Here is a 225,858-nt window from a genome sequence, read left to right on the forward strand (position 1 = left end):
CGACCTTATTTAGCAAACCATCATTATCGGCAGATTGGCGGTATAGTCAATGTTGTAGAGTTGTTCCGCTGTACCTCTTACGTACAAATATAACCCAAAATAGCCTCTTCCCAATCATGACTAGGCGTAATATATTTACGCAAATATATCTGCGCTATGTCTCGGTTCGTCGCAAAGCTTTCGCGAGAGACTATTTTGTGATGGGAGGATGTGTGCCCACGTTCTTTTAGCAAAGCAGGCCATCGTCTTATGAGAGTTTGTTCCGCTTGGTGGACGTCAACTATTTTGCTCATAATAACGCTTGGAGCTAACGTCGGTGCCATGCAGGCTCGGGCGGGTGAGAGCTTGGCGTTTGAGCACGCTGACGGCTACGGCAAGTTCAGCCAGGGGGGACGGGGAGGCCGCATCATCTATGTCACGAGCCTCGATGACGATGGGGCGGGAACGCTGCGCGAGTGCGCAGAAGCGCAAGGGCCCCGCAACTGCCTATTTAAGGTCGCAGGGATCCTGGAGCTAACGCGGCCGATCATAATTGGAGAGGAAAACAGTTTCGTCTCAATACTCGGTCAGACGGCTCCAGGCGGAGGAGTCCTCCTGACAATCAGCGACACCACCGAGAAGAACAAGCACACCCCCCTCATTATCAAGGGGAGTCATGATGTGATACTTCGCCATATCAGGATTCGACCGCGTTTTCCAAACACCGTGGAGAATGTGGATGCCCTGACGATTGAAGACAGCTCCAATGTGTATGTCGATCATGTTTCCGGTTCGTGGGCCACGGACGAAAACATCAATACCCATGCTGACTCCACAAAGGTAACAATCGCTCATTCAATCTTCGGCGAAGGCTTAAACAAGCACAGCAAGTGCGCGTTGCTCGGATCTGATCCTCGCCAGCCTCAGGAGATAACGTTCTGGGGCAACGCCTGCGTGTCAAATCGGGACCGCAATCCCGACGATAACCACTATGGGGGGTCCTGCATCGACATCATAAACAATGTTTTCTTCAACGCACGCTCAGAATGGGGTGAAGTTTTTTCGCAGTATCCCGGCGGTACGCCAATCTCCTACGTTGGCAACTATTTCAAAGCCGGGCCCAGTACCGAAGATATCACCTACGCGATTAATTGGAACGATACCAACAGTGCCGCTGATCCGCGCATCTACCAGCGTGACAATCTAGCCTGGAGTTCTAGCTCGAAGAAAGTCACCCTGATCGCGCCGGATACTGAGCGATTTCTCGTTACGACGCCGCCATGTCCGCTGTCAGTGGGGAACATTCTAGCCGCCGCCGAAGCGTACCGAGACGTGCGCCAGCGTGCAGGCGCCTTTCCACGGGACGCGATCGACGCAAGGCTCATGGAGGAGATCGCGGAAATCGGCCAACCCGGGCAGGGGCAAATGGTCAAGGCGCCCGGTGAATTGCCGCCCATAGCGTCGGGTAGGGCATATGCCGACGTAGACGATGACGGTATCGCAGACGGAGCCGAACTGGTCGTGGGCGCAAAGCCTGGAGCCAGCGATGCTTGGGAGGATGGTGATGGCGATGGATGGTCGAATTTTGATCAGTTCATGGAAAAGCTCGCGCAGGATCGAATTGTCGGCGCGTACCCTTGAGAAGCAGTGCCTTACTTTGACGGGCGTCCGCGTTGCGGGATCTTCGGAATTGCCTCGTCGTTGGACAGGTGCCGATGAACGATAACCATCTCATTCTTCCAACCGGACGGACATTAAAGGTGCTCATCGTCCTGCCAGCGCTTGGAGCAGGAGGCACGGAACATGTTGTCAATATCCTCGCTAACCATTGGGCGCAGATCGGCTACGACGTTACGCTGGTGACGCTTGAGAATCATGATGCCGCGCCTTATTACGCCTTCTCACCTCGGGTGCGCATTACACGGATTGGGGTGCCGCCCAGACGGGCGTCTTTTGTGGTTGCAGCGTGGCTTGCCCTTTTACGCGTCCGCCGCATACGAGCCGAAATCCGAAGATGCAAGCCGGATTTTCTCCTCAGCTTTCTGACCCGAACCAATCTTCTCGCGTTGATAGCAACGATTGGAACGGGAGTTCCCACCATTGTGTCGGAACGAAACAATCCGGACGCTCAACCTTTCGGAGCGCTCTGGAGACTTCTTCAGCGGAACCTGTATCCTCGAGCCTTTGGACTTGTAACCATGACACAAGGCGCGATGGATCACTTTTCCATCAGGCAGCGTCGTCGGTCATGGGTCATTCCAAATGCTGTCGACTTGCCTGCGGGCTGGTGCAACCGTCGTGGCAACAATGTCTTAACGGCGGTGGGGCGGCTCACTCGTCAGAAGGGATTTGACCTGCTGTTGCAGGCCTTTGCGCGTATTGAAGCGCGTTTTCCCTCATGGCGATTGGTTATCTGGGGTGAGGGGGAAGCACGGCAGGAACTCGAGGCGCAGCGAGCTGCACTCGGGCTCGTCGGTCGCGTCGACTTACCAGGGATTACAAAAAGGCCGGGCGACTGGATCGAGACAGCTGACATTTTTGTACTGTCGTCGCGCTACGAGGGTTGGGGTATCGTCTTGCTTGAGGCGATGGCCGCCGGACTACCGGTCGTTTCATTCGCATGCAAATGGGGTCCCGAAGTGATGATAACGAATGAGGATGACGGGCTGCTTGTTCCGCCTGAGGATGTCGGCGCTCTTGCGCAGGCTTTAGAGCGGGCGATGTCCGACAGCGACCTTCGGTCGCGATTGGCCGCCAATGCAAGCAAATCAGCCGCCAAGTTTTCTAGGCAAAGTGTCCTGAGCGCATGGGACCAGATGGCATGGGATGTAATCCAATTCGAAAGGCGCGAGTGAAAACAGATGACTTCATCTCTGGTCAAGGCGGCGCGGCGAATCCGAAAACGCGGGATGCTGATGCGCTATGCGCTGGAGGCAGATAGCTTCCTTGCGTCTTATCCCAAATCCGGCAGGACATGGTTTCGCTACTTGCTATCGCGTTACTTTGCTGACGTTGCAGGCGTTGGCCAAGCTATCGACTTGCATAGCATGTTTTCAGTCGTGCCGAACTTTGATCTCGATCCAGAAAGAGGCATACCAGGTTTCAACGAGCGCGGGATCGGATTTGCAATTCCAAAAATCTGGGTGAGCCATCTCCACTACAGGCGGACGCTTTTCTTCAACCGTCCCGTCATCTTGATGGTCCGCGATCCACGCGATGTCGTCGTCTCTGCCTATTTCCACGCTACCCGCCATAAGCACCGGTTCGCGGGGGGCTTGATCGAATTCATTGCGGATGGCGAGCAGGGCTTGCCGGCCATGTGCCGCTATCTCAACGGTTGGGCAAGAGGACTGACACACAGGCGGCACCACATTATCAGTTATGAGGCGCTCACGCGTCAAACAGAAGTCGAGACGGCAGCTGCTCTCCGCTTTTTGGGCTGTGCAGTGGAGCCGGAGGCTTTAAAGCGTGCCGTCGAGGCCGGAAGATTTGAAGCGATGCAAGAACGGGAGATTGCCCAAGGAATCCCGGCTCATGAATATGATCGGTCAGACCGCGAAAGCTTGAGAATGCGGCGGGGTCAAGCTGGCGCCTTTGGTGAGTATCTGGACCCGGAAATGCTTGGCATCGTTGACGAGATCTGCGGAGGGCAGTTGTCTGCTTCGGCCAAACGGCTGCTTGCTCCCACGGGATTCGTGACAGCGACTAATTAATGCGGTGGGATGTTTGGAATTAACCCGAATGAGCTATTAAATGACCTGGTCAAGGATATTGGAGCGTTATAAAACAACATTGATTAGTCAATATTTGGTAGGTGAACGTCGTTTAGAAAGTATATGTCAGTATGGTATTTAGATTACGGATTTAATAGAGTATTATTTCCTCTAATTTTATTTACAGTTCGCCTCGTTTGTGCAAGGATACTAGATGGAACTGCGGCCAATGTACCGATCATTGCTCCAATGTTAGTTGGATCCCAGGATGTATTCGCGTCATACGGGTACTCTTCGTGAGACTCTCGACGAATTGAAAGAGTCGTTTTTAGTGTGCGGCATGTGCGAATTGTAAGGGGGGCGTCATGCGACGCGATGATCAAGCGTGGACTGAACCGCAGTCTGACGCGGTGGGGCCAAGAGCGCGCCGCGCTCACGCACTCCACGTCGTCTCAAAGCGGATCTTCGGCGCCGTTTGGCGACGGTTGCGTGCGGCTATTTTGAATGCGAGCAAGTCGCCGGGCTTGTTCCTCGCTGATTTGTTCGCGGCAGCCCTCGCACTCGCTTTTGCATTCATGCTTCGATATGGCTTCGATGCGTTGGCGCTTCGTGCGGAGGTAATGCGAACGCTGGCCATTGCCTGCTGGCAGTACGTGGCAATGTGCGCAGTGCTGTTTCCGCTTTGCGGCCTCTACAGCAGAAACTGGCGGTATGGCTCGGTCGCCGACCTCGGCACTGTCGTGCGCGCCGTTGCCATTAGCTCTGGTCTTTTCGTCATCATGCTCTTCTTCGGCACAAGGCTGCAGGATATTCCGCGCAGCGCGGTCGTGGTGGAGCCATTATTGCTCGCATCCTTCTTGCTCGCATCGCGCCTTAGCTTCAGATGGGACGAGTTACGCCAATGGGGAAGGGCTGTGGCCCAGGCCCCCTCGGTAAACGGTCGACGCATCCCCACGTTGCTGATTGGAGCACAAGGGGCGGCGGATCTCTATCTGCGTGCTGCAGGCCGCGACAAAAAATGCCAGCATCTGCCTATCGGCTGTCTGGATGTCGACTCCGTGCATCAAGGAATGACGCTGCGTGGCGTTCCAATCCTTGGAACAGTCGACCAATTCACATCTGCTGTGGAACAGCTCAAACGTGAAGGGCAGTGCCCCCGCCATATCATTTTCACCGAGGCACCTTCTGCTTTCGGCGAGAAGCGCTCGGAGGAGCTTATACGTCAGGCTGAGGCAATGGGCATTTCTGTTTCTCGCCTTTCTCAGATGACGGAACTGAAAAATGCACGGGGGGAGAACCGTTTTGAACTGCGATCCATTGAGCTTACCGATTTGCTGGAGCGGCCACAGGCTGCCCTCGATCACGAAGCGATTAACCAATTGATCAAAGGTCGGCGTGTCTTGGTAACAGGCGCCGGCGGGTCTATCGGAAGTGAATTGACGCTGCAGATAGCCGCCTGCCAACCAGCGGAGATGGTGCTGATCGAGAACTGTGAGCTCAACCTTTACCAGATCGATATGGAACTGAGTGAGCGCTTTCCGGATGTTCCGCGCTTCCCGCATCTATGCAACGTGCGCCGTGCGAAGCGTGTCGATGACATCTTTGAAGGCCATCGACCAGAACTGGTGTTTCACGCCGCGGCGCTGAAGCACGTGCCGATGGTCGAGATGAACGCATGCGAAGGTGTCCTGACAAATGTTGTTGGCACAATGAATGTTGCACGGGCAGCGGCGCGAACTGGCGCTTTGGCAATGGTGCAAGTGTCAACCGACAAGGTGGTCAATCCGACGAGTGTGATGGGAGCGACAAAACGCCTTGCAGAACTCTATTGTCAGGCGCTGGATATTCGCGGCTTTGCCGAACATCGTGGACCGCGTTTCATGACAGTGCGATTTGGCAACGTGCTCGGGTCGAGCGGCTCGTTGATTCCGTTATTTAAGAAGCAGCTCGCACGCGGTGGTCCGCTGACGGTAACGGATCCGAATATGACACGTTTCTTTATGACAATTCGGGAAGCGGTCGAACTGACATTGCAGGCTTCGGCCTATGGTCTGGAAGGCGAAATCGGCCAGGGAGAGATTTTCGTTCTGGATATGGGAGAACCGATTAAGATCATGGATATTGCCAGGCGTATGATCGCTTTGGCCGGCTTTACGCCTGAAGTGGATATTCCGATCACGACGATTGGAATACGACCAGGAGAAAAGCTGTTCGAAGAGCTCTTCGACAGCACCGAAGAGCGGGTTACATCGCCTGTTCCCGGCGTCCTCGGGGCGATTCCGTCCCCGGTAGCACTCGAGGTGCTGGAGGAAGCGTTCGAAGCGCTGCGGGTTCACGGAGAGATGGGGGAGGAGGAGCATGTTCTACAAATTATCGGCGAAATTGTCGAAGGGTTTGAAAGATCACCAAAAGCTGCCCCCGTGCGAGATATCGCCAGGACGGCGCCTCAGCTGCGGAAGCACGCTAAGCGGTCCCGCGTGAAAGTAGCATCAAACATCACACCACTACCTCGCTGAGAGGTTCGTGATGACCACTCGGGTTTTAAATTGCATCACCGGCCTGAACGTTGGCGGTGCCGAATATATGCTGGCCCGGTTTGTAAATGAGTTGCGTGACACAGACTACCGGCCGGAGGTGATGTCTCTTATGAGCCCTGGGCCGGTTGCGGCTTTGCTGAGAGCCAACAACGTGACCATCCATTCACTGGGCATGCACAAGTCCGTGACGTCCGTTCGCGCGCTCGCTCGCCTTCGGCCGGTGATATCTGCCGCGCGGAGCGATCTGCTGCACGGATGGATGTACCATGGCAATCTGGCGGCATCCGCAGCTGCGCTGATGGGCGCTGCCCAGCCGGTTATCTGGAGCGTCCACCATTCGCTTGATGAGATAAACAGGGAAAAGCCGCTGACGCGTTTCATCATCCGCCTGCAAGCGCTGCTTTCAAAAATGACCTCTGCCATCTCATATTGTTCCAGCACCGCAGCCGCGCAGCATGAGGCTCTCGGATTTGATGCAACAAAACGGGTGATTATTCCAAACGGAATCGACTGTGAAGTGTTTCGCCCTCTTCCCAATGCTGGCGATCGTATTCGCGCGGAACTGAACATCCCTCCTGGGCGGCTGATAATCGGCAACGTTGCGAGAGCCCACCCGATGAAAAATCATGAGGGTTTCGTAAGAATATTGGCGCACCTGCGGGCTTTGGGGTTCGACGTGCACGGTTTAATCATTGGCGAAGGTCACGGTGATGGCGCCGCACGCAGGCTCGCACGCGACATGGGGCTCGAGGACCGGCTAACGACACCCGGTCCTCGAAGCGACATTGCCAGTTTGTTGCCGGGGTTCGACGTCTTCGTCTTGTCGTCAGCTTGGGGGGAAGCTTTTCCGCTTTCGGTTGCTGAAGCGATGGCTTGTGGCGTACCCGTTGTCGCAACAGACCTCGGCGATTGTGCCTGGCTCGTTGGTGACCACGATCTCATCAGTAGACCCGGTGATCCGGAAGCTCAAGCTCAGGTCGTATCCAACCTCTTCAGCCAGTCCACCGAAGCAAGATCGAGGCTTGGCCTGGCGGGACGAAAGCGGGTCGAGCAAAGGTTCTCGCTTAGACAATATCGAGACGCTCATGTCAGTCTCTATGAGGCTGCTTTGGAGGAGCGCAGACGAAGTGGATCAAACAATGCATGGCGTCGAATCGGGGCTTAGGAGCGGGCCAGGCCCAGTCTACGCTGAGGCGGGAACAGCCGGCACCGCTGCGCGCAAGATCGCGGTCATTTCAAGCTACTCGCCTTCATTGACCAATTTCCGTTATGAACTTCTGAAGCGGATGGTTGAAGCTGGACACACTGTGACTGCTTTTGGGCCGGAGGACGATGCCGCCGTCAAGAGCGATCTGGCAAAAATCGGAGTTGCCTTCATCGTTATTCCGATGGCGCGGGCCGGGCTCAACCCCCTTGAGGACCTAGCAACCGTCAGCGCTTTGCTCAAGCATTTTCGCAAGCTGCGGCCGGACGTTGTTGTGCCGTACACCATGAAACCCATCATCTATGCAGGCATCGCGGCGTGGCTCGCCAAAGTTCCCAGTCGATGCTTTCTCATCACCGGCTTAGGGCATGTGTTTTCGGATAGTTGCGGCGCCACTTTGAAGGGCAAATGCATGCGCATGGTAAGCGTCCTTCTGTATCGCATCGCTTTGCGTGGCGCTAAAGTCATCTTCACGTATAACGAGGCGGACGATAAGGATGTGAAGCATTATCGGATGACCATCGATGATAGCAAAATTTGCCGTGTTCCGGGCTCCGGCATTGACCTCGTTCATTTCGGCTATCAGCCCCCGCCGTCCGGCAGGTGCGTCTTCTTGCTGATCGCGAGACTCCTGACCGACAAAGGCATCCACGACTACGTAGATGCTGCTCGGCTAGTCAAGAAAACAGCTCCCGACGTCGAGTTCTGGCTACTTGGCCAATTCGATCCCAACCCGGCTGCGATTTCAAGAAAGCAAATTGAGGACTGGAGCAGCGAGGGCGTTATCAAATATTTGGGGGAGACGAGAGACGTTCGTCCCTATCTGGCCGATTGCAGCGTATTTGTGCTGCCCTCTTATTACCGAGAGGGTATTCCGCGCAGCATCTTAGAGGCGCTATCGACAGGAAGGGCTGTTATTACCACCGATCTCCCTGGTTGCCGTGAGACCGTTATCCAAAATGTGAACGGGCTTCTCGTTCCTCCCAGAAACGCCAAAGCGCTGGCGAGTGCGATGCTAAGCTTTGTCCGGGATCCAGAAGCTGCTGCGGAAATGGGTCTCCAATCGCGCCGCGTTGCCCAGCAAAAATTTGATGTTCACGAGGTCAATAAGACACTGCTTTTGCGCATGGGACTCGCTTAACTCCTCGTCCTTGAAGACGGATAGCGGCAGGCATTTGCCAATGCTACGGTTAATATGATCGGCGTCGTCCAAAAGCGGCCATAGACGCTTGGGAAGGCGTTGACCAAAAAGAGGAAAAGACAGACTGTGCAGATTGCAGATGCCGAAAAATGTCGTCCGCCCGGCCATTGCCAGGCCGACAGTGCTGGACCGAAACCCGCGCCAATCATAACGATGAAGCCCACCATGCTGAGAAATCCGCCCTCCGTCCACAACAGAAGATAGAGGTTGTGCACAGGTTGCGTTAGTGCGTTGGTCAGCGCGTATTGATCCGCGCCAAGTCCGAGGAAGAACGTATCCTTTGTCCGACCGATTGCTTCATTGATCAATTGTGCGCGATGCTCGAACGAGCCGGCCTGATCGATGTCGCCGCTTTCCAGCGCGCCGAGGACGCGCCTTTGAAACGCGGCCGGTAGATAATCCCGGCCCCATTGGTCGATGACTGTGACCAAAACGACGCTCAAGGCGGCGATCGGCGCTAGAAGCTTGAGGCTCAAGGTCAGGGCGCAGAACAGGCCAACACCGAAGACGAAAGATGCCAGGCCTGTGTTAGATCCCGTCAGCATCACGCCGTAACCCATGAAGGGTAAGGCTAGCAGGCCGAGCTTGCTTGACCCGCGGCCGAAACAGAAGGTGAGCATCATTGGAACGGAAAGTGCGATCAGTGCCGCACACTCGTTTTCACGCTCTACAAAGCCTGTCAAGCGGCCGCTGCCACTGACGAACGTCGTGTTCGTCTCGCCTACCACGTTGATGACGTACGCGCCATGCACGCACATCAGCAATATCGACGCCACGTAAACCTTGGACATTAGCAGTAGCTTTTGGCCGTCGCGGCTGCCGATGACGGCTAGAAGAACGAAGTACGCGAAGAAATACTGAACAATGTATACGGTACCCCGCAAGGGATCGCCGTTGATCATGCTGCTCACAAGCAGTCCGGTCAGCAGCATGCATAATCCAAGCAGCCAAATCACAGTCGAGGTCGCGCCGATCGGATCGAACCGCAGACGACCACGCAGCACAAGGATGAAAAGACAAAGGCATGCGAATGCGTCGCTGAGAGTGAAGTAGAAAAAAGGGAACCGGAGAAAATTCATAGGCGACAAGAAAACGGCAGCTAGTGCAGACAAATCCTCAATCCGATCAATTGCTTGCACCAAACCTCCTTTCCCGAGGCGCGAATGGGCCGCCAAAGGAAGTGCCAAATCCCCGCGTTGGGCCTGTAATACTTTCTTGGTAGACATAATTATACGCCCCGATACTGGTCTTGGCTCCCGTCGCCCCGTTGTTCAGCAATAAAACAACTTCGACAATAGCGTATACTGACGTTATGATCACGAGATTTTCTTGCCAAGAAAGCGCACATCTTCTAATCTGTCGGTCAGTGAGACAGAGGACACATCTGCAACCCGGGCAATAGATTACATGCATGTCGAGTTTTAAACGAGCATCGGAGGCGGAATGCTTACGACCGAGCGTGCGGCGGATAGTTTTGCGTACAGAAGCGGCGACGGAATCGCGCCATTCTTCAACGAGCGCTCTACTAGCACCAGAGGGACTGACGAGGCCTGGTCGCTCGTCCGGCGGTACAAGAAGTTCTTAGCGATTGTCGTAACGGTTGGCGCGCTCCTCTCTTTGCTCCTAAGTTTCACGTTGACTGCGGAATACGCAGCGACGTCGGCCATTGTTTTTGACCGGAATGACACGCGTCCATACGAAGCTGTGGTGGAAGCGCAAAAACAAGAGCGTGATAAGTCGTCAATGGACACCGAGCTCGACATTATCCGTTCCCGGGTCTTTGTTGGCACCGTCGTCGACGCGCTGAATCTGGTCGCAGATCCCTTTTACAATTCCTATCTCACGGTGGACGAGGAGCCAGATGCTTTCTCTTCAGGCGTTCGAAGGATCTTTGGTTGGTTTTTCGATGGCGAGGATGGTGACGGACGCCGGGCTCCGACAACCCGTATTATTTCCCAAACTGCCCAACGCGATCGCGCCATTACAACGCTTCTCGGCACCTTCACGGTCGATCGAAAGGGCGACAGCCTGGCGTTGTCGATCACCGTTCGTCAACCAAGTCCGATCCAGGCGGCCGCCGTCGCTGATGCGATTGCCCGGCGTTACGTCGAATGGACAAGCAATCTGAAGTCAGTTGCGACGTCGGAAACGATTAAATATCTGCGTCAGCAGTCGAATGAACTGGCAGCCTCAATTACGAAACGCGAACGTGAGATTGCAGCCTTTACTGCGACCAGCGATCTTACGTTTGATCCAAAGGATGATTTGCTTCGAGCCCGTACCGAACAACTGAATGAGCAATTCACACTCGCACGCGTCGATGAGGCGGGAGAATGGGCGAAGGTGAACGAAGCAAAGGCCCGGTTCGCCTCAGGCGGCGAGGAAGACATCGGCAAGGTTGTCACGTCCGATCTTCTTACCAGCCTTCGAACCGAGGGAGCCCGTCTTCAGAGACTGAGAGGACAACTGACGTCTAAATTCGGCAACAACCATCCCCTTGTGATCGACGCCGATGCTGAGATTGCCTCCAACCGGAAGATGATCCTCGACGAGGCGAGCCGAATCCTCCAAGAGCTCGAAAACAACGCCAGAGTGGCAAGCATTCGGGTGAAGAATTTTGAGCAGGCCGTGTCGGTATTGCAAGACAGGGTGCAGTCGCGCAATCTAGCGGAAATCCGCAGACGCGAACTTGAGCGCGACCTCCTGAGCGAGCAGAAGCGTTATGATGCCGTAGAACTGCGGCTGAGCGCTCTGGATCCTGACCGGGAACAGTTCAAGGCGACTGCGATGGTGTCTTCGTTCGCTGAGGTGCCCGTTCACCCGTCCTTTCCTCAGCCGCTATTTATACTTGGAGCAGGACTTGTCGGTTCTGGCCTTCTCGCCCTGATGGGGATGATCATTCTGGACAATTTGGATAACCGTATTCATTCTTCCAGGACCGTCTCCGCGATCCTAGGTCGCCCGAATATCGTTACCGTCCCCGGCTGTCCTTTGAAGCATGACGCCGCGAAGGAGACATACCTGAGATTCCTGACTGACGAGAACTCTGGACTGGCGATCGCGGCGCGTGCGCTTTGCTTGGCGTGGAAAACCATCGACAGCTCGCCGGGAGGCAAGGTTGTCATGTTCACATCGACATCGAGGCGTGATGGTAAGACCATGTTGTCTGTCGCTATGGCCGCCTCTGCTCAACGTGAAGGGCTAAGCACTATTTTGGTTGACCTCTCGGCCGGTCAGGATGCAGCGAGTACCAGCGGTGGGGCATCAAGCCGGGGCCTAGCCAATGGCCTCCTCACAACTGGCTCTGACCTGAAGCAGATGGTGACACGCTCGCCCTCATATCCCTTCTTGGACGTTCTCACCGGGCGGCCGTCGTTGCAGCATTACAGAGAGCTATTCACGGCCTTGAGGCAACACTACGATCTCGTGATCGTCGATACACCAGCGACCGACACGGCACAGGACGCGATCTGGCTGTCGGCGCATGTGGACTCGATATTCGTGATCAGCATGCTCCATCAAACGAGGAAGCCCGCGCTGATTGATTTGGTAGAGCGATTAAACCTAAACCAGGCGTTTATTGTCGGCGGAATTATAAACAGTGCCGCTAATCACCGGGCTAAGAGGGTTGCTTGGACAACCGCACGGAACACGCTGGCATCTGCCGTGGGTCGAGCTTGAAGACATCAACTAGTCTTTGATACCCGTGTTAACCGCGATGTGTTCTTGATAAGCGAACAGCATCGCAAGCATCCACAAGGATGCCATTGTGATGTGCGCGATGTTAGCGCCCATCGGCCCGATGACGGGTATAAGCGCGAACGCAGTGAGATGAAATGCCAAGGTAGAAAATAAGACGCTGCGAAGCACGGCGTTTTCGCGTCCCATCGCAAGTAGTGCGGAACGCAGTACCGAGCCATTCAGCACCATAACAGCGGCGATGGCCTGGACGACGACTAAAGGCGCGGCCGCTATAAACTGCGCGCCCGCGGTCCAAAGCAGAAGCGGCTTAATCGCCAAGCCTACGGCGGCGACGAGACAAATGCCCGCTGCAAGTAGAAGGTATTGCGTCTGCCGTACGATGCGGCGAAATGCCGGAACTGATTGGGCTGCCCAAAGCCTGGAAAGCTCCGGGTACACAACGGTTTGGACTTGTACGCCAGTCTGTTGCGCCATTCTGCCTATGCGCTTTGCTATGTGGTAAAGTCCGGCTGCGGCTGGATCCGCCAGATAGCCGACGAGCAGCGTGTCAAACTCGTTTGCGCTCGAGCGGATCGTGAGAGAGATGTTTGCCGAAAGCGCGAAGCGCCACAAGCCCGGCACACTTTGTGTTATGCCCGTTAGAGGTGCCTTCAAAATATTTCGAAAGCCGCGCCGGCGCGTTTCTAAGAATGCAAGCATTATCATGCTCATGGAGCTGATGATCTGCATGCCCATCCAGATGAGCGTGAACTCTCTCAGTCCCCATCCGGCCAGCAATCCGATCGAGCATAAAAGCACCCTTGCGAGGCTACCGAGGACTTGGCTGTAAGCTAGCGCTGTAAAGCTTCCAAAAAGCCGCAAGACGGCAGTGGGCATTCCGGAAATCTGCAATGGCAAGGCGCTGCAATAAATCAAGGCAAAGGTTTGAACTTCGGGTCGGATTCCAACAAGCGGCGAGGCAAAAAGGATCAAGCTAATCGCGATAATCCAAGAAGCGAACGCAGCCCCCATGTCCAGCGCTAAACCGAACTTCAACAGCCGCCGGAGATCGTCAGTTCGGTGCTGCTCCATCGCCTCCGCACCGAACTTGATCAACGGCTGCCAGGATTGGAAGCTGACCAATCGCTCGATCGCGCGACTGAACGCAAAGCAGAGAGCAAGTATACCGTAGTCCGTCGGTCCAAGCGCTCGCGCAGTCAAAGCAAAAGCGATGAGTCCGACCATCGATGCTGCAAAGCTGCCACTTAAAAGATGAAGTATCTGCTCTAAATGCTGGGCAAAATCACGCTCTCTCAAAATCCTTGACCTGAGGCGGCTAGCTTTTTCCGCAATGAGCGACAACGCAGACATCGGCATCCCTTTGATAAACATCCGCCCCTCGTTCAGGTCCAAGCCGATAAAGGGAGTCGTCACGCCCTAGTACTTCTATGTAGAAATCTAGTATCACGCATTGTTACAAGTCTGGAGAGGTAGTCAAATCTAACGGCTTAAGGCGACCCATTCTTAATCAATACTCGACAAAACGCAAATTCGGTTTATTCTGGGCTTTGACGTGGGGGATCAAAGCGGGTACGCGACTGCGCGCGCGCCATTGTCTCTTGGCCGAGGGTGATCCATGTTTCATGTGAGCTTTACTTGGCGAGGGTTTTCTCGCTGGCTGGCCCTTTTGGGCTATATTTTCTTGACAGTGGCGGTGTCGGCCGCCTGCGTGAATGCCGGCGCAGACGACTATCGCCTTTCCGCCGGCGATGCCGTGACCTTTGATTTTCTAGATGACGCAGAGCTTCCTGTCACGCTGACCGTTACCTCGGCCGGCGATGTCCAGTTTCCGCTGATCGGAGATGTTCGCATAGCCGGACTGACAGTCTCTCAGGCGCTAGCCAGTCTCCGCGCGCAGTATGTCGAAAAAGACATCCTGAAGGACCCGAGGATCGCGCTGAACATCACCACGTTCAGACCGATCTTTGTACTGGGGGAAGTCAACAGTCCTGGATCGTTCCCGTATTACCCCGGCCTGACGGTTGAACAGGCAATCGGACTTGCAGGTGGAACCCAGACTGATGTCACCAATCCGTCCGACCGGATTGTGGCGCGGGCTCGGTTGCGTGGTGAGATCGACGGTGCGGACGCCGAAATCGTTCACGAGGCGGTCTACGCCGCAAGATTAGTCGCCCAGCTTGACGGGCGCGAAAAGCTAGACTTGGACGATGTCCCTGAGATTGCGAAGAAATTTGTCCAAGATGTCTCAATAAAATCGGTGATCGAAATAGAGCAAAAGATTCTAGAAACGGATTTAGCGACCAGCAAGTCTCAGATCGAAATTCTGTCTCAGGGCATCAAGGAGGCAGAAAGTGGACTTGAGATTCTTCAGCAGCTGGAGGTGGAGCAGAAGGAGTTGGTCGCAACAACGGAAGCAGTTTTTGGTCGTGCAGACCAGTTGCGAGAGAAGCAGCTGAACACCTCAGCCGAATGGCTGCGAGCAAAGACGGCCGCGTCTGGAGAAAAGACAAGGCTATTGCAGATCTATGCCGACATGTCGCGTTCACGGCGCGAGCTTGGGGGACTGCGATTAGACTTGGCGAAGCTTCAGGCGGACCGTCAGAACGACATTTTGCTGAAGCAGCAAGAGCGGGATGTTGCCATCAAGAAGTTGATTGCGGAACGTCAAGCAGCCGAAGAACAGTTCTTCCTGATGGCTGCGGCGACTGCAACAGAGAACGCGGCTAAGAACAAAATCACCTTCTCCTATCAGATAAGGCGTCAGGTGGAGGGGAGCCGACAAGCAATAGCTGCGGATCCGCAAACCGAAGTTCTGCCCGGCGATGCGGTCGTTGTCGCGATCACTGGAATATAGCGCCTGGGGGATGAAATGGTGGCACTAGGTGAGTTGCAAGACATGCGAGATCGCAGAAAGCCCCTAAGCCAACGCTCGGCCAGCAAGAGGATCTTTGACTTCCTGCTCGCGTCGCTTGTTCTGATCACCTGCTCGCCCCTCTTTTTGATCGTTGGCGCGTTGACTTATCTCGCGCTGGGCTGGCCGGTTATGTTCCGCCAGCAGAGAGCAGGCCGTTCAATGCGGCCGTTCTCGATCTTGAAATTTCGCACGATGTCTAATGAGCGCGACGGGAAAGGCGACTTGCTTCCAGATCATTTGAGACAGACGCGACTGACAGCCATCATCAGACGTCTTCGCTTTGACGAGCTGCCGCAGCTTTTTTTGGTTCTGGCAGGGGTGATGTCTTTTGTTGGGCCGCGGCCTTTGCCTATGCAAACGCTGAGTGATCTTGGCGCCATCGGCCAGCTTCGTTGCAAGGTCCCACCAGGTTTGACGGGGTGGGCCCAAGTCAACGGTAATACACGCCTGAGCGACACGCAGAAGCTCGCTCTGGATATCTGGTATGTCGAGCACCACAACTTTGCGCTTGACGTACTGATTGTGGTGATGACGCTCAAGACACTGGTGCTGGGCGAGGTGGTGAATGAACGCAATGTTCAGAAGGCTGAAGCCCAGCCAAAGATACTGTCCCGTTTACGACTCCGATTGCATCCGAAAGGCTAAGTCATGCGTATCGTTCTCGTCGGCGCAGTGGAGTCAACGGTTGCTGCCGTTGAAGCTCTGTTGGAATCACAGGTTACCCCTGCCGCAGTCGTGACTTTACCCCGAGAGGCCTTGAGCCGTCATTCTGACGCGATCGATATCTCCAAAGCTGTAAGCGCTACCCTCCCAATTATTTACGCAGAGGATGTGAACTCCGCCCCAATTGTAGCGGAGGTTCGGCAATTGAACCCTGACATCATTTTTGTCGTCGGTTGGTCGCAGGTCTGCAAAGCACCCTTTCGTGAAGCGGCTCGCTTGGGCTGCATTGGTTTCCATCCTTCCTTGTTGCCGAAACTGAGGGGCAGAGCCGTAATTCCGTGGACAATCCTGACCCATCAACAGGAATCCGGCGCTAGCTTTTTTTGGATCGACGATGGCGTCGACACTGGCGACATATTGCGTCAGCAGCGATTTCGATTGAGAAATGACGAAACCGCGAGAAGTCTTTACGACAGGCAACGGACCGCCATTCGCGAGCTTATCCCTCAGATAGTCAATGATTTTCACCAAGGCGTTGCGACCCGCACGCCGCAGAACCACGACGACGCCACCTATTGCGCGCGCCGCCGGCCTCGGGATGGGAAGATCGATTGGCATGCGGATGCAGACGGGGTTCTGACTTTCATCAGGGCGGTTGGCGATCCCTATCCCGGCGCGTTCACAACGATGAATGGCGAGCACCTGTCTATCTGGGCGGCTCGTCCTTACGCGGATAGCCATCGCTACATCGGTCTTCCAGGGCAGATCCAGACACTGACCACCGGCGGTTTCGTCGTTCGGTGCGGCAATGGCGAATGTGTCGAGGTGACAAAATGGACCTCACAGGCCGAACGCAAAATTGCGCGGCACGCAGTTCTCGGGGAGGCGGGATGAACAGCGCTGCTTTCGGGTCAACACTCGTGGTCGCACCTCATCCCGATGATGAGGTGCTCGGTGCTGGCGGCACGATTTCGAAGCTTTCGGCAGCCGGGAACGACGTGTTTGTCGCGATCGTCACCGAAGGAAAGCCGCCAGCCTTCTCTGCAGCCATGGTCGCCAACGTGCAGGCAGAATGCAAACGCTCACTCGAAATTCTCGGGGTTAAGGAGAGCATCTGGCTGGGTTTTCCGGCCGCAGCGCTTTCCGAAATAGCGCATTCCGCACTCAATGCCGCATTGGGTGAGTTGATCGCGCGGTTGCGCCCGCAAACGCTCATCATCCCGTTCCTCGGTGACATGCACTTGGACCACCAGCTCATCTTTGCCTCCTGCCTTGTTGGCGCACGCCCTCATCAACCGCAGTATCCGACACTTATCCTTGCCTACGAGACGTTGTCGGAAACAAACTGGAACGCTCCCTATCTCACACCCTCTTTTGTGCCGAATGTCTTTGTCGATATCGAAGATCATCTGGAACGAAAGCTTGAGGCAATGCGGTGCTACGCGTCCCAGATTCGCGATGCGCCACATGAGCGGTCGATCGATAGCCTGCAGGCGCTCGCAACCCTGCGGGGGGCTACCGTGCTGAGACGTGCTGCGGAAGCCTTTGTTCTCGTTCGATGCGTCTGTTGAGATGAATTCTGATCAGTGCCGATGACCGGCAAGCGAGGGGAAGCATGCCAAAGTGGCCAGTTTACAGCGAAGAGCAAATCGAGGAGGTGGCCGAGGTCTTGCGATCAGGTCGCGTCAACGCTTGGACAGGACCCTACGTCGAGGCTTTCGAACACGCCTATGCGGAATTCCTCGGAAATCGGCGGGCCATTGCGCTCGCGAATGGAACCGTCGCGCTCGATCTTGCGCTGTTCGCGCTCGCCTTGGCACCGGGCGATGAGGTCATCGTAACACCCCGCAGCTTTGTCGCATCCGGCGCGTGCGTTCCATTCAGTGGCGGCGTGCCGATTTTTGCCGACGTCGACCCTGAGAGCCAGAACCTCACGGCTGCTTCGATCGAAGCGAAGATAACCCCGCGCACCAAGGGGCTGATTGTGGTCCACCTTGCCGGTTGGCCGTGCGACATGCCCGAAATCATGCGCCTGGCCCGGCGGCATGGACTGTGGGTGATCGAGGATTGTGCTCAAGCTCATGGGGCTGAAATCGATGGAAAGCCCGTTGGCAGCTTTGGTGATATCGCGGCCTTTTCGTTCTGCCAGGACAAGATCATAACGACGGGAGGAGAAGGTGGACTGATCTCGATGAATGACGACGCACTTTGGTCGCGGGCCTGGAGCAGAAAGGATCACGGGAAATCCTATGATGCGGTCACAAGAACCAAGGACCAAACGGGGTTTCGCTGGCTGCACGAGTCAATTGGTACGAACCTTCGAATGACCTCGATCCAAGCCGTGCTGGGGCTGCACCAACTGAAGCGGCTTTCCTCGTGGCGCGACGTTCGGAGCAAAAATGCGGCAATCTTGGCAGATGCGCTCTCAGGAATCGATGCGCTGCGTGTGCCGGTACCGGAACCTAGGCTGCGGCATGCCTACTACCGCTTCTATGCCTTTGTCAGGCCCGACAAACTCAGCGCCGGCCACAACCGGGATCGTATGATTGCCGAGATCAACGCCGAGGGGGTTCCCTGCTTTTCCGGCAGTTGCTCCGAAATATATCTCGAGAGATGTTTTTCTGATCTCGGTCTTTCGCCAAAGGAACGCCTGCCGACTGCCCAGATGTTGGGCGAGACGAGTTTGGCCTTCCTTGTCGATCCGACGATCGACGCAAGAACGATGTGCGCGAACGCAGAGATCGTCGCAACTGCCGTCAAGCGTGCAGCAGCAGAGGCACCAAAGCTCACCGCGGCGGATGCTTAAGATGCCAAAACCAGTATTTTGCCGGTATAGTGAACTCACGCCCTCGGCGGTCAACGTCGAATATCAGGTCCATACAAACTGGACAGACGGGCAAGCAAGCTCTGCAGCAATCCTGGAGGAGGCCGCTCGCATCGGCCTTGGCGCAATTGCCTTTACCGAACATGTTCGGCGATCAACTGACTGGTTTGACAGCTTCGCAGCAGAGATAAGGGAAATCGCACGTGCCTATCCTGCCATGAAGGTCTTTGTAGGATCGGAGGCCAAAGCATTGGACGAAGCTGGAACGCTTGATATATCGCCCTCGGCGCAGCAGGCCTCAGATATCGTCTTGGGCGTCGTGCACCGTTTTCCCGACGGGAATGGCGACTACCTTGACTTCAATAAAATCTCTGCGGCCGAGACAGCGGCCATAGAGTTCCGGCTTTCGATGGGCTTGATCAAACATGCGCCGATCGACGTGCTTGGTCATCCAGGGGGCATGTATCAGCGCCGCCACGGGACTTTCCCCGCCGAGTACTTCGCCCAAATGATGGAAGCATCGCTTGAGCGAGGAATAGCAATCGAAATAAACTCTTCATATCTGGTCGACACTGCGACGTTCGTCGAGCTTTGCCGGGAGATCGATCCGATCGTGTCGATCGGCTCCGACGCCCATCGCATCGATCAGCTCGGGCAGTGCCGGGATATTCTGAGAACTATGGGGGTTGAGCGGTGAAGGTACTCGTTACTGGCGCTGGGGCACTCCTTGGACAAGGCATTATCCGCAGCCTTCAGCGATCAAATTTGAATGCCACCATCGTCGTTGCCGATCCCAGTCCTCTCGCCGTCGGCCTGTATTGGGGAGATGTGCCATATCTCATTCCGATGGCCAACGATCCCGCATACCTTGAACGGATTTGCATTGTCATTGAGCGCGAGCGGCCGGACGTCGTTATTCCAGGCACCGATGTCGAGCTTCACGCTTTTGCGGCGCACCGGGAATTTCTTGAAGCGACCTACGGCACGCGCGTCATCATCAGCTCGCCGCGGGTCGTCGAGATTGCGGATGATAAGTGGCTGACGGCTCAGTTTCTCGAAAGCGAAGGCTTGGGTTTTGTTCCATCATGCCTTCCGGGCAACGAACATGACCTCATCGCAACGGTCGGATTTCCGCTAATCGTCAAGCCACGCGTCGGCGCCCGCTCGATCGGGGTACGCGTCATTCACTCGGATGGCGAACTGCAGGCCGCAATTGATGAACAGCCTCTTAGTGTCATTCAGAAATACGTCGGAACGGATGAGACGGAGTACACGGCCGGAACCTTGACGTTTGAGGGCAAGTGCGCCGCCTCAATTGTCATGCGCCGCGACCTGCGGGACGGTAACACATACCGCGCGTTCGCTGAGCCGTACGGTGAACTCAACGAGGCTGTAGAACGCGCGGCTACAATATTGAACGCGTTCGGCCCCGCGAACTTTCAGTTCCGTCTTGACCACGGAGCCGTCAGGATCTTTGAAATTAATGGCCGCTTCTCCGGAACCACTGGCATACGCATGCACGCCGGTTTCAACGAAGTCGAGATGTGCATTCGGCACATCCTTTTTGACGAGCCCATCATCCAGCCAACGGTTCTGCCCGTGACCGTGCTTCGTCACTGGTCCGAGACAGTTTTGCTGAACAGCGATTTACTCGCACCGCGACGATGACGAAGATTGCCATCACCGGGACCACCGGCTTCATTGGAAACAAGTTAGCACGAACGGCGCTTTCGAGGGGAATTAGCGTGGTCGCGCTCATTCGGGACGTGACACGATGCTCCGTCCCGCGTTCCAAATCACTCGAGGTTCTACCCTGGCACCTGGGCGAACCGCTACCGAAGCTTCGCGATGTCCAAGCGATATTTCATCTTGCTGCCGTCATCCCCAACAATCTAAGCGACCCTGAAGCCGCGCCGCTTTGCTTCCAAAACAACACCATTTCCGCCCTTCAACTTGCAATGGATGCAGCCCAGCAAGGGATTGGCCAAATCATCCATTTTAGCTCGGGGCAGGTTTATGTCAGCTCCCAGGTGCCGGCACATGAGGATTCGCCCGCCTATCCGGTGGAAAGGGCAACCTATTATCTGGCGAGCAAGCTCGCTGGTGAACTCTGCTTGGCGGCGGCGGCGCGCGCAGGAACGGTTGTTGCGACCATCCTGCGTCTTGGATCCGTCTATGGACCCGGAATGCATCCGCGCGGAATGCTTCCCACCTTCATCGCCAATCTTGTGCGCAATACTCCTGTCATTATCGATCAGGGCGGTGGCTACACTGCCGATTTCATTCATGTCGACGACGTCGTGGAACTCGCGCTCAAGATGATCGAGGCGCCGTTCGACGGGTTGCTCAACGTCGGTTCAGGTGCCGGGCGTTCCTCGCTCGAAGCGGCTATCATCCTTGCTGAGGCGCTGGGCGTCGATCCGGCCCTGATCACAGTACGCGGTGTTGCAAAGAACGCAGGTTTTGCTCCGCTCAGTATATTGAGAGCGCGGAAACTCTTTGATTTCAATCCAATGCAGCTCGAAGCAGGCATAGCCAAATGGAAGGCGAGCGGTCAGCTGGCAAATTCGTTCAGATGATCGGAAAGGCGGTGGGCGAGAGCCACGATCGTGAGGGTCGGGGTGTCGTTCCCCGCGGTTGGAAAAACGGAACTTCCTGCCACGAAAAGGTTTGAGACCCCATGCACGCGGCAATTGCGGTCGACAACGCCGCGCGCGGGATGGTCATGCATTCGGGTTGTTCCCATATGATGCCAAGTCCACATTGGATTTTGCAAAACGTCCCATTCTTCCTGGGTAACAAGAAGTTCTCCGAGACCGCTGACGCGCATCTCGTTCTGCAAAATGGCAATTGTACGTTTCAGGCTGTCGAGGGTAGACCCAGATAGATGCCAGGACAGCGACACAAGGGGCAGGCCGTAGCGGTCTTTCTTGTCTGACAGCGCGAGCCGGCTTTCGAAGCAAGGTTCAGGTTCGACGAAATGATGCAGTCGAAAGCCGCGAACAAGTGAAGGCGGCCTGAGCAGATGCATTCCGCTGGTCCACGTCATATGCTTCGGTGATATTGAGGGAAAGCCCCCCCGACCTGATAGAATGAGCCTATCACGCGCGTTCAGGAGCGATAGCCGATAATCGTCATAGGCGCGCTGGCTCTGACCGAGAAAGCATGGCTCTACCCATGCGCGATAGTTCAGCAGCGCTTCCTTCGCATGAATTTCGAACGGCAGCGTCAGGCCATTAACCACATAGCCGCCGGCGTCGCGCCACCCCAATGTCCGCGCCATGCGGTGGCGTCTCGTAACCCGGACACGGTCGAGTCGTGCGAAAACTCTTCGAACATATTTATTCGACGGGAACAGGGTCCCGATTGTAAAGCGAGGGTGATCCATGAAATATCGACCAACCAAGCCGGGTTCTCTTTGTGCGGCAAGATTGGAAATCATCAAGAGTCGGGCATTTTCAATCCCGCCCGCTGCGATAACGAAGGCGCGTGCGCTCACTCGAAACGTCCTTCCGTGACGATCTATGCAGAGGGCCGCTGCTATCGTGGATTGCCCCGGCGCAAACTCCAAACTAAGAACCGTTGCATCAAAAAATAAATCAACGCTCGTTGAGCTTTTGACGGGCTCACGAAAATGACGTCCAAGCCGGCGATTATTACATAATCCAACGGAATCAGTCGCAATGATCGGCGATTGCGCAGGAAACAATCGCTGACGCTCGCCAAGAAGGCTAACGTCCCCGAGACCGAGCGTTTGGCAGGCGCGCTCATAATACGGACCCAAGTGCTCGAGATCGAATGGCCAGCCGCTATTGCCGACCCATGTCCTTTCGACAAAATCCTGTCGATCCAGCGGCTTGCAGAAACCTCCCCATCCCAGTTGCTGCGTGCTCCCGCCAAGACCCTTCAAGCGGGTTGTCGCCAACGAAGCATATGGGAGTCCGCCGTCATGGCCGTCACCCGAAAAATTCGGCTGTCCCTGTCCATCGACGCCGCCGCTTTCAAGCACGCAAACCGACAAGGATCTCTTAAGGAAATTGGATGCTATTGTCAGGCCACTTGCGCCGGCCCCGACAATGCATAGATCGAACGAAAGCTCCGCTGGAGCGCTACTGGCAGATTCGATGCCCATTCATCCCCCCGACTATCAACGGTTCCCATCAAATTTTAGAAGGCCGCATTTGATGGGACGACATGCCATCGCCGAAGAATTCCGGCTGCGCATCTTTCCTGCTGCCGAAGTCGTTGATGGTAACAAGCGGACAATCACACCTCGGCTGCGTTCACGCGGCAGCCAGCGCTGCAGATCGTTGTGGACTGCTCAGACGGTCTTCAAATCTCCCAGCACCGTTGGGATCAGTTCCGAGATGGTCGGATGGATCGGCACCGACCATTGCAGGGCAGGGTAGGTCGTGCCGGCATTCATTGCATCGATGATGCCGTGGATCGCCTCGTCACCCTCGATGCCGAGGATCGCGGCGCCGAGGATCTGCTTGGTTTCAGCATCCGCGATAATCTTCATGAAACCTTGCGTCTCGCCACGTTCATTGGCGCGGCCGACGCGGCTCATCGGGCGTGTCGAAATCATGATCTTTTTGCCGGAAAAGCGTGCTTCCTTCTCCGTGATGCCTGCACGGCCGAGCGGCGGATCGATATAGAGCGCATAGGCTGGAATGCGGCTGCTCACCCTGCGGTCGCCGCCATCCAGCAGGTTAGCCGCAGCGATCTCGAAATCATTGTAGGAAGTATGCGTGAAAGCCCCACGGCCGTTGCAGTCGCCAAGCGCGAAGATGCCCTCGACATTGGTCATCAGCCTGTCGTCGACTGTGATGTACCCGCGCTTGTCCGTCGCAACGCCGGCGGCATCGAGGCCGAGATCGTCGGTGTTCGGCCTGCGGCCGGTTGCAATCAGCACATGGCTGGCCCCGATTGCCGGCCTGCCGGCGCCAGTGCTGACGTCAACGCCATCGCCTCTCTTCGCAAAGGCGATACCATCCGCATTCGTGTGAACTGCGATACCTTCCGCGCGCAGAATGTCCTCGATTGCGTCGGAGATATCCTCGTCCTCACGGGAGGCAAGTTTCGGTCCGCGTTCGACGATGGTGACTTTGGCGCCGAAGCGGCGGTACATCTGCGCGAATTCGAGGCCGATATAGCTGCCGCCGATGACGGCGAGATGGCGTGGCAGCGTGTCGAGGTAGATTATCGACGTGCTGGTGAGGTAGTCGATATCCTTAAGACCGGGAAAATCCGGAATGACCGGGCGGGCGCCGACATTCAGAAAGACTTGCGGCGCGGTCAGCGTCTCGCCATTGACCGAAACCGTCTTCGGGCCGGTGAATTGCGCCTGGCCGTAGACGACGTCCGCCGTCTCCATACCGTCGAACCAACCGATCAGGCCGTTGCGGGCATCCATGATGACGGTCTCGGCGCGCTTGCGTACGATCTTCATGTCGACGTCGATCCCACCGGTGATCTTTACGCCGTAGTCGGCGCCGCGGCGGGCGACATGTGCAGCACGAGCGCTGGCAACCAGCGTCTTCGTCGGCATGCAGCCGGCATTGACGCAGGTGCCGCCGAGATATTTGCGCTCGATCAGCGCCACCTTCATGCGCTTCCCGGCCATGCGGGCGGCGAGGAAGGGTCCAGACTGACCGGCCCCGATGAAGATCGCGTCATAATTTTTCATGGCACAGCCCCCACAATCAGCAGCGCGCCGCCGATGGCGACGGCATCCTCGATAAGTGCTGCCGGCAAATCCTTGCCGAAAGCGGCCGCGAGCTTTGCGCGGATGGCGGCGCCGCCGAGCGTGCCAACGACTGCGCCGACGATGCCGGCGACAAGACCGGCTATCAGGGAACCGCCCGGTGCGCCGATCATGGCACCGGCCAGTGCACCCATGATGATGCGCGCACCGAATTGCATCGGCACCTTGCGGCTAGGCGTCGTCGGCAGTTGGTCGGTTATCAATTCGACGGCGGCAAGCAGGGTCAAACCCCACGGCGTCCACCGGTAGCCCATGAAGGCCAGAGGTGTCTGAGAGACGTCGAACCAACCGAGTGCGGCGCCCCAGGCGACAGCAGCTGGCGCAGTCATGGCTCTGAGGCCGGCAACAATTCCAATCAAGAAAGCAAGAAACAGAAGCATATGACAGACCCTTCCCCCAATCGGGCCGTTGCAACGACGGCAGCGTGGCACAATCTCCGAGTGGTTGCAATTCACGCTCCATGGCCGATCTGCAAAATGCGAAGGGAGCATCGAATGGACAAGGATCTTGCATTTCCGATCGCGATCGGCATTGCGCTTGGCGTGGGGCTCGGTGCCGTCTACGGCAACGTTGCGCTCGGCATCGTGGTTGGTGTGCTTGCTTCGGTCGCCTACACGCTCTGGCGCCGGAGGACGGGACGCTAGTTCGCGAAGGCCTGGATTCCCGTGATGGCGCGGCCGAGGATGAGCGCGTGGATGTCGTGCGTGCCCTCGTAGGTATTGACGACTTCGAGATTGACGAGGTGGCGGGCGACACCGAACTCGTCGGAGATGCCATTGCCGCCGAGCATGTCGCGGGCAGCGCGCGCAATGTCGAGCGCCTTGCCGCAGGAATTGCGCTTGAGGATCGAGGTGAGTTCCACCGGCGGGTGGCCTTCCTCCTTCATGCGGCCGAGCCTGAGGCACCCCTGCAGGCCGAGCGAAATCTCGGTTGCCATGTCGGCAAGCTTTTTCTGGATCAGTTGGTTGGCGGCCAGCGGCCGGTTGAACTGCTTGCGGTCGAGCGTGTATTGCCGCGCCGTCGCATAGCAGGCCTCTGCCGCACCGAGCGCGCCCCAGGCAATGCCGAAACGGGCGGAATTCAGGCAGGTGAACGGACCCTTCAGGCCCGTCACGTTCGGCAGCAGGTTTTCCTCCGGCACGAAGACCTCGTCGAGCAAGACCTCGCCGGTGATCGATGCGCGCAGCCCCACCTTGCCGTGGATGGCCGGTGCCGAAAGACCCTTCCAGCCCTTTTCCAGAATGAAGCCGCGGATCACGCCGTCCTCCGTCTTGGCCCAGACGATGAAGACGTCGGCGATCGGCGAATTGGAGATCCAAGTTTTGGTGCCCATGAGGCTGTAGCCGCCATCGACCTTTTTGGCGCGCGTCGCCATCGAGCCCGGATCGGAGCCGTGGTTCGGTTCGGTCAGCCCGAAGCAGCCAATCCGCTCGCCGGCTGCAAGCTTGGGCAGATATTTCTGTTTCTGCGCATCCGAGCCGAAGGCCTCGATCGGCACCATGACGAGCGACGACTGCACGCTCATCATCGAACGGTAGCCGCTGTCGACGCGCTCTACTTCGCGGGCGATCAGGCCGTAGGCGACATAACCCAAACCCGCTCCGCCGTATTCCGGAGCAATCGTCGGGCCGAGCAGGCCGAGTTCGCCCATTTCGCGGAAGATCGCCGGATCGGTCTTTTCATGGCGGAAGGCTTCGAGCACCCGGGGAGTGAGCTTCTCCTGCGCATAAGCGTGCGCTGTGTCCTGCACCATGCGCTCTTCGTCGGTCAGCTGCTCCACAAGCCGGAAGGGATCGGCCCAGTCGAAGGTTTCGCGGGTATGCTGCATGACGGTGTCTCCTCACCATTTTTCAGGCATGCCTGATCAAGCTGGCCATAACCCCGGGTAGGTTCGGCGTCAATCGGGAGGAATATAGCGGATGGGCTCTTTTCAAACAGGTTTCGATGTTCCAACTTGCCGTCCAAAGGAATCGAATGAGGAGGCGAAAATGACATCGAGCGCTCTTTTCGTGCATGCCGAAGGCGCTGACTGGATCAGCCCTGAGCCGGGCGTCACGCGCCGCATCATGGTCTACCTACCGGAAATGATGATGGTGGAAGTCGCCTTCGAAAAGGACGCGATCGGTGCTGCCCATTCCCATCCGCATATCCAGGCAAGCTACGTCGCCGAAGGCACCTTTGCGGTTACCATCGACGGCAAGACCGAAGTCCTGAAACAGGGCGGCAGCTTCATCGTGCCGCCGAACCTCGTTCACGGCGTCACGGCGCTGGAGAAGGGGCGGCTGATCGACACCTTCACGCCGCACCGCGCCGAATTCCTGAAATAGTCATCCGGCCTTTCGGCCGGAATGCATTGCGGCCGCAAATGGCGGAATGAACCGCGCGTCCTCGCCTTTCACGGCCTCGCGCAGAAAGTCGATGACGGCGCGCACGCGTGGCGCTTGTCTCATATCCTGGTGACAAGTGACCCAGTAGTTCCGGCAGAGGTCCACCTCGTCCGGCAGGACGCGCACCAGCTCCGGATAAAGGCTTGCGAAGAAATAGGGAAGCACGCAAAGCCCCAGGCCGTTTCGCGTCGCCGTCAGCTGCGCAAAGATGCTGGAACTCTGGAACTGCGGCTTGATGCGCGGATGGACGTCGCCGAGATAATCAAGTCCCGGCGCAAAGATCATCTCTTCGATATAGCTGATGAAGGGATGGTTGAGCAGGTCGTCGCGACAGGTAACCGGCGGGTTTTTGGCAAGATAATCCCGCGAACCGTAAACCTGCAGATGGTAGTCGGTCAGCTTCTCGGAAAAATACGGTCCGCCCTTGGGTTCGTCCAATACGACGGTAATGTCGGCCTCCTTGCGCGACAGCGACATGATCTGCTGGATCGTCACCAATTCGAGCGACAGATGCGGGTGGTGTGCTGCGAATTTCGGCAGCACGCTCGCAAAGAAGAAATTCGCAAAGCCTTCCGGCGCGCTGAGTCGCACGACGCCTCGCTGCGTCATCGAGCCTGCGGCAAGATCGGCACGTAGGCGCTCGGTCTCCTGCTCCATCTTTTCGGCGGTGTCCACGAAACGCGTGCCCATCGCCGTCAGCACGTAGCCGCGCGGGTTGCGCTCGAAGAGCTTGACCTTGAGAGCGAATTCCAGCCTGTCGATGCGCCGTGAGACGGTGGCGTGGCTGCTGCGCAGTTGCCTTGCAGCCGTCGAGAGCTGGCCGGTGCGCGCCACCGCTAGAAAAAACTGCAGGTCGTCCCAAGTAAATTGTGGAGGATTGCTCATGCGGCGTCACGCATCCATCTACGTCTTTGGTCCAATCGTCGATGGCTGCACAAGATCGGAAAGCGCCCTAGGTTTCGTTCTCACGCAGTTCTGTTCAAAAACGAACAGATACTGTTTGCAATTAATTGTAAACCGCCCGTTGCCTCAACGCGGAATTTCCGTGATCGTAGGCGTAGCGTCGGCTGGTTGAGGAGAACCGCTGGCCAATTTTGAACAGACTCGCGATCTGGCCATCTCTGGGAGGAGAGACATATGCGAAAGAATCTCATTGCGTCCGTGGCATTCCTGCTTGCCAGCAGCACCGCGGTACTCGCCGACGGTGCTTCCGACGGAAAGGTGAAGATCGGCATCCTGAACGATCAATCCGGCGTTTATGCCGATTTCGGCGGCAAGTGGTCCGTCGAAGCCGCCAACATGGCGGCTGAAGATTTTGGCGGCAAGGTGCTTGACGCTCCGATCGAGATCGTCGACGCCGACCATCAGAACAAGCCGGACATCGCATCGAACATCGCCCGCCAATGGTACGATACCGAACAGGTGGACGCGATCATGGAACTGACGACCTCGTCGGTCGCGCTTGCTGTCCAGGCAATCGGCAAAGAGAAGAAGAAGATCGATATCGTCACGGGTGCCGCGACGACGGATCTGACGGGCAAGGCCTGTTCGCCCTACGGCTTCCACTGGGCCTATGACACGCATGCACTTGCCGTCGGCACCGGGGGCGCGCTTGTCAAGCAGGGCGGCGACAGCTGGTTCTTCCTGACGGCCGACTACGCATTCGGCTATTCGCTGGAGAAACAGGGGAGCGATTTCGTGAAGGCCAATGGCGGTACCGTCGTCGGTGCCGTGCGCCATCCGCTCGCCAGCCAGGATTTCTCGTCCTTCCTGCTGCAGGCTCAATCCTCCGGCGCCAAGGTCGTCGGCCTTGCCAATGCAGGCCTCGATACGGCGAATGCCATCAAGCAGGCGGCTGAATTCGGCATCACGCAGGGTGGCCAGCGATTGGCCGCGCTTCTCTTCACGCTCGCTGAGGTTCACGGCCTCGGCCTCGAGGCGGCGCAGGGCCTGACGCTGACGGAAGGCTATTATTGGAACCTGGACGAGGAGAGCCGCGCCTTCGGGAAGAAATACTTCGAGCGCACCGGCAGGATGCCGAACATGACCCATGCCGGCACCTACTCGGCCGTGCTTCAGTACCTGAAAGCCATCCAGAAGGCCGGCACGGACGAAACGGACGCTGTTGCCAAGCAATTGCACGAGATGCCGGTGGACGACGTCTTTGGCCGCGGCGGCACCGTCGGGCCGAACGGCCGCATGATCCACGACATGTACCTTTTGCAGGTGAAGAAGCCGGACGAAAGCAAGGAACCTTGGGACTACTTCAACGTTCTCGCCACCATCCCCGGCAAGGACGCCTATATCGATCCCGCCAAGAGCGGCTGCGATCTGGTGAAATAAGCTGATGGCGGTCTCCGCAACACAAACGAATGCGACGCCGCGGGTGGTCCTGTCCGCCCGCGGCCTTCGCAAGGATTTCGGCGGCTTCACGGCCGTCAAGAATGTCGATCTCGATGTGCATGACGCAAGCGTCCATGCACTCATCGGGCCGAACGGCGCGGGCAAGACGACGGTCTTCAACCTGCTGACCAAGTTCCTGCAGCCGACGCACGGCACGATCACGCTCATGGGCACGGACATCACCCGGACGCCGCCCGACAAGGTGGCGCGCATGGGGCTGGTGCGCTCGTTCCAGATTTCGGCGGTCTTCCCGCATCTGTCGGTGCTCGACAATGTGCGTGTCGCCCTGCAACGGCCGAACAATCTCTCCACGCAATTCTGGCGGCCGGTGTCGGCGCTCGATCGCCTGAACAATCGTGCCGAGCAGCTGCTCGCAAGCGTCGGGCTTTCCAAGGAGCGGGACCAAATCGCTGCCGATCTCTCCTACGGCCGCAAGCGCGTGCTGGAGATCGCCACGACGCTCGCGCTCGACCCGAAGGTACTGCTGCTCGACGAGCCGATGGCAGGCATGGGGCGGGAGGACGTCAGCGTCGTTTCGGCCATCATCCGCGAGGTTGCCCGCGACCGCGCGGTGTTGATGGTGGAGCACAATCTCTCCGTCGTCGCCAATATCTGTCAGCAGGTGACCGTGCTCCAGCGTGGCGAAATCCTCGCCGAGGGCGATTATGCGACCGTCAGCCAGGACCCGCGCGTCCGCGAGGCCTATATGGGCACGGAGGAAGGTTGATGGCTACCCTTCTGGACGTTCAGGGCCTTAATGCCTGGTATGGCGAAAGCCACGTCCTGCACGGCGTCGACATGCGCGTCGGCGAGGGTGAGACGATCACCATCCTCGGCCGCAACGGCGTCGGCAAGACGACCACACTGCGCACGATCACCGGCATTGTCCGGGCCCGCAAAGGCAAGATCAGCTTTGGTGGAGCGGACATGATGCAGGTGCCGCTGCACAAGACGGCGCACAAGGGCATCGGCTTCGTGCCCGAGGAGCGCGGCATTTTTTCGACACTAACGGTCTCGGAAAACCTGCTTCTGCCGCCGGTTGTTGCCGAGGGCGGCATGAGCCTCGACGAGATCTACGAGCTTTTCCCGAATCTCTACGAGCGCCGCGCGAGCTCTGGAACCAAGCTTTCCGGCGGCGAACAGCAGATGCTGGCGATCGCCCGCGTTCTGCGCACCGGCGTCAAGATGCTGCTGCTCGACGAGCCGACGGAAGGTCTGGCGCCGGTCATCGTCCAGCGTATCGGCGAGGTGTTGAAGAAGCTGAAGGAGCGCGGCATGACCATTCTCCTTGTCGAGCAGAACTTCCGGTTTGCAAGCCGTATTGCCGACCGTTTCTATCTGATGGATCATGGGCAGATGGTCGCCGATTTCCCGGTTGGCGAACTGCCGCAGCGGATGGATACGCTGCACAGGGTCTTGGGAGTGTGATGCCATGACGATGATCTTCGGCATTCCCGTTCAGGCGCTTCTCGGCCAATTGCTGATCGGCCTCATCAACGGCTCCTTCTACGCGCTTTTGAGTCTCGGCCTTGCGATCATTTTCGGGCTGTTGCGCGTCATCAACTTTGCGCATGGCGCGCAGTACATGCTGGGTGCCTTCGTCGCTTATCTGATGCTTGCCTATGGTGGTATCGGCTACTGGCCGGCGCTTATTCTCGCCCCGGTTGCTGTTGGCCTGTTCGGCGCCGTCGTGGAACGGCTCTTCCTGCGGCGGCTCTATGACCTCGATCCGCTCTACGGCCTGCTCTTCACCTTCGGCATGGCGCTGGCGATCGAAGGGACCTTCCGCTATCTCTACGGCTCTTCCGGCCAGCCCTACGCTACGCCGGCAGCACTTGCAGGGGGAACCAACCTCGGTTTCATGTTCCTGCCGATCTATCGCGGCTGGGTGATCGTCATGTCACTGGTGGTCTGCATCGGCACCTGGCTTCTCATCGAGAAGACCAAGCTCGGAGCCTATCTCCGCGCGGCGACGGAAAATACCGTGCTGGTGCAGGTTTTCGGCGTCAACGTGCCGCTGCTCCTGACTCTGACCTACGCGCTCGGCGCCGGTCTTGCAGCTTTTGCCGGCGTGCTGGCGGCGCCAATTTACCAGGTCTCGCCGCTGATGGGATCGAACATCATCATTGTCGTCTTCGCCGTGGTGGTCGTCGGCGGCATGGGCTCGATTATGGGGGCGATCGTCACCGGCTATATGCTGGGCATTGCGGAGGGTCTCACCAAGGTTTTCTATCCGGAAGCGTCGAACATCGTGATCTTCGTGATCATGGCGATCGTACTTCTCGTCAGGCCCGCGGGCCTCTTCGGCCGGGATGCGTAAGATGACGGACATCACCGAAACCATTCGTGCAGAAAAGAGCCGCACCGCACTGTCGGTACAGGCAGGCTTCTTGATCATCGGCCTTTTGCTTCTGCTGCTCGCGCCGTACTTCTTCTATCCGATCTTCCTGATGAAGCTCCTGTGCTTTGCGCTCTTTGCCTGCGCCTTCAACCTGCTCCTCGGCTACACCGGGCTGCTATCCTTCGGGCATGCCACCTTCTTCGGCGGGGCGGCCTATTTCACCGCCTATACGGTGAAATCCTGGGGCTTCCCGCCGGAGCTCGGCATCCTTACGGGCGTCGTGGGTGCGGCGCTCCTCGGTCTCGTCATGGGATATCTCGCTATTCGCCGTCAGGGCATCTATTTCGCGATGATCACGCTGGCGCTTTCGCAGATGTTCTTCTTCTTTTGCCTGCAGGCGGAATTCACTGAGGGCGAGGACGGCATCCAGTCCGTGCCGCGGGGGCATCTCTTCGGCTTCATCGACCTGAACAATTCGACCAACATGTATTATTTCGTGCTGGCAATCTTCATCATCGGCATGCTTCTGATCTGGCGTTTCATCCATTCGCCCTTCGGCATGATCCTGAAATCGATCCGCGAGAACGAGAACCGGGCGATATCGCTCGGCTATTCGGTGGCGCATTACAAGCTCGGCGCCTTCGTGATGTCGGCGGCCCTTGCCGGGCTGGCTGGGGCGTTGAAATCGCTGGTCTTCCAGTTCGCGACGCTGACGGACGTCGCCTGGCAGATGTCGGGCGAGGTGATCTTAATGACGCTTCTTGGCGGCATAGGCACGTTGATTGGCCCGATCTTCGGGGCAGGGCTCGTTGTGACACTGCAGAATTATCTCGCGACCTCGGAATTCCCGGTCACGATCATCACCGGCGTCGTCTTCATGATCTGCGTGCTGATCTTCCGTCGCGGCATCGTCGGCGAGTTCTACGCTTCGTGGGTCGGCCGGAAACTGGGCTTCGTATATCGCCGTTGAACGGCCGGTGACATCAGATGGATCGTTACGACTATATCATCATCGGCGCAGGCAGCGCGGGCTGCGTGCTGGCCAACCGCCTGTCCGAAGACCGCAATCGCCGCGTGCTGCTGCTGGAAGCCGGTGGCAGCGACAACTACTACTGGATCCATATTCCGGTCGGCTATCTCTATTGCATCAACAATCCGCGCACCGACTGGTGCTTTACGACAGCACCGGAGGAAGGGTTGAACGGCCGGGCCTTGGGTTATCCCCGCGGCAAGGTGCTCGGCGGCTGCTCTTCGATCAACGGCATGATCTACATGCGTGGCCAGGCGCGCGACTATGACCTTTGGCGGCAGATGGGGTGTGCCGGCTGGAACTGGGATGACGTCCTGCCGTTCTTCCGCAAATCGGAGGATCATTACCGCGGTGCAGACGCAATCCATGGTGCCGGCGGCGAATGGCGCGTGGAGAAGGCGCGGGTACGCTGGGCCGTGCTCGATGCCTTCCAGCAGGCGGCAAGGGAAGCTGGTATTCCGATGACGGAGGATTTCAACCGCGGCAGCAACGAGGGCTCCGGCTATTTCGACGTCAACCAGCGCTCCGGCATTCGATGGAACACGGCAAAGGCCTTCCTGCGGCCGGCGATGAAGCGCGCCAATCTAACGGTTTTGACCAAGGCGCAAGTGCGGCGGCTGCTTGTGGAGGAGGGAGCCATTTCCGGCGTCGAGTTCCAGCATGACGGCATCGCGAAGCGCGCTTACGCCACCAGGGAGACAGTGCTTTCGGCTGGCTCCATCGGCTCGCCGCATATCCTGGAGCTTTCCGGCATCGGCCGCGGCGAGGTCCTGAAGAATGCCGGCGTCGACGTCGTTACCGAGGTCAAGGGCGTCGGCGAGAACCTGCAGGACCATCTGCAGCTTCGCCTCGCCTATAAGGTCACCGGTGTGCCGACGCTGAATGAGAAGGCAACGAAGCTGATCGGCAAGGCAGCAATCGGGCTCGAATATCTCATCCGCCGCTCAGGGCCGATGGCCATGGCGCCGAGCCAGCTTGGCATCTTCACGCGCTCAGGGCCTGACAAGGAGACGCCCGACCTGCAATATCACGTGCAGCCGGTCTCGCTCGACAAGTTCGGCGATCCGGTGCACGCCTTTCCAGCGATCACTGCAAGCGTTTGCAACCTGAGGCCGGAGAGCCGCGGCTCCGTCCATCTTGCGAGCCCGGATTTCGCCGCGCAGCCGACGATTGCGCCGAAATACCTCTCGACGGAGCGTGATCGCGACATCGCTGTTCGATCGATAAGGCTGACGCGGCGGATCGTTTTGCAGCCATCCTTCGCGCGCTTCAAGCCGGAGGAATTCAAACCCGGCCCCTCCTATCAGACGGAGGCCGACCTGGAGCGGGCGGCGGGCGACATCGGCACGACGATATTCCATCCGGTCGGCACCTGCCGGATGGGCGCAGACAAGGACAGCGTTGTTGATCCGCGGCTCAAGCTGCGCGCGCTCGGCAAGCTCAGGATCGCAGATGCCTCCATCATGCCGTCCATCACGTCAGGCAATACGAATTCGCCGACGATCATGATCGCCGAAAAGGCTGCCGCAATGATCCTCGAGGACAACAGATAGGAGGCCAGCATGGCACGGATCGCATTTATCGGGCTCGGCAATATGGGCGGACCGATGGCGGCAAATCTCGTCAAGGCCGGGCATGAGGTGACGGGTTTTGATCTTGCTGCGCCAGTTCTCAAGGCGGCGGAGGAAACCGGCGTGAAGCCTGCGGGCCACATCAGCCAGGCGGTGGCCAATGCCGAGATCGTCGTCACGATGCTGCCGCAGGGCAAACATGTGCTGACGGCCTGGCCAGACATTCTCGCTTCCATTCCTGCAGGAACACTGGTGATCGACTGCTCGACGATCGATGTCGAAAGTGCTCGCAAGGCCCATGCGATGGCCAAAACCGCAGGCTGCCTCTCGCTCGACGCTCCCGTCTCCGGCGGAACCGGCGGGGCAGCGGCCGGTACGCTGACCTTCATGGCGGGCGGTTCAAAAGAGAGTTTCGCCAAGGCAAAACCGATCCTCGAAGCCATGGGCAAGAAGATCGTCCACTGCGGCGAAGCGGGTGCTGGGCAGGCGGCCAAGATCTGCAACAATATGATCCTCGGTATCTCAATGATCGGTGTTTGCGAAGCTTTCGTGCTGGCGGAAAAACTCGGCCTTTCGCATCAGGCGCTCTTTGATGTTGCCTCGACCTCGTCCGGCCAGTGCTGGTCGATCAACACCTATTGCCCGGTGCCGGGTCCGGTACCGACCTCGCCGGCAAACAACGGTTACAAGCCAGGATTTGCCGCTGCTCTGATGCTGAAGGATCTGCGGCTGTCGCAGGAGGCCGCACTTTCAAGCGGCGCATCGACCCCGCTCGGCGCCGAAGCCGCGCAGCTTTATGCGCTCTTCGAAAAGCAGGGCAATGGCGGAAGGGACTTCTCCGCCATCATCGAGATGTTTCGCAGCAAAGTCTGATTATTTCGCGACGAGCGAGAGGTGAAGCCTACTGGCCTCGCCAAGGAGGATATCGATCTCGCCCGGCGAAGCGAGTTCGATCGCGCCGCAAAGGGTGCCTGTGGTGATCAACGCGCCGGCCTTCAGCGAGCTTTCCGGCCGAAACCTGTCATTGGCGTAGCCGACAAGCCAGGTGAGCACGTCGCCTTTCGGATGCTGCGCCGGGGCGTCGTAGATCGGTTGTCCGTTGAAGGTAACTTTCACCTGTGTTCCGGTTGCCGTATCGATCAGCGTCTTCGGCATGGCCGGGCCGAGCACATAGCCGCAGTTGCCGAGGCGATCGGCGAGGAAGAGGAAAAAGGAGAGCCTGCCGCTTTCCTCGATGGCGGAAGCCAGGAGTTCGGCGCCGAGATGGACAGTCGCAACCGCATCGGCGACTTCGGCGCGACTGTAGCTGCTTTCGCGGATCGCAAGATCCTTGCCGAGACGAACGGCAATCTCCGCTTCAAACTTCATGCCCTTCGCCCAGGGGATTTGGGCACCGGAATCGGTTTCCACATAGGGATGGAGCGGCGCCGTCACGGCCTGGCCATCCGGCGAAGCGGCCACTTTCCAGGCATTGCTGGTGATGCCTTCTTCGGCGGCGAGGAAATTCTGCGCATCCATGGCGTGGCGGAGATCGGCGGGAAGCGCGAAACTGGCAGTCGGCGCCAGTTTGCCGGCATTGTGGAGACTGCGAAGCCGCGCGGCAAGGGCACGCGGATCGAAGACCGCGTTTGAATCCATCATGATGTTTCCTCCACCTGATTTTGAACGATCCAACATTAGCTGCCGGCCTTGGGCGAGGTAAAGGGCGCGGATGAAAAGACTGCTATTCCATCGCTGCGTGCCAGGTGTGGCGATAGTTTTTCAGGCCGGCAATCGCAGCTGGCGTGAAACGCCTTTCCGGACCGGGTGTGGGTCTGATGCCGGTGAGCAGTGCGGCGCCTTGACTGGTGCCGGTCGATCCCGGCAGGGCAATCACGTCACGCCCCGTCAGTGCTGCGAGAACCTTGAGATACGTCTCGTTCAGCGCGAACGGCCCTTCGACGATGACAGGCCCCTTGGCGCCGATCAAGCCGAAGCAGGCCTCGGTCATCAAGGCGAGGTAGAGGCACATGGCGGCGTAGCGTTCCGCAGGGCTTGCCCTATCGGCATTCAGCCAGCGTCCTTGGCGGCCGGGGAAGGGGCCGGAGCCGGTGGCGACATTCGGCAGCAACATCAGGTTTCCCGCAACGACGGGGCCGAGAGCTGCCGCAACGTCCTCTGGCGGAACACTGCCGATTTCTGTGGAAAGAATCTCGAACTCACGGCCCCCCATGAAGCGGGAGGACGGCACAGCGCGGCCATAGGCATCGACATTGGCAAGCGCATCGCGCTTCGGGTCGAGATGGGTAAGGTCGCCGCCGACGCCGAAATTGACAACCCACGTGCCCGTCGAGACAACCGCAAAGGGCGCCTGGCGCGCAACGAGATGCGGAAGCAGCGAGGCATTGGAGTCGTGGATGCCACAATAGACCGGGATATCGGCAGCGATTTCGATGCCGCGAGCGATCTCCGGCAAGACGGGACCGAGCGCCTCAAAGGCCGAATGGATGGGCGCCATGAGATCGCGGACGCCGAGCGTATCGACCAGCGAGGAATATTCACCTGCCTTCGGATTCCAGAGATCCGTGTGGCAGCCAAGCGAGGTCAGCTCATTCGCCGTAACGCCCGTCAGCCGTGCCGCCCAATATTGAGGATAGGTGACGATGGTTGCCACCTTCGCGAATTCCCGCGGAAAGGCCGTTTTCTGATAGTGAAGCTGGGCGCCGACATTCAGCCCCATCGACTGGCGCGGCGAATAGGTCTCCTCGAAGGGTGGGCGCAGCGCGCTATAAGCCTCTCGGATCTCTTGCAGATATTCGTGCTCGTAATCGAGAACCGGCATGGCGAGCTTGCCATCGGCGCCGATGAGCGCTGCCGACGCGCCGTGTGTCGTGATCGAAATCGCATCGAAGCCCGGCGCCGTCGCGAAAGACTTCAATGCATCGAGCGCGAAGGCCCATAAGCCGTCGATATCATAATGCGGATAGATGCCGGACCTGACGACCGTATTCGCCGTCTTTGCGGCTGCGATTTCCGTGCCGGTTTGGCTGTCGAGCACGACGACTTTCGCATTCGTCTTGCCGATATCGAGAACGGCGATGCGGCTGTAATCGGGCATGTTGTTCATGGCATGTGGAAGACGGTGACCAGATCGCTCTGAACCGGTGAATTGTCCGGGTTGGTTTCCATGATGTCGGCCATATGCGCCCACCACTTCTTCATGATGGGATGCTCTGGCAGGCTTGCCATCGTGTGATCTTTCGGCCGCGTCAGCACGCCGAACAGCGTGTTCGTCTCGCGGTCGAGATGGATCGAATAATCGCTGGCGCCGGAATGATGCAGCAGCTCGATAAGTTCCGGCCAGATCTCGTTGTGCCGTTTCTTGTACTCGGCTTCCATGCCCGGGTTGAGCTTCATCTTGAAGGCGTGTTTTTCGAGGGTCATTTGGAGCTCATGGCTTTGATACGGCGGGCGACGATCGGAATGGCAATCGTGATGATGAGCAGCAGGCCGATGAAGATCGACATGACGATGCCCGGAACATTGAGCAGGCCGAGGCCGAACGTAACGAGACCCATGACGAAGGCGGCGATGACGACACCGCCGATCGTGCCGGAGCCGCCGAGGATCGAGACGCCGCCGAGCACGACCATGGTGACGACTTCGAGCTCCCAGCCCTGCGCAATCGAGGGACGGGTGGATCCGAGGCGCGAGGTGAGGCACACGGCAGCGACGCCGCTCATGACGCCTGTCAGCATGAACAGGATGAATTTCACGCGCTCGACCGGTATGCCGGAAAAGCGGGCGGCGAAATCGTTGTTGCCGATCGTATAGACCTGACGGCCGAAGTTCGTGGCGTGCAGCAGGATTGCAAAAAGGATCGCCAGCACGATGAACAAAACGAACTCGAAGGAGAACACCCAGACGACATAGCCTTGGCCGAAATAGGCGAAATCGGCGGGGTATTTGCCATAGGCCTGGTCGCCGAGCACGATATAGGAAACGCCGCGGAAGAGGCTCATCGTGCCGATGGTGACGACGATTGACGGCAGTTTCAGCGCAGAGACGAGGACGCCGTTGAAAAGCCCACAGACGAGACCGGTGCCGATACCGATCAGGACGAGGCCCGGTGTGCCGATGCCAGCCTGAGCGGCCCAACCCATGGCGGTCGAGGCAAGCGCGATGATGGCGGCTACCGAAAGGTCGATCTCGCCGGCAATGACGAGCAACGCCATGGCGAAGGCGATCATCGCCTTTTCGGTGAAGTTGAAGGTCGCGTCCGAGAGGTTCCAGGCATTCAGGAAGTAGGGCGATGCCATGGAATTGAAGATGAAGATGGCGATGGCAACGCCGAAGAGCAGCACTTCCCAGCTGGCCATGATGCGGCGGAGCGGCGTGCCGAGACGATCGGGAATGACGCGTTTTTCGATTGGGGCGGAAACGGTGCTCATGCGGTCACCTCGGCTGGAGTTTCTGCGGCTGCCTTGTCGCGTAGGATGATGCGCCCGCGGCTGCGTTCGCGCCGGGCATTGAAGACGAACGGCGAGGATGATGACGGTGCCGGAGATCGCCATCTGCGTGAAGGGCGAGATGCCGATAACGGGAAGCGCGTTCTTGATGACGCCGAGGAAGAGAGCTCCGAGAACGGTACCAATGACCGAGCCGACGCCACCGGCAATCGAAATGCCGCCGATGACGCAGGCCGCCACACTGTCGAGTTCGAAGCCGCTGGCGATATCGACATAGGCGACGGCGTAGCGCGAGACCCAAAGATAGCTCGCAAGGCCGGCGAGCGCACCGGACAGCACGAAGGCGAGGAACTTCGTCCAGCCTGTATCGATGCCTGCATAGACGGCCGCCGTCGGATTGCCGCCGGTCGCATAGGCCGAGCGGCCGAACTGGGTGTATTTCAGCAGCATATACATCAGCAGCACGATGACGATGCCTACCCAGCCGAGAACGGGCAGGCCGAGGATCAGCGTGCGCGGCACGGAAAGGAACGTCGGCGTCATCTGGTGGGCGTTCACCCAGGCGCCGCCGGAGAGCACGAAGGCCATGCCGCGATAGATCGTCAGTGTTCCGAGCGTGACGACGATCGGCGGAATTTCAAGCGCCCAGACAAGAAAGCCATTGATCGCACCGAGGCAGGCGCCGATCGCAATCGCTGCAAGGATCAGGACGACCAGCGGCAAATCGGGATAGGCGGCATTCATCATCGCGATCGCCATGCCGGTGAAGGCAAGGTTGGCGGCGACCGAAAGGTCGATGGATTTCGTCAGGATCACAGTCATCTGCGCCAGCGCCAGAATGATGAGGATCGACGTATCGTTGAAGATGCCCGCGAGGTTCGAAGGCGTCGCAAAATCTGCCGCGCGCGTCGAAAAGACCGCAATCATCACGACGATGATGAGGAAAAGCAGTGTTTCGCGTTTTCTGATCAGTCTTGCCATGTTTTGCCTCATGCATTTCCGGTCGCTGCGCGCACCAGTGTCTCCGGTGAAAGCTCTGCTCGCGCAAAGAGGCCGGCCGACAACCCTTCCTTCATCACCAGCACCCGGTCCGACATGCCGATGATTTCCGGCAGTTCGGAGGAGATCATGATGATCGAAAGGCCTTCCGCGGCGAGTTCGCTGATGAAGCCGTGGACGGCAGCCTTGGAACCGATATCGATGCCCTTGGTCGGCTCGTCGAGGATGATGACCTTGGGCTTCGTCGCCAGCCACTTGCCGATGACGACTTTCTGCTGGTTGCCGCCTGACAGTGTGCCGACAGGGACGGAGAGGGCGGCGGCGCGAAGGTCCAGGCGCTCGGCATATTTGCGGGCGAGCGCAAATTCGTTGGCGGCTTTGAGGAAGCCCTTGCGCGAGGTGCGCGTCAGCGACGGCAATGTCATGTTCTGGTAGATCGGCATCGGCAGCGCCAGACCGTGGCGGCCGCGCTCTTCCGGCACATAGACGATGCCGGCGCGTATGGCATCATGAGGAGAGGCGATCGACAGCTCCTTGCCGTCGAGTATGAGTTTGCCGGAGAGCGGCTTGGTGATGCCGAAGAGCGATTGGCAAAGTTCCGAGCGTCCGGCGCCGATCAGGCCATAGACGCCGAGAATTTCGCCCTTGCGGAGAGTGAAGGAAATATCGCGGAATTCCGTGCGGTGACAGTAATTCTGGACGTCGAGGACCGGGCCGCCGATCTGCACCGGAAACTTGGGAAACACGTTCTCGACATCGCGGCCGACCATGAGCTTCACGATCGCGTCCTGCGGCGTTTCCTTAAGCCTGCCGTTTCCGACGGCGCGGCCGTCGCGGAAGACAACGAAGTTGTCGGCGATCTCGTAGAGTTCGTCGAACTTGTGGCTGATGAAAAGGATCGCCTTGCCCTTTTCCTTCAGGCCCTGGACGATGCGGAAGAGATCGTCGATTTCCTTACGGGAAAGGGCGGCCGTCGGCTCGTCCATGATGACGATTCGGGCCTCGATCGAAAGCGCGCGGGCGATCGCCACCAGATGGCGCTGCGCGATCGAGAGGTCCTTCAGCCGGATCGTCGGATCGATATTGCTTTCGAGTGAGGTCAGCAGCTCCTTCGAGCGGCTGTTCATTTGCTTCCAGTCGATCGTGCGGAATTTTGTGCGCGGCGCATGGCCGAGGAAGATGTTTTCGGCAACCGTCAACTCGTCGAAGAGGACAGTTTCCTGATGGATGGCCGTGACGCCCGCATCGATTGCGGCCTGCGCGCTTGCAAAGGTGACTGGGTGGCCGTCGACGATGATTTCGCCTTCGTTCGGCCTGTAGATGCCGGTCAGGATCTTGACGAGCGTGGATTTGCCCGCGCCGTTTTCGCCGATCAGCGCCGTCACCCTGCCGGGATAGAGCGCGATGCTGACATTGTCGAGCGCCTTTACGCCGGGAAAGATCTGCGAGATGCCCCGCATTTCGAGGATGGCCTGCGCATCTGCGGCCTTGCGGTCCGTGACGGGTTGTTGAAGGGCAGTGTTCATCAGCGCGTTACCGGTGTCGAATGAGAAATCCCGGCGGCCCTAAAGCCGCCGGGGCTTATGTATGACGGTTCGAGATCAGAAGACCTTGGAGAACTGGTCGATGTTCGAGGCGTTGTAGACGAACGGGTCTGCCATTGCGGCCTCGCCGTTGTCGCCAACCTTGATCTTGCCCATGCGGCCGGCTTCGATCTCGCTGCCCGGCTTGCCGTCGGTTTCACCCTTGACAAGGCGATAGGCAATCTGCGCGGCCGAATAGCCGAGGTCGATCGGGTTCCAGATGGCGAATTCCTTCGTCGCGCCCGACTTGATCGCACCGGCCATTTCGGACGGCAGACCGAGACCCGTGACATAGACCTTGCCGACGAGACCCTTGTCTTCGACGACCTTGGATGCCGCCAGAACGCCGACCGTCGTCGGAGCGACGATGACCTTGACGTTCGGGTTGGACTTCAAGAGGCCTTCGGCTTCGCGGTAGGACTTGTCCGAAAGATCGTCGCCGTAAACGGTGGTGACGAGGTTCAGGCCCGGGAAGTCCTTGAGCTGCTTCTTCATCTGGTCGATCCAGATGTTCTGGTTCGTCGAGGTGGTCGTTGCCGACAGGATCGCGAAATCGCCCTTGCCGCCGTCGAGGTGATCCTTGGCAAGCGTCAGGCACATCTTGCCTATCAGCTCGTTGGACGATGGGTTGAGCTGCAGGATGCGGCCTTCAGCGGCGACACCGGAATCCCAGGAAATGACCTTGATGCCGCGCTGCGTAGCCTTCTTCAAAGCCGGAACGACAGCGTCCGGGTCGTTCGCCGAAATCGCGATGGCATCGACGCCCTGTGCGATCAGCGAATTGATGACTTCGATCTGGCCTTCGGCCGTCGTCGAGGTCGGGCCGGTATAGATCACTTCGACACCGCCGAGCTCCTTGGCGGCTTCCTGGGCACCCTTGTTGGCCGCATCGAAGAAGCCGTTACCGAGCGACTTGACGACAAGACCGATCTTCATGTCGGCAGCACTTGCCGTGCCTGCCATCATGGCGACGGCGAGTGCGACGCCCACCGCGAGTTTCTTTGCGAGTTTCATGCTTTCATCCTCCCACGTTGATTAAGACTAACTACACCTGGCCGGCGCTTCTCAGGCGACCGACGAGGAATCCTCCTTCACCGATTGCAGGCCGGCGCTCGCGACGACGAGTCGGATGCCTGCATCCTCGATCATCTTGGCGGAATCGTCTTGGATGCCGTCGTCGGTGATGATCGTCGAAACACGGTCGAGCGGGCACAGAATGAGGCTCGACCGGCGGCGGAACTTGCTGGAATCGACCATGACGACGAGTTCGTCGGCCTGATGCATCAGCTTCTGTTCGCTTTGAATGATCTGCGCGTCGGCTTCCATGATGCCGAGCGGGCCGACGCCCTGAGCTCCGATGAAAAAACGGCGCGCATAGAAATTGCGGATGGCGTCATTGTCGAAGGGCGACAGGATGAGGCTCTGCTCGCGGTAGATTACGCCGCCCGGCACCGTCACCGTATTCTTGGAATGTTTTACCAAATGCTCGGCGATCGCGAAAGAATTCGTCATGACCTGCATGCGGTGCGCCGACATGAAGTGCACCATCTGGAAGGTCGTCGTGCCGCCATTGATGATGATTGCGTCGCCCGGGTCGCAAAGATCGACCGCGGCCCGCGCAATTGCGCGCTTTTTATCGATATTGACAGATTCTGAAACTCTGAAGGGGCGGCCCGCGAGATTTCCGAGCTGCGGCGGATGGACGGCCTCGGCGCCGCCGCGCACACGCCGGATCTTGCCCTGCACATGGAGAGCCGCAATGTCACGACGGATCGTAGCCTCGGAAGCCTCGGTCAATTCGGAAATATCCTGAATCGTGACGACCGATTTTTCCTGGACCGCGCTCAAGATGATGCGATGGCGTTCACGTTCGTGCATTTGGCTCCTCCCAGTCGCATTTATTTCGTATCCGGTAAAAGCTGTCAATCAAAAACGATCAAGAATCTTCATATTGCGCTGCACAATAATTGTTTTTGATCGTTTTCGATTGACAATGTGCGTTTTGTTGAGCGATACCGTCACCGAATAGGACGTGGATTTCGTCCGCGCATAAGGCACACAAGGGAGGATGACATGGCGGCCACCGTCCGGCTTCTTGAGAACCGTTGGGATAATTCTTACGCAGCAGGGCTCGATGAACCCGGCAAGCTGCTCTACCGCTCGAACCTGCTTGGCGCCGACAAGCGCATTACCAACTATGGTGGCGGCAATACCTCGGCCAAGGTGATGGAAACGGATCCGCTCACTGGCGATAAGGTCAAGGTTCTCTGGGTGAAGGGCTCCGGCGGCGACGTCGGCACCATCAAGCTCGATGGCTTTGCGACGCTCTATCAGGACAAGCTCGATTCGCTGAAAGGCATCTATAAGGGCGTCGAGGACGAAGACCGCATGGTCGGCTTCCTGCCGCATTGCACGTTCAACCTGAATTCCCGTGCCGCCTCGATCGATACGCCGCTGCATGGTTTCGTGCCCTTCACACATGTCGACCACATGCATCCAGACGCGATCATCGCAATCGCCGCATCCAAGAATTCCAAGGAACTGACGCAGCAGATATTCGGAAGCGACATCGGCTGGCTGCCCTGGCGCCGCCCGGGCTTCCAGCTCGGCCTCGATCTCGAAGCCTTCGTCAAGGCGAACCCGCATGCCAAGGGTGTCGTGCTCGAAAGCCACGGTCTCTTTACCTGGGCGAACGAGGCCAAGGCCTGCTATGAGCTGACGCTCGACATCATCAACAAAGCCATCGCCTGGTTCGCAGAAAAGACCGAGGGCAAGACGATCTTCCGCGGTGCTGCAACGCAGAGCCTGCCGCTTTCTGAACGCCGCGCGATTGCGGCCCGCTTGATGCCGGAAATCCGAGGCCGGATCGGAAAGCAAGAGCGCAAGCTCGGCCATTTCGACGATCAGGATGCCGTACTCGAATTCGTAAATTCGAAGAGCCTGCGTCCGCTGGGTGCACTCGGCACCAGCTGCCCGGATCACTTCCTGCGCACCAAGATTCGCCCGCTGATCATCGATTTTGACCCGGCAAGGCCGGATGTCGATGCGATCGTTGCCGGCCTCGACAAGGCGCTGGAGGACTATCGCGCCGACTACGCCCGTTATTACAACGACTGCAAGCACGATAATTCGCCCGCCATGCGCGATGCGAACCCGGTCATATTCCTTGTTCCCGGTGTCGGCATGTTCTCCTTTGCCCGCGACAAGGCAACCGCCCGCATCGCCAGCGAATTCTACGTCAATGCCATCAACGTGATGCGCGGCGCTTCCACAGTGTCGGAATATCAGGGCCTGCCGGAACAGGAAGCCTTCGATATCGAATACTGGCTGCTGGAAGAAGCCAAGCTGCAGCGCATGCCGAAGCCGAAGAGCCTTGCCGGCAAGGTGGCCTTTGTCACCGGCGGTGCCGGCGGCATCGGCCGGGCAACGGCGGCGCGTCTGGTAGGCGAGGGCGCCTGCGTGGTGCTTGCCGATATCGACCAGTCGGCACTGCAGGCGACCGAAGCCGACTTCGTGAAGAAGTACGGTGCGGATGCGGTTCGCACCGTAAAGCTCGACGTCACCAGGGAGGATGCTGTGGTCTCATCCTTTGGGGAATCCTGCGTCGAGTTCGGTGGCATCGACATCCTCGTTTCGAATGCCGGCATTGCGTCGTCGGCGCCGATCGAAAGCACCGAGCTTTCGATGTGGAACAAGAACATCGACATCCTGGCGACCGGCTATTTCCTCGTTTCGCGCGAAGCCTTCCGCCTGTTCCGCAGGCAGAGCCTCGGCGGCAATGTGGTCTTCGTCGCATCGAAGAACGGCCTCGCATCATCGCCGAACGCTGCTGCCTATTGCACGGCCAAGGCCGCCGAAATTCATCTCGCCCGCTGCCTGGCGCTCGAAGGCGCAGAAGCCGGCATTCGCGTCAATACGGTGAACCCCGATGCGGTGCTGCGCGGCTCGAAGATCTGGAACGGCGAGTGGCGCGAACAGCGCGCGGCTTCCTCGAAGATCGAAGTGGACGACCTTGAGGAACACTACCGCAAGCGTTCGATGCTGAAGCTCAACGTCTTCCCGGAAGATATTGCCGAGGCGATCTACTTTCTCGCGTCGGACCTTTCGGCAAAATCCACCGGCAACATCATCAACGTCGATGCCGGCAACGCACAGAGCTTCCCGCGCTAAGGGCTATTTCCGGAGGATCACCCATATTGCGTGGATGATCCCCGGGATGTAGCCGCAGAGCGTGAGCAATATATTGAGCCAGAAATGCAGGCCGAGCCCGACCTGCAGGAATACGCCGAGCGGCGGCAGGATGATCGCGAGAAGTATTCGGATGACGTCCACGAGCGCCTCTTTGGTGGGTGAGGAATGAAGCAATAGAACGCAGAACAGGGCCCCATGGTTCGCGTTTCAGGGAGGATTTGATGGCTGAGTTCAGGATTGCGCAGGATCTGATCGTCGAGGAAAACGACAAGAGGACAGCGGCGCTCAAGGCCGATTACGACGCGCTCGGTGCAAACCTTGCCCGCCGCGGCATAGACATCGACGCCATTACGAAAAAGGTCGCAGCGTTCTTCGTCGCTGTTCCCTCCTGGGGCGTGGGAACGGGTGGCACACGCTTTGCCCGCTTTCCCGGCACGGGCGAGCCGCGCGGCATCTTTGACAAGCTGGACGATTGCGCCGTCATTCATCAACTGACGCAGGCAACGCCGACCGTTTCCCTCCATATTCCCTGGGACAAGGCTGATGCCGGCGAGTTGAAGGCCAAAGGTGATGCGCTCGGCCTTAGCTTCGATGCAATGAATTCCAACACGTTCTCGGATGCGCCGGGCCAGAAATATTCCTATAAATATGGCTCGCTCAGCCATACGGACGCGGCGACGCGCCAGCAAGCCATCGAGCACAACCTCGAATGCATCGAGATCGGAAAGGCGATCGGCTCCAAGGCCCTGACGGTCTGGATCGGCGACGGGTCGAACTTCCCCGGCCAGAGCAGCTTCACCAAAGCTTTCGAACGCTACCTTGCCTCCATGGCGGATATCTACAAGGCGTTGCCGGAGGACTGGAAGCTGTTCTCCGAACACAAGATGTACGAGCCGGCCTTCTATTCGACGATCGTGCAGGACTGGGGCACCAACTATCTGATCGCTCAGACGCTCGGCCCCAAAGCGCAGTGCCTCGTGGACCTAGGTCACCATGCACCGAATACCAATATCGAGATGATCGTTGCCCGCCTGATCCAGTTCGGAAAGCTCGGCGGCTTCCACTTCAACGATTCGAAATATGGCGACGACGACCTCGACGCCGGTTCGATCGAGCCTTACCGTCTGTTCCTCGTCTTCAACGAACTGGTCGATGCCGAGCAACGGGGAGTAAATGGCTTCCATCCGGCGCACATGATCGATCAGTCGCACAATGTGACGGACCCGATCGAGAGCCTGATCAATAGCGCCAACGAAATCCGCCGCGCCTACGCGCAGGCCCTGATCGTCGACCGCGAGGCGCTTTCGGGCTATCAGGACGAGAATGACGCGCTGATGGCGACGGAAACGCTGAAGCGTGCTTACCGTGCCGATGTCGAGCCGATCCTTGCCGAAGCCCGCCGCCGCGCGGGCGGCGCCATTGACCCGATCGCGGCTTATCGCGCCAGCGGCTACAGGAAAAAGGTTTCCGCCGAACGCCCAGCCTCTGCGGCCGGCGGCGGCGGTATCATCTAGGCCTCCCGAGGCATCCGGGCCGCCGCTTCAACAGCGGCGGCCCGGTGGAAAACTCAAGGCTTCCATTCGCCGGCGATCTGACGTGTGGCGATGTTGAGCCGGTTCCAGACATTGATGTTGGCGATGGCGATGACGAGGGCCGCGAGGCTCTTGCCGTCGTAATGGCGTGCAGCCTCGTCCCAGATTTCGTCCGGTACCGGATCGGCACGGTCGCTGACGCGTGTGACGGCTTCCGTCAGTGCCAGGGCCGCGCGTTCAGCCTCGCTGAAATACGGCGTCTCACGCCAGGCAGATACGGTAAATAGGCGCTCGTCGGTCTCGCCGAGCTTGCGGGCAATGCGCGGATGACCGTCGACGCAGACGCCGCAGCCGTTGATCTGGCTGGCGCGCAGATTGACGAGTTCGAGCAGCTTTGGCGAAAGACCGGTCTTTTGAGGAATATTCCCGAAAGCGAGCAGCGCCTGCATGGCTTCGGGGATGACGACGGCCGGGTTTCCCATTCTCGATTGCATGATATGTCCCTTTCTGTGTTTCAGAAAATGACGCCGCCGGCCGCTTGTCTGTCACATGGACCGGAATTCGTTCGTCATGGTGTTGACGGAACGCGATGGAGGAATGTGACCGATGAACAAAAAAAAATTTTTAGCGGACGAATTCGAGGCGAACCGTGCGCACCTGAAGACTGTCGCCTACCGCATGCTCGGCTCGCGCGCGGAGGCGGAGGATGCGGTGCAGGAGGCGTGGCTCAGGCTCGGCCGCTCGGAGGTAAGCGAGATCGGTAATCTCGGCGGCTGGCTGACGACGGTTGTCGCGCGCATCTGCCTCGATATGCTGCGCTCCAGGAAGTCCCGGCGCGAAGAGTCGCTCGATCCGCCGGTCCATGAGAAGATCGCCGATACGGCGACGTTTGCCGACCCTGAGCGGGAGATCGTGCTGGCCGATTCCGTCGGCGCGGCGCTCCTGGTCGTGCTGGAACAGCTGGCCCCGGCAGAGCGCGTCGCCTTCGTCCTGCACGACATGTTCGATCTGCCTTTTGATGAGATAGCGCCGATCATCGGCCGCACGTCGGACGCAACCCGCCAGCTCGCAAGCCGCGCCCGCCGCCGCGTGCAGGGAAAGACCGATGTGTCCGAGACGGGCATCGAGCATAAGAAGGAGGTCGTCCGGGCTTTCCTTGCCGCTTCGCGCAACGGAAATTTCCAGGCATTGCTTGCCGTTCTTCATCCCGACGTTGTCTTCGCGCCTGATGCGGCGGCCGCTCGTTTCGGAGACGCCGGCGAATTGCGCGGCGCGCAGGCGGTTGCCACGACATTCAAAGGCAGGGCGCGCGGCGCGCTGCCGGCCTTCGTGGACGGCGGCTTCGGTTTCATCGTCCGCATAGAGGATCAGCTGCGCATCATCGTCAAAATCGGCTTCGATGGCGAGAAGATCGCCAGGATCGAGGCGATCGCAGATCCCGGCCATCTCGAGCAGATCCAATACCGGCTGTTCGACCAATAGGCCTGGCCAGCCAATGGTGAGAAGGCGCGCGCAGAGTCCTGCGCGCGCCTTCTCATTTCTGCACATAGCTCCACTTTCCCGGTTGACAGGATTACCTCGGTCGATACTCTATTATAAAGACTGATATAACATAATTGTGGAACAGCAAACTGGGAGCATGAAATGAAGACTCTAGTCGCATTCCTTCTTGGCACGGCACTCGTCGTCTTGCCGACCACGATGATGGCCCAGGAAAAAGGTGGCGTCATCAACGTCGCGACGATCGGCGAGCCGCCGACACTCGATCCGATGTCCTCGACTGCCGACCTCGTCGGCATCGTCACGCAGCATATCTTCGAAACGCTCTATACCTTCGACAAGAAATGGAACGTCACGCCGCTTCTGGCTGAGAGCCTGCCGGAGATCAGTGCGGACGGAAAGACCTATACGATCAAGCTGCGCACCGGCATCAAGTTCCACGACAACAGTGACATGACCTCGGAGGATGTCGTTGCATCGCTCACTCGCTGGACAAAGCTCGCCTCGCGCGGCAAGCAGGCTGTAGGCTTCATCGAAGCGGTCGCGGCAGTCGATCCTGAGACCATCAAGATCTCGCTGAAGCAGCCTTATGCGCCGCTGACCTCGCTGCTTGCCTTCAACAATTCAGCTGCAATCATCATTCCCTCCGAAAAGCAGGACGAGCCGATGAAGGACTTCATCGGAACCGGTCCGTACATGCTGAAAGAGCGCAAAGCCGACCAGTATATCCAGCTCGTTCGCTTCGACGGCTACAAGTCGCGCGACGGCGAGAGCGATGGCTATGGCGGCGCGCGCCATCAGTATCTCGATGAAATCCGCTTCGTTCCGGTGCCGGATCCGAACACCCGCGTTGAGGCTGCGGTCTCCGGCCAGTATGACTATGTCGATTCCATTCCGGTCGAATCCTTCGACAAGCTGAAGGCATCGACGGCCTCGCAGCCAATCATCCTGAAGCCCTTCGGCTATCCGGTCTTCGTCTTCAACACGAAGGAAGGCATTGCGAAGAATATCGAGGTCCGCAAAGCGATCCGCCAGGCGCTCAGCATGGAAGACATGATGGCCGCCGCCTTCGGCAGCGCGGATTTCTACACGCTGGATGGCGCTATATACCCGGAAGCCTATTCCTGGCACACGGATGCTGGCGTCGAAGGCAATTACAATGTTGCAAAGCCGGAAGAGGCTGCCGAAGCCTTGAAGAAGACTGGCTACAACGGCGAGCCGCTGCGCATCCTCACCAGCCGCCAATACGAGTTCCATTATAAGATGGCGCAAGTTGCGGCGGAATATCTGAAGCTCGCGGGTTTTACCGTCGATATGCAGGTCGTCGATTGGGCGACGCTGACGCAGCGCCGTGCCGATCCGAAGCTCTGGGATATCTACATCACCCACAGTCCCTTTCTGCCGGAGCCGGCGCTGATCGGTTCGCTATCGACCAGCTCGCCGGGCTGGTGGGATACGCCCGCCCGCAAGGCCGCTGTGGATGCCTTCACCTCCGAAGTCGATCCTGCCAAGCGCGTCGAGCTTTGGGCCAATGTCCAGAAAGCGATTTATGACGACGCGCCCTTCATGAAGATCGGCGACTTCAACGCCGTCTCGGCGGAATCGACCAAACTTGAAGGCGTCGACCCGGCCCCGTGGCCGTACTTCTGGAATGCTTCGATCAAGAAGTAAGGCCTGATCGCGGGATGCCGGCATTCGTTGCCGGTATCCTCTTCCATTGTGCCCCGCCGGGCATCGGGACAGACTTAATGATACGCTACATCCTCCAGCGCCTCTTCGGCATGATCGTCGTGATGTTCCTCGTAGTCACGATTGTCTTTGTCATCGTGCGCGTGACGCCAGGCGATCCGGCAGCCGTCATGCTAGGCCCTGATGCAACGCCTCAGGACGTCGTCGAGCTTCGCAGCCGGCTCGGGCTCGATCAGCCACTCCTGGTACAATATGTCTATTACATCGGACAGCTCCTGAGAGGCGACCTCGGGCAATCGATCTTCCTGAACATGCCAGTGACGGCAGCCCTTCTCGACCGCGCCGAGCCGACCTTCTTCCTGACGCTGTTTTCGCTTGCCATCGCCTGCATCATCGCGCTGCCGATCGGCATCTACGCCGCCTATCGCCGGGGCTCCTTCGTCGATCAGGCGGCTACGACGGCTGCGATGTTTGCGGCAAGCATTCCAAGCTTCTGGCTCGGCCTGATCTTGATGCAGTTCTTCGCCGTGCGCTTCAATTTCTTCCCGGTTTCGGGCTATGGCGGGCCGGGTGCGGGCTTCTTTGTGCGCATGTATCATCTGACACTGCCGGCCTTTGCGCTCGGTATCGTTTCCTCGGCGCTGATCTTGCGCTTCACACGCGCCTCCATGCTCGACGTGCTCGGCGACGACTATATCCGCACGGCGCGCGCCAAGGGCCTGATCGAGCGCCGCGTCATCCTCAAGCACGCGCTCAAAAACGCGCTGATACCGATCCTGACGGTTATCGGGCTGACGGCGGCGGTGCTGATTTCAGGCGCGGTTGTCACCGAAACGGTCTTCGGCCTTCCAGGTGTCGGCAATCTGGTCGTCTCGGCAGTCCTTCGCCGCGACTATCCGGTTATTCAAGGCGCGCTGCTCATCATTGCAGCGCTCTATGTGCTGATCAATTTTGCGATCGACATGCTCTATCTTCTGATCGATCCGAGGGTGCGTTACTAATGGTCGATATTGCCGCAAGACCCGCGAAGAGCGAAGGCAGCAAGTTCATCCGCCGGTTCCTGAAGCGCAAGACCGTCGCATTCGGCGTGCTGGTTCTTACGATCTTCGTACTGTTGGCGATCTTTGCGCCATGGCTCACCCCTTACTCGCCCTCCAAGCTTTCGATCGTCAACCGGCTGAAGCCGCCGAGCGAGATATTCTTCTTTGGAACGGACGAATTCGGCCGCGACGTTTTTTCGCGAACGATCTTTGCGGGGCGCCTGTCACTGCTCGTCGGTGCTGCCGTCGTCGTACTCTCGGCATTGATCGGCGTGACCCTCGGTCTGCTCGCCGGCTTTTTCAAGCAATTCGACACGCCGATCGCCCGGCTGATCGACGCGATGATGGCCTTTCCGGACATTCTGTTGGCGATCGCGCTGGTCGCGGCCCTTGGACCGTCTTTGACAACAGTCATCGTCGCGTTGTCGATCGTTTATTCGCCGCGCCTGGCGCGTATCGTCCGCGCGTCGACGCTGGTCATTCGTGAACTGCCTTACGTTGAGGCGGCGCAGGCGCTTGGAATTTCGACCTTTCACATCATGACCCGGCATGTGTTGCGCAATCTGCTCTCGCCGATCCTGGTGCAGGGGACCTTCCTCTTTGCCAGCGCCATGCTGGCCGAGGCCGGGCTTTCCTTCCTCGGTCTCGGCGTCAGCCCGGAAATTCCGACCTGGGGAACGATGATCGCCGCCGGCCGCCAATATATCGGCCAGGCCGACTGGATGACGCTGTTTCCGGGCGTCGCCATCATCCTTTCCGTGCTCTCGCTGCAGATGGTCGGCGACGGGCTGCGCGACATGCTCGATCCAAAACTTCGAAAGGACCTTTGAATGACTGGGGATAAAGCGAGCAAACCGCTCCTCCTCGCCAATGTGAAGCCGATGGCCTTCGGTGCTGTGAGCCCAGGTGCCACCATCGACATCCTGGTCGGTGGCGATGGCAAGATCGCACAGGTCGGTCCACAGCTCTCCGTCTCCCAGGACGCGGTCCGCGTCGATGGTCAGGGCGCCTGGATTTCGCCGGGCTGGGTAGATCTGCATGTTCATATCTGGCATGGCGGTACGGATATCTCGATCCGTCCGTCCGAATGCGGCGCGGAGCGCGGCGTAACGACGCTGGTCGATGCGGGCTCTGCCGGTGAAGCCAATTTCCACGGCTTCCGGGAATATATCATCGAACCGTCTCGCGAACGCATCAAGGCCTTCCTGAACCTCGGTTCGATCGGTCTCGTTGCCTGCAACCGCGTCGCCGAACTGCGCGACATCCGTGACATCGACCTTGACCGCATCCTTGAATGCTATGCCGAAAACAGCGACCATATCGTCGGCATCAAGGTGCGCGCCAGCCACGTCATCACCGGTTCATGGGGTGTGACGCCGGTCAAGCTGGGCAAGAAGATCTCCAAGATCCTCAAGGTTCCGATGATGGTGCATGTCGGCGAGCCGCCGGCGCTTTACGATGAGGTGCTGGAGATACTCGGTCCTGGCGACGTCATCACTCACTGCTTCAACGGCAAGGCCGGTTCGAGCATCACGGAAGACGAGGACCTTTTCAATCTCGCGGAGCGTTGCGCGGGCGAGGGCATCCGCCTCGACATCGGCCATGGCGGCGCCTCCTTCTCCTTTAAAGTCGCGGAAGCAGCAATCAAGCGCGGCCTCTTGCCCTTCTCGATCTCGACGGACCTGCATGGCCATTCGATGAACTTTCCGGTCTGGGATCTGGCGACGACCATGTCGAAGCTGTTGTCCGTCGGCATGCCCTTCGACAAGGTGGTGGAAGCCGTCACGCATGCGCCCGCCTCCGTCATCAAGCTTTCGATGGAAGATCGGCTTGCCGTCGGCCAGCGCGCCGATTTCACGATCTTCGATCTTGTCGATTCCGATATCGAAGCGACCGATTCCAACGGCGACGTTTCCGTCCTTAAGACGCTGTTCGAGCCCCGCTATGCGGTGATCGGCGGCGAGGCGATTGCCGCAAGCCGTTACATTCCGCGGGCCCGCAGGCTCGTGCGCCACAGCCACGGTTATTCCTACCGCTAAGAGCCAGAACAGAAATTCGCATGACAGGAGTTTGCGTGAACACCTCTCCAGCTACCGCCAAGCCGGCAAGCTCGCCTTATGAAAGGCTCGCCGCGCTCGGTATCGAACTCCCACCCGCGCCGCCGCCGATCGCCCATTTCGTGACGCATGTACAGGAAGGCAATATTCTCTACCTCTCCGGCCAGGGGCCGCGCGAGGCCGACGGCTTCCTGTATTCGGGAAAGGTCGGCGCCGAAATCAGCATCGATGATGCCTACAAACATGCACGGCTGACCGGCATCAATCTCCTTGCCGTCATGCATGACGCGCTTGGCGATCTCTCACGGGTGAAACGTGTCGTGAAACTGCTTGGCATGGTCAACGCCGTGCCCCAGTTTGGAGACCATCCGAGCGTCATCAACGGATGCTCGGATCTCTTCGTCGACGTCTTTGGAGAAGAGACCGGCAGTCATGCCCGTTCGGCGGTCGGATTCGGCTCGCTGCCCGGTAACATCACGGTCGAAATCGAGGCGATCGTCGCCTTGCGCGATTGAGGAAGGAAAGCCTAGTGGTTGCGCCAGCCCATGATCTTTTCGATGCGTTCGGCCGATGCGCGCACATGCGCGGTATAGCGGTTTTCGTCGGAAAAAGCCTTCTGTTCGGGAAGGACAATGGAAATGGTCGCGACGCACTGACCATTGCCGTCACAGATCGGCGAGGCGATGCAGGCAACTGCATAGTCGGACTCACCAGCCTGGATCGACAGACGGGACTGGAACGCCGCACCGGCGGCGGCGGAAAGCACGCCAGGGTCCATCTGGGCGCGGCCGGTCGGCGAAGATTTGGCGCAGCGCTTGAAAAGTTCGACGCGCTCCTCTTCCGGCAGATGGCCGACAAGCAGGCGGCCGGATGCGGTCCAGTTCAGCGGAACGCGGGTACCGACGCGCGAGGCGACTTGGAAATGACTCGGACCGTCGGCCATGGCGAGAACGAGCATATAGTCGCCGTCGCGGCCGCAAACCTGAACGGTTTCGCCCGCTTCACGGCAAAGATCGTGCATCTCATGCGTCGCGACACTCATAAAATCCAACGATCGTGCGTAGGCCAGGCCGTAGTGGTAGAGCCGCGAGCCGAGCCAGATCGTGCCATCGCCATTGCGCGTCAGCATGTTCTTTTCGACCAGATCGTCGACGATGACGTAAACGGTCGAAAGCGGCGCCTTCACCGCCTTGGCGATTGCATAGACCCCCGTCGGGGAGCCGGTTTCGTAAAGGTAATCAATCACCTGCAGCGCGCGGTCGATGCCGCTTACCCGCGAGCGGCGCGCGCCTCTGCCACCCGTCTCTTCAACAGGGGCCTCGTTTTCGGAGTAAACTATTGATGATGTCTTGCCGTCCAATTCCACGTTCCTCGCATGCGGGCATGAGTCTATTACATTACTATGGCATAGCTGCCGTGGGTGCAAGTTGCAATACTCGCCACCTCGCCACCAATTCTGGAGATACACATGTCTGATGACATTCGCACGTCGATCGGCCTTCGTCCGGTCATCAACGTTTCCGGCACGATGACCAGCCTCGGCGCATCGATCGTCGTTCCCGAGGCAATCGCGGCAATGTCGTCGATCCTGCCGCAGTTTGTCGAAATCAACGATCTGCAGCGCAAGGCAAGCGTTGTCATCGCCCGGTTGACGGGCGCGGAAGCCGGCTTCGTGACGGCATCCTGCTCGGCTGGCATTTCGCTGGGTGTTGCGGGCACTATGACCGGCAACAACCTTCTTGCGATCGAGAAACTGCCGGATGTCGCGCCGGAAAAAAACGAGGTGCTCGTGCAGATGGGCCATGTGGTGAGCTATGGCGCACCGGTCGACCAGGCGATCCGCCTTGCTGGCGCCAAGGTGGTGCTGGTCGGCCAGGCGACGTCGACGCACCGTTTCCACATGGAAAATGCGATCACCGAAAAAACCGCCGCAGCCGTCTATGTCGTTTCACACCATGTCGTCGACTACGGCCTTCTGAACCTCAAGGAATTCGTCGAGATCGCCCATGCCAAGGGCGTGCCGGTCATCGTCGATGCAGCATCCGAATACGACCTGCGGATTTTCCTGGAGCAGGGTGCGGATGTCGCGCTTTATTCCGGTCACAAGTTTCTGGGTGGCCCGACCTCCGGCATCGTCGCTGGCAGGAAGGAACTGGTGCGCAACGCCTTCCTGCAGAACATGGGCATCGGCCGCGGGATGAAGGTCGGCAAGGAAAGCATCTTCGGCGTCATGGCGGCCCTGGAGGCGTGGGAAAAGCGTGACCACGCCGGCATCCGCGAGCGCGAGGCAGGCTACCTCGATCTCTGGAGGCAGACGCTGGAGGGTCGTCCCGGCGTGACCGCACTGATCGAGCCCGATCCGACCAACAATCCGCTCGACCGCATGCGCGTCATCCTGAAACCGGAGGAAGCTCACATCACCGCCTGGGATATGGCCGACGCTCTGGCGCGCGGGACGCCGCCGATCATCGTGCGCGACCACGAGGTCGAGCATCAGTATTTTTATCTCGATCCCTGCAACCTGCACCCAGGCCAGGAAAAGCTCGTTGCGATCCGCTTGGTCGAAGAACTGGACAAGGCGCGAGCCTCCAACGAGATCATTGCAACGCCTATCGAAAACCGCAGCAAGCGCCGCTTTGATGGTGTGTTGCGCTGGCCGGACTGATTTTTTCGGCTTTCTGGCATCTAAAAGGAACCGAACATGGCAAGCTTTCAGGCGCAGACGATCCAGCACACAGAACCCGTTCTCTCCGTCGAGAACCTGACGACATCGTTTCTGGTCGACGGCGGATGGAAGCCTGTCGTTTGCGATGTTTCCTTTAGTGTAGCGCCGGGCGAAACGGTCGCGATTGTCGGCGAATCCGGCTCCGGCAAGAGCGTCACATCGTTGTCGATCATGCGGCTGCTGCAGCCGGATACGAGCCGGATCGAAGGCAAGATTATGCTTGGTGGCCGCAATCTGCTGGCGCTTCCGGAGAACGCCATGCGGCAGGTGCGCGGCAATGACGTGGCGATGATCTTTCAAGAGCCGATGACGAGCCTCAACCCGCTCTTTACGATCGGCGACCAGATTTCTGAAGCATTGCTTTGCCATTCGGCGATGTCGAGGGCAGAGGCGCGGGCCGAAACGGTCCGGCTTCTGGAAAAGGTCCGCATTCCTTCCGCCGCCTCGCGTTTCGATGAATATCCGCATCGTTTCTCCGGCGGCATGCGCCAGCGCGTGATGATCGCCATGGCGCTTGCCTCCAAGCCGAGGCTCCTGATCGCCGACGAACCGACCACCGCGCTTGACGTCACCATCCAGGGGCAAATCCTCGATCTCATCAAGATGCTGCAGGATGAGGAAGGAACCTCCGTTCTCTTCATCACTCACGACATGGGCGTCGTCGCCGAAATCGCCGACAGAACCGTGGTGATGTATCGCGGCGAGCAGGTGGAAACCGGTCCAACGGCCGACATCTTCCATCGCGGCCGGCATCCTTATACGCGCGCGCTGCTTTCCGCCGTTCCGGTGCTGGGCTCGATGCGCGGACACGAAAGACCGCTGCGCTTCCCCGTCGTCAATGTGGCGACGGGCGAATCGGACATACCGGTGGAAGTCGGCGATACGGTTGCTGCTTCATCGAGACCCATTCTGGAGGTGAGGAACCTCAGCAAGCGCTTCGACATCCATTCGGGTCTCTTCGGCCGCCTGACGGGGCGGGTGCATGCGGTCGAAAATGTCTCTTTCGATCTCTATGCCGGCGAGACGCTGTCTTTGGTCGGCGAATCCGGTTGCGGAAAATCGACGACCGGTCGCGCCATCATGCGGCTGATCGAGCCGCAGAGCGGGTCGGTGAAGGCGGACGGCAGGGATGTGCTGGCGCTTGACAAGAACGGCATGCGCGAGATGCGCAAGACCGTTCAGATGATCTTTCAGGATCCCTTTGCCAGCCTCAATCCGCGTATCCGCGTCGGCGCAGCAATCGCCGAACCTTATCTGGAACACAAGATGGGAACGGCAAAGCAGGCAAAGGAAAAAGTCGCCGACCTTTTGGAAAAGGTCGGCCTTTCAGCCGACATGGCGTCGCGCTTTCCGCACGAGTTCTCCGGCGGCCAGCGCCAGCGCATCTGCATTGCCCGAGCGCTGGCGCTCGATCCGAAGGTCATTGTCGCCGACGAAAGCGTCTCGGCCCTCGACGTCTCGATCAAGGCGCAGGTCATCAACCTGATGCTCGACCTGCAGCAGAGTCTCAACCTTGCCTTCCTGTTCATCTCGCATGACATGGCCGTCGTTGAACGCGTCAGCCACCGTGTTGCCGTCATGTATCTGGGCGCGATCGTTGAGATTGGACCACGTGCTGCTGTTTTCGGCAATCCGCAGCATCCCTATACGCAGAAGCTGATGTTCGCCGTCCCAGTGCCCGATCCGGACCGGCGGCGTGAGAAGCGGGCGGCTGCCAATGACGAAATCAAAAGCCCAATCCGGCCGGTGGATTACGAGATCGTGCCGCTGGAGTACCACGAGGTCTCGCCCGGGCATCTGGTAGCGATGTAGGTCAGGCCCCTAAATCAATTGATGCTGAGCACCAATGACTGCGGCAGCCTTTGCAAGCCCCTTGTCGCGGGTGAGTCCATAATGGAGGGCGACGGCCATATGCAACGCGTCGCCCGAGCCCCGGCCAGTGTCATGAGGTCGGAAAGTCGGGCGGCTTGTGCTGCGCCGATGGTGGCGCAAAAACAGCGAAAGCCGCCGTTGGGGGAGGCGGCGGCTCTCGCACGGGGCAGGGAAATGTCCCCGGGAAGTCAGCAGAAGCAGGAAACCGTCGTCGGGTTCACGCCGGCGCGATTGGTGATCGCGTTGATAAAGCCGCCGACTTTGGCGGTATTCTTCTCACGTTTGCCGGCTGCCGTCTCCAGGAGTTGCCTGAAATCGTCAAGCTTCACGCCATCGGCGCGCATCACCATGGCGATCAGCGGGTCGCGAAGGGCTTCGGATATCGTGAGGTCACTGGTCTTTCTCATGGTTCGTCCTCCTTTCGTGGGCAGTCGCCCGTGTTCCGCTGATACCGCGCCAGCCCTCTCGGCATTGACTTGTACGATCAGCGGTGTTACCGGTAAGTAACAATGCATTTGTTACCGATCGGTCACATTGATGTCAAGGACTTCGTCCGTAAAAAAATCCCAAACTTCGCATGAAATCTCCCACGTGCTGACAGACGTGAAAATCCCGCCGAGGGAGCGTATCGTCTCGACGGCTTCGGAATTGTTCCGCGAGCATGGCATCCGCGGCATCGGCGTCGATGCGATTGCCGATGCGGCGCTCACCAACAAGATGACGCTCTACCGGCATTTCGGCTCGAAGGACGAGCTCGTCTGTGAGACGCTGCGCCGCGCCTCTGAAAAGGCCGAAGCGATCTGGCGTGATCTCGAGGTGGCGCATCCGGGCAACCCACGGGCGCAGCTCGACGCGTGGGTTCAGGCGCGGGCCGAGTGTCTGAATGGCGAGCCGGCCGGTTGCGATCTTGCCAATGCGGCAATTGAACTGAAGGGCGAGGGACACCCCGCCCAGGAGGTGATCGAACGCCACAAGGCCGAGCAGCGTCAGCGCCTTGAAAAACTCTGTTCCTCCGCTGGGGCTCGCGAGCCCCAGCTTCTTGCCGATACTTTGACACTTCTTTTGGAAGGCGCCCGCGTTACCCGGCAGGCGATGGGCAGCGACGGTTGCTGCAGCCACTTTTCAAAAGCCTGCAAAGCGGCAATTGCATCACTCTGCTAACCTAACGGCGGTGTCGGAACCTTCCATTTTTGAGTTCGTTTTCCCACTTGATGGGGAAGGCAATATCGGAGGTGGTAAAGATATGAACTACACCTATCTCCATCGTCTGTATGCCAAGCGCGCTGAGCTGGAAGCCAAGCTCGAGCTCCATGATGCGCGCAATTGTTTTGGCGAGGAAGAACTTGAGGACGGCACGCGATCCGACCTGCGCGAGCGCCTCAATGAAATCTCCGAAGAGATTGCAGCGCTGGAACGCTCTCCCGGCAGCTAAGCTGCGGCATTGAGGATTTCGATCGTCCGCTCGTCGAAGTCTCCCCCATAGAAACGATCGATTGCTTCATGAAACGGTGAGCGTTGGTCGCTGACGGCTGCAAAAAGCGTCAGTGAAGAGCGAAGCTTGAGATCGTCCGGGGACCCGAGAATGTCGTGCGCCGTGCGGTCTTTGACCGAGAGGATCGCTTGGACGCAGCGAATGAGCCGGCCACCCAGAATGGGATCTGCCACATAGGCGGCAGCCTCCTCGGCGGAGCGGATTGCATATCTCTCAGCCATCGCCGATGAGCCAAGCCCGGCGATCTGCGGGAAGATGAACCACATCCAATGCGAACGCTTCCGGCCTGACCTCAGTTCTTCCAGCGCCTGATCATAAATGCCGTTCTGTGCATTGATGAAGCGCTCGAGATTGTAATCGATCTCACCGGCCATGGCTTCTTTTCCTTCCTGTCCTTAACGCATTGAAGGTGGCAGATTTCCACGCCCAGCAAGCAAGGTCGATCCGGTCAGCAGCTCTTTTCAGCGTATGGAGTGTATTCGCGGCAATGGTCCAAGCTGTTGTGAGGCGACGTAACAGGTTGAGGCGCAGCAATAGCACCGGTCACCTCAGGCGATACAGAAGAACTGAGATGCGCGGTCAATCCGGCAACGCCGAGAAGGACCAAGGCGCCGACGACAAGCATCCGTTCACCCAAAGTGAGCTTCTGCGCGTTGAGATGTTGCACATAACCCAGCTCACCTTCGCCGGCGGCCTCGTCATGCTTTGCGTGGTGCGCCACCATATCATTGCGGCTCGGGTTCAAAATATCGTGATGCGTCATTTTTATTACTCCTGCGGCACAGCAGGACCGGGCGGATCAAAATAAGATGGCCGGTGGGGTTCCTGCGCGTCGGGTGCATGTGGTCTTCCAAGGGGCAGAGTTGAAGAGCCGATCTGCAAACTCACTGTTCAGAAAATCGGACCAATCGCGGATGCCGCCTAAACAGGCTGGTCCGCGGCGGCGATCCGCGATAGGTCAAGGGAGACGATGCTTTTGCGGATTCTCCCATGACCAAGCCATTCGGCGCGATGACTGTCGCGCAACTCTCGGTTCTCATTCAGAGCGGCGCTGCTGATCCGGTCGAGATCGTGCGGTCGATCTTCGAGGGCATAGATAAACACCCGGACAAGGCGATCTTCACGGTGCTTTTGAAGGAGCGCGCCGTCGAAGAGGCGCGTGCCTCGTCACGTCGTATTCGCGACGGCCGCTCGCTCGGCGCGCTCGACGGAATTCCGATTGCGTGGAAGGATCTCTTCGATATCGAAGGCCTTGCAACGACGGCCGGATCGAAAGTGCTGACGAGCGCTGCGCCGACGGCGAGCGATGCGGCGATCGTTACAGCGCTGAAGCGGGCCGGAATGATTTCGGTGGGGCGAACGAATATGAGCGAATTCGCCTTTTCGGGTCTCGGCATCAATCCGCATTACGGCACGCCGCAGAACCCCCATGGCATCGATGTGCCGCGCATCCCGGGTGGCTCCTCTTCAGGGGCGGCCGTGGCTGTCGCTGCCGGCCTCGTGCCGGTCGCGATGGGAACCGATACCGGAGGGTCGGTCCGTATCCCGGCAGCCCTTAACGGCATCGCGGGCTACAAGGCAACGCGCGGCCGCTATACCATGGATGGCGTCTTTCCCCTTGCAAGGAGCCTGGATTCGCTTGGCCCGCTCTGCCGGACGGTCAAGGATGCCGTCTGGATCGATGCTGCCATGCACGGCCTGACCGCATCTAAGGTGTGTGCCCGCCCGCTGAAAGGCATTGAGATTGCCATTCCCCAAAATGTGGTCTTCGACGGCGTGGAGCACGGTGTCGCGGCTGCCTTCGATGCGGCGGTAGAACGGCTGGCGAAGGCCGGCGCCATCATCAGCCGCATGGCGATGCCCGCTTTCGACGAAATATTGGCTTCGATGGCCCGGTGCGGAGCGCTGGTCACCGCCGAAGCGTTCGCGCTGCATCGCGAACGCCTGGCTGGACCGGAGGCTGCGGATATGGATCGTCGCGTCGTCATCCGCACGCGCCTTGGCGAGAAGACCGCAATGCCGGATTATATTGCGATCCTTGACCTTCGCGCGCGGCTCATCGCTGAAAGCGAGCGGCTGATCGGCGACAGGCTGCTTGCATTCCCGTCCGTCGCCCACGTGGCGCCGCCGATCGCGCCTCTGGAGACGGATGACGATCTTTTCGTTGCGACGAATGCCAAAACGCTGCGCAATACGGCACTCGGCAATTTCCTTGACTGGTGTGGCGTCTCGATCCCCTGCGGCACCGGTGATGCCGGGATGCCGGTCGGATTCTTATTGTCGGCCCCGGCCAATCGCGACGAGGCTCTGCTTGGTGCGGCACTTTCTGCGGAAGCCCTCATTCGCGGAGATTTCGTTTGAAGCATCAAGGCTTTGTTGCCTAGGATGCATGGTAGTCGAGGAGGAGACTGATGGCGCAGGTTTTGCCGAATGGCCGTTTTGCCGTTTCCACATGGTCGCTGCATCGCCTGCTTGGAGCGGTTTATCCCTACAGTCCCGATCCGGAAAAAAGTTCGGGGCGCAAGGAGCCCTACGGCCCCGGTGCGGCCTGTCTGATCGAGCTGCCAAGGCAGCTTGCCGAGCGCGGCATTCACCGGATCGAGGTTTGCTCCTTTCATCTGCCGAGCCTCGAGAGGGGCTATCTCGCTGACCTCGGCCGTGCGATGGAGGCATCGGGCGTATTCTGTCAGACGCTCCTGCTGGAAGACGGCGATCCCAGTCATCGAGATAACGCCGAACGCGATGCCGCATGGATGGCCGGCTGGATCGAAAGGGCGGTTTCGCTCGGCGCGCAGAACATGCGCGTGATTGCCGGCAAGCAGCCGCCCACCGAGGAAAATCTCAGCCGGGCGCTGAAGCATCTGAGGTGGCTGGCCGACGAAGCGGAGGGCAGCGGCGTTCGCATCGTTGTCGAAAACTGGTTCGATCTTCTGCCTTCGCCTGAGCAGATGAACTGGCTGCTGGACGGGTTGGAGGGCAAAGTCGGGCTCAACGGCGATCTCGGCAATTGGGCTGCGCCTGAAAAATATGCAGGCCTTGCCGATATCATGCGCCGCGCGGAGCTTTGTCATGCGAAAGCGGATTACAATGCCTCCGGTCTGGATGCAGCCGACTATAGCAGGTGCCTGGAAGCCTGCAGCGATGCGGCTTATGCCGGGCCGTTCACGCTGATTTACGACTCACCGTTTTTCCGGGATGAGTGGGAAGGCATTTTATTGCAGAAGAGTTTCATCGAGGAATTTCAAGAGACCAAAACACGCGCTCGCCTGAGCGGTGAACGGAGAATGGCATGACGGAAACATCGGCAATCGACAGCTTTGCGGACAGGATCAGGACGGGCGGGCACGGCGGCCTGGTTTCCGCCTGGGTCGGCATACCCGAACCGATGGTCGTCCACCATCTGACACAGGAAGACTTCGATGCCGTCGTTCTCGACATGCAGCACGGCATGTGGGACATGGCTTCGGCGTCGAATGCCGTTGCCCAATGCCGTTCCTCCGGAAAGCCGGCGATTGCGCGCATTCCGGTCGGCGATTTCGCTTCGGCTTCACGTCTGCTGGACGCCGGCTGCACCGGCATCATCGCGCCAATGGTGAATTCGGTCGCGGATGCAAAGGCTTTGGTCAGGTTCACCAAGTACCCACCGCTCGGTGAGCGCAGCTGGGGTCCAACGCTGGCACTTAACCATATGAAGCTTTCGGGCGATGACTATCTTCGCACGGCCAACCGGCTGACGCTGACAATCGCCATGGTGGAGACACGGGCAGCACTCGATGCGGTTGACGGCATCCTCGGTGTTGAAGGCATCGACGGCATTTTCGTTGGGCCTTCCGATCTGTCGATCGCGCTTTCAAAGGGCGAAAAGCTCGCGCCGGATACCGATGACATCGACAAGGAGCTGTCGCACATTGTCGCGCGGTGCGGTGCGCACAAGAAGTTCGTCTGCGCCTTCGGCAGTGATGGCAAACGTGCCGGCGGTTTGCTGAAGCTCGGTTGCGATCTTGTTGTTGCGAGCGCGGATACGACGCAACTGCGTGCCGGCGCTGCTAGTGCGATTGCCGCGGCGCGGACGTTTGCTGTCAGTGGTTAGGCAAGTTGCTTGACAGCGAGCCAGATGACGTGCCGCGCGCCGCCGCGTTTGCCGTTGGCGCGTATGTTGACGGCGTCCGGGGAAAAGCCGGCGTCGCGCAGCCTGCGGGTGAAGCTCGGATCGGGGCTTGAGGACCAGACCGCGAGAATGCCCCCGGGATGCAGCGCGTTGCGGGACGCGCGCAGGCCGTTGAAATCATAGAGCCGGTCATTGGATTTCCGGGTCAGCCCCTCGGGACCGTTGTCGACGTCGAGCAGGATTGCGTCGAAGCTTGCTCTGGCGGAGCGGATCGCTTCACCGACATCGTCTTGATGGATTAAGACCCGGGGGTCGTCGAGGCATCCCTTGAAAACCTCAGCCATGGGGCCGCGTGCCCAGGCAACCACGGCTGGAACGAGCTCTGCGACGACCACTTCGGCATCCGCCGGCAGGACCGCGAGCGCGGCACGCAGCGTGAAGCCCATGCCGAGGCCGCCGATGAGAACCTTCGGACGTTTGTGGTCTTTGATCCGCTCGTAGGAAAGCGTTGCCAGCGCTTCTTCGGATCCGCTGAGGCGGCTGTTCATCAGCTCGTTCGACCCGAGCATGATGGAGAATTCGCTGCCGCGCTGCTTCAGGCGCAATTCTCCCCCTTCCCCGGGGATGATCGTGGAATCGAGCTGTATCCAAGGTAGCATCTGCGGCGAAGCCTCACGGAAATTCTTGGTCTCCCCTAACATGAAACGCATGCCGGCGAGATATAAATTGACGTGACGGCTCTGCTGCCGCCGCTGTTTTCCTATTGCCGGCACGCTTGGCCGTAGCGGCTTGTCTTGGCCGCGGAGCCACGCTTCGGCGGCGGGCAGCGATTGATCTCGGTCGTGCCGGCGTCGCGCGGTATGATGACATCGACGCTGCCGGTCTCGACCGGATCAAGCGGAATGACGAAAGCATTCGTCGTTGCGCTCTCTGGCGAAGTGCCGAGCGGAGGCGTACCGTCAATGCGTCCGGTATAGTCTGTACCCATATTGGATTGCGCCAACACGGGACCGGCTATGCCGAGAAAGACAATCGAAGTCACCGCGATCATCGTGCGCATGATCAAATTCCTTTCGAGCTGATCAACGCGGCAACAACGGCGAAGACGGCCATTTGTTCCGGGGCTGTTCGATCATTTCATCGGGAGCGCTTCGCCTTGAAATCCAGCGGGTTCAGCGTGCTGCCCAGTTGGCGCCGCGGCGGAAGATCGACTTCATCTGCGGCACGCTGAATTCCTTGGCCTGATGGCCGAGCGAGGAATAGAAAACGCGGCCCTTGCCGTATCTCCGCTTCCAGACGACAGGCATCACTACGCCATCGATCCAGTAGGCGTGATTGCCGGTGAACGTCGTCGTCGCCAACACCTCGTTCGACGGGTCGACATGCATATAATATTGCTCGGACGTGTAGGGAAAATCGGCAATCCCCTCCATCACCGGGTCGTCCGGCCGCGTGATGTTCACCTTGTAGTCGATGATATTGCCGGGATGGGCGACCCATTGGCCGCCGATGATGAACTGATACTCGACGCATTCGCGGAAGCTGTCGCCCGCACCGCCGTGATAGCCGGCGATGCCGACCCCATTTTCGATCGCAGCGGCGAGATTCTTGATCTCCTCCTTCTCGATCTTCGACATGGTGACAATCGGCACGACGAGGCTCAGATCATGCACCGACGGATCGGCGAAGGCCTCGGTGCTGTGCTCGACATAGACCTTGAAACCATCCTCTTCGAGCATGTCCTTGATGATGGCCGCGCATTCCTGCGGTTCGTGGCCGCTCCAGCCGCCCCAGACGATCAGTGCTTCACGCATGTTCTTTCCTCCTGAATATTACTTGCCCAACCGTCCATCGATAAGGGAGTCCGACAGCGGCGCCGGGCGCTCCGTCTCGGTGGTGATTGTCACCGTACGGCCCGTTTCGGAGGCGGTGTGAAACGCTTCCATGACTTCAAGAACGTGGAGCGCGAGGCTGCCGTTCGCGCGGTGCGGCCGGCTTGAACGGATGGCGTGCGCGAGATCGGCAACCCCGAGCGAGCGGTAGTTGCCGTCCGCGTAAGGCGCCGTCAGTTCCTGCGACTCAAAGCTGCCGCCCTTTTTCAGGAACTGGACCTCGCCGCCGAAATGATTCGGGTCGGGAACGATCAGCGTGCCTTCCGTGCCATAAAGTTCAAGCGGCACATGCTTGTGTCCTGCAACGTCGAAACTCATGCCGATCTGCACGACAGCACCGTTGGCAAAGGCCATGATGCCGGCGACGTGGGTCGGCACGTGCACGGGAATGCGCTCGCCGTTGCGCGGCTCGCTGGTGATGACGCGCTCCTTGCGCGGCGAAGTCGCAAAACCCGCGACCTGCGCCACCGGTCCGAAGAGATTGACAAGGTCTGTGATGTAATAGGGCCCCATATCGAGCATCGGCCCGCCGCCCACGTCGTAATAGAAGGCCGGGTTCGGGTGCCATCGCTCATGGCCGGGGCACATGAAAGTGGCCGTGCCGCCAACAGGCTGGCCGATCACGCCCTGGTCGATCAGGGTTCTAGCCGTCTGGTGCCCGCCGCCGAGGAAGGTATCGGGCGCTGCACCGATGCGAAGATTCTTCGATCTTGCAGCATCTGCCAGTTTTTTCCCCTCCGCGAAATTAATTCCGAGGGGTTTTTCCGAGTAGGTGTGTTTTCCTGCGTCGAGCGCTTGCAGGCCGACCGACACATGCGCCTTCGGCACCGTTAGGTTGACGATGATTTCGACCTCCGGGTCGGCAAAGAGCGCGTCGACGTTCTTTGCCGGAAGGTCGAATTCGGCGGCTTTCGCCTCTGCCAGCGATTGGTTGAGATCGGCGAGACCGCGGATGTCGAGGATCGGGAACGAGGCCATGGCCTTGAGGTATGCGCCCGAAATATTGCCGCATCCGATGATGCCGATGCCGACTTTCTCCATGAATTCCTCCCAATCGATTTTTGAGCTTCAGCGTTCAAAGTGCCGGCCCTGTCGTGCTCCATGGCGACTCGTAGAGTTCGTAAAGGGCAACGGCCGCCGCACCCTGCGCCCAGAAGTCGTCCGTGGAGTCGTCGAAGACGAGTTCGGTGACGCCTTTGAGCGAAGGCGGGATCGCCAGCGCATAGGCATCGCGCAGACTGTTTAAAAACGGCTCGCCGAGCGCCAGGCTGGAACCGACGAGGATGACGCGCGGCGGGGCAAAGAGGGTGACGATGTTGGCGATCGTCAGCCCGACGGCCTCGCCGGCGCGGACGGCAGCACCGATCAGAACATTGTCCTCCGCCTTGATCAGCGCCTGGGCGTGGTTCATGCCGCGGCCGAGACGGATTGCTTCTGCAAAACGCCCGTCGGCCTGCTGTTCGCCAAGGATCGCGCTTTCACCTGCCTGGCTCGACAGCCGCACGGTTCCCTGCGGGGCCATGCCGAGCACAAGGTCGCCGAGATTGTGGCTGAGGCCGCCAGCACCGCGGAAGAGCCGATTGCCATGCAGCACGCCGAGCCCGAGCGTCTGTTCTAGCGAAATCAGCACCATATCTTCGAGATCCCGCGCCTTGCCGAACCAATGATGGGCAAGCGTGATTGCATGCGCGTCGCTCTCGATGATGGTCGGCGTGCCAAGCCGCGCTGTCATCTCGGAGGCAAAATCGACATTCGTGTCGCGAAAGATGGGACTGCTGCGAACGTGGCCGGTGCGATGTTCGATGACGCCTGGAAGGCCGAGGCAGACGGTATCGACATCTTCCAGCGACAAGCCGGCATCGACGACGCAGCGGCGCACGCCGTCCTCCACCAGATCGGCGATGACTGTGATCGGCTGCCGGTCGATACGGATCGGCAGCGTGAGCTTCGACAGTACGTCACCGCGGAAATCGGTGACGACGAAAACGAGCCGGTTGGCGGCAATCTTCGCGCCGACCACGCGCGCGGCATCAGGGTTTAACTCGAGCATGACGCGGGGACGGCCGCGCGCCGCCTCGTTGCGTATGTCGCCTTCGTGACGCGGCAGAATGAGCCCGTCATCGAGCAGCGAGGCGGTAATTGCCGATACAGTGGTGGTCGAAAGTTCGGTGCGTTCGCTGATCTCCACGCGCGCGATCGGTCCGTGGCGGCGGATCGTGTCCAGCACGTTCAAGCGATTGATCGCGCGCATCAATTCTGGATCTGCGGTCTTCATGGAAACTAGCCGGGCAATCGCCGCTTCAGGGCCGACGGCCCCGAATATTTTTGACGGGATACGAATAAATAACAGACAGGTTACCGTCTCTGTCAAGCAGATTTGGCAAAAATTCGAGCCATTGGGTTGACATCGGGCAAAGCTCCGGTGAATTAATCCGCATAGGGGAAAAATTGGTGAGGACATTGGCCCCTTGGGAGGAACATCATGACATATATGCAAAAGGGTATCGCTCTTCGCGGCAAGCGCATCGCATTTGTGGCAGCGGCTGCGGGAATCTCCGTAATGCTCGGCGCCGGGGCGGCCTCGGCAAAGACCGTGGTGAAGTGGCTGCATCTGGAGCTCGATCCGAAATTTGTGGCGAAGTGGGAAGAGATCGTCAAGAAATACGAGGAGCAGCACGCGGACGTCGATGTCCAGATGCAGTTTTTGGAAAACGAAGCCTTCAAGGCCAAGCTGCCGACGCTTCTTCAGTCCGATGACGTTCCGGATTTTTTCTACAGCTGGGGCGGCGGCGTCCTCAAGCAGCAGTCCGAGACCGGCGCGCTCCAGGATGTGACGGCCGCACTCGAAGCCGATGGCGGCAAGCTGCGCAACCAATATACTCCGGCCTCGGTCAATGGCCTTACCTTCGATGGCAAGGCCTGGGCTGTGCCTTACAAAGTCGGCCTTGTCAGCTTCTTCTATAACAAGGAGCTCTTCGCCAAGGGGGGTGTAAAGGCCGAGGACATCAAGAGCTGGGACAATTTCCTCGAGGCCGTGAAGAAGCTCAAGGATGCCGGCATTGTTCCGATTGCCGGTGGCGGCGGGGAGAAGTGGCCTATCCACTTTTACTGGAGCTATCTGGTGATGCGTGAAGGCGGACAGAAGGTCTTCGATGCAGCCAAGAAAGGCGAGGGCGAAGGCTTCCTGGATCCGGCCATCATCAAAGCTGGTGACGACCTTGCAGCCCTCGGCAAGCTCGAGCCCTTCCAGCCCGGCTATCTTGGCGTCACCTGGCCGCAGGCGCTCGGCGTCTTCGGCGATGGCAAGGCTGCCATGATCCTCGGCTTCGAAAATACAGAGGCGAACCAGCGCAAAAACGCCGGCGATGGCAAGGGCCTGGCACCGGAAAACATTGGCCGCTTTGCCTTCCCGGCTGTGGAAGGCGGGGCAGGCAAGGTCACCGACACGCTGGGCGGCCTTAACGGCTGGGTGGTCACGAAGAAGGCATCCAAGGAGGCGCTCGACTTCCTCGCCTATCTGACCAATGCCGATAACGAGCGCGACATGGCCAAGGCCGCAATGCTGCTGCCAGTTGCCGTCGGCGCAGATGACGGCGTCACGAACCCGCTGCTCGCCGAATCTGCAAAACAGTTGGCGGGTTCGACCTGGCACCAGAACTACTTTGACCAGGATCTGGGCGCCGCCGTCGGTCGCGTTGTCAACGACGTCTCCGTCGAAATCGTGTCCGGCCAGATGACTTCGCAGGACGGCGCGCAGCAAATCCAGGACGCTTTCGAACTGGAGCAGTAGGCGCGCTCCTATATTCCTTCCTTGCGCCTCTCAGGGGTGCCGGGATCGGACACGACGAATGCGAAGGCAGGACAGATGGCAAATATTTCCATTTCATCCGGGATTAGGACGGCAAGACCGGCCAAAAATCTTGCGCGGAACCGCAGTTCCGTTGCGCATGACCGCTGGGCAGTCCTTCTTCTCTTTCTGCCGCCAGCTTTGCTGCTTTTTACGCTCTTCGTCATCATGCCGATGGGGGCGGCGGCCTGGTACAGCCTCTACAAATGGAATGGCTACGGGACACCAACGGAATTTATCGCGCTCCGCAACTTCCAGGTCCTGTTCCGGAATGGGGCCTTCACGCAGGCGCTTGTCAACAACGGCCTCATCATCCTGATATCGATCGCCATCCAGGTCCCGCTGGCGATCTGGCTGTCAACGATGCTGGCCCATCGCATTCCGGGCGTCGTTACCTTCCGCTTGATCTTTTTTCTGCCTTACGTGCTTGCCGACGTCGCGGCCGGCCTCATCTGGCGCTTCGTCTATGACGGCGACTACGGGCTCTTTGCCGCAATCTCGAATTTCTTTGGTTTGGCGACGCCGTACGTCCTCGCCGACAAGGATCTCGCCATCTATGCGGTGCTTGCCGTTATCGTTTGGAAGTATTTCGGCTTCCATATGATGCTCTTCATCGCCGGCCTCCAATCGGTCGACAAAAGCGTGCTCGAAGCTGCCGAAATCGATGGCGCGACGGGATGGCAGAAGTTCCGTTATGTGACGCTGCCGCTGCTTGGATCCACGCTACGCCTTTCCATCTTCTTCGCGGTCATCGGTTCGCTGCAGCTATTCGACATGATCATGCCGCTGACGGGTGGTGGACCGTCGAACTCGACGCAGACGATGGTGACCTTCCTCTACACATACGGCGTCATGCGCATGCAGGTCGGTCTCGGCAGCGCCGTCGGCGTCGTGCTTTTTATCATCTGCATGACGCTCGCCTTCGGCTACAAAAGGATCTTCATGCGCAATGATTGATACGAGCTCCACCATTCGCATGCCGCTGCAGACGCGGGTCTATCTCTATGTGTCCTTGACGCTGATTGCCGCATTGGTTCTGATCCCGTTGCTGACGACGGCGCTCGGCGGCTTCAAGACTTTAGGCGATCTGCGCACCAATCCTTTCGGACTGCCTGCGGCATGGCAATGGTCGAACTACGCCGATATTCTCTTCGGCGAGCGATACTGGCTGCAGATCTTCAATTCTCTGGTGATTGCCGCGCTGACGGTCTCCCTCACGCTGATCGTCTCATCGATGGCAGCCTTTGCCTTCGCGCATGTCCGCTTCTTTGGCTCTTCGTTCCTGCTGAACTATTTCCTGCTTGGCCTGATGTTTCCGGCAGCAACGGCGATCCTGCCGCTCTTCATCCGCATCCGCGATCTCGGCCTGCTCGATACCTATTGGGGCGTGGTGCTGCCGCAGGTCGCCTTCGGCCTCGGCATGAGCATCCTGCTTTTCAGGAATTATTTTCGCAACCTCCCGGAAGAATTGTTCCAGGCGGCCTTTGTCGACGGCTGCGGCTATCTGCGCTTCTTCTGGTATATCTCGCTGCCGCTGTCGCGGCCGATCGTTGCGACCGTCAGCATCATCTCCTTTGTCGGCAGCTGGAACAGCTACATCCTGCCGCTGATTATGTTGAATTCGGAATCGAAATATCCGTGGCCACTCGGAATCATGGTCTATCGCGGGGAGTTCGGCACCGAATGGCAGCTGGTGCTCGCCTTCATCACGCTCACCATCCTGCCGACGGTCATCGTTTTCTTCGTCGCGCAGAAGCATATCATCGCCGGTCTGACGGCTGGCGCCGTGAAAACCTGACGGGCGCCGCGGATCACCGCCAGAGCTGATGAAAATGCTGGACCGGCCCGTGGCCCGAGCCGACGCAGAGCGTGCCGGCTGCAGCGACGGCTTGGGCTAAATAATCCTTGGCGATGGCGGCCGCGGTTTCAGGCGGCACGCCCTTTGCCAGTTCGGCGGCAAGCGCGCTTGAAAGGGTGCAGCCGGTGCCATGCGTGTTCTTGGTCGGAACGCGCGGCGCTTCGAACCAGGTGATCCCGCTTTTGCTTACAAGTACATCCGGGCTTTGCGTTCCGGCAAGATGACCGCCCTTCACGAGAACGGCAGAGGGGCCGAGTGCGCGCAGTTTTTCCGCCTGCTGTTCCATAGCGTCGCGGTTCGCTGCGGCCGGCTCTCCGAGCAGGGCGGCCGCTTCCGGCAGATTGGGGGTCAGAAGCGTTGCGAGCGGCAAAAGCCGGGTCTTGAGAATGTCGATGGCTTCAACATCGAGGAGCGCGGCACCTCCCTTGGCAATCATCACCGGATCGAGCACGATCGGGATGCGGCGATGCGGCAAAAGCGCGTTAGCGACAGCTTCGGCAATCGGCGCATTGGCGATCATGCCAATCTTTACCGCATCGACGCGGATGTCGGCGAACACCATGCGGATCTGCTCGGCCACGAAGTCAGGCGGCACGGCATGGACGCCGGAAACGCCTTGGGTGTTCTGGGCCGTCAGGGCCGTCACAACGGCCATGCCGTAGGTGCCGCGTGCCGAGAAGGTCTTCAGATCGGCCTGGATGCCCGCGCCGCCCGAAGGGTCGGACCCGGCGATGGAAAGAACGTTGTAGATCATGCGCGTGCCCTTCGGATTGCGCGAGTGATGTCGGCGGCAGCTTGCCGCGGATCGGGTGTGCCGCAGATGGCGGAAACGACCGCAAGCCCCTTGGCGCCTGCGGCAAGGACGTCCGCTGCATGCTTTGCCTTGAGACCGCCGATTGCGACCGCCGGTACGGGGCAGGCTTTCGCCAGCCTTGACAATCCATCAATGCCGATCGGAGGCTTGTGATCCGGCTTCGTCGATGTGGCAAAGACGGGTCCGATGCCGGCATAGTCGACCACCGCCCGATCGACGGCCGCTGCCAATTCCTCGGTCTCCACCGAAAGTCCGAGGATCATCGACCGTCCGATCCGTTCGCGTGCGGTGCGGGTGGCCAGATCGTCCTGACCGATATGCAACCCGTCCGCATCGACCGCTATAGCCGCCTCGACGTCGTCGTTGACGATCAGAAGGGCGCCGGTTCCGGCAAGCGCGGTTTTCAGCGCACGGCCGGTCTCGATCAGGCTTGCCGTACCGGCCTGCTTATTGCGCAGTTGCACGATCGTCGTTCCGCCTGAAACGGCGGCGCGGGCCGTCGCGACCATGCCGGTTCCTGCACACAGGTCCGGGTCGAGAACGAGGTAGAGGGAAAGATCGAAGCGCTTCATACCGGCGTCACCCTCGCCGCTGCATCGAGCGTCGTGCCGTCAAGCCCAGCAAGTGCGTCAAGGAAGCGCCATGAAAAGGAACCGGGGCCGTCTGCGAGCGCAGCTGCCTTTTCACCTGCGACGGCAAAGCTCGCCAGTGCCGCGACGGTGGCATCGAAAGGCTCCTCAGGCGCTATTGCGGCAAAGGCACCGACGAGGCAGGTGAGCGCGCAACCAAGCGCCGTCACCTGGGGCATCAGCGGTGATCCGCCCACAATGCGCACGGCGTTTGCGCCATCGGTGACGAAATCGACCGCGCCGGTGACGGCGACCACAGCGCCATATTGAATAGCGACGTCGCGTGCCGTCTCTTCCGCCTGCTCGACGGTGTCGCGGCTGTCGACGCCCTGGCCGCGGCTTTCGGCTCCGCCAAGCGCGATGATTTCCGATGCGTTGCCGCGAATGATTGTGGGATTGAGATCGATCAGCCCAGCCACTGTTTCGCGCCGGAAACCGCTCGCATAATGGGCGACCGGATCGAGAACCCAAGGCTTGCCGTTTCTTGCCGCCGATCTGGCTGCATCGTGCATGCCCTTCACCCAGCTCGCCGAAAGCGTGCCGATATTGATCGTCAGCGCGCCGGCGATTGCGGCGAACTCGCCGGCCTCTTCTTCGGCATGGACCATGGCGGGCGAGGCGCCTGCGGCAAGCAGGACATTGGCGGCGATATTCATCGCGACATAATTGGTGATGCAATGAACGAGCGGCGGCGTTGCGCGCATTGCCGTGACCAGTCTTCCTGGCGAATTTTGTTTCGGCATTTTGCCCCTTTCCGGCGGGGCAGAGACGCCGGGAGCCAGGCACAGCAAGACCGAAGGCTCCGAGCGACTCCCTCCGCCAGCATTATCCGGTTCAGGTTCGAAGGGTACTTCTCAGCCCGTCTCGCAACGAACGCCCCTGTCTCTCATTGTGATCTTCTTCGCAGACAAACGCCGATCTGTCACCCTGAAAAAAGTGCATGGCTGGCTTGTGACCGCAGCTGGCCAGAGATTGGAAGACTGCTGGCGCGTTGGCAAGCAGCGAGGTGATCGCGATGCCGCGGCCAGGCGGTACTCGGCACGCAGAGGAGAAACCAGGCAACAGAAAGATAGTCGACGGGCGGGATGAACAACCGCAGTTGTCCTGGACCTTGTTTGGGGCAGGTTGAGTCCTGCCACCATTGGACGTCGAGAGGCTGCGATGGGAAACTCGGGCCTTCTCGTTGACCGAAAAGGCAAACTTCACCATTATGACGACGCTGAATCAGGGATGACCCCTGCAAGAACGAGCCGATGCGCCTGTTGATCAACGTCTTTGTCGCGACCATGATGCTGCTGGGTTCGCTTGCCTCGCCCTGCATCGCCGCGCCAGTCGATCGCGCCCGCGCCGACCAGGTCATCGTCGGTGTCCCTTCGACCTCCGATGGACACCATCGCGGTGACGGCCGATCTGTTTCGGGAATGCACTGTCAGCAGGACGGCATCGTCGCACAGGCTCCCGATCTCCTTTATTCGCAGCCGGACGCCGTCGCGTTTGGCGTTATCGCTGCCATTGCCTTTGCGGGCGTTCTCGAACCTGTCGAGCAGCGCCCCCCGATTGCCTCCGTCTGATTTCCGTTCGCTCGAATCCAGACAAGAAGGAAGGGCATGACTCTCAGCATGTCGATATTTATAAGCCACAACAGTGAGTTAAATACGTTTTTTAATGTTCAGCATCAAATAAACCGGGGCCGGCGATACCTTCGCGGGTTGGCGCTTGCCGTCGTCGCGGTGGCCCTCAGCGGCTGCATGCAGTCGCTCGACGGTCTCGGCGAGCCGTCGCACGACGTACCGCCGAAGCTGCTGGCCAGCATGCGGGCCAAAGGCATGAAGCCGGAAAGTCCAGTCCTCGTGCGCATCTTCAAGATGGAAAGCGAACTGGAGGTCTGGAAAGTCGACGGCAGCGGCAAATACGCGTTGCTCAAGGTCTATCCGATGTGCCGTTGGTCGGGCAAGCTTGGCCCCAAGACGAAGACCGGAGACCGACAGGCGCCCGAGGGTTTCTACCGCGTCTCGATGGGAGGTCTTAATCCAAAATCGCAATTCTATCTCTCCTTCAACCTCGGCTATCCGAACCGTCTGGAAGCCGCACTCGGTTATTCCGGCGAGGCCCTGATGGTACATGGCGCCTGCTCGTCGTCGGGCTGCTTTGCGCTGACCGACCAGGGAGTGGGGGAAATTTACGCCGTGGTCGAGAAGGCCTTGAAAGGCGGGCAGCAAGCGCTCCAGGTCCAGGCCTATCCATTTCGCATGACGCCGAAGAACCTGGCAGCACATCGCGACGACCCGAATTTCGCCTTCTGGAAGAACCTCAAGGAAGGCTACGACATCTTCGAAGTTCGGCGACGCGAGCCGAGGGTCGCCGCCTGTAGCAGGAAGTACGTCTTCGACGCCGAATTCAAGGACGGCGATCCTGGCGATCCGCTCGCGGCATGCCCGGAGCGCATCGATCCATCCGATCCGGCGGTCGTGGCCAAATCGTCCGCCGACGATCGGAAATACCGGGAACTGGCCGCCAAAAGCTTCACGCCGCTCGCCTATCAGGATGGCGGCATGCACTCAAGCTTCCGCACGCTCCTCAAGGAAAACGGCGACGTCAAGTTCGCGGAGAAGGTCTCCGTCATCAAGTATCCGATAAGTCGCCCGGTGGCGGCGCTGGCCGATCCGTTCGACGGAAGCAAGTGACGAATCCTGTCGGGATCGTGGAGGCTGGCGCGTTCCACGACGCACGTGAAAGCCAGGACGCGCCATGCGAATGACACTTGCGGCGATCGGGATGGCGTTTGCCACGGCCGTCCACGCCCATGAAGCGCCGTCGGGCTTCCTGAGAGCCGTTCTGTTGCAACGGAGACGGTGACAGCGGCGATTGCAGAGGATTTCGTCCAACGCCGTTCGCCCCGGGCGACGCGCAGACACGTTTTCCTTATCCGACAGCCACAGACAAGGGAGTCGCCCGACGGCGCCTATCACCTCTGCCTGCTTTCCAACGAAGATACGGTGCGACGCTTCTATGCGCCGCCACTGGGGTTCCAAGGCAGAGAAGAACGTCGAACCAGGCGGGGAATGGCGGCTCATGCGCGGCCGCTCGCGGTGGGTGATGTCTGCGCCACCCGTATCGGGTCATTCCGCGCGGCTTTTACACCGACAGCGCCGTCGTCACGAGCAATACGACGAGGCCGCCGGCGGCATGGATGACGAGCGGGCGCCGAAGATCGAGAAGGTCATTGTTCGGCATGGTCGGCTGAAGCGACGCCATTGCCACATAGACTATTCCCTCCATCTGCAACAGCAGGAACACCATGGCAGTGATGGCCGGCAGGAATTTCGCCAGGACCCGGTAATGTCGAAACCGGCCCCATGCCGTTCCCAGTGCGTGGACGAGTCCGGAAAGAAACGAGGCTAGGACCAGAGGGACTATGACAACGCGCGCGAGCACCTCCATCGGGACATAGGTGCTCAGCACCAGGGCATCTCTGCGTCGGGCTCAAGCGCCCGCCGTATTGCGCCGGGACGATGGCGATCGATTACCCGCCGGAATCAAAACGCCGGATCTTGCCAAAAAAATTCAACCCCATGTCGATCTTGGGCCTGCCAGAACGTCCTAGGTCGGTGAGGCGCTGCGGCGCCAGAAGCCATTCGCGGCGTCACGTGAGATCATGGGAGATAATGGACATGAGCTTTTCTTACCGTTGGGTCATCGTCGGTGCTGGCGCATTGATGACCTGTGTCGCCATTGGCGCGATGTTTTCGCTGGCAATCTTCCTGGAACCGATGGCGACGACGACCCATTGGTCTCGCGCCGGCATATCGAGCGCCATGACGCTCAATTTTCTCGTCATGGGCGTCGGAGGCTTTGCATGGGGTGCGGCAACCGACCGTTTCGGCCCGCGCATCGTCGTGCTGACCGGCGCAGGGCTCCTGGGGTTTGCTCTCGTCCTGGCAAGCCAGACGGAGTCGCTGCTTGCATTTCAATTGACTTACGGTGTTCTCGTCGGCCTTGCCGCCAGCGCCTTCTTCGCTCCGATGATCGCGACCACCACCGCCTGGTTCGAAACGAACCGCAGCCTTGCGGTTTCCTTGGTCTCCGCCGGCATGGGAGTGGCGCCGATGACGATCTCGCCTTTCGCACGCTGGCTGATCTCGGCCTATGACTGGCGGACAGCCATGTTCGTCATCGGCATTGTGGCCTGGGCGCTGCTTGTGCCGGCGGCCCTGCTGATCCGCCGTTCGCCGGCTCCCGCTAACCCTGCCGATGCAAGCCCGGGTCTGATCGCCGAGGGTGAGGGGATGTCGATCAAGCAAGCGTTCCGCTCGCCGCAGCTCCTTGTCCTCGGACTGACATTCTTCGCCTGCTGCGCGGCGCATGCGGGACCGATCTTTCACATGGTGAGCTATGCGATGGTGTGCGGCGTGGCGCCGATGGCTGCCGTCAGCATCTACAGCGTCGAAGGCCTGGCTGGGCTGGGCGGCCGCGTTCTCTTCGGTGTGCTCGGCGACAGACTTGGCGTCAAACCTGTGCTGGTCGCCGGGCTGATGGTCCAGGCGCTTGCGATCGCGACCTATCTCGTCGTCAGCCAGCTTAGCGAGTTTTATGCGCTCGCCGTCATTTTCGGTGGCGCCTATGGCGGCGTGATGCCGCTCTATGCGGTGCTGGCCCGGGAGTATTTCGGACCGCGCATCATCGGCACGGTGTTTGGCGCGGTGACCATGCTCTCAAGCATCGGCATGGCGTTCGGCCCGCTCGCAGGCGGCTGGGTTTTCGATACATTCGCCAACTATTCCTGGCTCTTCATCGGCTCAGCCGTCGTGGGTCTCGGCGCTGTGGCGATAGCGCTTGCCTTCCCGCCGCTGCCGCGCGCGCGGCTTCAGCAGGCATAGGTCGTATCCGGCAGCCTCCTTTACGGCGACCAACGCAGCGCCGCCGTTACCACCGGTGCGTCCCACAAAGCTATCTCCTCGTCGGTCAGCAACGCCAGCGTGACCGACAGGCCTTGCATGTCGAGCGAGGTGACATAGGTGCCAACCAGCGCGCGTTCGATGTGGACCATCCGCTCTTCCATGAAGCGGTGAGCGGCATAGTAGGCAAGGTAAAGTTCGGCCGGCGGCGTGGCGCCAAGGCCGTTGACGAAGAGCAGGGCCTTCGTATCCGGCTGTATGGAGATGTCTGCGGAGATTGTCTCGCAGAGATGGCGGATTATGGCCTCGGCTGAGGAGAAGCGCTCTCTCGAATGGCCCGGTTCCCCGTGGATGCCGATGCCCATTTCCATTTCGTCGGCGTTCAATGAAAATGTCGGCCGCTGGTTCTGCGGCATCGTGACCCCACCGAGCGCCACGCCCATTGTCCGGATACGGCCATTCAACCGGTCACCGATCCGCTTTAGCTCCCCAAGTTCCAGGCCCTGTTCTGCGGCTGCACCGACGATTTTCTCGACGACCAGCGTGCCCGCGACACCGCGGCGTCCACGGCCTTCGCCGGTCCTTGCCGTCTCGATATCGTCGCTGACGACGACAGTCTCGATCCTGTGCCGATCAGCGGCCATTTCCATCGCCATCTCGAAATTCATGACGTCGCCGTCGTAGTTCTTGATGATGAGCAGGCATCCGGCGCCCGTGTCCGCCTCCTCGATGGCGCTCGCGATCTGGTCCGGCGTCGGTGAGGTGAAAATGTGCCCGAAACAGGCAGCGTCCAGCATTCCCTTGCCGACGAAGCCGATATGCATCGGCTCGTGACCGGCGCCCCCGCCGGAGATGAGCGCGACCTTGCCCGGCGTGAGGTGGCGACGGCGAATGCATTTCCGCCCAGTGCCGAACACGACGAACGCCTCATGGGCGCGGACGAAACCTTCCATGCTTTCGGCAACCATGGTTTCCGCGGTGTTCATGAACTTCTTCATCGAGCCCTCCCCAAGGCGATATAGATTGCGGCTCTCAACTGATCCCGTGAACCTCCGATCAATCCGCGCCTCCGGAAAGCGCGGCAATTTTTTGCACGAGGTCGGAAATGGCCTCCTCCAGGAGGCGGTTCTTCCTCTCGTCCCCGAAATCCGGAACCATGAGGGAAAGTTGCCGCAACTTGTCAGCATGGCCAAGCTCTGGAAGTTTTCCCGGATGCGCCGTTTGATAGGCGTCCAGAAAACGTTCCTGCTCGGCAGCGCTAACGTGGCAAACCCGAAAAATCGTCGCCAGGTGCCGGGCCGGCAGCGGTGTGGCGTAGGTCGGGCTTGTAATCTGCGTGACGAAGCTGCGGTGCTTTCCAAGCTCGGTCGCAAGCCGCTGGCGCGTTCCGGAAGGCCGGTTGTCGATGATCTGCGCCAGGATGGACTTGTAAGCGATAATGGCGTCTTCGGTGTCGTCGCGCGCCATTTTAGTCTCCGACTGCCTTTGTTCCATCGGCTCTCAATCCGACGATTGCTGATCTTATCGCGCGAAGTTGTTCGGGCGCCACGGAAAAATGCCGCAAACCGATCGCGAGCAGTCCCGGAAGCCGTTGCGGATCGCTTGCGATACTTCCGCAGATGCTGACCGGCTTGCCTACCTGTGTTGCAAGCCGCATTGCGCCTTTAAGAAAACGCAGCACGGCCGGTGCGGCTGGGTGGAGGTACATCTGCGAGCCCGCGCGATCACGGGCGGAAGCGGTGAGATACTGCGTGAGGTCGTTGGTTCCAAAGGAGAAAAAATCAGCCGTTTCAAACGTGTCCAGCATCAGTGCGGCTATCGGTACTTCCACCATCATGCCGATTGGGGGAACGAGGTGAGATATGCCGCGGCTGGTGAGGCGCGCGGCCTCTTCATGAAATAATCGGCGCATTTCGTCGACTTCCGACGGAAAGGTCACCATGGGCAACATGACGCGCAGATTGCCGTAAACTGCAGCACGCAGCAGGGCGCGTGCCTGCACGCGGGCAATTTCCGGGCGAGCGAGCAAGAGGCGGACACCCCGCAGATCCGTCGCCGCTGGTGGATCATCGAGCCCGGTAAGCGGCTTGTCTCCGCCGATATCCAGCATACGGATTGTCACCGGCCGGTCCTCCGCCCATTTCAGGACGCGATGATAGACGGCAAGCTGTTTTTCTTCGTTTGCCGCGTCAGCGACGGACGAAACCGCAAATTCAGACCGCATCAATCCAATGCCTGCTGCCGTTGCCGGGTCAACCGCGTCCAGCTCTGCTGCATCGTTGATATTGATGGACAGCACGACCCGAGTGTCATCGGCTGTGCATATTTCGCCATTGTCGCAAGGGCATTGACCGGCGGGCGTCAAAATCGTTCGGTGCGAAACGCGTGCGGCATCGCCGGCATGGATGACGACTGCGCCGGCATCGGCATCGACCCGGATAGGGTCGCCTTCCGAAACCGCGAAACGCCCTGCGCCGACGACCATCGGGATCGATTTCGCTCGTGCGAGCAGCGCGACATGGCCGGCGGCGCTGCCATTGAAGAGAGCGATGCCGCCGCCCGCCGACCAGTCATGCGCTAGAAAGCGGCTCGGTTCCATGTCTCTGCCGACGAAGATCGAGCCAGCGGGGAAATCAGCAACCGGCGTTCCAGCCAACGCGCAGAGCACGCGGTTCTTGATGTCCAGGATATCGACAGCGCGGGCCTGCACCTGCTCCTCGTCTGCTGTCTCCAATTCGCCGATGTAGTCGTCGAGCGTGCCCACCCATGCAAAGATCGAATTTTCTCCGGCATTCATGCGCGCTTCGGTCGTCTCCACTATGGTCGGGTCTCGGAGGACTTCGATCTGGAAATCGATGATGTCCCGGCTTTCGGCATCGGATTTCCCGGCAAGGCCTTCAAGCTCGCGGATCGACGTCTCGATGGCATCCATCAACGCCTGGTAGCCCGGAGTGATCTGCCGTTGAGATGAAGGGGCGACACCCGGCAGCTCGGCCAGATAGGCCGGTCCGTGCGCGACCCCGGGAGAGGCGCTTGTTGCTCTCAGCCTATCCGTTTCGGCCATATTTCTTGTCCTCATCGAAATTGCGTTCGACGAGTTCCTTCAATGCCTTGATTGCTTCGTCTGCCAGAATTCCGTCGGCTTTTATGCGCAGAACCGATCCTTTCCGGATTCTGGCACCCATTATCTTGATGATGCTTTTGCCGTTCAGCCAGACATCACTGCCGTTGACTGCAACTTCGATCGAACACGGGAACGATTTTGCAAGCCGGGTGAACGTCACGGCCGGGCGCGCGTGCAGCCCCACGCCATGCCTGACCTCGACGTCCGTCTGACAGCTGACATGCAATGGCTTGGCCTTTATGGTTTCTATTTGCAGTTCGCGGCTCATCAGGGTGAAAGCTCCTCGGCTGTGGCGACGACCTTCGCCAGCGATGCTCCGCCGGAGGCTTCCGCCGCAGCGATAACTGCGCCTTCGACCAATGGAGCGTTGCAGATCGCAACGCGTGCCGAGCGCGGCGGGCCGAGCATCTCGATCGCCATCTCGCTGTTCGTTTCCGCCCCGCCGAGGTCGACGAAGACGGCAACACCTGCAGCGGACCAGGCAGCCTCGATTGCCCGCAGTATGCCGCCGGCGTCGGTGCCGAGCTCTCCGCGCACGTTGCCTCCGGACCAGGCGAGCGGCACGCAGTCGCCCACCATCTGCCGCACCATGTCGGCAATGCCTCGAGCGATCAGCGGCGAGTGGGAAACGATCACGATCCCGACATTTGCGGTATTTCCACTCATTGCGGATGGTTCTCCCCGAGATAGCGGCAGATGGCCGTGGTCAAGAGCGCGCAGCTTGACGCACCCGGATCCACATGGCCGATCGAGCGATCGCCGAGATACGACGCGCGGCCGCGCATGGCCTTCATGGCGGCGGTCAGGTTGGCGGAAAACTCGGCCTGCTGGGCGATGTCGTTCAACGACGAACACTTCTGAAGCGCATCCTGGACCGGATAGAGCACGTCGAGCAACGTCTTGTCGCCCGCATGGGAACGTCCGCGTCTTGCAACCGCGTCAATCGCCTTTTTCAATACGATCGGGAAATCCTCGGTCCTGTCCCGAGCACGCAGCTCCCGGCCGATTTCGATCAACAGCGTGCCATAGAGAGGACCTGCAGCACCGCCGACATTCATCACCAAGGTCATGCCAATCCTCTCCACGGCATCGGGAAAGGGAAGGCCGGTAAGCGCCGCCGCTTCTGCGCTTACCGCCTCCCATCCACGTTGCATATTGATGCCGTGGTCTCCATCGCCGATCGCGCAATCCAGCGCGCAAAGATGATCGGTATTTGCCGCGATGGCCGAGCGGCAAGCTTCGATCAATCCCGCAACAAGCACCGGTTCTGCCTGCACCTCATATCCTCCCAACGGCGGCGCTTTCTCACACCATTGCTGCCGCGACCTCAAATGCACCTGCCACCGCGACGGCACCAGGATCCGGCACTCCCTCCAGATCCCTCTCGCCGACATAGGACGCGCGCCCGGCCTTTGCCTTCTTCATCGCCTTTGTCGACTCTGCACCTACCATTGCCGCCTTCGCTGCCGCCGCGACATTGCCGGACGCGAGGGCTGCGAGTGCCGGGGCAAGCGCATCGACCATCGTCCTGTCGCCGATCTCGGCTCCGCCATAGAACGTCATCCGATCGAGCCCGGCAAGGAGGGCTGCGGCGATATCAGCTTTTTCCGCCATTGCCTTGGCTGCGGCGGTAAAGAAGATCGACAGCAGCACGCCGCTTGATCCGCCCATGCTGATGCTCAGAATGTCGCCGACCGAAGCCAGCGTGGCAGCGGGCTCCTTCAGTGGCAGCATGTCGATGCGGGCAAGCACACTGCGGGCGCCGGTCGCAACCGTGGAGCCGGTATCGCCGTCGCCGACGCGGCCGTCCAAACGGTTAAGCTCGCCTTCGAGCGAGATCAGGTGCTCGCAGAGCGCGGTTATCAGGCGACGGCTCTGGCCGTCGTCGCTGATTGCGGCTGTTCCGTTCGGTTTGGCGCCTGTTTGAGGGGCTGCAACGATCTTGATCTCATGATGCTCGACTGCCGGCACCCAGGCATGGGGTTCGACCAGTGTCGTCAAAGCCGCCTCGCGGGCGCCATCCAGCCGGATCAACGAGAGCGAGAAACCGTTCATGTTGAGCGCCGTCATCATAGACGCCGGCCCGATAATCAGTTTGACGCGGCGTGAGAGGGACGACGAGAGGACGGCATTGGCGATCACGCTCATTTCGAGGGGCGGTACGGCGCCGAGATTGTTGATGAGCAGAGCATAGCTTGACGAATGGTTAACCTTCGGGGCAAGCCGTTCGGCCATTGTGGCCACGAGGTCTGCTACCGGTTGGAGCGCAATGCGCTCGGCGCCTGGTTCGCCATGGATGCCAAGGCCAAGCTCGCCTTCGTTGGCGCCGAGGCGTTCCTCCTGCAACTGGCCGGGGACGCTGCAGGTCGAAAGCGACATGCCAAGAGAGACGATGTCGGCTGCCGCCGAGGCGGCGTGTCCGGCCACTGTCTTCAGGTTCTCGCCGGCCTCGGCGTAATATCCAGCGATCTTGTGGATGAACAAGGTGCCGGCGACGCCGCGCGGCTGGTTGATATCCGCAATCGCGATGTCGTCGGCGACGATGACCATCTCGACGTCGAAACCCTCGCCGCGGGCCTTTTCCGCTGCGAGACCGAAATTCAACCGGTCGCCCGTGTAATTCTTCACAATCAGCAGAGTTCCCTTGGGGCCGGTAACGGCGCGGATCGCCGTCAGAACAGCGTCGACGCTTGGCGAGGCGAATATCTCGCCGGATACTGCTGCCGTCAGCATGCCCTTGCCGACGAAGCCCGCATGCGACGGTTCATGCCCGGCACCACCGCCGGAAATGATGGCCACTTTCGATTTGTCCCAGTCCGCGCGCAGGATCACTTTGATCTCCGGATATGTGTCGAGACGGGCGAGGCGGCCCGAACCGCTTGTTAAAAGCAGGCCGTCCAGGGCTTCGGTGACGATGTTTTCCCGGCGATTGAAGAAATGTTTCATTGATTGAGACCTGTCTGTTTTGCATGCCTGCTTCGGTTCAGTTTCTGCGGTTAAGCGAGCCGCTGTCCGCTCGCGTCGAAATAGAGCGGATCGCGGAGCGTAAGATTGATCCTGTCGCCCGGTCTGATTGCGAGATATGGATCCGCAAGTGTGACAAGCTTGTGATCGCGAACGCGGATATGCAGATGGTTCTGATCGCCCAGGTGTTCGATCCAGTCGACCTCGGCATTGGCATCCTTGCCGACGATGATGTCGAGGTGCTCGGTCCGTGCGCCAATTGTCTTCGTACCCTTAGGAGGGCTGCCGCCCGGTAGCAGATTGGCGGGCAGGAGATTGATATGCGGCTGACCGAGGCGGGCTGCGACATGAAGGCTGGCGGGATTGCCGTAGATTTCCCGAGGCGTTCCGACCTGCAGGAGCCTGCCTTCAGCAACGATGCCGATGCGGTCCGCCATCGTCATGGCCTCCACCTGGTCGTGGGTAACGTAAAGTAAGGTAGAACCCAGTTCCTTCTGGATGCGCTTGAGTTCCAGCCGAAGCTCTGACCGAAGTTTGGCGTCGAGAGACGAAAGCGGTTCGTCCATGAGGTAGATCGCGGGCTCACGCACCAGCGCCCGACCGATCGCGACCCGCTGCATCTCCCCACCGGAAAGACGGGTCGAGCGATTTTCCAGCTTGTGGTCGATCCTGACCATGCGCGCGATCTCGCGCACGCGCCGATCGATCTCATCAGTGCTGAGCTTCCGCACCGGCGCCTTCAAAGGGAAGGCAAGGTTCTCGTAGACCGTCATGTGCGGATAAAGCGAATATTGCTGGAAGACGAAAGCCACGTCGCGCTGGGCTGGGGCTTCGCCGGCGACGTTGCGGCCGCCGATCTCGATACGGCCGCTATCGGGCCGCTCCAGGCCGGCGATCAGACGAAGCGTCGTCGTCTTGCCGGCGCCGGTCGGTCCTAGGAGCACGACGAATTCGCCGTCGCGGATCGCAAGATCGAGGGCGCTGAGCGCCTGCGTGTCGCCGAAACGCTTGTTGAGGCCTTTAAGAACGACATCAGCCATGCAGGACCTCCGAATGGCGCGATGAAGCAACCGCGCGACCCGACCGGCAGTCGAAGAGCGCTAGATTGGCAGGGTTGAATTCGAGACCGACCGTTTCGCCGATGCGGAAGTTGCGGTTTGCCGGAACGCGGGCCTTGATCAGTCCGCTGCGGGTTTCGATCGCCACGATCTGATTTGTTCCGAGATACTCGCTGCCATAGACGGCACCGCGCAGGGTCGAGGCGTCGCTGAAGCGAATGTGCTCCGGCCGCACGCCAAGTGCCAGCTCGCCTACGGTCAGGTCCTGGTGAATCTCGGGAACGGCGACATCGACGCCATCGAGAGAGATGAATCGGTCGCCCTTCTGAAGGCCGGAGATAAAGCGCATGAAATTCATCGGCGGCGACCCGATGAAATCCGCGACGTACATCGTCGCGGGCTTGTTGTAGATCTCCTGCGGCGTCCCGAACTGCTCAATAACGCCATGGTTCATGACGGCGATCTTGTCGGCCATTGCCATCGCCTCGTGCTGATCATGGGTGACGTAGACCGTCGTCGCGTGGATGCGATTGTGCAATTCGCGAAGCTCATGAACCATGACCTCGCGGAACTCGGCATCGAGCGTGCCGAGCGGTTCGTCCATCAGGAAGCATTTCGGGCGGCGCACGATGGCGCGACCGAGCGCTACACGCTGGCGGTCGCCACCGGCAAGCCCGGAGACGGATCTGTTGAGAATATGGTCGATCTGCAGCAGGCGCGCGGTTTCCTCCACTCGGGCCTGAATTTCCGCCCTCGACATTCCTTGCGACAACAGCGGAAAGCCAATGTTCTTGCGCACGTTCATGTGCGGATAGAGCGCGAAGAGTTGAAAGACGAAGGCGATATCGCGGGCGCTGGCACGATTGAAAGTGACGTCCTCGCCGTCGAGATAAATCTTGCCGCTGGTCGGCAATTCCAGTCCCGCGATCATGCGAAGCGTGGTCGTCTTGCCGCAGCCGGACGGCCCAAGAAGCGCTAGGAACTCGCCGTCATGGACGACAAAGCTCGAATCCTCGACTGCGACGAAGCTGCCGAATTGCTTGCGGAGATGCTCAATTCTGATTTCCGCCATGGTTCACTCCGGGAATTTCGAGACAACGATGAACATCGCCGTTCCCGCAAGAAGCGTCACTAGCGAGTAGGTATAGAGCACCAACAGGAAGGGCTGGAACAGCATCAGGAAGCCCGCTGCGATCAGGACCGTGGCGATGTTTTCCATCGGCCCGCGCCGCAGGAAAAAAGGCCGTTTCGGACGGGCAGGGCGGGGCGTTTCGATCAGGTGCGTCATTTGCGGACCGCTCCGAAGGTGATGCCGCGCAGCAGCTGCTTGCGCAGGAGAATGGTGAAGACCAGGATCGGGATCAGGAAAATCGTAGTCCCCGCAGCGACGGCCGGCCAGTCCTGCCCCCCCTCGCCAATGATCGTAGGGATAAATGGCGGCGCGGTCTGCGCGCTGCCCGATGTCAGAAGTGCGGCGAAGGCATATTCGTTCCAGGCGAAGATCAGGCAGAAGATCGCGGTCGCAGCAATGCCGGTCGTTGCCTGCGGCAGGACGACCTTGCGGAAGGCCTGCAGCCGCGTGTAGCCGTCGATCATCGCAGCTTCCTCGTATTCGCGCGGGATTTCGTCGATGAAACCCTTGAGCAGCCAAACAGCCAGCGAAACGTTGACCGCGGTATAGAGCAGGATCATGCCCAATGCCGTGTCGGACAAGCCAAGCTCCCGGTACATCAGGTAGATCGGGATCGCGACGGCGATCGGCGGCATCATGCGCGTCGACAGGATGAAGAACAAAAGATCGTCGGCGAGTGGTACCCTGAAGCGGGAGAAGCCGTACGCGGCCAAGGTGCCGAGAAAGACCGCAAGGAATGTGGAGCCGAAGGCAATCACCAGCGAATTGACGAAACGCGGCAGGAAATTCGAGGGGCCGGCGATCACCATGTTGCGCTTGCGGGTCACCTCATCACAGGTGCCGGTCGGTGCGGGCAGGGAGGCAATATATTCCGGCGTCTGCCGCGTCCTCGTAGTCAGGAGATTGCAATAACCTTCGAGCGACGGCGCAAAGACGATCTTCGGCGGATAGCTGATGGAGTCCGGCGGCGACTTGATGCTGGTCAGGAAAATCCAGACGAGAGGGACGAGCGTGATCAGCGCATAGAGGATCACGATCGCGCCGGCGACCCGCTTACTGGCGAGGCTAGGCTCGACGACAGAATGGGCAGCGTTTGCGGAGCTCATCGTTGCTTCACCTTATTGAGGGCTTTGACGTAGATGTTGGCGAGGCCGAATACTGCGACGAAGAGAATAATCGCGAAGGCGGAAGCCCGGCCGGTTGCCCAGCTTTCGAAGGCTGCACGCTTCAGCGTGATCGAGGCGACCTCGGTGACCGAGCCAGGCCCGCCGCCGGTCAGCAGCGTCACCATGTCGAACATCTTGAAGTTCTCGATGCCGCGGAAGAGGACGGCGAGCATGATGAAGGGCAGGGCCATCGGCACGGTGATCGACCAGAACTGGCGCCAAGCCGATGCCCGGTCAACTTCGGCCGCTTCGTAGATGTAGTCGGGGATCGAGCGCAGGCCGGCGAGGCAGATCAGCATCACATAGGGGGTCCACATCCAAGTATCGACGATGATGATCGCCCAGGGCGCCAGTGAGACGTCACCGAGCATCCGGATATCCGATGTCGGAATGCCGCTAAGCCACGAAACCGCATAAGCGAAGAGACCGATCTGCGGTTCGTAGAGAAAACGCCAGAAATTGCCGACGACGGCGGGAGACAGCATCATCGGGATCAGGATGATGGTCGTCCAGAAGGCGTGGCCGCGAAATTTGCGGTCGATCAGATAAGCGAGCGTGAAGCCGATTACCGTCTGCAGGACGATCGTCCAGAAGACGAAATGCGCCGTGGTCTGCATCGCCTGCCAGATGTCCGGATCGGTGAGGACGCGCTCATAATTTCGCAAGCCCACGCCTTCAACAGCAGCATTCGGCCGGTTGGCACGATAATTCGTAAAGGAAAGATAGATTGCCCAGATGAGCGGGAAAATGTTGATGGCAAGCAACAGCGTGATGGCGGGAGCGATAAACACCCAAGCGATTGCCCTGTCCGACAGACCGCGGACGCGTCTGGCAACAGATACCGGCGTTGACCTTGCTGTTGCATCCGCTGCCTGCTCGACAATGGAATTGGAAATATTCAAGATGTCACCCGGTCTTTGTGTATGTGAGACATCCGGCGGCCAGGCTCCTTTGCCGATCCGAGCCGCCATTCTGACAAGGATGTCGCGTGTCCAGATGGACACTAGATCTTGCCGTCGTCCTTGAAGACCTCGGTCCAATCCTCCACCAATCCGTCAAGCGCTTCCTGCGCGGTTCCGTTGCCGGCAACGACGTAGTTGTGAACGCGTTTCTGCATGTCCTGGAGAAGGGTGGCGTAGCTTGGTTCGGCCCAGAAGTCCTTGACGATAGCCATGGAGTCCAGGAAGGCTTGAGCGTAGGGTTGGCTTGTGGCGAAGCCCGGCGCCTTGACGACCGAATTCAAGCAGGAGAAGCCGCCAAGTTCCCACCACTTGGCCTGCACGTCAGGCTGGGCGAACCACTTGATGTATTGCAGCGCGGCGTCCTTCTTGTCGGAATAGGAAACGACAGAGATGCCCTGGCCGCCGAGCTGGGCAAAATGCGCCTTCTCGGCCGGATTGGGGAAGAAGCCGATCTTGTCGCCGCCGACCTTCTCGTCCTTGTAGAGGCCGGGCCAGGTGAAGGCGAAGTTCATCTGCATCGCGACCTGACCGGATTTGAAGGCGTCAGCAGATTCGACCATATAGACGTTGGAGCTGCCGGGCGGCGTGCAGCAGTCATAAAGCGACTTGTAGAACTCCAGGCCTTTGATCGCGTCGGCCGAGTTGACGATCCCCTCCATCTCGTACGGCTTCTTCGGGTCCTCGTATTGGAAGCCCCAAGAGTAGAGGACGTTGGTCACGCCCATGGTAATGCCTTCCGAACCGCGCTCGGTGTAGATCGAAGCGCCGTAGACGGTCTTTCCGTCGATCTCGCGCTTCTGGAAGAATTCGGCGACCTGCTTCAACTGATCATAAGTCTTCGGCGCGGCGAGATCCCAGCCATATTTCTCCTTGAATTCTGTCTTCAGCTCCGGCCTTTCGAACCAGTCCTTTCGATAGGTCCAACCGACGACGTCACCCATTGCCGGAAGCGCCCAGTAGTTCGGGGTGTTCTTCGGCCATTCGGAATAGCCGACGACCGTTGCCGGCACGAAGTCATCCATCTTGATGCCTTCCTTGTCGAAGAAGTCGTTCAGCTTGACATAATGGCCGTTTTCCGCCGAACCGCCGATCCACTGGCTGTCGCCGATGATCAGGTCGCAGAGCTTGCCATGAGAGTTGAGTTCGTTGAGAAAGCGGTCGGCATAGTTCGTCCACGGGACGAACTCGAACTTCATCGTCGTCCCGGTCTTTGCGGTGAAGTCCTTCGACAGTTCCACGAGCGCATTGGCCGGGTCCCACGCGGCCCAGCAGAGCGTCAGTTCATCGGCTTTCGCAAGATTGGGCAATGCCGACGACAGCATAAGTGCCGAGGCGAGCCCGAGAAGGGCTTTCGATTTCTTCTGCATAAGTTCCTCCCAGAACCAAAGGCCGGCTCCCCACCGGCGTCGCAAGTTCACCCACTTCTAAAGAATGCTCACATGAACTCCTCAATCATCATGTTTAGCAATGTGTTTAGTAGAACGCATTTTTATAAACAATGCAAGCGACGATGTTGCTGCGGCGCCCGTAGCTTTGAACGTGACGGATCGAGGGATCTCGTCTCTGCAAATCGAGGAAAGGTCGCAGACGCTATTCCAGCGTTTCGCGAGGCAGCTTTGCGTCACTCGAACCTTCTGCGAAACAGCCATGAAGCAGCGCTCAGGGTTGCAACTGCGATCGCAAAGCGGTCCCGTCTGGTGCTATAGCTCGACAAGGGGACTATCCTTGAGGAAGATGCCGTTCACGATCGCTAGGAAGTAGCGCAGCCGGTTGATCAGCGTGACCGGTTGCAGCCAGTCGGGCATATTCTCATCGGCGCCGCGAAGCCGGAAAGAAGCATGGCGGGCACCATGAACCGGAAGGCGCCGACGATCGCCTGCATTGGCTCTGCCATGGTCGGTCTGGGCGCTGCGGCGATCTCGCTTGCCTTCGACGCTGCCGCGTGCGGCTTCAGCCGGCACGGCTGGAATCCGATAGCGTCGTCGCCACTTTGCGGGGAATAAAGTCGGCCTTGTCCCGTTCTTCCTGATCATTGGACCGGAGAACGAACATGTTTCATTTTCGACAGAAAGACCCCAACAAGATCCGCTTCCTCTGCCAGCCGGAGGATATCGAGGTCATTGCGCCACCCGTGCCCGCCAAGTCGGTTCTGCCGGAGTGGTATCGCAAGTTGCCGGTGGTCGATGCCAAGCACCAGTCGACCACCGATAGCGGTCTGACCATCAAACGATGCATGCCGTTTCTCGACGCGATGATGACCGGCTGGATCTTACCGCTAGCAGCGACGGTACGTCTTGAGATCAAGGAGGACGGTAAAAGCGTCGAGGCGGGCTGGGAGTTCGACCGGGCCATGGTCAGCAATCACGGCGTCCATCAGGTTGCGGGCAATCCGAAGGAGCCGAGCCCGCCCTGCAAGTTTCATAATTACTGGTCGATCCGCACGCCACCTGGATGGAGTTGCCTCTTCCTACCGCCGCTCAACCGGCCAGCGCAGCCTTTCGAATGCGTGGCAGGCATCGTCGATACCGACACCTACACGGCTCATATCCACTTTCCGTTTTTTGCGACGGCGCCCGATGGACTCTATGTTATCGAGAAGGGAACGCCGCTTGTGCAGGTGATCCCGTTTCGCCGTGATGGCGCGGCGATCAAGGCGGAAATTCGCGGCGAAACCGGGCAAGAGGCAATGACCCGTCAAACAATCTACCGGAATACCATTGCTGGCCACGGCTGGTATCGCAAGCGCGCACGGGCTGCCCGCTGAAACTTAAGCAAGCGCACAACAGAACGGGGGCTGGATAGTCCGGCCCCCGTTCCTCATCCTGCGCTGCATCAACGCCAGGAACGCCAATCGCGACGCGAATAATACGAGCCATCAGAACCGTCCGAGCTCGAATTGGAAGAACTGTTCGAAGAGGAATTCGAAGAGCGGTTCGATGATGAGTTCGAGTTCGAATTCGATGAACTGTTCGAAGACGAGTTGGAGCTCGAGTTGCTCGATGAGTTCGAACTCGAATTTGACGAGCTGTTACCGGCGACGACGATTGCGCCGTCGCTGTGGCTGCTCGACTGTTTCCCGGCGTCGGGCAGTATCGTCGTGTACTCCTTGGCCTGTACGGCAGCAGAGCCTGCCAGTGCCGCGACGCCGGCGACGAGGGCCGTGCTTAGTTTCCAGGGCTTTTTCATGCCAGTTACTCCTTTTGAAAACAGGACCGGCTGCTCCGGTCCGGCAGAGTAACGGGCGGCACGTGGTTTTATTCCCGACTTCCGAGCGCTTTTACTTTTGCGCCTCGTCACGGATTTCGGCGAGGGCCTTAGCCTCTTCGGACGCCTCGATCGGCGGGTTGGCATCAATGGCTGAAAGGTAGGCTTCGAGCGCATCTGTGGATGAAGCCGGCGCATAGCCGCCACTAGCACCGGCAGCAGCCACTGCGAAGGTCGCGCGCCATTGCGCGCCGGACCGGCAGGCGACCGAAACCACGGTCGAGCGATCGGGCGAATCGACTTCGAACTCGCGGCAAAGCACTTGCGCATTGTCGCGGAAGGTTGCGATTGCCCGGAAACGCTGGTTGGAACCGGTCAATCGCCGCTCCTGGCCTGAAACAACCGTTGCCAGAGCTTCGTTAAGCGTGGAGGCGCTGACCCCGGCAACGTGGAGACCGTTTGAGGCAGGCTCTTCAGACTGCGCCAGCCAATACCCGCCCAATCCACCGAGAACGGCGGCAAGCGACGCGGCGATCGGGGTGAACCAGCGGCGCGCGACGACCCGATCGTTCGCTGCACGTCGCCGGAATGGCAATACGGATGCCGCCCGCTGATCGGCGGCTTTCTTTTTTGCGACCAGCGCTTCGATTGCCTGGGTCAGCTCCGCCGGAACCGGCTCGTCCAAAAGCGGCTTCAGCGCCGTCCGTGCCGCCGCGCGTGTCTCCAGGAAAAATGCCACGCGGGGGACGAGCTCATCATCGGTCTCCATGGCACGTTCAATCTCGGCTGCCGTCTTAGGATCAAGTTCGCCATCGGCGAAGCGCATCAGTGTCTCATCGGAGAAATCCGTCTTGGTCATGCCTTGGCCTCTTTCGTCTCCTCAGAACGGGTCGTCTCCGTCGTTATTCCAGCAGCGTCGGCGAGATTTTTTCGCGCTCGGGCCAGACGGCTCATGACCGTTCCGATTGGAATGGCGAGCATATCGGCTGTCTCGCGGTAGGAGAGCTCTTCGACGCAGACGAGGATGAGCACCTCGCGCTGTTCGTCGGGAAGATCAGCAATCGCTTCAGCGACGCTTTTGAGCGTCAACGTCGCTTCGACAACGCGCTCGCCGGAAGAGCCTGCGATGTCCTGACGCTCTGAAATATCCTCCTGGATACCGGCCGTCTTCTGCCTGCGGACATGGTCGATCCACAGATTGCGGAGAATGCGGAACATCCAGGCATCGAAGCGCGTACCGGGTTCGAAGCGTTCTGTGTTGGCAAGCGCGCGCTCGCAGGCCATCTGCACGAGGTCGTCGGCGACGTCGCGCGATCCACACAGCGATATTGCAAATCGCCGCATGTTCGGCAGAAAGGCGATCAGTTGGTCTTCAACGCTCTCCCTCTGCTCGGTCATGGTCGACAGGCTCTTTTCTTGATCGGAATAACGCGCGGTAGAGCGCGTTTTCTGGCAATCTATCGTCATTGCCGAGTCACTCCAAGTGATTTGGCTCGGGCCAATAGGCAACCCCGCATCCATTGAGGAGGTATGGAAAATGCGCAAATGGTTACCGCTGTTCGAACCAAGGACCAAGGGACGCCTTCTTTTGGCTCTTTTACTTTCCGGCGGCCTGGCGCTTTCTGACGGCTGGCCTGCGGCCGAACTGGTAGGCAAAGGATCCGCTTTTGCCGATGACGATGATGGCGGTGATGATGGTGATGACGATGATGGTGGCGGAGGAGGCTTTGGAGGGAACTCCGATTCAGGTGGCAGGAGCCTTTTTCGGATGTTCGGCAATGCACCGCGTGCCCCGCGGCGCGCGCGGTCGGTTGCCGCTTTGCCGATCCAGGACCCCGACGAAATCGTTGGTTCGGGTTTTACTGCGCCGCAGCTCGACCAGCTATCGGCAGCGGGCTTCGAAATCATCGAGCGGCAAGCGCTCTCCGCTTTCAATACAGAAGTGGTGAAGCTGCGCATTCCGTCCCGTCTTGCACTCAATGCTGCGCGCGAGCTGGTCGCCACCTTGGCGCCGCAAGCCGTGATCGACTTCAATCATTACTATCGGCCGGAGCAGAGCACCAACCCACGCTGCGGCAAGGCCGATTGCCTCGCGCGTACCGTTGTAGGCTGGCCAGCGGAGCGGGAAGGATCGGGAATTTGCGCAAGTGGGGTTCGCATCGGACTGGTCGATACCGCGGTTAACTCCGATCACAACGTTTTTGCCGGCAGCAGCATCGAAACCATCCGGCTCACCGACGATACCCTGCCGGATTCGGGGCAGCAGCACGGCACGGCTGTCGCAGCGCTTCTTGTTGGAGCCGCGACGAGCCGGACGCCGGGCCTGGTACCGGGAGCGACGCTAATCGCCGTTGATGCATTTTATCGGGCGCGACGTCAGGACGATCGCTCGGAGGCCTATAATCTCGCACGTGCGTTGGGCTTGCTGGCCGAGCGTGAGGTCGATGTCATCAATCTGAGCCTTGCCGGCCCCGCCAACTTGCTGCTCGAAGAGGCTGTGCGGAGGGTGACCGAACGCGGCATCATCATCGTTGCCGCCGTCGGCAATGACGGCCCTAGGTCCGAACCAACCTATCCCGCGGCCTATGAGGAGGTTGTTGCTGTTACCGCAATCGACCGGAACAAGAACCCTTATAGACGCGCGGGGCGTGGTCAGCACATCGACTTGGCAGCCCCTGGTGTCGCGGTCTGGACTGCGGCATCCGTCAGCGGCGGGCGCACGAAAACCGGTACCTCTTTCGCGGCGCCCTTCGTCACTGCGGCAGCCGCGCGGATGAAAGCCGCAAGTCCTGATCTTGCCCCCGAGCGCATTCGCGATGCGCTGACGCGAAGCGCGGAAGATCTCGGCGAACCCGGCAAGGACCCAATCTTCGGATGGGGCCTCCTGAATGCGCGCACGCTGTGCGGGGCCTGAGAGGGTAAGATGATCACTCGAGCCTTCTGCGAAAGAGCCATGAGGCAGCACTTAGGGTTCCGACCGCGATCACGCAAAGCGGCCACGTCTGGTGCCACACCTCCATGAGGGGAATGTCCTTGAGGAAGATGCCCTTCACGATCACCAGGAAGTAGCGCAGCGGGTTGATCAACGTGACCGGCTGCAGCCAGTCGGGCATATTCTCGATCGGTGTCGCGAAGCCGGAAAGAAGCATGGCCGGCACCATGAACAGGAAGGCGCCGAGGATCGCCTGCTGCTGCGTCATCGACAAGGCGGAGATGAAGAGCCCCAGACCGGCAACGGAGGCGAGATAGAAGAGCGAGCTGCCGTAAAGGAGCAGCGGCGAGCCGCGCAGCGGCACGCCGAAGATGAAGATCGCTGCCAGGATATAGACCGTCATGTGAAAAAGCCCGATCATCATCGGCGGGATGAGCTTGCCGATCAGGATCTCATGGGTGCGAAGCGGCGAGACCATCAACTGGTCGAAGGTTCCAAGCTCGCGTTCGCGGGCGATCGAAAGTGCGGTGACGATGAGCCCGATGAGCAGTGCGATGCTCGCGATCAGGTTCGGCACCATGAACCATTGGAAGATCAGGTTGGGATTGAACCAGTTGCGCGGCACTGTCGTGACGGAGCGGGCACCTCCACGTATGCCTGCTGGGGTCTCGGCGGACAATGCTGCGACGATCTGCGTGATGTATCCCGAGACGATCTGCGAGGCATTGGAGCGCCGGCCGTCGAGGATGACCTGCAGATCGGCCGGTTCGCCGGCTTCGATCTTGCGGGAGAAATCGGCGCCGATTTCGATTGCGGCGGTTACCGTCTGGCGATCGATTGCATCCCGCACGGCGGCTGGCGTGCGGGCGATGACAACCTGGCGGAATGTCGGCGAGCCCTCGATGCGCTGCACGAGTTCCTGCCCCCAGTAGCCGCTGTCGCGGTTGATGAGCATCACGTCGACATTTCGAACCTCGAGCGTCGCCGCATAGGAAAAGACCAGCAACTGCACGATCGGCGGGCCGACCAGAATGAGGCGGCTCTTCGGGTCGCGGAGAACCGCCAGCAGTTCCTTGACGATGAGTGCTTTCAATCGGGTCCACCACATATCAGGCAATCCTCTTTCTGGTGCTGCGCGCGGCAAGCAGGAAAAGGACGGATCCGATCAGAAACATCACGAGGATCGCATGGAGGAACATCGGCCAGATATCGCCGGCCAGGAAAACCGTCTGCAGGCTGGGGATCAGATAGCGCGCCGGCACGATGAAGGTGATCCACTGGATCACCGTCGGCATCGAATTGATCTCGAAGAGAAAACCCGACAGCAGGAAAGCGGGAAGGAAGGCCGTAATCAGCGCCAGCTGCGAGGCAAGGAACTGGTTCTTGGTGACGGCCGAGATCAGCAGGCCCTGCCCGAGGGCCGGCATGAGGAAAACTGCAGACAGGGCATAGAGCGCGAGGACGGAGCCGCGAAACGGAACGCCGAACAGAAAGACGGCGAGCAGCACGCAAAGCGTCATCGATGTCAGGCCGAGCACGAAATAGGGGAGGATTTTACCGGCGAGCAGCTCGGCGGCCGTCACCGGCGTTGCCATCATCGCTTCCATCGTGCCCCGCTCCCACTCGCGGGCAACGACAAGCGACGTCAAAAGCGTTCCGACCAATGTCATGACAATTGCGATCGACCCCGGCACCAGAAACGACCGGCTGGTTAGTTCCGGATTGAACCAGAAGCGCTGCTCCACGGAAATCGGCGGCCCGCCTGCGGCCAGTTCGGACTGCTGCTGCAGCTGCCAGTTGGCGACGGCGCCCTGGACATAGTTCTGGACGAAATTGGCGGTGTTAGGATCGGAACCGTCGACGATCACCTGGACCTGCGGCCGGTTGCCTGCTGCATAATTCCGGGTGAAATCCGCCGGGATGACGATGATGCCGCGGATGCGGGCAAGCACCAGGTCCTCTTCGAAAAGCCGCCTGTCGCGGCCGGTCGTCACCGAAAAATAGCGGGATGCCTGGAAGCTTGCGGCCAAATCATTCGTCAGCGGTGTTGCTTCCTCGATCGCCAAGCCGACCCGCGTCCGCGTCGTGTCCAGCGAGACGCCGTAACCGAAGAGAAAGAGCAGGATGAGCGGCAGCACAAATGCAATCAGAATGCTGCTCGGATCACGTATGACCTGAAAGCTCTCCTTGCGAACCAGGGCCGCGAAACGGCGGGTTCGGCTGGAGCGGGACATCGCATCCGTTGCGGGGAGGGGAGCCGTCATGCCGCAACGCTTTCCTGCGAGGCTTGCACCAGCGCGATAAATGCGTCCTCCATCGTCGGATCGGGATTGTCGGCATTTGCAAACCGCGCCTTCAGCTTATCCGGAGAACCGAGTGCGATCGAACGGCCGCGATAGATCAGCGAAATGCGATCGCAATATTCGGCCTCGTCCATGAAGTGCGTGGTGACGAGGACGGTGACGCCCTTTTCGACGAGCCCGTTGATATGTGTCCAGAATTCGCGGCGCGTAATCGGATCGACGCCTGAAGTGGGTTCGTCGAGAAAGAGCGCTTCAGGCTCGTGCATGACGGCGCAGGCAAGCGCCAGCCGCTGTTTGAGCCCGAGCGGCAGATCCTTTGCGGACATCGCAAGACGCGACCCAAGATCGAAAATCGACGTCATCAACTGCGTCCGCTCGCGCTTGCGCACGCCTCTCAGGCCATAAACGCCGGCAAAGAAATCGAGATTCTGCGCCACGCTGAGGTCGCCGTAGAGCGAGAACTTCTGCGCCATGTAGCCGAGACGGTTGCGTGCCTCGGCCGCATCGCGCCGCAGATCGAAGCCGGCCACCCGGCCTTCGCCGCTTGTCGGTTTCAAAAGTCCGCAGAGCATCTTGAATGTCGTTGATTTGCCCGCGCCGTTCGGCCCAAGCAGTCCGAATATCTGCCCGCGCGGGATGTCGAAGGTGATGTCGTCGGCCGCCGTGAAGTCGCCGAAGCGCTTGGTAAGACCCTTCGCCTCGATAACAGGCCTGTCGTCATTGCGCGCCAGCGGCTCCTGCGCTTCGGCAAGCCTCGACCGGCCGCCCGGCCCTCCGCCCAGCATGTCGACGAAAGCGTCTTCGAAACGCGGCTCGGCGGGGGTTATTTTCGCTGTGCCAGCTGCCGTAAAGCGACCGTCGTGGCCTGTTGCGGTAACCAGCCTGATTGCCTCACCTTGGATAACACCGTCGACAACGCCGTCTTCGTCTAGGAGCTTTGCAAGCAATTGACGGCGCCGTCCCGAAACACCGGTCAACCGAAAGACGCGGTCTTTGACCCGGCCGGTCAGATCCTTCGGTTCGCCGGAAAAAAGCAGCTTGCCCTCATTCATCAGCAAAACGCGGTCGCAGGCCTCCGCCTCGTCGAGATAGGCCGTCGACCAGACGACGCCGATGCCTTCCGCCGTCAAATTCTCGACCATCTTCCAGAGATCGCGCCGGGAAATCGGATCGACGCCCACCCCGGGTTCGTCGAGGAGCAGAAGGCGAGGCTTCTTTAAAAGCGCGCAGGCAAGGCCGAGCTTCTGCTTCATGCCACCCGAAAGGTTTCCGGCAAGACGTCCGGTAAAGCGCTTCAGGTCCGTAAAGGTCAGAAGTTCATCATAGGTCGCCGCCCGTTCACTCTTCGGCAGTCCGCGCAGATCGGCGTAGAGATCGAGGTTTTCCTGGACCGACAAATCTTCATAAAGCCCGAAGCGCTGGGGCATGTAGCCGATGGCGGCCTGAATGTCGGCTGCTCGATCGCGCGTTTCGAAACCCAGCACCTCGACAGTGCCGTTTTCCGGAAGCATGAGACCGGTCATCAGGCGGATAAGCGTGGTCTTGCCCGCACCATCGGGCCCGACGAGACCCGTGATCTTGCCGCCGTCGATCGACGCTGAAATCGCATCGAGTGCCGGTTTCGCCTCGCCGAAACGCTTCGTCACGCCCTTCAGGTGAACGAGCTCGGCGGTATCGCGCGGTTTTTCCGGAGCACTCATTTTTCCGCTGCCTGCAATGATGGAAAGCGCAGCGTCACCGGCATGCCCTGGCGAAGATCCGGTCCGGGTTTTTCGATGACGACGCGCAAGCGATAGACGAGGTCGGTGCGAAGTTCCGGCGTTTCGACAGATTTCGGCGTGAATTCCGCAACCGGGGAAATGAAGCCGATGGTGCCGTCATAGGGCTGATCCGGTTTGGTATCGGACGTGACCTTGACTTTCATGCCTGGATGAATCCGGCCGAGTTCCGTCTCTGCGACATAACTGCGTATCCAGACGGGTTCCGTCAGCGACAACACATAGACGGCATCGGCGGATGATACGATCGCACCGGGCTCCTTGATCCGTGACAGGATAATCCCGTCGTTCGGTGCGCGTAGCTCCGTATCGCCAAGTGAGGTACGCGCCGTCGAAAGCGTTGCTTCGGCCGCTTTCAACTGGGCCGCCGCCGCAGCGATGTCTTCAGTACGGCTGCCTTCCTTCAGCAAGGCGAGCGCCTGATTTGCGGATTCGGCACGGGCCGCAGCCATTGCTCTTGCAGCCGTCGCCTGATCGAGACCAGCTTGAGAAACCGTACCCTGTGGCCGCAGTTGGCGGGCGCGATCATAGGCAAGGTTGGCATTCTCCAGGTCAGCAAGGCTTTCGTTGTAGGAAGCGCTTGCCTGCGCGATCTCTGCCGGCCGCGGACCGGCCTTGAGTTTGTCGAGCGTGGCACGCAGCGCAGCAACATTTGCCTCGGCCGAGCGGACCGCATAGTCGTAAGGCTCGTTATCCAGCCGCGCCAGAACGGCGCCGCGCTTTACGAAATCACCTTCGTCGACGTGCGCTTCCTCGATCCGGCCGTTGACCCGAAAAGCGAGCGAAACCTGGCGGATATCGACATTGCCGTAGAGCGTTAACTGTCTCTCGCTTTGCTGCGCCCAGCCGAGCCTGGACGGCATATCGTACCACCAACCAGCCGCGGCTGCGCCGGCAAGAAGGATCGTAACCGGGATGATCTTGTTCATTCTCGTTCTCCTTTCGCCGGTTCGAGCACGGCGACAAGGTTGCGTGCATGGGCCTGCAGCTTTGCGATCTGCTCTTCGCCGATGGCGTCCCATTCCATCTGCGCGAGCACGGCGGCATTCGCCATCCGGAAAACCAGAAGACTGCCGACGAAGGACAGGCTGCGCAGGCGCACGTTTTCGGAGGCGGGATCGTCTTTCAGGATAGCTCCGATCAGCCGCCGTCCCATATTGATCATCGGCCCCATGATGCCGGCATAGACCCTTTCGAAAGCCGCCGTCGGCTCCAGCTGCTCTCGGATGATGAAACGGGCCCAGGCCTCCGATTCTCGGCTGACAAAGAGGACCACCATCATCTCGACGATCTCTGTCAGAAAGAGGCGCGCCTGCGAGGCATTAAGCGGCATATTCGCTTCATCGAGTTCCGCAAGATGACGGCCGACGCGGTGCCGTATCTCGGCGACATGTCCCGCGACAACGCCGGCCAGATATTCTGCGGTTGCGATGTAAAGCCCCTCCTTGCCGCCGAAGTAGTAAGGGATGGCCTGCAGGTTGACGCCTGCCGCATCGGCAAGCTTGCGCGTGCTGGCGCCATCGAAGCCGTAGCGGCCAAACACGTCGAGTGCCGCTGCAAGCAGTTTTTCGCGGGTGGCGTCGCTTCGGGATGTGTCGCCTTTGGAGTTACCGATCTCTTTCATCAGCGCGATTATGCACGGTTCTGGATGTTCAGTCAATCGAATGAATTAAAGGTGGCGATACCCTAAATACCGGCACCGTCTGAAAGGGTGAATCGGCATCGAAAGTGTGCGCCGAAAGGGTCGAAGTTCGGTGCTTATTCACATGCCACGGGCGTAACGAATCTGTCCGGAAACTCATGCACTTCGGCGGTTTATTAGCCGGACGCCCGTACCACACAGGCTTGCTCGATGACTCATGGGCACGTTAGTAAGGATTGGGCAGGGCTTTCTGTTCCGCTTTGCCTGGCAATGGCGGCACCGGCGCTGGTCCTGATGAAACAGCCTGCCTCCTTGCCCGAGGAGCCGATTGCTCCGGTCGCAGCGGCCGGGCCTTCCGACCATGGCGAAGGTCGCGTTTGGCGAGGGTCTGTTCAACGACGCCAGGCTGTCGCACGACGGTGGTTGCCTGCAGCTCCTGTCACAGGCTCGAGCTCAGCGGCGACGACAGCCAGGCCCCGCTCCATGGCAGCGGACGCGACGTGTTTCCTTGCCTCTTGGCAAGGCCTCAAAACGGTTTGCATACGCGTAGTCTAATTTGCTTTCGCGCCCGGCCCGCCAAGGAAGTTGCATTGGTTGCGGACCGGTGCGACGGATCTTCGCGCTGCACGGAGACGGCCCCTCAGACCAACCGCCGCCCATCGGATTGACTGGAACGGGTCCGGCTCACGGCTTCGTGTTCGGATGCTGGTTCCGGAACGCCGCCTCTCCAGCGTCCGACACCTCGACCCACGTCTTGTCGGGCGCTGCGTCCGCGACGTAGCTGTCGTGCCAGTTCCACCACTTGTAGGTCGGGGTCTGAGGATAGCCCTGGGGCGAGTCCTCCCAGACTTCCTGCCGGCCCAGCGGCGTGATGTCGAGGTAGTTCCAGGTGCCTCCCATCTGCTCGTCGCCGCGGTTGTTGATGAAGTAGGTGCGGAATACGCGCTCGCCATCACGGTAGAACACGTTCGTGCCGTGCCACTCGTCCACGCCGAAGTCGGCGTCGAAGCTGTCCGTGATGGTGAACCACGGTATCTCCCAGCCCATCCGCGCCTTCAGCCGCGCGATGTCGGCCTGAGGCGCACGCGAGACGAAGACGAGAGTGGTGTCGCGGGCGTTGAGGTGGGCAAGATGGGCGACCTGGTCGGCCACCATGGAGCAGCCCCGGCAGGCGTGGTCTGGCCAGCCGAACACCCCCGGCTCAAAGAAGGCGCGGTAGACGATCAGCTGACGCCGGTCGTCGAACAGGTCGAGCAGGCTCGCCTTGCCCGCAGGCCCCTCGAACGTATATGCCTTATCCACGGTCATCCATGGCATTCGCCGGCGCTCTGCGGCCAGGGCGTCACGGGCGCGGGTCTGGGCCTTTTCCTTCACGAGCAGCTGCTGGCGGGCCGCCTCCCACGCCTGCGGCGACACGACCGGCGGTGTGTGCATGATAGACTGTCCGTTCTTTGCTGATGTCGTCATGGCTGCTGAAACCTCCTGGTTTGGGTGAATTCCCGCGCCTCGTGGCTGAGGCGCGATTCCATCCGCTGCTCATCGCTCGTTGTTGTCTGTGAGATAGTGTGGCACCGGAAAGCGAACAGTGGGAGTAACAAGTGTGGCGGCATTTCGATGGAGGCGCTGACTACGACCGTAGCGTCACGCGATAGGTCGTCTCTTCGCGGCGGGCCTCCCAGGTTGGCCAACCAGCCTGTGCCGCCTCACGCCCCGTAAGCACGCACCGCGACCACATGCGCCTCGGCCGCGCCGTTTGTCGCGGTGACCGTCAGGCGGAGCGCCGACGCGTTTGCCGGCTCGTCGAGCCGATGCGTCCGATGCCGCCGCCGGTTCCCCGTCACTTCTGCCACCGTCCGCCAGCCTCCACCCGAGAGGATCTCGACCCGATAGTTGCGGACGAGGCTCGGCAGTACATCGAAGGGCGTACTGTGGTGATGCAGGTTGATAAGGTCCTCCTCGACTTCATCGTCGAAGATAAGGGAGATCTCGCCCACCCGCCGCGGCTCGGCCCAGTCGAGCCTGAGCCAGGGCGTGGGATCGCTGGAAAGCGGCTCGGAAAGCCACATGTTCGGCCCGCCATAAGGCCGCGCATAGCCGCCGATCACTTGGCCAGCCTCGTAGATATCAGTCAACTCTGGAAGGCGGAAGCAGAGGCCTTGCCGGTGAAGCACCTGCTTCCATGGCCGGAACTGCTCGGCGAATGCCTCGTCGGGCTCCGGCGCGCGGTGGCGGAAATAGATTACGCCCGTGACGGCCCGCTCCGCCGTATGGAGCGTGAGAGCCTGGTTCGCGCCGAAGACGAGGAAGGCGTTCTGCGGTCCTGCCGGCCGCCAGTCGATGGCCAAGGTGACCCACTGTCGCTCGCCCGCTTCGATCATGACCGTCCGACGGTCGACCAGCTTGAGCGGCAGATAGTTCTGCGGCAGATCAGGGTCGTGGACCTCGACCACGAGTGCTGTCGCCTCCGCTGCGTCGACCAGCACCTCGATCGCTGCGAGGCTCGGCCTGACCGGAACGACCATGCCAAGTGCGGCGTCGAGCCGGCAGCGGCCTGCCGGCTCCTCGACGGCGATCCGGCGGAGCGTCGAGGAGGCCGTGACCGCAGCCACACGTGCGAGATCGTCCGGATCGGTGTTCTCCGTGCCGAGAAGCGAGGCGTCCGCCCGGATGAGCGCGTTCCTGACCCGTGGGAAGGCGGCATGGCCGAGATCGCGCGGCATGAGCCCTGTGCGGGCCCCGATCGCAGCGGCGACCCCCGCCGCCTCGCCCTCGATGGCACAGGTTGCCATGACGCGCGTCGAGCCGAAGGCAACGTGGCTCGCGCTGATGTTGCGCCCTGCCATCCAGAGATTGCCGACGTTGATCGAATAGAGGCAGCGGAGCGGAATATGGTAGTTGCCGTTCGGATGCCAGTGCCGCGATCCGCGCTCGGTCGTGTAGACCCCGCCCGGCGGGTGGAGGTCGATCGACCAGCCGCCGAATCCGATCCTGTCCTCGAAGAGGACCTGGCCGAGCACGTCGTGCTGGGTCAGCGTGTAGTCACCTACGAAGCGGCGATATTCACGCTTGCCCGGAACCGAGCCGATCCATTCGAGCGTCAGATCCTCGGCGTCGAAGCGGCCGGAATTCTTGATGTAGTCCCAGATTCCGTAGACAACGGCCTGGAGTTCGTCGCGGATCCTTTCGTTGTCGTGGACGACGTCGAACTCGCCGCCCCATTCGATCCACCAGAAGGCGCAGCCGTTCATGTCAGCGCGGATCACCCGGTGCTCGGGGATCCCGGCCGCGACGATGTCGCGGGCGAAGGAGGGTGGCACGAACTTGGTCGGGTGGCCGGCGTCCTTGGAATAGAAGAGGATCGTGCTCCCGAGCGTGTTGTCATCGGGCACTTCGGGCGCCCAGGATTCCTGAAATTCCGACCGCGCCTCCCGCCCCATGCGGAAGCGGGCGCCGGCGAGCGCGCCAACAAGGCCGTCGCCGCTGCAATCGATGAATTGGTCGCCGGTGAAGGTGATCACCGTCTCCGAGCCCATCTGCCAGCCGGTGGCGGAGCGGATCATCTTCGCCTCGTCCGGCCCCGCCACCTCGACCTCACGCATGTCCGTGTTGAGGAAGAGCTTGATGTTCGGCTCCGCGCGGACCGCCTCCAGCACGACGAGATCCCAGTAGTAGGGATTGCCGTCGGGATTGCGGAACTGGTTTTCGACGAAGAGCTCGCCCATGATCCCGGTCTCGCGGGCGAAATGCTGGCTGCCGTGTGCTGTTGCTCCGCATACCCAGACCCGCACTTCGCTCGAAGAATTGCCGCCGAGTACCGGCCGATTCTGGACGAGGGCGACTTCGGCGCCTTGCCGCGCCGCGCCGATCGCGGCGCAGACGCCCGCGAGCCCGCCACCGATCACCGTGACGTTGCTCTTGACCGATCGTGTCTTCATCGCCGTTTCTCGCCGTCGGTGCTGCCGCTGGCCGAAGGCTCGCCTCCGACCGGATGCACCGGCCCATAGGGATTGAAGGCGGTCATGTGCTTCGGCACACGCTGCGCGACCAGCACAAAGAGCAGGCCGGCCGTTAGCGTGTCGCTCGCCCGCCCGGCGAAGAACTCGGTCCAGTTCTCACCATTGCGAGTGCCGGTATAGAGCGCGATCGCCGCGGTCTTGGCGATCTTCGACTGCGGCTCGCCGGTGATTGCAACGGTGAGTGCGCCCCGCTCGCCCGAAAGGCGCAGGAAGTCGATCCCGGTCGGCTCCTGCCCAGCTCGCGACACAGCAACCGCGACATCGCCCGGTGCCAGCAGCCCGGCGCCGATGCGCGAGGCCTGGTTGCCGTCGTGGAACCAGACGGGAATGCCGATTCTGAGGAGCCGGATCGAGAGCTCCTGCGCGGGGATGGCGTCGCCCCACTCGCCGTAGATGTGCACCCGGTGTGCGGCCGCGATCGCCTCGGCGACCTTGGTGATCGCTTCGAGATCGATCTCGGCGAGCGCGTTCCTGAGAGCGTTCGCCGCCGCGCCGGCAAGTACGCGGAGCACTTGGTCAGGCCTGTCGTTAGGCCGGATTGCCGAGCCGATATCGCTCTCCCAGGAGGATTGCGCGGCGCGCCCATGCTCCATGGCGATGGCCGTCCGGAGTGCCGGATAACCGTCGAAGCCGAGCTGTTCGGCAAGCCGTGTGACCGTCGCGGGCGACGTCTTTGCGGCTTCCGCGAGCCAGGTGATCGAGGAGCCCGCGACCTTTTCCGGCGAGGCGAGGATGATCTCGGCGACGCGCCGCGCAGCGCCCCGGCACTCGGGCATTGCATCGACGATCTGCTGGAGCGGATTGGCCTTTCCGGCACGGCTTGCGGCGGTTGATGGGTGGTCCATGGGAATTCACTCTATTTCAGGCCGCTATGGGTCATCGCGGCGACGAAGCGGCGTTGCAGGAAGATGAAGACGATGAGGATCGGAAGGATCGAAACGACGGAGGCGGCCATGGAAAGCCCGGGATCGATCTGGCCCTGCTCGTCGGTGAAGTTGGTGAGGCTCAAGGGTAGCGTATAGACGTCCGGATTGGAGATGAGGACCAGCGGCGCCTCATAGTCGTTCCACGACCAGACGAAAGCGAGGATGCCAAGCGCACTGAGGACAGGTGCCGCCATCGGCAGGTAGATCCGCCTGAAGATTTGCCACTCGCTCGCTCCGTCGATCCGCGCCGCCTCGGCGAAGTCGCGCGGCTGGCTCACGAAGAACTGTCGCATGAGGAACGTGCCGAAGACCGTGAACATGCCGGGCAGGATCAGGGACCAGAGCGTGTCGTAGAGCCCTAGCTTCTGAAAATAGATGAACCTTGGCACCAGGAGGAGCTGGGCGGGAATGGTCGCGGTTGCGAGATAGAGGAGAAAGATGAACTCACGTGCGCGAAAGCGGATCATTGCGAACGCGTAGCCCGCCATGGAGGCGGTGACGAGTTCGCCCGTGACCCGGAGCGCTGCGACGAAAAGCGAGTTGAGGAAAGCCAGGACGACCGAGTGCTCGCCCGCCAGCACCTCCACGTAGTTCCGCCACTGGACCGGATCGGGAATCCACTCCATCGGAACGCGGTAGGCGTCGACGCTCTGCTTGAGCGAGGTCGAGATCATCCAGGCGAAGGGCGCGAGGAAGAGAAGCGCCAGCGCCCAAAGCCCGATCCCCCAGAGCCATCGGTTCAGAAGTCGGCGGCGCTCGCGCGCACTGCGCAAGACGCCTAGCCGGGACCGCGCTGGCGTAGAATGCGTGACCTCACTCATAGAGCGCCTGTCCTTTCTGCGCCCGCCACGTGATGAGCGTCAGCACGAGCACGCCGGCGAAGGTTGCAAGCCCGATCGCCGAGGCATAGCCGAAGCGGTAAAACTGGAAGCCGTTCTGGTACATGTAATAGGAGAGCGTGGTCGTGGAGTCGCCCGGTCCGCCTTGGGTGATGAGCGCGATGAGGCCAAAGCCCTGTGACGCGCCGATGAAGAGTGTGACAAGAAGGAACACGGTCGTCGACATGAGCGCCGGCCAGGTGATGACGCGGAACTTCGCCCACGCCCCGGCTCCGTCCATCTCTGCCGCTTCGTAGAGATGGGTCGGCGCATCCTGGAGCGCCGAAAGGAAGATGAGTGCCGCATAGCCGACGCTGCTCCAGACCGCCATCAGGATGAGGGCCGGCAGCGCCCAGTAGGATGAGGCGAACCAGGCGGGAAGCTGTTCCAGACCCAAGACGGTGAGAGCTTGGTTCACCAGGCCAGCCCTCGGATTCATCAACATGAGCCAGGTCGTCCCGATCGCCACCACGTTGACGATGTAGGGAAGGAAAAAGATCGCGCGGAGCGCGGAACGGCCTGGAAGGTCGCGGTTTAGCGCAAGAGCAAGCGCGAGCCCGAATGCGACAGTCAGCGGCACGCTCACGCCGGCATAGACGAAGGTCAGGATCAGCGCGTTCCAGAAGCCCGGGTCGCGCGCGAGATTGACGAAGTTTTCGAGCCCTATGAACCGGACTCCCTCGACGCCTGAAACGAGGTTCCAGTCGGTGAAGGCGAGAACCACCACTGAGACGAGGGGGATGACGGTGAAGGCGATGACGCCGATGAGGTTTGGCGCGAGGAACGCGAGGCCGGTCCAGCCGCCGGGCTGCAATCGGCTCCGGCGGAGTCGGCCTTCCGCCTCAGGCGCAGCGATAGCGGTGAGCCTGTCGCTCACATGGGTCGAAACCATGGCTCAACTCCTCCCCCGATAGCGCTCGATCGCGGCCTCGGCGCGCGCGTCGATCGCCCGGACGGCATCTTCGGGCGACTTCTCGTCGATCCAGCATAGGTTCCGCTGCTGGGTACAGGCGAGGTGGATCTCTGGATAGGCGGTGAGGTTCGTGTCGCCGCTGAGCTTGATGCCCTCGTCGAGGAGCACCCGGCGGAACGAGGCGACGTCGAAGAAGCGCTCGGGCTCGCTGCCGAGGAGCCCGGCGAGGATCGCGTCGCCGTCGAGCTGGTCGAGCGCCGGGATCTTGCCGCCCTTCATCATCGGCCTGCCGCCCTTCGTCACCCAGTATTTGACGAACTGCCAGGCGAGCTCCTGCCGCGGCGAATTCGGGTTGATCATGATGAAGTTGTTGAAGGTCCCGGTGTTCCAGTCGCCGCCACCCGGAACTCTTGGTACGGGTGCGCAGCTCACGACAAAGTCATGAGGATAGTTCTTCAGATCCTTGAGATAGCGCAGGTTGAACGGTGCGGTTGGCCAGACGGCGAATTCGCCGGTGAGGAACCCGTTCTGCTGGTAGACCTCCAACCTGCGGGCGAGCACCTCGGTCCAGGGATAGGCGCCGCCCTCCCGGATCATGTCCTGCCCGAGCCTCAGCCATTCGAGGAAGCGCGGATCGGCGAAGTTCGACCGGCCGTCGGCCGTGTACCAATAGTTGGGGCCGATCGCGATCCTGGCGGTGTCCGGTGCGGCGTAAGCCCCAGGCGAACCGGGCGTGGCGAGGCGCCGCGCGAAGGCGCGGAAATCGTCAATGGTCCAGGCTCCCGGCAGTTCAACATGAGCCTCTTGCCGCCGCCGCTCATTGACGAGGACGAAATTCGGCTCGCGCGCGGTCGCGAGCGCCAGGATCCGGCCGTCCGACCAATAGGCGCGGGACTGCTGCCGGTCCAGGAATGGCGTAAGCTGCGGATCAGCCGCCACTCGGCCGGTGAGATCGGTGGCGAGACCGGAATCGGTGCGAAGCGCAAGCGATGCCAGCGGATAGGAAAAGTAGACGTCGATCTCGACCCCGCCCTGGAGCGCGGTGTCGAGTTTGAGGTTGCCCCAGTCGTCGTTGACGAAGCGGGTGTAGTTGACCTTCGAGCCCGGGTTCTCCCGTTCAAAGCCCTTGATCACTTCTGCCGGCCCCGAGGCCGCCGGCACGCCTCCCCAGACCTGCAAGACGCCGCCTTCGGCCTTTGCGCGGCGACCAGGAAGCACGGCGGCAGCCGCAAGTGCCCCGACTCCCACCAGCAGCCTGCGCCGGCCAATCCGAGATTGGACCTGCACCTGTCGAACCTCGCACCCGGCATCCACGATCCGCCTCCGTCGTTCGTTGTTGCTATGGCGAAAAAGATTATCGATTATTTATGAAATCACAATAGAATATGCAAATCTTTTTCACGCGGCGCCATCATAAGAGCCAAGTCGGAAAGACGACTCTTGCGCTCGCCATAGCCAACCATCGCTCGTCGATCGATCTTGATCTTGAATCCGACGCAGACCTCCTCACGCCGCCAGGCGGCCAGCCTTGGGCCATCGAAATCAAACGCAGCTTGGCGCCAAAACCCGAGGAAGGGTTCTATCTCGCTTGCGAGGATCTAGATCCCGCGCGGCGCATCGTCGTCTACGGGAGAGATTCTTTCCCATTAAAGAGTGGTTCGATGCCGCTGGCCTCCGTAGGCAAAGCTCTGCTTGCCCTTGCTTGATGTCCTGTCGATCCTGCCCGCGGCGCCTTCAACGATGTTTTCTACGCCGTCCAGCAATATGCGTGACGTTTTTCAACGACTGAAGAGCCAGAACATCACCGACAGCACGATGCTGAAAAGCAGGCCGGTGGTAATTGGGATATAAATGGAGAAATTCCCGCGCTCGATGAGGATGTCGCCCGGCAGTCTGCCTAGGCCGAGACGCGCAAGCCACGGCCAGAGAATACCGATCACCACGAAAGCAAGCCCGATGATGATGAGGACTCTGGACACGGCACACCTGCTATAAGACGTCGGTCGATTAAATAATGACCGATTTCGGTATCAGCAACAATCTCACATAGCGGTCACATAACCAAGGACGAGCCCCTGGATATGGTCCAGTCTTTCTTCCAAGGCGGCTGGTGATAAGAGATCTCTGCCGAAGATTGCGGAAAGCGTGTGATTGTTAGAGAGATAAAAATACGAGAGCGCCGCTATTGATATGTAAAGTTGGACCGGGTCGATATCCTTGCGGAACTCGCCGCTCTCCACCCCACGCTTCAAGACCTCGGCGAGCATGGCCACCAATGGCGAGTTCAGGTCCTTGATGTTGGGCAGCGCTGAAATATGCCGTGCCCGGTGCAGGTTCTCGCTGTTCAGTAATGTTATGAATTCCGGATTGTCGATGTAGTACTTCCAGGTGAATTCGGTCAGCTTGCGGATCGAGTCCCGCGGGTCCATCTCCGTCAGGTGGAGGTTGGATTCGGCATCGCGAATCTTGGCGTAGGCTTCAAGAAGAACCGCGGTGTAAAGGTTCTCCTTGTTGCGGAAGTAATAGAATATGAGCTTCTTGTCGACGTTTGCCCGCTCCGCGATTCGGGCGATACGCGCGCCGCCGAGGCCAAATTCCGCGAATTCCGCGCGGGCCACGTCCAACAGCAGTTTTCTCGACCTGTCCGCATCCCGGGAACGCGCTATTGCCTCGCTCGACGCCTCGTCTGAAACCCTTTTGGTTTCCCGTGCACTTTCCATTGTTTTCCCATGAGCATCGATCTGAACGGCCATTTGCATTGACACCTAGCAACTCACAGCCGTGGCGTGAAGTTAGGAACGATGAGACCCGCGAGGTTCTTTTGGCCGATAGCTAAAACGTCATCATCCGGAAGTACCAAGTCATCCAACGACCGTAGCGTTTCCCTGACGAGATAAGAACCGCCTTCAGCATCGAACGGAAAATCCGTCGCGAAGACGACCTGATCGGTTCCGAAAAAATCCAGGCCACACCGAAGGGCGCCCGCTGAGCCCGAGAGTGACGTATCCCCATAGAAGTTCTTGAAATACTCCACGACGGGCTTTCTCAGCGGGCGCGGCAGCAGGTCAACATCAGATGGCGGGGTTCTCGAACCCATTTCGAGACCCCAGCCCTGCTCGATGCGTCCCGCAAAAAAGGGTATCATTCCGCCCATGTGATGCGTGAGGATCCTCAAGTGCGGATGACGGTCGAACAGACCTGACAGCGCCAGTCGAGCCATGGCAACGGACGATTCATAGGGCCAGCCAAAACACCACCAAATTTCGAACTTCGACTTCGCTTCCGTTGGATAGTCGGGCACAGGTCCCCTGATTGGATGGAGCCAGACAGCGCGGCCGGTCGCTGCAATAGCGTCCCAGATGGCCTGGAATCTGGGATGGTCCAATGCCATGCCTTGAACGTTGCTGGGCAATTGAAAGCCAATTGCGCCGAGACTGATCGCCCGGTCGATCTCCTGATGGGCGGCAGTCTCGTTGCCCATGCTGATTCCGGCGACGAAGTAAGGAAAACGCCTTGGGTATTGACGCACGAGATCAGCCAAGCCGTCATTCATCAACGTCGAAAGGGACGCGGCTTCCTCTACGTCTGCGATTTCGTCGAAAGCGGGCATCGAGGGCGTGAGAACCTGTGCATAATTCTCAAACTGATCCATGATGCGAAACCGCTCGTCGAGATCATAAAGCGATTTGAGCGTGAGCCACCGCTTCAACGGCCCGGAGGCGCTTGCGACCTTCTGGATTTGTCTGAAATAGCTCGGCGGGAAAATGTGCGTCCAGGCGTCGATCGATATGTGCGGATTGATCTGGCGTTTGCGCATTGTTGAATTTCTCCGGGTCCGAAAACGCCCAGCCGATAGGCACATCGTGACAAGCAAATGCCATCCATCGAGCGGCGACCGAACCACGCTCCCCGTCAAGAAAATTATTCACCAGACGATGAATTGTCAATTCGAACCCATGCCCTGCTTTGCGCCGCACACGCAAGAGGCATAGGTCGACGCGGCCCACCTAAGGATTGACTTCACCGGGGAACCTGATGTTAATTCCCTATCTGGTGAATAACATGTTCTTTCCGGGAGGATCGATCCTTTTGAGGCAAGGATCGAAAGGCCTGCTGGCTGGGAGCAGAAACAGCGGGCAGGTTCAGGTTTATGCGGGAGGAGCGACAGATGATGCAAAGCGCATCGTATGGAGTCATTAAGCGGGAGGCTTAAGATGATGTACGCAATAATCAATTCGCCGTGGGTTCGGCCGGTCATTTTGGTCGCTGCCCTGATTCTGGTGTGGGACCTATCCATCCGGATCTTCGGCATTCCCGCATACCTGATCCCGACCCCTCTCGACGTCGGAAACCAGCTCTACACGCAGTGGCCCATGCTTGCTGCGGAAACGCTTCCAACGCTTCAGGCGACTGTCGGCGGATTTGTACTCTCTGTTGTCATCGGGGTCCCGCTTGCCATGCTGATAGCGTATTCCCGGACGATTGAGAGCTATCTCTACCCGCTGCTGGTGTTTTCCCAAAGCATTCCGAAGGTTGCTATCGCGCCTTTGTTCGTGGTCTGGTTCGGGTTTGGTATTCTTCCCAAGATCATCGTTGCCTTTTTGCTCGGCTTTTTTCCGATCGTCGTATCGACGGTGATGGGCTTTAAATCCCTTGAAGCCGACCTGATCGACCTTGCAAGGTCGATGGGCAGCACACGCCTTAAGATGTTCTATAAAATCAGCCTGCCCAACGCTCTGCCGGCAATCTTCTCCGCCATGAAAGTCTCCATCACGCTTGCGGTGGTGGGTGCCGTCGTCGGCGAATTCGTCGGATCAAACTCCGGCATTGGCTACGTGTTGCAGCGCGCGAACGGAAATTTCGATTTGCCGCTGATGTTTTCCGCCCTCATCGTTCTTTCGATGATGGGTGTTTTCCTTTTCGTGCTGATCGATCTCGCCGAAAAGCTCGTATTGCCATGGCACATCTCCAATCGCGGCGACGCGCTCGCACCGACCTGAGACGTTCATGACTTGGATCACTAACGGAGGAAAAGTGATGCAGATTCCCAAGATAATCAAAGCCTGTGCGGTTTTAGCTGCGATTTCGGCGGCATGCGTGACAAGCGCGCCAGCGCAAAGCCTCGAAAAGGCGACGCTGATGCTCAACTGGTACGTTACCGGCCTTCATTCACCTTTGATTCTGGGAAAGCAGAAGGGCTACTTCAAGGAGGAGGGTATCGACCTTGAAATCCTGGAGGGCCGTGGATCTGGCCCCACCGTGCAGGCCGTTGCGGCTGAGAACGTGATGTTCGGCTTTGCCGATCTGACGTCGATGATGGCGCTCGTAGCCAAGGGCGCGCCGGTGATTTCGGTCGGCTCGGCATTGCAGACGAGTCCGTTCGCCGTCGTCAGCCTGAAGGAAAAGGGGATTGAAAAGCCTTCTGACATCCAGGGCCGGACTATCGCGATGACACCGGGCGATTCTCCGTCACAGTCCTGGCCGCTCTTCATGGAAAAGAACGGACTTCAGGCATCCGATTTCAAGACCGTCAGCGGTGACGCGAAGACCAAGGTCAACGCCGTGATCACGGGCCAGGCCGATGCACTTCTTGGCTTCGCCACCGATCAGGGCAGCCAGATCGAATCGGTGACCGGCAAGCCAGTGACCAACATGCTCTTCGCCGACTATGGAGTGAACAGCATCGGGTCCTCGTTCATCGTCAACCTCGAAACAGTGGAAGAAAACCCGGAGCTCATCAAAAAGGTCATGCGGGCGGCCACCCGCTCCTTCGAATATACCGTCCAGCACCCCCAGGAGGCTGTCGACGCCGTGCGTGCCAGCTATCCGAATGCAGGATCGGCAGAGAGTCTGCTGTCTGGTCTGAACACGGCGATTCCTCTGCTCAAGAGCCCGGGCTCGGCCGACCTGAGGCCGCTGCGCGTGACGTCTGCACAAATCCAGGAAACCATCAAGACCATGATTGCGGTCGGGACGCTGAAAACCTCGGATGACGACGTTTCGAAGTACTATACCGATGCCTTCCTTCCGTAAGGGATCGGCGATGACGGAACCGGTCCACCTTTTTGAGGAAAAAATGGAAGCCAAAGAGCCGCAGTCTAGGCCGGGGATCCCGCTCATTGAACTCGACAACGTGACAAAGCGTTTCGGAGCCTTCGAAGCGCTGCGTCCGATCAATCTGTCGATCAGTGACGGGGAGTTCGTCTCGGTTGTGGGGCCATCGGGCTGCGGAAAGAGCACGCTGCTGAGACTGGTTGCGGGCTTGGCTCCCGTGACGGACGGAGCGGTCCGTTTGGCGGGAAGGGAAATCAGCGGGCCTCAAATCGATGTCGGTATTGTCTTTCAGAGTGCGGTACTGCTCGCATGGCGCGTCGTCATCGATAACATACTGCTGCAGGCGGAGATGCGGAATATGGACATGGTCGAGGCCCGCAGACGGGCCGAGACCTTGATCGAGATGGCCGGCCTAAAGGGGTTCGAAAACAAGTACCCGTGGCAACTGTCCGGCGGCATGCAACAGCGTGCCTCTATCTGCAGGGCGCTCCTGCACGATCCGAGGGTCTTGCTTATGGACGAGCCGTTCGGCGCACTCGACGCAATGACCCGAGAGAAGATGAATCTCGAACTTCAACGTATTTGGCTTGGATCGAAAAAGACCATTCTCCTGATCACCCACAGTATTCCGGAAGCCGTCTTCCTTTCAGATCGGGTGGTCGTCATGAGCGAACGTCCCGGTGCGATCTCGGAGGTTTACGACATCGATCTTCCTCGACCGAGAGGCCTGGATGTCATGGCGTCGCCCGCATTTGCCACTTATACAAGAACGATACGCAAGCATTTCTATGCGCAAGGCTCGCTGGACGACCATTGAATTAAAGATCGGCTCCAGACGCTGTTGCGCGATGGGATCTAGCGCGTCTTCATTCTATGTTCGCGCCACCGCTGTAGCTGTCGACGTATTTCCTTTTCCTCTTGACCGACACCCGCTAGCAGACGCCGAGTTCCGGGACCATCCGGTTTGAAAGCAGGACACTTGACGACTGGAGCGACCGCGCTTCTGCCCGCAAGGGAGCCTATTTGCCGCAACAGACGCCGCCGGCCACAGCCATGCGGGGCTTCGAGCGTCGGATAGTGTCCAAGGGGGAAGACGGATGCACGTCAGCTTCCCTCGTTACCCAAGCCAAACTCCACCACGTGGTGCAGGGCCCTCCTTGAAGAAAAAGACGAAAAGTGCAGTCGTCATCTTGGCCTCCCGTGCTGAGCGATGATCATTCCGATGCAGGCTGCGAGCGCGAGCATCACGGCCGCAAAAGCTGCCCACGCCTCCGGCGCTCCCATGCTCCAAAGGGTTATGCCGCTTAAAAAACACCACAGAAGGGGGATGGGAAGGAGCAACGATAACGTCTTGCCGCGGGCGAGAAGCAGAAAACCTAACGTTCCGATCGCTGTCGGATCGGGGGCAATGCCGAAAATCTCCGACGAGGCCCAAACCCGTCCTTGCAGCGGCGCAAGCAGCGGCTGCCCGGCAAGAGCGAAGGCAAGAAGCACATATCCCATCCAGCCGGCGGGCCCACGCCGGTCGAAGACGAGGCCATTGAGCAGCGTACCGACGGCGAGGAGCAGCACGGCCTCAACGGCGAAGACTGGTGCGACATAGGCGGCCGCCCAGTTTATGGTCGTGTAGCGGTTCCAAAGGAAAGACCATCCGACGAAGGCCCAAAGGATCGCGAGAACGAGCGCGACGAAGCGCCCTGAGGCGTACGGCTGCCGTACGGCAAGCGCAATCGCGGCAAAGGCGAGGCCAACCGCGAGCGCCTGTAGCGGCCAGAGGGCCGCATTCTGCAACTCGAACATCCGCCAGTAGACGCGTGGCGAAAAGAGCAGAAAATCCTCAAGGCTGTAGGTCCACCATTCCGGCATCAAAGATCCTGCACGTGGGCCACCATGCGCTCGCGCGTGGCGGCGTCTGGCAAGGAGCCTGTCGCCGCCGCGACGTTTTCGCGCACATGGTCGACGCGGGTGGTTGCTGGGATCGCGACGGTGACGGCCGGGTGGGCGAGAATGAACTTCAGGAGGAACTGAGCCCAGCTCGATGCACCGAGTTCGGCCGCCCATTCGGGCATAGGTTCGCCCTCGAGCCGGCGAGTCAGCGCGCCTTGCCGGAAGGGCCGATTGATGATCACGGCAATACCGCGCTCTTCCGCCAACGGCAGGATCCGCTCTTCCGCCTCGCGATCGAGGATATTGTAGGAGAGCTGTACAAAATCGATGGGTTCGTGCCGCATGATCTGTTCAAGAAGATCATGGCGGCGCCCTTCTGAGGTCGTGATTCCGACATAGCGCACTGCGCCGGCCGCCTTCATCTCGAACAGGGTCTGCAGATGCGCCTCCCAGGCAAGGAGATTGTGGACCTGGATGAGGTCGAACCGCGGTACATCCCAGAAAAGGCGGGATTGCTCGATCTGCCTTGGGCCGTCAGCGCCCGACGACGTCCAGACTTTCTCCGCCGAAAACAGCGCCGCGGGCCGCCCGAGCTTCCGCAGGCCATGGCCGATGACCGGTTGCGATGAGCCGTACATGGGCGAAGAGTCGATCATGCATCCGCCAGCCTCGAAGAAGGCTGCCATGACGCCCGCGCATTCGTCCATGAGCGCCCGATCGTCGCCGACATTGAAGGTGATCCACGTCCCAAGCCCGACGGCCGGAACTTCCTCGCCGGTCGACGGGATGCGGCGCATGACAGGCCGCCCGTCCTGGGGGTGTGCCAAGACTGGCGGGAAAATCGTCGCGGCCATCATAGCTAAGGAGGCCCGCACCAGCATTCGACGTGTCGTCTGCATACGTCTCCGTGATTCCGACGGCAATTAGGCCTGTCCGACGAGGGGCGACGGCCGATCTCGATTACCTCGGGCTTTGTAGGGATTTTAGGACGTCGCTGAGGATCTGCAAAGGGTCGGTTGCGATCATATGTCCCGGCTTGAGAATCCGTTTATGAGAATGGCCAGCCATCCTTGGATTGTCGAGCCGTTCGATCCGCAGCCATACGCGGCGAGATTCCCATCAGTCTTATCGACAACCGATTTCTAACCTGCCAGGCGCTGCCCATTTGCATTGAAGAAACGGCGCTCGGTCGTCTCGCTTGCAAGACGGACAGTGTCGCCGGCCTCGATTGCCAGCGGTGACCTGTGTTCTGCGGTGACGGTCTGGCCATCTTCGAGCTGACAGTACAGATACTGGGTTCCACCCAAATACTCGGAAAAATCGACCTTGGCTTTTAGGGTCTCCGCCCCAGCCTCAGCGACAACGAAATGCTCCGGGCGAACGCCGAATGTCAGCCTGTCGCCGGCTGAAAGCTTGCCGGCTGCAATCGGTGCCGGGATGACGGTGCCGGCGATTCTGATCGTGCCGTCACCCGTCCATGCGGCTTCCAGAAGGTTCATTCGCGGTGAGCCGATAAAGCCCGCGACGAAGACATTGGCCGGATTCTCGTAGACTTCGCGCGGCGTTCCCATTTGTTCGATGCGTCCATCGCGCAGAACGACGATCTTGTCGGCAAGCGTCATCGCCTCAGTCTGGTCATGCGTCACATAGATCATCGTGTTGCCGAGCTCGCGATGCAGCCGGGCGATTTCGATGCGCATCGAGACCCGTAACTCCGCATCCAGGTTGGACAGCGGTTCGTCGAACAGGAAGACGTCTGGCTTGCGCACGATTGCCCGGCCGATCGCGACGCGCTGGCGCTGGCCGCCTGAGAGCTGGCCGGGCCTGCGGTCGAGCAGATGCTCGATCTTCAGAATCCCGGACGTCGCCTTCACGCGTGTCTCGATCTCGGCTGTCGCCGTTTTCGCCATCTTCAGCCCGAAGGCGAGGTTTTCGCGCACGCTCATGTGCGGATAAAGAGCGTAGGACTGAAACACCATGGCGATGCCCCGGTCCGACGGATCGAGATCGGTGACGTTGCGTCCCTTGATCTCGATCTCGCCGTCCGTGACCTCTTCGAGGCCGGCGATCATGCGAAGCAGCGTCGACTTTCCGCAGCCGGAGGGGCCGACGAAGACGACAAAGGAGCCCTCGGCGATTTCAAGGTCGATGCCATGGATGACATCGAAGCTGGCGAAGCTCTTTCGGACGCCGGACAGCACGACGCCAGTGTCTGTCATCTTACTCACTTTACTCACCGCTCGAGCCACCTGCTCTGACCCAGACAAGCATCTCACCCGGAGCCCGGTTATCCCAGAACGGGTAGGGCACAAAGCGCGCGGTCGCTTCGCGTGCCTGCGGCGGCGACGTCCTGTAAAGCGTGTTGCCCCAATCGGTTTCATCGCGTGTCACCGGCAGATCCAAAGCGACGGCGCCGCGAAGCTCGGCGATCTCGGCAGTTGTGGCTTTTGACGCATCGGCGCTGAGCCGGATACCGTTCAAGCCGGAACCGTTGTCCGTCGCTTCGACGCAATAGACAAGCGGCCCGCGCATCAAAGCCGCGCGGCCGGCATCCTGGCGCACCAGCGGATTGGCAAAGAGCGAGCGCGCCGCAAGGGGAATGTCGAGATCGACATGATCGCCGCTTTTCCATTCCCGTTCGATGCGGGCATAGCCGTCGAGCATCACGGATGAAAGATCGAGCGCCTCGCCATTCACCTTGATTGCGGCGTCGTCGGCCCATTCGGGGATGCGGAGCGACACGGCGAAATGCGCCGGTTTTTCCATCTCGATGTTAAAATGGATGGCGCCATCCCAAGGATAGCGCGTCTCCTGCGCGAGCGTGATCTTCGAGCCCGCGATTTCAAAGCGCGCCCTGCTTTCTCCATAGAGATGGACGGCAATCTCGTCGTCGGCAACGGCATACATATAAGATCCGATGGAGGACAGCAGGCGCGCAATGTTCGGCGGGCAGCAGGGGCAGTGATGCCAGATCCAGCGATGGTGCTTGCCGGCGCTCTCAAGCGGATTTTCATAGAAGAACGTCCTGCCATCGAGCGAAATGCCGGCCATTGCGCCATTGTAAAGCGCCTGCTCCATGATGTCGGCATAGCGGCGATCGGGACCGCGGCCCAGCATGCGGCTGGCCCAGAACACCAGGCCGACCGAGGCGCAGGTTTCGGCGTAGGCGCTCTCGTTCGGCAGGTCGTAGTAGTCGGTGAACCCTTCATTGGACGCGGCTGGGCCGATGCCGCCGGTGATGTACATCTGCTTGGTCGTGAGGTCGTCCCAGAGTGTTTCGAGTGCAGCGGTCAGGGTATCGTCGTTATATTCCGTCGCGATGTCTGCCATGCCGGAATAAAGATACATGGCACGCACCGCATGGCCGACCACCTTCTTTTGCTGCCGCACCGGCTCGTGAGCCTGGTTGTATTCGTAGGTACTCTGGATGAAATTTGCCGGATCGCGCCCGTCGCGGATCGCCTCTTCGGTAAAGAAATGCGGCTCGGCGCCGCGCTCGTCGATGAAATACTTGGCGAGATCCAGATACTTCTTCTCGCCGGTCACGCGGGCGAGCCTGACCAGCGCCAACTCGATCTCTTCATGGCCGCAATAGCCCGGTATCTGGCCTTCGCCGTGGCCGAAGACCTTGATCACGTAGTCGGCATACCGGCACATGATATCGAGCAGCTTGCGCTTGCCCGTCGCCTGAAAATAGGCAACCGCACCTTCGATCAGATGGCCGGCGCAATAAAGCTCGTGGTGGTCGCGCAGATTGGTCCAGCGACGGCCTGGCTGGACGCGCTGGAACCAGGCGTTGAGATAGCCATCCTTGTCCTGCAGTTTCTCATACATGCCGATAATGTCGTCGACGCGGGCTTCCAACTGCGGATTGGGGCGCCGGTAGAGCGAATAGGCGACCGTCTCGATTGATTTGCCAAGGTCGCTGTCCCAGAACATCTGCGTCGTGCCGCCCCAGGGCTGGATCGGGATCACGACGCCGGGGCCTGGCTGGCTCGTATCGATCGCGCGCAGCATGCCGGCCTCCACGCACCGGTCGAGAAGCGTCTCGGCCGTGGACGCGCAGATCGCGTCCTGACGATCGCCGAAGAGCCCGTGCAATTCGACGCTCGGAACGGGAAGGGGGCGGAACTGGCGGTCTCTTTTCAGCTTGTTCATGGCTTCATCCATTTTGTCTTGAGATCACTTTACCGCGCCGGCCATGAGCCCGCGCATGTAGTAGCGTTGCAGAAGCAGGAAGACGATGAGGCAGGGGATCGTCATGACGACGACGCCGGCCTGCACCGCGCCCCAGTTGATCGCGCCGAGGCGGCCGGCGCGCACCGCCGTCATGAGGACGGGCAGGGTGTATTTCTCATTACTGGAAAGCAGCACGAGGGCCGCAAGGAACTCGTTCCAGGCATTGAGGAACGCAAAGATCGCGACGGTCGCGACACCGGGCAGGACAAGCGGCAACAGCACGCGCACAAGGAGCTTCAAATCGCGCGCGCCGTCGATACGCGCAGCCTCCTCGATCTCTTTCGGGACGGCATCGAAAGCATTGCGCATCATGAAGACGGAAAAGGGAAGCTGCAGCGTCACATAGACGAGCGTCAGCCCGAGCAGCGAATTGTTGAGCCCGAGCTTTGCAAGGATGATGAAGAGCGGCGTCAGGATCGACTGGAAGGGGATCATCAGCGTCATGATGATCAGCACGAAGAGCACGTTCTTCAGCGGAAAGCGATAGCGCGAAAATCCGTATCCCGCGAGCAGGCTGACCACGACTGTCAGGACAACGGTGGCAAGCGAGACGAGCAGCGAATTGACCATGTGCCGCCAGATGCCGGCGCCGAACGTATCCAGCAATCTGTAGGAATCGAAGCTCACACCCGCCGTCGGCCATGGCGGCAGAGGCGGCAGGCTCGCTTCGGTTCCGTGCCGGAACGAGGCAAGCAGCGTGACTGCGAATGGCGCCAGAAAGAAGATCGCGATGGCGATCCCGGTCAGGTGGTAGACCGACTTCGAGCGGAGGCGCTTGCGCGCGCGGCGTTCCTTCGCGGAGATCATGGGCGATCCTCCCCGACACGAAGCAGCCAGAGCTGTATGATGCTGATCGCCACCAGGATCGCGAGAAGCACGATCGACAGCGCTGCGCCATAGCCGAGGTTGAAAGACACGAAGGACTGATTGAAGATGTAATAGACGACCGAGATCATCTTGTTCTGCGGCCCGCCGGCCGTCATGATGTAGAACTGGTCAAAGGCAAGGATCGAACCAGTGACGGAGACGATCAGCGCCAGCGCGATCGTCTTGCGCATCAAGGGCAGCGTCAGATGCACGAACCGCTGCCAACGGCCGGCGCCATCGATGCGGGCCGCCTCCGTCAGTTCTGCAGGAATAGCCTGAAGCCCGGTCAAAAGGATGATCATGGTAAAGCCCGCGATCTTCCAGACGACCATTACGACAACGGTCAGGAACGCCGTGTCGAAGGTCGCAAGCAGGTTTGGGCTCTTCTCGACGAGGCCGAGGCCTTTCAAGGCAGGACCGACGAACCCGCTGTCGACATTGGCAAGCCACACCCAAAGCAGGGAGGCGGTTGCAAGGCCGACGACGACAGGCAGAAAGATGATCGTGCGGTAGGCGCTGACGAACTGCCGTTCCTTCTCGACGAAGATCGCCAGCGGAAAGGCGACCACGAAGATCGCGACAGTGACGATCACGGTATAATAGGCCGTGAAATTCAGCGCCGTCATGAAGCGGCCGTCGTTATACATGCGGAAATAGTTGTTGAACCCGATCCAGCGCGAGGCCCCCATCAGCGGCCAATTATGAAGGCTCATCCATCCGGTGAAGATAACCGGCATGATGAAGAAGACGATGACGAGCGCCATGGCGGGTGCGATATAGGCAAGGCCACGCCATTGTGATCTTCGCCGCCTGGGCGCGGACGATTGGCGCTGCAAGCCTGAACCTATCATCGAAAAACGCTCCGCATCTGTCATTAAGATTGGCCGGGAAGCTGCCACCGCTCCCCGGCCCACGGCCGGGAGAGACGTTATTGGCCGCTGTCTATGATCGACTGCATTTCCGATTGGGCGTTTGAAAAGGCGCCGTCGACATCGTCGCCGAAAATCGCGGCATTGGTGAAGGTAGCCCACGGGCCGTTGGCGCTGTTGATCAGATCGTTGAACTGCAGCGTATAGGGCGTCTTGGCAACGCTGATCGCCTCAAGTCCGACCTGCATACGCGGATCGAGACCCTCCAGCACCTTTTGGGCGATGTCGCCGCGCGTCGGCAGGCTGCCGTACTGTGCCATGACCTTCTGGCCGTCCATCGAATAGATGTATTCGAGGAATTCCTTCACTGCATCGATCTTTTTCGTGCCCTTGGTGATGACGAAATTATCGCCGCCTGCGAAGGAGGAGGGCTTTCCATCGACGCTTGGAATGAGGGTCACGCCGAAGTTGATGTCCGGATGCTCGGTCACAAGCGTGCCGATGGCAAAGGCGCCGAGGCTTTGCTGGCCGATCTTGCCGTTCGTAAAGGTCAGGAAGTTCGTACCGTTGTCGCTTGCCGCACCTGCCGGCACGAGGTCCTTCTTGACCATGTTGCGATAGATATCGACCGCCTTGCGCATTTGCGGCGTATCGAGCGTCGCCGTCTTGCTGTCGGCCGAGAGGATATCGGCGCCGGCACCCCAGACGAGCGGGGTGAAGGTGAAGATCATGCAGCCGCCGCAGCCGCCACCTGAGAAATAGAAGCCATAGGTGTCGTCACCGAGCGCGCGGATCTTTTCCGCGTTGGCGGTAATCTCGTCCCAGGTCGCCGGCGCCTTTTCCGGGTCTAGGCCGGCCTTCTTGTAGAGGTCCTTGTTCCAGGCAAAGACCGAGGTCTCGACTGAGAGCGGTAGGCCGTAAATGCGGTCCTGATAGGTGCCGAGGCGAACATGCGACGGCGACAGCGCGTTGAAATAGGGCAGGGATTTTGCCCAGTCCGTCAGGTCTTCCAACTGGCCGGCCGCAGCAAAGGCGGGGTTGTAGATGAGGTCCATCGAAAGGGCGTCGGGCGCTTGTCCGCCGGCGATCGCCGTTGCATATTTCTGCACCAGTTCGGAAAACGGCACTTCGGTTGCGTTGACCTGGTTTTCGTGGCTGGAATTATAGGCTTCAACGACCTTCTTGAAGGCGTCGCCGATCCCCGAGCGGACCCACATTTCAACTTTTTCGGCGGCCGATGCTCCCGATACCAGGCATAAGGTAGCGATGCTGGTCGCTGCCAATAGACGCTTGATCATGACGTTCCTCCCAATATGGCGCGTCTCCTCGCGCCGTTTCTCATACCTTGCGGGCACCCCCGCATGACTGCCGCACGACCAAACGGCACGGCAATTTCCTCACTCCGGGCTCGACGGGCCTGCCCTCGGCGAGCGCAAGCACGGTCAACCCTGCCTGACGCCCGAGTTCCTTCAATTCCATGTCGACCGTCGTCAGCGGCGGCCGCGTCTGCGCGGCGACGATCTCCCAATTGTCGAATCCGACGACCGAGACGTCCTCCGGCACTTTGACGCTCCGCTCGCGAAGCGCATCGACGACACCGCGGGCGATCTGGTCGTTACCGCAGAAGATGCCATCGGGTTTTTCTCCGGCGCGGCTCCATATGCGGCCGACTGCCTCATGACCCCAGGCCTCTGCCCACGCGCCGTAGAGGACCGGCTCACTGTCACCTGCGATCTCGCGGTAGGCCGAGGCGCGCTCGCAAACCGAAAAAAAGCTTTCAGGGCCGGTAATATGGGCGATGCGGGAACGCCCGAGTTCGATCAGCCACTCCATCGCGAGCCTTGCACCCTGTGCGTCATCCGAGCGGAAGCTGACGCTGCCCGGCGTGCCTTCCGTAAAGGCGTAGACCACTGGGACCGGAAGGCTTGATAGATCGACCGGCAGCCGCCGGTCGAGCCGCTTACCCGATGCGATGATGCCATCGACCTGCTTGTCCAGCATCGCATCCACATGAATCTGCCCAAGAGCCGGATCATCCTCGATCGCGCACAGGAAAACCGAAACCCCGTGGTCGACCAACGCCTCCGAAATACCTGCCATCACCGGGAGCGTGAAGCGGCCATAAGTGTCGTTGGTCAAGAGCCCGATAGTGAAGCTGCGCTTGCTCAAGAGGCCACGCGCTAGCGCGTTCGGCCTGAAGCCGATTTCCCGCGCGATGCGCTTGACCCGCTCGCGCGTTTCCTCGCCCACGCGGCCCGCATCGTTCAACGCCTTCGACGCCGTCGAGATGCTGACGCCGGCTGCGGCCGCTAGATCATGGATCGTTATCCGGCTCTGTCTTCCCCCTGTGTCGTTCAGTCTCGTTCTCCCATCAGTTCGATAAGAGAAAACCTTTTCGCAACAAAGATGTCAACTGCGAAAACGTTTTCGCAGCCCGAGCTTTCGAGGCGCGCAAACGGCGGTCTCAGGCGAGACTATGCCGAGCGATAGACTGATCGGGGTCGAAGACTTGATCTGAGCAGGCTTACTTGTTCTTCAGCAGCCACATCTTGCCGGCCATCGTGATCCCGTAGACGTCCTTTGACGCATCATGATCGAGATGGCGTCGTTCCAGAAAGCCTGGCGCCTTCAATTCTTCCAGGGTCTTGCTGGTTACGGATTTCACTTTCTGCGGTCGTTCTTTCCAACGGTCGGTTCTTGCGTAAGTCACCGTTGCGTTTTGGTGCGTCCACTTCTTCGTCGGCTGAAGATAAAGATCTCCATCCCTGGCGAGTTTCAGTGCTGCGATCTGCGATGGCGTAAGTTCAATCATGGGTCCGGTAAGTCCTATCTGGTGTTCTTTGCCGCGACTTAGCACAGATTCATCGAGCCGCCTTAAAAAAGAAGCGAGGAGTCCGGATCATTGGCGATCGGCGAACACACCAGCCATTCTCGCCGCACTCCTGGTGTCTAGACGGTCATCACCAGTTCCTGGTCCTCTGTTTGGTTCTACTCTTCGCGCGGCGCGATAAGACCGCGCGCCGCTCCCACCATGACCTTCAGATGGTCCGGGTTGCGAACGCCCTGGCGATAAAGTTCGATCGTGATCGCAGCAATACGCTCTGCTTCCTCGGAATCCTTGGCGACTTTGGCTGCCGACCGAACCTCGTCGAATACGCATTGGCACATCTCAAGGTCGCGGGCATCAAGCGGCACGTCCGATCGGTTGATGATCGTCTGAACCATCCCTAACCTCCATCCCGTGCGGCCCGCCGGTCGCCAGGCGGGCCGAATGTCAACCTAGAAGTCCATGCCGGCTCCGGGGGGCATTGCGGGGGCGGCGCCCTCCTTCTTCGGCTTTTCCGCGATCATGGCCTCCGTCGTCACCAGCAGGCCGGCGATAGAGGCAGCATCCTGAAGCGCGGTGCGCACGACCTTGGCCGGGTCGATCACGCCCATTGTGAAGAGATCGCCGTATTCGTTGGTCTGGGCATTCCAGCCATAGGAAAGCTCGGTCTTCTCGCGCAGCTTGCCGACGACGATCGAACCTTCCGCGCCGGCATTCTCGGCGATCTGGCGCACCGGGGATTCGATAGCGCGCCGGACGATCTCGACGCCGACACGCTGATCCGAATTGGCCACGGCGACGTTGTCGAGCGCCTTGACGGCGCGCAGCAGCGCCACTCCGCCACCCGGCAGGATGCCTTCTTCGACTGCCGCACGCGTTGCATGCAGCGCATCGTCGACGCGGTCCTTCTTTTCCTTCACTTCGACTTCCGTCGAGCCGCCGACGCGGATGACGGCAACACCACCGGCGAGCTTGGCAAGACGTTCCTGCAGCTTTTCGCGGTCGTAGTCGGAGGTGGTTTCTTCGATCTGCGCCTTGATCTGGGCAACGCGGCCCCCGATGTCCGACTTGGCGCCGGCGCCGTCGATGATCGTGGTGTTTTCTTTCTCGACGACGATCTTCTTCGCGCGGCCAAGCATGTCGAGGGTAACGGATTCGAGCTTGATGCCGAGGTCTTCAGAGATCACCGTGCCGCCCGTCAGGATGGCGATGTCCTCGAGCATGGCCTTGCGGCGGTCGCCGAAGCCCGGAGCCTTGACGGCAGCGATCTTCAGGCCGCCGCGCAGCTTGTTGACGACGAGTGTTGCAAGCGCTTCGCCTTCGACGTCTTCAGCGATGATGAGCAGTGGCTTGCCGGACTGGACGACAGCTTCGAGAACCGGGAGCATCGACTGCAGGTTCGAGAGCTTCTTCTCATGGATCAGGATATAGGGATCCTCAAGCTCGACCCGCATCTTGTCCTGATTGGTGATGAAGTAGGGCGACAGGTAGCCGCGGTCGAACTGCATGCCTTCGACGACTTCGAGTTCGGTTTCGGCAGTCTTGGCTTCTTCGACGGTGATCACGCCTTCGTTGCCGACTTTCTGCATGGCTTCGGCAAGGAAGTTGCCGATTTCGGGATCGCCATTGGCCGAGATGGAGCCGACCTGGGCGATTTCGGCATTATTGGAGATTTTGCGGGCGTTGTTTTTCAGTTCCTTGACGACGGCATCGACGGCAAGGTCGATACCGCGCTTCAGGTCCATCGGGTTCATGCCGGCGGCAACGGCCTTTGCGCCTTCGCGAACGATCGCCTGGGCAAGAACGGTTGCCGTCGTCGTGCCGTCGCCGGCGACGTCGCTGGTCTTCGACGCGACCTCGCGCAGCATCTGGGCGCCCATGTTCTCGAACTTGTCCTCAAGTTCGATTTCCTTGGCGACCGAAACACCGTCCTTGGTGATGCGCGGTGCGCCGAAGGACTTGTCGATCACGACGTTGCGGCCCTTCGGACCGAGCGTCACCTTGACGGCATTGGCGAGAATGTCGACGCCGCGCAGCATGCGATCACGGGCATCGGCGTGGAATTTGACTTCTTTAGCAGCCATGTTCTTCACTCCTCCATAGGCAGCCAGCGTTGGAATGGGGTTAGCCCAAGGCCGATTAGGCGGCCTTCTTGTCGACCGCCGGGGCCTCTATGATGCCCATGACGTCGCTTTCCTTCATGATCAGCAGGTCCTCGCCGTTGATCTTGATCTCGGTGCCAGACCACTTGCCGAACAGGATGCGATCGCCGGCCTTGACGTCGAGCGGCTGGATCTGGCCGGCATCATTGCGCGCGCCCGGACCGACGGCGATGACTTCTCCCTCCTGCGGCTTTTCCTTGGCAGTGTCGGGAATGATGATGCCGCCCTTGGTCTTCTCTTCGGACTCCACACGGCGGACGAGAATGCGATCATGAAGCGGTCGGAACGTCATGTTTTCCTCCATGAACAAATGATGATCCATGTTTCACTGCCGGAGCGAGTGATCGATCCGGCGGCTGCCAGGCCCTTTGCTCGCCCGGCTGAAAAAATCTGCTACCGATTTTTTCGAATTTCAAGAGGGCTGCAGCAAAAAATTAGCACTCTTGCGGGGAGAGTGCTAACGCGCCGTTCCGGAACGGAAACGTCGACATTGGCGTTTACTCTATGCTGATGCGCGAGAAATTCCACGCAGCATCAAGCGTGTTCCAGACGAAGGTGACTCATATGTCGCCCCATCGACAAAGGTAAAGGCGAGCGCATGAGGTCATCCTTCGACGCCTTGCAAGCATGGAGGTTGAGATGAGTGTTCGTGATCTTATTCCGTGGGGCCGCAGCAACAGTCCGGTCCCGACAGGTTATGCAGGCAGAGACCAGCATCCGTTCCTTGCGCTTCACCGCGAGATGAACAGGCTGTTCGACGACGTCTTCCGCGGCTTCGAGGGCCGTTTTCCGACAGTCGGATCCGGTTTCATGTTCGAAACCGCCTGGCCGAAGATCGAAGTCGCGGAGACGGATAAGGACATCCGGATCCTCGCCGAAATCCCGGGATTGGACGAGAAGGATATCGAACTTCTGATCGACAACGGCATCCTGACGATCCGCGGCGAAAAGCGAGCCGACGACGAGGATAAGGACCGGCAGTTCTCCGAGCGGTTCTATGGCCGCTTCGAGCGCCGCCTTTCACTCAACAGCGAGGTGCAGGAAGACAAGATCGACGCGTCCTTCAAGAACGGCGTCCTGACGATCACCCTGCCACGCTCCGAAACGGCGCAATCGCGTGCCAAGCGCATCACGATCAACGGCTAGCGGCCGCCGAACGGTACTCCAACCGTGGCCGAGAAATCGAATGGGATCGCGAGAAGCGATCCTGTTCGTTCGCAACGACCTTGGATCGCAGCGATCGACGGCTAGTGCGCGGTGTCGAGCTTTGCGGCGAGTTCCAGGATCATGTCGTCGGCAGCATCGGCGATCGCCATGGCAACTTCCGCCGGCTTGAAGCCCCTCTTCTGGCCTTCCTTGATGATCTCCAGAAACATCGGCTCGAAGGATGCCCGGCAATCACGAAGTCGCTCGGCATACTGCGCAGGTTTGGCATTTACGCTGTAAGTATCCATGCTTTAACCCCTCAACCTTAAGGGCCATACCATGGCGACAAACTCTAATGTAAGCAAGAGCATGCTTAAATAAGGGTTAATCCCTCGGCTTATTTTTGGCCATTACTGGACAACGCCCGATATCGAGAGACCGCTGCATACCGCGCTGCGCCGGTGCATGATTGACTTTACCGCGAAATGAGAACATAAAGGGAACAAAGGTAACGGAGATTCTCAATGACGCACGCAGAGCTCGTTATACAGAATGCCTTGGCTTTTGTTGCAGCATCCCGCTCGGCTCGCGAGCGCGACCGGAAACGGCGCGAGAAGCTGCTCGAACGGATTCAGCTGATGAGACCACCGAACCCCTATCTCGTTAAGACGCGGGGCGGCGAGCAGCTCAAGCTCAAGCTTGATCTCGATCACTGAGGGGCGTCTGCGATCGGCAGAAGACAGTATTGCCCGCGCCCGATATGCGATATGACCATCATCATCGAAACCGCGTCGCTCTGAAACTGCGTGCCAGCCGAGCGGCAAGCTGCGGGAGGAGGAGAGATGATACATGACGAGCGGCCGCTGGCGATCAGCGCGCCGGAGCCGCGCACGCTCGACCTGATCTTTACGGACGAGGCGAGAAAGCAGTTGCACGCCAGATATCAGATCGTCGAGGCCGATCCGGAAAATATCGCAGGGCTCGGCGATGACGTTCTGGGCAAGGCGCGCTACATCATCGGTCAGCCGCCGCTGTCGGCCGAAACGCTGGCCCGGATGCCCGCGCTGCGTTGCGTGCTGAACGTCGAAAGCAACCTTATCAACAACATGCCCTATGAAATCCTCTTTCAGCGCGGCATCCATGTCGTGACGACGGGGCAGGTCTTTGCCGAACCGGTGGCGGAAATCGGTCTGGGTTTTGCGGTTTCGCTCGCGCGAGGCATCGTCGACGCGGATATCGCCTTTCGTGAGGGCAAGGAGCTGTGGGGTGGAGAGGGCAATGCAAGCGCCCGGCTGATCGGAGGCTCCGAAATCGGCATCATCGGCTTCGGCGACCTCGGCAAAGCGCTGCGGCGCGTGTTTTCCGCGTTCCGGGCGAAGGTCCGGGTCTTCGATCCCTGGCTGCCGCGCTCCATCCTGGAGGAGAACGGCGTTGAAGCGGCGAGCCTCGAAGAGGTAGTGACGAGAAGCGATTTCGTTTTTGTCGTTGCGGCGGTCACCAGCGAGAACAAGGGGTTCCTCGGTGCCGAGGCGTTTGCCAGCATGCGGCCGGGCGCGGCTTTCATCCTGCTCAGCCGGGCAGATGTCGTCGATTTCGATGCATTGATATCGGCTGTCGCATCCGGCCATATCGTCGCGGCAAGCGATGTCTATCCGCAAGAGCCGCTACCGCTTGATCATCCGGTGCGGAACCTGAAAGGCTTTATCCGTTCCGCGCATCGGGCCGGCGCACTGGAGAGCGCCTTCAAGAAGATGGGCGGCATGGTGCTGGAGGACATGGATTTGATGGACCGCGGCTTGCCGCCGATGCGGTGCAAACGGGCCGAGCGCGAGACCGTATCGCGCATGCGCTCGAAGGGCGTGAAGATCAACTGATCAAAATATGTGTCGTGGCCGCGTGCTACGAGCGCCGTCACGCGTTACGAAAATGTCGCGATCATAGGCTGTTGCTTTAAGATTGATGCGCCGCGGCAGCATTTTTGGTGGGGAAATTCTGCAGATCGGGTGCTATCGTCCTGACATGGACCGATGAAGCGGAAGAGCAATGCTTCCGGTGTCACGGATCAACACTGCGATCTCGGGAGGAGAGCAGATGCTGGCGGCGATACGGCGGGATCGACGGCTAAGGGGAGAGGCCGGATGTATTCAGGTGGTTTGAATTTCGCGCTCGGCGACGAGATCGACGCTCTGCGCGAAAGTGTGAGGCGGTTTGCAAGCGAGCGCATCGGGCCGCTGGCAGCGGAAACCGATCGCAGCAACAATTTTCCAGCGCCGCTCTGGCGCGAGATGGGAGATATGGGCCTGCTCGGCATTACCGCGGATGACGCCTATGGCGGCGCAGGTCTCGGTTATCTCGCCCATTGCGTCGCCATGGAGGAGATCAGCCGCGCCTCGGCCTCGGTCGGCTTGAGCTATGGGGCGCATTCCAATCTCTGCGTCAACCAGATCAACCGCAACGGCAACGACGCGCAAAAGAGCCGCTATTTGCCCAAGCTGATTTCCGGCGAACATGTTGGCGCGCTCGCCATGTCCGAACCGGGTGCCGGTTCCGACGTCGTCTCGATGAAGCTCAAAGCTGAAAAGCGTGGCGACCGATACGTGCTGAACGGCAACAAGATGTGGATCACCAACGGTCCGGACGCCGAGGTACTGGTGGTCTATGCCAAGACCGACCCTGAGGCCGGACCGCGCGGTATCACCGCGTTCCTCGTCGAGAAGACCTTCAAGGGTTTTTCCACCGGCCAGAAACTCGACAAGCTCGGCATGCGCGGTTCAAATACCTGCGAGCTGATCTTTGCAGATTGCGAAGTGCCCGGGGAGAACGTGCTGGGCGCCGTCGGCGGCGGCGTGAAGATACTGATGTCGGGGCTCGACTATGAACGCGTGGTGCTTTCCGCCGGTCCCCTCGGCATCATGGCGGCTTGCGTGGATATCGTTCTGCCTTATCTGCATGAACGCAAGCAGTTCGGCCGCGCGATCGGCGAATTCCAGTTGATGCAGGGCAAGCTTGCCGACATGTATGTGACGCTGAATACGGCGCGTGCCTATGTCTATGCGGTGGCGGCTGCCTGCGACCGCGGCGAGACGACCCGTAAGGATGCAGCCGGCTGCATTCTTTATGCCGCGGAAAAGGCGACAGCCATGGCGCTCGAAGCGATCCAGGCGCTCGGCGGCAATGGCTACACCAATGATTATGCCGCAGGGCGGCTCTTGAGGGACGCCAAGCTCTATGAGATCGGCGCTGGAACCTCCGAAATCCGGCGCATGCTGATCGGACGTGAGCTGTTCGCGGAGACGGCATGACCGTACTCAAATCCCAGATATCGACCAATTCGGAAACCTTCAGGGCCAATCAGGCGGCGATGGAGGAAGCTATCAAGCTTATCGAGGAGGCGGTACGAACGGCTGCGAATGGCGGCGGGACGTCGGCGCGCGAGCGGCATGTGGGCCGAGGCAAGATGCTGCCGCGCGATCGGGTCATGGGACTGATCGATCCGGCGACGCCGTTTCTGGAAATCGCCGCGACCGCCGCTTATGGCATGTACGGCGGCGAGGCGCCGGCAGCAGGGCTGATCACGGGAATCGGCCGTGTCGCCGGGCGCGAATGCATGATCGTCTGCAACGACGCGACGGTCAAAGGCGGCACCTACTATCCGATGACGGTGAAGAAGCATCTAAGAGCGCAGGAGATCGCAGCGGCCAACAACCTTCCTTGCATCTATCTCGTCGATTCCGGCGGCGCCAATCTGCCGAACCAGGACGAGGTCTTTCCGGATCGCGATCATTTCGGCCGTATCTTCTACAACCAGGCCAACATGTCGGCGGCCGGGATCCCGCAGATTGCCGTGGTGATGGGATCCTGCACGGCGGGCGGTGCCTATGTCCCTGCCATGTCGGACGAAGCCATCATCGTCGAAGGGCAGGGTACGATCTTCCTCGCCGGACCGCCGCTCGTCAAAGCAGCAACCGGCGAGGTCGTTTCGGCAGAAGAACTCGGCGGCGGCGACGTGCACACGCGTCTTTCCGGCGTTGCCGACTATCTGGCGCGCGACGATGCCCATGCCCTGGCGCTGACGCGCCGCGCCGTCGCCTCGTTGAACCGGACGAAAGCGCACACGATCGAGCTTCGCGAAGCCGAGCCGCCACTCTACGATCCGGCAGAGATCGCCGGTATCGTGCCGACCGACCTTCGCACGCCCTATGAGGTCCGCGAGGTGATCGCTCGCATCGTCGACGGTTCGCGCTTCGACGAATTCAAGGCGCGCTACGGCACCACGCTCGTCTGCGGCTTTGCACATGTCCACGGCATCCCTGTCGGGATCATTGCCAATAACGGCGTCCTCTTTTCCGAATCCGCGGTCAAAGGCACGCATTTTGTCGAGCTTTGCTCGCAGCGGAAAATCCCGCTGGTCTTCCTGCAGAACATCACCGGCTTCATGGTCGGGCGGAAATATGAGACGGAAGGCATTGCCAAGCACGGCGCCAAACTGGTCACGGCTGTGGCAACCACCAGGGTGCCGAAGATCACCATGCTGATCGGCGGCTCCTTCGGCGCCGGAAATTACGGCATGGCGGGGCGCGCCTTCTCGCCGCGGTTTCTCTGGACCTGGCCGAACAGCAGGATTTCCGTGATGGGCGGCGAGCAGGCGGCAGGCGTTCTTGCGACCGTTCGTAGCGAAGCGCTGATCCGCGCCGGAACGCCATGGAATGCAGACGACGAGGCGGCTTTCAAGAAGCCCGTTCTCGATCTCTTCGAAGGCCAGAGCCATCCGCTCTACGCCTCTGCCCGCCTTTGGGACGACGGCGTCATCGATCCGGCAAAGAGCCGCGATGTGCTCGGGCTGTCGCTGTCAGCTGCGCTGAATGGGCCGATCGAAGACACGCGCTTCGGCCTGTTCAGGATGTGAGGCGGCAATGTTTGAAAAGATCCTGATCGCGAACCGTGGTGAAATCGCCTGCCGGATCATCCGCACCGCCCGCCGAATGGGAATCCGCACCGTCGCCGTTTATTCTGATGCCGATAGCGGGGCGCAGCACGCTGGGCTCGCCGACGAAGCGATCCGCATCGGTGGTGCGGCGGCCCATGAAAGCTATCTCTCGATCGAGCGCGTTGTCGCGGCGGCGAAAAGGGCAGGAGCCCAGGCGATCCATCCGGGCTATGGCTTCCTTTCGGAAAATGCCGAGTTCGCTGAGGCTGTCGAGGCGGCAGGAATAGTCTTCATCGGCCCGCAGCCATTGGCGATCCGGGCAATGGGCCGCAAGGATGCCGCCAAGGCCCTGATGGAAAGCGCCGGCGTTCCGATCGTGCCCGGCTATCACGGCGACAGTCAGGAGCCCGACCTTTTGGCGGGCGAGGCAGCCGGGATCGGCTTCCCCGTCCTCATCAAGGCGCGGGCCGGCGGCGGCGGCAAGGGCATGCGCCGCGTCGACCGGGCGGAAGACTTTTCAGCAGCACTTGATGCAGCCAAGCGCGAGGCGAAGGGGGCCTTCGGCGATGATGCCGTTCTTATCGAGAAGTACCTGCTTCAGCCGCGCCATATCGAGGTCCAGGTTTTCGGCGACCGGCACGGCAATGTCGTGCATCTTTTCGAGCGCGATTGTTCACTGCAGCGCCGCCACCAGAAGGTCATCGAGGAAGCGCCAGCCCCGGGTATGACCGCCGAGATGCGCCGCGCCATGGGCGAGGCGGCTGTCCGCGCGGCCCGGGCGATCGATTATCGCGGCGCCGGTACAGTGGAGTTTATCGCCGATGTCTCGAACGGGCTGTGGCCGGACCGCTTCTTCTTCATGGAGATGAACACGCGCCTGCAGGTCGAGCACCCCGTAACGGAGGCGATTACGGGCGTTGATCTCGTCGAATGGCAATTGCGCGTGGCAGCGGGTGAGCCGCTTCCGAAGAAGCAATCCGAGCTGAAGATCGACGGCTGGGCGTTCGAGGCGCGTATTTACGCAGAGGATGCGGAAAGGGGCTTTTTGCCTGCGACAGGCGTAATCGATGAGATGCGTTTTCCGGAGGACGGCGTGCGGATCGATGCGGGCGTCAGGGTAGGTGACCGGATTTCTGCCCATTACGATCCGCTGATCGCAAAGATGATCGTGCATGGTGCGAACCGCCGCGCGGCACTGGCGGCGTTGACCCGGGCACTGCAGGCCTCGCACATCGGCGGGACGGTGAGCAATATCGGCTTTCTCGCCAATCTGAGCCGTCAGCAGGATTTCGTCGCTGGCCATCCAGACACTGATTTGATCGAGCGCAATCTTGAAACGCTGACGGCAATTCCGACTGCTGAAGACACCGTGATTGCGCTTGCGGCGGTGCTGTCGTTGGAAGGAAAAAGGCCAGGCTTTGATCCGTGGGATACGCTCGGCCATTGGCAGCTTTGGAGCGAGATGCAGCGCGTTGTGACGTTGGACCATGCAGGCGGTCTTGCAAATCTGCGGGTCGTTGCGCGGGGCTTTGACATGTTCGCCGTTCATGACGGCCATCGCGTGATCCCCATCAGGATCGTCAGCCGCCATGCCGACCGATTGCAGGTGGAAGCCGATGGCAGGCAGGTGTCGGTCGGGATCGAGCGCGGTCCGCATCGGCTGTGTTTGAGGCTTGACGGCAACTCGCATCTCTTTGCGCTTGCCGATCCGCTGGACGGTACTGCCTTGGAAGCGGAGGCCGGCGATCGTCTCATTGCTCCGATGCCGGGCTTCATCAAGATCGTGCGGACAAGCGAAGGTGCCGTCGTCTCGAAGGGCGAACCGCTGATCGTCATGGAGGCCATGAAAATGGAGCTGACGCTGACGGCCGTGCGGGACGGCATCGTGGAAAGCGTTCAGGCGAGCGAGGGCCACCAGGTGTCCGAGGGCGCCGTCCTTGTGACACTGAAGGCCGGGGAGGCATGATGACTGCTTCCCATCAGGAACATGTCTCGATCGTCGAGATGGCGCCGCGTGATGGTCTGCAAAACGAGAAGCAGTTCATTGCGACAGCGGACAAGATTGCGCTTGTCGACATGCTGTCCGATTGCGGTTACGAGCGCATCGAGGTGACGAGTTTCGTGAGCGAAAAATGGGTGCCACAGCTTGCAGACGCTGCTGACGTGATGGCCGGTATTCGCCGCAAACCCGGCGTGCGCTATGCCGTGCTCACCCCCAACATGAAGGGTTTTGAGGCGGCGCTTTCGGCGAAGGCGGATGAGATCGCGATCTTTGCCGCAGCTTCCGAAAGCTTTTCCCAGCATAATATCAATTGCTCGATCGCCGAAAGCATCGACCGTTTCCGCCCCGTCGCGCAGGCAAGCCGCGAGCACGGCATTCCGATGCGCGGCTATGTCAGCTGCGTCGTCGAATGCCCTTATGAGGGTACCGTACCGCCCGCCAATGCCGCGAAGGCCACGGCATGGCTGAGGGAACTGGGGTGCTATGAGATCAGCCTTGGCGATACGATCGGCCGCGGAACACCGGAAGCCGTAGCGAGGATGCTCGCAGCCGTGCTTGATGAGGCGCCGGCTGCGATGCTCGCCGGCCATTTTCACGATACCTCAGGCCGCGCGCTCGAAAATATCGACGTTGCGCTCGACCTTGGGCTTCGCGTCGTCGATGCCTCGATCGGCGGGCTCGGGGGCTGTCCTTATGCGCCGGGCGCAAAGGGCAATGTCGACACGATGGCCGTTGCACGGCATCTGGCGGCAAGGGGTTTTTCGACAGGGCTCGTGGAAGATAAGCTGCGGCAGGCAGCGGCCTTTGCCCGCGCGTTAAGGAGTGAGCCGTGATGCCAAAAACGCTTCGCATCGACATCGACGCCCGCGGCGTCGCACGGCTGACGCTTGCGCGGCCCGAAAAGCATAACGCGATCTCGGCCGAGATGATGGATGAACTGATCGCGGCAGCAACGGCGCTGGGTACCGACCGTGGCGTTCGGGTTATCGTGCTTGCCGGCGAGGGCGCAAGTTTCTGCGCGGGTGGTGATCTTGGCTGGATGCGTGCGCAATTTAATGCCGGACGCGCCGAGCGGATTTCCGAAGCAAGGCGGCTTGCCACGATGTTCCGAGCGCTGAACGATCTTCCGAAGCCGATGATCGCCCGTGCCCAGGGCAACGCCTTTGGCGGCGGTGTCGGCCTTCTCAGCATCTGCGATCTGGTGATCGCCGCCGAAAGCGCGCGTTTCGGCCTGACCGAGGTTCGTTTGGGTATCATCCCGGCGACGATCAGCCCCTTCGTCATCGCCCGGATCGGTGAAGGTGCCGCCCGGCCGCTCTTCATGTCCGGTAAACTGATCAGCGCATCGGAGGCGAAGGCTGCCGGGCTGGTTGAGCATGTTGTACACGCCGAGGATCTCGATGCGGCAGTCGAAGCCGAAGTCGCGCATTTCCTGAAAGCATCGCCCGAAGCAGTGGCAAGAGCCAAAATGCTTGGACGTTCGCTTGGAATGCCGATCACGGACACGGTCGTCGAAAGCGTTATTAAGCAATTGGCGGACACCTGGGAAACGGAAGAGGCGCGCGAAGGCATCGCCGCCTTCTTCGAACGCCGGAATCCATCCTGGCGTTGCGATGCTTGAATTGAGCGTATTTTGCGCCTATTTTGATTTAGGCGAGGTCAAACTATGTGAGGATACTTATCATGGCAGCCACGAGTTTCAGTAATGTCGCTGCCCGGTTCGGCGATGGACATTCGTCGTTTCTGTCCGCCCGACGGGTCGCCGAGCAACTTGGCGTGACGCTTTCCGAGCTCGCTCGGCTGATCGGGGTGGCGCGCAATACGCTGACGGCGAAGTCGAGCGCCCGCAAGGTGGATGGCGCGCTGAGCAACGTCGTTCGCATTCTTGCGATGGCAAGCGAAATGACCGGCGATGAAAGCCGCGCGGTCATCTGGTTCAAGCATCAACCAATTCCCGGTTGGGGCGGCAAGACGGCGTTTGATCTTGTCGGTGAAGGCAAGCCTGACCGCGTTCTCGCCTATCTCGAAGCAGTCCGCTCCGGCGTCTATGCCTGAGGTGCAATCGGGCGCCATCGTGCATCTCTGGCGCGCCTTTGTTCCCAGATGGGCCTACGCGCCGCTTTCCGGCGAGGGCGCCAGCCGTTTCGGTGGCCGGTGGAATCCGGTCGGCGCCCCGACGGTCTATGCGGCCTGCGAGTTGTCGACGGCCTGGGCCGAGTACAACCAGGGCTTCGTCCAGCATCCGGCGATGATCGTGCAGTTGGAGCTTAGAGGCGCGTGCCTTGCGGACACGACAGACCCAGGGCTTCTTCGCGAATTTGAGGTTCCGGCGGACATCCATCGTTGTGAATGGCGGATGCTGATGGATCAGAGCAAGGTGCCGGAGACCCACCGGTTGCGCGAACGCCTGCTTGAATCGGGATATCACGGCGTGATCTATCCGTCCTTCATGTCGCATGGCGGCACATGCGTCGCGCTGTGGGGATGGAATATGCCCGGAGCACCAGAACTTCGCGCAATCGATCCAGAGGGCAGACTGCCAAAATCATCGGCCTCCTGGCTGTAGCCTGCGGACGCGTTGGAGGATCGAGACGTAATTACGCATGGAACTCAATGCATTAGCCGCTCGGCAGGAATTCCATGAGATTAACGCGCGTAGTTCGCGTTGGGTCATGCGCGAAGCCATCGCGCAGTGCGTCGAGCGCGAGGAAAAGCGAGATGCATTCAAGCAAGACGCCATGCGTACTTGGGAGGCGAGCACATCTGCTTCTGTCGTTCGAGGACGCAGATGCCTGGCTGGCGAAGCTAGAGGCGGGTGAGGATGCGGAGATTCCTAAGTGCCGCGGCTGATCTGGGCGCAAAATCTTGAGAAACCATTGAAGTTCATCGTTTCTGATCGTGTATGTCGATAAGTGCTGCGCCTCGACCGGCGCTTGACGAGGAGTTTTCGATGGAAAACTAAAGTGCTGACCGCGCATGTGCCGCTTCCGCTTGCGCAAAAGGTTGATCAACTCGCGGCGCGGCTTGAACGTTCGCGTGGCTTGATCGTCTAGCAAGCCCTGACCGCATGGATTGACCAGGATGAGGAGCGTCGGCGTTTGACGCTAGAGGCGCTGACCGACGTCGACAACGGCAACGCCATCGACCATCAGTCCGTCCAGGCCTGGGCTGATAGCCTCGACAGCGACGAGCCGATTTCGTTGCCTCGGTGAATGGAGCTCAAGTGGACGAGCAAAGCGGTCTCAGATCTCGCCCGCCTCTAGGACTTTCTCGCCCCGGTCAATCGACAAGCGGCGGCCCGGACCGTGCAATCACCAACCGCTACACCGAGACGCCTGCTCGAACAGCCGCGCCTTGGTGGGCGGCTCGAGGCGTTCGATCCGCGGGGGGCCGCCGCATTCTCGTTGGCCACTACGAGCTCCGCTATGAAATCCAACTGCCGGTCATCTATGTTTTGCGGTTTTGGCATCCGCGTGAGGATCGATAGAAGCGCACACCACCAAGCGGCAACGCCCCCGCATCCGGTGGAAGCGGGGGCGATAGTGGCCCGGGCGTCCCGCGTCAGGCAGCCGCGAATGGCACGGCAACGAAGATCTTGTTGCCGCCGCGTTCGACAAGCAGAAGCACCGACTTGCGGCCGGATCTTGCAGCGTTGGTAACGGCGTTCTTCACATCGCCTGCATTTTGCACGGTCTTGTCGTTGACCGAAACGATGACATCGCCTGTTTGAATGCCTGCTTCGGCTGCCGGTTTGCCTGGGTTGACGCTGGCGACAACCGCGCCCGTGACGCTTCTCGGCAGGTTCAATTCCTCGCGGGTATGTGGCGTCAGATCGGCAAGAGCAATCCCGATGCCCGGACCGGCTTGTGTTCTGCCGCTGCTTCCCCCAGTGGTTGCCTCCTTCTCGCCTGTGTCGTTGCCGCCGATCGTGACGGTGAGCTCGGTGCTCTGGCCGTCGCGCCAGACGGTGAGCGTCTCTCTGGCGCCTGGCGACATGTCGGCGACAAGACGCGAGAGATCCTTCGGCGTTTTCACGGTTTCGCGTCCGACAGCGGTGATGATATCGCCCGTCTTGACAGCGGCGCGTGCGGCCGGAGTTGCGCCGCTTACGGCTGTGACGAGGGCACCCTGCGCGGCGCTGAGCCCAACGGCATCGGCAACATCCTTGGTGACTGCCTGGATCTGCACGCCGAGATAGCCATGCGCGATCGAACCGTCCTTCTGAAGCTTTGCGACGATCGCCCTGGCTTCGTCGGACGGGATCGCAAAACCGACGCCCACGCTGCCGCCATTCGGCGAATAGATGGCCGTATTCATGCCGACGACGTTGCCATCGCGATCAACCAACGGACCGCCGGAATTGCCGCGGTTGATCGGCGCGTCGATCTGGATGAAATCGTCATAAGGACCGCTGTGCAGATCGCGGCCGCGCGCCGATACGATACCGGCCGTCACCGTCGTGCCGATGCCGAAGGGATTGCCGATAGCCAGGATTTGGTCGCCGAGCTTCAACTGGTCGGAATCGCCCCAGGCGATCGTTGCAAGCGGTTTCGGAGCCTCGATCTTCAAAACGGCGACATCGGACTTCGCATCGGTACCGACCAGCTTGGCCGGAAGCTCCGTGCCGTCATCCAGTGTCACCTTTATGTCCAAAGCATTGTCGATCACGTGATTGTTGGTAACGATGACGCCATCTGGACTGATGATGAAGCCGGAGCCAAGCGCCATGGCGCGCTCGCCCTGCTGGTGCTGTGGCACCTGCTTCGGAAACGGTATGCCTTGCTGCTCGAAGAACTGCCGGAATTGCTCGTCCATCGGAGATTGGTCGTCGCCGGCGCTGGCGTCGGCTTTCATCGTCGTGGTGATGGTAACGACAGCAGGCTTGTCGGCATCGACGACTGAGGCGAAAGAGCCGCTGGAGGCAAGCGCCCCATTGATTCCGGCCGGAGCGGCGACGGCGTTGGATGCGTTGATGGCAAACGGCAGGGCGACTGTGACTGCGATAAAAGCTGCGCCGATCAGCGCTGCGGTGCGATGCTTGGAGAGGATCGTTGACATGGCGAAAAGTCCCTTGCGGAAATGCTGCATGGCGGCGTCTTAGTTCCATGCGGGGGAACGCGGGCGTCGGGCGAAACATGGCGCCAGTTCTTTCGTCTTCTTAGGTAAACCATCAAGACATCCGGTGCATATCGCCGGCCTCAAGAATTGGCGTCTTGGAGAGATATGCTCCGACCGGGCCGTGTTTACAAATTAAATGTTCCTTACAGTTTCGTTTAAAAAATGTAATAATTACAGAGATTTAATGTCGCAAGTGCAAGCGCAACATGAGTATTCGAGGTGACTGCTACTTTGCAATCGAGCCTAACGTCCGAGAAACATACGTCGCTGCGGCAAAGACTTGCGCAATTCGGCAGCAATTGCCACCAGTTCGTCTTTGACGTCATGCTTCAATGGGTTACGTCGTATCCCAATGGCTTGACCATGGTGAAGATGTCGATCCGGTACGACGTGCTTGACAAGGCCCAAATGATCTTTGAGCCGCCGAACTTCGGCATCGCCGGGTCGGCTGATGCCGCCCGTTCGCCTCTCCGAAAGCGCCGAACGCTGCTTTCTGACGAAAGTTGCAGAGCCGGCAGAGGCCAGTTCCAGCGGGCGGACGCCTTATCGACCGACTTGAAAGACAGAAAGCCCTTCTCTCGTCGTTTCCGCGGACGACCCAGGAAAGGCATATTTGGAAGGAACACGGAAGGTGAGCATGCCACCTTTGATTCTCACAATCCCCGAGCGGGATGGCGATCATCGAAATCGCGGCAATCGGACAGACGCGGCAGACGGATGCATTTGCGCCGGCCGAATTGTGGGACATCGATCATGAAGACGTGATGAAGGGACATATGATGGCGAGGTGAAGCCACAGCTCTGATCGGAACGATCAGCCATCTGGCGGCAGTTGCATAACCAGGCGCTCGCCGGTGTTGAAGACAACGCTTTGAAAGCTCTTCTATGATAAGCGTGATTCCGCTCCATGAACACGCCAGACGGCCCAGGCGGCGAGCATGGCATATAAAGGGGCCTCCCTAGTCGGCGGACTAGGAAAGCCCTTAACCTGTCGCGCGGCATACCGAACAGTGCGCTTCAGGTCACGCGGAACATGCATCATATTTTCCGGAGAGGAAATCGGACTGAAGCCTGAGGAGCGGCCAGACTTTGGTCCTAGTCAATCATCGAATTCCCAGCAAAAGTGAGCTACCTGAACATGTTAAGTTTTCTTACAAGTTCGGCAGCAACGAAGACTGCATGGTCCGTCACCTGCGGTAGACCCATCAGTTCACCGAACGTGCCGCGCGCAAGCGGACCCGAAATCAATAGGGACGCGTTCGATAGACCGTCCTTGCCGACTGCTTCCGAACTCTCATTGCAGGCGATGCCAAGGCCGGTCGGATCGAGCTGAACACAACCGCTCTGATTGAGCGTATGCAGCCATGGCTGGCTTTCGAGAATACCGCCATGACTGGGACCTGTGGTCACGACCACAGCGTCGAAGCGTTTTTCGACATGCTCGCCGGTTCGCCGGCGAAGCAACACATCGATCGCCTCGCCGTCGACTTTGACGCTTGCAACGGAAGCGGCAAGAACCTCGAGCCGCCCTTCGGCAATGGCGCTTTCAAGAACGGCCTCAACCTGCGGCGCAACGCGGAAGCGATGGACATCCCAGTAAGGCCGCAAGTGGTGGACGATGCGGCACCGTTCGGCGACCGGCAGATTGCGCCAGATCTCATGGCCGTCGCTGCGCACCTGATCGATGACCGCGTGCCAGCTTTCGCCGATTTCGGCTGCCTGATCGATCGCTTTACGAACGTTCCGGAGGAGTGCAGCAGCACTTGCGGCCGGAGCGGAAAGGAAATCGCCGAACGGTTCCTGCGGGCAGGGTGGGTGGCCGCGCGAACGAAGGCCGCGGCGGGAAATCGAGGTAATCGGTCCATGATGCCCGCTGCGCGTCAGCGATGCGGTGATATCGGCAGATGTCAGCCCGTTGCCGACGATGAGGACCCGATCGTCCGGGCGAATGATATCGAGTGCGCCGGGTCGCGTCGAATCGGCAACAAAGCGCGGGTGACCGGCCAATGCGGCGGAAAGGCGGCGCGGTGCTGAGGGCGCGGGATGGCTTGTCGCGATCACAAGAAAATCGGCGCGCGTGTCCTCGTCATTGCTATCCGTTATCAACCAGCCGTCCGAACCGGACGAGACCTTTGTTACGATCGCTTTTTTGTGCTCCACCGCACCGCTTAAGACAATTGGGCGCAGCCGCGCGGCGACATATGCGCCGAAGAGGTGCCGCTGCGGGAAGAGATTGCCATTCAGCCACAACGCTTCCCGGTCGTCGGCAACGGCGTCATTTTCCACCACCCAATCGAGAAAATCTTCCGGCAGATCGGGCAGCAGGCTCATGCGCGCAGCAGGGACGTTGATGCGGTGGGCCGGATCTTCCGTATCATAGGCAAGTCCGCGGCCGATTTCCCGGCGTGGTTCGAAGACGATGATCCGCGGCAACTTGTCCGGCATGGCTTTTACCAGGTGATAGGCGACACCCGCACCGGAAAAGCCGCCGCCGACAATGGCAACGGCCGGTCTTTTGACGCTATCCGTTTCGTTGTTCGTCACTGCTGCTGATCCAACTGGGTTCGAGATTTGGGAGGAGCTTGACGCATCTTTGTGGCTCGGCCTAGCCGATATTTTGGCGCCGTCGCAGTAAATTAATCTATAAGATTTATGGAGATCAATCGGAACCTTAAGCTGCCCCACCGAACAAAGTCGAAGTTCGCAAATGAAACCCCTTTAGGCTTCGGAGGTATGCACCAGAAGGGAAACCTAGGGCGCCGGCTGGATGATGTGCTGCGCGAGGCGAATTGCAAGGGCGATTGCTGTCAATGTTGGGTTGGCCTGGCTCGACGTCGGAAAGACAGAAGAACTCGCAATATATGCGTTAGCAAGATCGAAGATCTTCAAGTTCGCGTCGACGACGGCGTCGTTGCGGTTCGTTCCCATGCGCGTCAGCCCAATCTGATGCGTGCCGTGGCGGATGCGCGTAGCGATGGCACTTGCAAGCGTATCGTCACTACGATTCAGATCGAGTTGACCCAGGTCATTTTTTTCGAGCCAGTCATTCAGGACTCGATGGGTGCGAACGAGTGCACGGATATTCTCGTCAGGTACGCGCATGTCGATCGTCAGCCGCGGCACGAAGAAAGCATCGACACTGTCAGACAAGCGCACGTGGCTTTGCCTGTCTGGGAAATGTTCGGCATGGAAAGCGAGCCTGTACGTCCGACGGCTGTTATTGATGAAGAAGCCAGGCTTCCTGGCGCTTCGCCCGTAGCGATTGCGCAGATAGCCTGGTAGCTGCCTGACAATCTCGGTCGGGTTAGCGGCGAGGTTCTTGAGATGGCCGGCGATTGCATCAAGACGGCTTGCATGATGCCGGCGGATGACTTCAGGTGTGAGGAACCGTCCGAGTGGACGAAAGCTCAAGGCAAGGTAAGCGGCGGACAAAAAGGCACTTTCATGCTGCGGATCTGAAAGGGTCGGCACGTCGGGCCAGAACGCCACATTCGGTAAATGATGCTGGTTGATGAGCGTATCGCTCGGCACGATGCGTCTGCGCACATATGCGCCTGCTTCGTCCCGGTGGAAGTCGAAAAGTGCCTCGGCCGCTCTGTTCGAAAATCTGAGCGCAGCAATATGCCCGAAAAGATGGCCCATGTAGTAACGGCCGAGCGCTCCATGAGGCCCCCCAAACATCAGCGGGTGACGCCGCTGGATGTTGAGCAGAAGTCTCGCCGCTTCCAGCCCACCTGAGGCAAGAACCACGAGTTTGCATGAAATGCGATAGGCAAGACCGTTTTTGTGACGGGCCACGACATGGCTGACGCTGCTGTTTTCCGTCAGGACCAGATCCACGACAGTGGTGTTCAGGAGGATTGTCAGTCCCCTATCCTTGCTGAATTGCTGAAGGCTCGCGCGAAACAGTTTCGGATCACGACTGTAACGTTCAAGGTGCGTTAGTTCGAAACGGGCGTCTGCCGACGCAAGTGGCGCTTTATCGACGAACCCCTGGCCGCAGTTGGCGTATTCAACGGCACGGTCGTAGAACGGTCGTATCTCATCATAGGAAATGGGCCACCGCCCATCGGGAAATCGATCTTCAAAGTCGATCGGATCAAAGGGAAGGCATCGCCCGGTCCAAAGGTTGCTTGTTCCGCCGAATTGGCGCGAGACGCAGATGCGGACGTCGTCGTGGGTGGCGGGCTCCAGGATTAAAGCGCCGGCGAGTTCATTCGAAGCCGCAGATGGGTCTAACCCGCCCGACTCAACAACGAGCACGCGCTTGTCGGCCTGCCGAAGCTCTTTGGCAAGGGTGAGGCCGACGGGTCCGGATCCGACGATGAGGACATCGATGTCACCTGGCATGTCATCAATACGTCCTGAAATCATTGCGGCCCCGTCACAATGTTAGCTATGGTGCGATATGTTGCAATGCATTTAATGCAAAAGAGCATGCTGGTGTGGAGTCACGAAGATTTCGGATTAAAAATCCCAATGACTCTCACGAAAGATGCAGTAGCTTGGTTTTGAAGTTCTTGCGGTATTTATTTACTATCATAAGTTTGAAATAGTGTTCAATCACGTTATGTATATGTAAAAATGCACCATTTGAGTATGTTTGAAATGGGGAATTTAATCAATATTGGCTACGATCATTGCGTGTAAAGATAGTTACACTACTAGTATGAAGTTAATAATACTTGCGACGGTGTACTCGGAAATTTTCGATATGACGCCTCGGAAGGATCGGAATTCCGATAATGATCATTTCCGGCATTTATCGCCAAGGCCCCTACAGTGGGTCTTCGGGTGGAAGAGATACCGCTCCCTCCGCGCGCTAAACACGGCCGCGTGTAAACTTCTTTCAGGCAAATGGAGCACGAGAACCGCTTAGCGATCAAAGTTGCGAAGGGGTCGGCGCTTCTTTGTTGCTTGCAACTCCAAGCGCGACCGCAACCATATCCGCGATCGCAAGCGATCCCGTCAGGCCGGGGCTTTCGATCCCGAACAGGTTGACCAAGCCTTTGACACCATGCAGGTGCGGCACGTCAATGCGGAAGTCCGGCATCGGCATGGTTGCGTTGTGAAGCTTCGGCCTTATCCCGGCATAATCCGGCTGCAGGGCGCCGTCGCGCAAACCTGGCCAATAGCGGCGGATCGCACCGTAAAACTGTTCCGCGCGGGAGGCAGAAACATCGAGCGAATGGTTCTCATCGACCCATTCGACATCGGGTCCGAAACGGCAGCGCCCGTTGAGGTCGACCGTTGCGTGGACCCCAAGGCCGGCATGGTCGGGCATTGGGTAGACGAGGTGCGAAAAGGGCTGATGCCCGGAAAGCGAAAAGTAGTTGCCCTTGGCGTACCATTGTGACGGCACCATCTTGCGGGAAAGCCCTGCCGTCCTCGCTGCAAGGCCGGGGGCGCCGTGGCCGGCGGCATTGACCACGAAGCTCGCCTCAATTTCGGCCGGCTCTGCTCCGCCCGTGGTCAGGCCGATCTTCGCACCACCGCACCTGATTGCCGCAGCCGGCGTGTTGAAGGCGAGCATGCCGCCGGCGGTTTCGAAATCGTCGCGCAGCGCCTGCATGTAACCGTGACTGTCGATGATGCCCGTCGATGGCGAAAACAGCGCGCCAGCGCAATGCAGCTCCGGTTCAAGGTTGGCGACGTCGCTCGGTGAGAGTGGAACGAGATCCAAAACGCCATTGCGTTTGGCCGCAGCGGCGATCGCTTCAAGCTTGGGCAATTCCTCGGGGCTTGCTGCAAGCAGGATCTTGCCTACGCGTCGCGCTTCCACGCCGCGACGGGCACAGTAGTCGTAAAGCGCCGCCCGGCCCTCGACGCAGACCGTCGCCTTAAGCGAACCCTGCGGGTAATAAAGACCAGCGTGGATAACTTCGGAGTTCCTGGACGAGGTTTCTGTGCCGATTGCGTTCGAGCGCTCGAGAATGATGGTTTCAAGGCCGCAAAGCGCGAGCTTGCGGGCAACCGCCAGGCCGATGACGCCTGCGCCTACGACAATGGCGTCGACAAAAAATCTGCTCATCCGGCTTTCATCTCACGCCAACCGTGTACGCTGGGCCTTGCCCGCCACCACGCATGAACCATCCTCCTTCATCTTACCGGTGAGCAACGGAGTCAATTGTGCAGCGTGCAAAGCGCAGCAGATTTTCGTCACGGTAAAGCGGATAACACATCACCCCTCGACCGATCTGGACAATCACACACCTTGAGCTGCTCGGAGACAATGAGGGTCCCGCATCAGGATCGGGGGCCGACCGCTTTGCCCGGAATATCGAGGGCGCGAGCAGGCCTGGACATGTCCTCGTGCCAGACCAGAAACAGGACACCGAGAAAATAGCCCATCTGGATCAGGACAGCGCATAAAAGGCTATCGGCAAACGCGCTGAGGACGGAGTCTTGCGTCCATAACATCGCGCAAAAGAAGGCGATGAGCACGGCGGCCATCGAAACAAACACCTTGGGTGCGTACATGAACTCCCCCATCCCGCCTCACGATGCGCATTTTGAACCCTGGCCGTCTTCTATCGTCGCGCAATACTGCGCACGGTCGGAGATAACTTGGTTCCTCGATGCAGTGTTGTCATGCTTAATGCGCCCCTTGGAACTTCAACAGACAAGATGTCAAAAAGATGTCGTCGTTAAAAAGTCGTTAAACGCGATATTTCGTGGTGTCTTATGCCGAAAATGTCGAAAACTTGTCAGTAATCCGAAAGAATAAAGTTTACAAATGATAGGCGAATGAATCTTCGCGAAGAGTAGAAGTCTATGCGCGCGATAAATGTGACCGTGCAAATCAAGGTTGACGAAACGCTACGTATGGTAACGTATGCATCCGCGGACGTAGTTCATCCTTTCGGGGGTATACATCAGATTGTTCTTGAAAAATACTGATCAGTGCGATTTAAATGGCCAGTACTGTGGGGGCCTCAGAATGAAGTACGATGCCGAATTTGCCGATGCTTCGCGTAATCACAGGGATCGACACGTCCCGCAGCCTGCGGGCGGTGCACAGAAACGGATTTTTGACGCCGTTCTGGCGTGTGTTGCTATCCTTTGCCTTTTGCCACTGATGATTGCAATCGCTTTACTTGTTCGCTTGACCGATGGCGGTCCAGTGCTTTCCGCGGAAAAACGGCGATCAGTTGGGGGAGAGGGCTTTGAATGCTACAGCTTCCGGAAATTGCCGGTCGACTGGCGCCTCCGGCTTGGCCAGCATCTGTCGCGCCATCCAGACGAGCTTGCAAGCTGGATCATGACGGCAACGTTGAAGGACGATGTTTTGCTGACGCCGGTTGGACGGATTCTTGATCGAACGGGGCTTGATGATCTGCCGCAACTTCTCAATGTGCTTCTCGGTGACATGAGCTTTGTTGGTCCGCCATCGCTGCCCGTTGATCGCAGCGACGTCAAAAGGGGCAACGTGTCGGCACAGTTTTGCAGACCGGGCATGATCAGCGATTGCCGCACCAGTGCTGACGGCGCCAGGAACTGGGAAGCGGCGGCTGCTTCCTATGCGGCCCAGTGGAGTTTTGTGGGTGATCTGAAGATTCTGGTTCGCGCAATTAGCGGTCTGTTCCAGGCCGAAAGATTTCAGCTCAATCATTGAGGAGATCGCTCATGGCGGCACGGTTCAACACCGTGCTTGCGCGTAAGCGAGTGACCTGCTTTGTGTTGAGCCCTCACTGGCGAATGACGAGCTGTACGCGCGTAGTATTGGTCTGGCTATCACGCTGAAGCGAAAGCCGCGCGCCAAGGCCATTGACGGCGAGCCTCAGGATGGCCGCGTCACGGCCGCTCATGAATGGCGACAGCAGTGCGGCGCTTTTCTGGATGAAAGTCACCGAGGTGTCTGCTGCCCCGTCTGCGATCTCGACGCTGACGGCCTCGGACTCTTTTGCGCTCGCTGCCATAGTTGACAGCGCGATGATCAGGATCAGCAGTCGCTCTCGATGGCCTTCAATGCCGTCGAAACTGCGCAATGAAGATACCCGCAGATCAAAAAGGATGGTCAGCGCGTCAAGGGCTCGATGTAAGACAAGCCCGGGCAGTGCGTCGTGTTGCGGTACATTGCTTGCGATCTCGGTGAACGTTTTGAGCAACTGGCCGATCAGGAAGCTTGCGGCGGTCAGCCTTTCCACGATAAGCGCGTCGCTGCGTCGAGCAGAACGCCTTGCGATCCCGACCGCACCATTTGCCAAGCCCTCTGCCGGAGAAATTGCGGATGTCTGATAAAGGCCGAGTTCGCTGGATCTGACTTCGAGCACAGCCCCGGCAAAATCGCGGAAGTAATTGTCGGCGGTCGCCCCGGTTTTTTCCTCAAAGTCTTCAATGATTTCGCACCTTGCCGGTGCGCCCGGTGTGCAAATGATAAGGACGAAGCGCGTCTTATGGTGAAAGTACAAAAATGACAGCTCAGCGCTCTCGCAGACCAAAATCCTGTCGAGAATGCGAACCGATGCTGCCTGAACGGCGGGAAATATTGCATCATTGAGTAACATCACTATAACACCATTGGAGGCGCCAACAGTATCGAGATATATCCAACTAAAATCCAGATAAAAACTTCGATTGTAGGCTCGGGATGTTACGCTCTTTGGATAATGAGACATAAATGCCTCAAGATTAATCTCGCAGTTGATCTGCCGATCTCTATCCCGCGATTGAAAGCGAGTCGGGAGCAGCTTTTGGCCCCGATCCTGCCTATTTGTACTAGCGAAGCAGACAGATGACCGCGAGCAGGATAAGAAGCCAGAGGAGCATCGACACCCCGGTGGCGTTCAGCAACGTTGCTTTCTTCATGCCGCTCTCCCGCTTTCGAATGAGAAGAAGGATAGGCGGTGAAGCTTGCGTCGGGTTATCGCCTGTCTGCGACGAGACGTGTCATCTGCCCCGCCCGAGCAGGAGCTGGATACGTTCGATCATCCATCTCCTGCTGAAACAGGTGAGCCAGCCGAAATAGATGACCATGCCGAGACTCGCGGAGATTGCGAGGCGGAAGGGAGGGTGCATCCCAGCCAATGCTGTTGCTTGCACGTAGTATGTGACGACGCCCATGGCGAGGGCCGCCGCCGCGGCCGGCGCGAGCCCCATGTAATGCGCCTTTGCCTTCAGGTTCAGCCGACGCAGTAACAAGACATTACCGATCACGCCATAGACGAGCGCCGGCGACGACATCACCAAAATCGCAGCGCCTGCCGTGCTTGTCGGTATGACGACGAGCGCACCGATACAAGTCAAGGCAACGGCGATAGAATATTGCAGCGACATGCGGTTCAGGCCAAGTGCGTTCATTGCAATGGGGTTGAACCAGACAAGCGGGATCATCAGCGAGGTGATCGACACGGCGCGAAGAATGGGCGCAACCCCGGCATAGGACGAAGGCAACAGCAACGCCACCGCATCATCGGCGACGACGATCAGTCCGGTAAAGGCCGGCAGCGCCACGAAGGCAGCGGTTCGGATGATGGCGGTAAACACTTCGCCTTCCGCCGCAAGGTTGCCGCGCACCTTGCTCATCAACGGAAACCACAGCGCAAAGAGCGGGCTGACCAGGGGATTTTGCAGCGACTCGCTGATCCTGTCGGCAGCCCGGAACAAGCCCACGGTCGCGCCATCGAAGCGGATGCCGAACACCAGCATGGCAGCGCGCTGCATGGAGATGTTAATGGCAGCGACCATCCACAGAGGCAGGAAGCGGCGAAGAATTTCACGGCACGCGCCTTTTTCGGTATGGCGCCCGGGAAACCAACCGGTATGACGAAACTCAAAGAGAACAACCGCCATTGTCGAAACAATGCGCTGAGCAGGCAGCGCCCAAATCGCCAGCGGTGAGAACGCCAATGTGATACCGGTGATTCCGCCCGCAAGGGTCGAAATCATATTGCGCTGAGCAAACGTCTTGAAGCCCAGCTCACGCATTATCAGGGCATCCATCACCGACAGCCAAGGCGTAAAGAACAAAAGAAGGCCAAAAATCGGCATGTAGTAAGCAACCAACGGCGCGTTCTCAAAGTCAGCGAACAACGGCCCAGCCATGAACAGAAGGAGTGCAAAGGGTGTGGCCACCAAAGACAGGGAAATGAACGCTGCGTTCAAGCTCTTCTTGTCGAAATTACCACGCTGCAGGATCGCGTCCATGCCGGCATAGCGGCCGTCATTGGCGATGAAGTCGGCCACAACAGCAGAGAGCGCGACTGCCCCGAAGACGGCAGGTTCCAGCATGCGCGCAAGGATCAGAAAGATGATAAACCCGGCGCTCTGCGAAAAGATCGCGTTGATGGTATTCCAGGCAATGCCATTTCGAAGTGCCGTTGCCAGCGACGTTTCAGACATGGACCATCCCATCTGTGCAATGCGCAACCGACGCAGTCGCACCGCCACGGATCATAGTCAAGCATGGGCGGCTGGAAAAGCAGGCGCCCCTCACGCCTGCAACCGGTACCAGTTGAAGATGGTCTTGACGCGCCGACGCAGGTCCTTGATAAAATGGACCTCGCCAAGCTTGAGGACCTGCGCCCGATACGGGGTCTTTTTCAGATAGCGGTAATAGGTCCAGATCAACGGATGCCATCCGTCCGTCGACCACGGTTTGTTGTGCTCCGTGAAGTGGATGATCTTTGGCCTGCGCCCTTTTCTCATTTCGGCTGCGGTTGCATAGCAGGGCTTGCCTTCCTGCGGCATCAGCATTCGGCGTTGGACGTTCCACAAAATATCAAGCCGCTTCCATCGGCTCCAGAAGACAACGTTGAGCGCGCACTGATCGCCATACTCCATATCGCCGATGCGCGTTTCCAAGGCAGTGATGACTTTGGAAAGATCGTCACTGGCGCGCAGCTTAGTGAGATCCATCAACAGCACGCCGGAATTGAAGTAGCCAAGGCGCCTGGGCTGCAGCTGAAAACGCCCGGCGAACGCCTCGCCGTCCATGCCGACGTCGCAGACCGCACCGATTGCATGCTCGCCCAGATCGGTGGCGTAGAGTTCCCTAATATCACCCATGACGACGAGGTCGGCATCGAGATAAAGGACTCGATCGATATCCGGCGGGGCAAGCTCGGAAAGCATCAGGCGATAGTAGCCGGCGCGGCTGATATGGCGTTGGCCGGGCATTGCAAGGACGCTCGAGCTTTTGATCTCGAGCCAATCGAACTTGTGTCCTTCAGCACAGCGTTCGAAGGTCGAACGGGCTTGGGGTGAAATTCCATCATGGACGACCAGAAAGCGGAATTTTGCGCCCGGCGCGTTAGCGAGAAGCGATGCCAGCACAACACCTGCATGCGGCAGGTAAGCGGTATCGAGTCCAAAGGCGATTATCACCTCCGGGGCGGGCGGGCGCGGGCGGCTGTATCGCTGCATCGCTGCCTCAAGCAGAGGCTCGGCAAGGGCACGGCCGTTCAAGCCTTCGGCGATTGACCGGAAATTGGCGGTCTTCATCGGCAAGGCGCCTATGGCACGAGATGCCAGATTGCCTTCAAATGCGGGATCACTCATTACCCCTCCAAGCCGGAGCCTCATGCTCCGGTCTCATTTCATCGAAACGTGTGCTGCCTATTGCCAGCCCGGATATCCGCTCCATGCGCGGCGCATGCCAAGCTTGACGTAAATCCAGTCCAGCACGGCATCGACGACAAGCATGCCGTTGACACCAAAGCCGGCCCTTGCCAGTGCATCAAAATGGGGTTGCAGATGGTCGCGGCCGCGATCTTCGCGCCACCAGGTCAGAATGCGGCGTACATAATAGCGGCGAAACGCAAGAAGCTGGCGGCGGTAGTCGGTCCCGAAGGCGACCGGGCCGTGGCGCATGATGAGATCAAGGCCATCGCGCGTCCAGGCGCGGGTTTTGCCGGCATAATGTAAGGCGGTTACCGTATTCTCGTGTACACGGGTAAAGCCAAGCGCCTCGTGCACGAAACCGAAATCGCTGATCGCCAGCATCCGGAAGACCGTATCGAGGTCCCAACTGCCGTCCATGGCGCTGGCAAAAAGCGGTTCGAGCGCGTCAGTCACGCGCCGGCGCCACATCATTTGGACCGGCATCAAAATGCCCTGGCGCAGCAGCGCCATACGCATGGCGTCCTTCCCGGGAAAAACCGGCTTGCCGGGCGGCCAGAAGAAATCCTGAACGGCACCCGCACACTCATGCAGGCTGCCGATTACCCCGACATTCGGAAAGGTTTCGCCGAGCGCCGCCATCTTCGAGATCGACGTCGGGCTGATCGTGTCATCGTCGCACAGATAGCGCACATAGACAGCGTCCCGAGGCACCAGGCGATAAGCTTTCGTCCAGTTTTCACGCTGATCCAGCGTCTTTTCATTGCGGAAGCAAAGGACAGGGATGCGCTTGTTCAAATAGGCGGAGACGATTTCCTCGGTATTGTCGCTGCTATTGTTGTCGAGAACGATGTGAACAAGATTTGGCCAATCTTGCTGCTGGACGGATTCCATCGTTTCAGCCAAGAACCGGCCGCCATTATACGTCGGGGTCACAACAGCGACAAGTGGCAAGGACATTCTACATTCCCCCACGTGAAGGAAACCCAACTAAGCACTAAGGCTATGTTATAGTTCAGGCGATGCGAGTCAATAATGGTCTGGCAAAGAATCTGATTTATTATTGCGATACTGTCGATTCTCTGTATAGCTGACTATCAAAGACCTTGGCATCATTCCTTTGCAAAGGCTATTTGAGCTTATCTGACGAGGGTTCGGCATCAGCCGTGGCTGACCTTGGACAGGTCATCATCATCATCGGTCACCCGAGACCGCCGCGGCGAGGCACATGAAAACCTTTGCTGCCGGCGAATTGAGGATAATACTCCACCAAGGCATTGCCTGCCGTTCCCGCGACCGGTTTCGCGAGTGCACCGGCGCAGTAGTAGATGAGGAAGGATCCGATCGTGTATTGATTAAGAAAATCGACTTCGAAGAAGGAGCGACTGACGAACAGTATGATGAGACCGAAGAGCACGACATCCTCGTTTCGCGCGCCTGACGACAGGAGGCGTCTGATATAACCAGCGAGGAGGCCAAGGATGACGGTGCCGAGCAGGACAAGTCCGATATAGCCAAGTTCGACCATGGTCTCGATGTAGGTATTATGAAAGTGAAAGCCCGTACGCGAGGCAATATAGAACTGCTGCCACAAGACCTCCGGTTGAGAAAAACCCTGGACCCAGAAACCCTGGAAACCGATGCCGAAGACAGGTTGTTCATGGGCGATCTCGAGGCCGCGCTGCCAAAGATACGTCCGCCCTGTCAATGTCGCATCCTTGCCGAAGATGCCGAGGATCGCTCCGAACAGCCCGGCACTCAGTGCAATCAACAGGGCGACGGCTGCTGTCGGAACGATCGACAGGAAGAGGACCATCCGATGCCGCGGTGAGAACTGCTTCAAGAAGACCGCAGCGACTGTTGCGGCAATCGTTGCGGCGATCGTGATCGTGGAGGTCGCAGACTGGGCCGCGTGGAGCGAAAAGGCGCCGAAGGCGCCCGACATCAGGGCCAGGATGCGCCACATCGTCTGCACCTGCAGAATGAAGACCAGCGAGAAGGAGGCAAAGACGCCGAGCGCGGCAAACATGCCGAGTTGGTTCTTCGATGCGAACGCGCCGATGAAGCTGTAGACACCATCAAGAGGATCGTAGCTGAAGTGCCCAAACAACAGCGAGTAGAGCAGCACCAGCGACGCGCCGAGGCTCATGCCCAAAATCATCGCCTTGACGGGCACGACCCGTGCGGCAACCAACGCGCAGACAATCGTTGAAAAGTATTGTAGCCCGCCGCGCAGGCTGAGCCCCGGAACCGCAGACCAGAAAAAGGATAGGCAGGCAAAGATGGAAAAGGCAACAATCCAGTAGAGAGGCCGTGGATCGCCGATGACTGCGCGCGGATCCATGGCAAGAAGAGGCAGCCACACCAGATAGAACAACAGAATGAAGACGGAGCCAAACACCTGCGCATAGGCGATAAAAAACATCGTCGCGACCATCGCAAAGATCGCAAAGGGCGTGTTCCGTTCAGGCGATAAGAAAGCGTTGATACTGATACGCATGCCAACCTGCCGAGCCCTAGTCCTATGATTTTTCGTTGATGACGCTGACCTTGACCAAGTCTCCCGGCTGCACTGGCGTCGTCTCAGTTGCTGGAATCTCCTGGATCTTGTTTGCGACTGTTCGAACGATCGAATAGCTGACGAGCTTGACAGCGTCACTTCCGGTCAGTTGCGAGGCCGTTGGCGCATTCACCAGCGACTCGGCCATCAGTTGCCGGTACATCTGAAGCTGCAGCGCATTTTCGTCCAGCTGCGACTTGGTTTCCTGCATATCGAGCGCAATCTTCGATTTGCGCTCGTTCTTCAAGTCGATCGTGTCGAGTGCGGCCTTGTTCATTTCCTGCTTGGCGCGCAGTGTGGCAGCGTCGAGGTCGAGCAGGTTGCTCTGGGTATCGGCAAGCGTCGTCTCGAGCCCCAGCGCCCGGGAGCTGACGGCCAGACCCTGATTAACGAGCTTGGCGGTCCTTTCGAGCTCCTTCTTGTAAAGGTCCACCTGCCGGGCCTGGTTGTCGACTTTCTTGCTGAGCGAGGTGATTTCGTTGCCATAAAGGGTTTGCAGCTCATCGAGCCCTTTGAGGCGAAGGTCGAACGCATTGCGGTTCGTTTCCATGATTGCCATTTCATCCTCGACCAGCGTTCGCGATTGCGGGATGGCGGCAAGGTCCTCTGGGATCGCAATCTTCTCCTCACCGGCCTCCTCGGAGGCAAGTCGCGCCTTCTTCGCCATCAGACGGGCGCGCTCGGCAACAAGTACCTCGTAGCTGCCCTTGGCGTTGATGAAGTCGCGTTCGAAACGCTGACCTTCGTCCAGCCCGCGACGCATGCCGCCGGCAAGACTGATTGCCTTCAGGACCGTCATTTCGGGATCGTAGGGATATTTGCCGGGCGTGTGGACTTCTCCAGCTACGAAAATCGGCCGGAATTCGAGAATCTCAACCGAAGCTTCCGGCGGATCGGGAAGCCCGAAACGTTCCTGAAGGCTGTGGGCGATCTCGCGCGCCACCTCCGAGGTCGACCGGCCGGCTGCTTTCAACTCGCCCGTAAAAGGCAGAGCAAGATCGCCGTTCGGACCCACGATGTATTCGCCGGTAATACTCGGCCACTCGCGAAACTGCCCCTCGGCAGTCTGCCACTCGACCACTCGGATGGACAGCTTGTCCATGATTCCAAGCTTATAGGGATCAGCGTGCGCAGGCGACAGAAACGCCAGATGAACAAGAAAGACGACTGCGGCAAGTGTTGCAAGGCACAGCCGTGGCAGCGCGCAAATGGCGTTACGCGCGGCAGGAGAGAGCTGACGAATTGACCTCATGGTTCTTTCCTTATCCTCGCCTGGCAAAGGCGTCGGCGTGCTAGCAGGCACCCCGCGCGAGCAGGACAACAGGCACGGTCCTCAGAATGATCCAGATATCGCCGACGAAGGACCAGTGCTCAACATACTGGCTGTCGAGTTGGATGCGTTCCTCGTAGGTCGTGTCGCTTCTCCCGCTCACCTGCCACTTGCCGGTGAGACCCGGACGCGAGCGGAGGTAGTGACTGCCGCGATCACCGTAAAGAGCCATTTCTTCGCCCATGATTGGACGCGGGCCAACCAGACTCATATCGCCGCGCAGGACATTGAGCAGTTGTGGTAACTCGTCGAGACTGAGTTTCCGCAGCACCTTCCCGGTGGTGGTTACCCTGATGTCGTGACGCAGCTTGCGGGTCGTTGCCCATTCGGCAAGGGCGGCGGGATTTTCGGCCAGATAGGCAGCAAGCCGCGCATTGCTGTCGGTGACCATGGTTCGGAATTTCAGGCAACGGAATGACCTTCCGTTATGGCCAATGCGCTGATGGCCGAAAAGAACGGGTCCGCGGTCATCAAGCTTTACGGCGATCGCGATCAGCAAGAAGAGTGGGGAAAACAGGACAAGCAGAACGAGGGAGCCGACAACGTCAAACACCCTTTTTCGCAGCCCGCCTATTGGCCTCGCGGGTCGCCGCTGGGCGTAGTGCGGGAAAATAGAGGCATCGGTCAAGTCGACATCATGCTTCATCATGAAGCTCTCCGAAAGCATATCGTTAAGAAACTAGTAACAAAAACCTTTAAAAAATCAATAGAAAAGCGCAAGTGGTAGTCGAAATATACTTGATGTATCATTATGATACAGATTGTACCTGTCGCTCGCGCAGTTCCCAGGCGATATTCCCCGAATCGCATAGAGGATATTATTCAAGTCTGGTTTGGGTGCGCCAAATCACATAGGCGCTATGCCGCTACTCAGCGGTTCGGTTTACCCCGGTGTCAGGTCCAGAGTTTCCACGGCGCCTTGCCGCTCTCCCAGGCCTTTTCGAGGACCATCTTGTCGCGCAGCGAATCCATGCTTTGCCAGAAGCCCTGGTGCCAGTGCGAGCCAACCTTGCCCATGTGAAGCGCTCTGTCCATCGGGCCCTCTTCCCAGACGGTGTCATCACCGTCGATGAGGTCGAAGACGTCAGGCTCGCAGACAAAGAAGCCGCCGTTGATCAGACCGCCATCGCCAATGCGCTTTTCGCGGAAGGCATGGACACGCTGACCGTCGTCCGACAGGCCAAGCGCGCCATAGCGGCCCGGCTGGCTGACGGCGGTCAGCGTGATCCAGTTTCCGTTCGTCTCATGAAGCTCAATGGTCGCGGCGATATCGGTATCGGAGACACCGTCGCCGTAGGTCAGAAGGAAGCGCCTATCGCCAATGACGTCGCGCGCGCGCCTCAACCGTCCGCCCGTCATCGTGTTTAGTCCGGTATCGAGCACGGTGACCTTCCACGGCTCCAACGCGCGGCGCAGCCACTTGAATTCGCCTGTCGCTAGGTCGACCGTGAAGTCGCTGTTTATCATCGCATAGTTGATGAAGTAGTCCTTGATGTAATCCGCCTTGTAACCGGCAAGCACAACGAAGTCGTTGAAGCCGTAATGCGAATAGATTTTCATGATATGCCAGATGATCGGACGTCCGCCAATCTCGACCATAGGCTTTGGCCGAAGCGTCGTTTCCTCCGAAAGGCGGCTCCCGTAGCCTCCTGCAAATATGACAACTTTCATTGCGTCCCTCGTCATTTTGAATGGTTGCCCGCGCTATGCGGCGCTAAAGTAGCTGTGTCACATGATCCGGTTCAGCCAGGCATGGCTTCGCGCGTCCGAAGCGCGAGGTCCTTGAAGCCGGGACTGAAAGTACCGGCGGCCGGATTGGCCGTGTAACGCAGGTCGGCACCAAGACTACCGCCGTCGATCGCCCGCGTAAGCACGTTCAGCCGCACGAGTTGCGAAGAGCGGTAATCGGGATCCTTCAAACCCGCCGCATCAAGCCCGGTCTTCAGATCGTCAATAGCGCCTGCAAGTGTTACTTCCGGCTGATGAGCCGGTGCCAGGCTCCGGTAGAGATCGAAATTAACCCGATAGGAACGCCGGTCCGGTGGAGCGTCCTTGTTGATTTCGACCACAGTCCCCGGAATCGAGGCGGCGACGGCCTCCGCGAGTTCGCGGACCTGATAGTTCCAGTCCTCGGAACCGACATTGACGGCCAGAAAATTCCCGCCATCCTGCCTGAGCAGCGCCCATTCGATCGCCCTTGCCATGTCGTTGACATGAATGAGCGGCCGCCAGGGCGTGCCGTCAGAGAGGACCGAAACCCGCCCGGTCTTCAGCGCCGAGGCCACAAAATCGTTGAGCACGAGATCGAGCCGCGTGCGCCCGGAAAAGCCACAGGCGGTCGAAAAGCGCAGAGCGCTGACCGTCATCTGGCTGTGGCGGGCGATCTCGCCAAGCCCGGTCTCGGCGGCGACCTTCGAGCGCGAATAGGCGGTTAGAGGATTGAGCTCATCTGACTCGGTGCGCGCGCCGCCCTCGGCAAATCCGTACATGGAGCAGCTGGAGGCAAAGACAAAGCTCTTTACGCCCATCCCGGCGGCGAGTTCGGCCGTTCTCAGCGTGGCACGATGGTTAATCTCGTCCGTCACCGCCTCAAAGCGGCCGCCCATCGGGTCATTGGAAACGGCCGCCAGATGCACCACTGCATCGACGCCCTCGAATAGCTCGGCAGGCAGGTCGCGGACATCGGCAAAGACCTGACTGTTAAGCAAACGCTCGGGCAGGCTTGCTTGGGTCAGGCAATGCGCGAAAAGGCCAGTATCGACGCCAACAAGCATGCAATCAGGCATCTCACGGCGCAGGTGAGAGACGACAGCGGGCCCGACATAGCCCATGTTTCCTGTGATTAAGATCTTCATTTCAAACGCTCCGGAACTGGTGACTGTCATTGAAAATGGACATGGTGCAAACTAGGGGGTGTTGCTTCACGACCAACGTTGCATCGGATCAGTGCTTCTTGCGTGTCTAGTTAGAGCTCCTTCGATAGCTGCGCGCGCGCCTTTCGCTGTCGGCGACCTCTCGCCTTCATGATCGGCTCGCCATGCTCGAGGTAGTAACTCGCATATCGGGAAAAGAGCTTTTCGGAACTGCCAAGCCCGCCGTAGGTTGAAAGTTTCTCCTGATCGGCCTTGTTGAGCACAACGCCCAGCACTTTCGCGGCGATCGCTGGTTCCTGTTCAAGTGTTGACTTCAAAAGGGCCCGCGGCGTGCCCCCCCATTCCGACACGAGCAGGAATCCATCGGCCAAGGGCTCAAAAGCCTTGGCATCAAAGACCGGCCCGATCGGTGGAAGATCGACGATTATATAGTCGAACATGGACCGGGCTTCTTCCAACACAGTTGCCATGGAGGGCCCCGAGATCAGCTCGCTCGTGTTGAAGACCTTCGCCTGGCGCGGTGTCGCGAGAAGGCTTGTGCCCGTCTGCGGATCGACAACCAGAGTGTCTTGCCATCTGATTGTCCCAGCCAGTGCCTCTGTCCAGCCGGTTTCAAACGGGATGCCAAGACCCTGCGTCAGCGAACCGCGTCTGAGATCGGCATCGATCATCAGCACCTTCGCTGGGCTGGATGCCACGAGTGTCGCGAAATTTGCCGCGACCGTCGTCTTGCCTTCGCCTGGCAACACCGAGACGACGCCGATCACTTTGCAGTTCTGGCTGCCAAGCATCGTGTCGGTCACGATCTTTGCATGCCGTATGGTCTCGGTAAATTTGGAGCCGCCCGATTTGACCGCGAACCGCATCGTTTCGACATCGGGATTGGCGATCAGCCTCCTTTCGTCATCGGGAGAGGGACGCGTGGCCCCTGGGATCGGCGGCAGGTAACCCAAGAACTTCAGGCCGAGCGTCGTCAATTGCTCGCCAAGGCGGAATGTACCCTCCCTAACCTCGCGCCACAGGCCAAGACCGATACCGAAGATCGCACCGAGTATCAGCGAGCCGCCAAGCGTCAACGTGCGCTTCGGACTGGATGCATCGACCGGCGGCGAGGCAGGCGAGATGACGCGCGCTTCTGATATCGGGAACGACTGGTTCTGGGCCGTTTCCTGATATTTCGTCAGATAGGTCTTGTAGAGGTCGCTGATGGCTTCGGCGTTGCGTTCCAGATCCTTCAATTGCACGAGCGATTCGTTCGCGGCCGAGGTTTGTCCGGTGATCTTCGACAGACCCTCCTTCAGCGATGCCTCCCGCGAGACCGCGACCTCATATTGATTGCGGTAGCTTTCCGTCATCTGCTTGAGCTCAAGGAATATCTGCCGCCCTACGTCGTCCTGCTCCTTACGCAGCAGGATTGCTTGCGGATGTTCGGGACCGAAACGGCGCTCGATATCCTGGGTCCGCTTGATGACGTTCAGATAGTGCGTTCTGAGTGTCGAAATGACCGTCGAGCCTTCCTGCTCGGAGACGGTTGCGGCATTGTCGACTGCAGTCTGCTGGCCGGCGGCGACGATTGCCTTATACTGGTTGTAGAGCGCAAGCGCCTTGGCGCTGTCCGCCTGGGCCAGGATGTATTGACCACTGATGTCGGACAGCTGTTCTTCCGACAAGAGCGCACCTTTTGCTGAGGTAAGGCCGTTTTCGGCGCGGTAGCGCTCGACCTTCAGGGCCGCTTCCTGCGACTGCTCCTTCAGATCAGTCAGCCGAGCGCGCAACCAGACCGTTGCCCTTTGCGAAGCGTCGAAATTAGCATCGAGCTTGTCTGACAGGTAGGCATCGGCATAGGCGTTAGCGATCTGCGCCGACAAGGCCGGGTCGGTCGATGTATAATAGAGGTCGATCACGAAGCTCTGCGGCTGCTGTTCGACCCTCAGATTTTCCATGAGAACTGCCACGGCAGTGCCTCTGCGCGCGTCGAGGCTATCGGCATTTGCCATCTCCATGCCCTTGCCGGCAAACAGGTCCATCGTCATTTTGGCAAGGCCCTTGATCTCCTGGGTGACCGAGACCGGAGGATTGATGAATTCGTGCTTTTCGTAAAGCTGCTGTTTGTCGACCACCTTTGCCGCAAGCGAGCTTGACCTCAAGATCGCCACCTGGCTCATGATCTTCTTGTCAGATTCCATGTTTGCAGGCGCCGGCGAAACGTCGCCAGCAAACCGGCTCAGATTGTCATCGATCAGGACGCTGGTGCCTGCCGTATAATAATAGGTTGCAAACACCAGCCGGGTGACACCGAGCAGTAGTCCAATGGCCGCGAAAAGGGCCACGAGCTTTGCCTGGCGCCTGGCGATCTGCATCAGGTGTTCGACGTCGATGAACTTCTCCCCGCCGACCTCAGCGTGCTTGGCCGTGCCCGGCTGACCGAGATAGGGGCGTACTGCCTCCTGCATCATCTTTGCCTTGCCCATGAACTCGTTCATTGCGACACCCGTCTAAAGGCCGAACTCGGTGTCTGCAGCGCCACCATCGCTCGCTTGAGACGTGCCGTGATCGGCATCTTGAGATGACGGGCTGCTGCCGGATTGCGCAGGACGTCCTTCACAGCATCCGCAACAGAACGCTGTTTGATATGATCAACGAGGGTCAGAAAAGCAGCCGCCTCCTCAAGATTCTTAATTCTTCTGAGTTGTGCTGCGCGGGCTGCGGCATCCACCGGGAAGGTAGCCAGAAAATCACGATCCGCCCGAATCATGGCTTCGACGTCGTTCAGGTTCATGACGTGCGAGATCGAGCCTTTGGCGGAATGGTAGAGGTATCCTGCCTCCGGCTCAACGATGCAATATGCGCCGCGCGACAGCGTCCTTGCGAGGAACAGATAGTCCTCGCCGATGCGCAGCTGATCGTCATAAGCAATGCCGTTTGCCCGAATAAAGTCGCGGCGAATGAGTGGCTTCAGGTAGCCAAGATTGAAGCGCCCGGCAAAGAGCATGTTGTGGTCGATGAAATGAGCAAGGCTCAAGTTCCCGAGCCGTGCTAGATCGGCCGTGCGGTGCAGGAGCCGCTCCTTGCCCTCCGACTTGATGACGAGGTTATCGACGACGGCGTCGACGGCCGGGACATCGGCGCACCTGAGGAGCCGTTTCGTCCTTTGAGGCAGGATCTCGTCGTCGGCATCGACAATCCCGATCCATCTGCCTCTCGCATCTGCGATCGCCGCATTGCGGGCGCCGCCAGGTCCGCGATTATCCGGCAGGCTGACGAGCCGCACCTTTTCGCTGCCGTAGGAGCGCACGATGTGAGCCGTCTCATCGACCGAGCAGTCGTCGGCAACAATCACCTCGACATCGACACCCTCCTGGGCAAGCACGCTTTCAATGGCGCGTGCGACCGTGCCTGCGGCGTTGTAGGCAGCAACGATGTAGGAGATGTCCGGGACGTCAGGCAACATGGGGGTTGCTCCTTGCGGCTGGAACCGGCCCGCCGTAATGCATCGCTTCACGGACGCCAAGCAGACCGGCAACGACGCCGAGATGCAGAATTCCTCTCAAGACATAGCGCCAACGGTCGACAGGCAGGAACCATAAGAAAAGGCTTACGGCAAAGCAGACCAGCGCCTTCAGTGCGGCAAGCACGATCTGCAGTGCCAAACCAGGTGCGGCTGCCGTCGTGCGCAGGACGCGTGCATGGCTCTGCCCGGAGCGGAACCGGCGCCCGGCGAGCCATCCGATTGAGGCGCGTTCCTCGGCAACCGGTTCGATGACCAGTGCCTTATCCGCAAATGCGATCTTGCCGCCGGTCGCGTGGAGGTCGGCAAGGAATGCCGTGTCCTCGCCGCCGCAGCGACCAAGCGCCAGGTCAAAGCGCCGGTCGCGGAAGGCTTCGGCGTTCCTGTCGAGCAGCAGATTGCAGGTGTATCCCGTCTTGATCTCGCCATTGACGAAAACCGGTTTCGTCGAGTGGAAATCGCCTTCGACCATGAACGCAGGAGCATCCTTGCCGTAGCGCGCCGACACAGGACCGAGCACGGCTGCTGCATTGGTCTGTTTGGCGGTAGCCAGCAGTGCCGTGAGCCAGCCTGGCGTGACTAGCTCGTCGTCGTCGACAAAGGCCAAATAGTCGCCTGTCGCCCGATCGAGGCAGGCATTGCGGGCAATCGATATGTTGCCGGCAGGGCAATGAAGGTAAATCACCTGATGCACAATCTTGGCCCTGATGGCCTCGACTGCATCTCTGGCGCTTTCTTCAACATCGTTGTCGGCGACGATGATGCGAAGGACGGCCTGCTCAGGCACGGCAATCGCCGCAATCGAGGCCAGCGTGTGGCTGAGCGAGCTCCGCCGGTATGTGCAGACGGCAATTTCGACGAGAAGCGGCTGGCTCATGAGACGCTCCTTTTTGGCCGAAGCGACAGCATCTCAAGCCAGAAGCCGGTTGACCACGCCATATGCATGACCATTGCAATCAATCCGGCCAATGGTCCGTGTGGCATCTGCTGACGTACGCGAAGATAAAAGCCATAGCCGACACAGGTGAACGCCCAGACGAAAGCTGGAACGATCGCAGCCCAGTAAAACAGCGCGAGCACCGTGCCAGCAACGGCGGGCGCGACTGTTAGCGGCAGCATTTGGCGTAAAGCCGGCATGGTCTTGTGTTTGCGGATATTGCGCGCCCGCCCGCGGCCGTAATTGAGATATTGACGAAACAGTGCGGCAACGCTTGCGCGCGGATGATAGACCATGCATGTCGTGCCGCTGATCCAGATCTTGTAGCCAGCCTTCCTCAAGCGGAAGTCGAGCTCGGCATCCTCATTGTGGGAAAAGGTCTCGTCATATCCGCCGACGGCGAGAAAGGTCCCGACGTGCATCAATGCGTGGTGGCCATGGTCGACGTAGCCGCCCGTCGACAGGTTGCGATGCGCAGAACCGCCGTTACCGATCTTGGAGTTCTGGGCGATCGCGGCTGCTTTCTGGATCGCGTTGAAACCGGTCGTTTCCAAGGCGACGACGACGGAGGCGGCGCCGGTCATCTCGGCATCGGCAATTAGTCGTTGGCAATAACCCTTCGGATATTCACCATGCGCGTCCATGCGCACAAAATATTCAAAATCACGGCCGTAGCGTGCCACTGCAAGATTGATCGCCGCACTTTGCAGGCGCTTCGGATTGTCAAGGAAGATGATGCGCGGATCGATGGCGGAGGCGGCCTTGATGATATCCTGTGAACCGTCCTTGCTGCCGCCATCGGCCACCACGATGCTCCAGTCCGGAGCCTGGAGCTCCATGCTCAGGGCGCTCAGAAGCGCACCAATATAGTTTCGCTCGTCAAGGCATGGAATGACGATCAAGCAGCAATCTTCTGGACATACGTGCTTATTCATCGCGTTCAACCCTATATGGCAAATGACGAATTGATCGGAAGGCGATCTGAAGTTTTGCGAGGCTCGGCTGGCGCCAAGCCGGCGAGCCAGGCGACCAAGTCCTTGCAGTCCGCCTCATCGATCGCCCAGTTGCGCCGATCGCATGCGGCAATCGCGGATTTCAGGCGCTTAAAGCGCTGAACGTCCAGGCCCTCCATCGCCATGCTAAGCGCAAAGGGCGTGGCATCGGACAAGATCAGGCCGATATTGTTGCGCCGAAGTGCCTCAGCCGTCTCGGTGCCTTGAACGGCAATCGGTACTGCCCCGTACAGGCATCCTTCGTAAAGCCGGTTCGGTAACAGCCACTTGGAATTGAGACCCTCCTCGAAAAAATCGGCCGCCCAGGCAAAGTCGACCTCGCCGTAAATTGCACCGAGGTCCTCCGGGTTTCGGTAGGGACCACAAAAACGCATGAAGGGTTCGTTCTCCACGAAGGCGTCGAAGTCGCTAAATTCCCTGTAAGCCGGCCGGCCGCGCAGAACGATCTCGAACCTGCCGTTCGCCATCCTTGAGAAGCGCGCAAGCAGCTTCAACGATTTTCTGCAACGCAGCGCGCCAAACCAGCCTATGCGCCATGGCCGGCCTTCGAGCTTTTGCGGAACGGGAAGAAGGCCCTCCCTTGGAGGCGGGACGACCTTGTTCTCGACGATCACGACCGGGACCTTCAGAAAAGACTGCACATCGAAATAGTTGCTCTTGAAGGCTGGCGAACTGGTGACGATCGCGGTGACGCTTCGGCCAAACCAACGTTCGGCTAATCGCATCGAGCGCCCGACAGGACCCATTCCGATGAGAAGCCTGTGAATATCGAGGCACTCGTAAACGATTGGCACGGACCCGCCGAAATAACGGTTGGCGCGGTTTGCCAGTGCCAGCGTTTCGAGATTGCGGGCGACGATCACGTCCGGTTTGCTGGCGCCTGCAAGAACAGAACGCAGCCTTGCCATCGCTTTGAGAACAGCCCAGGAGCGCTGGACAAAGCGGCCGTCGGCCGTCTTGCCGAGATTGACCGGATTGATGCCTTCGATATCGCCTGGGATCTTCGTCCGCGCAAAGCCTGCAAGGTCAACCGTCGCGCCGCCGCGTGTCAGCATGATCAGGCGCCGGCGAACTGCCGGATCCGACAGGTCATGGACGAGGTAAAGCACGCGCGGCATCAAAGGTTCTCCTGCGTCTTGGCAGGGGCGCTGACGGTGATGGTCCGATCGCAGGTCAGTGAGCCTGCAAACAGGCATCTTTCGCCTGCAGCAGTAAAGCTCACCCAGTCGACCTGCATGATAGTCGGTCCTTTGTAGGCAAAGGGGCCCATCCAGCCTGTAAGCGTATCGGTTCCCCATAGGCTAAAGAAGATCTTCTGCCGTTCCGTCGGAATACGGAGCTTATCGGTGACCTCGTTGACGAGGACGCCGTTGACGAAGAACCGGAGTCTCGAGGGCTCCCAGATGAAGGCGAAGTGGTTGAACGCCTCGTCGGCCGGGCCAGCTAGCGAAACCAGCCTTTCGTTGCCGCCCTTCGCTTTCACATACTGGTTGACTTGGACAGTAGCACTGTCCTTACCCAGCACCTCGAAATCGATCTCGTCGTGCTCCTCATGGTCGGCAGGGCCGATATAGGAGAAAAATGCCGAGTTAAGGCCCGACCCGGTCGCCGACTTTATCCGTGCCTCATAGGTGCCAAAGCCGTAGCGCTGCTTCGTCTGGAGTTCTGCGCAAAGGAGGGTCTTCTGATCGGCCGCGTCCTTTGCGAGCATCAGCGACGCAAAGCCGTCGGCAATCTTGATCATTCGCGCCGACCAGATGCAGTTTTGATGATCACCGTTCGTCCAGCCGTCTGAAATATACCAGAAGTTGGAATCGAGCCGATCAAAGCTCTCGAAGAAGGATGCTCCAGGGCGCCCGTCCGCAGCCTGGACGTTAGGGGCAAGCCAGCACGTCAGCAAGATCAGCGAAAAGACCCGCCGGCAAATGCAACTGAAATCCTGACCGCTAACCGCACGGTTAACATGTGAAGGTTGATCGAAATTCATAATAGCAGCCCGAAGCGAGTACGAGAAACAAATGACACGGCGACGTTGGCACTAAAGATGTCAGGCTATACTTTTTGATTTTCCTTTACAGACAGAATAAACGCGCGGTGCCCTCATCGCAGAGTTATCCTGCCTGAAGTGCAACGCCGATGTTGCGTATCTCGACCGCGTTTAACTGGTAGCGGTCGTATATACAGGCATCCCTAGAACGGCGTAGCAGTATTTGTAGGGACGTTATTTCAGAATTGGTAAAGAGGCAACCAAAAATTAACGAATCTAGTCGCTAAAAGCTTGATTTAACGCCGCAGATTAACGCTGGGACAAATTTCAGCTTCTGTCGTTTCATAATGATACAGATGGGCATTCCGAACGCTGGAGAGGGCAGGCACGTCTGTCCGTCAGGAGCACACGTGCTCTATCGCGCTGGCTCCGCAGGTGGCGGCAACCAATATCTAGCCGTTGAAAGTCGGTGGTGCCGGTCGTGCTGGCCGCATGAAAATCTCCGTGACTTCGCAGGAGGATGGCATCGACAAGGCTGTGATCAGGTTCGCTGCCACCGATTCCGGCTGCAGTAGCTCGTCCGCTTGGTACGAAAGCGCTCTCGCATCATGGATGGTTTCCTGCATCGCCGTTGCTGTCTTCCCGGGAAAGATGCTGAGGACGCGCACATCCTGGCCATTGATCTCGGCTCTCAGCACGTCGGCAAAGGCCTTCAGGGCATATTTGCTCATCGTGTAAGCAGCGAGCTCCATTCTCGGATTCAGCCACACGCTCGAGTTGATAAATGCGATATAACCCTTCTGTCTGGTCAGCGCCGGGAGCAGAAGCTGCGTCAGAACATATGGCGCACGCAGATTGACGCGCCAGACGTCATCGAGTTCTTCCGCTGGGCTTTGCGCAACCGGGCCCGAACGAAAGACGCCAGCACTGTGCACCAGGTAATCAATGCCGCGATCAGTCACCCGCAAACGGGCGACGAATTCGGCGATCGCCCTGTCATCAGCAAGATCGACATGATGCCAACTGATTGATGCTCCATTGCTGAGCGACGACTGCGGGACGCCGCCGCGGGTTAGAGCATGAACTGTCACGCCGGCTGCACCAAATGCTGAAACGATCGCTTGCCCGATACCGCTCGCTGCCCCGGTCACCACTGCCACACGCCCCTGAAGAGGTTTTTCCATGATCTTAGTCCCTCTCCACCGGTGCAAGCAGATCATGGCCGAGCAGAAGATCCGCGGCATCGGCGATCAAATCAAATGCTAGACCCGATTTTCTGGCGATGTCGAGGAGATCATGTTTGCCGTCCGAGTAGTTTAGAACCCAGAGTAGGGCCATCTGACGCGTCTTCGTGTCCGACTTGCCGCCAACGGCATCGTAGAGCCCCCGCTTTCCAAGCTGGGGTTCGCACATCGGCGAAAGGTTCAGGAAAGCTCGGTTGCGGTCCAGTGTGCCGAGCACGCAGGCGTAGGTCTCGAACGAGTGGGCAAGCGCTTCCGGCTTGATGAAATCAAGATTGTCGGCCGATGTATGGTATTCGGCAAACTGTCCGTAGGGTGTGCGCGACAGACAGCCGAAGGGAAGGTTGATGCCAGGCGAACTGAACTGCCGTTCGTCATAGCCATAGGGAGAAAAAGCCATAATCGAATGGGCTTGCCCCGCTGCCGTCAGCACATGCTCCACCACCCGATCGATCTCGGCCGTCTCGTGGCGACTTTTCTTATAATGCAGCATGCCAGGGTCACCGAGGTTGACGGCGACGAGACCATGTTTGATGCGCGACAGCCGCTCGCGGTTCATCGAAAGCCAGGCGATTGAACCGATCGTGCCCGGAATGAAGAGCAACCGCACGGAATAGCGCCGCTGTGACGCCATCAAAAGCTTAGCAAGCTCGACACACACGGCGATGCCGGACAGATTGTCGTTGGCAAGCGACGGATGGCAGATGTGCGTCGAGATAATGATTTCGTCGGTTGTGAAGCCGGGGATGAAGCACTCGCCCCACAGGAGTTCGCCGTCTGAAAGTGTTGAGTCTATCAGGACCTCGTAGGATCCTTCGCTCATCGCCTCGAGGGCGTTCTGGGACAGGCAGAAGCCCCAGTCCTCCTTGTAGTAGCTCGTCCGGTAAGGTATCCAAGCGGGATGGCCAGGGTCGGTGTGCAGATGAGGCTTCAGCGCCTTAAGCGGCAATGTCGCGCGGATCGGTCGTGAATAGTTGACGACGTGCAGATTGCTTGCCTTGAAGTCGATGACGCGATTGCCCTTCTCGTCCTTCACATAGGCATCGCGGATGCTCCATTCCTGCGGGACCGTCCAGTCGAAGATCTCTGTGCCGCTTGCGATACGATGAATCTTAACCGGAATTTCCTGCCTGATAATCTCCAGTGTCTCGACGATGCCCGGACCGGTGATGCTGCGACAGATCGGATAAAGCCGCTCAATGAGGGCATACATCCGCGCGCCGGCAGGCTCCTTGACGGGCGCGCTGACGGCGCTCAAGCAACGACCTCGACATTAGGAAGCGGAACGACAAACCGGCTGCGCAAGTCTTTGACCGCCGACATCTGGCTGATGATCTCATCCTTGATGTTCCAGGGAAGGATCAGGACGTAATCGGGCTTGGTTTCCTCAATCTTTTGTGGTGCGTGGATCGGGATGCGGGTCCCCGGAAGCAAGTGGTTTTGCTTATGAGGGCTGACATCGACAGTATATTCGATGAGATCCGTGCCAACGCCGCAGAAATTCAAAAGCGTGTTGCCCTTTGCCGGAGCGCCATAGGCGACAACGGTCTTTTTGCTCTCTTTCGCATCGATCAGAAAGCGCAACAGATCGCGCTTGGTGCGGTGAACCTGCTCGGAAAATTTGGCGTAGCGTTGGATAGAATTGACGCCGCCTTCAATTTCGCGCGCGCGCAGTTCACCGACACGGACCGACACTGGCTGGCTTTGATCTTCGGCGTGACGGGCATAAATGCGCAACGATCCCCCTTGTGGACGGATCTCATCGACATCGAAGATCGTCAAGCCGTGATGGGCAAAGATTTTCTCGACACTGTAGAGCGACAGGTACGAATAGTGCTCATGATAGATCGTATCGTAGTAATTGAGCTCCAGCATCTTCATGAGATGCGGAAATTCGATTGTTACGATGCCGGTTGCCGATAACACGATTTTGATGCCGGCAACGAAATCGTTGATGTTGGGGACATGCGCCAGCACGTTGTTGCCAATCAGAAGGTCAGCCGTGAGGCCGTCGCCAACCAGCTGCCGTGCCGTCTCGACACCGAAAAACTGCACCCTGCTCGGGATGCCGGCCTCTAACGCGACGGCCGCGACATTGGGACAGGGCTCGATGCCGAGCACCGGAACGCCGCGTTCCTTGAAGTTCTTTAAAAGGTAGCCGTCGTTGCTGGCAATTTCGATCACCTGATGGCCGGTGTCGAAATGAAACCGCTCGACCATCTGGTCAACATATTCGCGGGCATGGCTCAGTACCGAGGCCGAGTAGGAGGAGAAATAGGCATATTCGCTGTCGAAAATGTCTTCCCGCGGCGCCATGGGAGGCACCTGGACCAAGAAGCATTCGTCGCAGACGAAAGCATGGAGTGAAAAGAACGGTTCGGGATCCTGCGTTTTGTCGATGGCGATATAGGAGTTTGCAAGCGGTGACGCGCCAAGGTCGACGACTGTCTGAGTGAGTGTGGTGTTGCAGAACCGGCAGTTGAAGGAAGTCATGATCTTCGCCCCCTAGACGAAACGATGTGGTGAAGAGTACGTGGTCTGAAACATGTGGTTGACGTTTGCAGATCTGTTCGCAGCACAACAACGAGCACCAAACATGACCGCGACTTCGAGACTCCTCGATAAGTGGTGAAGCACCGATAAACCTCCCTACCGGCCGGCAGTGGCAAAGCTCGTCTCGCGCCGTTTGACGCGACGATTTAATTCAGGCACCAGAGCGGGAGCACCGTCAGGCAGGGTTGTCAGGCGGTTCGTGGCGCGGAACACCACGTCCGATGGTCGGCCGACCAGATAATTGGACACACCGTCCTCAAGGGCCTTGCGATAAATGCAAAGCGCACCGTCAACAGCATCGAGCGTCTTTGCAATCTCGGGGTCGTCGTGCGTGTAACTGACAACGAAGGATGGAGCGAGAACGCCGCGCTTGATCAATTCCTGCAGGAACAGCGTCCGGAAGGCTTGGGAGGGACGGCCGTCCTCATCAAGCGCTGCGTAAACGAGGTTGCTTGCCAGCCCGAAGACACTGAAATGATTGCCAATCCCATGGCTGCCGGCGATCTGCGTAATACCTTCTCGAAGCGCCTCGCCCTTTTCAAAAAGATGCTCGATCACCGGCTCTTCACGATAAATCTTCATCGTTGCAATTGCCGCCGCCATGGCGTGCGTTTCAGCTCCATGGGTGGTCGACAGCAGGAAAACGCGTGGCTTCTCGCGCTGATCGATACCTCCAAGCTCCATGAATTCGCGCTTTCCCGCAAGCGCGGAGATCGCAAAGCCATTGCCCATCGCTTTGCCGAAGCAGGATAGATCTGGTTGGATATCGTAAAGAGCCTGGGCTCCGTTCCGGTGCCACCGGAAACCGGTTATCATCTCGTCAAGGATGAAAAGTGCTCCATTGGCATGACAAAGATCACGAAGACGGTGCAGGAAATTATCCCTTGGCGACTCGCCTTTCGATGGCTCAAGGATGACAGCCGCGATCTTTCCGGGATGTTGCTCAAACAGTGCTTTGGCACTGTCAATTTCATTGTAGTTAAACGATAGCGTCATATCCCGTACAGCTTTCGGGATGCCGGCGTTCATGGGCGTTGTGCCGATGAACCAGTCGTCGGTCGAAAAAAATGGGTGATCGGCGCATCGGGCAACAAGGTCACGGCCGGTGATGGCTCTCGCCAGCCGGATGGCGCCAGAGGTTGCATGTGAGCCATCCTTACAGAATTTGACCATTTCGGCGCCTTGGATCGTCTCAAGGAAGCTCGATGCGCAATCTACCTCGATGACTGCCGGCCGGGTGAAGTTCGCACCATTCTTCAACTCCCGCTCGACAGCGCGCAAGACCTTCGGGTAGGCATGGCCAAGGGAGACTGCGCGGTTTCCCATGCCAAACTCGATGTATTTGTTGCCGTCAACGTCAAAGACATAAGCGCCGTGCCCCCGGGCGATGAAGCCCGGCGATAAGACCGGATACTGATCGTCGCCCTTTGCGTAAGTATGGGCGCCTCCTGGAATCAACCTTCTGGCTCGCTGACGCAACTCTTTCGAGTTCTCGAAGTTGCTAATGAGGCTGGTCACTGTTCTTTCCCCCTCCGAAAACACGTCGTATGCCGTTGCAAGGGGCGGACGTGTTTAACGACGCTTTGAAATGGCTGAGCGGGAGGGGTGACCGGGGGATGTCCCAAGCGCGGGAAGACAAAACCTTGAGAGATCAAAGTCGCTGAAGTCTTCTCTGAAAAACTGTTGAGCCAGCCGCATATATTGCAACGGGCGCAAAATCGAAATCGTGCAGCGATTGCTGGATTTCAAGTTTGTCGGGTACGCACAGGATACACGCAAGTACACTATACTCCACTGCTACTGTTACTAGAGTTATCATTAAAGAAACATCATGTAAATAAGAATTAATGAGGTGTTAATATAAGATTTAATCTGGTGTATTTTGTGCATTTGCTACTTGGTGATCCGGTGCATTGCGCCAGACGAGCACGCAGTCGCGGCCAGATTCCTTCGAGATGAACCATAACGGGATTCGAGAGCCTTCCTCTTTGAACTTCAGTTAAGATTTTTCCTGTAGAAGATTTGGGTCCTTGTCATTTTGGTGGATCAATGTTTCACGTCCCGATGCGTTGGCGCCGCAAAATGATCCCGCAGTCGACCGGCAGGCAAAGGCTCTTGTGGCCCGATATCGACTTCGACGCGATCTATGCCATTAGCGATGTGCACGGTTGTGCGGATGAACTGGCAGAAGCCCAACGGCGCATAGCCGATGACGCCAGGGCCCATCTAGGCCCCAAGCTCATCGTTTTTCTCGGCGACTATGTTGATCGCGGTCCCGCCAGCAGCAAGGTGCTCGACATGCTTGCGGCGGAGCCGCGTGAGAGCTTCGTGCAGGTCGCGCTTGCGGGCAATCACGACGATGAATTTGCCCGCATGTTCCGCAAACCTTCCATCATTGCCGATTGGCTCGACTTCGCCGGGACCGAGACGCTTGCTTCCTACGGTATCGACGTTGCGCATGTCATCAAGACGAAGGGGGTTCGCGGTCTCCAAGTTCTTGTCGCGGAACTCGTGCCAGAAGAGCACATCGCCATGATCGAAGCGATGCCGGTCTCGCTTCAGATCGGCAAATTGCTGTTCGTACACGCCGGCGTAAAGCCTGGCGTCGACATGTCAAAACAAACGGATATGGATCTCATGTGGATCCGCGAGCCATTTTTAAGCGAAGGCCCGCGTCAGCCGCTCTTCGTGATCCACGGGCATACACCTGTCCTGCAGCCGACCTTCGGACCGCAGCGGGTTGCAATCGACACGGCGGCAACGGCCACTGGCCACCTGACGGTGCTGAAGATCGCCGAGGCAAGCTTCAATTTCATCTGACACAAGCCCGGCCTTCGAGCTTACTGGCAAGCGCGACGGCCGCTGCACTACAGTCCCGATTTCCGCAGCGGACATTAAGGCAGATGCCGTCGCCGCATTGCCGTCAAAACGCAGCGATCCCTGCGTTACCCTTGCGCCTGCTACTCATGCGAATGCCGAAACCAGCTCGAGGCTGCGGGGTATGGCTCTAAGTAAATCAACCCTGCTCTCCGGCTGAGGCACCGACCGCTTCGGCTGGTGAAGTAAGCAATCGACGTAAGCGAAGATAGTTATCCAGAAATCCGACGATCAAAAAAGAATACATGTTACACAGTACAGACTAGAAAGTTTCTCCAGTTTCACCGTTCTATTGACTTAGGCCTCGAAGCTGGTTACGCGTGATTAACACACCTGAAAATCCTTCAACAAACTAGGATCTTCATGAAATATCGGCCGGAGATTGACGGATTACGGACGATTGCAGTATTGCCGGTGCTGTTTTTCCATGCCGGTGTCACTGGATTTTCTGGCGGTTTCGTTGGCGTCGACATTTTTTTTGTTATTTCAGGCTTTCTCATAACAAGAATTCTGGATGATGATCTAAGGAATGGCCGCTTTTCCATACTGACTTTCTACGAGCGGCGTTTTCGCAGGATCATTCCGGCACTGGTTTTCTATGTTTTACTGACGGCGATCGCCGCCTACGTGCTTTTCCTGCCACCGTTCTTCGAAGACTTCGCCCGAAGCCTGCTGGCAGTCGGGACATTCACCTCAAATGTCTATTTCTGGAGGTTCTCAGGTTATTTCGAAAACAGCGCGCTTCTACGCCCGCTCTTGCATACCTGGTCGCTTGCGGTCGAAGAGCAGTTCTACATCTTCATGCCGATCGCCATGTGGCTGCTCTATAAAGTGACGTTCCGCGTGCGGTTGGCGGCATTCGCACTCGCCTTGATCCTGTCCCTGGCACTTAGCATCTATGCAATCGACGTCGCTCCGACAGCAAACTTCTTCCTCTTGCCGACACGAAGCTGGGAGCTCTTGATTGGAAGCTTGCTGGCGCTTTGGGGCGGTCAAAGCACGCTGTCTTACCGGGCAAACAGTGCCGTTGCGATCGGTGCCGCGATTTTGATCCTCTTTTCTGTATTTGCCTATACGGATGCGACACCATTCCCTGGGCTCGCCGCCGTTTTGCCATGCGCAGGTGCAGCTCTCGTCATCTATACAGGCGGACCGACCCGTTCGGTGGTTGGTAAAATCCTTGCGAGCGCGCCGTTCGTATTCATCGGCAAGATTTCCTATTCGCTCTATCTGGCGCATTGGCCAATTACCGTCTTCGTCCGATACGTGACCCTTGAGGAGCCCAACGGGCTCCATGCCATGGGCATTATCGCCGCCAGCGTTTTGCTTGCCATTTGCTCCTGGCGCTTTGTCGAAACGCCATTCCGTCTGCAGACCGTGCGCTGGCCTCGGCGCGCCCTCATCGGCTCGGCCCTTGCCAGCATGTCGATCGTCTCGCTGTTCGGTTACGCGGGCATCGCCGCTCATGGCTTCCCTCAACGTTTTCCCGGCTATGCAACCGAGGTCGAAGCGCGCATGGTTGATGTCTCTGCAGTTGTAGCGAGCGCGGATACGACAGTGCGCGCCGGCCAGACTTGGCGGAACGGCATCTGCTTTTTCGAAGACGACGACGGCTTTAAAAAATGGCGCCCCGAAGATTGCGCTTTGACGACAAACACCGGTGATGTTGCGCTTCTGTGGGGAGATTCCTACGCCGCCCACTATGCCCCCGGGATCGTCGCGAATGCCGCGTCCATTCATGGCCGCGTCTATGAGTATACATTTGCCGGATGCCCTCCGGTCCTTGCCTACTACTCCTACGCCAGACCGAACTGCCAGGCATTCAATCAGAAGGCGCTGGACATCATCCGGTCGCTTGACGTTAAGACTGCCGTGCTTTCAGGCCGATGGGTTGATTTGCAACGCCGGGGCCTGGACATGCTCGAGGACACTGTCAGACAACTCCAGGAGGAGGGCGTCCGGGTCATCGTGATCGGACAATCGCCGATGTTTGTAACCAATGTCGACGTCATTGCTTTTAAGAAAGCCGCCGCTGGCCAAAAGGTAGCTTCCTGGTCAACCGTGATCGACAGCGAATTTAACCAGCGGCTGCGAGCTGCTGCGGGCGGTGCCGATTTCGTTGATCCGATTGCGATGGATTGCGCAGCCGGCGAGTGCCCTTACATTGACGACGGAAGGATGCTTTATTTCGATTCCGGTCACCTGTCGAATTTTGGCAGCGCCCGCGTTGTCGAACGCTATTTCCCGCTCGTATCTCGCGTCAATTGAAGTCTGCGCTGGTCATTTTGCGGTCGTGCCCCCCGCAAAAGCCCTTGCCAGCTCCGCCTTTTTTTCAGATGCGCGGCGCGGTCTCCTTCGGCCAAGCCTCGGGCATTTTCGTCAGGCATTTGATGTCGCCAGGGGGCGCGACGACTGGACTGAAATCGCCGATTGATCAGCCTGCCCAACGGTTTCTCGATTGAAACATAGGCAATCAGCAACAGGCCGAGCGCCGCCCCGGCTTCGATCGGAGGGAAGGCCCAATGCGGGATCCCGCTTCGCAGGAGAAGCGCGACGATCGCCACGCCGAATAACGCATGCCAAAGATAGATCGAGTACGACGCGTTCCCGAGGAAGAGCAGCACGTTGGATGGCTGGACATTCCTTCGCCGCTCCCACATCACGGCGGCAAAGACAAAAAGCGCCGAAGGAACACCCCATTTTACGGCGCGCGGCAGGTCTGCATCAAAGGCCGAGGCCGCTGCCAGGCAGATCAGCGCGACGGCAGCAAGTCCTATGCAAGCCAAGTGGGGCAATTCGGTCCACGGACGAAGACACGGCCAATCAAGAGGCCCGCGGCGAATTCCAGGATGACGGGGCTCGTCAAAGCCCGCAGGTAAGGCCAATCCAACAGGAGCGACGAAAGGCAGATGATGCAGAGTGAGCCGATTGCGACTGAAAAGCCGAGATCATGTCGTTCGCTGACATGGAAAAAGAGAACTGCGACTGCTGCGATCCCTCGCAGATACTGAACAGTATAGATCTGCTGCACGGCACGCCTCACATGTGCAAGAAAGCGCAGAATGCAAACCAGAATATTCATTGTAATGACGCCTGGTCAATGCAGTAAAAATCGCGGGTAAACGCTATTCTGACATTGGCTGACGGAAAATATAAGTATTTTACTACTTGAATGCCGCTAAGGAGAATAGTGTCTTCCGTCTTGATAGCGAAATTCTCGCAGCTCCGGCGATGGACCGTGGCGCGGGTCAAGGTTCGCTCCGACTGCCGCGTCGAGGTAATCAGTGTCAATTGCACTCACAAGCAGGCTTCACCAATTCGATCACCATGACATTCGCTTCATGAGCGGCTTTGATGAATGCTGCTCGAACATCCTCGGGAGGCACGCGGTTGTGCAGGCCCTCCAGGCACGCCATCACTGCCTCGGAAAAATCCTCGCCGTCATCGATCGGCCATCGCTGCAGAAGCGTTTCTGCGGCGCGCCTGACAGAGTTAACGACTCGGTACTCTCCGATGCAATGCATTGCCAGACCGACGGGCCGAAAGGCCAAACTGTTCCCTTTCATGACACCTTGCTCTCTGTTTCTCCAAGTAGCTATAGCTGTAGCAAAATCCATGCCGGGCGGCTGAAGCGGCACGAAGAGAGAGTTGTCTGCGGGAGAGGCGTCGAAAAGTCGTTAACGAAGACTGCTTCGGTAGGTCTGATGCGATCGGGCGTCGATCATGACCGGTACGCCCATTCGCGAGGCCCGATGGACATGATCTTCCACGGCTGGTCGACGAGCCTGTTCCATGTGGCGCAGCAATGGGTGACGATGTCGTTGCAGTCCCTGAAGATACGATTGGAGAGCCAGTTGTCGCCTATGAGCTTTGATATTCATTGTAAGCAGTCTTCGCAGCTTTCGGCGTTCTCCTACAGGCATAGGGGATCCGGTTTATTTGAGGCGGCGTACGGCTGGAGACAGAGTTTTGAAAATGACGGTTGAGCAGACTCTGCTGCGCGCATTTGAATACCGCATTCCATATGTTTCGCCTTGGGCTGCGTCGATCTGCCAGTGGGGCGTTAGTTTAAGATTATCGGCCACAAGTCCCGTCTCCGGCACTACGCAGCAAACATTGCCGCCTGTTCGCGGCGCAGGAGATCGATGATGCGGCCGGCCGGCAGCACCACATCTGCATAGGTAAGGACTTGATCCTTCGCCACGGCATGTTTCAAGATGCATCCCTCTGCAACACCCATGGGCAGCAAGTCCTGAACGCCGACGACATCGACGCGCTCGCACTGACCATAGCTCATGTAGCCGCCCAGACCGTCGATCGTTTCGCCGGCATTAAGGCCGCGCTTTGCAGTCGCAACGACCTCCACCCTAGGCCCGTCCAGTGGTTGAAGCACGGGATCGCGCAAGAGTGCAACGCGAGCCACGGAGAGGGGGACTTCGAAATGGCAAAGATGGTAAGGTGTGTAAAAGCTATAAAGCGGGCCGGTTCCGAGCTTGTAAAGGTTCAGGTAATGCTGCTGCTTCGGATCGTCGTGGTATGCGAGAATAAAGACGCCCGGACCTGGGGTTGCTCCCACGACATAGTCGACGGCTCCACCGACGGCTTTCAGCGCCTCAATGTCATACGCGTTGACGAGTTCATCGACATGGCCACGATGCTCGACACCTGTCATGCCGCGCTTCAAAATGGACATGCCAGTGCCGTTCGCGACAATAGCTTGCTCAAAGCTAATCTTCGTGCCGTCAGCGAAGCTGGTGACCATATGCGGGTCCTGCCCCCATTTCGCAGCGAATTCGGCCTGCGTTGTCGGTGTGCGATAGGGATCCTGCAGGCCTTTGATATTGCCGCACATGAGCGGAGTAAGGCCGATCGATTTGACGAAGCGCCACAAGTTCATCTGTACGCCAGGCTGGTCTCCATCGCAGGCCGTGAAGATAACCCCCGCCGCATCGGCTTTTTTCTTGAGAAGCGGACCAACCGTACCGTCCAGTTCGGCATTCATGGTCACCATGTCGCGACCGTGCGCGATTGCGCCTAAGCTGACGTTGGCGCCATATTCGATCGCACCCGTCGCATCAATCAAGCAATCCAGATCACCCGACTCATACAGCAATGCTGGATCGTCGGTGACAGCCGCCGTGCCTTCGGCGATCAGGCGGGAGAGACTGCTGCCATCGCTGGCGTAGGAGGCCTCAAGGCCAGCAGCGCGGTAGGCTAATATAGCCTTCTCCACGTTTCGGTTGCAGATCACGCAAAGGATCATTCCCGGTACGGAATTTGAGATCTGGTTGACGATGCCCTTCGCCATGAAGCCCGCGCCGTACATCCCGACCCTAATGGGACGGCCATCCTCTTCCCGCTTCTTCAGGAGCGTATCAATCACCATCAAAACCTCCTGTTAGATGCCGCGTAGGCGTTCCACGCCATGAAAATCCTCATCGAAGTCGGGCCATTTCGCGTCTTTCTCCGAAATCACAGCCCCTTCAACCGGCCAGGCGATGCCAAACTTCGGATCATTCCAACGCACACCGCACTCCGACTTTGGATCGTAGAATTCGCTGGAAAGATACAACGTCTCAGTGTTGGGCCTCAGTGTCACAAACCCGTGGGCAAAGCCGCGGGGCACATAAAAGGCCAGACGGTTCTCACCCGTTAACTCAACCGCGTGCCAACCGAGGTACGTCGGGGAATCGGGTCGCAGATCGATGATGCAGTCCCACAGCGCGCCGGAGAGGCACCGGACGATCTTAACTTCTGGCGAGGGCGGAAGTTGATAGTGCAGCCCACGCAGGGTGCCTGCTTCGGCGTTGAACGAATTATTGACTTGAACGAAACGGCCTTCCACGCCGGCGTCGGCCATTTCCCGCTCGCAGAAGACGCGCTGAAACCATCCACGTTCGTCCCCGCGCGGCTCCGGCTCGATGACGTATGCACCATCCAAGGGCGTTTTGTGAAACTTCATGCTGCTCGGCTCGCATCCTCTATTTGGCAGTCAGCTGCGACGCAGCCCTGAACGTAGAACAATGTCTCTTTGAGCGCCTTCAAAGGCCTCGAAAAGATTAATTTTAATCATATGCCCTTCACACTACGACCCGAATTTAGTGTTACCTGAACGATGAATGTCAAAGCTCCAAAAAACCAACTAAGCGCATGCCTTATACAAAATAGCAACGCCGCTGCAACGGGCTCCGTTAAGAGAATGTCGAACCGTTCCTTTTGCACTAAGAAAAGGCATTAAAACGGGAATGTTGGCTAAAATACGTACACTCATCAACAGAGATACTTGCTCATATCGATAAAGCGATATCCTCGCGAACATATTCCTTCATATATATGCTACCTTTCGCAATTGCGTAATGTCAACTCTTAAGACTTACTCGTTCGGAAGAAATAACTTCGGCCGGAAACGCCGAGACTGAAGGTGTCGGACAGCGTCATCTTGATGTTCCTGCCGCCGCGCTCACCCGAACTGAACTGAACGCAAAACGTTTGGCAGTTCATGGGCGACAACTGGCTCCCCAACCGTATCGTCATGGGCTGCGACGACGTCGTCACCCATTGCTGCGCCGCACGGAACATGCTCGTCGACCGGCCGTAGAAGGTCATGTCCATCGGGTTCCCCGAACGGGCTCACTGGTCATGATCATCGCTCGTTGGTATGACCTCACCTGGATCTCTCATCAGGCCGGTGCATAGGCGGGAAACGCTCCGTTAACCAACGGCGCTTGAAATGAAGCGTGGGCCCGGAACCGTTACGACTCGCAGACCGTTTATGCTGCGGGAGGTGCTGCATCATGAAACGGGCCATTTGGGACACTCCAATCACTGTTGAAGATCCGGCGACGGGAACGGTGCGAACGGTCAAGACCGTGCGACAGGCCAAAACTATGCTTGGCCGTTTCTGGCCTGCATACCATGGCAGCCAATACCGGCGGGCTGAGCGGGTTTGCGACGATGCCTTGCAGGGAGACTGTGACGCCAACAAAGCTCGGCAAGCCTTCATTGCGGCTGCGGTCGAAGCTCATTTCCATTTGAGCTGAGAAACGCTGCTCATGCCGCCGGCTCCAACTGAACGAGATGGCCGGCGCCGATCTCGCGGTAACTGCGCTTCGGCACGACATAATCCAGCGGCCGGACAGGACTTTTTAGCTCGTCCGCCGATAGCTCGCGCTTGATGCCGCGACGATCCGGATCGGGTACCGGAACCGCCGCCAGCAGCTTCTTCGTATAGGGATGCTGCGGATTGCCGAAGACGGCGTCGCGGGGACCAATCTCGACGATCTCGCCGAGATACATGACGGCGACCCGGTGGCTGACGCGTTCAACCACGGCCATATCGTGAGAAATGAAAAGGAAGGCAAGGTTCAGGCTCTGCTGCAGATCCATCAGCAGATTGCAGACCTGTGCTTTGATCGAAACGTCGAGGGCGGAGACGCTTTCATCGGCGACGATCACTTTCGGATCAAGCGCCAGCGCCCTCGCAATGCAGATGCGCTGACGCTGGCCACCGGAGAACTCGTGCGGGTAACGCGTCATCATATCCGCTTTCAAGCCGACGCGTTCCAACAGGTGGGCGGCCTTGTCGCGCGCGTCGGCGCGTGTGCCGAGGTGGTGCTCGACAATCGGCTCGGCAACCGCAGCCCCCACCGTCATCCGCGGATTGAGGCTTGCAAACGGATCCTGAAAGACCATCTGGATGCTGCGGCGCATGCGGCGAAGGCTCGATGAATCCAATGCCGTCACGTCATAGCCGTCGAGGCTGACCTTGCCGGCGTCCGGCTCGATAAGCCGGGTGATGGAGCGGCCGGTCGTCGATTTGCCGCAACCGGATTCGCCGACGAGGGACAGCGTCTCTCCTTGAAAGAGATCGAAGGAGATATTCTCGACTGCATGGATGGCGCCGGTCTTGGCGCCGAAAAGTCCGCCTCGGACAGGAAAACGCGTGGTGAGGTTCTTCACTTCGAGGATCGGCGTCTTGCGGCGATCGACAGTATCGGCCACTGCCACGGGCTCGCTGCGGGTGCCGGTGGCGGTATCGACGACGGGGAAGCGCAGCGGCCATTTTTGTCCGGCCATCGAACCCAGACGCGGCACTGCGGCAAGCAACGCGCGGGTGTATGGGTGCTTGCCGTGATGAAAGATGTCGCCGGTCGTTCCGTCCTCGACCGCTTCGCCACGATACATGACGATTGTGCGATCGGAAACTTCAGCGACGACGCCCATGTCATGGGTGATAAAGAGAACCGACATGCCTTCCTCTTCCTGCAGCAATTTGATGAGGTCGAGAATCTGGCCCTGGATCGTGACGTCGAGTGCTGTCGTCGGCTCGTCGGCAATCAGAAGCTTCGGCTTTGAGGCGAGCGCCATGGCGATCATCACACGCTGCCGCATGCCGCCGGAGAACTGATGTGGAAATTCTTCGAAACGTGAGGCGGCATTCGGAATGCGCACCTTCTCGAGCAGTCGGATCGTCTCCTTGCGCGCGTCCGGCTTGGGCATGTCCCCATGGCAGGTCAGCGCTTCGGAGATCTGCCGGCCGATCGAAAAGATCGGGTTGAGGCTCGTCATCGGCTCCTGGAAGATCATTGCGGCGTCATGGCCGCGCACCTGGCGCATCTCCTTGCCGGAAAGCGAAAGGACGTCCTTGCCGTTCAGGCTGATCTTGCCCTCGATGCGGCTCTGGTTGTTGGCAAGCAGACGCATGATCGAGAGCGAGGTGACGCTCTTGCCGGAGCCGCTTTCGCCGACAAGCGCGACCGTTTCACCCGACATCACATCGAAGGAGACGTTGCGGACCACCGGCTTCCATTCACCATCGACGAGGAACGACGTCGTCAGCTCCTTGACCGAGAGCACCGGGGTTTTAACACCCGCCATAGCCTTTCCTTGCGTCACGGCCTACCTCCCGACTGCATAAGCCTGCATCAGGCGCGGCGTTGCGGCAGCCCGCATCAAGCCATCGGCGTCGCGGCGTGCAGCGGTCAGACGGCCAACCGTCCACGGGTCGGCGACGGTCAGGTTGTGGCCCTTTCTGCGCAGCGCATCAAGCACTTCGGCGCCGAAATTCGCCTCTGCCATCAGGCTGCCGGGCTCGCGGGTGCGCGGATAAAAGGAGCCGGGAAAATGCGATGTGTGGAAGAGTGGCTGATCAATTGCCGCCTGCAGGTTCATCTTGTGATGGACATAGCGCAGGAAGAAGGAGAGCTGCCATTGCTCCTGCTGGTCGCCGCCAGGTGTGCCGAAAGCGAGTGTGGGCCGGCCTTCGTGAAGGGCGAGTGTGGGCGTCAGCGTCGTGCGCGGACGTTTGCCGGGCGCAAGCGACGTTGGCAGGCCGGGCTTCAACCAGAACATCTGCGCGCGCGAATTCAGGCAGAAGCCGAGGCCCGGCACGACCGGCGAGGACTGCAGCCAGCCGCCTGACGGCGTAACGGAAACCATGTTGCCCTCGCGGTCGATCACGTCGATGTGGACGGTGTCGCCGCGCTTTTCAGAAAGATGCGCCATGGTCGGCTCGTAGACGGCGCCAGTTTTCGAGGTGGCGGCGAGCATTTCCATGGTCAGGTCATATTGGGCTTCGAAGCCGGGGACGAGCCCCGGACGCAGCTCGAGTGAGGCATCGGAGGTTATCAATTTCCGGCGCGGGGCCGCATAAGCATCAGAGAGCAAATGCTCGACCGGGACTTTCGCGAATTCCGGATCGCCATAGTAGATTTCACGGTCGGCGAAGGCGAGTTTCATGGCTTCGGTGACGGTGTGGACGAAATCGGTGCCAGCCGGGTCCATTCCGGCGATGTCGATTTCCTTCAGAAGTGAAAGCGTCTGCAGGAAGACCGGACCCTGGCCCCATGGGCCGGTCTTCGCAATCGTCCAGCCGTGGTAATCATAGGTCAGCGGCTCTTCGATCGTCGCCGACCAGTTCGCCATGTCATCTGCATTGATAACGCCCAGGTGCCGGGTGCCGCTCGCATCCATCACCTCGGTCGAGCCGGCGTATCTGTCGATCGCCTCGGCAACGAAGCCGCGATAGAACGCATCGCGGGCGGCCTCGACCTGCGCCTCGCGCCCACTCTTTGCTTCGGCCTCAATGAGGATCCGCTTCCAGGTTTCGGCAAGGACCGGATTCTTGAAGTTCGAATGCGGCGCTGGAGCCGAACCGCCGGGCAGCCAGGTCTTGTGTGACGTCGGCCATTCTTTTTCGAAGAAAGCGGCAAGGCCGGAGATCGTCGCCGAAACGCGTGGTAGAACCGGATGGCCATGCTCGGCATAATGGATTGCCGGTTCAAGGATGTCACGGACCGTCAGCCTTCCATAGTCCCGCAGCATCAGCATCCAGCCGTCGAAAGAGCCGGGAATGACGGTCGCAAGCAGGCCGTCGCCGGGAATTAGCTTGAGACCTTCGGACGTATAGTGCTCGATCGTCGCCCCGGCCGGTGCGGAACCCTGGGCACAAATGACTTCGACCTTGTCCTTCGTCTTCGAATAGAGGATCGCCGGCATATCGCCGCCCGGCCCGCAAAGATGCGGCTCGACGATCTGCAGCACGAAACCGGTGGCGACTGCCGCATCGAAGGCATTGCCGCCTTTTTCGAGGATGCTCATGCCGACGGCGGACGCGATCCAGTGGGTCGATGTGACGACGCCGAAGGTGCCCAAGATCTCCGGACGGGTCGTGAATGCGGTCATTTCAAAAGTCCTTTCGATAAATCATGCTTCGCGCGGGTCGAGCGCATCGCGCAGGCCGTCGCCGAGAAGGTTAAAACCGATCACCACGAGGAAGATCGCCGCACCCGGCCACATCGCCATCCATGGCGCCTGAGACAGGAAGTTCTTGGCAACGTTCAGCATCGAACCCCAGCTTGGAGCAGGCGGCTGCTGGCCGAGGCCGAGGAAGGATAGGCTGGCTTCGGCTATGATTGCGGTGGCGATCGTCAGCGTCGCCTGCACCAGGATCGGCGCAAAGACGTTCGGCAGGATGTAACGGGTGATGATGCTGAGGTGCCGGAGCCCGATCGAGCGCGCCCCTTCGACATATTCCTCCGTCTTGACGGCAAGCACCTGGCCGCGCGTCAGCCGGACAAAGACCGGCATGGCCGAAAGACCGATCGCAATCATCGCATTCGTCAGGCTCGGGCCGAGGAAGGCGGCAAGCGCGATCGCAGTGATCAGGAACGGCATGGCAAGAAAGGCTTCGGTGATGCGCGAGATGATCTGGTCCGTCCATCCGCCGAAATAGCCGGAGATGAGGCCGAAGGGCACGCCGATAACAAGCGCGATCGCCACCGAGAAGACCCCCGCCATCAGCGAGGCCTGTGCCCCCCAGATCATCCGGGAGAGAATGTCGCGGCCGATATCATCGGTGCCGAGCCAGTGGGCGGCCGACGGCGCCTTGCGGATCGCCGACCAGCTCGTCGTGTTAGGATCCGGGATCGGCAGCAGTGGGGCTGCGATCGCGAGAATGGTGAAGAAGGCGATGATGCCAAGGCCTACGAGCGCACCCTTGTTCGCTTTCAGCTTTCGCCACGCCCGGCTCGGCGGGCGCTGTTCGGTTGCAATGGTGATCTGGTCGAGAGCAGTCACAGGGCAGCCCTTATGCGCGGGTTGAGGAGGACATAAACGATGTCGGCCAAAAGGTTCATCAGGATGAAGCCGATCGCCGTGCAAAGCACGACGCCCTGGACGACAGCATAGTCCCGGTTGAAGACGGCATCGACGATGAGTTTGCCGAAGCCGGGGATAGTGAAGATCTGTTCGGTCAAGACCGCACCTGCCAGCAGTTCGCCGAAGAGCAGCGCGCTCAAGGTCACGATCGGCAGCACGGCGTTTCGGAAGCTGTGCTCGAGCACGACGGAGCGCTCGGAAAGGCCCTTCGCGCGCGCTGTGCGGATATAGTCGGCGCTGAGCACACTGAGCATCGCGGAGCGGGTGTGGCGCATCAGCGTGGCGGCGAGGGCATTGCCGAGTACGAAGGAGGGCATCAGCATCGTTTCGATCGAGCGCAGCGGATTGCTGAAAAAGGGTTCGTAACCGGAAGCGGGCAGCCAGCCGAGCTTCACCGAAACCAATAAGATCAGCATGATGCCGAGCCAGAAATTCGGAATCGAAAGGCCGGAAAGCGCGATCAGGTTGGCAAGATAATCGAAGACAGTGTTCTTCTTGACCGCGGCTAAAATTCCCATCGGCACACCGATGACGAAGGCGAAGATCATCGACATGATCGCAAGCTGGATGGTGACCGGCAGCTTTTCCGCCACGAGTTCCAGAACCGGCTGGTTGGTGCGCAGCGATATGCCGAGATCACCCTTCAGAACCGAGCCGAGCCAGGACACATACTGATACGGCACCGGGTCGTTCAGCCGGTATTTTTCGCGCAAGTATCCGATCACCTCAGGATCGCGCTCCTCGCCTGCCATGGCGAGGATGGGATCGCCCGGCAACAGCTTCTGCAGCGAGAAGACGAAGACCGAGATGATCAGCAGGGTCGGAATGGCGACCAGAAGCCGCTTGGCGATATAGGTGTACATGAGCGTCCTGACAGGGCAAGAGGCAGCGGCGGCAGGTTGGTCTGCCGCCGCGATCTGCTCGGATCAGCCGGCCTTCTTCACGCCTGCAAGGCGGATCATGCCGTCCGGCGAGGGAATGAAGCCGGTGATGTTCTTGTGGAGCGCCCAGATCCACGACTGATGGCCGAGATAGATGATCGGCATGTCGTCGTTCAGGATCACCGCAGCCGCATCATATTTCTGCTTGCGGACAGCATCGTCGGTCGAGGCGCGGGCCTCATTCAGCAGCTTGTCGACCTCAGGGTTGCAGTACTTGGTGTCGTTGATGCCGCCCTTGCAGGTGATGAACTGGTGGATATTGCCGTCGGGATCGACGCGGCCGGACCAGTCGGAGCGGCTCAGCTGATAGTTGCCGGCGGTCTGTTCGGAAAGCAACGTTGCGAACTCCGTCGATTTCAGGCTGACGTCGAAGCCGGCTTCGGCCACCATCGACTGGACGATCTGCATCATCTGCGCTGCGACCGGGTTGTTCGGAATCTGCATCTCCACGGGCACGCGATCGAAACCTGCTTCCTTCACGAGAGCCTTCGCCTTGTCGAGATCGCGGGCAGGCACCGGGATGTCCTTGCTAAACCACGGGCTGTTCGGCGGGAAGGGCTGGTTGCCGCCGACCGCAGTGCCTTCGTAGACGATCTGGTTCAGCGCGTCGCGGTCGATCGCCAACGAAAAGGCCTGACGCAAATGCTTGTCCTTGCCGAACGGATTGTCGGCGCGCGGGCCGTTGGCGATGTTCGCATAGAGCGCCATGTAGCCGATATTGACCACATCCGCGTAGGTGAGACTCGCATCCTCCTTGACCGAAGCGGCGTCGGTCGCGGCCAGCCGCTCGATCATGTCAAGGTCGCCGGAACGCAGGTTGGCGAGGCGCACCGTCGTATCCGGGATCGGCAAATAGGTAACCTTGTCGATGAAGATATGGTCCTTGTTCCAGTAATCCCCAAATTTCTCGAGCACGATGCGGTCCTGCTGAACGCGTTCGACGAACTTGAAGGGACCGGCGCAAACCGGGTGGCTGCCGAAATTGGCGCCGAGCTCCTTTGCAGCCTTCGGCGAGACGATCATGCCGGCTCGGTCGGAGAGCTGGGCAAGCAGCGTGACGTCCGGGCTCTTCAGCGTGAACTTCACTTCGTAGGGAGCAGCCGCTTCGACTTTTTCAACGGAGGCGAGCTCGCTCTTGCGGCGCGATTCCGGCAGCGTCATGTTGCGTTCGATCGTGGCCACGACGGCTTCGGCGTTGAGCGGCGTTTCGTCATGGAATTTCACGCCTTCGCGCAGCTTCATGGTCAGCACCTTGCCGTCGCCCGACCAGTTCCACCCGGTCGCAAGCTGCGGCACGATCTTCAGGTCGGGGGTAACGTCGACCAGTTTGTCGCACATCGCCGTGTAGACGATGCGGCCGACGAAGGTGCGCGACTGTGCGGGGTCAAGCACGTCGGCGTCGTCCTGCAAGCCGATTTTCAGTTCGGCGGCGAATGCGGGCAGGGCGATTAAGGCACTTGCAAGAAGGCTCGTCGCGAAGTTGGCGGTCTTCATTCCATTCTCCTCTGTTTGTCTTTGCTTCATGAGCGACGGTATCCGCCTCTCTGCGTCTGGCTCGCTTAGGCGAGTTCTTGTTTGCTCTGCCGTTCGTGGTGGTCGAGTGAGGTAATCCGGATCAGGCTTTCCTGCAGCGTCAGCAGGTGCCGGCGCATGGCTTCGCCCGCCGTGGCGGGGTCTCGGGCAGCAATCGCATCGACGATTGCCGTATGCTGGCCGTAAGTCACCGTGCGTGTCTTGCTGGCGTTGCGGGCGCGCTCGCGGATAGCCTGCCAGGCCTCGTCTTGACGCACTTGGTTGATGACGTCGAAGATCGCCAGGAAGAACTGGTTGCCGGCGCATTGGGCAATCTGCCGGTGCAGGGCGCCGTCCCAGAGTTCACGGCCGTCGGCATCGGTGCTTTCGTAGATCTTCTTGACGAGCTCATACATGCGGGCGACATCGGCGGCCTTGGCGCGCATGGCGGCAAGCTGGGCGAGCTGCGGCTCGATGCGCAAACGCACTTCCATGACTTCCATCAGGTCGGTACCGGCGACGATCGAGCCGACATGCTCGCTCCAGCCATCGGGGCGCCTGCCGGCGAAGGTGCCAGACCCTTGACGTCGCCAAATGAGTCCCTCGGCTTCCAGAACCTCCAGTGCCCGGCGCACGGCACGGCGGCTGACACCCAGAGTTTCCGAAAGCGCACGTTCGGTCGGCAGTTTGCCGTCGGCATCCAGATTGCCGGAGCGCAACAGCGTCCGCAGCTTGTCCAGCGCAAAGTTCGAGTTGCCGGCTTCTTCCATTGGCAAATGGTCCGTACCAATTGACTATTGGTTCAGTGCAAACCAAATCAGTTCCTCCGTCAAGCGAATTTTTGTGCAAGTTTTGCGATGCACAAAATTTGAGCTACTCAGGGGAGCAACGGGCACTACGATCCGGACCTGCGGAGAAATATTGAGGGACAATGGGAGTACGATCACCCGCTGATGATTTATCTGAACAGTTTTGCAGGCCGTGCCCTTCGGCAAGAGCCGGAGCTATCAGCCTTCGATATAGACGGGATTGCTGAGCGCCCGGCAGATCGGCTGGCCGTCGATGTCGGCGACGCGAAGCTGCCAGGGCAGGCTGCGGCCGGACAGTGCTGCGGTGAATTCCGATAGAAGCCGGTCACGGCTTGCCTTGGCGATGACTTCGGCGCGCAGAAAGGTCTTCGGCTTGCCTGAAAAGCGGCCGATCCACTCATCGCTCTCGATCGGCTCGTCGATCAGCACGCCCGTGGCATCCAAAAGGACAAGGCGATCGCCTTTCGCACCCCGGACATTGGCCTCGGCGGAAACCGGACCGGAAACTGTTTCGCCCATCGGATGCCCGTTGACAGTAAGGGCCAGATGAGGACCGGACGGGCTTTCGGTAATGTAGCCGCGGCCAGCCTTCATGGCGGCAAGGATTGCGTCTTCCGAGAATTCTTCGAGCCACAGGACGGTGGTCGGGCGGGCAAGCACCAGCGGACCTTCCGGCATCAGGCGTGCGGGCTGGTGGAAATCGCTGCCGCCGATGGCGGCGATCTTCAGACCGGAGGCGAGGCGCGTTTGATAACGGTCAAGCGATATCCAGTTCCAGGCCATCCAGCTCGACTGCCAGACCTCCATGCAATCGATCTGCGGAAGCTCGTAATTCCAGGAGATCGCCGGCTTGTCATGGTTGATGGACAGAAGTCCGCCGCGCTCATGCACCAAGCGGGCGAGCGTATGGGCATCTTCCGGTTTCGTCATGCGGAAATCGATCCAGTCGTCGACGCCGAAGACATTGGCGTGGCCGGCGGCGGTCGTCACTTCCATGGCGCGAACGAAGACGAGGTCGGCTGACGAATGCGGATGGAAATAGCGGCGCTGCGTGATCGTGTTGTGGTCGGCGACCGCCAGAAAGTCGAGGCCTGCCTGCCTCGCTGCTTCGTGCAGCAGTTCCGGGGAGCCTGCGGCATCCGAATGGTAGGTGTGGCAATGAAGGTCGCCGCGATACCAGCCGGCGCCCTTGCGCACCGGATATGTGCGGGCGGGAGGCGGTTCCAATTTGCGCTTCGCCTTGTCGAAATCGATCGTGAAGAAGACATCGGCGCCGTCTGCCGGCACTTTATAAAGCCCGAGCATCACCTGCCAGCGGCCGGCCGGCATATCGCCATGGATGTAGCCGGGCGTCGCGTCGTCTGTCGCAACGAAGAAGCGATCACGCGCCCCGCCGCTCCAGCCCCTGAAACCGGCAGTGGACGGATAGCCGGTCGCGCGGGGATCAAGCAGGCCGAGATCGATGATGCAATCCTCTGCCTTGGCATAGCGCATCGTCACGTCGATGCGCGTCGTCGCCTCGGGAACGTCGAAGGCTATGTAGAAATAAGGGTTGTCAACCTGGTGGGCACGGGTGACATGGATGGTGATTTCGCTCATTTCCGACGCCTGACCTACTCGCCAATCGCCGGAATGCGTGCGCCAGTGCTGTCGAAGAGCGTCACATGCGCTGTATCGAAGGATAACTGCACGATGGTGTCGGCCTTGATTTCGTCGTCCGTGAAGATGCGGGCCGTCACGCGGCCCGCATCCTGGCGCTCCATCGTCACCAGGCTTTCCGGCCCCATGTTTTCATTGGCAAAGAGCATGCCGGAAATGACATTCGTATCACCCGGCCGCGCCATGCGCAGATGTTCCGGGCGGATGCCGAGCGTCATCGTTTTTGCGGCTGCCGCAGTTGCGATGGCCTCCGATACCGCAAGCCCCGGAAGCGTCAGCCCTTCGGCGTGAAGTTGCAGCCTGTTTTCGGCGACCGCGGACTCGACCGGTACGAGGTTCATCGGTGGGTTGCCGACGAAATTCGCGACAAACGTAGTCGACGGTCGGCGGTAGATTTCGATCGGCGGGGCAAATTGCACGATGCGCCCCTTGTCCATCACCGCGATCCGGGTCGCAAGCGCCATCGCCTCCGCCTGGTCGTGAGTGACGTAGACGGCCGTCATGCCCATGTCGCGCTGCAGATGGTTGAGGAAGCCGCGGGCCTCCAGGCGAAGCTTCGCATCGAGGTTTGAGAGCGGCTCGTCGAAGAGATAGACCTGGCTTGGATAGACGAGAGCACGGGCAAGCGAGGTGCGCTGCTGCTGCCCGCCTGAAATCTGGCTCGGCAGGCGCTTGAGGAGATCGCCGATCTTGAGCACGTCGGCCACTTCCTTGGCGCGGGCATGGCGCTTGTCCTCGGCCTCGCCGCGCACTTTCAAGGGATAGGCGATGTTGTCGGCAAGGTTCATATGCGGGTAGAGCGCATAGTCCTGGAAGACCATCGAAATCTTGCGGTCCTTCGGATGCAGATAGGTGACGTCTTTGCCGCCGATCAGCACTTTGCCGGAGGTCGGGGTTTCCAGGCCGGCGATCATGCGCAGGCTCGTGGTCTTGCCGCAGCCCGAAGGTCCGAGCAGGCAGACGAATTCGCCGTCGGCGATCGAAAAGCTGATATCCGGCACGGCGTTGAAGGCGCCGAAGCTCTTGGAGACGTTCTGGAATTCGACAGAGGCCATGAGACTGATTTTCCGATTAGGACTTGATGCCACCGAAGAACCGGAAACCGAACTTCCAGTTCACGAAGAGGTAGAGCACGATGACCGGCAGCGAATAAAGAAGCGAATAGGCGGCGAGCAACGTGACGATCGGCGTGCCGGCTTCGGAATAGAAGGAATAGATCGCAACGGAGGCGGGCATCAGATTGTCGCTTCGCAACAGGATGAAGGGGATGAGAAAGCTGCCCCAGATATTCACGAAGGCCCAGACGACGACCACGACGATGCCGGGCCGGATGACGGGCAAGGCGACATCGAAGAAGGCTTGAAGCGGCGAGGCGCCGGCAACCATGGCGCTTTCTTCATAGGAGCGCGGGATCCCATCGATGAAATCGCGAAGGATGAACATCGCTGTCGGCAGCAGGCCCCCGGCAAAGACCAGGATGACGGCAAGATGCGTATCGATGAGGCCTGCGGCCGACACGATCAGGAAGATCGGCACCATCGCCGCCGAGCCGGAGACCACGGACGAAAAGAGCAGCAGGACGTACGTGACCGCTCCCTTGCCTGGGATTGCGGACCGGGATAGCGCATAGGCGGCAAGCGTTGCGGCAGCGCCGACGAGAATGACGCCGCCGAAAGCCTGGATCAGGCTGTTGAACAGCGCCTGCATGGCGAAGCTGTTTTTGAAGACGGCCGCGAAGTTCGAGAGCGTGAATGGCGCGGGAATGGCAAGACCAAGTTCGGCGCGCGCGTTGAACGGCGCAAAGACAAACCAGATAAGCGGTAACGCGAATATGGCTCCGAGCAGCGCGGCAGCAACCGAAAAGCCGATGCGCCGCATATAGATTGTGCGCGATATCTGCATCACTCGGCCTCCCCCGTCTTCTTGCGGGCGATGCGCAGATAAGCGAGTGCGAATACGAGATTGATGAGCATGATGACCACGCCGACGGCAGCACCCTTGCCGAATTCGAAATCCTTGAAGGCGATCCGGTAGGTATAGATGGAGAGGATCTCCGTGCGGTAGGACGGGCCGCCGTTTGTCAGCAGGAAGGGTGTGAAGACGTTGAAGGTCCACATGGTAATCAGGATCAGGTCCGTCACCACATGTCCGCGGATAAGCGGCAGGGCGATATCGCGCAGCTTCTGCCAGGAGGTTGCGCCGGCCACATCGGCAGCCTGGAAATAGCTCGGCGGGATCGACTGGAAAGCCGAGTTGAAAAGCATCATCGAGAAGGCGGCGCCGCGCCAGGTGTTGAAGAAGATGATGACCCAGAAGGGCTGCTGCAGCAGCCAGTCTCCCGGCGGCAGCCCTAGGCCGCGCATGATCATGTTCAAGGTGCCGTTGTCATAATCGAGGAAGGCGAACCAGGCAAAACCAATCACCACCTCCGGCAGGATCCAGGCTGCAATCACGGCCGTCTGGAGGAAGGATTTGGCGGTTGGCGAAGCCGACTGGCTGAGCCAGGCAAGGATAAGGCCGAGCAGTGCCTGGCCGACGAGCGCTGACAGCAGCACGAACTGGATCGTCAGGATCAATGAAAAGCCGAATTGGCCGCGGGTGAAGAAGGTCGCGGGATTGAAGAGCGCGAGATAATTCTGCAGACCGACGAAATCCGGATCGAGCGCCGTGCGGCCAAGGAGAGTCCGGTTCGTGAAGGAAACGAAGATCACCCAGAAGAAGGGGATGATGACGAATACGCCGACCAGTACTGCGGCGGGCGCCAGAAAAACCGCGCCCCCGCGCGTGGAAAGCAGGGAGAACTTCTTCATGCTTGAAAACCCGATGGCGGTTTGCGGCGTCCGCTCAATTGCGGCCCGGCCGGTAAACCGGCCGGGTGCAGCTTTCGATCGTTCAAAGACGGCTGACCGTATTTTCTTCGCCGACGATGGCAATAACGGCGGCCCTGTACTGGGCCATCGCATCTTCCGGCGACATTTCGCCGGAGACGACGCTTTCTGTCATGCGCTGTATCTCGGTGGAGACCTTGTTGTAATTGGCATCGTTAGGACGTGCCGTCGTGATCGGCAGCAGCGATTTTGCCGTCTCAGTCAGGAACGGCGAGTTCGGGATTGCTACGTCGTCACGGATGCGGATTGCCGGCTGGATTTCCTGGAACGCCGTCAGTTGCTCCTTACTGTTCATGAAGGAGAGCAGTTCCCAGGACTCCTTCGGCGCATCCGTATGCGGATTGATGACGAAACCTGTGCCGCCGGAGACGGTGACGAAGTCCTGACCGCGCAGGCCCTTGCCGGGCTGAGCTGCCGGCATCTTCTTCCACGTCATGACCTTGTCGCGGTCGGCGACGGCAAATTCGGCTCCCGGCGCCGTCACAGAACGGTAGAACCAGTCGCCTTCCACAAGCATGGCCGTCTTGCCGTCGCGGAAGTTCGCGAAGGTGCGGTTGCGGCCATCAGCCAGAAGCTGGGCGCGCTGGTCGCCGAGCTTGTCGTCGACATAGATGGTCTTGTAAAGCTTCAGCGTATCGAGAATGCCTTGGCTCGCGACGATATACTTGCCGTTTTCGTCGGTGACCTGCTCGCCGGTGCCGAGAAGCGCCATCCAGTAGCCTTGCATGGTCGTCGCTTCGCCCATGGAAACGCCGGCATTCAGTTGCAGCGGGAAGGAATCCGGATTGGCAGCCTTGATCTTGCGCGCAGCCTCAAGCAGCTCGTCCCAGGATTTCGGCTGCCAGCTATCCGCATCGAGGCCGGCCTTCTGGAAGAGGTCCTTGCGCACAAAGATCATGCGGGCGTCGGTGCCGAGCGCGATGCCGTAGGGCTTGCCCTGATAGCTCATCAGCGCCTTGATGCCGTCGCCGATATGGCTCCAGCCTTCCCAGTTGTTCACCTCCGACCCCGCAATGTCTTCAAGCGGTTTCAGAAGCCCGCCTTGAACGAAGCTCGGTATGAGGAAGCCATCGAAAGCCGAGATATCCGGACCGGCGGTCGAGAAATCGAGCGCCAGTTGCTGCGTCAACTGTTCGTCTTCGCCGCCGAACTGGGTGAGTTTGACGGTGACGTCCTTGCCCTCAGCCTTCATCTTTTCGGTGAAGGCCGGGATGATCTTGTTTTGGATCCATTCCGCCGTGCCGCTGTTCACGCCGCCGACGACGCAACGGCAGGTGATGGCGAGATCGGTGGCCATGACCGGACCCGACAGCGCGATCACCGCCGAAGCCCCCAGCAATAAAGACTGAATGCTCTTGCGCATTGCAATTCCTCCCAAGAATTGGCCCGGATTCGGCCGGACGCCTTTTCGGTTTCGATACCTCGGGACTGGCTGGAACCTCCTTCAAGCCATACCCGCCTCATCCGCCCTCAAGAATGAACACGCTTTCATTTTTGTCAACACTACGGACGACGAGGACCGGAATATTCGACGAGCGGAGACGCCGATATGATCAAAATCGCGCATTTCTCTGAAAAATGCTGCCAAATACTTGACGCCATACCGTTCGCAAGTCCACGATTGAATGAACACGTTTTCATTCCGGCCTGAACATTTCAATGAGCGAACGAAACGACAGAAAAGTGACCCGAGCGACCGCCGATCTTGTGGCGCGTGAAGCCAATGTTTCGCGGATTGCCGTTTCGCGCGCGTTCAACCCCAATGCATCTTTGAAGCCTGAAAAGCGCGATCGCATTCTGCAGATTGCCCGGGAGTTGAACTATACGCCGGACATGGCGGCGCGTTCCCTGGTGACAAGACGTTCGCATCTTGTCGGCATGATCGTGCCTGACGTCTGCAGCCCGTGGGAAAGCCAGGAAATCGACGCGCTGACGACTGCCTTGCAAGCGGAGGGTTTTGCGACATTGCTGTTCAAGGTCAAGGCCGACTTCAGCATGGACCAGACCCTGCTCACCTATATGCGCGGATTCAATCCGGATTCGGTGATTGCCTTCACTGAGAATGTGGAACCGGCCGTCCTTAGTGGATTTCTCGATCGCGCCGTGCCGGTCTACATCATTTATGACGATGCGGAAGAGTTTGCCGCGAAGCGATCTACCAGTCTCTACGACCGGCTGGTCGTGCGGCAGAAGGAGGGCATCGAGCAGGCCGTTGCATTGCTGCAAGGTTATGGCGCCCGCCGCGTTGCCTATCTTGGCGGCAAGCGGCAGTCGCTCGCCAATACCGAGCGCGAGCGCATTGTCACGCAGGTTCTGGCCGAGCGCGGAATGGCGCCGCCGGTCGTCGTACCTGGCGATTACACATACGACACCGCCTACCGTGCGACGCTCGACCTCTTTCGTGTCGGTGATGGAGCCGACGCAATTTTCGCCTCCAACGACGTCGGTGCGTTCGGTGCAATCGATGCGTTGCGCCACGAACTTTCCCTGTCGGTGCCGGGCGACGTCAAGGTTGTCGGCTTTGACGACATCCCGCAGTCGCATTGGAAAAGCTACAACCTCACCACCGTCCGGATCGATCTTGCAGATCGGGTCCGGGCGCTCGTCCGGCTGATCCTCAGGCGGCTAAAGACACCCGGCGCCGACCCCCTGGTCGAGACGCTGAGCACACGCCTTGTCGTGCGCGGCACGGTGGGCTGAATGGAATGCGAATGACAGAAAAGCGCGTGCATCTGGTCTTCAAGACCCATCTCGACATCGGCTTCACCGACCACGCCGAAAAGGTCCGCCGCCAGTATCATGAGCGCTTCATTCCGCAAGCGATCGAAACCGGCGCGCATTTCTACGCAGAAAATCCCGATGCCCCGAAATTCATCTGGACCACCGGCGCGTGGCTGATCTGGGACCATCTGAATTCGTGCGCGCCGGAAGAGGTGGCAAAACTGGAGCAGGCGATCGAGCGCGGCCTGATCCGCTGGCACGGCCTTCCGTTCACGACCCATACGGAGCTCATGTCGCCGGATCTTTTCCGGGCCGGGCTTTCTTATTCGCAGGAATTGGATCGCCGCTTCGGCAAGAAGACGATTGCTGCCAAGATGACGGATGTGCCAGGGCATACGCTCGGCATGGTGCCGCTGCTGGCCGAGGCCGGGCTCCGTTTCCTGCATCTCGGCGTCAACACCGCCTCGCCGCCGCCGGAGGTGCCCGATATCTTTCGCTGGCGCGCGCCCGGCGGCGAAGAAATCGTCGTCATGTATCAGCGCTCCTACGGCGAAACATACTTCCCGGACGAGTTTGCGGATGGTCTCGGCTTTGCGCACACAAGTGACAATATAGGCCCGCAAAGCGTGCCGCAGACAGCCGACGTCTATCGGCACATGCACCAGCGTGACCCGGATGCCACCATCCGTGCCGCGACACTTGACGATTACGGCGCGCTTCTTTGGGAAGCGCGCGAACGCTTCCCCATCATCGAATTCGAACTCGGCGACAGTTGGATCCACGGCAGTGGAAGCGATCCGCAGAAAACCGCGCAGTTTCTCGCCTTGCAGAGGATCTACGACCGCTTCGCAGCAGAGGGCCTGAATTCCAGCCGCCTCGCATTCGGCCGAAAGCTGACGATGGTTGCAGAACATACCTGTGGCGTCGACATCAAATCCTATCTCCGCGACGATCAGGCCTGGTCCCGCAAGGATTTCGAAACGGCCCGAAAGAGCGATTACCGCTTTGCCTACGCCGAGGCGTCCTGGGAAGAACAGCGCGCCTATCTCGATGACGCCGTCCGGCAGTTGGATGGCGCGGATGCAAAGGCCGCGCAGGCCGTCCTTGCCGAGCTTTCTACACCTGCATTGATCTCGGGGATCTCGGGCAGGGAGCAGACGACCCGCCTGACCGTCGACGGCTGGACCATCGATCTCGATCCTGTAACGGGCGACATTTCCGCTCTTGCGGCGCCCGCCGGCAGGAAGATTGCCGGCCGGGGCGGATCGCTGGTCGCCTATCGATACGAGAGCTATGATGCCGGCGATGTCGCCCGGCATATGGATACATACCTCACGCACCGTCAGGAATGGGCGATCCTCGATCACGACAAGCCGGGCCTTGCCCGCTCCGGTGCAGCCTTATCGAGGGCCCATATGCCGACATTGGAGACGGCCTGTCCGGCAGGCGTGCTGCTTGCGATGCCTGAAGAAGCGGTCAGCCGATGCGGTGCGCCGGCACGTGTCACGCTGCAATTTTTATCGCGTGGCGATGCGCTCGAGCTTCGGCTGACAATGTATTCAAAAGCGGCAAACCGCATGCCGGAGGCAAGCTTTCTTTCCTTCACGCCGGAGGCGGAGGCCGAATGGAGCCTGCGCAAGATGGGGCTCTGGCACAAGTCGGGGAACATTGCTCGAAGCGGCGGCGCTCAACTCCAGGCCGTCACCGGCGTTCGCGCCAATATGGATGGGGCCTTGCTGTCGATCGAGCCGCTCGATACGCCGCTTGTCGCGCCGCAAAGTTGGGATTTCATGACTTTCTGCAAGGAACGTCCTGATTTCGCAGACGGTGTGCGCTTCAACCTGCACAATAACAAATGGGGGACGAATTTCCCCATGTGGTGGGAGGGCGATTTTTCGGCGCGCTACCGGATCACGGTCACATAGGTGCGCCAGGGCATATTTTAGGTCACAGAAATACAGTAGCCGCCGGGATACCAATGTCGTGAGAAATTACATTGGCAGCAGCCGAAGGATCGCTGTTATGTGCAGCAAAGCTTTCTGAATGCGTTAGTCGCGGCCGTTGCTCTTGCGCTGACGTCCCCGTCAGAAGGAACGGGGAGGGTGCCGATGACCCGCCTGATCTGCAGATCGCCGATCAGCAGGCTTATAAACCACTCGGCCGCCAGGCTTGCCGACGGCGCAGCCATCGCGCCAGTCTCTAGGCCGCGCTCGATTAATTTCTCGATCAGCGGAAAGACGGAATCGCGGCCCGCGGCGGCTATCGTCGCACCAAGTTCGCCACCATCGTCGGCAGCGGCAGCTCTGTTCAGGGAAATCGCTTTCTCCCCAAGAAGCATCGAAAGCAAGATCGGAGCGACCGCCTCAAGGGCCGTCAAAGGATCGGCTCTATCCATAACCGCCGCATCAAGCGCCGCCTTCGTTGCCTTGGCATTGCTTTCGACCATTGTCTTGAACAAGGCATTCTTGTCTGCGTACCAGCGATAGAGCGTTTCGTTTGATGCTTTCGCCTCCTTAGCAATGGCGAGCATGGAAGTGCCGCCATAGCCTCTCTCTCGCAGAAGCTTATAGGCCGCCTTCTCAATTGCGGCGCGACGCTTGGCTTTAATCTCTTCCTGCATTCCAACCTCTGAAATCCCTTGACTGGAACCGTACACATCTATACGCATGCGTAAAGGTGTACAGGTATGTACGGATAGGAGGAGGGCAAATGCCCAGGGTGGTTACCGGATTTGCGGTCACGTCGATCGTCTTCTGCGGGGCGATCTTCGGATTCTTTTATGCTTGGGTTTGCTCCACAATGTGGGGCCTCGATCAAGCCGACCCACGCGTGGCGATTGCGGCCATGCAAGCGATGAACGCGTCGGTTCGCAACATGCTTTTCTTTCCGGCGTTTTTTCTGACGCCAGTTGTTCTGGGGCTGACCGCCATCCTAACGAATTTCAAGGGTCATAAGGTGTCTGCGTGCTGGTTTGCATCGGCGACGGGCGTCTATCTGATATTCGGCCTCTTTCTCACGCTCACAGTGAACGTACCCATGAACAAAGCGTTGTCTGAGATCGCCGTGCCCGATGACGTCGAGACTGCGCGCAAGATATGGCGTGATTACTCACACAGATGGCAGTTCTGGAATCAGGCGAGAACTGCCGCCTCAGGTATCGCGCTGGCTTTTGCGGGTTTAGGTCTAGCGAAGTTGTAAGGAAGCGGACTGGACGACCGCATGGATCGGACCTTCTTATCCGTTGTGCCATTCCGGATACTAATATATTACTCCTTGCAAATCCCATGGGGACGGCAATCTATTGCTGTTTCCTGCTGTGTTTTGACGGAGCGATTTGATGAGCGAAACGCGTAAAAAGCGCTCCTTAGCAGGTGTTACGCACTTCTCCCATCAACGTGCCACGGCACCCCGGGCCGCGACCCTCGTCTACAATGCTTTGCGCAACGACATCCTTTCGCTGCGTCGCAAGCCGATGGATCTGCTCAGCGAGAAAGCGCTCGAGGCACAGTTCGGCGTCAGCCGGACGCCGATCCGCGAGGCGATCCTGCGTCTATCCGACGATGGCCTCGTCGATATCTTTCCGCAATCCGGCACGTTTGTTTCACGCATTCCGCGCCATGCGCTCTATGAGGCGATCCTCGTGCGCAAAGCCCTCGAGACGACTACTGTCGGCCTTGCCGTCGAGAAGATGACGCCCGCCGGCATCCGTCTGCTCGATCGCAATGTCGATGATCTTGGCGCCTGCCTTCGCGATGGCGACGTGACCGCATTCCACCTGTTTGACAAGGACTTCCACAAGCTGATCAGCGATATCGCCGGTTTCCCCGGCATCTGGGAAATCATCGAGCAGGTCAAGGTGCACAGCGACCGTTACCGCCTCCTGACGCTGCCACGGGAAGGCCGCCTTGCGCGCGTCATCGAAGAGCATTCGGCGGTCATCGGCTGCATGCGCAACGGCGACAAGAAGGGTGCCGTAGAAGCCATGGAGCTCCATCTCGGCAGGCTTCTATATGAGGTCGAAAGGGCCGAAATCTGGGATCAGAATTACTTTATCGAGGATGCGAAAAACCCCTTCGTATCCGCTGAAAAGAAAGGACATTTTCAATGAAAGTCGACGTAAGACACGCTTCGCACCCCGAGGCCGTTCGCGGCTACGACACCGACACGCTCCGCCGCCACTTCCTTGTCGAGAGCGTCTTCGAAGGCGGCGAAATCAGGCTTACCTATTCGCATTACGACCGCATGGTGATCGGCGGCGCAATGCCGCTCGGCTCGGCGCTGGAATTGACGGCGCCAAAGGCAATCGGCCAGGACACCTTTCTTGCCGAACGCGAACTCGCCGCGCTGAATATCGGCGGAGCCGGCCGCATGGTGGTCGGCGGCAAGGCCTATGATCTTGCGAAATACGATTGCCTCTATGTCGGCAAGGGTACGATCGATATCTTCTTCGAGAGCAACGACGTCAATAATCCGGCGAAGTTCTACCTCGTTTCGACGCCGGCACATCAATCGCATCCAACGGTGCTTCTGACGCGCGAACAGGCACGGCATCTGACGTTCGGCGAGGCAACGACTGCCAACAAGCGATCGATCTACCAGTTCATCCATCCCGAGGTCTGCCAGTCCTGCCAGCTCACCATGGGCCTCACCATTCTGGAGCCGGGCAGCATCTGGAATACCATGCCGAGCCACATCCATGACCGGCGCATGGAAGCCTACCTCTACTTCGACCTCGATGCCGACCAGCGCGTCTTCCACTTCATGGGCGAGCCGCAGGAAACCCGGCACATGCTGCTCGCAAACGAGCAGGCGATCATCTCGCCGCCCTGGTCGATCCATTCAGGGGCAGGCACCAAGAACTACAGCTTCATCTGGGCAATGGCCGGAGACAACAAGAGCTTCACCGACATGGACCACATCGCGATCGCGGATCTGAGGTAAGTCCAATGGCAAACCCTTTCGATCTTTCCGGCCGCGTTGCCATCGTCACCGGCGCCAATACCGGGATCGGCCAAGGCATTGCCTTGGCGCTCGCGGAGGCGGGCGCCTCGATTGCTGCCGTCGGCCGTTCGTCCATGGATGAAACCGGGGCGATGGTCACGAAGGCCGGCGCGCGCTTTCAGGTCATCAAGGCCGATCTCGGCACGATCGAGCCGGTAAAGCGCATCGTCTCTGAAACGCTCTCGACCTTCGGTGCCCTCGACATCCTCGTCAACAATGCCGGCATCATTCGCCGTGCGGATGCGATCGACTTCACCGAGGAGGACTGGGACGCTGTCATCGACGTCAACCTGAAGACCGCCTTCTTCCTGTCTCAGGCGGCTGGTCGCCACATGATCGAGAAGGGCAGGGGCAAGATCATCAACATCGCCTCGCTGCTCTCCTTCCAGGGCGGCATCCGTATCCCGTCCTATACGGCCTCAAAAAGCGGCCTTGCGGGCATCACAAGGCTGCTTGCCTGCGAATGGGCGGGCAAAGGCGTCAACGTTAACGCGATCGCGCCTGGCTACTTCGTCACCAACAACACGACGGCGCTGCGGGAAGATCCGGATCGCAATGCCGCCATCCTGGCGCGTATTCCTGCGGCGCGCTGGGGAGCGCCTGCCGAGCTTGGGGGTGCTGCCGTGTTTCTGGCGTCGTCGGCATCCGACTACGTCCACGGCACCATCCTGCCCGTCGATGGCGGGTGGCTGGCGCGCTGAACGATTCGCACCGTCCAGGCGCAGGCCCTTGGTCAAGCGAAGCCTCGGCGATTCCTCAGACGAGGCCCTGCGCCCTCTTCCGATAGACCCCGGGGTCCGGGATCGGCACGGCGGCGATGAGCGCTTGCGTGTAGTCGTCCTTTGGACTCTCGAAAATCTCCCGCCGCGTTCCCGTTTCGACGATCCGGCCGCCACGCATCACGGCGACGTGGTGCGACATACGCTCGATGACCGCCATGTCGTGCGAGATGAAGAGATAGGCAAGACCGATCGTCTCCTGCAGTTCGAGCATCAGATCGAGTACGCGGGTCCGCACCGATACATCGAGTGCGGCAACGCTCTCGTCGGCGACGATTAGCCTTGGCCCGACAGCGAGCGCACGGGCGATGCAGATACGCTGGCGCTGACCGCCGGAAAATTCGTGCGGGTAGCGCGTAGCGGCATCCGGCGTCAGGCCGACGCGCCGCAGCAGATCGGCGACACGATCCCGCCGCTCACTCTTGCTGCCGATGCCGTGGATAACCATCGGCTCGGCGATCGCTGCACCCACCGCCATGCGGCTGTCGAGCGATGCATAGGGGTCCTGGAAGATCATCTGCGCCGACCGCCGCACCGGCCGCAACGATCGCTGGTCGAGACTCGCGATGTTTTGGCCGTCAATCAGTACGTTGCCGGTGAAAGGGATAAGGCCGAGGACTGCCTTGCCGGTCGTCGACTTGCCGGAACCGCTTTCGCCGACAAGGCCAAGCGTTTTTCCCGGCAGAATATCGAAGGATATGTCGTTGACGACCTGAACAGGCGCCTTGCCCTTGAAAATCCGGCCGACGGGGCTGCCGTAACTCACGTTCAGCCCGCGCACATTCATAACCGGCGAGCGGTCGCTGCGCTCCGGTTCGATCGTGATTGGGGTCACCCGCGGCGGGCCGTCGGATCCGGCAAGCGCGCCGAGGCGCGGCACTGCGGCGAGCAATTGTCTCGTATAGGCTTCCTTCGGCCGACTGAAAATCGCAAGCGACGGACCCTCCTCGACGATGCGGCCGTTCTGCATAATGGCAACGCGATCCGCCATTTGCGCGACCACGCCCATGTCGTGTGTGATCAGGATGATCGAGGTGCCGAATTCTGCCTTGAGTTCCCGCATCAGCTTCAGAATCTGCGCCTGGACTGTTACGTCCAACGCAGTGGTAGGCTCATCAGCGATCAGCACCTTGGGCTGGCAGGAAAGCGCCATGGCGATCATCACGCGCTGACGCATGCCGCCGGAAAGTTCGTGCGGAAACTGCTTGATGCGTCTTGCCGGTTCGGTGATCTGCACGGCGTCGAGCATCCTCAGCACCACGGCTTCGGCATTTTCGCCGCCCTGATGCTCCCGGATCGCCTCTGTCAGCTGCGCGCCAATCGACATGACTGGATTCAGTGACGTCATCGGCTCCTGAAACACCATGGCGATATCGCCGCCGCGCACACTGCGCATCGCGCGGTTGGAGAGAGTCAGAAGGTCCCGCTTTCCAAGCAGGATGCTACCGGAGGTGACGCGCAGCGAGGTCTTCGGCAAAAGCCCCATGACGGCAAGTGACGCCACCGATTTTCCGGAGCCGGATTCCCCTGCGATGCAAAGCGTCTCACCGCTTGTAAGATCAAAGCCGACGTCCCTAAGCACCGGCTTCAGGCCTTCGGGCGTCAGGGCATCGACGCTGAGGTTTCGAACGGAAAGAACAGGCGCCCCAATCGAAGACAAGATCACGCGAATACGATCCTCGGGAAGTAGAAGGAAACCACCCAGTTCGGCTGATCGACGATTTCGCTGATGCGAAGATCCCCGCAGACCGAGCAGAGCAGGTAGGCATCGATGGCGTTCATCCCATGTTCGGCGCCGAGCAGGTCGACCATGCGCATGACGCTTTCGCGTGCGCCCGTCATCAGGTCAGGACCGATGCCGGTCGTGACTTCATAGCCTGCCCCATCGAGATGCCGGGTAACCGGCTCGGTTGTCGTAAAACGCGGCGTCTGGAGCCTCGCGTCCTTGACGAGTTCGATCGTCGCCTCGACATTCATCTGGCTTTCGATCGCCGTGCCGCAGACTTCGCCGTCGCCCTGCGCGGCATGGGTGTCGCCGATCGAAAAGAGTGCGCCTTCGACCTCGACCGGAAGGTAGAGCGTCACGCCGGCCGTCAGATCGCGAATATCCATGTTGCCGCCGACTCGGCGAGGCGGCACCACCGAATGCGTGCCGGCCTCGGCCGGAGCAAGGCCGATCGTGCCGGCGAACGGCTTCAGCGGTACACGGCCGCCGGGGCCATAAAGTGCCGGCACCATGCTGTTGGCGTCATAGGACCAAACATGCAACGCCGGGTCCTTGAACTGATCGGCAAGCAGACCAAAACCCGGAATATTGGCGGTCCAGCCGACGCCCGACGGGACGAATTTGCGGAGCGTCACCTTCAGCGCATCGCCGGGCTTGGCGCTTTCGACGTAAACCGGACCGGAAACCGGGTTGATCTTGCCGAAATCGAGATTATTCAGGGTCTCGAGCGTCGCATCGTGGCCAAGCTGGCCCCCGGAGGAATCCAGGCATTCGAAATGGATCGTCTCGCCGGGCTTGGCGATCACGGCCGGTGCGAAGTTCTTGTTCCAGCCGAAATTGTGCTGGGCGCGGTGAATGGTGTGAGTGCAGGCGATGCACATGGGGTGTCTCCCTCGCTTTATTGTCGCCCTCCCGTGGGCGGGAAGGCGTTCGATCCGTTCAGGGTCTACTGATTGACGTAGATCGCGTCGTAGTTGATGACGCGCGTCGGATCGATGTAGATGTTGTCGGCGCCGCCCATGCGCAGCGACTTTGCAACGACGCGCCGCTCGTTGATCACCGGGACCCACGGCGCATCAGCCATGATGTCGGTGAAGATCTTGCCCCAGGCAGCGGTGCGCTCTGCGACCTTTGCCGGGTCGGACATGGAGTCGGCCGCAACCGCCCGCTTGTCGAGATCGGCGTTGCAATACCAGGACCAGTTCCAGCCGCCCGGAACCGCGCCGGCGCAGCCGAGGATCGGGCCGTAGAAGTTCGACGGATCCGGGAAGTCGGCGATCCAGGCCATGCCGCCCGACCAGATCATCGGCGCTTCGCCTTCCGTGCCGCCGGCCGAAATGACGTTCGCCTGCGCAAGCGCGCGGATTTCGGCCTTAATGCCGACGGCTGCCAGATCCTGTTGCAGCGCTTGCGCGATACGTGGCTGCGGGTCTGTGTTGGTCGAGTAGAGCGTGGTTTCAAAGCCGTCCGGGAAGCCTGCTTCGGACAGTAGCGCCTTTGCCTTCGCAACATCGTAGGAGTAACCGGCAAACGACTTGTCATAGCCCGGCATCAGCGGCGGCAGCGGCTGGGTGGCGGGTGTGGCGCGGCCGTTGAGGATGCGCGTGATACGCTCCTTGTTGATCGCCAAGTTGACGGCCTGGCGAACCTTGACGTTGTCGAGGGGTTTCACTTTGGTGTTCAGCGTCACATAGCCGGTATGCAGCTGTTCGCCGTCGACGATCATCTGCGGGCCCTCGGCCGAATTCTTGATTTCAAGGAACTTTGCCGGCGGAATGCCGTCGCCGGCGATATCGACCTCGCCCTTCTGAAGGCGAAGCAGTGCCACCAGCGGCTCCTGGCCCACTTCGACGGTGAAGCTGTCGATATGCGGCGTGTCCTTGACGTAATAATCCTTGTTGCGCTCGAAGATGAGCTTCTGACCGATCGTCCAATCCTTCAGGACGAAGGTGCCGGAGCCGACCGGCTTCTTGCCGAAATCACCGGCTGCTGCCTCGACCGCCTCCTTCGGCACGACCGAGGCGAAGTTGATTGCGAGAACATGCAGGAATGTGGCGTCGGGGCGGGAGAGATTGAAGACGACCGTGCCGTCGTCGGGTGCCTCGATGCCGGAAAGTGTGGCCGCCTTGCCGCCCGTCACATCTTCAAAGCCCGTGATGGCGCCAAAGAAGCCGGCGCCAGGCCCCTGCGTCTTCGGATCGACGGCCCGTTCGATGGAATATTTGACGTCGGAGGCGACGACTTCGCGGCCGTTCGAGAATTTCACGCCCTTGCGGAGCTTGAAGGTATAGGTGAGGCCATCCGGCGAAACGCTAATGGTTTCGGCGAGCGAGGGCACCAGGTTCGGCGTGCCGGGCTCATAATCCATCAGCCGGGAATAAAGGCTCTTGATCATCGACCAGTTGACCCAGTCATAGCCGATTGCCGGGTCAAGCGTGGTGATGTCGTCCTTATAGGTGACGATGATATCGCCGCCCTGCTTGGGCGTTTCCTGCGCCATGACCGAGAGCGGAGCGAGCGCCATCATCGTTGCCGTGGTTGTGTGTTGAAGCCAGTGTTTGAACATCGTGGTTCCCCTTCTTTGGTTGCTGTCAACGTGTGCGGATGCGCGGATCGATGACCGGCGCGATGAGGTCGGCAAACAAATTGCCGATGACGATGGCGAGCGCCGAAACCAGCGTGACGCCCATGATGATCGGGATGTCCACCTGCTGGATCGCCTGCCATGCGAGCTGGCCGATGCCCGGCCAGCCGTAGACGGCTTCGACGACAACCACGCCGCCCATGAACTGGCCGATGTCGATGCCGATCATGGCGATGATTGGGAGGACGGCGTTGGGAAGTGCATGGCGGAAGATGATGCGGCGGGACGAGAGCCCCTTGGCACGTGCGGTGCGAACATAATCCTGGTTGAGCACGTCGATCATTGCCGAGCGCACCATGCGCGCATACCAGCCGGCGCCGAGAATGCCGAGGGTAGAGGCTGGCAGCACCACATGGGCGAGCGTGCCGTAGCCGCTCATCGGAAACCAGCCAAGCATCACGCCAAAAACGTAGAGCAGGAGAAGTGCCACGACGAATTGCGGCGCTGAGACACCGACGAAGGAGGCCATCATCACCAGCCGGTCGACGAAGCCGCCGCGGCGCACGGCTGCGATCGTGCCGAGGATCAGACCGAGCGTCACTTCGACCAGGATACCTGCGAGCATCAAGGTCAGCGTAGCGGGCAGGCGTGCGGCAATCAGCGTTAAGACCTCGGTCTTCTGCGCATAGGAGCGGCCGAGGTTGCCGGAAAGCAGATTGGCGAGATAGGTCCAGAACTGCAGGAGCAGCGGCTGGTCGAGGCCGAGCTGGGCGCGGATATTGGCAACAGTCTGTGCCGTGGCACTTCGGCCGGCGATCATGCGGGCCGGATCGGCCGGCAATGCATAGAGCAGCAAGAAAGTGATGGCGGCAACGCCGAGGAGGATCAAAGCGGCCTGCATGAGACGGCGAAGAACGAGAAAAGCCATCAGCCTCTCCCCCGCTGCGTCGGATCGAGGATATCGCGGAGCGCATCGCCGACGAGATTGAAGGAAAGGGCCGTCAAGAGAATGATCGCGCCGGGAAAGAAGACGAGCCAGGGAGCCGCCTGGAAATAGCTCTGGCTTTCGAAGATGATATTGCCCCAGGAGGGCTGCGGCGGCTGAACGCCGATGCCGAGAAAGGAAAGTGTGGCTTCGAGAAGCACGGTCGTGGCGATGCCGAGCGTTCCCCAGACGATGGCCGTCGGGATCAGGTGCGGCAGGATATGCATGAAGAGAACGCGTAGATGCCCGGCACCGAGCGAGCGTTCGGCCATGATGAAGTCGCGCTCGGCAAGGCTACGGGTTTCCGTGTAGACGATGCGCGCCACCTGCACCCAGTTGACGAGCGCGATCACCATCGCAACGATCCAGAGGCTTGGCCTCAGGAGAGCCGCGAGCATGATGGCGAGAAGCAGCGCCGGAAAGGCCGTCATCAGATCGGTGAAGCGCATCAGCACGTTGCTGGCGAAGCCTCGAAGATAGCCGGCGACAATGCCGATGAAGAGACCGATTGCCACTGCGATCCCGTTTGCCACCAGACCGATGACCAGAGAGGTGCGGGCGCCGAAGAGCAGGCGCGAGAAAAGATCGCGGCCGAGCGTGTCCGTTCCGAGCAGGAATTGGCCCCCCGGTGGCAGCGGCGCTCCGTCGAGCGACAGGCCGTCGAACATTTGGTCGCCGGGGTTAAAAGGAGCAAACCAGGGCGCACCGAGTGCAAGGATGATGACGAAAACAACGACGACGAGGCCGAAGAGTGCCGATGGCTGACGCACGATGGCTTTGAGAACACGCATCAGCCGGCTTCCGGCAAGGGCTCGGCACCACCGAGAATGAAGGCGGCGATCTGTTCCATCGGCAGGCGGCGGCGCATCGCACAATCGCGAAGGATCGCGTAGGCGCGTTCTTCGTCAATGGCGCGAACGCTCATCAGCTTTTCGACGGCGGCATGAACGAGTGGGCGCAGCCGCACACGTTCTTCCAGATATAGCATCTGCGCGGCAGCTTGCTTGCGCTCCTCGTGGATCGAGACGGCCATGACCAGAGCGGGATAGACGGCGGAGGTGGCGATCGGCTTGGCGATGATCGCGCCCGCACCCTGTTGCAGTGCCCAGGCGATGCGACCCGGCGCTTCAGAACCGAGCAGCGCGACCACGGGGCAGGGCACCGCGCCGTTCCACGGCAAGAGATCGTCCCAGCCCTGATCCGCATCGACGATCACCAGATCAGGCAATTCGGCGGCCGAAAGCGGCGCCCATTGCTGTGTCGGGCGAATACCGAGCAGGCGCAGTTGGCGCATCAGCCTTTCGGTGTTGCCATCCTCGCGGTGGATGACCGCAACATGCCAGCCTGTGAAATTAGGCGTGTCTCTCATGACACCACCCGCAGTCTCGGCGCTGCCTGCCTGCTACGTCCAGTAAGATAGGGGTCGGCGGCGAGCGGGGGACGGGAGGTGACGATATCGAAGCCGTTTTCCGAATTGATGCGGCCGAGGTGAAACGGCAGCGCTGCATGGTTTGTCTCTGGATCGATCGAAAGTGCGCCAAAGACCGTCGGCCACACATTGCCATAGAGCTCGCGGCGGACAGCTGCCGGCTCGTCGCCGCCTGCAGCGAGGATGGAGTCGGTGCAGAGCCTGACGGCCGTATAGGCGCTGGCAAAGACGCCGGAAACGCGGCGCGCCGCGCCATGTTGCGCAGCAACGCGAACCTTGAATGCGGCGTTTTCCGGCGTGCCGAGATTGTCGAAATAGGATGCGGCGCAAAGCTGGCCTATGGCGGCCCCCGCCGCGATGTCATCCAGCTCGCATTCCATCAGGTCGCAGCTGACGACCGGGCAGTTTTCGGCACCAAAGGCCGGATCGCGGTCGCCGAGCTTCTTGATTGCCTCGAGGAATGCATAGCTCGAAGGGCCGATCAGATTGTTGAGGATGAAGCTCGGACGGCGCTGCTCGATATCGGCGACGATACGGTCGACCGCGGTTTCTTCGAGTGGCAGATAGCGTTCGCCGAGAGTTTCGCCGCCGGCATTGGTGATAAGCTCGCGGGCGAGCCGGTTCATCTCCCAGCCCCAGACGTAGTTTGCGCCGACGAGATAGGGGCGGGCGCCGAAACGCGGGATCAGGTGTTCGAAGAGCGGGATCAGGTGCTGGTTTGGGCAGCCGCCGAGATAGATGACGTTCTCGTTTGCCTCGAAACCCTCATAGGGGCACATGTACCAGAGAAGTCCGTCATGTTTTTCCACAAGCGGAATGACTTCCTTGCGCGCGGCGGACGTGATCGTCCCGACGATATGGCGGCATCCGGTGCGCAGCAGGTGGCGGGCGCCTGCGAGGTAGGCGGCAAGATCGGCATGCGGATCAAAAAAGACCGGCTCGATCGTCCGCCCGGCTGCTTCTGCAAACTCCTCCATCGCAAACTCTGCGCCGGCGCGCGCGTCGCGGCCCATCGATCCGTAGGGTCCGGTCGTCGAAAAGAGAATGCCGACCTTCAGCGCTTCATTCATGCGGAACCCCAAAAACCAAAAGCCCCACGACGCGGTCCCATCGGCGATGGGGCGTCATGGGGCAAAACTGCCCGGCGACTATCGAAGTCATGTGATCGCGGCAGCAATTTGCCTAATCCGCAGGCGTGAATAAAATACAGGCAGTTCGGCTTGTCAAGGGCGCCAGACATGCAGGCTCTGCTTTTGTTGAGAGGGGCTCCCATTCCATCAGGACCACATTGAAGTCATTGACATTGGGGCTTGAACCGGTCTGGAGATGGCCGCCGATCAAGGCGAAGGCCGAGCAGCCATCCCTTCGTCTTGACACCAGCAACACCCGACTCTAACCTTTCCTCATTCACCAGGGGGGTCCCGGCAAGGGGCTGAGATACTGCTGACGTGCGCAGTGACCCGTTGAACCTGATCCAGTTCATACTGGCGTAGGGACGGTGCGAGCGCTTAAAAGGCTTTGGATTCACGCGTGTAATCCGGGCCGGCGTCTTTCCATCATTCCGGCTGAGGACTGGGTCTCCAATCGCAACTTGGAGCCTCAAACCATGAACATTGCCGCAAAGAACCTCACCCCGACCGTTACCACCGGCCCTCTGCCGGCATCCCGGAAGATCTGCATTCCAGGAGAGATTCATCCTGACGTCCGCGTGCCGATGCGCGAAATCAGCGTCCATCCGACTTCGGGCGAACCGCCGGTCATCGTCTACGATTCCTCCGGCCCCTATACGATCGAGGGCGCTGACATCCGTATCGAGGAAGGCTTGCCTCAGCTTCGGCGCGACTGGGTGCTCGCCCGCGGCGATGTCGAGGCTTATGACGGCCGCCATGTGCGGCCGGAAGACAACGGCTTTGCCAGTGGAGAGCGGCTGACGCCCGAATTTCCAGGCCAGCGTCAGCCGCTGCGGGCCAAAGGCGGCAAGGCTGTCACCCAGCTTGCCTACGCGCGCGCCGGCATCATCACGCCGGAGATGGAATTTATCGCCATCCGCGAAAACCTCGGCCGTAAAGCGCAGGGCGAGCCCACGGTCCGCGACGGCGAAAGCTTCGGCGCCCATATCCCCGACCACGTCACACCGGAATTCGTCCGGCAGGAAGTGGCAGCGGGCAGGGCGATCATCCCTGCCAACATCAATCATCCGGAAGCCGAACCGATGATCATCGGCCGGAACTTCCTGGTTAAGATCAACGCCAATATCGGCAATTCCGCCGTCACTTCGTCGATGGCCGAAGAGGTCGAAAAGATGGTCTGGGCGGCGCGCTGGGGCGCCGATACCGTCATGGATCTTTCGACGGGGCGCAACATCCACAACATCCGCGAATGGATCATCCGCAACTCACCGCTGCCGATCGGCACGGTGCCGCTCTACCAGGCGCTGGAGAAGGTCGAAGGCATTGCCGAGAACCTCACCTGGGAGGTCTATCGCGACACGCTGATCGAGCAGGCCGAGCAGGGAGTCGACTATTTTACGATCCATGCCGGCGTACGCCTCCATTACATTCCGCTGACGGTCAACCGTGTGACCGGCATCGTCTCGCGCGGTGGGTCGATCATGGCGAAGTGGTGTTTGCATCACCACCGCGAGAGTTTCCTCTACGAGCACTTCGAAGAGATCTGCGACATCTGCCGAGCCTATGACGTCTCCTTCTCGCTCGGCGACGGCCTGCGCCCCGGTTCGATTGCCGACGCCAACGATGCAGCGCAATTCGCCGAACTCGAAACCCTTGGCGAATTGACGAAGATCGCCTGGTCGAAGGACTGCCAAGTGATGATCGAAGGGCCTGGGCACGTCCCGATGCACAAGATCAAGGAAAACATGGACAAGCAGCTTGCCGTCTGCGGCGAGGCGCCCTTCTATACGCTCGGGCCGCTGACGACCGATATCGCACCTGGCTACGATCACATCACCTCAGGTATTGGGGCTGCGATGATCGGCTGGTTCGGAACGGCGATGCTTTGCTATGTCACGCCGAAGGAGCATCTGGGTCTTCCCGATCGTAACGACGTGAAGACCGGCGTCATCACCTACAAGATCGCAGCCCACGCCGCTGATCTCGCCAAGGGACACCCGGCCGCCCGTCTGCGGGACGATGCGCTGTCGCGCGCCCGCTTCGAGTTTCGCTGGGAGGATCAGTTCAATTTGTCGCTGGACCCCGAAACTGCGCGTTCCTTCCACGACGAGACCCTGCCGAAGGAGGCCCACAAGGTCGCGCATTTCTGCTCGATGTGCGGCCCGAAATTCTGCTCCATGCGAATTTCGCATGACATCCGCGCTGAAGCGCAGAAGGAGGGGCTGGACGCGATGGCGGCAAAATACCGCGAGGGCGGCGATCTTTACATGCCGGTCGAAGCCCTTCAGCATTCGGACGACTGAGATGCGCGTGCTTGTCAAAGGGGCCGGCGTCGCCGGCCTCACCGTTGCGCATGAGCTTTGTAGCCGCGGCGCCCACGTTACAGTCGTGGATCCGAATGAAGGTCTAGATCGCGCCGCATCCTGGCTCGCCGGCGGGATGCTGGCGCCCTGGTGCGAGCGGGAAAGTGCTGGCGAGGCTGTGCTACTGCGCGGCCTCGATGCCGCCGACCGATGGGATGTGATGGTGCCGGGAGAGGTGCGACGGAACGGTACACTCGTGGTCGCGCCAGTCCGCGATCTTGGTGAACTGCAGCGCTTTTCCGGCCGCACGACAGGTTATGAATGGCTGGATGAAGAGGCTATTGCCGGGCTGGAACCGGCCCTTGCCGGTCGCTTCAGGCAAGGCCTGTTCTTCTCCCGCGAAGTCCATCTCGATCCGCGCGGGGCGCTCACCAGGCTGCGGGAGAGGCTTGCGACGCAGGGAGTTTCGTTCATTCGTGACCCCGGCAAGCGCGACTTCGATGATTGTGTTGATTGTACGGGTGCGGCGCAGATCGGCAAGGCCGACGGCCTGCGCGGCGTTCGTGGCGAGATGCTCTATTTGAAGACCCACGAGGTGGACCTTGCCCGCCCGGTTCGCCTGCTGCATCCCCGCATCCCCGTCTACGCCGTTCCGCGCGGCGACGGACTTTTCATGGTCGGCGCTACGATGATCGAGAGTGACTTCGATGGGCCGGTTTCGGCGCGCTCGTTGATGGAACTGCTGAATGCCGCTTACGCGCTCCATCCGGCCTTTGCGGACGCAACCGTCGTTGAAACGGGAGCCGGAATCCGCCCAGCTTTTCCCGACAATTTTCCCCGCGCGTTCCGTCACGGAAACACGGTTTTCCTCAATGGTTTCTATCGCCACGGTTTTTTGCTGGCGCCGGCGATGGCGGCCGAGGCCGCCGACCTTGTCTTCAGCAGACCCGAACAAGAAGGAATGTACCCATGAGACTGATCGTCAATGGCGAACCTCAGGATATCACCGCCAAGACGCTCTCCGAGCTGCTGACGCTGATGGAATACGAGGGTGAGTGGCTCGCGACCGCCGTCAATGGTGAACTCGTCCACCGGGAGAATCGTGCCGGCCATGCTCTTAATGAGAACGACCGGATAGAAGTCCTGACCCCGATGCAGGGAGGTTGACCTATGCTGAACCTCTATGGAACTGAAATCGCGTCCCGTCTACTGCTCGGCACGGCCCGCTATCCTTCACCGGCGATACTGACTGAGGCCGTCAAGCGATCTGGAACCGAGATCGTGACGGTCTCTCTGCGCCGCGAGACCGCCGGCGGCCGGAACGGCGGCGCGTTTTTCGAGATTATCCGAGCGCTCGGTGTGCGCGTGCTGCCCAATACCGCCGGCTGCCACGGCGTTTCCGAAGCGGTGCTGACCGCCAAGATGGCGCGCGAGGTGTTTCAGACCAACTGGATCAAGCTGGAGGTGATCGGCAATCACGATACGCTGCAACCCGACGTCTTCGGACTGCTCGAAGCCGCGCATGTTCTCGCCGGTGAGGGTTTCGAAGTCTTCCCTTATACCACCGACGATCTTGTGGTGGCGGAACGGTTGATAGACGCGGGCTGCAAGGTGCTCATGCCCTGGTGCGCGCCCATCGGAAGTGCCGCAGGACCTCTCAATCTCTCGGCCCTTCGGGCGATGCGCGCGCATTTCCCTGATGTGCCGCTGATCGTCGATGCAGGCATCGGAAGGCCATCGCATGCGGCAACGGTCATGGAACTCGGCTTCGACGCCGTGCTCCTCAACACGGCTGTTGCCAGCGCCGGTGACCCCGTCGCCATGGCCGATGCATTCGCCAAGGCGATCGAGGCGGGCAGGCAGGCATTTGGCGCCGGCGTGCTGGAACCGCGCGACTTGGCGGTGCCTTCGACACCGGTTATCGGAAAGGCGGTCTTCGCATGAGGCTCGATCCTTTCTATCTGATCGTCGATAGCGCCGAATGGATCGCCCGACTGGTGCCGCTCGGCGTCAAGCTCGTGCAGCTCCGCATCAAGGACGGGACTGAGGCCGAGATCCGTGGCGATATCCGCAAAGCAAAGACAGTCAGCTGCGCGCATGGATGCCAGCTGATCGTCAACGACTACTGGCAGCTGGCGATCGAGGAGGGATGCGATTTCCTCCATCTCGGCCAGGAGGATCTGGCTGGTGCCGACCTTCGTGCGATCCGCGCGGCCGGTTTGAAGCTGGGGCTCTCGACCCACGATGATGTCGAGCTGGAGACAGCGCTCGCAGCAGAACCGGACTACATCGCGCTTGGTCCTGTCTATCCGACGATCTTGAAGCAGATGAAATGGGCGCCGCAAGGGCTGGGACGGCTCAGTGAATGGAAGGCGCGGATAGGCAATCTGCCGCTTGTCGCCATCGGCGGGCTCAATGTCGACCGCATCGACGGTCTCTTTGCCCATGGCGCAGACAGCGCTGCCGTGGTGACCGACATCACGCTGAACAGCGATCCGGAGGGGAGAACCAGGCAGTGGCTGGAAGCCACTGCGAGATGGAGACGCTGATGGTCTTCATGATCGCATCTCGCACGTGAAGAGAGCCAACTTATAAACGAGGACGTCCAGGGAGCAGGTCAACCGGGCGTCTGATCGCGGGAGGTCGGCGTGGAGGCTTTCGCGGCCTGGGTGCGCGCCCATGGCGACCGATTCTAACTTTCGACGATCACCATCGCCGAGATCGAGGCGGGCATTGCCCGTGCCGTCAGGACCGCCGCGACAACGAAGGCGGAGAACCTGCGCCGCTGGTTGTCGGCGGTCGAACATTTCTATGCCGGGCGCGTCCTGCCGTTCGGCATAAAGGAGGCCCGCCATGCCGGCTTGATCCTCGATCAGGCGCGAGCCCACGATCCCCGCTTCTAGGATATTGCTATTGCGGCCACCGCCTCCGCGCACGGGCCTTACTGTTCTGACAGCCAATGAGCGTCGTTTCGAGCCGCTTGGCGCTTCCTGACCGGCTTTCATTCGCTCATTGGGCGGAATAGTAAGCGTCACCAGCTCTTGGCGCGTGGCGGGTGAGACGCCTATCGACCCTTCGCCATCGGAGAATTCGAGCACCGGGAATTCGGGGAGTGGCAATATTACAGCTCCCACACCGGCGCAAAACGACCCTTGGGAGGATGCCGGAGGCAGGCGCTCGCAACTGTCGATGTGATGTCGGCAGATGCGGCGGCACTCAAGATGAGTGCAACGTCATTTATGATCCGGCGTCAATAAACTCCGGGAGAAGAAGAGTTGCGGCGACTAGATTCTTGCGGCCGCGATCAGAAGTCCCGCCCAGAACAGCGCGGCCATCTCAGCCGCAACCAGAAAACCGAAAACTGTGTCGTTCATCGCGTCCTCCCGCCATCGACACTTGCTTATTAGCAGAGCGAGATAATGGCGAGTATCGTAAAATTTCACGATGAATTGGGTTGCATCGATGGGCACAATACCGCTTTGTATCCGCCTGCCCGTGGAGCTTAGTGATTGCGAAACGGCTACGGGCGACCGGAATATGGTTCGAAAGCATACTCTTCCAAGTTCTTCCCGCAACAAGACCCGCGGGGGCCAGGGCGAGCTCGGCATCAGCGCAGGGGATGTAGAATTCGATCCAGATGATGTCTTGGGCACGAGAAACGCGATGTATGTGCCGGACGTGAGTCCCGGTTGGGCTTACGGAAAAAAGGTGCCAGCCGCAGGCAAGATTTGGAAGATCACTCCCCTTGAGGTTCTATGGCAAGTGAGGCTCACCGGACCTCGTGATCGATACCGAGACCACGGAATAGGGTGGCGGTTGCTGCTTTGTCCTTTCGCGGCATATAGCCCATCCCGGTCTGAATGGCATATCGCCACGCCGGCAAGATCGTCGAGACGGTTTGCAGCGCCGAGCGCTTCGAAGATCAAGACGGCTTGCCTCGAGTCCTTCTCGCGCTTTGCAGCTCCAATCTTATCGACCAGCCGTCGAGTGAAACGCCTATATATGCAATGCGTGGCCGAGTGCTTTGAGGGCTGCTTCCTGGATCGCTTCGCTGCGTGTTGGGTGGGCATGGATCGTGCCGGCGATATCCTCAAGGCGCGCGCCCATTTCCATCGCATGCGCGAAGGTCGCAGAAAGCTCTGAAACGCTGGCGCCGACGGCCTGCAGGCCTAGCACGAGATTGGTATCGGTGCGCGCAACCACGCGCACGAATCCTTCTTCCGAATACATCGTCATGGCGCGCCCGTTGGCGCTGAAGGGAAACTGGCCGACGCGGATGTCATAGCCCTGGGCACGGGCCTCGCCGGGTGAAAGACCCGCTGTGACGATCTCCGGATCGGTGAAGCAGACCGCTGGAATGCAACGCTTGTCCCAGGCCCGTTTCCGGCCGGCAACGATCTCGGCCACCATTTCGGCCTGTGCCATGGCGCGATGGGCAAGCATCGGCTCGCCCGTGACGTCGCCGATCGCATAGATGCCGCGCATTGAGGTACGGCAGCGCTCGTCGATCCGCAGGTAAGGCCCTGAACGGTCGAGATCGAGTTCTTCGAGGCCCGATCCTGCGGTTTTCGGTTTGCGTCCGACGGTAACGAGCATGCGGTCAGCCGGCAGCTGCTGTTCGTGCCCGTCCGCCGTCTCGACAAGGAGCGTGTCGCCGTTGCGGGAAGGGCCTTTCGCCTTTGCGCCCGTCAGCACGCGGATGCCAAGTTCGCCGAGCTTGCGTAGCACAGGGCGCACGAGATCGGCATCATATTGCGGCAGGATCTGCGGCATCGCCTCGACGACGGTCACCTCGGAACCCATCTTGGCAAAGGCGGTGCCGAGTTCGAGGCCGATATAGCCGGCGCCGACGACCACGAGCTTCTCCGGCAGATCCCTGAGCGACAGGGCCTCGGTCGAAGATATCACGCGGCCGCCAAACGGAAGGGCTGCGAGTTCGACCGGCTCCGAGCCGGTGGCGATGACCACGGTGTCGGCGCGGATGATCTGGGCGCCGGTCTCGGTCTCAACCTCCACGGTCTTGCCGTCGCGAAAGGCCGCGTGCCCGTGGACGATCTTGACATTCGCCTTGTGGAGCAGCGTCGATACGCCGCTGGTGAGCCGGCCGACGATGCCGTCCTTCCAGCCGATGGTCTTTGCAAGGTCGATGGCAGTGTCGCCGACCCGGATGCCGATCGGGCTCCTGCCGGCGGCCATGCGGCGGACGGCGGCGAACTCCTCTGCCGCATGGATGAGTGCCTTGGAGGGGATGCAGCCGACATTGAGACAGGTCCCGCCCGGCTTGCCGGTCTCGACGATGACGGTGTCGATGCCGAGTTGTCCCGCCCGGATGGCGCAGACATAACCGCCGGGACCGGCGCCGATGACGAGGAGCTTGCAGAGGATCTCTTTCATGGATCTCAGCTTTCGATGAAAATGAGTGCCGGCGTTTCGAGAAGAAACCGGATGCGCTGGACGAAGGTGGCCGCGTCCCATCCGTCGACGATGCGATGGTCGAAGCTGGAGGAGAGGTTCATCATCTTTCGCGGCACGAATTGCGTGCCGTCCCACACCGGGCGGACGGCGATCTTGTTGACACCGATGATGGCGACTTCGGGATGATTGATCACCGGCGTCGAGACGATGCCGCCGAGCGCGCCGAGGGAACTGATGGTGATCGTCGAGCCGCCGAGTTCGTCGCGTGTCGCCGAACCGGTGCGTGCTGCCTCCGCCAGTCTGTTCATCTCGCCGGCGCAATCCCAGATACTGCGTGCCTCGGCGTGCCGCACGACAGGCACCATCAGCCCAGCGGGCGTTTGTGCTGCAATGCCGATGTGGACGCCCGCATGACGGGTGAGCATGCCTGCGTGATCGTCGAAGGTGGCGTTGAGGTTCGGCTGTTCGCCAACCGCCTTGACGATCGCGCGCATCAGGAAGGGTAGGACGGTAAGCTTCGGCTGCTCCTTCTTGCGGTCGCGGTTCATGGTAGCCCTCAGTTCCTCCAACGCCGTCATGTCGATTTCCTCGACATAGGTGATGTGCGGAATGCGGGAGGCAGACAACGACATCTTCTCGGCGATGCGGCGCCGCAGGCCGGTAAGCTTGATCTCCTCGGTCGCAGTCTTCCTTGCCGGAGCTTGCGCCGGTAAGGGCACTGCGCCGCGCGCGAGAAACAGGTCGATATCCTCGCGCAGGATACGGCCGGCGGGACCGGTTCCCGTCACCTGCCTGAGATCGACCCCATGCTCCAGGGCAAAGAGCCGGACGGCCGGCGAGGCGAGCGGCTTTTCGGCAGGCATCGCTGCGGCTGTACGAGTCATGATCTCGGGTTTCGGTTCCGTTACCTTTACGGGTTCCACCGCAGGCGGCAATGGCTCAGCGGCCCTTGTGGACGTTATGGCCGCAGGGATTTCCGCCTGCACCTTGCCGCCTTCTCCGGCCGTCTCGATGCGCACCAGCGGCGCCTTGACGGCGATGCGGTCGCCGATCTCGGCGCCGAGCCAGACGACGGTTCCGGTAACGGGAGAGGGTATTTCGACCGTTGCCTTGTCCGTCATGACGGCGGCGATCACCATGTCTTCACGAACCGGGTCGCCGGCCTTCACGTGCCATTCGACGAGCTCGGCCTCGGCAACACCTTCGCCGACATCGGGCATCTTTATAACAAATTCGCCCATGACTCAGGCCTCCATGACTTCGGCAAGCGCCCCGCCCGACACGCGCCGGCCCCGGGAAATAGTCCCATTCCTGTGCGTGCGGATAAGGCGTGTCCCAGCCGGCAACGCGCACGACCGGCGCTTCCAGATGATAAAAGCAATGCTCCTGCAGCAGCGACACGACTTCCGCGCCGAAACCGGACGTAAGGGTTGCCTCATGGACGACGACGCAGCGGCCGGTCTTTGAGACCGACTGGACGATGGTGTCGAGGTCGAGTGGCAAGAGACTGCGCAAGTCGATCACCTCGGCATCGATGCCGGCATCTTCGGCGGCGGCAAGCGCCACATGCACCATCGTGCCATAGGCCACCACCGTCACCGCCGATCCGGCGCGCCGGATCTCTGCCTTGCCGATCGGGATCGTGTAATGGCCTTCCGGCACTTCGCCGAGCTCATGCTTCGACCAGGGGGTGACAGGGCGTTCGTGATGACCGTCGAAGGGACCATTGTAGAGCCGCTTCGGCTCCAGGAACATCACCGGGTCCGGATCCTCGATGGAAGAGATGAGCAGACCCTTGGCATCAAAAGGGTTAGAAGGCACGACGACCTTCAGGCCGCAGACATGGGTAAAAAGCGCCTCCGGGCTCTGGCTGTGCGTCTGGCCGCCGAAGATACCGCCGCCGGTCGGCATGCGCAGCACGATCGGGCAGGTAAAATCGCCATTCGAGCGGTAGCGGATGCGGGCGGCCTCCTGCGTGATCTGGTCGTAGGCCGGATACATGTAATCGGCGAACTGGATCTCGACGCAGGGTTTCAGTCCGTAGGCCGCCATGCCGATCGCCGCGCCGACGATGCCGGATTCGCTGATCGGCGTATCGAAGCAGCGCGTTTTGCCGTATTTCGCCTGAAGTCCTTGCGTGCAGCGGAAAACACCTCCGAAATAGCCAACGTCCTCACCGAAGACCACCACGTCGTCATCGCGCGCCATCGACACGTCCATGGCGCTGCGCACGGCCTCGATCATCGTCATCCTGGCCATGTCAGTATCCCGCCTTCTGCCGCTGGCGGCGGAGATGTGGCGGCATCTCCGCATAGACACCCTCGAAGATGTCGCGCACCGAAGGTCTGCCGCCGGCATGTAGCGTGCCGTGGTGCTCTGCCTCTTTCTGCGCCTCGATCACCTCGTCCATGATCTCGGCTTCAGCCTGTGTATGGCGTTCTTCGGACCACACGCCCTTGACGATCAGGTGTTTTTTCAGGCGAAGCACCGGATCGCCGAGCGGCCAGGCCTCGGACTCCGTCTTCGGGCGATAGGCACTCGGATCGTCCGACGTCGAATGGGCGCCGACGCGGTAGGTGACGTATTCGATTAGCGTCGGGCCGAGATTCCGCCTGGCGCGCTCGGCCGCCCAGCAGGCGACGGCATAGACGGCGAGGTAGTCGTTGCCGTCGACGCGCAGCGCCGGGATGCCGAAGCCGAGACCGCGGGCAGCGAAGGTGCCCGAACCGCCGCGGGCGATGCCCTGGAAAGTCGAGATTGCCCACTGATTGTTGACGATATTGAGGATCACCGGTGCCTTGTAGGTCGAGGCAAAGACCAGGGCGGAATGAAAATCGGATTCGGCCGTCGAGCCGTCGCCGATCCAGCCGGCAGCGATCTTGTCGTCGTTCTTGATGGCTGATGCCATCGCCCAGCCGACCGCCTGTACATATTGTGTGGCGAGGTTGCCGGAGACCGTGAAGAAACCATGCTCCTTCGAGGAATACATGATCGGCAGCTGGCGGCCGTGCAGCGGATCGCGCTCGTTCGAGAAGATCTGGTTCATCATCTCGACCATCGGGTAATCGTCGGCGATCAAAAGGCCTGCCTGGCGATAGGTCGGAAAGTTCATGTCGCCTGCGCGAAGCGCTTTTCGGAAGGCACAGCTGACGGCCTCCTCGCCAAGATGCTGCATGTAGAAGGAGGTCTTGCCTTGGCGCTGCGCCATCAGCATGCGGGCGTCGAAGGCGCGCAGCTTCATCATGTGACGAAGACCGGTGCGCAACTCCTCGTCGGAGAGCATGCCGGACCACGGACCTACCGCCTCGCCGTCGCGATTGAGGACGCGGATGATCGAATAGGCGAGATCGCGGACGTCTTCGGGTGCAACATCCACCTCAGGGCGCGGTACCGCGCCTGCCTTGGCGATCTTGACGTTGGAAAAATCAGGCTGGCCGCCTGGACGGACGGCGGGTTCGGGGACATGCAGGCTCAGCTGAGCGAATTCCGTCATATGGTCTCATTCCTCCCTTTGCCGCTTGCTCCTCTCCTCCAGGAACGGGACGGCACATGTTTGTGCTACAGATTGCGCGCAATCACCATGCGCTGCACGTCGCTCGTTCCCTCATAGATCTGGCAGATGCGGACATCGCGATAGATGCGCTCGACGGGATAGTCCGCCATATAGCCGTAGCCGCCGTGAATCTGGATCGCGTCGGAGCAGACACGCTCGGCCATCTCGGAGGCAAACAGTTTCGCCATCGACGCTTCCGAAAGACAGGGCAGGCCGTTTTCGCGCAATGCCGCTGCATGGAAGACAAGCTGGCGCGCCGCCTCGATCTGCGTCGCCATGTCGGCAAGGCGGAAGGCGACGGCCTGGTGTTCGACGATCGGCTTGCCGAAGGCGATCCGCTCGCGGGCATAGTCGCGCGCCGCCTCGAAGGCTGCCCGCGCCATGCCGACCGCCTGCGCGCCAATACCGATCCGCCCGCCTTCGAGATTGGCTAGTGCGATCCGGTATCCTTCGCCTTCCTCGCCCAGCCTGAATTCTGCCGGGATGCGCATGCTGTTGAAGGCGATCTGGCAGGTATCGGTCGAATGCAGACCAAGCTTTTCTTCGACGCGGACGACTTCGTAGCCGGGTGTGTCAGTCGGTACGATGAAGGCGGTTATGCCCTTCTTGCCGGCCTTTGGATCGGTGACGGCAAAGACGATGATGATCTGGCCATTCTTGCCCGAGGTGATGAACTGCTTGGCGCCGTCGAGCACATAATGATCGCCGTCGCGGCGGGCGCGGCTGCGCAGGTTGGAGGCATCCGAGCCCGCCTGCGGTTCGGTGAGCGCGAAGCCGCCGATCCATTCGCCGCTCGCAAGCCTCGGCAAGAAGCGCTGCTTTTGCTCCTCGCTGCCGAATTTTAGGATCGGTACGCAGCCAACCGAACTGTGGACGCTCATGATGGTCGAGCACGGCCCGTCGCCGGCCGCGATCTCCTCAATGGCCGCGGCATAGGCGACGGTGCCGGTGTCGGAGCCGCCATAGGCTTCCGGAACCAGCATTCCGAGCATTCCGAGCTCGCCCATCTCCTTGAGTTCGTCGCGGGGATAGGTGTGCTCGCGGTCGCGGGCAGCCGCGCCCGGCGCTAAGCGCTCGCGGGCAAAATCGCGGGCGAGATCGCGTATTTGCTGCTGCACATCGGAAAGAATCATGTGCTTTCCTCCCCGGTGTCCGTTAGTGCCGCTCGACGGCGAGTGCGGTTGCCTCACCGCCGCCGATGCAGAGTGCGGCCATGCCGCGCTTCAGGCCGTATCGCTCAAGGGCCGCAAGCAGTGTGACGATAATGCGTGCTCCCGATGCGCCGATCGGATGGCCAAGGGCGCAGGCGCCACCATGCACGTTGACCTTGTCGTGCGGCAGATGGAGATCGCGCATCGCCGCCATGGCAACGACGGCGAAAGCCTCGTTGATTTCGAAAAGATCGACGCTCTCAAGCGACCAGCCGGTGCGATCGGCAAGCTTCTGAAGCGCGCCGACCGGAGCGGTTGCAAAGAGATTGGGTGCCTGCGAATGGGTGGCCTGGCCGGTGATCGTGGCAAGCGGCTGCAATCCGCGGCGTTCGGCTTCCGAGCGGCGCATCAGGACGAGGGCCGCCGCACCGTCGGAAATCGAGCTTGAATTGGCCGCGGTCACGGTCCCGCCTTCGCGGAAGGCAGGCTTCAGGGTAGGGATCTTGTCGAGCTTCGCCTTGCCCGGCTGCTCGTCGCGGTGGACTGCCTGATCGCCTTTGCCTACCTTGACGACCACTGGCGTGATCTCTTCGTCGAAATAGCCGGCCTCGATCGCTTTCTGGGCCCGCGTCAGAGAGGCGATCGCATAGCTGTCCTGAGCGGCGCGCGTGAATTGATAGGCCTCGGCGCAGTCTTCCGCGAAGGTGCCCATCAGACGTCCCTTGTCATAAGCATCCTCCAGCCCGTCGAGGAACATATGATCGACAACGCGCCCGTGGCCGAGCCGGTAGCCGCCACGTGCCCGATCAAGAACATAGGGCGCATTCGTCATGCTTTCCATGCCGCCGGCGATCGCCACCGAGGCGTTTCCTGCGGCAATCAGATCATGAGCGATCATCGTGGCCTTCATGCCAGAGCCGCACATCTTGTTGACGGTACTGGCGCCGGTCGAAAAGGGAAGGCCGGCTCCGATCGCCGCCTGTCTTGCCGGCGCCTGACCCTGGCCGGCGGTCAGAACGCAGCCGAAGACCACCTCATCGACGGCTTCGGCCTCGATGCGGCTGCGTGCCAGTGCGGCCCGTATTGCGGCGGCTCCAAGTTCGGGCGCCGCAGCGTCCTTAAGCTCGCCCTGAAATCCGCCGATCGGCGTGCGTACCGAGCCGACAATCACGACAGGATCCTGCAATGGCATTTTATACCTCCTGGGCGGCGCTTACTGCGCACCCATCCTCAATGCACCGTCGAGGCGGATGACCTCGCCGTTCAGCATGACGTTCTCACATATATGGCGCACCAGGGCGGCGAATTCAGCAGGACGGCCGAGCCGCGGCGGGAAGGGCACGCTCCTGCCGAGCGATTCGCGAACCTCAGAAGGCATGCCGGCCATCATTGGTGTTTCGAAGATGCCGGGAGCGATCGACACGACGCGAATACCGCAGCGGGCAAGCTCGCGGGCGATCGGCAATGTCATGGCGGCCACACCGCCCTTGGAGGCGGAATAGGCCGCCTGGCCGATCTGACCGTCGAAGGCGGCGGCAGAAGCGGTGTTGATGATCACGCCGCGCTCACCTTCGCCATCCGGCTCCTGTTGCTGGATGGCGGACGCGGCAAGGCGGATCATGTTGAAGGTGCCGATCAGATTGATGCCGATCGCCTGCGAAAAGCTCTCGAGCCGATGCGGCCCATCGCGCCCGACGACTTTTTCGGCCGGGGCGACACCGGCGCAGTTCACGAGCCCACGCAGGCCGCCGAAGGCGTCGGTCGCCGTCGCGACAACACGCGCGCCGTCTTCCTCGCTCCTCACGTCGGCACGCACGTACGAGACCTCGGCGCCGAGTTCTGCGGCGATCGTCTCACCCGCCTCTTCATTGAGATCGGCAATGACGACGCGCGCGCCGCACGCGACCAACATCCTTACGGTTGCCGCGCCGAGACCGGATCCGCCGCCGGTGACGATGAAGGTTGCTCCAGGAATCAGCATGGATCATCTCCCACAGCCCTACGATGCTCCTCTCATGTAGTGCCCAGCCAGAATAACACGGACTGTATGTCGTCCCACTATTGCAAGCGATGACAAAACTGCTTCATATTTTCGGACAAATTTACCACAGGGAGAGGAAGACGACGATGGCCGAACTCGAAAGGCGCATGATTGCACCGGGATTCGTCGAAGAGGCACTCGAAAGTCTGCGTAGGATGGGGAAACCGACGGCGCCGCTCCTTTCAGCGCTCGGACTGCCGCCGCGTGTCGATCAGCCGATATCGGCCGAGCGTTACGGGGCATTGTGGCTTGCGATTGCTGCCGAGCTCGATGATGAATTCTTTGGAATGGGCGGAAGGCCGATGCGTAGCGGAAGCTTTACGCTGCTCTGCCACTGCGTGCTGCATGCTCCGACCCTCGGCCAGGCGTTGCGCCGGGCGCTGCGCTTCCTCAATGTCGTCCTTGAGGATCCGCGGGGCGAACTCGTCGTCCGCGACGGCTTGGCGCAGATCATGCTTCAGGATGCCGGCGAGGCTCGCTCGGCATTCGCCTATCGTACGTACTGGATCATTCTGCATGGAATTACCTGCTGGCTGGTGGGGCGCCGTATCCCGATTCGGCTCGTCGATTTCCGGTGCGCCGAGCCGAAGCAGGGAGCCGACTACCGGCTCTTCTTCGGTGCCCCTGTCCGGTTTTCTCAACCCGTCAGCCGGCTCGGCTTCGACAGCGCCATGCTGCAGCTGCCGGTTTCACGGACCGTACATGCGCTGAAACAGTTCCTGCGTGGCGCACCTGCAAATATCCTCGTGCGCTATCGCTACGATGCCGGGCTCGCTTCGAGCGTTCGCCTCAGGCTGGGGAGGCTGCCGCCGCCGGCCTGGCCGAGTTTCGTGGAGCTTGCAGCGAAGATGCGCATGCCGCCTTCCACCCTGCGCCACCGGCTGAGTGACGAAGGACAGAGTTATGCCGGCATCAAGGATGACATCCGCCGCGACATGGCCATCGACCTTTTGCTCAACACGCCGAAGACGATCGGCGATGTCGCCGCGCAGCTCGGCTATTCCGAGCCCAGCGCCTTCTTCCGGGCGTTCCGCAAATGGATGTCGAAGAGCCCGGACGCCTTTCGCCGGGAGAGCGGGCAGGCGGTACCGACCACGTAGCCGCCGGCGCCGGATCGTCGCTATCAGCCAATCAAGATCGCCCTGAAATCGTTGACATTGGTGCCCGTGGGGCCAGTCTCAAAGAGATCGCCGATAGCCCGGAAGGCCGAATAGCTGTCGTTGCCGTCAAGCAGGCGACGGGGATCGAGGCCGCTTTCGCGCAGGCGCCTGACGGTTGTACCATCGGCAAAGGCGCCGGCATTATCCTGCGAGCCATCGATACCGTCGGTGTCGGCTGCCAGGAGATGGATGCCGTGGCCGTCGATCGCGAGTGCTGCGGCAAGCGCGAATTCTCCGTTGCGCCCGCCTTTGCCGCCTTTGGCGCGCAGCGTAACCGTCGTCTCGCCGCCGGAAAGGATGACCACCGGCTTTTCGAACGGCCGGTTGCGGCCAAGCACCTCGCGGGCGATCGCCGCATGGACCAGCGCGACATCGCGGGATTCGCCCTCGATCGAATCCGACAGGATCACGGGGCTGATTCCATTGGACTTCGCCAGTTGAGCTGCCGCCTCGAGCGACACGCCGGCAGAGGCAATGATGTGGTGCGTGTGCGTGGCAAAGACCGGATCATCCGGGTCGGGGGCATCAGCTTTCGGCGAGGCGAGATGGGCAAGGGCTGCCTGGGGTAACTTCAGGCCATACTGCCGGACGATCTCGATCGCGTCATACCTTGTTGAGCCATCGGCAACGGTAGGACCCGAGGCGACATAGGCGGGATTGTCGCCGGGGATATCCGAGACTATCAGACTGACAACGCGTGCCTTCGTTGCTGCCGCGAGCCGCCCGCCCTTGATGGTGGAAAGATGTTTGCGCACGACGTTCATCGCCGAGATCGGCGCGCCGGAGGCGAGCAGCATTTCGTTGAGCGCGATCTCATTACCGAGCGTCAGGCCTTCTGGCGGTGCCGGCAGAAGCGCTGAGCCGCCGCCGCAGATCAGTGCGATGACCAGGTCGTTCCGCGTAAGGTTCTTCACGGCATCGGTCAGCCGCCTCGATGCAGCAAGTCCCGCGGCATCCGGCACTGGATGGGCCGCTTCGATGATCTCGATCTTCTGCGTTTCGCAGCCATAGCCGTAGCGCGTCACGACCACGCCATCGAGCGGCCCGTCCCAGACGCTTTCAAGCGCGCGCGCCATCTGCGCTGCGCCTTTGCCGGCGCCGACCACCACTGTGCGGCCTCTCGGCCTTGCGGGCAGGTGCGCCTTGATGCCTGTCAGGGGGTCGGCGGCACGAACGGCGGCGTGAAACAGCGACGTCAAAAAGCTGCGGGGGGATGAAACAATCACACGACAATCTTTCGAATCTCAATCGCCGGGCAGCTTTCGCGCGTCGGCATCTCCTCGAGCTGCAGCTTCCAAGAGATTGGCAGCTTAGGCAAGGTGATTTGATCAATTTTGTATCGCATGATCGCCAAAGCGGGCGTCGCTGGACCACGGGGCGTTTCGTCTGTCGCAGCCTTGGTATTCGCGAGGATGAACTTCGGATATTACCAGCTGCCGGCGGCCGTATTCGCTCCGACGTCATTGGACGGATCATCGTTGCGGATAAGGCCTTCCGAGCCGCCTTGAAGGTTATTGTTACGGATCACGTTGTGCTGCGCGAAATCAAGGCTGCTGACGCTGCTCCCGTAGGGATGTGCCGGGTCTTTAAAGCAATAGCTGCTGTTGCCGTTGCGCGAGTTCAGCCAGACTGCGGGCTTTGCGCCGAACGATGGCCCGTAGCGGAACGTGTTTCCCGTGATTTGATTGAACTGCGGCTTCTGGTGGCGGATGACGCCACCTTCTCCGCAGTTCCGGTACACGAATATGCCGCCGTTTTCGGGGTGTTCGAATGTATTGCCGGTGATCTTATTGCTGGCCGAGCCGTCTATGGCAATCAGTTCCCGCTTTTCGGTGACGATACTGAAAACGTTGTTGCTGATCGTGTTGTTGGCGGACTCTGCATCAAGGTAGATCGCGACAGACGTCGATTTGCCGCCAACCCTCGAGTTGACGAGAGCAGCATCCGTCACGCCAGGCCCGATATAGAGAGGAATGCCGCCGGGAGCATTGAAAGCCACATTCTCCAACCGCACGTTTTTTGGGGCGGATGCTTGAGCGAATGCCATGTGACTGGCCGACAGCGATGATGCTTTCATGACCTCGCCGTTGCCGTTCTCGCCGAGACCATAAACGCGGACAAATCCGTTTATCTTGCAGTTGCGGATGGTGACGCTGGTCGGCGCGTCCCATGGCCCAGAGGCGGTCTTCTTCGAACGAACGATGATCGCCGTCTTTTGCTGCCGCGATCCGCCGGAGCTGACATCGATGGTTCCTCCTCCGCAATCCAGCAGCGATCCGGACGCAGCCCCTCCTTCGAACACAAGGGGGTGATTGACGATATCCGCCGCCGACAGCTGTACGCTGCAATTAATCGTGACGGGGTTTGCACCTGGGGTTTTCAGCCTGGTGTGAACGTCGGCGCCGCAGGCCGGTGCCTGGTTTGCATTCTGCGCAGGCGGTGTCGTCGGAATTGTCGGTTCGGTTGATGGATCGATGGGCTGGCCGGTGTCGACTTGGTGGTTGGTCGGATAGCGGGTCGGTTCACGAAACGTGGCGTCCGCGACCATGGCAAGATCGCTTTGGCAGCCTCCCAGAATAAGCCCGATCAGCATCAGGCTTGAGGACTTTGTGGGGCGCATGCTCGTCTCCAGTCGTGGTTCCGCCCCACTCAGATAGAGGCTTATGCTTAACGGAACATAAATTGTGCGCTTGGCCTCTTCCCAGAGATGGTCGTGATGGAGTTCGAGCTTCGCAAGAAGGAAACCATTGGCGGACTTTCGGAAAATCTCCGTCTTGTATCATCCGCATCCAGGACACGACCAGTCCTGACGGGCTTCGAGGGATGGGCCGTCTCGAGGTCGATGCTTTGAAAGTGGAGCGAAATACTACGATGAGCTGTTGATGCGGCTCGAAATTGGTCACAGGCAGACAGAACCCAGTGGAGAGGCGAGTGGCTCGCTATCGCCAAAACTGCTTGGCGTCGAGAATGTCGTCCACCGAATCTTGCGCCTTACCGATAAGAACATCTTTGTCGGCGTGAGATAGGACGCTGTCGCGAGCTGGATGGTCGGCCAGAGAGTACTTCTTGAGGACATCCGGCCCCGTCGCAAGGTCGTTGAGCGCGCCCAAATCATCCTGGAGATCCGCCATGGCGGCGATGAACTTCTTGTACCGCCGTGCCCCACGCTTGCTGTCAAACAGAGAACCGAAGAATTCCGCCGCGTAGCGAAGCTTCTTTGCGTCCTTTCGAACCTCATGACGATGCTCGTCGTCGACGGAGGCCAGCGCTCTGCCGTGCTTCTTCAGCTTCTTTCTCAATCTGTCGAGTGCCTCGACGGCAAACTCCGACGCCGAGGGATCCTGATCAGCCGCGTCCTTCCTCTCGAGGTATTCGCCGCACTGAAGCCAGTCATTGAAATCGAGCGCGAGTGCCCGAGCGCGCGACGAGTTCAGCGCCCCGATCGCATCGCCGTACGCGTCTCTGCGAGCGT

Annotated in this window: 208 protein-coding genes, 7 pseudogenes and 2 riboswitches (1 of these 217 running past the window's edge); of the genes and pseudogenes, 80 read left to right on the forward strand and 135 right to left on the reverse strand. The window is 59.7% G+C overall.

Annotated elements, in window-relative coordinates; genetic code table 11:
- The first annotated feature begins 345 nt into the window (after window positions 1-345).
- From ACZ9BX_RS28870 to ACZ9BX_RS28895, 6 genes are all read left to right on the forward strand, one after another.
- The gene (locus ACZ9BX_RS28870) at window positions 346-1,620 is read left to right on the forward strand and encodes a pectate lyase family protein (RefSeq protein WP_476221626.1); all 1,275 of its coding nucleotides are present in this window, start codon (window positions 346-348) and stop codon (window positions 1,618-1,620) included.
- A gap of 74 nt (window positions 1,621-1,694) precedes the next feature.
- Window positions 1,695-2,834, forward strand: a complete 1,140-nt coding sequence (locus ACZ9BX_RS28875) for a glycosyltransferase family 4 protein (protein WP_476221627.1) — start codon at window positions 1,695-1,697, stop codon at window positions 2,832-2,834.
- A gap of 6 nt (window positions 2,835-2,840) precedes the next feature.
- A complete protein-coding gene (locus ACZ9BX_RS28880; protein ID WP_476221628.1) occupies window positions 2,841-3,692 on the forward strand; it encodes a sulfotransferase domain-containing protein in 852 nt (283 codons plus the stop codon).
- 365 nt (window positions 3,693-4,057) lie between these two features.
- A complete protein-coding gene (locus ACZ9BX_RS28885; protein WP_476221630.1) occupies window positions 4,058-6,208 on the forward strand; it encodes a polysaccharide biosynthesis protein in 2,151 nt (716 codons plus the stop codon).
- A gap of 10 nt (window positions 6,209-6,218) precedes the next feature.
- Window positions 6,219-7,394: a glycosyltransferase gene (locus ACZ9BX_RS28890; protein WP_476221632.1), complete on the forward strand. Its 1,176-nt coding sequence runs from the start codon at window positions 6,219-6,221 to the stop codon at window positions 7,392-7,394.
- On the forward strand, window positions 7,369-8,574 hold the full coding sequence (locus ACZ9BX_RS28895; protein WP_476221634.1) for a glycosyltransferase family 4 protein: 1,206 nt from the start codon (window positions 7,369-7,371) through the stop codon (window positions 8,572-8,574). The genes ACZ9BX_RS28890 and ACZ9BX_RS28895 overlap by 26 nt, the downstream gene beginning before the upstream one ends.
- Here the strand turns inward: ACZ9BX_RS28895 and ACZ9BX_RS28900 are convergent.
- Window positions 8,571-9,860, reverse strand: a complete 1,290-nt coding sequence (locus ACZ9BX_RS28900) for an O-antigen ligase family protein (protein ID WP_476221635.1) — start codon at window positions 9,858-9,860, stop codon at window positions 8,571-8,573. The two genes, ACZ9BX_RS28895 and ACZ9BX_RS28900, sit on opposite strands and share 4 nt — an antisense overlap.
- Before the next feature lie 217 nt (window positions 9,861-10,077).
- Between ACZ9BX_RS28900 and ACZ9BX_RS28905 the strand changes: the two genes are divergently transcribed.
- The gene (locus tag ACZ9BX_RS28905; protein ID WP_476221637.1) at window positions 10,078-12,315 is read left to right on the forward strand and encodes a GumC family protein; all 2,238 of its coding nucleotides are present in this window, start codon (window positions 10,078-10,080) and stop codon (window positions 12,313-12,315) included.
- A gap of 9 nt (window positions 12,316-12,324) precedes the next feature.
- Here ACZ9BX_RS28905 and ACZ9BX_RS28910 read toward each other — a convergent pair whose 3' ends face one another.
- On the reverse strand, window positions 12,325-13,686 hold the full coding sequence (locus tag ACZ9BX_RS28910) for a lipopolysaccharide biosynthesis protein (protein WP_476223075.1): 1,362 nt from the start codon (window positions 13,684-13,686) through the stop codon (window positions 12,325-12,327).
- Window positions 13,687-13,951: 265 nt separating this feature from the next.
- On the opposite strand from ACZ9BX_RS28910, the gene ACZ9BX_RS28915 reads away from it, so the two are divergent.
- Genes ACZ9BX_RS28915 through ACZ9BX_RS28950 form a run of 8 tightly spaced genes read left to right on the forward strand, consistent with a single transcriptional unit; the run spans window position 13,952 to window position 21,316 of the window.
- Window positions 13,952-15,190 carry a polysaccharide biosynthesis/export family protein gene (locus tag ACZ9BX_RS28915; protein ID WP_476221638.1) on the forward strand — a complete coding sequence of 413 codons (1,239 nt, stop codon included), beginning with the start codon at window positions 13,952-13,954 and terminating at the stop codon, window positions 15,188-15,190.
- 15 nt (window positions 15,191-15,205) lie between these two features.
- The gene (locus tag ACZ9BX_RS28920; RefSeq protein ID WP_476221639.1) at window positions 15,206-15,895 is read left to right on the forward strand and encodes a sugar transferase; all 690 of its coding nucleotides are present in this window, start codon (window positions 15,206-15,208) and stop codon (window positions 15,893-15,895) included.
- A gap of 3 nt (window positions 15,896-15,898) precedes the next feature.
- Complete coding sequence (locus ACZ9BX_RS28925; protein ID WP_476221640.1) at window positions 15,899-16,807, forward strand: methionyl-tRNA formyltransferase; 909 nt, start codon at window positions 15,899-15,901, stop codon at window positions 16,805-16,807.
- Window positions 16,804-17,484, forward strand: a complete 681-nt coding sequence (locus ACZ9BX_RS28930; RefSeq protein WP_476221642.1) for a PIG-L deacetylase family protein — start codon at window positions 16,804-16,806, stop codon at window positions 17,482-17,484. The genes ACZ9BX_RS28925 and ACZ9BX_RS28930 overlap by 4 nt, the downstream gene beginning before the upstream one ends.
- Window positions 17,485-17,528: 44 nt before the next feature.
- Window positions 17,529-18,719, forward strand: coding sequence for a DegT/DnrJ/EryC1/StrS family aminotransferase (locus tag ACZ9BX_RS28935; protein WP_476221643.1), 1,191 nt, complete (start codon window positions 17,529-17,531; stop codon window positions 18,717-18,719).
- Window positions 18,712-19,434 carry a PHP domain-containing protein gene (locus tag ACZ9BX_RS28940; RefSeq protein WP_476221645.1) on the forward strand — a complete coding sequence of 241 codons (723 nt, stop codon included), beginning with the start codon at window positions 18,712-18,714 and terminating at the stop codon, window positions 19,432-19,434. The genes ACZ9BX_RS28935 and ACZ9BX_RS28940 overlap by 8 nt, the downstream gene beginning before the upstream one ends.
- A complete protein-coding gene (locus ACZ9BX_RS28945; protein ID WP_476221646.1) occupies window positions 19,431-20,405 on the forward strand; it encodes an ATP-grasp domain-containing protein in 975 nt (324 codons plus the stop codon). The genes ACZ9BX_RS28940 and ACZ9BX_RS28945 overlap by 4 nt, the downstream gene beginning before the upstream one ends.
- A complete protein-coding gene (locus tag ACZ9BX_RS28950) occupies window positions 20,402-21,316 on the forward strand; it encodes an NAD-dependent epimerase/dehydratase family protein (protein WP_476221647.1) in 915 nt (304 codons plus the stop codon). The genes ACZ9BX_RS28945 and ACZ9BX_RS28950 overlap by 4 nt, the downstream gene beginning before the upstream one ends.
- On the opposite strand, the gene ACZ9BX_RS28955 is transcribed toward ACZ9BX_RS28950, so the two are convergent.
- The 3 genes from ACZ9BX_RS28955 to ACZ9BX_RS28965 all read right to left on the reverse strand — a co-directional run bounded on the left by ACZ9BX_RS28955 (window position 21,292) and on the right by ACZ9BX_RS28965 (window position 24,884).
- Window positions 21,292-22,869, reverse strand: coding sequence for an FAD-dependent oxidoreductase (locus tag ACZ9BX_RS28955; RefSeq protein ID WP_476221649.1), 1,578 nt, complete (start codon window positions 22,867-22,869; stop codon window positions 21,292-21,294). The two genes, ACZ9BX_RS28950 and ACZ9BX_RS28955, sit on opposite strands and share 25 nt — an antisense overlap.
- Window positions 22,870-23,058: 189 nt before the next feature.
- Window positions 23,059-24,426 carry an FAD-containing oxidoreductase gene (locus tag ACZ9BX_RS28960; protein ID WP_476221651.1) on the reverse strand — a complete coding sequence of 456 codons (1,368 nt, stop codon included), beginning with the start codon at window positions 24,424-24,426 and terminating at the stop codon, window positions 23,059-23,061.
- On the reverse strand, window positions 24,423-24,884 hold the full coding sequence (locus ACZ9BX_RS28965; RefSeq protein WP_476221652.1) for a DUF4126 domain-containing protein: 462 nt from the start codon (window positions 24,882-24,884) through the stop codon (window positions 24,423-24,425). The genes ACZ9BX_RS28960 and ACZ9BX_RS28965 overlap by 4 nt, the downstream gene beginning before the upstream one ends.
- 114 nt (window positions 24,885-24,998) lie before the next feature.
- Here ACZ9BX_RS28965 and ACZ9BX_RS28970 point away from each other — a divergent pair, with 114 nt between their 5' ends.
- Window positions 24,999-25,148, forward strand: a complete 150-nt coding sequence (locus ACZ9BX_RS28970) for a hypothetical protein (RefSeq protein WP_165928173.1) — start codon at window positions 24,999-25,001, stop codon at window positions 25,146-25,148.
- On the opposite strand, the gene ACZ9BX_RS28975 is transcribed toward ACZ9BX_RS28970, so the two are convergent.
- The gene (locus tag ACZ9BX_RS28975; RefSeq protein WP_476221654.1) at window positions 25,145-26,332 is read right to left on the reverse strand and encodes an acyl-CoA dehydrogenase; all 1,188 of its coding nucleotides are present in this window, start codon (window positions 26,330-26,332) and stop codon (window positions 25,145-25,147) included. The genes ACZ9BX_RS28970 and ACZ9BX_RS28975 overlap by 4 nt on opposite strands.
- 160 nt (window positions 26,333-26,492) lie before the next feature.
- Here ACZ9BX_RS28975 and ACZ9BX_RS28980 point away from each other — a divergent pair, with 160 nt between their 5' ends.
- Window positions 26,493-26,831, forward strand: a complete 339-nt coding sequence (locus tag ACZ9BX_RS28980; protein WP_476221655.1) for a cupin domain-containing protein — start codon at window positions 26,493-26,495, stop codon at window positions 26,829-26,831.
- Here the strand turns inward: ACZ9BX_RS28980 and ACZ9BX_RS28985 are convergent, their stop codons facing one another.
- Window positions 26,832-27,776, reverse strand: coding sequence for a LysR family transcriptional regulator (locus ACZ9BX_RS28985; protein WP_087001636.1), 945 nt, complete (start codon window positions 27,774-27,776; stop codon window positions 26,832-26,834).
- 252 nt (window positions 27,777-28,028) lie between these two features.
- Between ACZ9BX_RS28985 and ACZ9BX_RS28990 the strand changes: the two genes are divergently transcribed.
- Genes ACZ9BX_RS28990 through mmsB form a run of 7 tightly spaced genes read left to right on the forward strand, consistent with a single transcriptional unit; the run spans window position 28,029 to window position 35,109 of the window.
- Window positions 28,029-29,234 carry an ABC transporter substrate-binding protein gene (locus ACZ9BX_RS28990; RefSeq protein ID WP_476221657.1) on the forward strand — a complete coding sequence of 402 codons (1,206 nt, stop codon included), beginning with the start codon at window positions 28,029-28,031 and terminating at the stop codon, window positions 29,232-29,234.
- Window positions 29,235-29,238: 4 nt separating this feature from the next.
- Window positions 29,239-30,021: an ABC transporter ATP-binding protein gene (locus ACZ9BX_RS28995; RefSeq protein WP_132563203.1), complete on the forward strand. Its 783-nt coding sequence runs from the start codon at window positions 29,239-29,241 to the stop codon at window positions 30,019-30,021.
- On the forward strand, window positions 30,021-30,722 hold the full coding sequence (locus ACZ9BX_RS29000; RefSeq protein WP_476221658.1) for an ABC transporter ATP-binding protein: 702 nt from the start codon (window positions 30,021-30,023) through the stop codon (window positions 30,720-30,722). The genes ACZ9BX_RS28995 and ACZ9BX_RS29000 overlap by 1 nt, the downstream gene beginning before the upstream one ends.
- A 4-nt stretch (window positions 30,723-30,726) precedes the next feature.
- Window positions 30,727-31,614 (forward strand): branched-chain amino acid ABC transporter permease, encoded by an 888-nt coding sequence (locus ACZ9BX_RS29005; RefSeq protein ID WP_476221659.1) that lies wholly within the window; start codon window positions 30,727-30,729, stop codon window positions 31,612-31,614.
- 1 nt (window position 31,615) lies between these two features.
- Window positions 31,616-32,605 (forward strand): branched-chain amino acid ABC transporter permease, encoded by a 990-nt coding sequence (locus ACZ9BX_RS29010; protein WP_087001640.1) that lies wholly within the window; start codon window positions 31,616-31,618, stop codon window positions 32,603-32,605.
- 17 nt (window positions 32,606-32,622) lie between these two features.
- Entirely contained in the window at window positions 32,623-34,218 is a 1,596-nt protein-coding gene (locus tag ACZ9BX_RS29015) for a GMC family oxidoreductase (protein ID WP_087001641.1), read from the forward strand.
- Window positions 34,219-34,227: 9 nt separating this feature from the next.
- Entirely contained in the window at window positions 34,228-35,109 is an 882-nt protein-coding gene (gene mmsB, locus ACZ9BX_RS29020) for a 3-hydroxyisobutyrate dehydrogenase (RefSeq protein ID WP_087001642.1), read from the forward strand.
- On the opposite strand, the gene ACZ9BX_RS29025 is transcribed toward mmsB, so the two are convergent.
- The 8 genes and pseudogenes from ACZ9BX_RS29025 to ACZ9BX_RS29060 all read right to left on the reverse strand — a co-directional run bounded on the left by ACZ9BX_RS29025 (window position 35,110) and on the right by ACZ9BX_RS29060 (window position 43,144).
- Entirely contained in the window at window positions 35,110-35,877 is a 768-nt protein-coding gene (locus ACZ9BX_RS29025) for a fumarylacetoacetate hydrolase family protein (RefSeq protein ID WP_476221662.1), read from the reverse strand.
- Window positions 35,878-35,959: 82 nt separating this feature from the next.
- Complete coding sequence (locus ACZ9BX_RS29030) at window positions 35,960-37,333, reverse strand: FGGY-family carbohydrate kinase (protein WP_087001653.1); 1,374 nt, start codon at window positions 37,331-37,333, stop codon at window positions 35,960-35,962.
- Window positions 37,334-37,338: 5 nt separating this feature from the next.
- Entirely contained in the window at window positions 37,339-37,659 is a 321-nt protein-coding gene (rhaM, locus tag ACZ9BX_RS29035) for an L-rhamnose mutarotase (RefSeq protein WP_027510969.1), read from the reverse strand.
- The gene (locus ACZ9BX_RS29040) at window positions 37,656-38,666 is read right to left on the reverse strand and encodes an ABC transporter permease (RefSeq protein ID WP_132563217.1); all 1,011 of its coding nucleotides are present in this window, start codon (window positions 38,664-38,666) and stop codon (window positions 37,656-37,658) included. Before ACZ9BX_RS29040 ends, rhaM begins: the two co-directional genes overlap by 4 nt.
- A pseudogene (locus ACZ9BX_RS29045) lies at window positions 38,663-39,665 on the reverse strand (ABC transporter permease). Before ACZ9BX_RS29045 ends, ACZ9BX_RS29040 begins: the two are co-directional and overlap by 4 nt.
- An 8-nt stretch (window positions 39,666-39,673) precedes the next feature.
- A complete protein-coding gene (locus ACZ9BX_RS29050; RefSeq protein WP_476221664.1) occupies window positions 39,674-41,209 on the reverse strand; it encodes a sugar ABC transporter ATP-binding protein in 1,536 nt (511 codons plus the stop codon).
- Between the two features lie 75 nt (window positions 41,210-41,284).
- Window positions 41,285-42,280 carry a rhamnose ABC transporter substrate-binding protein gene (rhaS, locus tag ACZ9BX_RS29055; RefSeq protein ID WP_027510965.1) on the reverse strand — a complete coding sequence of 332 codons (996 nt, stop codon included), beginning with the start codon at window positions 42,278-42,280 and terminating at the stop codon, window positions 41,285-41,287.
- 51 nt (window positions 42,281-42,331) lie between these two features.
- Window positions 42,332-43,144 carry a DeoR/GlpR family DNA-binding transcription regulator gene (locus ACZ9BX_RS29060; RefSeq protein WP_132563223.1) on the reverse strand — a complete coding sequence of 271 codons (813 nt, stop codon included), beginning with the start codon at window positions 43,142-43,144 and terminating at the stop codon, window positions 42,332-42,334.
- A 195-nt stretch (window positions 43,145-43,339) separates the two neighbouring features.
- On the opposite strand from ACZ9BX_RS29060, the gene ACZ9BX_RS29065 reads away from it, so the two are divergent.
- Entirely contained in the window at window positions 43,340-45,436 is a 2,097-nt protein-coding gene (locus ACZ9BX_RS29065; protein WP_476221667.1) for a bifunctional rhamnulose-1-phosphate aldolase/short-chain dehydrogenase, read from the forward strand.
- 3 nt (window positions 45,437-45,439) lie between these two features.
- Here ACZ9BX_RS29065 and ACZ9BX_RS29070 read toward each other — a convergent pair whose 3' ends face one another.
- On the reverse strand, window positions 45,440-45,598 hold the full coding sequence (locus ACZ9BX_RS29070) for a YqaE/Pmp3 family membrane protein (protein WP_037142322.1): 159 nt from the start codon (window positions 45,596-45,598) through the stop codon (window positions 45,440-45,442).
- A gap of 80 nt (window positions 45,599-45,678) precedes the next feature.
- Here ACZ9BX_RS29070 and rhaI point away from each other — a divergent pair, with 80 nt between their 5' ends.
- Window positions 45,679-46,971, forward strand: coding sequence for an L-rhamnose catabolism isomerase (gene rhaI, locus ACZ9BX_RS29075; protein WP_476221669.1), 1,293 nt, complete (start codon window positions 45,679-45,681; stop codon window positions 46,969-46,971).
- Between the two features lie 53 nt (window positions 46,972-47,024).
- Here rhaI and ACZ9BX_RS29080 read toward each other — a convergent pair whose 3' ends face one another.
- On the reverse strand, window positions 47,025-47,483 hold the full coding sequence (locus tag ACZ9BX_RS29080) for a carboxymuconolactone decarboxylase family protein (RefSeq protein WP_476221671.1): 459 nt from the start codon (window positions 47,481-47,483) through the stop codon (window positions 47,025-47,027).
- A 112-nt stretch (window positions 47,484-47,595) separates the two neighbouring features.
- Here ACZ9BX_RS29080 and ACZ9BX_RS29085 point away from each other — a divergent pair, with 112 nt between their 5' ends.
- From ACZ9BX_RS29085 to ACZ9BX_RS29110, 6 genes are all read left to right on the forward strand, one after another.
- Window positions 47,596-48,471 (forward strand): sigma-70 family RNA polymerase sigma factor, encoded by an 876-nt coding sequence (locus ACZ9BX_RS29085; RefSeq protein WP_476221672.1) that lies wholly within the window; start codon window positions 47,596-47,598, stop codon window positions 48,469-48,471.
- A gap of 162 nt (window positions 48,472-48,633) precedes the next feature.
- Window positions 48,634-50,160 carry an ABC transporter substrate-binding protein gene (locus tag ACZ9BX_RS29090; RefSeq protein WP_476221674.1) on the forward strand — a complete coding sequence of 509 codons (1,527 nt, stop codon included), beginning with the start codon at window positions 48,634-48,636 and terminating at the stop codon, window positions 50,158-50,160.
- 77 nt (window positions 50,161-50,237) lie between these two features.
- Window positions 50,238-51,179 carry an ABC transporter permease gene (locus ACZ9BX_RS29095; protein WP_476221675.1) on the forward strand — a complete coding sequence of 314 codons (942 nt, stop codon included), beginning with the start codon at window positions 50,238-50,240 and terminating at the stop codon, window positions 51,177-51,179.
- Window positions 51,179-52,048, forward strand: coding sequence for an ABC transporter permease (locus tag ACZ9BX_RS29100; protein ID WP_476221677.1), 870 nt, complete (start codon window positions 51,179-51,181; stop codon window positions 52,046-52,048). Before ACZ9BX_RS29095 ends, ACZ9BX_RS29100 begins: the two co-directional genes overlap by 1 nt.
- Window positions 52,049-53,257 (forward strand): amidohydrolase/deacetylase family metallohydrolase, encoded by a 1,209-nt coding sequence (locus tag ACZ9BX_RS29105; RefSeq protein WP_476221678.1) that lies wholly within the window; start codon window positions 52,049-52,051, stop codon window positions 53,255-53,257.
- Window positions 53,258-53,277: 20 nt separating this feature from the next.
- On the forward strand, window positions 53,278-53,790 hold the full coding sequence (locus tag ACZ9BX_RS29110; protein WP_476221679.1) for a RidA family protein: 513 nt from the start codon (window positions 53,278-53,280) through the stop codon (window positions 53,788-53,790).
- Window positions 53,791-53,801: 11 nt separating this feature from the next.
- Here the strand turns inward: ACZ9BX_RS29110 and ACZ9BX_RS29115 are convergent, their stop codons facing one another.
- Window positions 53,802-54,641, reverse strand: a complete 840-nt coding sequence (locus tag ACZ9BX_RS29115) for an IclR family transcriptional regulator (RefSeq protein ID WP_132563239.1) — start codon at window positions 54,639-54,641, stop codon at window positions 53,802-53,804.
- Between the two features lie 102 nt (window positions 54,642-54,743).
- Between ACZ9BX_RS29115 and ACZ9BX_RS29120 the strand changes: the two genes are divergently transcribed.
- Window positions 54,744-55,940 (forward strand): aminotransferase class V-fold PLP-dependent enzyme, encoded by a 1,197-nt coding sequence (locus ACZ9BX_RS29120; protein WP_476221680.1) that lies wholly within the window; start codon window positions 54,744-54,746, stop codon window positions 55,938-55,940.
- Between the two features lie 36 nt (window positions 55,941-55,976).
- A complete protein-coding gene (locus ACZ9BX_RS29125; RefSeq protein WP_476221682.1) occupies window positions 55,977-57,812 on the forward strand; it encodes an ABC transporter ATP-binding protein in 1,836 nt (611 codons plus the stop codon).
- Between the two features lie 248 nt (window positions 57,813-58,060).
- On the opposite strand, the gene ACZ9BX_RS29130 is transcribed toward ACZ9BX_RS29125, so the two are convergent.
- A complete protein-coding gene (locus ACZ9BX_RS29130; RefSeq protein WP_476221683.1) occupies window positions 58,061-58,279 on the reverse strand; it encodes a hypothetical protein in 219 nt (72 codons plus the stop codon).
- A gap of 130 nt (window positions 58,280-58,409) precedes the next feature.
- On the opposite strand from ACZ9BX_RS29130, the gene ACZ9BX_RS29135 reads away from it, so the two are divergent.
- Together ACZ9BX_RS29135 and ACZ9BX_RS29140 are read left to right on the forward strand one after the other, a co-directional pair.
- Window positions 58,410-59,033: a TetR/AcrR family transcriptional regulator gene (locus ACZ9BX_RS29135; RefSeq protein WP_476221684.1), complete on the forward strand. Its 624-nt coding sequence runs from the start codon at window positions 58,410-58,412 to the stop codon at window positions 59,031-59,033.
- 82 nt (window positions 59,034-59,115) lie between these two features.
- The gene (locus ACZ9BX_RS29140; RefSeq protein WP_476221686.1) at window positions 59,116-59,304 is read left to right on the forward strand and encodes a hypothetical protein; all 189 of its coding nucleotides are present in this window, start codon (window positions 59,116-59,118) and stop codon (window positions 59,302-59,304) included.
- On the opposite strand, the gene ACZ9BX_RS29145 is transcribed toward ACZ9BX_RS29140, so the two are convergent.
- Together ACZ9BX_RS29145 and ACZ9BX_RS29150 are read right to left on the reverse strand one after the other, a co-directional pair.
- Window positions 59,301-59,738 carry a DUF1810 domain-containing protein gene (locus ACZ9BX_RS29145; RefSeq protein ID WP_476221688.1) on the reverse strand — a complete coding sequence of 146 codons (438 nt, stop codon included), beginning with the start codon at window positions 59,736-59,738 and terminating at the stop codon, window positions 59,301-59,303. The genes ACZ9BX_RS29140 and ACZ9BX_RS29145 overlap by 4 nt on opposite strands.
- Window positions 59,739-59,812: 74 nt before the next feature.
- A complete protein-coding gene (locus ACZ9BX_RS29150) occupies window positions 59,813-60,127 on the reverse strand; it encodes a hypothetical protein (RefSeq protein ID WP_476221690.1) in 315 nt (104 codons plus the stop codon).
- Between the two features lie 227 nt (window positions 60,128-60,354).
- On the opposite strand from ACZ9BX_RS29150, the gene ACZ9BX_RS29155 reads away from it, so the two are divergent.
- The 3 genes from ACZ9BX_RS29155 to ACZ9BX_RS29165 are packed head-to-tail and all read left to right on the forward strand — an operon-like array spanning window position 60,355 to window position 63,454.
- Window positions 60,355-61,725, forward strand: a complete 1,371-nt coding sequence (locus tag ACZ9BX_RS29155; RefSeq protein ID WP_476221691.1) for an amidase — start codon at window positions 60,355-60,357, stop codon at window positions 61,723-61,725.
- A gap of 50 nt (window positions 61,726-61,775) precedes the next feature.
- The gene (locus ACZ9BX_RS29160) at window positions 61,776-62,657 is read left to right on the forward strand and encodes a sugar phosphate isomerase/epimerase family protein (protein ID WP_476221692.1); all 882 of its coding nucleotides are present in this window, start codon (window positions 61,776-61,778) and stop codon (window positions 62,655-62,657) included.
- Window positions 62,654-63,454 carry an HpcH/HpaI aldolase family protein gene (locus tag ACZ9BX_RS29165; RefSeq protein WP_476221693.1) on the forward strand — a complete coding sequence of 267 codons (801 nt, stop codon included), beginning with the start codon at window positions 62,654-62,656 and terminating at the stop codon, window positions 63,452-63,454. The genes ACZ9BX_RS29160 and ACZ9BX_RS29165 overlap by 4 nt, the downstream gene beginning before the upstream one ends.
- Here the strand turns inward: ACZ9BX_RS29165 and ACZ9BX_RS29170 are convergent.
- The 5 genes from ACZ9BX_RS29170 to ACZ9BX_RS29190 form a co-directional block, all read right to left on the reverse strand.
- Window positions 63,451-64,131 (reverse strand): spermidine synthase, encoded by a 681-nt coding sequence (locus ACZ9BX_RS29170; RefSeq protein WP_476223076.1) that lies wholly within the window; start codon window positions 64,129-64,131, stop codon window positions 63,451-63,453. The two genes, ACZ9BX_RS29165 and ACZ9BX_RS29170, sit on opposite strands and share 4 nt — an antisense overlap.
- A 101-nt stretch (window positions 64,132-64,232) precedes the next feature.
- Complete coding sequence (locus ACZ9BX_RS29175) at window positions 64,233-64,532, reverse strand: hypothetical protein (protein ID WP_476221695.1); 300 nt, start codon at window positions 64,530-64,532, stop codon at window positions 64,233-64,235.
- A 112-nt stretch (window positions 64,533-64,644) separates the two neighbouring features.
- Window positions 64,645-65,286, reverse strand: coding sequence for a ThuA domain-containing protein (locus ACZ9BX_RS29180; RefSeq protein ID WP_476221696.1), 642 nt, complete (start codon window positions 65,284-65,286; stop codon window positions 64,645-64,647).
- Window positions 65,287-65,304: 18 nt separating this feature from the next.
- Complete coding sequence (locus ACZ9BX_RS29185; RefSeq protein WP_476221698.1) at window positions 65,305-66,405, reverse strand: Gfo/Idh/MocA family protein; 1,101 nt, start codon at window positions 66,403-66,405, stop codon at window positions 65,305-65,307.
- 34 nt (window positions 66,406-66,439) lie between these two features.
- Window positions 66,440-67,639 carry an ROK family protein gene (locus tag ACZ9BX_RS29190; RefSeq protein WP_476221700.1) on the reverse strand — a complete coding sequence of 400 codons (1,200 nt, stop codon included), beginning with the start codon at window positions 67,637-67,639 and terminating at the stop codon, window positions 66,440-66,442.
- Between the two features lie 207 nt (window positions 67,640-67,846).
- Here ACZ9BX_RS29190 and ACZ9BX_RS29195 point away from each other — a divergent pair, with 207 nt between their 5' ends.
- The 3 genes from ACZ9BX_RS29195 (at window position 67,847) to ACZ9BX_RS29205 (ending at window position 71,009) form a co-directional block, all read left to right on the forward strand.
- A complete protein-coding gene (locus tag ACZ9BX_RS29195; protein ID WP_476221701.1) occupies window positions 67,847-69,154 on the forward strand; it encodes an ABC transporter substrate-binding protein in 1,308 nt (435 codons plus the stop codon).
- A gap of 75 nt (window positions 69,155-69,229) precedes the next feature.
- Window positions 69,230-70,168, forward strand: a complete 939-nt coding sequence (locus ACZ9BX_RS29200) for a carbohydrate ABC transporter permease (protein ID WP_476221703.1) — start codon at window positions 69,230-69,232, stop codon at window positions 70,166-70,168.
- Window positions 70,161-71,009 (forward strand): carbohydrate ABC transporter permease, encoded by an 849-nt coding sequence (locus ACZ9BX_RS29205; RefSeq protein ID WP_476221704.1) that lies wholly within the window; start codon window positions 70,161-70,163, stop codon window positions 71,007-71,009. The genes ACZ9BX_RS29200 and ACZ9BX_RS29205 overlap by 8 nt, the downstream gene beginning before the upstream one ends.
- Window positions 71,010-71,022: 13 nt before the next feature.
- Here ACZ9BX_RS29205 and thiD read toward each other — a convergent pair whose 3' ends face one another.
- Genes thiD through thiM form a run of 3 tightly spaced genes read right to left on the reverse strand, consistent with a single transcriptional unit; the run spans window position 71,023 to window position 73,255 of the window.
- The gene (thiD, locus tag ACZ9BX_RS29210; protein ID WP_476221706.1) at window positions 71,023-71,823 is read right to left on the reverse strand and encodes a bifunctional hydroxymethylpyrimidine kinase/phosphomethylpyrimidine kinase; all 801 of its coding nucleotides are present in this window, start codon (window positions 71,821-71,823) and stop codon (window positions 71,023-71,025) included.
- Window positions 71,820-72,455 carry a thiamine phosphate synthase gene (gene thiE, locus ACZ9BX_RS29215; RefSeq protein ID WP_476221707.1) on the reverse strand — a complete coding sequence of 212 codons (636 nt, stop codon included), beginning with the start codon at window positions 72,453-72,455 and terminating at the stop codon, window positions 71,820-71,822. The genes thiD and thiE overlap by 4 nt, the downstream gene beginning before the upstream one ends.
- The gene (thiM, locus tag ACZ9BX_RS29220; RefSeq protein WP_476221709.1) at window positions 72,452-73,255 is read right to left on the reverse strand and encodes a hydroxyethylthiazole kinase; all 804 of its coding nucleotides are present in this window, start codon (window positions 73,253-73,255) and stop codon (window positions 72,452-72,454) included. The genes thiE and thiM overlap by 4 nt, the downstream gene beginning before the upstream one ends.
- A gap of 51 nt (window positions 73,256-73,306) precedes the next feature.
- Window positions 73,307-73,403: riboswitch (TPP riboswitch) on the reverse strand.
- Between the two features lie 362 nt (window positions 73,404-73,765).
- Between thiM and ACZ9BX_RS29225 the strand changes: the two genes are divergently transcribed.
- The 3 genes and pseudogenes from ACZ9BX_RS29225 to ACZ9BX_RS29235 form a co-directional block, all read left to right on the forward strand.
- Window positions 73,766-74,083 (forward strand): hypothetical protein, encoded by a 318-nt coding sequence (locus ACZ9BX_RS29225; protein ID WP_476221711.1) that lies wholly within the window; start codon window positions 73,766-73,768, stop codon window positions 74,081-74,083.
- 177 nt (window positions 74,084-74,260) lie between these two features.
- Window positions 74,261-75,196 carry a hypothetical protein gene (locus tag ACZ9BX_RS29230; protein WP_476223077.1) on the forward strand — a complete coding sequence of 312 codons (936 nt, stop codon included), beginning with the start codon at window positions 74,261-74,263 and terminating at the stop codon, window positions 75,194-75,196.
- Window positions 75,197-75,260: 64 nt separating this feature from the next.
- A pseudogene (locus tag ACZ9BX_RS29235) lies at window positions 75,261-75,541 on the forward strand (hypothetical protein); the annotation flags it as partial.
- A 106-nt stretch (window positions 75,542-75,647) separates the two neighbouring features.
- On the opposite strand, the gene ACZ9BX_RS29240 reads toward ACZ9BX_RS29235, so the two are convergent.
- A complete protein-coding gene (locus ACZ9BX_RS29240; RefSeq protein WP_476221712.1) occupies window positions 75,648-75,974 on the reverse strand; it encodes a hypothetical protein in 327 nt (108 codons plus the stop codon).
- Window positions 75,975-76,183: 209 nt separating this feature from the next.
- Between ACZ9BX_RS29240 and ACZ9BX_RS29245 the strand changes: the two genes are divergently transcribed.
- Window positions 76,184-77,389, forward strand: a complete 1,206-nt coding sequence (locus tag ACZ9BX_RS29245; protein WP_476221713.1) for an MFS transporter — start codon at window positions 76,184-76,186, stop codon at window positions 77,387-77,389.
- A 20-nt stretch (window positions 77,390-77,409) separates the two neighbouring features.
- Here ACZ9BX_RS29245 and dhaK read toward each other — a convergent pair whose 3' ends face one another.
- From dhaK to ACZ9BX_RS29315, 14 genes and pseudogenes are all read right to left on the reverse strand, one after another.
- Window positions 77,410-78,405 carry a dihydroxyacetone kinase subunit DhaK gene (gene dhaK, locus ACZ9BX_RS29250; RefSeq protein ID WP_476221715.1) on the reverse strand — a complete coding sequence of 332 codons (996 nt, stop codon included), beginning with the start codon at window positions 78,403-78,405 and terminating at the stop codon, window positions 77,410-77,412.
- 58 nt (window positions 78,406-78,463) lie between these two features.
- Window positions 78,464-78,874 (reverse strand): hypothetical protein, encoded by a 411-nt coding sequence (locus ACZ9BX_RS29255; protein WP_027510928.1) that lies wholly within the window; start codon window positions 78,872-78,874, stop codon window positions 78,464-78,466.
- A 1-nt stretch (window position 78,875) separates the two neighbouring features.
- On the reverse strand, window positions 78,876-80,471 hold the full coding sequence (locus ACZ9BX_RS29260; protein ID WP_132563289.1) for a putative PEP-binding protein: 1,596 nt from the start codon (window positions 80,469-80,471) through the stop codon (window positions 78,876-78,878).
- The gene (locus ACZ9BX_RS29265; protein WP_027510926.1) at window positions 80,455-80,799 is read right to left on the reverse strand and encodes an HPr family phosphocarrier protein; all 345 of its coding nucleotides are present in this window, start codon (window positions 80,797-80,799) and stop codon (window positions 80,455-80,457) included. Before ACZ9BX_RS29265 ends, ACZ9BX_RS29260 begins: the two co-directional genes overlap by 17 nt.
- Complete coding sequence (gene dhaM, locus ACZ9BX_RS29270) at window positions 80,799-81,197, reverse strand: dihydroxyacetone kinase phosphoryl donor subunit DhaM (protein WP_027510925.1); 399 nt, start codon at window positions 81,195-81,197, stop codon at window positions 80,799-80,801. The genes ACZ9BX_RS29265 and dhaM overlap by 1 nt, the downstream gene beginning before the upstream one ends.
- On the reverse strand, window positions 81,194-81,808 hold the full coding sequence (gene dhaL / locus ACZ9BX_RS29275; protein ID WP_027510924.1) for a dihydroxyacetone kinase subunit DhaL: 615 nt from the start codon (window positions 81,806-81,808) through the stop codon (window positions 81,194-81,196). Before dhaL ends, dhaM begins: the two co-directional genes overlap by 4 nt.
- A gap of 28 nt (window positions 81,809-81,836) precedes the next feature.
- A complete protein-coding gene (locus ACZ9BX_RS29280; RefSeq protein ID WP_476221719.1) occupies window positions 81,837-83,477 on the reverse strand; it encodes a dihydroxyacetone kinase subunit DhaK in 1,641 nt (546 codons plus the stop codon).
- 50 nt (window positions 83,478-83,527) lie between these two features.
- Window positions 83,528-84,535 (reverse strand): ABC transporter ATP-binding protein, encoded by a 1,008-nt coding sequence (locus ACZ9BX_RS29285; protein WP_476221720.1) that lies wholly within the window; start codon window positions 84,533-84,535, stop codon window positions 83,528-83,530.
- Window positions 84,528-85,625, reverse strand: coding sequence for an ABC transporter ATP-binding protein (locus tag ACZ9BX_RS29290; protein WP_476221722.1), 1,098 nt, complete (start codon window positions 85,623-85,625; stop codon window positions 84,528-84,530). Before ACZ9BX_RS29290 ends, ACZ9BX_RS29285 begins: the two co-directional genes overlap by 8 nt.
- 3 nt (window positions 85,626-85,628) lie before the next feature.
- Window positions 85,629-85,841, reverse strand: a complete 213-nt coding sequence (locus tag ACZ9BX_RS29295) for a hypothetical protein (protein ID WP_027510920.1) — start codon at window positions 85,839-85,841, stop codon at window positions 85,629-85,631.
- A complete protein-coding gene (locus tag ACZ9BX_RS29300; RefSeq protein ID WP_027510919.1) occupies window positions 85,838-86,791 on the reverse strand; it encodes a carbohydrate ABC transporter permease in 954 nt (317 codons plus the stop codon). The genes ACZ9BX_RS29295 and ACZ9BX_RS29300 overlap by 4 nt, the downstream gene beginning before the upstream one ends.
- Complete coding sequence (locus ACZ9BX_RS29305; RefSeq protein ID WP_476221724.1) at window positions 86,788-87,753, reverse strand: carbohydrate ABC transporter permease; 966 nt, start codon at window positions 87,751-87,753, stop codon at window positions 86,788-86,790. Before ACZ9BX_RS29305 ends, ACZ9BX_RS29300 begins: the two co-directional genes overlap by 4 nt.
- 101 nt (window positions 87,754-87,854) lie before the next feature.
- Entirely contained in the window at window positions 87,855-89,180 is a 1,326-nt protein-coding gene (locus tag ACZ9BX_RS29310; protein WP_087002176.1) for an ABC transporter substrate-binding protein, read from the reverse strand.
- Between the two features lie 254 nt (window positions 89,181-89,434).
- A pseudogene (locus ACZ9BX_RS29315) lies at window positions 89,435-89,692 on the reverse strand (ABC transporter permease); the annotation flags it as partial.
- Window positions 89,693-89,863: 171 nt separating this feature from the next.
- Here ACZ9BX_RS29315 and ACZ9BX_RS29320 point away from each other — a divergent pair.
- Window positions 89,864-90,577 carry a DUF6065 family protein gene (locus ACZ9BX_RS29320; RefSeq protein ID WP_476221725.1) on the forward strand — a complete coding sequence of 238 codons (714 nt, stop codon included), beginning with the start codon at window positions 89,864-89,866 and terminating at the stop codon, window positions 90,575-90,577.
- A 132-nt stretch (window positions 90,578-90,709) separates the two neighbouring features.
- Window positions 90,710-91,051 (forward strand): hypothetical protein, encoded by a 342-nt coding sequence (locus ACZ9BX_RS29325; RefSeq protein ID WP_476221727.1) that lies wholly within the window; start codon window positions 90,710-90,712, stop codon window positions 91,049-91,051.
- Between the two features lie 39 nt (window positions 91,052-91,090).
- On the opposite strand, the gene ACZ9BX_RS29330 is transcribed toward ACZ9BX_RS29325, so the two are convergent.
- Together ACZ9BX_RS29330 and ACZ9BX_RS29335 are read right to left on the reverse strand one after the other, a co-directional pair.
- Complete coding sequence (locus ACZ9BX_RS29330) at window positions 91,091-91,876, reverse strand: anti-sigma factor (protein ID WP_476221728.1); 786 nt, start codon at window positions 91,874-91,876, stop codon at window positions 91,091-91,093.
- Window positions 91,873-92,415: an RNA polymerase sigma factor gene (locus tag ACZ9BX_RS29335; RefSeq protein ID WP_476223078.1), complete on the reverse strand. Its 543-nt coding sequence runs from the start codon at window positions 92,413-92,415 to the stop codon at window positions 91,873-91,875. The genes ACZ9BX_RS29330 and ACZ9BX_RS29335 overlap by 4 nt, the downstream gene beginning before the upstream one ends.
- 139 nt (window positions 92,416-92,554) lie before the next feature.
- Between ACZ9BX_RS29335 and ACZ9BX_RS29340 the strand changes: the two genes are divergently transcribed.
- Window positions 92,555-93,931, forward strand: coding sequence for a S8 family serine peptidase (locus ACZ9BX_RS29340; RefSeq protein ID WP_476221730.1), 1,377 nt, complete (start codon window positions 92,555-92,557; stop codon window positions 93,929-93,931).
- Between the two features lie 13 nt (window positions 93,932-93,944).
- Here ACZ9BX_RS29340 and ACZ9BX_RS29345 read toward each other — a convergent pair whose 3' ends face one another.
- From ACZ9BX_RS29345 to ACZ9BX_RS29415, 15 genes are all read right to left on the reverse strand, one after another.
- On the reverse strand, window positions 93,945-95,057 hold the full coding sequence (locus ACZ9BX_RS29345; protein ID WP_476221732.1) for an ABC transporter permease: 1,113 nt from the start codon (window positions 95,055-95,057) through the stop codon (window positions 93,945-93,947).
- 1 nt (window position 95,058) lies between these two features.
- The gene (locus ACZ9BX_RS29350) at window positions 95,059-96,183 is read right to left on the reverse strand and encodes an ABC transporter permease (RefSeq protein WP_476223079.1); all 1,125 of its coding nucleotides are present in this window, start codon (window positions 96,181-96,183) and stop codon (window positions 95,059-95,061) included.
- A 26-nt stretch (window positions 96,184-96,209) separates the two neighbouring features.
- On the reverse strand, window positions 96,210-97,952 hold the full coding sequence (locus tag ACZ9BX_RS29355; RefSeq protein ID WP_476221734.1) for an ATP-binding cassette domain-containing protein: 1,743 nt from the start codon (window positions 97,950-97,952) through the stop codon (window positions 96,210-96,212).
- Window positions 97,949-98,959, reverse strand: a complete 1,011-nt coding sequence (gene hlyD, locus ACZ9BX_RS29360; RefSeq protein WP_476221735.1) for a secretion protein HlyD — start codon at window positions 98,957-98,959, stop codon at window positions 97,949-97,951. Before hlyD ends, ACZ9BX_RS29355 begins: the two co-directional genes overlap by 4 nt.
- Window positions 98,956-99,654 carry a CerR family C-terminal domain-containing protein gene (locus ACZ9BX_RS29365; protein WP_476221737.1) on the reverse strand — a complete coding sequence of 233 codons (699 nt, stop codon included), beginning with the start codon at window positions 99,652-99,654 and terminating at the stop codon, window positions 98,956-98,958. The genes hlyD and ACZ9BX_RS29365 overlap by 4 nt, the downstream gene beginning before the upstream one ends.
- Window positions 99,655-100,356: 702 nt before the next feature.
- Window positions 100,357-101,139, reverse strand: coding sequence for a DUF899 domain-containing protein (locus ACZ9BX_RS29370; RefSeq protein WP_476221739.1), 783 nt, complete (start codon window positions 101,137-101,139; stop codon window positions 100,357-100,359).
- A gap of 236 nt (window positions 101,140-101,375) precedes the next feature.
- A complete protein-coding gene (locus ACZ9BX_RS29375; protein ID WP_476221740.1) occupies window positions 101,376-103,607 on the reverse strand; it encodes an FAD-dependent oxidoreductase in 2,232 nt (743 codons plus the stop codon).
- A complete protein-coding gene (locus ACZ9BX_RS29380) occupies window positions 103,604-104,533 on the reverse strand; it encodes a MurR/RpiR family transcriptional regulator (protein WP_476221742.1) in 930 nt (309 codons plus the stop codon). The genes ACZ9BX_RS29375 and ACZ9BX_RS29380 overlap by 4 nt, the downstream gene beginning before the upstream one ends.
- A gap of 11 nt (window positions 104,534-104,544) precedes the next feature.
- Window positions 104,545-105,435, reverse strand: coding sequence for a carbohydrate ABC transporter permease (locus tag ACZ9BX_RS29385; RefSeq protein ID WP_476221744.1), 891 nt, complete (start codon window positions 105,433-105,435; stop codon window positions 104,545-104,547).
- Window positions 105,428-106,384 (reverse strand): carbohydrate ABC transporter permease, encoded by a 957-nt coding sequence (locus ACZ9BX_RS29390; protein ID WP_476221746.1) that lies wholly within the window; start codon window positions 106,382-106,384, stop codon window positions 105,428-105,430. The genes ACZ9BX_RS29385 and ACZ9BX_RS29390 overlap by 8 nt, the downstream gene beginning before the upstream one ends.
- 3 nt (window positions 106,385-106,387) lie before the next feature.
- The gene (locus ACZ9BX_RS29395) at window positions 106,388-107,719 is read right to left on the reverse strand and encodes an ABC transporter substrate-binding protein (protein ID WP_476221748.1); all 1,332 of its coding nucleotides are present in this window, start codon (window positions 107,717-107,719) and stop codon (window positions 106,388-106,390) included.
- Between the two features lie 464 nt (window positions 107,720-108,183).
- Window positions 108,184-108,384, reverse strand: coding sequence for a DUF2905 domain-containing protein (locus tag ACZ9BX_RS29400; protein WP_027510900.1), 201 nt, complete (start codon window positions 108,382-108,384; stop codon window positions 108,184-108,186).
- 63 nt (window positions 108,385-108,447) lie between these two features.
- A complete protein-coding gene (locus ACZ9BX_RS29405) occupies window positions 108,448-109,158 on the reverse strand; it encodes a TetR family transcriptional regulator (RefSeq protein ID WP_476221750.1) in 711 nt (236 codons plus the stop codon).
- Between the two features lie 20 nt (window positions 109,159-109,178).
- On the reverse strand, window positions 109,179-110,195 hold the full coding sequence (locus ACZ9BX_RS29410; protein WP_476223080.1) for an amidohydrolase family protein: 1,017 nt from the start codon (window positions 110,193-110,195) through the stop codon (window positions 109,179-109,181).
- Window positions 110,080-110,352, reverse strand: coding sequence for a hypothetical protein (locus ACZ9BX_RS29415; protein WP_476223137.1), 273 nt, complete (start codon window positions 110,350-110,352; stop codon window positions 110,080-110,082). Before ACZ9BX_RS29415 ends, ACZ9BX_RS29410 begins: the two co-directional genes overlap by 116 nt.
- Before the next feature lie 267 nt (window positions 110,353-110,619).
- Here ACZ9BX_RS29415 and ACZ9BX_RS29420 point away from each other — a divergent pair, with 267 nt between their 5' ends.
- From ACZ9BX_RS29420 to ACZ9BX_RS29430, 3 genes are all read left to right on the forward strand, one after another.
- Window positions 110,620-111,405, forward strand: coding sequence for an ABC transporter permease (locus ACZ9BX_RS29420; RefSeq protein WP_476221752.1), 786 nt, complete (start codon window positions 110,620-110,622; stop codon window positions 111,403-111,405).
- 97 nt (window positions 111,406-111,502) lie between these two features.
- Entirely contained in the window at window positions 111,503-112,438 is a 936-nt protein-coding gene (locus ACZ9BX_RS29425; RefSeq protein ID WP_476221754.1) for an ABC transporter substrate-binding protein, read from the forward strand.
- A 43-nt stretch (window positions 112,439-112,481) separates the two neighbouring features.
- Window positions 112,482-113,276: an ABC transporter ATP-binding protein gene (locus ACZ9BX_RS29430; protein WP_476221756.1), complete on the forward strand. Its 795-nt coding sequence runs from the start codon at window positions 112,482-112,484 to the stop codon at window positions 113,274-113,276.
- A gap of 368 nt (window positions 113,277-113,644) precedes the next feature.
- Here ACZ9BX_RS29430 and ACZ9BX_RS29435 read toward each other — a convergent pair whose 3' ends face one another.
- From ACZ9BX_RS29435 to groES, 12 genes are all read right to left on the reverse strand, one after another.
- Window positions 113,645-114,325, reverse strand: coding sequence for a DUF6064 family protein (locus ACZ9BX_RS29435; protein ID WP_476221757.1), 681 nt, complete (start codon window positions 114,323-114,325; stop codon window positions 113,645-113,647).
- Entirely contained in the window at window positions 114,325-115,245 is a 921-nt protein-coding gene (locus tag ACZ9BX_RS29440) for an aldo/keto reductase (RefSeq protein ID WP_476221759.1), read from the reverse strand. The genes ACZ9BX_RS29435 and ACZ9BX_RS29440 overlap by 1 nt, the downstream gene beginning before the upstream one ends.
- Before the next feature lie 243 nt (window positions 115,246-115,488).
- Window positions 115,489-116,565, reverse strand: a complete 1,077-nt coding sequence (locus ACZ9BX_RS29445) for an ABC transporter ATP-binding protein (RefSeq protein ID WP_476223081.1) — start codon at window positions 116,563-116,565, stop codon at window positions 115,489-115,491.
- A gap of 10 nt (window positions 116,566-116,575) precedes the next feature.
- A complete protein-coding gene (locus ACZ9BX_RS29450) occupies window positions 116,576-118,504 on the reverse strand; it encodes a glycoside hydrolase family 127 protein (protein WP_476221760.1) in 1,929 nt (642 codons plus the stop codon).
- A 24-nt stretch (window positions 118,505-118,528) separates the two neighbouring features.
- A complete protein-coding gene (locus tag ACZ9BX_RS29455; protein WP_476221761.1) occupies window positions 118,529-119,392 on the reverse strand; it encodes a carbohydrate ABC transporter permease in 864 nt (287 codons plus the stop codon).
- Entirely contained in the window at window positions 119,389-120,303 is a 915-nt protein-coding gene (locus ACZ9BX_RS29460; RefSeq protein ID WP_476221762.1) for a carbohydrate ABC transporter permease, read from the reverse strand. Before ACZ9BX_RS29460 ends, ACZ9BX_RS29455 begins: the two co-directional genes overlap by 4 nt.
- A gap of 77 nt (window positions 120,304-120,380) precedes the next feature.
- The gene (locus tag ACZ9BX_RS29465; RefSeq protein ID WP_476221763.1) at window positions 120,381-121,619 is read right to left on the reverse strand and encodes an ABC transporter substrate-binding protein; all 1,239 of its coding nucleotides are present in this window, start codon (window positions 121,617-121,619) and stop codon (window positions 120,381-120,383) included.
- Window positions 121,620-121,659: 40 nt separating this feature from the next.
- A complete protein-coding gene (locus ACZ9BX_RS29470; RefSeq protein ID WP_476223082.1) occupies window positions 121,660-122,679 on the reverse strand; it encodes a LacI family DNA-binding transcriptional regulator in 1,020 nt (339 codons plus the stop codon).
- Window positions 122,680-122,845: 166 nt separating this feature from the next.
- Window positions 122,846-123,133: a hypothetical protein gene (locus ACZ9BX_RS29475; RefSeq protein WP_027513801.1), complete on the reverse strand. Its 288-nt coding sequence runs from the start codon at window positions 123,131-123,133 to the stop codon at window positions 122,846-122,848.
- Window positions 123,134-123,309: 176 nt separating this feature from the next.
- Window positions 123,310-123,546 (reverse strand): hypothetical protein, encoded by a 237-nt coding sequence (locus ACZ9BX_RS29480; RefSeq protein ID WP_476221765.1) that lies wholly within the window; start codon window positions 123,544-123,546, stop codon window positions 123,310-123,312.
- Between the two features lie 54 nt (window positions 123,547-123,600).
- Complete coding sequence (gene groL / locus ACZ9BX_RS29485) at window positions 123,601-125,232, reverse strand: chaperonin GroEL (protein WP_476221766.1); 1,632 nt, start codon at window positions 125,230-125,232, stop codon at window positions 123,601-123,603.
- A 55-nt stretch (window positions 125,233-125,287) separates the two neighbouring features.
- Window positions 125,288-125,602 (reverse strand): co-chaperone GroES, encoded by a 315-nt coding sequence (gene groES, locus ACZ9BX_RS29490; RefSeq protein ID WP_132563355.1) that lies wholly within the window; start codon window positions 125,600-125,602, stop codon window positions 125,288-125,290.
- 347 nt (window positions 125,603-125,949) lie between these two features.
- On the opposite strand from groES, the gene ACZ9BX_RS29495 reads away from it, so the two are divergent.
- Complete coding sequence (locus ACZ9BX_RS29495; protein WP_476221768.1) at window positions 125,950-126,456, forward strand: Hsp20/alpha crystallin family protein; 507 nt, start codon at window positions 125,950-125,952, stop codon at window positions 126,454-126,456.
- Between the two features lie 101 nt (window positions 126,457-126,557).
- Here the strand turns inward: ACZ9BX_RS29495 and ACZ9BX_RS29500 are convergent, their stop codons facing one another.
- The gene (locus ACZ9BX_RS29500) at window positions 126,558-126,764 is read right to left on the reverse strand and encodes a hypothetical protein (RefSeq protein ID WP_027511671.1); all 207 of its coding nucleotides are present in this window, start codon (window positions 126,762-126,764) and stop codon (window positions 126,558-126,560) included.
- Between the two features lie 216 nt (window positions 126,765-126,980).
- Between ACZ9BX_RS29500 and ACZ9BX_RS29505 the strand changes: the two genes are divergently transcribed.
- From ACZ9BX_RS29505 to ACZ9BX_RS29555, 11 genes and pseudogenes are all read left to right on the forward strand, one after another.
- Window positions 126,981-127,172 carry a hypothetical protein gene (locus ACZ9BX_RS29505; protein ID WP_037142778.1) on the forward strand — a complete coding sequence of 64 codons (192 nt, stop codon included), beginning with the start codon at window positions 126,981-126,983 and terminating at the stop codon, window positions 127,170-127,172.
- 126 nt (window positions 127,173-127,298) lie between these two features.
- The gene (locus tag ACZ9BX_RS29510) at window positions 127,299-128,330 is read left to right on the forward strand and encodes a hydroxyacid dehydrogenase (protein ID WP_476221771.1); all 1,032 of its coding nucleotides are present in this window, start codon (window positions 127,299-127,301) and stop codon (window positions 128,328-128,330) included.
- Window positions 128,331-128,594: 264 nt separating this feature from the next.
- Window positions 128,595-129,758: an isovaleryl-CoA dehydrogenase gene (locus ACZ9BX_RS29515; protein WP_476221772.1), complete on the forward strand. Its 1,164-nt coding sequence runs from the start codon at window positions 128,595-128,597 to the stop codon at window positions 129,756-129,758.
- Entirely contained in the window at window positions 129,755-131,362 is a 1,608-nt protein-coding gene (locus ACZ9BX_RS29520; protein WP_476221774.1) for a carboxyl transferase domain-containing protein, read from the forward strand. Before ACZ9BX_RS29515 ends, ACZ9BX_RS29520 begins: the two co-directional genes overlap by 4 nt.
- Window positions 131,363-131,369: 7 nt before the next feature.
- Window positions 131,370-133,349, forward strand: a complete 1,980-nt coding sequence (locus ACZ9BX_RS29525; protein WP_476221775.1) for an acetyl/propionyl/methylcrotonyl-CoA carboxylase subunit alpha — start codon at window positions 131,370-131,372, stop codon at window positions 133,347-133,349.
- Window positions 133,349-134,218: a hydroxymethylglutaryl-CoA lyase gene (locus ACZ9BX_RS29530; RefSeq protein ID WP_476221777.1), complete on the forward strand. Its 870-nt coding sequence runs from the start codon at window positions 133,349-133,351 to the stop codon at window positions 134,216-134,218. The genes ACZ9BX_RS29525 and ACZ9BX_RS29530 overlap by 1 nt, the downstream gene beginning before the upstream one ends.
- On the forward strand, window positions 134,218-135,006 hold the full coding sequence (locus ACZ9BX_RS29535) for a crotonase/enoyl-CoA hydratase family protein (protein ID WP_476221779.1): 789 nt from the start codon (window positions 134,218-134,220) through the stop codon (window positions 135,004-135,006). The genes ACZ9BX_RS29530 and ACZ9BX_RS29535 overlap by 1 nt, the downstream gene beginning before the upstream one ends.
- Before the next feature lie 62 nt (window positions 135,007-135,068).
- Entirely contained in the window at window positions 135,069-135,440 is a 372-nt protein-coding gene (locus tag ACZ9BX_RS29540) for an antitoxin Xre/MbcA/ParS toxin-binding domain-containing protein (protein ID WP_476221780.1), read from the forward strand.
- The gene (locus tag ACZ9BX_RS29545; RefSeq protein ID WP_476221782.1) at window positions 135,433-135,951 is read left to right on the forward strand and encodes an RES family NAD+ phosphorylase; all 519 of its coding nucleotides are present in this window, start codon (window positions 135,433-135,435) and stop codon (window positions 135,949-135,951) included. The genes ACZ9BX_RS29540 and ACZ9BX_RS29545 overlap by 8 nt, the downstream gene beginning before the upstream one ends.
- A gap of 367 nt (window positions 135,952-136,318) precedes the next feature.
- Window positions 136,319-136,597 (forward strand): annotated as a pseudogene (locus tag ACZ9BX_RS29550) (CopG family ribbon-helix-helix protein).
- Window positions 136,598-136,872: pseudogene (locus ACZ9BX_RS29555) on the forward strand (type II toxin-antitoxin system RelE/ParE family toxin).
- A 74-nt stretch (window positions 136,873-136,946) separates the two neighbouring features.
- Here the strand turns inward: ACZ9BX_RS29555 and ACZ9BX_RS29560 are convergent.
- The 5 genes from ACZ9BX_RS29560 to ACZ9BX_RS29580 form a co-directional block, all read right to left on the reverse strand.
- Window positions 136,947-138,443, reverse strand: a complete 1,497-nt coding sequence (locus ACZ9BX_RS29560; protein WP_476223083.1) for a DegQ family serine endoprotease — start codon at window positions 138,441-138,443, stop codon at window positions 136,947-136,949.
- Between the two features lie 1,188 nt (window positions 138,444-139,631).
- Window positions 139,632-141,047 carry an FAD/NAD(P)-binding protein gene (locus ACZ9BX_RS29565; RefSeq protein ID WP_476221783.1) on the reverse strand — a complete coding sequence of 472 codons (1,416 nt, stop codon included), beginning with the start codon at window positions 141,045-141,047 and terminating at the stop codon, window positions 139,632-139,634.
- Window positions 141,048-141,254: 207 nt separating this feature from the next.
- Entirely contained in the window at window positions 141,255-142,853 is a 1,599-nt protein-coding gene (locus ACZ9BX_RS29570) for an FAD-dependent oxidoreductase (protein ID WP_476221784.1), read from the reverse strand.
- Window positions 142,854-143,385: 532 nt separating this feature from the next.
- Window positions 143,386-144,534, reverse strand: a complete 1,149-nt coding sequence (locus tag ACZ9BX_RS29575; RefSeq protein ID WP_476221786.1) for an NAD(P)/FAD-dependent oxidoreductase — start codon at window positions 144,532-144,534, stop codon at window positions 143,386-143,388.
- Between the two features lie 215 nt (window positions 144,535-144,749).
- Window positions 144,750-144,983: an exopolysaccharide production repressor protein gene (locus tag ACZ9BX_RS29580; RefSeq protein WP_086996285.1), complete on the reverse strand. Its 234-nt coding sequence runs from the start codon at window positions 144,981-144,983 to the stop codon at window positions 144,750-144,752.
- A gap of 460 nt (window positions 144,984-145,443) precedes the next feature.
- Here ACZ9BX_RS29580 and ACZ9BX_RS29585 point away from each other — a divergent pair, with 460 nt between their 5' ends.
- On the forward strand, window positions 145,444-146,118 hold the full coding sequence (locus tag ACZ9BX_RS29585; RefSeq protein ID WP_476221787.1) for a sugar transferase: 675 nt from the start codon (window positions 145,444-145,446) through the stop codon (window positions 146,116-146,118).
- Between the two features lie 73 nt (window positions 146,119-146,191).
- Here ACZ9BX_RS29585 and ACZ9BX_RS29590 read toward each other — a convergent pair whose 3' ends face one another.
- From ACZ9BX_RS29590 to ACZ9BX_RS29680, 19 genes are all read right to left on the reverse strand, one after another.
- The gene (locus tag ACZ9BX_RS29590; protein WP_476221788.1) at window positions 146,192-147,121 is read right to left on the reverse strand and encodes a hypothetical protein; all 930 of its coding nucleotides are present in this window, start codon (window positions 147,119-147,121) and stop codon (window positions 146,192-146,194) included.
- Between the two features lie 271 nt (window positions 147,122-147,392).
- Window positions 147,393-148,892 (reverse strand): oligosaccharide flippase family protein, encoded by a 1,500-nt coding sequence (locus tag ACZ9BX_RS29595; protein WP_476221790.1) that lies wholly within the window; start codon window positions 148,890-148,892, stop codon window positions 147,393-147,395.
- A gap of 42 nt (window positions 148,893-148,934) precedes the next feature.
- Window positions 148,935-150,002, reverse strand: a complete 1,068-nt coding sequence (locus tag ACZ9BX_RS29600) for a glycosyltransferase family 8 protein (RefSeq protein ID WP_476221792.1) — start codon at window positions 150,000-150,002, stop codon at window positions 148,935-148,937.
- Window positions 150,003-150,059: 57 nt separating this feature from the next.
- Window positions 150,060-151,022, reverse strand: coding sequence for a glycosyltransferase family A protein (locus ACZ9BX_RS29605; protein ID WP_476221793.1), 963 nt, complete (start codon window positions 151,020-151,022; stop codon window positions 150,060-150,062).
- Between the two features lie 241 nt (window positions 151,023-151,263).
- The gene (locus tag ACZ9BX_RS29610) at window positions 151,264-152,562 is read right to left on the reverse strand and encodes an O-antigen ligase family protein (RefSeq protein WP_476221794.1); all 1,299 of its coding nucleotides are present in this window, start codon (window positions 152,560-152,562) and stop codon (window positions 151,264-151,266) included.
- A 22-nt stretch (window positions 152,563-152,584) separates the two neighbouring features.
- A complete protein-coding gene (locus ACZ9BX_RS29615; protein WP_476221795.1) occupies window positions 152,585-153,874 on the reverse strand; it encodes a polysaccharide biosynthesis/export family protein in 1,290 nt (429 codons plus the stop codon).
- Window positions 153,875-153,914: 40 nt separating this feature from the next.
- Complete coding sequence (locus ACZ9BX_RS29620) at window positions 153,915-154,601, reverse strand: sugar transferase (protein ID WP_476221797.1); 687 nt, start codon at window positions 154,599-154,601, stop codon at window positions 153,915-153,917.
- Window positions 154,602-154,846: 245 nt separating this feature from the next.
- Entirely contained in the window at window positions 154,847-155,623 is a 777-nt protein-coding gene (rfbF, locus tag ACZ9BX_RS29625) for a glucose-1-phosphate cytidylyltransferase (RefSeq protein WP_086996205.1), read from the reverse strand.
- Window positions 155,624-155,694: 71 nt separating this feature from the next.
- Window positions 155,695-156,807: an NAD-dependent epimerase/dehydratase family protein gene (locus ACZ9BX_RS29630; protein WP_476221799.1), complete on the reverse strand. Its 1,113-nt coding sequence runs from the start codon at window positions 156,805-156,807 to the stop codon at window positions 155,695-155,697.
- A 110-nt stretch (window positions 156,808-156,917) separates the two neighbouring features.
- Entirely contained in the window at window positions 156,918-159,308 is a 2,391-nt protein-coding gene (locus ACZ9BX_RS29635) for a GNVR domain-containing protein (RefSeq protein WP_476221801.1), read from the reverse strand.
- Window positions 159,305-160,276 carry a glycosyltransferase family 2 protein gene (locus ACZ9BX_RS29640; protein WP_476221803.1) on the reverse strand — a complete coding sequence of 324 codons (972 nt, stop codon included), beginning with the start codon at window positions 160,274-160,276 and terminating at the stop codon, window positions 159,305-159,307. Before ACZ9BX_RS29640 ends, ACZ9BX_RS29635 begins: the two co-directional genes overlap by 4 nt.
- Window positions 160,266-161,210 (reverse strand): glycosyltransferase family 2 protein, encoded by a 945-nt coding sequence (locus ACZ9BX_RS29645; RefSeq protein WP_476221804.1) that lies wholly within the window; start codon window positions 161,208-161,210, stop codon window positions 160,266-160,268. Before ACZ9BX_RS29645 ends, ACZ9BX_RS29640 begins: the two co-directional genes overlap by 11 nt.
- On the reverse strand, window positions 161,207-162,205 hold the full coding sequence (locus tag ACZ9BX_RS29650; RefSeq protein ID WP_476221806.1) for a glycosyltransferase family 2 protein: 999 nt from the start codon (window positions 162,203-162,205) through the stop codon (window positions 161,207-161,209). Before ACZ9BX_RS29650 ends, ACZ9BX_RS29645 begins: the two co-directional genes overlap by 4 nt.
- A gap of 11 nt (window positions 162,206-162,216) precedes the next feature.
- The gene (locus ACZ9BX_RS29655) at window positions 162,217-163,401 is read right to left on the reverse strand and encodes a glycosyltransferase (RefSeq protein ID WP_476221807.1); all 1,185 of its coding nucleotides are present in this window, start codon (window positions 163,399-163,401) and stop codon (window positions 162,217-162,219) included.
- On the reverse strand, window positions 163,401-164,270 hold the full coding sequence (gene exoK, locus ACZ9BX_RS29660) for an endo-1,3-1,4-beta-glycanase ExoK (RefSeq protein WP_084606553.1): 870 nt from the start codon (window positions 164,268-164,270) through the stop codon (window positions 163,401-163,403). Before exoK ends, ACZ9BX_RS29655 begins: the two co-directional genes overlap by 1 nt.
- 452 nt (window positions 164,271-164,722) lie before the next feature.
- Window positions 164,723-165,454 (reverse strand): SDR family NAD(P)-dependent oxidoreductase, encoded by a 732-nt coding sequence (locus tag ACZ9BX_RS29665; RefSeq protein WP_037142763.1) that lies wholly within the window; start codon window positions 165,452-165,454, stop codon window positions 164,723-164,725.
- A 4-nt stretch (window positions 165,455-165,458) separates the two neighbouring features.
- A complete protein-coding gene (locus ACZ9BX_RS29670; protein WP_476223084.1) occupies window positions 165,459-166,724 on the reverse strand; it encodes a DUF4910 domain-containing protein in 1,266 nt (421 codons plus the stop codon).
- Window positions 166,725-166,765: 41 nt separating this feature from the next.
- A complete protein-coding gene (locus ACZ9BX_RS29675) occupies window positions 166,766-168,004 on the reverse strand; it encodes a methyltransferase domain-containing protein (RefSeq protein WP_476221808.1) in 1,239 nt (412 codons plus the stop codon).
- Window positions 168,005-168,160: 156 nt separating this feature from the next.
- On the reverse strand, window positions 168,161-169,582 hold the full coding sequence (locus ACZ9BX_RS29680; protein WP_476221810.1) for a glutamate-1-semialdehyde 2,1-aminomutase: 1,422 nt from the start codon (window positions 169,580-169,582) through the stop codon (window positions 168,161-168,163).
- 564 nt (window positions 169,583-170,146) lie between these two features.
- On the opposite strand from ACZ9BX_RS29680, the gene ACZ9BX_RS29685 reads away from it, so the two are divergent.
- A complete protein-coding gene (locus ACZ9BX_RS29685) occupies window positions 170,147-170,884 on the forward strand; it encodes a metallophosphoesterase (protein ID WP_476221811.1) in 738 nt (245 codons plus the stop codon).
- A 420-nt stretch (window positions 170,885-171,304) separates the two neighbouring features.
- On the forward strand, window positions 171,305-173,209 hold the full coding sequence (locus ACZ9BX_RS29690; RefSeq protein WP_476221813.1) for an acyltransferase family protein: 1,905 nt from the start codon (window positions 171,305-171,307) through the stop codon (window positions 173,207-173,209).
- On the opposite strand, the gene ACZ9BX_RS29695 is transcribed toward ACZ9BX_RS29690, so the two are convergent.
- From ACZ9BX_RS29695 to ACZ9BX_RS29725, 7 genes and pseudogenes are all read right to left on the reverse strand, one after another.
- A complete protein-coding gene (locus tag ACZ9BX_RS29695; RefSeq protein WP_476221814.1) occupies window positions 173,179-173,826 on the reverse strand; it encodes an acyltransferase family protein in 648 nt (215 codons plus the stop codon). The two genes, ACZ9BX_RS29690 and ACZ9BX_RS29695, sit on opposite strands and share 31 nt — an antisense overlap.
- Complete coding sequence (locus ACZ9BX_RS29700; protein WP_086996182.1) at window positions 173,715-174,023, reverse strand: hypothetical protein; 309 nt, start codon at window positions 174,021-174,023, stop codon at window positions 173,715-173,717. The genes ACZ9BX_RS29695 and ACZ9BX_RS29700 overlap by 112 nt, the downstream gene beginning before the upstream one ends.
- Window positions 174,024-174,228: 205 nt before the next feature.
- Entirely contained in the window at window positions 174,229-174,558 is a 330-nt protein-coding gene (locus ACZ9BX_RS29705; protein ID WP_476221815.1) for a DUF982 domain-containing protein, read from the reverse strand.
- Window positions 174,559-174,662: 104 nt separating this feature from the next.
- A pseudogene (locus ACZ9BX_RS29710) lies at window positions 174,663-174,800 on the reverse strand (IS630 family transposase); the annotation flags it as partial.
- A 243-nt stretch (window positions 174,801-175,043) separates the two neighbouring features.
- Window positions 175,044-176,327, reverse strand: a complete 1,284-nt coding sequence (locus ACZ9BX_RS29715) for an NAD(P)H-dependent oxidoreductase (RefSeq protein WP_027511644.1) — start codon at window positions 176,325-176,327, stop codon at window positions 175,044-175,046.
- A gap of 12 nt (window positions 176,328-176,339) precedes the next feature.
- The gene (gene rfbC / locus ACZ9BX_RS29720) at window positions 176,340-176,903 is read right to left on the reverse strand and encodes a dTDP-4-dehydrorhamnose 3,5-epimerase (RefSeq protein WP_027511643.1); all 564 of its coding nucleotides are present in this window, start codon (window positions 176,901-176,903) and stop codon (window positions 176,340-176,342) included.
- 404 nt (window positions 176,904-177,307) lie between these two features.
- The gene (locus ACZ9BX_RS29725; protein WP_476221818.1) at window positions 177,308-177,553 is read right to left on the reverse strand and encodes a hypothetical protein; all 246 of its coding nucleotides are present in this window, start codon (window positions 177,551-177,553) and stop codon (window positions 177,308-177,310) included.
- Window positions 177,554-177,735: 182 nt separating this feature from the next.
- Here ACZ9BX_RS29725 and ACZ9BX_RS29730 point away from each other — a divergent pair, with 182 nt between their 5' ends.
- Window positions 177,736-177,981, forward strand: coding sequence for a DUF982 domain-containing protein (locus tag ACZ9BX_RS29730; protein WP_086996174.1), 246 nt, complete (start codon window positions 177,736-177,738; stop codon window positions 177,979-177,981).
- Between the two features lie 10 nt (window positions 177,982-177,991).
- Here the strand turns inward: ACZ9BX_RS29730 and ACZ9BX_RS29735 are convergent, their stop codons facing one another.
- The 11 genes from ACZ9BX_RS29735 to ACZ9BX_RS29785 form a co-directional block, all read right to left on the reverse strand.
- Entirely contained in the window at window positions 177,992-179,818 is a 1,827-nt protein-coding gene (locus ACZ9BX_RS29735) for an ABC transporter ATP-binding protein (RefSeq protein ID WP_476221820.1), read from the reverse strand.
- Window positions 179,819-179,839: 21 nt separating this feature from the next.
- Window positions 179,840-181,624 (reverse strand): gamma-glutamyltransferase family protein, encoded by a 1,785-nt coding sequence (locus ACZ9BX_RS29740; protein WP_476221822.1) that lies wholly within the window; start codon window positions 181,622-181,624, stop codon window positions 179,840-179,842.
- 21 nt (window positions 181,625-181,645) lie between these two features.
- Window positions 181,646-182,518, reverse strand: a complete 873-nt coding sequence (locus ACZ9BX_RS29745) for an ABC transporter permease (RefSeq protein ID WP_476221824.1) — start codon at window positions 182,516-182,518, stop codon at window positions 181,646-181,648.
- Window positions 182,515-183,462, reverse strand: coding sequence for an ABC transporter permease (locus ACZ9BX_RS29750; RefSeq protein WP_476221826.1), 948 nt, complete (start codon window positions 183,460-183,462; stop codon window positions 182,515-182,517). Before ACZ9BX_RS29750 ends, ACZ9BX_RS29745 begins: the two co-directional genes overlap by 4 nt.
- Window positions 183,463-183,525: 63 nt before the next feature.
- Entirely contained in the window at window positions 183,526-185,034 is a 1,509-nt protein-coding gene (locus ACZ9BX_RS29755; protein ID WP_476221828.1) for an ABC transporter substrate-binding protein, read from the reverse strand.
- Window positions 185,035-185,099: 65 nt separating this feature from the next.
- Window positions 185,100-185,828, reverse strand: a complete 729-nt coding sequence (locus ACZ9BX_RS29760; protein WP_476221830.1) for a FadR/GntR family transcriptional regulator — start codon at window positions 185,826-185,828, stop codon at window positions 185,100-185,102.
- A 231-nt stretch (window positions 185,829-186,059) separates the two neighbouring features.
- On the reverse strand, window positions 186,060-187,460 hold the full coding sequence (locus tag ACZ9BX_RS29765; protein WP_476221832.1) for a CehA/McbA family metallohydrolase: 1,401 nt from the start codon (window positions 187,458-187,460) through the stop codon (window positions 186,060-186,062).
- Between the two features lie 14 nt (window positions 187,461-187,474).
- On the reverse strand, window positions 187,475-188,575 hold the full coding sequence (locus tag ACZ9BX_RS29770) for an ABC transporter ATP-binding protein (RefSeq protein ID WP_476221834.1): 1,101 nt from the start codon (window positions 188,573-188,575) through the stop codon (window positions 187,475-187,477).
- 16 nt (window positions 188,576-188,591) lie between these two features.
- The gene (locus ACZ9BX_RS29775) at window positions 188,592-189,422 is read right to left on the reverse strand and encodes a carbohydrate ABC transporter permease (RefSeq protein ID WP_027511634.1); all 831 of its coding nucleotides are present in this window, start codon (window positions 189,420-189,422) and stop codon (window positions 188,592-188,594) included.
- Window positions 189,422-190,330 (reverse strand): carbohydrate ABC transporter permease, encoded by a 909-nt coding sequence (locus ACZ9BX_RS29780; RefSeq protein ID WP_027511633.1) that lies wholly within the window; start codon window positions 190,328-190,330, stop codon window positions 189,422-189,424. Before ACZ9BX_RS29780 ends, ACZ9BX_RS29775 begins: the two co-directional genes overlap by 1 nt.
- Window positions 190,331-190,412: 82 nt before the next feature.
- Entirely contained in the window at window positions 190,413-191,771 is a 1,359-nt protein-coding gene (locus ACZ9BX_RS29785; protein WP_476221836.1) for an extracellular solute-binding protein, read from the reverse strand.
- Window positions 191,772-192,091: 320 nt separating this feature from the next.
- Here ACZ9BX_RS29785 and ACZ9BX_RS29790 point away from each other — a divergent pair, with 320 nt between their 5' ends.
- Together ACZ9BX_RS29790 and ACZ9BX_RS29795 are read left to right on the forward strand one after the other, a co-directional pair.
- The gene (locus ACZ9BX_RS29790) at window positions 192,092-193,108 is read left to right on the forward strand and encodes a LacI family DNA-binding transcriptional regulator (protein WP_476221837.1); all 1,017 of its coding nucleotides are present in this window, start codon (window positions 192,092-192,094) and stop codon (window positions 193,106-193,108) included.
- A gap of 11 nt (window positions 193,109-193,119) precedes the next feature.
- Window positions 193,120-195,054 carry a DUF5054 domain-containing protein gene (locus ACZ9BX_RS29795; RefSeq protein WP_476221839.1) on the forward strand — a complete coding sequence of 645 codons (1,935 nt, stop codon included), beginning with the start codon at window positions 193,120-193,122 and terminating at the stop codon, window positions 195,052-195,054.
- A 95-nt stretch (window positions 195,055-195,149) separates the two neighbouring features.
- On the opposite strand, the gene ACZ9BX_RS29800 is transcribed toward ACZ9BX_RS29795, so the two are convergent.
- Complete coding sequence (locus ACZ9BX_RS29800) at window positions 195,150-195,749, reverse strand: TetR/AcrR family transcriptional regulator (protein ID WP_476221840.1); 600 nt, start codon at window positions 195,747-195,749, stop codon at window positions 195,150-195,152.
- A gap of 89 nt (window positions 195,750-195,838) precedes the next feature.
- Between ACZ9BX_RS29800 and ACZ9BX_RS29805 the strand changes: the two genes are divergently transcribed.
- The 4 genes from ACZ9BX_RS29805 to kduD all read left to right on the forward strand — a co-directional run bounded on the left by ACZ9BX_RS29805 (window position 195,839) and on the right by kduD (window position 198,831).
- Window positions 195,839-196,327 (forward strand): anthrone oxygenase family protein, encoded by a 489-nt coding sequence (locus tag ACZ9BX_RS29805; RefSeq protein WP_476221841.1) that lies wholly within the window; start codon window positions 195,839-195,841, stop codon window positions 196,325-196,327.
- 139 nt (window positions 196,328-196,466) lie between these two features.
- On the forward strand, window positions 196,467-197,237 hold the full coding sequence (locus tag ACZ9BX_RS29810) for a GntR family transcriptional regulator (RefSeq protein ID WP_476221842.1): 771 nt from the start codon (window positions 196,467-196,469) through the stop codon (window positions 197,235-197,237).
- The gene (gene kduI, locus ACZ9BX_RS29815) at window positions 197,234-198,070 is read left to right on the forward strand and encodes a 5-dehydro-4-deoxy-D-glucuronate isomerase (RefSeq protein WP_476221843.1); all 837 of its coding nucleotides are present in this window, start codon (window positions 197,234-197,236) and stop codon (window positions 198,068-198,070) included. The genes ACZ9BX_RS29810 and kduI overlap by 4 nt, the downstream gene beginning before the upstream one ends.
- A gap of 5 nt (window positions 198,071-198,075) precedes the next feature.
- Complete coding sequence (gene kduD, locus ACZ9BX_RS29820) at window positions 198,076-198,831, forward strand: 2-dehydro-3-deoxy-D-gluconate 5-dehydrogenase KduD (protein ID WP_476221844.1); 756 nt, start codon at window positions 198,076-198,078, stop codon at window positions 198,829-198,831.
- 55 nt (window positions 198,832-198,886) lie between these two features.
- On the opposite strand, the gene ACZ9BX_RS29825 is transcribed toward kduD, so the two are convergent.
- The 7 genes from ACZ9BX_RS29825 to ACZ9BX_RS29855 form a co-directional block, all read right to left on the reverse strand.
- On the reverse strand, window positions 198,887-200,575 hold the full coding sequence (locus ACZ9BX_RS29825) for an ABC transporter ATP-binding protein (protein WP_476221845.1): 1,689 nt from the start codon (window positions 200,573-200,575) through the stop codon (window positions 198,887-198,889).
- Window positions 200,572-201,516, reverse strand: coding sequence for an acetamidase/formamidase family protein (locus ACZ9BX_RS29830; RefSeq protein WP_132563460.1), 945 nt, complete (start codon window positions 201,514-201,516; stop codon window positions 200,572-200,574). The genes ACZ9BX_RS29825 and ACZ9BX_RS29830 overlap by 4 nt, the downstream gene beginning before the upstream one ends.
- Before the next feature lie 65 nt (window positions 201,517-201,581).
- Entirely contained in the window at window positions 201,582-203,201 is a 1,620-nt protein-coding gene (locus ACZ9BX_RS29835; protein WP_476221846.1) for an ABC transporter substrate-binding protein, read from the reverse strand.
- Between the two features lie 25 nt (window positions 203,202-203,226).
- Window positions 203,227-204,147 (reverse strand): ABC transporter permease, encoded by a 921-nt coding sequence (locus ACZ9BX_RS29840; protein ID WP_476221847.1) that lies wholly within the window; start codon window positions 204,145-204,147, stop codon window positions 203,227-203,229.
- Entirely contained in the window at window positions 204,147-204,995 is an 849-nt protein-coding gene (locus tag ACZ9BX_RS29845; protein WP_476221848.1) for an ABC transporter permease, read from the reverse strand. Before ACZ9BX_RS29845 ends, ACZ9BX_RS29840 begins: the two co-directional genes overlap by 1 nt.
- Window positions 204,995-205,573 carry an ANTAR domain-containing response regulator gene (locus tag ACZ9BX_RS29850; RefSeq protein ID WP_476221849.1) on the reverse strand — a complete coding sequence of 193 codons (579 nt, stop codon included), beginning with the start codon at window positions 205,571-205,573 and terminating at the stop codon, window positions 204,995-204,997. Before ACZ9BX_RS29850 ends, ACZ9BX_RS29845 begins: the two co-directional genes overlap by 1 nt.
- Window positions 205,570-206,703, reverse strand: a complete 1,134-nt coding sequence (locus ACZ9BX_RS29855; protein WP_476221850.1) for a transporter substrate-binding protein — start codon at window positions 206,701-206,703, stop codon at window positions 205,570-205,572. The genes ACZ9BX_RS29850 and ACZ9BX_RS29855 overlap by 4 nt, the downstream gene beginning before the upstream one ends.
- A gap of 332 nt (window positions 206,704-207,035) precedes the next feature.
- Window positions 207,036-207,147: riboswitch (TPP riboswitch) on the forward strand.
- Window positions 207,148-207,239: 92 nt separating this feature from the next.
- Between ACZ9BX_RS29855 and thiC the strand changes: the two genes are divergently transcribed.
- Genes thiC through ACZ9BX_RS29880 form a run of 5 tightly spaced genes read left to right on the forward strand, consistent with a single transcriptional unit; the run spans window position 207,240 to window position 211,615 of the window.
- Entirely contained in the window at window positions 207,240-209,066 is a 1,827-nt protein-coding gene (gene thiC / locus ACZ9BX_RS29860; protein WP_476221851.1) for a phosphomethylpyrimidine synthase ThiC, read from the forward strand.
- Between the two features lies 1 nt (window position 209,067).
- Entirely contained in the window at window positions 209,068-210,039 is a 972-nt protein-coding gene (thiO, locus tag ACZ9BX_RS29865) for a glycine oxidase ThiO (protein WP_476221852.1), read from the forward strand.
- Window positions 210,036-210,233 carry a sulfur carrier protein ThiS gene (gene thiS, locus ACZ9BX_RS29870; protein ID WP_476221853.1) on the forward strand — a complete coding sequence of 66 codons (198 nt, stop codon included), beginning with the start codon at window positions 210,036-210,038 and terminating at the stop codon, window positions 210,231-210,233. The genes thiO and thiS overlap by 4 nt, the downstream gene beginning before the upstream one ends.
- A 3-nt stretch (window positions 210,234-210,236) precedes the next feature.
- The gene (locus tag ACZ9BX_RS29875) at window positions 210,237-211,010 is read left to right on the forward strand and encodes a thiazole synthase (RefSeq protein WP_476221854.1); all 774 of its coding nucleotides are present in this window, start codon (window positions 210,237-210,239) and stop codon (window positions 211,008-211,010) included.
- On the forward strand, window positions 211,007-211,615 hold the full coding sequence (locus ACZ9BX_RS29880; protein WP_476221855.1) for a thiamine phosphate synthase: 609 nt from the start codon (window positions 211,007-211,009) through the stop codon (window positions 211,613-211,615). The genes ACZ9BX_RS29875 and ACZ9BX_RS29880 overlap by 4 nt, the downstream gene beginning before the upstream one ends.
- Before the next feature lie 6 nt (window positions 211,616-211,621).
- Here ACZ9BX_RS29880 and ACZ9BX_RS29885 read toward each other — a convergent pair whose 3' ends face one another.
- The 8 genes and pseudogenes from ACZ9BX_RS29885 to ACZ9BX_RS29920 form a co-directional block, all read right to left on the reverse strand.
- A complete protein-coding gene (locus ACZ9BX_RS29885) occupies window positions 211,622-212,164 on the reverse strand; it encodes a hypothetical protein (protein ID WP_476221856.1) in 543 nt (180 codons plus the stop codon).
- 898 nt (window positions 212,165-213,062) lie between these two features.
- Window positions 213,063-214,460, reverse strand: a complete 1,398-nt coding sequence (lpdA, locus tag ACZ9BX_RS29890; RefSeq protein ID WP_476221857.1) for a dihydrolipoyl dehydrogenase — start codon at window positions 214,458-214,460, stop codon at window positions 213,063-213,065.
- A gap of 5 nt (window positions 214,461-214,465) precedes the next feature.
- On the reverse strand, window positions 214,466-215,722 hold the full coding sequence (locus ACZ9BX_RS29895) for a dihydrolipoamide acetyltransferase family protein (RefSeq protein ID WP_476221858.1): 1,257 nt from the start codon (window positions 215,720-215,722) through the stop codon (window positions 214,466-214,468).
- Between the two features lie 3 nt (window positions 215,723-215,725).
- Window positions 215,726-216,740 (reverse strand): annotated as a pseudogene (locus tag ACZ9BX_RS29900) (alpha-ketoacid dehydrogenase subunit beta).
- 1 nt (window position 216,741) lies between these two features.
- The gene (locus ACZ9BX_RS29905) at window positions 216,742-217,974 is read right to left on the reverse strand and encodes a thiamine pyrophosphate-dependent enzyme (RefSeq protein ID WP_476221859.1); all 1,233 of its coding nucleotides are present in this window, start codon (window positions 217,972-217,974) and stop codon (window positions 216,742-216,744) included.
- Between the two features lie 65 nt (window positions 217,975-218,039).
- A complete protein-coding gene (locus ACZ9BX_RS29910) occupies window positions 218,040-219,167 on the reverse strand; it encodes an acyl-CoA dehydrogenase family protein (protein ID WP_132563486.1) in 1,128 nt (375 codons plus the stop codon).
- 22 nt (window positions 219,168-219,189) lie between these two features.
- Window positions 219,190-220,377 (reverse strand): acetyl-CoA C-acyltransferase, encoded by a 1,188-nt coding sequence (locus ACZ9BX_RS29915; RefSeq protein ID WP_476221861.1) that lies wholly within the window; start codon window positions 220,375-220,377, stop codon window positions 219,190-219,192.
- Window positions 220,378-220,398: 21 nt separating this feature from the next.
- Complete coding sequence (locus tag ACZ9BX_RS29920) at window positions 220,399-221,166, reverse strand: 3-hydroxyacyl-CoA dehydrogenase (RefSeq protein WP_476221863.1); 768 nt, start codon at window positions 221,164-221,166, stop codon at window positions 220,399-220,401.
- Between the two features lie 89 nt (window positions 221,167-221,255).
- On the opposite strand from ACZ9BX_RS29920, the gene ACZ9BX_RS29925 reads away from it, so the two are divergent.
- A complete protein-coding gene (locus ACZ9BX_RS29925; protein ID WP_476221864.1) occupies window positions 221,256-222,326 on the forward strand; it encodes an AraC family transcriptional regulator in 1,071 nt (356 codons plus the stop codon).
- Window positions 222,327-222,349: 23 nt separating this feature from the next.
- Here the strand turns inward: ACZ9BX_RS29925 and ACZ9BX_RS29930 are convergent, their stop codons facing one another.
- The 3 genes from ACZ9BX_RS29930 to ACZ9BX_RS29940 form a co-directional block, all read right to left on the reverse strand.
- Entirely contained in the window at window positions 222,350-223,612 is a 1,263-nt protein-coding gene (locus ACZ9BX_RS29930) for a glycerate kinase type-2 family protein (RefSeq protein WP_476221865.1), read from the reverse strand.
- 200 nt (window positions 223,613-223,812) lie between these two features.
- Window positions 223,813-225,006 carry a NosD domain-containing protein gene (locus ACZ9BX_RS29935; protein WP_476221866.1) on the reverse strand — a complete coding sequence of 398 codons (1,194 nt, stop codon included), beginning with the start codon at window positions 225,004-225,006 and terminating at the stop codon, window positions 223,813-223,815.
- A 319-nt stretch (window positions 225,007-225,325) separates the two neighbouring features.
- Window positions 225,326-225,858 carry the end of a CYTH and CHAD domain-containing protein gene (locus ACZ9BX_RS29940; protein WP_476221868.1) on the reverse strand. Its footprint extends 916 nt past the window's final position, so the window shows 533 of its 1,449 coding nt (coding positions 917-1,449); its start codon lies beyond the right edge, outside the window — the gene reads right to left on this strand; it ends in the stop codon at window positions 225,326-225,328.

This window comes from Rhizobium sp. USDA 3886 (assembly GCF_056279785.1).

Excerpts from the sequence above, each read along its gene's own strand:
- ACZ9BX_RS29120 (WP_476221680.1), top strand. The coding sequence starts at position 54,744 with ATGTCTGATGACATTCGCACGTCGATCGGCCTTCGTCCGGTCATCAAC.
- thiC (WP_476221851.1), top strand. The coding sequence starts at position 207,240 with ATGAACATTGCCGCAAAGAACCTCACCCCGACCGTTACCACCGGCCCT.
- rhaI (WP_476221669.1), top strand. The coding sequence starts at position 45,679 with ATGGCTGAGTTCAGGATTGCGCAGGATCTGATCGTCGAGGAAAACGAC.
- ACZ9BX_RS29800 (WP_476221840.1), bottom strand. The coding sequence starts at position 195,749 with ATGCAGGAAGAGATTAAAGCCAAGCGTCGCGCCGCAATTGAGAAGGCG.
- ACZ9BX_RS28900 (WP_476221635.1), bottom strand. The coding sequence starts at position 9,860 with ATGTCTACCAAGAAAGTATTACAGGCCCAACGCGGGGATTTGGCACTT.
- ACZ9BX_RS29195 (WP_476221701.1), top strand. The coding sequence starts at position 67,847 with ATGACATATATGCAAAAGGGTATCGCTCTTCGCGGCAAGCGCATCGCA.
- ACZ9BX_RS29525 (WP_476221775.1), top strand. The coding sequence starts at position 131,370 with ATGTTTGAAAAGATCCTGATCGCGAACCGTGGTGAAATCGCCTGCCGG.
- ACZ9BX_RS29730 (WP_086996174.1), top strand. The coding sequence starts at position 177,736 with ATGAAACGGGCCATTTGGGACACTCCAATCACTGTTGAAGATCCGGCG.
- ACZ9BX_RS29750 (WP_476221826.1), bottom strand. The coding sequence starts at position 183,462 with ATGTACACCTATATCGCCAAGCGGCTTCTGGTCGCCATTCCGACCCTG.
- ACZ9BX_RS29850 (WP_476221849.1), bottom strand. The coding sequence starts at position 205,573 with ATGAGAGACACGCCTAATTTCACAGGCTGGCATGTTGCGGTCATCCAC.
- rfbF (WP_086996205.1), bottom strand. The coding sequence starts at position 155,623 with ATGAAAGTTGTCATATTTGCAGGAGGCTACGGGAGCCGCCTTTCGGAG.
- ACZ9BX_RS29670 (WP_476223084.1), bottom strand. The coding sequence starts at position 166,724 with ATGTATGCCCTCATTGAGCGGCTTTATCCGATCTGTCGCAGCATCACC.
- ACZ9BX_RS29810 (WP_476221842.1), top strand. The coding sequence starts at position 196,467 with ATGAGCGAAACGCGTAAAAAGCGCTCCTTAGCAGGTGTTACGCACTTC.
- ACZ9BX_RS29065 (WP_476221667.1), top strand. The coding sequence starts at position 43,340 with ATGGCGGCCACCGTCCGGCTTCTTGAGAACCGTTGGGATAATTCTTAC.
- ACZ9BX_RS29775 (WP_027511634.1), bottom strand. The coding sequence starts at position 189,422 with ATGCAGATATCGCGCACAATCTATATGCGGCGCATCGGCTTTTCGGTT.
- ACZ9BX_RS29650 (WP_476221806.1), bottom strand. The coding sequence starts at position 162,205 with ATGAATAAGCACGTATGTCCAGAAGATTGCTGCTTGATCGTCATTCCA.
- ACZ9BX_RS29430 (WP_476221756.1), top strand. The coding sequence starts at position 112,482 with ATGGAAGCCAAAGAGCCGCAGTCTAGGCCGGGGATCCCGCTCATTGAA.
- ACZ9BX_RS29420 (WP_476221752.1), top strand. The coding sequence starts at position 110,620 with ATGATGTACGCAATAATCAATTCGCCGTGGGTTCGGCCGGTCATTTTG.
- ACZ9BX_RS29405 (WP_476221750.1), bottom strand. The coding sequence starts at position 109,158 with ATGGCCGTTCAGATCGATGCTCATGGGAAAACAATGGAAAGTGCACGG.
- ACZ9BX_RS29060 (WP_132563223.1), bottom strand. The coding sequence starts at position 43,144 with ATGCACGAACGTGAACGCCATCGCATCATCTTGAGCGCGGTCCAGGAA.
- ACZ9BX_RS29770 (WP_476221834.1), bottom strand. The coding sequence starts at position 188,575 with ATGGCCTCTGTCGAATTCCAGAACGTCTCCAAGAGCTTCGGCGCCTTC.
- ACZ9BX_RS29545 (WP_476221782.1), top strand. The coding sequence starts at position 135,433 with ATGCCTGAGGTGCAATCGGGCGCCATCGTGCATCTCTGGCGCGCCTTT.
- dhaM (WP_027510925.1), bottom strand. The coding sequence starts at position 81,197 with ATGAGTGGAAATACCGCAAATGTCGGGATCGTGATCGTTTCCCACTCG.
- rfbC (WP_027511643.1), bottom strand. The coding sequence starts at position 176,903 with ATGAAGTTTCACAAAACGCCCTTGGATGGTGCATACGTCATCGAGCCG.
- ACZ9BX_RS29050 (WP_476221664.1), bottom strand. The coding sequence starts at position 41,209 with ATGAACACTGCCCTTCAACAACCCGTCACGGACCGCAAGGCCGCAGAT.
- ACZ9BX_RS29280 (WP_476221719.1), bottom strand. The coding sequence starts at position 83,477 with ATGAAACATTTCTTCAATCGCCGGGAAAACATCGTCACCGAAGCCCTG.
- thiD (WP_476221706.1), bottom strand. The coding sequence starts at position 71,823 with ATGATCTACAACGTTCTTTCCATCGCCGGGTCCGACCCTTCGGGCGGC.
- ACZ9BX_RS29910 (WP_132563486.1), bottom strand. The coding sequence starts at position 219,167 with ATGATTCTTTCCGATGTGCAGCAGCAAATACGCGATCTCGCCCGCGAT.
- ACZ9BX_RS29740 (WP_476221822.1), bottom strand. The coding sequence starts at position 181,624 with ATGACCGCATTCACGACCCGTCCGGAGATCTTGGGCACCTTCGGCGTC.
- kduI (WP_476221843.1), top strand. The coding sequence starts at position 197,234 with ATGAAAGTCGACGTAAGACACGCTTCGCACCCCGAGGCCGTTCGCGGC.
- ACZ9BX_RS29690 (WP_476221813.1), top strand. The coding sequence starts at position 171,305 with ATGAAATATCGGCCGGAGATTGACGGATTACGGACGATTGCAGTATTG.
- kduD (WP_476221844.1), top strand. The coding sequence starts at position 198,076 with ATGGCAAACCCTTTCGATCTTTCCGGCCGCGTTGCCATCGTCACCGGC.
- ACZ9BX_RS29755 (WP_476221828.1), bottom strand. The coding sequence starts at position 185,034 with ATGAAGACCGCCAACTTCGCGACGAGCCTTCTTGCAAGTGCCTTAATC.
- ACZ9BX_RS29600 (WP_476221792.1), bottom strand. The coding sequence starts at position 150,002 with ATGAGTGATCCCGCATTTGAAGGCAATCTGGCATCTCGTGCCATAGGC.
- ACZ9BX_RS29320 (WP_476221725.1), top strand. The coding sequence starts at position 89,864 with ATGTTTCATTTTCGACAGAAAGACCCCAACAAGATCCGCTTCCTCTGC.
- ACZ9BX_RS29025 (WP_476221662.1), bottom strand. The coding sequence starts at position 35,877 with ATGATGGATTCAAACGCGGTCTTCGATCCGCGTGCCCTTGCCGCGCGG.
- ACZ9BX_RS29245 (WP_476221713.1), top strand. The coding sequence starts at position 76,184 with ATGAGCTTTTCTTACCGTTGGGTCATCGTCGGTGCTGGCGCATTGATG.
- ACZ9BX_RS28910 (WP_476223075.1), bottom strand. The coding sequence starts at position 13,686 with ATGTCTGCGTTGTCGCTCATTGCGGAAAAAGCTAGCCGCCTCAGGTCA.
- ACZ9BX_RS29185 (WP_476221698.1), bottom strand. The coding sequence starts at position 66,405 with ATGGAGAAAGTCGGCATCGGCATCATCGGATGCGGCAATATTTCGGGC.
- ACZ9BX_RS29385 (WP_476221744.1), bottom strand. The coding sequence starts at position 105,435 with ATGAGTGAGGTCACGCATTCTACGCCAGCGCGGTCCCGGCTAGGCGTC.
- ACZ9BX_RS29205 (WP_476221704.1), top strand. The coding sequence starts at position 70,161 with ATGATTGATACGAGCTCCACCATTCGCATGCCGCTGCAGACGCGGGTC.
- ACZ9BX_RS29765 (WP_476221832.1), bottom strand. The coding sequence starts at position 187,460 with ATGAGCGAAATCACCATCCATGTCACCCGTGCCCACCAGGTTGACAAC.
- ACZ9BX_RS28885 (WP_476221630.1), top strand. The coding sequence starts at position 4,058 with ATGCGACGCGATGATCAAGCGTGGACTGAACCGCAGTCTGACGCGGTG.
- ACZ9BX_RS29265 (WP_027510926.1), bottom strand. The coding sequence starts at position 80,799 with ATGAGCCGCGAACTGCAAATAGAAACCATAAAGGCCAAGCCATTGCAT.
- ACZ9BX_RS29380 (WP_476221742.1), bottom strand. The coding sequence starts at position 104,533 with ATGGACCACCCATCAACCGCCGCAAGCCGTGCCGGAAAGGCCAATCCG.
- rhaS (WP_027510965.1), bottom strand. The coding sequence starts at position 42,280 with ATGAAACTCGCAAAGAAACTCGCGGTGGGCGTCGCACTCGCCGTCGCC.
- ACZ9BX_RS29520 (WP_476221774.1), top strand. The coding sequence starts at position 129,755 with ATGACCGTACTCAAATCCCAGATATCGACCAATTCGGAAACCTTCAGG.
- ACZ9BX_RS29920 (WP_476221863.1), bottom strand. The coding sequence starts at position 221,166 with ATGCTGATTCCTGGAGCAACCTTCATCGTCACCGGCGGCGGATCCGGT.
- ACZ9BX_RS29805 (WP_476221841.1), top strand. The coding sequence starts at position 195,839 with ATGCCCAGGGTGGTTACCGGATTTGCGGTCACGTCGATCGTCTTCTGC.
- ACZ9BX_RS29640 (WP_476221803.1), bottom strand. The coding sequence starts at position 160,276 with ATGTTGCCTGACGTCCCGGACATCTCCTACATCGTTGCTGCCTACAAC.
- ACZ9BX_RS29685 (WP_476221811.1), top strand. The coding sequence starts at position 170,147 with ATGATCCCGCAGTCGACCGGCAGGCAAAGGCTCTTGTGGCCCGATATC.
- ACZ9BX_RS29460 (WP_476221762.1), bottom strand. The coding sequence starts at position 120,303 with ATGATAGGTTCAGGCTTGCAGCGCCAATCGTCCGCGCCCAGGCGGCGA.
- ACZ9BX_RS28920 (WP_476221639.1), top strand. The coding sequence starts at position 15,206 with ATGGTGGCACTAGGTGAGTTGCAAGACATGCGAGATCGCAGAAAGCCC.
- ACZ9BX_RS29705 (WP_476221815.1), bottom strand. The coding sequence starts at position 174,558 with ATGGATTTTGCTACAGCTATAGCTACTTGGAGAAACAGAGAGCAAGGT.
- ACZ9BX_RS28895 (WP_476221634.1), top strand. The coding sequence starts at position 7,369 with ATGCATGGCGTCGAATCGGGGCTTAGGAGCGGGCCAGGCCCAGTCTAC.
- ACZ9BX_RS29725 (WP_476221818.1), bottom strand. The coding sequence starts at position 177,553 with ATGGACATGACCTTCTACGGCCGGTCGACGAGCATGTTCCGTGCGGCG.
- ACZ9BX_RS28990 (WP_476221657.1), top strand. The coding sequence starts at position 28,029 with ATGCGAAAGAATCTCATTGCGTCCGTGGCATTCCTGCTTGCCAGCAGC.
- ACZ9BX_RS29645 (WP_476221804.1), bottom strand. The coding sequence starts at position 161,210 with ATGAGCCAGCCGCTTCTCGTCGAAATTGCCGTCTGCACATACCGGCGG.
- ACZ9BX_RS29540 (WP_476221780.1), top strand. The coding sequence starts at position 135,069 with ATGGCAGCCACGAGTTTCAGTAATGTCGCTGCCCGGTTCGGCGATGGA.
- ACZ9BX_RS29030 (WP_087001653.1), bottom strand. The coding sequence starts at position 37,333 with ATGCCCGATTACAGCCGCATCGCCGTTCTCGATATCGGCAAGACGAAT.
- ACZ9BX_RS29225 (WP_476221711.1), top strand. The coding sequence starts at position 73,766 with ATGCGCCTGTTGATCAACGTCTTTGTCGCGACCATGATGCTGCTGGGT.
- ACZ9BX_RS29610 (WP_476221794.1), bottom strand. The coding sequence starts at position 152,562 with ATGCGTATCAGTATCAACGCTTTCTTATCGCCTGAACGGAACACGCCC.
- ACZ9BX_RS29375 (WP_476221740.1), bottom strand. The coding sequence starts at position 103,607 with ATGAAGACACGATCGGTCAAGAGCAACGTCACGGTGATCGGTGGCGGG.
- ACZ9BX_RS29580 (WP_086996285.1), bottom strand. The coding sequence starts at position 144,983 with ATGTACGCACCCAAGGTGTTTGTTTCGATGGCCGCCGTGCTCATCGCC.
- ACZ9BX_RS29330 (WP_476221728.1), bottom strand. The coding sequence starts at position 91,876 with ATGACCAAGACGGATTTCTCCGATGAGACACTGATGCGCTTCGCCGAT.
- ACZ9BX_RS29125 (WP_476221682.1), top strand. The coding sequence starts at position 55,977 with ATGGCAAGCTTTCAGGCGCAGACGATCCAGCACACAGAACCCGTTCTC.
- ACZ9BX_RS29110 (WP_476221679.1), top strand. The coding sequence starts at position 53,278 with ATGACAGGAGTTTGCGTGAACACCTCTCCAGCTACCGCCAAGCCGGCA.
- ACZ9BX_RS29480 (WP_476221765.1), bottom strand. The coding sequence starts at position 123,546 with ATGGTTCAGACGATCATCAACCGATCGGACGTGCCGCTTGATGCCCGC.
- thiS (WP_476221853.1), top strand. The coding sequence starts at position 210,036 with ATGAGACTGATCGTCAATGGCGAACCTCAGGATATCACCGCCAAGACG.
- ACZ9BX_RS29535 (WP_476221779.1), top strand. The coding sequence starts at position 134,218 with ATGCCAAAAACGCTTCGCATCGACATCGACGCCCGCGGCGTCGCACGG.
- ACZ9BX_RS29285 (WP_476221720.1), bottom strand. The coding sequence starts at position 84,535 with ATGGCTGATGTCGTTCTTAAAGGCCTCAACAAGCGTTTCGGCGACACG.
- ACZ9BX_RS29180 (WP_476221696.1), bottom strand. The coding sequence starts at position 65,286 with ATGCGTGAAGCACTGATCGTCTGGGGCGGCTGGAGCGGCCACGAACCG.
- ACZ9BX_RS28875 (WP_476221627.1), top strand. The coding sequence starts at position 1,695 with ATGAACGATAACCATCTCATTCTTCCAACCGGACGGACATTAAAGGTG.
- ACZ9BX_RS29010 (WP_087001640.1), top strand. The coding sequence starts at position 31,616 with ATGACGGACATCACCGAAACCATTCGTGCAGAAAAGAGCCGCACCGCA.
- ACZ9BX_RS29450 (WP_476221760.1), bottom strand. The coding sequence starts at position 118,504 with ATGAACAAGCTGAAAAGAGACCGCCAGTTCCGCCCCCTTCCCGTTCCG.
- groL (WP_476221766.1), bottom strand. The coding sequence starts at position 125,232 with ATGGCTGCTAAAGAAGTCAAATTCCACGCCGATGCCCGTGATCGCATG.
- ACZ9BX_RS28890 (WP_476221632.1), top strand. The coding sequence starts at position 6,219 with ATGACCACTCGGGTTTTAAATTGCATCACCGGCCTGAACGTTGGCGGT.
- ACZ9BX_RS29655 (WP_476221807.1), bottom strand. The coding sequence starts at position 163,401 with ATGCCGCGCGTGCTTTACCTCGTCCATGACCTGTCGGATCCGGCAGTT.
- ACZ9BX_RS29150 (WP_476221690.1), bottom strand. The coding sequence starts at position 60,127 with ATGACGCATCACGATATTTTGAACCCGAGCCGCAATGATATGGTGGCG.
- ACZ9BX_RS29455 (WP_476221761.1), bottom strand. The coding sequence starts at position 119,392 with ATGATCTCCGCGAAGGAACGCCGCGCGCGCAAGCGCCTCCGCTCGAAG.
- ACZ9BX_RS29590 (WP_476221788.1), bottom strand. The coding sequence starts at position 147,121 with ATGTCTCATTATCCAAAGAGCGTAACATCCCGAGCCTACAATCGAAGT.
- ACZ9BX_RS29515 (WP_476221772.1), top strand. The coding sequence starts at position 128,595 with ATGTATTCAGGTGGTTTGAATTTCGCGCTCGGCGACGAGATCGACGCT.
- ACZ9BX_RS29105 (WP_476221678.1), top strand. The coding sequence starts at position 52,049 with ATGACTGGGGATAAAGCGAGCAAACCGCTCCTCCTCGCCAATGTGAAG.
- ACZ9BX_RS29145 (WP_476221688.1), bottom strand. The coding sequence starts at position 59,738 with ATGGCCGGTGAGATCGATTACAATCTCGAGCGCTTCATCAATGCACAG.
- ACZ9BX_RS28980 (WP_476221655.1), top strand. The coding sequence starts at position 26,493 with ATGACATCGAGCGCTCTTTTCGTGCATGCCGAAGGCGCTGACTGGATC.
- ACZ9BX_RS29845 (WP_476221848.1), bottom strand. The coding sequence starts at position 204,995 with ATGCGTGTTCTCAAAGCCATCGTGCGTCAGCCATCGGCACTCTTCGGC.
- thiO (WP_476221852.1), top strand. The coding sequence starts at position 209,068 with ATGCGCGTGCTTGTCAAAGGGGCCGGCGTCGCCGGCCTCACCGTTGCG.
- ACZ9BX_RS29830 (WP_132563460.1), bottom strand. The coding sequence starts at position 201,516 with ATGTGCATCGCCTGCACTCACACCATTCACCGCGCCCAGCACAATTTC.
- ACZ9BX_RS29735 (WP_476221820.1), bottom strand. The coding sequence starts at position 179,818 with ATGGCGGGTGTTAAAACCCCGGTGCTCTCGGTCAAGGAGCTGACGACG.
- ACZ9BX_RS28950 (WP_476221647.1), top strand. The coding sequence starts at position 20,402 with ATGACGAAGATTGCCATCACCGGGACCACCGGCTTCATTGGAAACAAG.
- ACZ9BX_RS29630 (WP_476221799.1), bottom strand. The coding sequence starts at position 156,807 with ATGAAGATCTTAATCACAGGAAACATGGGCTATGTCGGGCCCGCTGTC.
- ACZ9BX_RS29560 (WP_476223083.1), bottom strand. The coding sequence starts at position 138,443 with ATGTCAACGATCCTCTCCAAGCATCGCACCGCAGCGCTGATCGGCGCA.
- ACZ9BX_RS29005 (WP_476221659.1), top strand. The coding sequence starts at position 30,727 with ATGACGATGATCTTCGGCATTCCCGTTCAGGCGCTTCTCGGCCAATTG.
- ACZ9BX_RS29365 (WP_476221737.1), bottom strand. The coding sequence starts at position 99,654 with ATGAAAGAGATCGGTAACTCCAAAGGCGACACATCCCGAAGCGACGCC.
- ACZ9BX_RS29155 (WP_476221691.1), top strand. The coding sequence starts at position 60,355 with ATGACCAAGCCATTCGGCGCGATGACTGTCGCGCAACTCTCGGTTCTC.
- ACZ9BX_RS29085 (WP_476221672.1), top strand. The coding sequence starts at position 47,596 with ATGAACAAAAAAAAATTTTTAGCGGACGAATTCGAGGCGAACCGTGCG.
- ACZ9BX_RS29575 (WP_476221786.1), bottom strand. The coding sequence starts at position 144,534 with ATGAGCAGATTTTTTGTCGACGCCATTGTCGTAGGCGCAGGCGTCATC.
- ACZ9BX_RS29840 (WP_476221847.1), bottom strand. The coding sequence starts at position 204,147 with ATGGCTTTTCTCGTTCTTCGCCGTCTCATGCAGGCCGCTTTGATCCTC.
- ACZ9BX_RS29260 (WP_132563289.1), bottom strand. The coding sequence starts at position 80,471 with ATGGCCGAAACGGATAGGCTGAGAGCAACAAGCGCCTCTCCCGGGGTC.
- ACZ9BX_RS29500 (WP_027511671.1), bottom strand. The coding sequence starts at position 126,764 with ATGGATACTTACAGCGTAAATGCCAAACCTGCGCAGTATGCCGAGCGA.
- ACZ9BX_RS29435 (WP_476221757.1), bottom strand. The coding sequence starts at position 114,325 with ATGCCGGAATGGTGGACCTACAGCCTTGAGGATTTTCTGCTCTTTTCG.
- ACZ9BX_RS29255 (WP_027510928.1), bottom strand. The coding sequence starts at position 78,874 with ATGGCGCGCGACGACACCGAAGACGCCATTATCGCTTACAAGTCCATC.
- ACZ9BX_RS29000 (WP_476221658.1), top strand. The coding sequence starts at position 30,021 with ATGGCTACCCTTCTGGACGTTCAGGGCCTTAATGCCTGGTATGGCGAA.
- ACZ9BX_RS29875 (WP_476221854.1), top strand. The coding sequence starts at position 210,237 with ATGCTGAACCTCTATGGAACTGAAATCGCGTCCCGTCTACTGCTCGGC.
- ACZ9BX_RS29635 (WP_476221801.1), bottom strand. The coding sequence starts at position 159,308 with ATGAACGAGTTCATGGGCAAGGCAAAGATGATGCAGGAGGCAGTACGC.
- ACZ9BX_RS29585 (WP_476221787.1), top strand. The coding sequence starts at position 145,444 with ATGAAGTACGATGCCGAATTTGCCGATGCTTCGCGTAATCACAGGGAT.
- ACZ9BX_RS29895 (WP_476221858.1), bottom strand. The coding sequence starts at position 215,722 with ATGGGCGAATTTGTTATAAAGATGCCCGATGTCGGCGAAGGTGTTGCC.
- ACZ9BX_RS29095 (WP_476221675.1), top strand. The coding sequence starts at position 50,238 with ATGATACGCTACATCCTCCAGCGCCTCTTCGGCATGATCGTCGTGATG.
- ACZ9BX_RS28940 (WP_476221645.1), top strand. The coding sequence starts at position 18,712 with ATGCTTAAGATGCCAAAACCAGTATTTTGCCGGTATAGTGAACTCACG.
- ACZ9BX_RS29905 (WP_476221859.1), bottom strand. The coding sequence starts at position 217,974 with ATGACGGAATTCGCTCAGCTGAGCCTGCATGTCCCCGAACCCGCCGTC.
- ACZ9BX_RS29440 (WP_476221759.1), bottom strand. The coding sequence starts at position 115,245 with ATGCAGACGACACGTCGAATGCTGGTGCGGGCCTCCTTAGCTATGATG.
- ACZ9BX_RS29465 (WP_476221763.1), bottom strand. The coding sequence starts at position 121,619 with ATGATCAAGCGTCTATTGGCAGCGACCAGCATCGCTACCTTATGCCTG.
- ACZ9BX_RS29445 (WP_476223081.1), bottom strand. The coding sequence starts at position 116,565 with ATGACAGACACTGGCGTCGTGCTGTCCGGCGTCCGAAAGAGCTTCGCC.
- ACZ9BX_RS29015 (WP_087001641.1), top strand. The coding sequence starts at position 32,623 with ATGGATCGTTACGACTATATCATCATCGGCGCAGGCAGCGCGGGCTGC.
- ACZ9BX_RS29675 (WP_476221808.1), bottom strand. The coding sequence starts at position 168,004 with ATGACTTCCTTCAACTGCCGGTTCTGCAACACCACACTCACTCAGACA.
- exoK (WP_084606553.1), bottom strand. The coding sequence starts at position 164,270 with ATGAATTTCGATCAACCTTCACATGTTAACCGTGCGGTTAGCGGTCAG.
- ACZ9BX_RS29795 (WP_476221839.1), top strand. The coding sequence starts at position 193,120 with ATGACAGAAAAGCGCGTGCATCTGGTCTTCAAGACCCATCTCGACATC.
- ACZ9BX_RS29040 (WP_132563217.1), bottom strand. The coding sequence starts at position 38,666 with ATGAGCACCGTTTCCGCCCCAATCGAAAAACGCGTCATTCCCGATCGT.
- ACZ9BX_RS29290 (WP_476221722.1), bottom strand. The coding sequence starts at position 85,625 with ATGGCGGAAATCAGAATTGAGCATCTCCGCAAGCAATTCGGCAGCTTC.
- ACZ9BX_RS29165 (WP_476221693.1), top strand. The coding sequence starts at position 62,654 with ATGACGGAAACATCGGCAATCGACAGCTTTGCGGACAGGATCAGGACG.
- ACZ9BX_RS29300 (WP_027510919.1), bottom strand. The coding sequence starts at position 86,791 with ATGAGCTCCGCAAACGCTGCCCATTCTGTCGTCGAGCCTAGCCTCGCC.
- ACZ9BX_RS29345 (WP_476221732.1), bottom strand. The coding sequence starts at position 95,057 with ATGTGGTGGACCCGATTGAAAGCACTCATCGTCAAGGAACTGCTGGCG.
- ACZ9BX_RS29935 (WP_476221866.1), bottom strand. The coding sequence starts at position 225,006 with ATGCGCCCCACAAAGTCCTCAAGCCTGATGCTGATCGGGCTTATTCTG.
- ACZ9BX_RS29495 (WP_476221768.1), top strand. The coding sequence starts at position 125,950 with ATGAGTGTTCGTGATCTTATTCCGTGGGGCCGCAGCAACAGTCCGGTC.
- dhaK (WP_476221715.1), bottom strand. The coding sequence starts at position 78,405 with ATGAAGAAGTTCATGAACACCGCGGAAACCATGGTTGCCGAAAGCATG.
- ACZ9BX_RS29190 (WP_476221700.1), bottom strand. The coding sequence starts at position 67,639 with ATGAAGACCGCAGATCCAGAATTGATGCGCGCGATCAATCGCTTGAAC.
- ACZ9BX_RS29310 (WP_087002176.1), bottom strand. The coding sequence starts at position 89,180 with ATGCAGAAGAAATCGAAAGCCCTTCTCGGGCTCGCCTCGGCACTTATG.
- ACZ9BX_RS29530 (WP_476221777.1), top strand. The coding sequence starts at position 133,349 with ATGACTGCTTCCCATCAGGAACATGTCTCGATCGTCGAGATGGCGCCG.
- ACZ9BX_RS29715 (WP_027511644.1), bottom strand. The coding sequence starts at position 176,327 with ATGGTGATTGATACGCTCCTGAAGAAGCGGGAAGAGGATGGCCGTCCC.
- lpdA (WP_476221857.1), bottom strand. The coding sequence starts at position 214,460 with ATGAAAGAGATCCTCTGCAAGCTCCTCGTCATCGGCGCCGGTCCCGGC.
- ACZ9BX_RS29295 (WP_027510920.1), bottom strand. The coding sequence starts at position 85,841 with ATGACGCACCTGATCGAAACGCCCCGCCCTGCCCGTCCGAAACGGCCT.
- ACZ9BX_RS29230 (WP_476223077.1), top strand. The coding sequence starts at position 74,261 with ATGCAGTCGCTCGACGGTCTCGGCGAGCCGTCGCACGACGTACCGCCG.
- ACZ9BX_RS29510 (WP_476221771.1), top strand. The coding sequence starts at position 127,299 with ATGATACATGACGAGCGGCCGCTGGCGATCAGCGCGCCGGAGCCGCGC.
- ACZ9BX_RS28905 (WP_476221637.1), top strand. The coding sequence starts at position 10,078 with ATGCTTACGACCGAGCGTGCGGCGGATAGTTTTGCGTACAGAAGCGGC.
- groES (WP_132563355.1), bottom strand. The coding sequence starts at position 125,602 with ATGACGTTCCGACCGCTTCATGATCGCATTCTCGTCCGCCGTGTGGAG.
- hlyD (WP_476221735.1), bottom strand. The coding sequence starts at position 98,959 with ATGAACAAGATCATCCCGGTTACGATCCTTCTTGCCGGCGCAGCCGCG.
- ACZ9BX_RS28930 (WP_476221642.1), top strand. The coding sequence starts at position 16,804 with ATGAACAGCGCTGCTTTCGGGTCAACACTCGTGGTCGCACCTCATCCC.
- ACZ9BX_RS29175 (WP_476221695.1), bottom strand. The coding sequence starts at position 64,532 with ATGCGCACGATGATCGCGGTGACTTCGATTGTCTTTCTCGGCATAGCC.
- ACZ9BX_RS28955 (WP_476221649.1), bottom strand. The coding sequence starts at position 22,869 with ATGGGCATCGAATCTGCCAGTAGCGCTCCAGCGGAGCTTTCGTTCGAT.
- ACZ9BX_RS28965 (WP_476221652.1), bottom strand. The coding sequence starts at position 24,884 with ATGCTTCTGTTTCTTGCTTTCTTGATTGGAATTGTTGCCGGCCTCAGA.
- ACZ9BX_RS29160 (WP_476221692.1), top strand. The coding sequence starts at position 61,776 with ATGGCGCAGGTTTTGCCGAATGGCCGTTTTGCCGTTTCCACATGGTCG.
- ACZ9BX_RS29475 (WP_027513801.1), bottom strand. The coding sequence starts at position 123,133 with ATGATTGAACTTACGCCATCGCAGATCGCAGCACTGAAACTCGCCAGG.
- ACZ9BX_RS28915 (WP_476221638.1), top strand. The coding sequence starts at position 13,952 with ATGTTTCATGTGAGCTTTACTTGGCGAGGGTTTTCTCGCTGGCTGGCC.
- mmsB (WP_087001642.1), top strand. The coding sequence starts at position 34,228 with ATGGCACGGATCGCATTTATCGGGCTCGGCAATATGGGCGGACCGATG.
- ACZ9BX_RS29915 (WP_476221861.1), bottom strand. The coding sequence starts at position 220,377 with ATGCCATTGCAGGATCCTGTCGTGATTGTCGGCTCGGTACGCACGCCG.
- ACZ9BX_RS29200 (WP_476221703.1), top strand. The coding sequence starts at position 69,230 with ATGGCAAATATTTCCATTTCATCCGGGATTAGGACGGCAAGACCGGCC.
- ACZ9BX_RS29855 (WP_476221850.1), bottom strand. The coding sequence starts at position 206,703 with ATGAATGAAGCGCTGAAGGTCGGCATTCTCTTTTCGACGACCGGACCC.
- ACZ9BX_RS29570 (WP_476221784.1), bottom strand. The coding sequence starts at position 142,853 with ATGCCAGGTGACATCGATGTCCTCATCGTCGGATCCGGACCCGTCGGC.
- ACZ9BX_RS29355 (WP_476221734.1), bottom strand. The coding sequence starts at position 97,952 with ATGAGTGCTCCGGAAAAACCGCGCGATACCGCCGAGCTCGTTCACCTG.
- ACZ9BX_RS29100 (WP_476221677.1), top strand. The coding sequence starts at position 51,179 with ATGGTCGATATTGCCGCAAGACCCGCGAAGAGCGAAGGCAGCAAGTTC.
- ACZ9BX_RS29170 (WP_476223076.1), bottom strand. The coding sequence starts at position 64,131 with ATGCTACCTTGGATACAGCTCGATTCCACGATCATCCCCGGGGAAGGG.
- ACZ9BX_RS29370 (WP_476221739.1), bottom strand. The coding sequence starts at position 101,139 with ATGACGACATCAGCAAAGAACGGACAGTCTATCATGCACACACCGCCG.
- ACZ9BX_RS29785 (WP_476221836.1), bottom strand. The coding sequence starts at position 191,771 with ATGCGCAAGAGCATTCAGTCTTTATTGCTGGGGGCTTCGGCGGTGATC.
- ACZ9BX_RS28925 (WP_476221640.1), top strand. The coding sequence starts at position 15,899 with ATGCGTATCGTTCTCGTCGGCGCAGTGGAGTCAACGGTTGCTGCCGTT.
- ACZ9BX_RS29505 (WP_037142778.1), top strand. The coding sequence starts at position 126,981 with ATGACGCACGCAGAGCTCGTTATACAGAATGCCTTGGCTTTTGTTGCA.
- ACZ9BX_RS29620 (WP_476221797.1), bottom strand. The coding sequence starts at position 154,601 with ATGATGAAGCATGATGTCGACTTGACCGATGCCTCTATTTTCCCGCAC.
- thiM (WP_476221709.1), bottom strand. The coding sequence starts at position 73,255 with ATGCCGAAACAAAATTCGCCAGGAAGACTGGTCACGGCAATGCGCGCA.
- ACZ9BX_RS29665 (WP_037142763.1), bottom strand. The coding sequence starts at position 165,454 with ATGGAAAAACCTCTTCAGGGGCGTGTGGCAGTGGTGACCGGGGCAGCG.
- ACZ9BX_RS29605 (WP_476221793.1), bottom strand. The coding sequence starts at position 151,022 with ATGTCCTTGCCACTTGTCGCTGTTGTGACCCCGACGTATAATGGCGGC.
- ACZ9BX_RS28935 (WP_476221643.1), top strand. The coding sequence starts at position 17,529 with ATGCCAAAGTGGCCAGTTTACAGCGAAGAGCAAATCGAGGAGGTGGCC.
- ACZ9BX_RS29140 (WP_476221686.1), top strand. The coding sequence starts at position 59,116 with ATGAACTACACCTATCTCCATCGTCTGTATGCCAAGCGCGCTGAGCTG.
- ACZ9BX_RS29340 (WP_476221730.1), top strand. The coding sequence starts at position 92,555 with ATGCGCAAATGGTTACCGCTGTTCGAACCAAGGACCAAGGGACGCCTT.
- ACZ9BX_RS28880 (WP_476221628.1), top strand. The coding sequence starts at position 2,841 with ATGACTTCATCTCTGGTCAAGGCGGCGCGGCGAATCCGAAAACGCGGG.
- ACZ9BX_RS29080 (WP_476221671.1), bottom strand. The coding sequence starts at position 47,483 with ATGCAATCGAGAATGGGAAACCCGGCCGTCGTCATCCCCGAAGCCATG.
- ACZ9BX_RS29925 (WP_476221864.1), top strand. The coding sequence starts at position 221,256 with ATGACAAAACTGCTTCATATTTTCGGACAAATTTACCACAGGGAGAGG.
- ACZ9BX_RS28960 (WP_476221651.1), bottom strand. The coding sequence starts at position 24,426 with ATGAAAAATTATGACGCGATCTTCATCGGGGCCGGTCAGTCTGGACCC.
- ACZ9BX_RS29135 (WP_476221684.1), top strand. The coding sequence starts at position 58,410 with ATGTCAAGGACTTCGTCCGTAAAAAAATCCCAAACTTCGCATGAAATC.
- ACZ9BX_RS29615 (WP_476221795.1), bottom strand. The coding sequence starts at position 153,874 with ATGAGGTCAATTCGTCAGCTCTCTCCTGCCGCGCGTAACGCCATTTGC.
- ACZ9BX_RS28985 (WP_087001636.1), bottom strand. The coding sequence starts at position 27,776 with ATGAGCAATCCTCCACAATTTACTTGGGACGACCTGCAGTTTTTTCTA.
- ACZ9BX_RS29780 (WP_027511633.1), bottom strand. The coding sequence starts at position 190,330 with ATGAAGAAGTTCTCCCTGCTTTCCACGCGCGGGGGCGCGGTTTTTCTG.
- rhaM (WP_027510969.1), bottom strand. The coding sequence starts at position 37,659 with ATGACCCTCGAAAAACACGCCTTCAAGATGAAGCTCAACCCGGGCATG.
- ACZ9BX_RS29700 (WP_086996182.1), bottom strand. The coding sequence starts at position 174,023 with ATGAATATTCTGGTTTGCATTCTGCGCTTTCTTGCACATGTGAGGCGT.
- ACZ9BX_RS28970 (WP_165928173.1), top strand. The coding sequence starts at position 24,999 with ATGGACAAGGATCTTGCATTTCCGATCGCGATCGGCATTGCGCTTGGC.
- thiE (WP_476221707.1), bottom strand. The coding sequence starts at position 72,455 with ATGAAGCGCTTCGATCTTTCCCTCTACCTCGTTCTCGACCCGGACCTG.
- ACZ9BX_RS29835 (WP_476221846.1), bottom strand. The coding sequence starts at position 203,201 with ATGTTCAAACACTGGCTTCAACACACAACCACGGCAACGATGATGGCG.
- ACZ9BX_RS29350 (WP_476223079.1), bottom strand. The coding sequence starts at position 96,183 with ATGTCCCGCTCCAGCCGAACCCGCCGTTTCGCGGCCCTGGTTCGCAAG.
- ACZ9BX_RS28975 (WP_476221654.1), bottom strand. The coding sequence starts at position 26,332 with ATGCAGCATACCCGCGAAACCTTCGACTGGGCCGATCCCTTCCGGCTT.
- ACZ9BX_RS29390 (WP_476221746.1), bottom strand. The coding sequence starts at position 106,384 with ATGGTTTCGACCCATGTGAGCGACAGGCTCACCGCTATCGCTGCGCCT.
- ACZ9BX_RS29090 (WP_476221674.1), top strand. The coding sequence starts at position 48,634 with ATGAAGACTCTAGTCGCATTCCTTCTTGGCACGGCACTCGTCGTCTTG.
- ACZ9BX_RS29335 (WP_476223078.1), bottom strand. The coding sequence starts at position 92,415 with ATGACCGAGCAGAGGGAGAGCGTTGAAGACCAACTGATCGCCTTTCTG.
- ACZ9BX_RS29880 (WP_476221855.1), top strand. The coding sequence starts at position 211,007 with ATGAGGCTCGATCCTTTCTATCTGATCGTCGATAGCGCCGAATGGATC.
- ACZ9BX_RS28995 (WP_132563203.1), top strand. The coding sequence starts at position 29,239 with ATGGCGGTCTCCGCAACACAAACGAATGCGACGCCGCGGGTGGTCCTG.
- ACZ9BX_RS29130 (WP_476221683.1), bottom strand. The coding sequence starts at position 58,279 with ATGAGAAAGACCAGTGACCTCACGATATCCGAAGCCCTTCGCGACCCG.